Genomic DNA, 230,686 nt, shown 5'->3' with positions numbered 1-230,686 from the left:
TTCTGGATGAAAATTTCAGGATTTTAGATGTGAATAGGGAGATAATCCTGAAGGGAGGGGTGGATAAGGAGAGGCTAATAGGCACAGATTTTCTCTCGTGGTTTCCAAAGGATTCGCTTGAAGAACTCAGAAAAATACTTGAGGATGTGAAGGAAGGAGATTTGGACTGGGGGCGTGGCACATTCATACTCTTTTCAAAGAGATTCAAAAAGAACCTTGTTGTTGATCTGAGGGCACGAAGGGTCAAAGACACCATAGTGGTCACGCTTATCGATAAGAGCTGGCTTTACGAGACCCTGGACAGGTTGAAGATTGTTGAATCTGCTGTGCTGCACATGGATGAAGGACTTGTTGTTACCGACGTGAATGGCACGATAATATATGTGAATCCGGCATTCACAAGGATAACGGGATACGAATACGAGGAGGCAATTGGAAAGAACCCGAGGATCCTGAAAAGCGGAAAGCATCCAAAGAAATTCTACAAGGAGATGTGGGATACAATCCTCTCAGGCAGGGTATGGAGGGGAAACCTGATCAACAAGCGCAAGGACGGCACCCTGTACTGGGAGGAGATGACAATAGTGCCCATAAAGAACGAGAATGGAGAAGTAACGCATTTCGTGGCCGTGAAGAGGGATGTGACCCAACGCAAAAAGCTGGAGGACGAGATCAAGAAGAAGGAAGAGTACTACCGCAGAATCTTCGATATGAGCAGGGACGGCATATTCATTGAGACCCTTGACGGAAAACTCCTTGATGTGAACGAGGCAGGAGCGTCCATGCTCGGATACTCTCGAGAGGAGTTGCTTAAACTGGGAATGCAGGCGATTGTACCCGAGGAGGAGATGGGCAAGTTCCCGAAAATAGTGGAGGAGTTGAAAAAGAAGGGAGAGACGCGGCTGGAAGTTCTCAACAGGCACAAAAATGGGTATCTTGTGCCCATAGAACTGAGTCTGGGGCTTCTCAGACTGGATGGAAAGGAGAGGGTTATCGCCATAGCCAGGGATCTGTCCCGCAGGGCTGAGGAGGAGCAGAAGTACAGGATTCTCAGCGAGATGGCCTTTGATGCCGTTATACTGATAAATGAGGAGGGCAGGATTGAATACTGGAATCCCGCAGCGGAGAGAATATTCGGATACAGGGTGAGCGAGGCCATAAATAAACCCTTCTGGAAACTCATAGTCCCTCCAAAATACCTACCCGGAAAGGAATTTTCAAACATAATAAAGAGAGGTTTTGAAAGGGGCAATTTTTCCAACAGGAGAATGGAAGTTGAGGCAATGAGGAAGGACGGAAAGATCATACCTGTGGAACTCGGAATAACAGTATTCAACATAGGTGGCAAAAAATACGCCCTGTCCATCATAAGGGACATCACCGAGAGAAGGGAGATGGAGGATCGCATAAAGAGGCATATGGAGGAACTGGCCGCCGTGCACAGATTCTCCCTGAATCTGGGGTACGTTACGGATCTCAAAGATTTATCCCTCAAGGTGAGGGATGAACTAAAAAAAGTAATGAGTTTTGATGACTTCACCATTGGATTTGTGGATTGGAATAAGAGGAAAATAAGGTACGAGATAATGCTCCACAGGGGCAAGGACCTCGGTCCAATAGAAATTGATCTGGACGATGAAAACTCCCTTTCCGGCTGGATAATTTCCCACAAAACACCACTGCTCATAAGAAATATGGATGAGGAGAAGGATAAACTTCCGGCAAAGTGGTTCAAAATTGAGGAACTGCCAAAGTCCTGGCTCGGTGTGCCCCTAACATACAGGGACAGGGTTGTGGGAGTAATCATACTCCAGAGTTTCAAGCCCCACACCTATGGCCAGAGAGATCTTGAATTTCTGAGCATTCTTGGGTCACAACTCTCCCTGGCAATAATAAACTCACAACTCTACACGGAACTCAAATCCACAATGGAAAGGTACAGGGGCATTGTGGAATCCGCGATTGTCGGAATCGCCGCAGTTTCCCTGGATGGAAAACTGATATTTGCAAATGAGAGAATGGCAGAAATGCTCGGATACTCACTCAACGAGTTGATGAACAAGAATATCATGGAAATCACCACTGAGCGCGGGAAAAGGATATTCAAGGAGCAGTTGAAGAAGAGGGCAAGGGGTGTGAAATCGCATTACGAGAATGAACTTGTGAGGAGAGATGGAAAGGTGATAAATGTACTCATAAGCGCAGTGCCCCTGCATGATGAGAAAAACAGAACCGCTGGCTCAATAGCCGTTGTGATCGATATTACGGACAAAAAGAGGGAGGAGGAAGAACTTCGCAGGAGAAACGCCGTGCTGAACGCGCTTTACAACATATCCACGACCATGGGAAGGGCCCCCACCCTGAGAGAACTTCTGGAAAACGTTTATCAGGAGATAAAGAAAATATTTGAGTTTCGCTGGTTCTACATAGGACTGTACGATAAAAATCAGGGAACAGTCAAATACGAAATTTTGAGATACGGTGATAAGAGCATAAAGGATTACGTGGTCAAATACGATCCTAAAAATTCCCTTTCCTCCTGGGTGATAAAAACAGGCAAGCCCATAGTGATTAAAAATCTGGATAGGGATAAACTTCCAACGGGGTACAAACTTATAAGGGATCTTGAGAAGGAGCCTCCAAAATCCATAATCATGCTCCCCCTAAAGTACGAGAAGGAGGTATTCGGAGTAATAAGCATACAGCATATGGATGCTGAAAAGTACAGCGAGGAGGATTTGAAGTACCTCTCCACGATTTCCAACGCCCTTGCAATTCTGATCAAGAACATTCAGCTCTTCCACGATGTGAAAAATGCGAAGGACAGATTTGAGGCCATCATAAACACCTCGGTTGTTGGCATATCCACAACAAACCTGGATGGAACAATAAACTTTGTGAATGATAAATTCGCCGAAATTTTAGGCTATTCCAAGGAAGAACTCATTGGAAAGAGCATCATGGATCTCACAACCGAGGAGGGAAAAAGGATATTCAGGGAAAAATTAAATAGAAGAGAGAAGGGTCTGAGCGATTATTACGAGATGGAACTCATAAGGAAGGACGGAAAGAAAATCCACGTGCTCATAAACGCCTCACCTCTGAGGGACGAGAATGGCAACATAGAAGGGTCCATAGGCATAATTCTGGACATAACTAAACGCAAGGAGATGGAGGAGAAACTCCGCATGGAGAAGGAAAGGTACAAGGAACTCTTCAACAAGATGGCAAATATAGTGCTCGTACTTCAGAACAGGAAAATAGTGTACGTAAACAAGGAATTTGAGTCCTCCACGGGGTACAGGAAGGAGGATGTTGTTGGCAGAGAGTTCATAGAATTTGTCCATCCCGACACAAGGGACATCGTGCTCAGCAATTACAAGAGAAGAATGCAGGGTGGAAATGCACCGGAACACTATGTAATAAAACTCCTGGCAAAGGACGGAAGGGAGATATGGATGGACATCCGCGCCTCTCTCATTAACTGGGAAGGTGGAAGGGCGGATCTTGTGAGCATGATTGACATAACCTACATGAAGGAGATGGAAGACAGGCTCATAGCCCTTGACGAGATCGCCAGGGAGTTGAAGATGGCAAAGACGAGGGACGAGATATACGAGATAGCAATTGAAAACCTATACAGGATTTTGAAACTTTACAACGCCGCCATCCTGGAACTTAGGGGCGATGAACTGGTAATGGCAAAGAACCGGGGCTATGTGAACCCAGAATTCAGAATAAAGGTGAGCAGTAAGAGGGGAATAACCGCCTGGGTTGCAAGGAGAAATCTACCATATTACTCACCCAACACCGATGAGGATGCCCTCTACATTGAAGGGGTCAGGGGTGCAAAATGTGAGTATGCCACACCCATATCCATAGACGATCGCATATACGGGGTGCTCGATGTGCAGAAGGACGAACCCTACTCGATTTCCGAGGATGAGATAAAACTCATAGACCTCCTGGCCAACAACATGGCGGTGGCCCTGAAGGGCTTAGAAAACCAGATGGAACTTGAGAGGGCAAAGAACCTGCAGGAACTGATGCTCCACATAGTGAGCCATGACCTGAAGAACCCCCTGGCAGTGCTGGAGGGCTACATTGACCTTCTACGGGAGGACTTCAACGAGGCGTACCTCGACGCCATGCAGAACGCCATTGATGAGGCCTCAAGAATCATTGAAAAGGCACGCCTCTTCTCAAAATTGGGCGCCGGAAAGATAGACCAGGAAAAGGTGATCCTGGACCTGAAGAGGGAAATTGAGGATGTGGCCTCCCTGCTCTCCCAGAAATACCCGGATGGAAAGATAAATATCCTTATGGATAAGGTTGAAATCAAGGCATTTCCCCTGATTCGCGAGGTGTTTGTTAATCTTATAGACAACGCGTTCAAGTACGGAGCCACGGTGGTTGATGTGACCTCAAGGGACCTTGGAGATTCGGTGGAAATACGGGTGAAGGATGATGGCCCGGGAATACCCGACGAGAAGAAGAACATAATATTCAACGCCTTTGAGACCCTATCACAAAACAGGGGCAGCGGCCTGGGACTGAGCATTGTGAGGATGATCGTTGAACTCCATGATGGGAGCATACATGTGGAGGACAACAAACCCAAGGGAAGCGTTTTTGTAATACGTTTGCCTAAGGATTAACAATGCGATCTCCCTGCATAAAGGTGCCAAAATCCAAGGCGGAAGAGATGAAGAAAATGCTGGCAAAAAAAGGCCTGTTGCAGGAATTAAAATGGAAGAGAGAGGGAGATTTCGTAATCATCCCCGTAAAGGGCATTATCGAGGGTTTTGAGCTCTGCGAGGACGATTTTGAAGAGCGCGAAAAAAGGAGAAAAATAGGCTCATTTGACATCGTTGGTGATGTGGCCATCGTAAAGTACCGAGATTCGGGTTTGCAGGAGATTATAGGGGAGATAAAAAAGATGAAAAACATAAGAAAGATAGCCATTGATTACGGGGTGAAGGGTGAGGAGAGGATAAGAGACCTGCGCCTAGTTGAGGGCGAGAACCTGATAACGGTCCACAGGGAATATGGAATTCACCTGAAAACGGATCTATCAAGGGTTTATTTCTCCCCACGCCTCGCAATGGAAAGGTGGAGAGTTGTGCAGATGGTGAGGGATGGAGAAACCATATTTGATATGTTCGCGGGTTGTGGCCCGTTCTCGGTGATGATAGCCAAGTACAGGGACGTGAAAATATACGCCACAGACATAAATCCATACGCCATCGCCTATCTCAAGGAGAACATTAAGATAAACAGGGTTGAGGGCATTGAGCCCATCCTGGGGGATGCCAGGGAGGTTGCAGGGAAGATCAAGGCGGACAGGATAATAATGAACCTGCCCCACTCCGCATTCAATTTCCTGCCAGATGCCTTTAAGGCCTCAAAATCAGGCACCATCGTGCACTACTACGAAATTCTCCCCAGAGAAAATTCAAGGGAACACGATATTATGGAACTGGCCAAGAAAGAGGGAATTAAATTGAAAATAATTGAAAAAAGAAGGGTACACGCCTATTCTCCACGCAAGGACATGTTCGCCTTCATCCTTACAATCATTTGAGACGCACAACTTCCAGGTTCTTCAGTGCGATTGTCTCCATCCCGTACCTCTTATGGAGACCTATGGCAAGGTCTATGCACTTGCTTTCCTCCCCGTGGCAGGTTATTATTCTCTCGGGCTTTGGATTCATTGAGCCGATAAACTGAACGAGTTGCCTGCGATCAGAGTGCCCAGAGAACCCGTCGATGGTCTCTATGTTCATCTCCACCTTTATGGTTATGGGCTTGCCTCCAAGGCTCATCAGAACCTCGCTCAGGCCGTTCTGTATCCTTCTACCAAGAGTTCCAACCGCCTGATAGCCCACAAATACCAGGGTGTTGCGCGGATCGTCGGCCCAGTGCTTAAAGTACTCCAGCACAGGACCTCCGTTCATCATACCCGATGTGGATAGCACTATGGCCGGATCAGAGGAACTTATGACCTCCTCCCTCCTTTCCGAGGATTCAACCCTGTGGAATATCGGCGATAGGAATGGATTCTCCTTCTTCTGGAATATGAGTTCTCGGAGATCCTTGTTTAGGTACTCCGGATACGCGGCGTGTATTGTTGTGGCCTCCCAGATCATCCCATCCAGATATATTGGAATCTCCGGAAGTTCTCCATTTCTCATGAAACTCTCAAGAACGAGCATGACCTCCTGGGAGCGGCCCACAGCAAAGACGGGAATCAAAATCTTTCCACCGCGCTCGTAGGTGCGCGAAACGATGTCCTTCAAACGTTCAGCGGCCTCCCTTCTGGATGGCTGGTAATCCTCCCTTCCTCCGTAGGTACTCTCCATGATGACGGTCTCAACCCTCGGGAATCTGTTGTGGGCGGCGTTGAAAAGCCAGGAGCGCTCAAATTTTATATCTCCCGTTATAACCACATTGTAAAGCCCGTTGCCTATATGAAAATGCGAAACGGCAGAGCCAAGTATGTGACCTGCATTGTGGAATGTGAGCCTTATATCCGGCGCAATATCCGTTGTTTCCCCATATTTGAGGGTTATGGTGTGCTTTATCATCTCCTTTATGTGCTTGGACTCGTAGGGCACTCTTTTTCCCTCAGACTGCGCAACCTTAACATAATCTATGAGGAGCATCGCTGCAAGATCCCTTGTTGGGGCGGTCATGTAAACTGCCCCATCGTAATTGTACTTGAACAGAAGGGGCACCAGACCCACATGGTCAAGATGAGCATGGGTCACCACCACCGCATCAATATGCTTGAATGGATTCTCAGGATCGCTCTGATCCCAAACCTCGGGAACGTAGAGGTACGGAGCTCCGCTCCAAGGACCTTCCTGATTCACGGCGGCCACGTCAAGACCGCAGTCCACAAGCACCCTGCTTGTGCGGGTCATAAGTAGCGTGGCACTGCGCCCCACTTCCCTGTATCCCCCAAGGGCCTCCACCCTGACCCATTGCTCTCCACTCAATGGAGGCCTGTTTATCCTCTTACCTATATTTCTCAGAATCTCACGCCTCTCCTCGCGAACCAGTTTCAGATACTCGCGCATCTCCTTAACAATCCGGGATTCAAGGGGTGGAGCACGAACGACTCGTGGGGCCCATTTAACCCTCTTCTTTATTTCATTCAGAAGCTGACCATCCTTGCCAATAACAACTCCGGGAGCATCGGCCTCAATTATGACCTCTCCCGTTTCGGGCTCAAAGTATATGTCCTTTATTCCCGCCTCTTCGGGCACTATACTTTTTATCTCATCCCTGGCCTGGGCCTCATCCATTAAAAGCACAGGATCGGGCCTGATGAATATCCTCCTTCTAACAGTCTGGGCAATTTTTTTCACTATATCTGGATGATCCGCGAAGAACTCCATGTCCCTGGTATAAACAACAACCAGGGGCCCCTCAAGGTCAATGTCCGTTATCTCGACCTGGGGAGCAAGTTCATCAATGGCCTCCTTAACCTGTTTTAGCACATCCTCCCACTGCATAAAATCACTTCAATCCAAGCCCCTTCATCCTCGATTCTATGTCCTCAGGGTTGAGTTCCACAAAGCCCCGCTCCTTGGTTATGGTGGCAACGGATATGCCGTCTCCGCTGGCAGCATCCCTGCGCATGGCAGCGTTTATGCCGCGAATCACAAGATCAATTCCCTCATCAAGCCCTATGTCATCGTGCCACCTGTCCTCAAGAACACCATAAACAAAGAGCGAGCCAGAACCAACACTTGCATACTTATCCTCTATGGCCCCTCCTGCGGCATCTATGGCATAAACGTGATAACCCCTATCGTCAAAGCCACCCACCAGGAGGCCAACATAATACGGGAAGAACTTGCGCTCATTCAAAATGTTTGAGAGCAGGGTGGCTGCGGCCCCAACAGGCATGTACATCTTTCTCCTTATGCGATAGAGATTTATCTCAGCCCTCATGTAGCGCACCAGAACCTGCAGATCTCCCACAAGCCCTGCGGTCGTCATTCCTATGTTGTAATCCAGCCTGTACAGTTTCTGCGCTGTCTTGTGCGCAATGAACGTTTCCATACTGGCCCTGTGCTCTGTGCCAAGCACAACGCCATCCTTCGTCACAATTCCCACCGTGGTAGTTCCAGTTTTAGCGTTCTCCATCTCTAACACCTTCAAAATTTTACGGGGGTATAATCCCCTTGGCATATATAAAACTTTTTAGCATTACCTCCTGAACATCGTGAGGAAGTATATGGTTGTTGCAATCAAGCCAGAGTAGGCGCTTGGAGATACGGGAGTATAAATGGAGAGGGCGAGACCACCCAATCCGGAGGCAAGGGAGATTAGAAAGGCAAAGAGAAGCGTGTAGGATACACTTGAAGATATGCGCTTTGAAGCAGCAGCAGGTATGATGAGAAGTGCGTAAACCAGTATGGCTCCAACGCCCTTGAGAAGCACAACAACACCCATGGCCACCATCACGAAGAGAAGGCTCTCGTAGATAAAGGGCCTCAATCCCATGGCCTGCGCTCCCTCGGGATCAAATATGGAGAAGGTGATTCTCCTGTGAAATAGAAGAAAGAGAATGATTATCACGAGCACTGTTACGGTCATTATCTCAATATCCTCCTGAGAAAGTAGGAGCAGATCACCCACAATGAGTCCCCAGGCAATGGATGCATATTCCCTTATGAGGGAGAGGAAAAGAATAGCAAGGCTCATGGAAAGGGCAAACATAACACCCACGGCAACATCCACGCTCTCCTTCCTGTGGGATGCATATCCTATTGCAAGGGCAAAGAGTATTGAAAATATGAGCGCAACTATGAGATAATTCGCCTGAAACAGGTAGAGGGTGAGGAATATGCCCAGGGATGCCCCAGCAAGTGCACCATGGGCTATGCCGCTGACAAGAAATGTGCTGCCCCTGAAAACAGAGTAACTTCCTATGAGAGATGATACAACGGCGATGAGGAAAACCGCTATTACGGCACGAAGGAGCCAGATATCAACGAACATGCACATCACTCCCCATAACATAGCAAACATTCTCCCCGCGGATCACAGGTACGGCCACACCGTATAGTTTCTCCATATTCTCCTCGGTTACGACATCCATGACCCTGCCATAGGCCACCATCCTCCTGTTGAGGAGAAGGACATTATCTGTGCAATCCGCCAGGGGATTCAAATCGTGGGTTACGAGAATTATCGTTTTATCCCTTTTCAATCTGTGCAAGATCTCAGTCATTCTCATCTTGGTAGCCACATCCGCGGCGGAAAACGGCTCATCAAGGATCAGAACCTTTGCATCCCTGGCAAGGGCACGGGCGAGAAAAACCCTCTGCTGCTGTCCACCACTCAGAGAGGAAAATTTCTCGTTCCAGAGATTTTCAAGCCCAACAATCTCCAGGGCTCTTTTTGCCTTTTTCACGCTCTCCCTCAGCACCTTAAAATGGTGCCTGGAGAGGAGGGGCATCAGAACCACATCCTTCACACGAAGGGGAATATTCATATTCACATTGTCCCTCTGGGGCATGTATCCCACGATTTCCCTGGCTTCTTCTGGAGATTTTCCAAATATTTCAATGTGTCCATCATAATTCACGAGCCCAAGAAGGGCCCGGAGAAGCGTGGTCTTCCCTGCCCCATTGGGTCCGATTATTGCAAGCAGGGATGGGTGCTTCAATTTGAAACTCACATTTTCAAGGGCCAGCTTTTCCTCGTATCTCACGGTGAGAGCTTGCACCTCAATCATTTCTCCACCTCGGGAATTGGCCTGCCATGAGGGCATCTCTTGGGATCGCCCAGATAATGGCAAAGTGTATCTACTACATCCTCATCCACGCCCATTTGAATTCTGGATGCGACACTGCAAGCACGCTCAAGTTCCACACCGGCCCGATAGAGCATGGTTTCAATTATTCTGTGGCTCCTTATGATCTTCCTTGCTATGGAGAGGCCATCCTCCGTGAACTTGTATTTCTTCCCGCTCTTGGCGAGAATTCCCTTGTCCTTCAGCCTGTTGAGCATCTCATAGGCCGTCGGCCTTTTAACATTCATAATATCCGCAATGTACTTTGGCCCGAACTCGCACACCCCCCTGTTGTAGGAGTCGTAAATCGCCATTATGTACCTTGATTCAGCCTCCGTGAGCACGGTTAGGTAATGCCTAACGGGTTTATAAATTTTAAGAAAACGTTTATATGGCACACATAAATATTCTGGAGAATGAGAAAATCTTACAAAATTGCAGCCATCTACGTTGTAGTTCTGCTTCTCTCCCTGACATATGTTGCAGTTAATCCCACCACCATTCACCAGGATTATGCTATGAAGACGAGAAGCCAGGGAGGTATTTTCGTCGTGCCCATTGAGAACTACGGATACGCACCCATAATAAAGCATCTCATTGACAATGCAAAGAAAAGCGTGCACATATCAATGCTCCTGTTGAGCGATTACGAGCCAGTGAAAACTCTTCTTGATTCGCTTGTGAACGCAAAAAATAGGGGCGTGGATGTGAAGGTCGTATATGAGGGAGACATTTCCTCAGACCATTACGGGGCAGATTATCTATCCTCGAGGGGCGTGGCCGTAAAGGAGGATGGCTCTTCAAAATTCCTTCATACAAAACTTGTTGTCATAGACGATAAGGTGGTTTACCTTGGATCCCACAACTGGAGTCCAAACGCACTTGGAAAGAACAACGAGTATGGAATTGTGATATTCAACGAAAGCATTGCCAACGTTTACGAGAGATATTTCCAGTCCATCTGGAACGATGCATCTTCAACTCCCAACGCTGGGCACGTGGATGAGAGCGTTCAGGGATTGAGCATAGAGACCACCTACGATGGGTACACCTACAACGCGTTAAAGAATCTCATAGATTCGGCAAGGCAGAGGCTCTACGTGGCCATGTACACCATGGCATATTACAAAAATCCCAACAGCACGGAGGAGCGCGTGGATGCTCTGATTAATGGATTTGTGAGCAAAAAGGACATTGCATCTGTCATACTCGATGACCATGATAGCGATAATGCGTACAATTTTCTGAAAGATGAAGGTGTGGACGTAATGTACGATTCAAAGTCTGTTACAACACATCTTAAACTCGTCATTGCAGATGATTTCGTGTACGTGGGAGATGCAAACTGGGATTACGAATATCTGGATAACGAGACACATACCGTGGGAATCATAATACACAACGCATCGGTGGCAAACTTCTTTGCGGGATACTTCCTAACAATAAAGAAATACGGAGACGCCCCCTACTACATCCCAGACGGTTTTGTGGATGACTGGAAAATTGAGACTCAGGCAGGTGAGGATGTAAATCTCACAGTATACCTTGCCAATGGAGGGTACATCAACGATACATCCTTTTACATAGAGACAAGGAGCAAACTCAACACTTCAATTTACCAGTATCCCTCCTGGGATAGAAGTTCAGTATATGACTGGAAGAACGAAACTTTGCACATAAACGTGCCTGACAATGCATCCGGAAACTACGTTGTGGCCATAACCTTCTACTCAAAGTACCATCACATAAACTACACGATGTACATAACGGTTAGCGTGCAAGGAGAACCCGTGCCCGAATTAAACGCTTACATTATACCAATACTGCTGGTCTTCGCAGCCGTGTGGAAAAAGAAAAGAAGATGAGATTTCATTTTCGCTGTTTTCTTATGTACTCAATTATCCCCCCTGCACGGATTATGTCCATCACATAGCCCTCAAATGGAGGAAAGTGCACGACAAATCCCTTCGTCCTGTTCTCAACCACGCCCTTCTCAATGTCCACCTCAACCTCATCGCCCTGCTCAAATTTCTCTATTTCCTCCTTTGGCAGGGTTATGGCCGGCAATCCGAGATTGATACAATTGCGATAATAAATCCTGGCGAAGCTCTCCGCTATTATCGCCTTCACTCCCGCCGCTTTTAGACACTTCACCGCCTGCTCTCTGGAGGAGCCGTAGCCCCAGTTCTTGCCCGCAACGATAACATCTCCTGGCCTAACATTCCTTGCAAATTCAGGGTCAAGATCCTCCAGAGCGTGCTGTGCCATCTCCTCATCGCTCATTATCTTGTATGTGTACTTGCCCGGGAATATAACATCGGTGTTCACATCATCCCCATATCTCCAAACGCGTCCCATTTACAACACCTCCCTCGGGTCCGCTATGTATCCCTTCAATGCGGTGGCCGCCGCCGTTGCAGGCGAGCCGAGATAAATCTCGGCGTTGGGATTTCCCATCCGTCCCTTGAAATTCCTGTTGGCAGTGCTCAGGCACTTCTCTCCATCGGCGAGCACTCCAGCATGAGCACCCAGGCACGGGCCGCATCCAGGGTTCATTATCACTGCACCCGCCTCGGCAAGTACGCGCAATATTCCCTTTTCATCCGCCTCGCGCCAAATTTCCCAGGATGCCGGGAAAACGAGCATGCGAACATTCGGGTTGATTCTCTTCCCCTTTAAAATTCGAGCCGCAACTTCCAGATCTTCCACGCGGCCATTAGTGCAGGTGCCGAGAAATACCTGATCAATATGAATTCCCTCCGCATCATCAATATCGTGCACATTGTCCACGGTGTGGGGAAATGCTATCTTCGGAACGAGATCCGAGGCGTCGTACTCATATCTCTTTTCGTATTCCGCATCATCATCCGCGTGCATGATCTCATACGCTCCGCGTGCTCTATTTTTCAGATACGCCTCCGTCTTCTCATCCGCCTCAATTATCCCATTCTTCGCGCCCATCTCAGCACTCATATTTGTAAGAACCATGCGGGATGCTATGCTCATATTTCTTATGGTTTCACCCTTAAACTCCACCGCTTTGTAAACGGCTCCGCTCGCCGTGACATCGCCTATGATATGCAGGGCCAGATCCTTCGCGTACACACCCTTGGGCATATCGCCGTTGACGATTATCTCGTAACTTTCAGGCACGCGGAGCCATATCTTGCCCGTGGCCCATATGGCGGCGACTTCACTTCTTCCTATCCCGGCAGCAAAGGCTCCAAAAGCTCCAGGCGTGGTTGTGTGGGAATCAGCGCCCACTATAACCGCTCCTGGTAAATCATAACCCTTCTCGGCCATAACCTGATGGCATATTCCCGTGTTGATATCCCAGAAGTTCTCTATGCCCTGCTCCTTAACAAAGTTACGAATACTCCTGTGGTTGTTTGCATAATCTGCCGTGGGCGCGGGCACGGTATGGTCGAGAATGATCACGATCTTCTTCGGGTCCCATACCCTTTCCACTCCTGTCTTTTTGAATTTGAGCAATATTGCGGCGGAATTATCATGGCTCATCACCCATGTGGGCTCAACGGTCACAATTTCTCCAGGCCTCACTTCTTTCTTTCCCGCCTTCCTGGCCAGAATTTTCTCGGTAAGAGTCATTCCCATGTTATCACCGTTCTGTAATGGTGGTTCAAACTTAAATAGTTTGCCAAATTTTAAATTCTGCGCGGCATTATCCAACCGTGAAAAGGTACGTGCTCGACTCCTCAGCCCTGATCGAGGGTTTCATCCCACCCGGCGAGGCCGAGATTTACACAACTCCTGGAGTTGAGGATGAGGTTCACAGAAAGGGTGTCTATTTCTCCCTGATAAAGGTGGTTGCTCCTTCAAGGTACAATACAAAACTTGTGGTTAAGGCCGCCAAGGAAACGGGGGATTTTCATTCCTTGAGCAATGTGGATATGGAAATCCTGGCTCTGGCCCTGCAACTGGATGCAATTGTAATAACAGACGATTACGCGATTCAGAATGTGGCCGCCCATCTGGGGCTTGAATTTCAAAATCTGCACCAGGAAGGAATAAAGGAAGTTCGCAGGTGGAAATGGAGGTGCACATCCTGCGGAAGACTCTTCAACGAGTACCATGAGCAGTGCCCGGTTTGCGGCGGAAAATTGAAAAGAGTGACAAAAAAGGCAAAAAAATTATAATTCGCAAGGGCATAATCCCGGGAAGCGGGGGTTACCGAGCCAGGTCAAAGGTGCGGGATTTAGGGAGGCCCTTTTCTTAGAAAGAAAAGTGCTCTACCCCAAAAGAAATTTCAGCTATTTTTCAGTTAGAGACGACTTTTCCAGATGGTTGTATTCAAGAGTGAGCAAGCCCTATGCCAAGAAGTTAATATCATATCTGGACAGATTTGCCAAAGATAGGCCACTCACAACACCGAGAGACTTATATGAGATTAGAGAGGCTTCAACCAGTAAAAAACAGATGACCATCGCCCTGAGAAATCTCCTGAACTATGCTGAGGAGTTTGAACTCATAGACGACTACACACTAACAAAGATGAGAAAGATTCTTAAAAGTGTTAGGAGCAATCCAGACAATTACATACCTTCCACAGAGAGGGTTATTGAAGTGTATAACAAAATTGAGTATCCAGAATACAAATTATTGTACAGGATACTGGCCTATTCAGGACTTAGAATCATTGAGGGTGTTTCTTTTCTACATAACTACAATCCTCAAAAACTCGTAGTTAAAGAGAACTTCATCAGGTATCCGTTATTCCATATAAGAGGCTCTAAAAACTCTTATTATGTATATCTACCCCTAGAACTGAAGAATGAGTTAAGACAGATTGACATTTCACATGTGGGATTTAAAAACTACATCTATCGCAGAGGGTTGGCAGGAAAATATCTGCGTAAGTGGAACTATAATTTTCTGATAATGCACAATGTTCCAGAGAGCGTGGCCGATTTCATCCAGGGTCGCAGCCCCATCTCAATAGGCTCAATGCATTATCTGGCCAAGGTCAAGCAGGCGGACTACTGGTATGGAATAATGGCTGATAGGCTTGAAGAGATATTTGCCTGTATGTAAGCAAAATATCATTTGAACACAAACTTCGTGAAAAACTTATTATATTATCCCTATTTATTTTCTTATCGAATTAAGGGGGAATTATGATGTGGAAGGATTTGAGAATATATATTGTGAATAACAACCCAATGAAGGAAAGATATAGCTATGATGCAGAAAAGAAAGAAATTGGCCATGTAGAATACTGGCCACTGGTACGTCCCAAAGATGCAAGATATGGTGATATTGGCGTGTTATACTATGTACCCCAGCAAAGTTTTACAAGGTTATATATGTGTTTGGGAAAACTCACTGAAAAAAACAGAGATAACATAATAAAAAAATATGGTTTAAAAAATATAGATAACATATATGGAGGGTGCATATTCAAAGATATTTACAAATTTGAAACTCCTATAGGGGCAGTAAAATATGCGCCTCGTAATCCCATATTTGGAAAATTAAAGGATAAACATTTAGTAGAAATATTGCAAGATAAGCATGACCCAGGCAAAAAAGAATTTAGTCTTTATATACGAATTTACAGGTTTATAAAGTACTGGTTAGAAGTGACCAAAGAGACCAACTTATTACAGGAACATATGAAGTATCATAGTGATATCCATAAAGAGGTTCTCCAAAGATTCTCTCTTCTTAACAGTAATAGCAAGCCAGAAGAAGTTATTGAGAAAATACTCACATCACCAACAAACAGCTATAGAACCTTTAAAAAGATGTTTGGATGGCCAAGAGCCATTCCTAATTTTATATCTCAGGCAAATGATGATGAGAAATACGAAATGATAAAGATATTGAAAGATATGGATTCCTCAAATGTATGGAAAGATGAATGGGTAGATAAAATGTTTTCATACTTAGACAAATACGCACATACAGATGAGGTCCCTTCAAGAAAAAAGAGAAAAACCATGTTATACACATTACTTGCAGAATTGTATGGATACAGGCATATAAAAAGCCATCCAATATACAATTCTCCTGTGAGGCATACATTGGAGAAATTATTCGCTCTTAAACCAAATGAGCTCCAAAACAATTATCTTGAATATGAAGAGTATTTCTACCGTTTAAGAGATTTTTACAAAGCAATAATGTGCTATATAAAGCAAGATAATTATGAAAAAATTTGCGAGTTTGTTGGTGCGAGTGATGAAGATGAGCTAAATATGGAGATTGATTGTATCCTATGGTATACATATTCTGGGAAAGAGACCTTGGGAGAGAAGCTGAAGGAGTTTATAGATGAACAATTCTATTTAATACCAAATACAACTGAAAATTCTACAGTATATAAAGAGGAAGCTATCACTACACTTTTAAATGATAAAAACCAAATTATTTTATATGGCCCTCCTGGAACTGGTAAGACATGGATTGCAAATAAATATGCAAATAAATATGGGGGAAATAACGTTGAATTTGTAACTTTTCACCCATCTTTTTCTTACGAAGATTTTGTTGAGGGAATAAGGCCCATCCCTGGAGATAATGGTGAGCTTAGATTCGTTGTTGAGGAGGGAACTTTTAAAAGATTCTCAAGAGAAGCGTACAACCAACTCATGGACTACTTGGGAAAGGATATTGAGTGGATGGAAGATGAAGATATTCCAGCCACAAAACTTGAGGATATTGAAATATCCAAGGAGGATTTTGAGGATGCACTCAAAACCTCTCCAAAATTCTACCTACTAATAGATGAGATAAATAGAGGAGATATAAGTAAAATATTTGGAGAGCTAATAACTCTACTTGAAAACGACAAAAGGGTATTTAGAGATAACGCTATGATTTCAACACTTCCATACTCAAAGAAGAAGTTTGGTGTACCCCCAAACTTATATTTGATAGGCACCATGAACACTGCAGATAGAAGCATAGCTCTTATTGATGTTGCACTAAGAAGAAGGTTTGGATTTTTAGAAATTATGCCGAACTTAGATATGATTAAAAAAGAGCTCAATGTTAATACTCTGCCAGAAGATACAAAAATATTGGCTAAAAAGGCAATAGATGCGTTAGGTGAAATAAATAAAAGAATTTCTGAAAATTATGACAGAGACCACCAGATTGGCCATTCTTACTATCTTCAATTGAAGAATATAGCCGATAAAGAGTATTTTGAGAACAAACTGAAAAGTATTTGGCTTTATGAAATAATTCCACTCTTGCAGGAGTACTTCTATGGTGACTCAAAGAAGTTAAGCAATATATTATTCCCCTGCAACACTGAAGAAATTGATGTGTTTGAATGTTATAAAAAACTCATTGATGAAGACTTAGAGGGATTTCTGGATAAAATTAAAACTCCAAAGTGAGTAATTATGTTGGAAATTTCACTGAAAGAGTTTGAATCTATCAAATACGAAAAAGGCAAGGAAAATTATCTGGAAGAAAATGTACTGCACTTAAAAAACCAAACTATTGAGGCTCTATGGGAATTAAATCAAAAGATAAATTTTTTAAGAATAGGCAGAGATGAGATAAAAGCAAAAAATTGGGTCGGTCTTGTTCAAGTAGACAATTTAAAAATCCAGATATATCCCAAATTCGCAGAGGATAAAAGTGTTGCCCTGAGAAATCTATTGAAGATGCTGATGATTGGAGAAGAACTGGGTTTTAAAGATGCTGATATAAACTCAATATCAGAGATGAAGTTTGATTCTTTTCTGGAAATTCTAATTGCCATATATTCCATAAAATTACTGGAAACACTTAGAGGAGGGGAGTATAGAGAATATGTATACGTAGCTGAAGAACGGAGCTATGTAAAGGGGCAAATTGATTTCCCTAAATATGTCCGTCAATGGGAACGAAGATACCGCATACCTATAAGGTACAATGATAGAAATTTAAATAACCTCATAAATATGACACTCAAATATACAGCATTTATGATGGAAAAATACACATCTTCTCAAGAAAATTATCGCAGATTACACAATGCTATAAATTTGATGGATGCAGTTGACCTTAAGCCAATAGATGCTCAAACCATAGACAACATATATTTTACTCGATTAAATGAGTACTTACATCCGCTGGTAAACATGGCAAGATTATTCTTAGCCAATATAATTATACAATTTATAAGCGGAAGGAGGAAAATCTTCGCATTTTTCCTACCTATGGAGCGTGTATTTGAGAAATTCATCGCAAATACGCTAATTAAAGAGAAATTGATAAATCAAGATTTGAGCATAAAAATTCAATATGGAAAAAAGCATCTCTTAAAGAGCACAAAAGGAGAAAGACTATTTCTTTTAATACCAGACATCATAATTCTACCTCAAAACAAAAATTATAGTGCAATCATTGACACAAAGTATAAATTATTAGATGGTTCTGATAAAAAAGCAGGTGTTTCACAATCTGATGCTTATCAAATGTTTGCATACTCTCAAATGTACAAAGCCAAGAAAGTCATGTTGCTCTATCCAAAGATTAAAGAGGAAATATCTCGTAACTGGGTATTTGAAGACAATGATAACGAACTGTTAATAAGAACTGTTGACTTGAATATCGATTTGGTTGACTCCTGGAAAGAGTTTATTCAAAATATGAAAGGTATAATTAATGACCTTTTGGGAGAATGTAGCAATTAGGGGTTTTCTTAGCTCTTAAGAAATACTCAACACTCGCTAAAGTGCATAAGTTAGAATAATCCATAATATGATAATACCCACTGGATAAAGGTACACCCTGTTACTTAGTTCATGCATTATCTTATACCTACTTATATTCGCACCAAAATAATAGAATAAAGATGTAAATACTCCCGTAATTTTGCTCATTGTAATTCCCAATATAATCAAACTCAATGTGCCTGTCTTAAATATTGAGAAAATAGACCATATAGAAGCTATCAAAGATATTGCTCCAGCAACATGCTTACTCTTTCCTCTGGTTTGAAATACTATTAATCCTGACACAAACCAGATAAAACACCATATCAAGTCAGCCACTCCTAACATGCTTTCACAAATTTTTATCTTATTATGTAAAATAATCTCCGAAGCTTTTGAAGATAGTATTCTAATTACAGAGAAAATTTAAAATAACCCATCCATATTAAATTATAAACTTGTAGGTGGCACTATGCTTAATGAAACCGATACCCGTGCAAAATTGATAAATCCAAAATTATACGAAGCAGGATGGGATGAAGGAAAGATAGGGAGAGAATTGAGGATAACTGAGGGGCGAATAATTGACGACTATGGGAATAGAAAAGATGCTCTCAGACCGGATTATATCCTTTTCTTAGAACCTAACTTTCCAATAGCGGTTGTGGAAGCAAAAGATGAGAGTCATCATCACGCTGCAGGAATGCAGCAGGCCAAGAGATATGCCAAGATGTTGCATGTTCCATTTGCTTACTCAACAAACGGTCATAAAATAGAAGAATACGATTTTATCACCAAGAAGCAAACCACATTGTCTGAGTTTCCCTCACCTGAGGAGCTTTGGAGAAGGTACTCTGAGTGGAAATTTGGAAAAGTTGTGCCTCTTAAAAGAGAGGAGAACCCTCTTACCTATCCATTCAAGGTTTCCTTTGGTAAAAAACCCAGATATTATCAGATTGCTGCGGTTAAGAATGTAATAGAGGCCTTCCTTGATGGTAAAAAGAGGATTCTTCTTACAATGGCCACAGGTACTGGCAAAACGGAAGTTGCCTTCTGGGTTGTATGGAAGCTTTACCATACAAAGAAGATACGAAGGGTGCTTTACATAGCAGATAGAACAATGCTCAGAGACCAAGCCTACAACCGCTTTGAGCCATTTGAAAATAAGAGAGACCTCATAATTGAAGGAAAGACACCAATGGTAAGAGATATCTATTTTGCCACATATCAGACTTTATATTCTGAAAAGGATGGGAAGAGATTGTACAGAAACTATCCTCCTGATTTCTTTGATATGATTATAATTGACGAGTGCCACCGCTCTGGGTATGGTCGCTGGAAGGAGATACTTGACTATTTCAGCAGTGCTGTTCACTTTGGTATGACCGCCACGCCTAAGAGGGATGATAACATAGATACCTATGCATATTTTGGCGAGCCTGTATATATCTACAGTCTGGGTCAGGGTATTGAAGATGGTTTCTTGGCACCTTACAAAATTCACAAAATCTATATGAACATTGACAAAAAGGGAGGGATAATACTTGGGGAAGTGGCAAGTGAGGGAGCCATAATCAATGTTCCGGAGAACATCAAGCCAAAGGAATTTTACACGGTGGGGGAGTTTGAGAAGAAGATAATACTTCCAGACAGAACAGAGGCAATGACAAAGAAACTTGCTGAGATACTAAGAACCTATGGACCCATAGATAAAACTATCGTGTTCTGTGTAACCAAGGAACACGCTCTAGATGTGGTAAAAATACTCCAAAACGAACTTGCTCCAGATGTGGCAACCACAGGAATAAATGTGGACGAGTATGTTGTGAGAATTGTTGATGAAGAGCCAAATGTTAAAGAACTCATAGATAAAATGGCAGACCCAGAATCTCCCACACCCGTTATTGCAGTTACGGTGGATTTGCTAAGCACAGGCGTAGATATACCACCCGTTAAAAACATAGTGTTTATGAAGCCTGTGGCCTCAAAGGTACTTTTCAAGCAAATTATGGGCCGTGGAAGCAGAATAAGTGAAGATGCTGATAAATTCTATTTCAGAATCATTGATTTTGTTGATGCTACAAGATTGCTTGACCCCTGGGATATGCCTACAGAGGTTCCACCACCCGAACTGCCTGAAGGACCATATGATTATTACATACGTGGAAAGGTTGTTGATGATGAGGATGGACACCCTGTATCCAATGCGAGGATAACTGTTCAAATTGGAGTTAACTCAATTGTTCCCGGTAGGACGGATGAAAAGGGAGAGTTTGCAATCTCCAATCTCCCAAGGGTGCCAGTTAGGGTTAAAGTTGAAGCAAAGAATTACAAGCCTAGAACGGTGACTGTGGATACCATGCCTTCTGGAGATAGAATTGGGGTCGTTATAGAACTAAAAAAGAAGAGACCGACAGAGGGAAAAATAGTTGTGGAGGGCATTAATGTTCATATTGAGGAGGAGATATATATTGAGATTTCTCCTGGTCAGAAACTCTCTCAGGCCAAATACATTGAGTATGCCAAGGAAAATGTAAAGAAAAAAGTGTTGACCCTTGATGATTTGAGAAGGATATGGGTTAATAGAGAGAGTAGAGAAAGATTTCTTAAAGAGTTGCAGGATAAGAGTATAAATCCTGAGTTAATCGCTCAGCTTATGAATAGGCCCGATGCTGACGCATTTGACATTCTAGCTCATATTGCCTTTGATGCTCCAATTCTGAGCAGAGACGAGAGAGCAGAAGTGCTCCTCACAGAGAAACAGGAGATAATAAATTCATTCAATGAAGTGGCTAAGGGAGTACTTTTAAACTTGATTGAAAAATACAAACTGGGTGGCATTAATGAAATAAGCCCATCCGCCCTGGACACGCCTGATATTCAGAGAATAGGTAAGTTGCAGGAGATAATAAATGCCTTTGGAGGTATTGATAAACTCCAGGAAGCACTTCAGGAGCTTTCGGAGGGTCTGTATGAAATAGGGGGGTTTAGATAATGGATAGGTCCATGCTTCGCTCAAAATTCAAGGCCGCCGCTGATACATTGAGAAATGAGATTGCTTCGGTAAACTACATAATCCAGTTGTCCTGGATGCTCTTTCTCAAACTTTACGATGAACTAGAGGATGAGAGAGAGTTAAAAGCCAAGTTGAGCAACAGTGTATATACAAGAAATATCCCGCCACCATACAGGTGGAAGGACTGGGTTCACAAAGATATGAGAGATGAGGAAGTCCTTGATTTCATAAACAACAAGCTTTTCCCGTTTCTTGCGGAACTTGATGGAAGCGGTGAGAGGGAATTGATATCCACAATATTCAGTGGCAAGGAAATTCAGAATTTTCTGAAAGATGGTTATGTTCTCAAAGAAGTGGCTCTGGATTTGGATTCCTTGGAACTGAAAACCAGGGACGATATATATGTAATCTCAACTCTTTACGAAGAACTTTTGCCTGAGATTGGGGAGATGGGCAAGTACGCTGGAGAGTACTACACCCCACGACCTGTAATTAGGCTGATGGTGAATATAGTTAATCCAGAAATCGGTGAGAGAATTCTGGACCCGTTTATGGGCTCTGCTGGCTTTCTTATTGAGAGTTACAATCACATTCTGAGGAAGAAGAAGGTTATGACCACCAAGGACAAGGAGAATCTTGAAAACATGTTTTACGGCCAGGAGAAAAAGGACATACCATATCTGATTGGCATAATGAATCTCCTTCTTCATGGAGTTCCAACAACGCACATATACAAGATGGATACCTTTGCTGAGGATGTAAGAAAGATTCAGGAGAAGGACCGGTTTAACATAATTCTCACAAATCCGCCATTTGGAGGCAAGTTTGATAAGAGGTACAAGGCAAATTTCCCGATTAAGAGTTCAGATACAGAATTGATGGCTTTGCAGTATGTGATGAGAAAAATCAAGCACGGTGGCCGAGTTGGCATAGTGGTTCCTGAGGGCATGCTATCAAACACAACCGGCCCATTTGTCCGTGTTAGAAAAGAATTGCTGGAGAACTACAATGTTCATACCATTATTTCCCTGCCCAAGGGGGTGTTCACGGCCTCTGGTAAAACATCCGTGAAGACAAATCTTCTGTTTTTTGATAGGACTGGAGAAACTAAAGAAATATGGTACTACGAGATTCAACCTCCAGAGGGTATGAAGAATTTCACCAAGACCCGGCCAATGATGGATGAGGACTGGAAGGATTGCTTTGAGAAATGGAAAAATAGAGAAGTTGGAGAAAACTCCTGGATTGTGCCAATGGAGGATGTGGATGATGAGACTTATGAGCTCACACCCAGAAATCCCAGCAAGTTGAAAAAGAAGGAGTACAGGCCAGCAAGAGAGATTTTAGAAGATGTTGTTAAGGACGAGAGGGAAGTAATGCATCTGCTGGAGGAGTTGAAGGGGTTGCTGAGATGAGTGCCGCTCCAACCCTTGAAGATTTTTTCGATTCCAAGCCCCAAAAGCCGTGGGAAGTTGAGGGGGTTGGGTGGAAAGAGGTGAGATTGGGAAATGTGTGTGTCATAAATCCAAAAAAATCTGAAATTAAAGATTTATTGAAAAAGAACATAGAAGTTTCTTTTGTGCCTATGGAATATGTAGATGATGTAGAGGGAAAAATAATAAAGTTTGACGTTCGTCCCATTCAAGAAGTTTATAAGGGATATACTTACTTTAGAGATGGCGATGTTATATTCGCAAAGATTACACCGTGTATGGAAAATGGAAAGGCTGCAGTTGTTAAAGGACTCAAAAACACAATAGGTTTTGGCTCAACCGAATTTCATGTCATACGTCCAAAGGAAAATATCTTGCCAGAGTATATTTTTTACTTTATTCGTAGGAAAGCCTATAGAAAAGAAGCAGAGATACATTTCACGGGTACTGTTGGGCATAGAAGGGTTCCTAAGGAATTTGTTATAGGCACCAAAGTCCCCCTCCCATTCCGCAACGGCAAGCCGGATTTAGAAACTCAAAAGAAAATCGTTGAATACATTGAGGCAAACTTCTCAAGGATTGACAAAATTCTGGAGAAGAAAAAGAAAGAACTTGAAAGGCTTGACGAACTCTGGGAAAGCGTTCTGGAGCAGGCGTTTAAGCCGAAGGAGGGCGAGGAGTGGAGGGGGGTGAAGTTAAAAGATATTTCAATTATAAACCCCAAGAAATCTGAAGTAAGAAAACTCCTTGATGAAAATGAGGAAGTTTCTTTTGTTCCTATGGAATATGTGGATGATGAGCAGGGAAAAATTGTAAAAATGAAAATAAGACCCTTAAAAGAGGTTTATACGGGGTATACCTACTTCAGAGATGGTGATGTTATATTCGCAAAGATTACACCATGCATGGAAAATGGCAAATCTGCTATAGCCACTGGATTAAAAAATGGAATTGGCTTTGGCTCCACAGAATTTCATGTGATTAGACCCAAAGATAATATTTTTTCAAAATACATTTTCTATTTTGTGCGAAGAAAATCATACAGAGAGGAAGCCGCACAGCACTTTACGGGTACAGTGGGTCATAGAAGAGTTCCAAAGGAATTTATTATGAACTCTAAAATCCCCCTGCCCTTCCACAACAACCAGCCAGACCTTGAAAAGCAAAAAGAAATAGCAAACTACCTTGATGGAGTTTATGAGAAAATCAAAGCACTGAAAGAGAAGATACAGGGGCAGATTTCGCATCTGGAGGAGATGAAAGAGAGCATTCTGGAGGAGGTGTTTGGGCATGAAAAATAAGGTGTATTACTGGGAAATACCTGCCTATAGTGGGGAAGATAGTGAATATGAAGAGCCTTCATTTTATGAAATTGGGGAAGATGACAATGAGGAAATTAAATTGAATGATGTTGTAAAAGACCTGGAAAGTAAATTACTAGGAGAGAAACTGCAATTTGCAGAAGTAAAACCCAGAGTGCCATCTGTGAAGAGATGGATTCAAACACTCATAGAGAAATACCCTGAAAAGATAAATGATTATGCCAAATATCTTTTAGAGACTTTCAGAAGTTCTTTATACTCTCGTTCAAGAGAGAAAGAAAGATTGGTGGTTGGCATCATTCTATCTAAAGATATACTTTTGCTGATTCATTCAAAAAAGGACCCTTCTCTTGCACAACACAAAGATGAGATTTTCACTGGTCGGCTGGTTCTCCATCCGAAGAACATATTGAGAGCTGCAATAGTAAAAAGAGATGGTAAAAATTTAATATTTGGAGCTTACGAGTATAACAGAAGATGGAGCAAAGGACATGCAGAGTTCTGGGGTATTGACCCATCTTATGTAAATTGGGATTCCGTAGGAGAGGTGGCGCTCACTGTGAAAATTTCCGGTTTTGAATATCCTATTCAGCTGTCATTGGATTTGGAGGAAATAACTAAAATGTTTAAAAACAAAGAGATTAGTAGATTTGGAAAGATTGCTATTGCACAGATGCAGGGAGATATTATTTACATAGATATGATGAGAAAAAGATACACGTTTCAGGATTTTTATGACCTATATGTTACTAGAAAAGAGAAGCTTGACAAATACAAGAAGCTATTTAAAGAGAGGATTAGTCCATATTCTTTATTTTCTTTTGATTCTAATTTAAAAGATAGGTACAAATACATTGAGGACTTTGAGAAACTATCTGAGATAACTCCAGAAGGCGAAAAGGTAGTGGAATACAAAAATCACCCTTCCTTCTTGATATGTTCCTTCACAGAGGCTTACCCAGGGGTATATGTTAGGCCTACACTTCTTAAAGCATTTTACGATGCGATATTTAACAATAATATTCTTGATGTATGGCACGCAGGAGAGGAATCCTCTCTAGAATACCATCGCATAGGGGGATTGAAAGTATATAATATTTTAGAGATTCCGTCAGATATTGAAAGTGTAGCTAACAGAATACTTGATATAATGAAAGATTCCACGAGTATCAAAGAAAAGCTAATTCTACAACTCGTATTTTCGCATATTTGGTATGAACATCTAAGAAACACACATTTCAAGGCACTTTTTAGGTACATTATAAATGACATAATAATTCCTGAGCTTAGTTATCAGTTTAGAAACAAAGGAATTGGAACTACTGAAAAATATTTAGAATTTAAATCAGGAGACGAGGTTCTTGGTGGGACATCTAAATTTGTTAAAAAGAAATTAATACCAGATATAAAAAGCTATATTGAAGGTAACACACTTTCAAGACTGGCTATTCTTTATGGGATAGAAGACAATGGAGAGATAGAGGCGCTTAGACATCTCAAAAATGACATAATAACCTTAATTGAGGAGGAGGCAAATAAACTACTGGAGAAAGAGTGTGTGAAAATAAAGACGTACTCCATACCAGTACCAGAAAATCAAAGGTTGCTGCTTATATTGATACTTCCAAAGGAGAAAATGGTTGTGATGTAAATGTTTTGGAGAAAGAGAGGTATTGTTAAAAAATTTAAAGTTTATCCTTCTAAATTGGAAGAAAGTAAGGAGGGTTGGGTATGGATACCTCCCAAGTTGAGACTTAAAACTGATTTTATTCTAATTAAAAATCCACAGAATCGGAGGGTTATAATCGCCGAAAGGAGAGTTATTGATGAAAATTATCTAAATGCACACACAAACCTAAAGAAAAATTGTAAGAATGTAAATGAGTGTATGGCTATGAATGAGTTCTATAGGAACAGATTAGGTATTAAAAAAGGAAGATATTATGAATTAGAAATAAGAGATGTGAAATCACCAATCAAAAAATATATAAGAGCACCATTACACCACCCCAATGCTTTTGTTAGAGTTAGCATAACTGTGGGTATTTTATCTTTCATTGTGGGATGTATTGGGATTGTAATTAGTTTATGCTTTCATTTTGTTCCGTAAATTACCTCCAATACTGAATTTTCGGAACAAAATATATAAATCATTAGCGATATGTGCATTATATATCGGGTTTCTCTAGTATTTTCTTGTTTGGGCCTTCTACACTCCATATAAAGTAAAAACCGAACCGAAACTGACAATTAATTCAAAATAAAGAAACTTCAGAAAAAGGGTTAAATACCCACACCTCCTTAATTTCCATAATGACCCTTGAATCCCTGGAAAAAGAGGTAGAGATATTCTCTGGAGAAGATGTTTTTACAGGCAAACTGATTAGATTACAGTCAGATTGGCTTGTATATGAAGATGAGGAGGGAAAGCATCTGCTTCCGGTCTCCCCTTTCTCTCTAATCATCCATGATGCAAAAGATATAACCAGCAGAATTGAAAAAGAAGATTTTTTTATCAAACTCTCTTTAAACCCCAACACAGTGTGACCTCAATATTTTTATACCTGTCAGGTATTATACCTGTGGGGTATAAAATGAAATTCTACGATAGGAAGAAGGAGATGGAGATACTCCGCAGAGCGAGGCGTGTGGCCATAATTGGGAGAAGGAGAGTTGGGAAAACTAGGTTGGTGGAGGAGACACTGAATCCAATCACCCTGTTCATTCCCGGAGAGAAGAATGAGGCAATAATAGCAAGAGAGTGGGTTGATGAGATAAAGAGAAGAAGATACATTCCTCCATTGAGTACGATGAAGGATGTTGTGGAATTCTTAATGAGAGAGGGAGAGACAATATTCATAGACGAGCTGCAGAATGCGATGAAGGTCAATCCTTCGTTCCTGTATGATTTGCAGAGATTGCTTGATAAGTACAGGGATGCAAGGGTGGTGGTGACTGGCTCACTAATCAGTATGTCAAAGAGGATGATTGAGAGCTACCGTGCTCCTCTCTACGGCAGGTTTGATTACACCATCAAACTCAGAGAACTGGATTTTTCAACAGTGTATGAGATAATGAGAGATTTGGGATATGAAATTGATGATGCCGTAATAATGTGGTCTGTATTCGGTGGGTTACCGAAGTACTACGAAACTTTAGAGCATTTCAAGGTGCCCGTGCTTGATTTCATACGTATGATGTTCTACGAAGAGCCGTATCCAATGCTCAGCGAGGTCATGCTTATGCTCAAAGAAGAATTAGGGAAAGAGTACAAGACCTATTTCAGCATACTCCAAGCCATAGCAGATGGAAATTACACAAGTGGAGAGATAGCCGGATATATGGGCGTTAGAAGCACGGACATAAGCAAGTACATGGCCTCGCTCCTTAATGATTATGAGTTGATTACCCGCCGAAAGAACGCCTTTGGTAAGGGGAAGTACAGATATTACATAGCACAGAACCTCATTGACTTCTGGTTCAGAACTGTGTGGAAGAATTATCCCAAGTTTGAAACCAATGATGTGGAATTCTCCGAGGAAGATGTGAAAAAATATGTTGGCAGGAAATACGAGGCTCTGGTGGAGCAGTTCATACCAGAGCTGTTGCCCTTCAAAGTGAAGAGCATAGGGAAGTACTGGGGGAAGTATTCTGGAAAGGAGAAGGGTAAAGAGAGCTTTGAGGTGGACATACTGGCAGTGGGTGAGAAGGATATGGCAGTGGTTGAAGTGAAGTGGTCAGAGATGAGTGCAAAGGATGTGCAGAAAGAGATGGATAAACTGAGAGAAATGGCTCAAGAAATTAAAGATGATAGGAAGAAGCATCTGGTGCTCGTGGCAAAGAATGTGAGCAAAAAAATGGATAATGTGTATGACCTGAGAGACCTGGAAAGGATTATGGTTGGGTGAAGTATATCACCCTTTTCTTTGTTTTCTTGTCTACCTTTCTCTTCTTCACTGGATAATATTAAGGTAGTACCAGTGTTACTCTTGCCTTCTCATATTTTGTAAGTTCTCTGGTTTCATAGAATTTATGGCTATTGCCTCGCAGTCACTAGAGCAGTACGCATTGTTTTCTTGTGTTAAGGTCTCTCTTAATTTATAAAATTAGTTTGCTAGGAGGACTTTTTATGTTTTCAATTTTCTATACTACTCGTCATATATTTCTAAACAGGCAAGGATATCTTCAATAGTATTATAGTGTAGAGTGCCTTCTTCTTGGGATATTATAAAATTCAATCTATCTTGAATCTTTATCAATAATTCCCCCTAGCCCACTACTGTCAGAATACATGTTCATTCTCCTAATATTCGGAAAAAGGGTTAAATACCCACACATCCTTAATTTCCATAATGACCCTTGAATCCCTGGAAAAAGAGGTAGAGATATTCTCTGGAGAAGATGTTTTTACAGGCAAACTGATTAGCTTACAGCCAGATTCTCTTGTATATGAGGATGAAGAGGGAAAGCATCTACTTCCGGTCTCCCGTTTCTCTCTCATCATCCATGATACAAAAGATACAACCAGCAGAATTGAAAAGGACAAAAAGAAGATTTTCATCAAATACCTGCTCATAAACGGTGCTCTATTCCTAATTGGCCTGTTGTTCATAATATTGCTACGGGTGAGATGAATGGGATTCAGTGATATGTTTAAGGATAAATCCGTGATGATAAAAGTTGTGGATTCCATAGCATCCGAGGCAGATTACAGTTACTGGGTGGAGGGAAAGATTGCCGAGGAGACAGATAATTTTATTGTGATTAGAAACGCTATAATCGGCTATGAAAATTACACAATTGACGAGGCAAAAGAGGTGATAATAAACAAAGGATTTGTTACAAACATCAAAGAATCAAAGGGAAATGAAGTGGATATGGAAATTCTTAGAAGGTATCGCAAAAACCGGCTTGACTGGGTTGTTGGAGCGATATTCTTCCTGTTTGGGATGGGCATGGGTTTGATTGCTACCAGTGTTTATCTTTACTTTTTAGGATAATATCTCCAAATAGGAGACTAATGACATCTCTTTTATTCTTCTGATTTGGCCTCTTGTGAATCATAGGCTTTACTTGCACTCTTCAGGGCCAAATACAGCATGTACTTCTCCATCTGCCTTCTGTTTAACATGCCCATCAACGTTTGCATATCCTCTTTCAAATCACGTAAGGTCTTGAGTGCCTTTGTGTACCTGATTTTCCATAACTCCACTTCAGCGTCCTTTAACTTGTACCGTTCCCGCAGTTCAAGCAACGATTCTGCGTCCTTCTTTGCTTCAAACAGTGCAACAAGGTACTTATCAGCATAGTCAACAAATGCGTGGGGATTTGATGAGTACTCTTTCAGCTTATCATACCACTCGTAGGGTGGAATATCCATCATCTGAATTACAATGAAGAGTACCTGAGTTCCAAGCTCTAAGATTATTTTGAGCAACCAGTTTTCCTTTTCGGCCAGGATACCTATCTTGTCTGCAAAGTTCTTATCATACATATTCATGGTGGCTGTGATTTTTGTTATTGGTCTAGTGGATTTGGGTTTCTCCTGGCTCTCCTTTTCCTGCCTTATTTTGGGAGAGTAGAAGGCCACTCCGTACATCTTCTTCATCAGGTTAGTCAGTCTAGTAACCATCTCTGAAATCTCATCTTCACTCTCAAACTCCAGCTTCTCATTCCTTTTATCACTGCCATCCAGGGAGATTAGATAGAAATATGCAGTATTTCCCTTGTATTTCACACTTTCTCTGAATATATATCCCTCTCTCACCAGCCGCTCAAGCCGTTCGTATCCTGTTTCATGGGCATTGGTATCTTCCATTTTTATCACCAATAATTTATATGCACTAATGCTTTATAAATTTTTTGCAAAGAGACATAGTGTAGAACTGGATTTCTGTAATAATTTGTATTTATTTATATTACATCTTATATCATCTGATTAGGGGTTGAACTTTTTACATGAAATTCCACAGAATTTCCACTAATAGGGAAACCAATACAGTATTCATTTTTCCAAAATTTACAGTTGTTTCCAATGTAGAAGGTATGTAGGTATGAGGTATAGAGTATAGAATAATACATTAGAAAATGGGAAAATTACTTAAAAATCCCCGGTATTGAAATATACCAAATCCCATAAAGTTGCGTGAGTTTTTTACGCACAATCCTGCTATAATATGGAAATTGTAAAAAGATTTATCAAATTGTCAAGAGGAAGCTTTGTGTCTCCTATAGTAAGGTATGGCTATTCTCTGATGTATTAATGTCTTGGCCATTAAATTGCTCACTGTTATTATCTGTCCCTCTTCTAAAGGACCTATATCCCTCTCGGTATCTGCTATTTTCTTTCCCTTCATATTCTTTGGTACTTTTATTATAAGCACCATTCTCTTCTCATCCTTCATCTTTATCCACCCATTCCACCTAACCCGCGCAACCCGCGCGACCTATACACACGCCTGAGATTTTTTTGTTTATAAATAGATAGATACATCAATTTAGTACCCCCGTGCATATAGGTCACGCGGGTTAGGTGGGTCGCGCGGGTATATCTAGTAACTCCCTGACAGATGGATAATGTACTCCCTCTATTTTCAGCTGGTTAGGTACATCAATGATATTATTAACATCTCTGTATCTCTTCCAGTTCTCTATCCAGCGGCGGGTACTTTTTATTTTTACTACCGTAGGAGTTTTACGCTTGCCATTAATTTTTATATCCATCCTCTTAGCAACAAACCCTAACTCCACAAGTATCCTCTTCACAACTATGGCAGGAAGCCCGGTATGGTCCCTTATCATCCCCGTAGTAACAACCTTAAATTTACCATTAGAGCCCTCATCTCTCAACTCAGGCTCCTCCATATAGTCAACATATTCTGGCAACTCCTCCGAGGTAACGTAGCCAAGTGCCATATCCACAACAGCATTGAAAACAATACCCTCATTAGAATTCGCCCTCTCCTCTGCTATCTCTTTCTGTCTTTTTATAAGCCAGCCTATGAACTTGTTATCCATTTCATCTCCAAACAGAGGGAGTATCACCGATAGTGGTGAGGCCAACTGTTTCAATCTCGGTTCAATCGGTAGTTTTTTCACCGCCTCTATTTTTTCTCCATCCACCCTGCCCCAGTTCTTTAGAGTAAATCGGGCCAATATGTCTCTTATGACCAGCACCTCTTTTTCATACATCTTAGGAAGCACAGGTGGAATATCAGGATTAAGTGTCTCTTGAGGAGATATGGAAAGAATTCTACCCTCTGTAGCACTATCTCTGAAAGGTTCTCTCATGCTGAATATCTTGGGAGAGAACGAATCGTATATTTCTATATCATTTGGATTATTTGGGTTACTTAGAATGGTGGGAGAATCCTTTTCAAATCCACTGTTTATATATTTTATAATCCTGTCCTCCTGGTTACCCTTTAAATCAGCCTCATCCATTACTAAAGTACCCTTATATCTTTCTTGAACTCTCATAATCGCACTCCTGGTGGCATTGCCATCAATTATCAATGGATAAAAGCACAAGTTTCCAGTAACACGCAACATTCTGCTTTTACCCTTACCAGAATCTCCCAAAAACCTCAGGTACGCCACCGTATTGGATTTCCTATAGAACCATGTAAATATTATGTAAAACGCCACCAACTCCATATCACTTTCCTCCAAGTCTACATATTTGGATATATGTGCTAGTAAAATATCCAATAGTTCTTTTGCATTAACATCAGGAGCTTTTACTATTTCAAACGATGGATACCTCACCGGAAGTCTAGTACCATTCTTTCCTTTCTTAATTTCAAGGGGTTTGTAGATTTTTCCGTTTATCTCCACATAATCCGTAAGCTCTATAGTGTCACCCTCTGAATCATAATATGCAAATTTGTATGTATCCTCTCCATCCCATACCGCAAGATATATTCTATCACCCGTTTCTACATAGGCCATCCTGTACTCCTCATCCTTAGATGTATTGACATCTCCTATGAGCCTCACTAGATACCTGTCCAACTTTTTTAAATCCCTATTTTTTAATATATCTTTCAATCCCTTATATCCTCCAGAACCTTTATAACCAACAAGTTTCTCTGGCGGCAGCGTGTAGGCCCTATCCAGATTGGCGAGCCTCACCGATTTCTCAGTATCACCACTCTCTTCTATTATTCTCATAAGTATTTCTCTTGCCCTCTCTTTAGGTACTCCTTTCTTTCTCATATAACCCAAAAGTGCAAATTCTACCTCATCCCTCTGGCCCTCCTTCCAGTACTGCACAATAATATTCACTATTTTCCCAATTGCATCGCTTATTCCTTCATTTTCTTCTGCAAGCTCTTCAACCACCGCGACAACTTCCTTCCACTTTTCTGCATCCACTTTGAGAGGAGGATTGTCTCTCACAACACTGTATTCATTCCTACTCCCTGGATGTACAGATGGGGGTAGAACTGCATAGCTGCCCTCTCCCAGTATATCAATGCCCTTAAAATGTCTTGGAGTGACTGGCTCTGAGGTTCTAAGGTAAACATGATAGCCCCTTCCAGTTTTGACAATAAATGTGCTCTCTGTCAAATCTAAAAACCGTTCCTTGAACTTTTTATAGACCGCTACATCATCAAAATCCAAAACCACCAGATTACTACTTACTCTGCCGCATATTACTCCTATGTTTCCATTCTGGGGTATCTTTTCCATAGGATACCTCTTTTCCCTGTATTTACCCCATTTTACAGCAGGTTCCTTGCTTCCGTCCCTTAGTGGAATGACGTTAAATCCCCACTTACTGTACTTTCGGAGATAAGTATTTATACCACTGTCTCCATTATTAAATGCCCATATATCCTTCTCTTCTTCCATTTTTTTCACACCTCCAGCCCTTTTGCCTCCTCTTCTGGAATATATCCCCGTCTGGCCAGCTCTTTCTTCACTGCCATTCTTATGAAATCTGCCATGCCTATACCAAGTGCACTAGAGGCTTGTTTTAGTCTCTGAATATCGCTTTTGCTAATTCTTACACAGATTACTTTTTCCAACATATTACTCACCTCAATATACCTATAGCAATTATTTAATATGTACACAACTATGTCACAAAATGTATGAACCACCAGGAAAAATCTTATAAAGAGAAAAATTACGAAGAGTTTCTAGAAAAGGCAGATGAGCTTTCTAAAATAATAATCCAAACATTAGCATTTTATCCAAAAGGTGTCAGAAGCATCAATAGACTCATAAAGAATATAAAAAAGTTGTATGGAGATATTCCAATAGTACAGAAAGATAGAAAGATTTTTTATAGAAGGATAAAATTTCTTAAAAGTAAAAATATAAAAGTTGTAGAGATTGATGAAAAAACCAATAGGAAATATAAACCAATTAAATTAAATCCAGACATGCTGGAATACACGGTGTATGGTATAATGAGGAGATGGATAAAATTATATCCTTCTCTATTTAAAGAGTATATAAATAAGTACCCCCCTCCCTTAAAAAATTACCCTGAGGAAGTTAACATGTTAAAGTTGATTCTTTTATCTGAATTGGAATACATTAAAAATAACATATTGGGTGATATATATCCTCATGGAGTTAAAGAGTTCCTTATATCTAATCTTCTTATTAGTAAGGATATGTCCATAATCTTACCAGATATTTTTAAAAAAGAGTTAATAAATGACATAATCTCAACAATGTATGAACTGGAACGTATTGCAGCAGATAAATTGTTTGAATATTATAAATATTGTGAAGGGATTTGTGATAATTTTTTCAAGAATACTTCATATCCAAATTATATCAAAAAAAAGAGAAATGATATATACTCCATATTTTTGAAGCTCTTATCTGCTGAATTGAATCGTATGATTAAAAATGGCAAAGAAAAAAATGAAACTGATGATAACCATCCTGAAGAAAATAGAAAGCATACCCTAACTCAAGAAGACATAAAGATACTTGAAGAAGCATTTAAAACTAAATTCAAAAAGAAAGACACCCTTATACCACTTGGTGAATGTACTAAAACCCTTTCAGAACTTATAATAGATAGTATAGATACATATATAGAAGAAAACTATAAAAATTTTAATAAAATATATGGAAGATTAAATAATATAAAAAGTAATTATGAAGTTTTCAATAAGATATCTCCTGAATTCCCTGAGTATATCTACGTTCCTTCAATACCCATTTAAGAAATAAATTTAAATAATCACAATTAATTACCTAAATAATGTCTGCGGGAAGACCCAAGAAGAAAAACGGGAGAGTAGTTAACTACTATCTGAGCGATGAAGTTCTGGACATGATTGAAAAATACAGGGGCAATCTCTCACGCTCTCAATTCGTGGAGGAGGCTGTGAAACACTATGTTTCTGAAATAACAAAAATAGAAGATTCTCCACCCAAGAAGGAGCAAAAAAATTATAATTCGCAAGGGCATAATCCCGGGAAGCGGGGGTTACCGAGCCAGGTCAAAGGTGCGGGATTTAGGGTCCCGTCCCGCAGGGGTTCGAGGGTTCGAATCCCTCCCCCCGCATTTAGGGTTTTCTCAACCAGTAGCCACAGTTTGGGCAGTACTCAAAATCTGGTTCAAGTTCGTAATTACAGACAGGACACCTTTTTTTCTCTTTCTTGAGGGAATATGCAAATAGCGATAAAAACAGAAGTACGAGAAGTGAGACGTATAGGAAATACCATTCAAATCCAGAGTGCTCGTTTGCCTCCTTCACATACCCATACTTTGGAGAGTAACCGTCATAATGCCTGGTGTCAAGGGGAACGAATGTCAAATTTTCAATGGTGGCACCAGCCTCTGCAGGGGATATGCCAACCCAGTAATGAACGTATTTTATGACTCCTCCATCCAGAAGCATGGTGGTTGACCCCGTGGACTCCATATAGTAGTACCTCGTGCCCTTGTAAACGAAGTAATCCCTCAGGTAAACCCTAAATGGCCCCGATGGATCACGGATATTGAGACCCACCGCAACATGGCCATAAACACCTCCATATATCACCTTCATAACAAAGAGTACAACATCGTATCCAAGAATGTACATTATTGTTGCCAGAAGCAGGGACTTATCCTCGCAGTCTCCACCCCGTTCCAGAAGGGTTTCAATGGGAAACTTGTAATAATCAAGAAATCCCGTGGACTTAAAATCACTAACGTAGGGAACATTCTGCACAAAGGAGAGTATGAAATTCGCCTCTGTCAACCTGTTCCATCCGTTTTCCCTTGCTATGGAATCCAGCATGCTGGCGAGTTCTTTCATGTACGTATCGTTTGGCGTGAGAAAATAGGCAAGGTAAGTGTAATTATCGCCAATCCTGTATCCGGCAGGATATCTGTGATAAAAGGAATAATCCGAGTAGGGAATGGACATGCTCATGCTCCATACATTACCCTCATGGGTTATCTCCGGCTTTGAAGTCCCGTTTATATATATGATGAGAGAGAAATGCTGTCCATAGAAATCCCACTGATAGCCCAGAACATTTGAACTCTCGGCATGGATCATGGGGGTGAATGAGGAGAGCAAGGTAAGCAGGATGAGCAATACAACCCTAATTTTCATCCTCCCCTCCCCCAAGTTCGTACCTGCAGTACGGGCAGAATTTCCACCGGGAACTCACCTCTCTCCCACAGTTTGGACAATGCGCATCTCTTGGTGGCCTCTTGACATCCGAATGAATAACAAATAGGATGGAGATTACTGAAAAAATCACGATTACACTTCCTGCAACAGCCAGAGGCCAATTCAGTGTCTTCTTGAATGTTAGGTCAACTTCTATGGCAGTTTTTGAATTGAAATTAGCAATGACAATATAGTATATTCCTGTCTTGGGAACAGAAAAACTCAATTCCATGGCTCTCCCCGTCTGGGTGTAATAACTTCCGTTGAAGGTGCCATTGTCCAGCAATTTGTAAAACTCGGATTTGCTCATTATATAAACGGTGAATGTGTGAAATGATGTGAGATTATAACTCACAACCTCCCCTCCGTACATCCTAAATCCTATGCCCCTGAATCCTCCCTCGGGAAGGTTTACTACCTCCGTATATGGATTGAACACTCCCCCCAGCACAACAAGGGTCATACCCAGCACAAATACAAGAAGCACAGCAATTTTTGCAGCATTCACGGCAAACTCAATTAAATCATCACATTTAAAACTTTGTAATTATCTGGACAAACCTTAAATATGTGGAAATAATAAAAAATACGATGAGCAGGATAATAAAAAGCAAGGTGAAATTCATCTCCCTTTACCTGGAAGAGGAATACCTCGCCGAGATTATGAGAATTCGTATCAAAAAATTCATTCGAGAGCTAAGAGAATTTGAGGATGAGCCAAAGAAAAGGTGATCCAATTTTAAAAATATTTAAATAATGCCAACGCAATGGTGGGGAAGATGAGTATAAAAAAGTATCTGGGTGGGTGGAAGTTTTATCTTGCGCTTATCACCGCATTTGCCATAATAATTCGCTCAATTCCCGCCTGGATATATTCGGCATGGGGTACCGATTTTGGAATTTATTATTCAATAACAATTGAGTTCCTCGTAAAGAAGAATCCGTTCTACGAATACCCCGCTGTCTGGGGTTCTTCTGGCTATGGCTCATTTCCCATGCTTTACTCCATAATACTGCTCGTGCACTTCTTCACGGGTCTTCCACCTCAAGAACTTCTCCTCAAAGTGCCACCGGTGATAGGGGGACTCTGCGTGGTTCCACTATACCTTATCGCATACGAACTCACGGGAAACAGGAAGATAGGCATAATATCCGCAGCATTGCTTGCAATCAACCCAATACACGTGTACCAGACATCCATGCCCTATTTACTCACGGTAGGTCATTTCTTCATGCTCTTCTCCCTGTATTTTTTCATAAAGTGGCTAAAAGAGGATAAGTACATATGGTACCTGATACCATTTTCAATAGCCCTTCTTCTGTCCCATCACCTGACCAATTACATCTACATAATCTCCATCACAGGCATAACATTTCTGGGTGGGATATACGGATTCATTCAAAAAAGGAATGTTAAAAAATCATTTCTCTTCATACTATTTTTCACCATCATAACAATCTCATACTGGATCCTCAGGGTTCCGGGAATGAAATATTTTATGACCTCTCCTTTTCATTATCTAATCCCATGGTACGGAACCGCATCCCTGGGAATTGCAATTATAATCTCATTGTACTTCATTTCCACAAGATTTCACACGGAATACAGAGGCAATATACTAAATCGTCTGGATTCGCTGAAGATATTAAAGGTGTTCTCAATCTCCCTGGGTGTATCATTCTCAATATTCCTGATCCTTGCCCTGATCGGACTTCGGGGCTACTGGATCCCGATAGTGGCTATTCTGTACTCCATACCCTTCATGCTGACCATAGGATTTATGGGAGTGGGATTTACAAGGTTGCATAGATATCCAAAACTGTTTCATATTGTTGGTGGATGGATGCTTTCCATAGTATCCTCACTGTTCTTTGGACTGGTAACATGGTCCTCTCTGGAGCCCTGGAGACACATAGAGTACCTCATGGAACCCCTTTCAATAGTTGGAGCCATAGGGATTGTGACCATTCTGGAAAGTAACGTATTCAAGAAGGTCTCTGTAAAGAGGAGAATAAAACTATCCGTGGAAAATCAATTCTACACTCCTCATCGACTATTTGGGGAGAATACCCTTGAACTTGCAACTCCCATGCCTGCTGGAATAGTTAAATCTGTGAGTGAGCCGATAACCTATGAGGAGAGAGTACCCATGGGCAGGGTATTTCAGATAATATTTGTGTTCGTTCTCACCTTCATCCTGGTTATGAGCGGCATAACCGCCTTTTCATTCATCAACAAGGTGGAACGCTCCACATCTGAAGGTGTCTCCCCCGTGGTCATGAGCGGGATAAACTGGCTGGTTGAGAATGGAAACAGAAATTACACCGTTGCCACAAACCATATGATCGGCACAATCCTGGAAGCATACGGATTCCCTTCCAGTTTTGAGTATGACTACAAGATATGGAACGCCACCAAATGGACAGAGTGTCTCGATGAACTTGAAGGTCTCAACAACACCTATCCAAAAATAGGCTATGTGGTGATAACCAAGGAGATGTACGATAATGGGGTTTTTGGATACAATAACTCACAAAATCCCCTGCAACCCCCAGTATTTATGGGCCGTGCAGGATACGAAAAATTCAAACACGAGCCATTCAAACTTATATTCCGAAACGCCACGGCGGATAACACTGACTGGGTGGAGGTATATGTGGTTGACTGGAACTACATATATTCCCATCTTCCACAACATGCAAACAAAACATCTCCAAAAACTGAATGATTTTCAGGTGTAAAAACAAAAATTAAAAAGAGTTAGAGAGGATTACTCCTCTGTTTCTTCTTCCTCAAGCTCTTCTTTCTTGGCTATCTTGTTCACCTGTACGATGACGTAGGCCACCAGTGCAAGGGTTATGATGACCAGTATCAGAACTCCGATCTCCCAGTAGAGAGTTGTGTTCACACTGTTTGCGGTGTTTGCGGTGTTGGTCTTGATGTTGTTCACATCGGTCTGCACGGTACCCAGGTTGGTCTGTATGGTTGCAACTCCGTCCTTTATGTCGGTGACGGTACCCTTTATGGTGCCGAGTGTGGTCTGTATCTCCACAACGCTGCCCTTGAGGTCGCTTATGCCCTTTGCATTGCTTACCACGGTTGCATTTATTGCGTTGAGTTTAACCTGCACGGTTCCCAGAGTGGTCTGTATGGTTGCAACATCACCCTGGAGCTTGGTTATCTTGGCATTCAAATTGTTCAGGGAGGTCTGTATGTTGCCAATATCAGTCTGTATTGTTGCAATGCCGTTCTGGATATCTGTGATCTTTCCATTCAGATTGCTCAGATCCGTCTTTATGGTGCCCAGAGTGGTCTGTATGGTTGCAATGCCGTTCTGTACATCCACTATATTACTGTTCAGTGCGGTCAGATTTGCCTGAATCTCACCATACATGGTCTCAACCATAACCATGCCATTCTGTATCTCTCCAACAATGGTGGCATTCAGCGCGCTCAGCTGTGCCTGCATCGTTACATTCAGTCCATTGATCTCTCCTGTAACCATCGCCATTCCATTCTGTATCATTGTAACCATTGCATTGTGGAAATCAGTCAGGTTCATGTTTATCTCGCCAACCACTGTCTGGATCTCCATTACAGTACCGTTGATGTTCATTATCACTGGCTTCAGATCATTTAGTGTGGCATTTACGTATCCAAGATTCGTCTGCAGGGTCACCAATGCTCCCTGTACATCCACTATCTTCGCATTCAGTGCGCTGAGATTTGCAAGAACCTCTCCGCCCATGGTCTGGAGCACAGCAACACCATTCTGGATGCTTGTAACGGTAGCATTGAGGCTATCCAGTGATGTCTGTACTGTACCAAGAGTGGTCTGGATCGTGGCAATACCATTCTGTACATCCACTATCTTCGCATTCAGTGCGCTGAGATTTGCAAGAACCTCTCCGCCCATGGTCTGGAGCACAGCAATGCCGTTCTGTACATCCACTATCTTCGCATTGAGGTCCGTTAGATTTGCCTGGATATTACCAAGTACTGTCTGTATGGTTGCAATGCCATTCTGCACATCCACTATCTTCGCATCCAATGCACTGAGATTTGCCTGTATCTCTGCTCCCGCAACCTTCAGATCGGCAATGCCATTCTTGATCTGTACAAGAGCAGGATTTATATTATCTCTAAGATACGCATAACTCACATTAACCGTATTCCATGTTCCATCTATGAGCGTCTTTATGGTGGCAATGTCCTTCGTCATACTTACATCCGCAAGCATACCTCCTACAACCACCGTGAGTTTTCCAGGCTCACTGTTGTATGGATAACCAGAGTACACGTTGTAATATCTAGGTTGGGTATTTCCATAATAACCTGGAGGAATGTAAAGGGTATATGCATAACTTACATTGACATAGAATACCCTAGACTGGGCATACTCCTGATTGGGCATTAGGAAGGTGGCATTCAGTGTTCCAGTTTCATTCCATACAGCAGGTCCCGCATACACAAGTGTGTTATCAAAGTAAACCTGCATCCTAGCACTTATAATAGCCACATGAGAGATAGATGGTGACTGAACAGTTACCGATGTACTCGTAGTCCATGTATAACCATTTGCATCTTTTATTGTGAAAGTTACCGTATATGTTCCGCTATTAGTAATCTGCAAATTACCTGTAGCATACCCAAAGTTATTGTCCATCTCTCCAGCAAATGTGTGTCCATCAATACTCAGAGATATTACACGGTATGGCATCGCTCCCCCTGTAACCTGACCATAAGCAACTATATTTGTAGGCACCGTTTGGCCTGCATCGGCTATTAAATTTAAATGAGGCACATCCACAACGATGAGTGTTCTAGTCATACTATATCCACAAGAACTGCCACTTGAACTACTGTCATGGATGACCACACTAAGGTTGTAACTTCCAGGAGTGGTATAGTACGCATGGACGATCAAGTGAACAGGAACCGTTATGGTGAAATTCAAGTAATCACCCTGCTTCACACCAGTTACTCCGGTGGTTGGTGACCAAGATGTATATGTATGCACATATGGTCCAAGATAAAGAGTTACGTGATATGGCACAACTCCAGCGGTGATATTTATGTATATATTTGTGTAATTGTAATAACCGATATCATTGTAAATAGTTCCGTTAGGACCATTTTCTAGATAAATCAAAGGAGGCGCCACTTCAAAGGAGGCAACCATCTGTGGAGGTGGGCTTACAGTAACTGTGTAATTGACATACACAGGTTGATTATGGCCAGTAGTATTGCTATAGAATATATACTGCACCCTGTAAATACCTCCATTCAAGAATGTATAACTATCCTCCAAGTACCAGTGAGGATCACACGGAATACCCGTGTACTGTGTGATAACTCCACTGGTCTCGTCTATAGGAATCATAGCCGATCCTTTGTAAATATGCCTGAAATAAAGAAGGCCATCTGTAGTATTACCTCCACTTAGATTCATAAAGAATGTGACCGTCAACGGAGCTACCCCCTGAAGGCTCAGTGGAGACGCTTCCCAATCCACTCTATGAAGGGCAACCTGATTCACAGATTGAATTGTTATTGTGTTAGACGTGGTGTTCGCCTTACGATAATACCACACCTCACTTGCAACGGCATAGAAATTATGGGTCCCAGTACCTGTTACATTTACGGTGTGAGTCCACGTATACTGGAAAAACTCTGTGGCTCCATTTACCGTAAGATTCAAAGTATTATTTATTATAACTCCATCCTGATACACCGTAAGATTTATGCCTGCTTGATAGTAACCCGTGGTGGTATTAAGTTTTCCTTGGATGTTATTCACATGTACTGTTAGAACCACTGTTCCTGGCTGGCAAACTATATTGGTATTTGAGGAAATGTCCACGCTGAACTGCGGAGCCAATACCTTCAAAGTAACCGAAGTTGAAAAGTTAGAGTAACCCCTACTATCCCTCACTGTGTAGTTGAAGAGATAAGTTCCTAAATCATCCGCACTATAAGTCACATAATAAGGCACATCACTTAACGAGTTAACTGTATAAGTATGAACATGCGTAGTACCATTGTGTGTGACATATAGGTACACTGTATAAGGAGCATCTCCATACTCCCAAGAGAGATTCAACTCCACATGTGCAACTCCATTATACAGGTATGTTGTGTACGTTGTGTGAGTAGCGTCCGATGAATTGGATCCTATATGTAAAGTAGGATTCTCTGGAGGGATGTATCTTACGTAGAACTCAACGCTTTTATTAGACCATTCTCCGTTACAATAGGTCACATTCATCCATACAGTATAAAGACCAGCAAAAGCATAACTGTGGACCGCAGATACGTGTGAGGTGTAGATCCCAGAATCGGTTTCGTTGTGTCCATCTCCAAAGTTCCAGTATACTGTATAAGGAGTCTCTCCACCCAAAATAGTTCCATTGAACTCTATAGGAGTATTTATGAGAAATACTGGTAGATCATTTGCATGGTTATACATAATAGGCGTGGTGCCTATCTCCAACGATGTATTCAAAGGAGCAGGTATAACCTGTATCACAAAGTACATGGCATTAGTTGTGACACCTTGAGAATCCTCTACATATAACCTTGCAACATAGGTTCCAATATGATTATAACTATGAGATATTGAGATGGGTGTGTTATTAGAGAATATTACATTTGAATTTCCGTCTCCGTAAGATATATGTACTTTATAATATTCGTGAGTCCATGGTGTCCCCCCAGAAGCATAAACCTTGAAATTCACTGTATGTCCTAAGACAATCCTCAACTGTGGTTCATAACTTACATCATTTGAAGAGAGGGGATTTACTGTTTTCGTACTATTTGACGCAGTCATTGATGCCTGCAATGGATTTCCAACTTGAACTACTTTAGTTGCTACCCCTGTATTAAATGCCTGATCTGTCACCTTCACTGTAAAGCGATAAATACCAGGGCTATTTGCCGTATAAATCAGATACTCAGAGGTGCCAACTACATGGCCATTATAAATCCACTGATATGTGTATGGTGGAAGTCCCTGACTGAAATCAGCCTGCAACATAAAGGTGAAAGGCAATCTACCTCCTATGGTGCCAGGTATAAACTGTATAGTACCTGTAGGGGCTTCCTCCTTGGTATATAGTGGATTTATCGCATTTGGCAAAGACACACCGACTGAGCCAAGAGGGAATGTAACGTTATTGCCTGGCTGTGTGATGAGTTTCATTTCTTTGGATGGCTGGAAGGCTCCCTGCTGTGCACTGGCATTCGCTGTTATCGCTGATAAGCCGCTAACCAGCACTAGAGAAATCACTAAAACCGCCAACAATATTTTTTTCGTTTCCATTTTCATTTTTCCATCCTCCTTTTATGTTTACACTCCACCTATTGGTGCATAGGGGAATGCCTGACGATAACCTTATGTAGATTTGTATATAAATCCTTTTCGGTTCAAAGATCCACAAAATTTAAATATTATAACAGAAAAAATTGAAAAGAAAAACAGAAAAATACATATTTTGCATGCATTTAGGACAATGGTATGACATGGAATATGACAAAATCAGCAGAATATTAAATACCTGCCATACAGAGCGTCAGAAAATCTTTATCAAGTTGGAGGAGTAAATTTTTAAGAAGCCATTGCTATATCCTTTCAATGAATCCAACACTCATTGCGGGGATAGTGGGCATAATCATATCCGCACTTCCTCTCATTCTCCTACCGATCAAAATAAGGGCAGGGGCGAGCAGGTACGTGCCCCTCTACCTGTTCCAGTTCCTGTTCTACACGTTCATAGTGGTGTACCTATGGAATCCCACTGAATATTTTCTGATTTCAATGTACATATTCCAGATGCTGTTTTTCTTGAACCTCTACAGGGCATACATCCAAAAGGAACTCTTTATGGGATTATCGATGCTCACCGTTCTCATAAATGCCCTTGCGGTGCTGTTCACCTTTTACTTCATAACCTTCAATCTGTTTGAACTCGTGAAGGATATAAAGCACAGGAAAAAAACATCTCCGCTAGTGCTCTCATCCACTGCACTTTTTGAAGCAGGTGTGATAATTCAGATTCTTGAAATAGTTTTCAACCACACATACTTAAGCGTATGGTACATTGCATTTTTCGTCGCGGGCACTCTGCTGTTTGTAATCCCCGGACTGAGGGTGGCCTATGAAAAGGAAGAGATCTAAGAGCAGGGTTGTATTCGATATCCTATCCATCATATCGGAGGAGGAGCACTGCACGGTCTCAATAATTCTCAGAAGGGCCAACGTGTCTTATTCTGTATTCAAGGAGATAGAGGAGAACCTGATCAAGAAGGATCTGATATCCATAAAAACTAACGGCAATGGAAAAAACATATACAGCATAACGAAGAATGGTAGAGATTTTCTCAAGGAATGGCGCAAATTCAAGAGGCTTATGGAAATGTACGGACTTGAACCCTAAAAAAAGGATAAAGTATTATACCCCGTGGAATTCCCACAGGGATTTCTTGAACTTTTCAATTTCCTGTTCCAAGGAATTCAACCTGTCCTTGTTCACCTCTATGCCTGCGATCTTCATTATGAACAGCAGGGATTTCAGATGATCCTCGGCGCTCAATCTCCAATCTTCCACCTTTTTGTAGATCCTTGGTTTCGGTGCATGGATGGTGCCCGCAGGGGTCTCTATCTCCGCCTCTATATCTTCCTCGGGGAAGTACTTGGTAACATCCTGCACTTCACCCCTTGCGTATGCCATTATTTCAGATTTCACTTCCTTGCTTATCCATCCAATGTCAACGTAGTAGTCCAGCAGCAGTGTGATTCTGTCCCTCTTCACACGCTCAAACAGGAACTCTATCCAGCGCATTAGCAGCACTATGGTGTAGTAGTCCTTCTTTATGTGCTTCAGTATCGGTCCCTCTTCGGACTTCCTTGATTTCTCCCTTGTCTCTGGTTGTTTATACTCTCTCCGTTCCTCCTCTTGCATTGCAGGCTCGCTCGGGATCTCTTCCCTTGGCATGGGCTTCGGGATCTCCTCTTCAAACACCGGTGGTGGAACCCCACTGGGCTCCTCTGGAGGTATGACCGCATCGGGCGTTATTGACATCTCCCTTTTCTCGCTCATATCTATGAATGGATTAATCCTCTGGGATACCACCTCGTATATGTCAAGGAGGCGCTTGATGTTGTCCTGAACCTCTTCGTTCACCTTTCTTATCTCACTGATTTCATTCTCCAGAGAGCCAATTATTGAATCGTGGCGCTCCAATTTTGCCTGGAACTCATCCATCTTTCGTGCAATGTCATCAAGTTTGGTTGTGATCTCATCCAGATTGGATCCCTGAAGTACGTTTCCCAGCACGTTCTCCAGTTCTCCCTCGTTTATCGTCACCTCCGACAACTCTGGAACTTCCGGGATCTCTGCCTCCTCTGCCTTCTCTGTCTTCTTGGCCTTCTTTGCTTTCTTTGCCTTTTTCTCCTTTTTCTTCTTTTTTCCAAACACTGCCATCTTCATCACCTCCACAGCCATCAAGGTTTCCTAGTACCCTGGTTCACTGGTACAAAGAAAATGAAAGAGATCAGTAGAGGTCAACGTACTTTGTGGTCAGAGTTGCAGGCACCATGAATGCGGCATACGTGGGCACACCATGCTTGGGTATTATCTGCAGGGTTACCTGAGCCTGCGGGGTCAGGTTCAAACCAGCAGCCGTGGCATTAATTATGAGTTTCACCACATCGCCCTGGGTCATAACATACTGGCTAGCCCAGTTGGTTGGTGGCATATCCCTTAGAGATACTGCAGTAAAGTACTTTGTAGCATTCACAGCAGTTGTAGAATTGCCAATAACACTAAGGACATTTGGAGTAAACTGCAGAGTAACATCCTTGGTCCCATCGGTAATTTCAATGAGCACGCTCTTCATATCTATGGCCGGACTTCCTGCAAGCAGACCAACCTTGATTTCAATTATGCTTATGGCTGGTGGACTGCTTGATAGATTCACCTGACCTCCCATGTGTATTATCTTGAACCCTGTGGCAACATCCTGTATGGCAATGTTACCCGTCTCCTCAGCCTGCTGCTGCAGCTGGTACGCTGTCTGTATGAGCACCGTTGCGGCAACGGCAGCCACGATAATCATGGCTATGAAGATTATCAGGGTGCCGATGCCCATTTCTCCTTTTTCCTTTCTACTCCATACCTTCTTCATTCTCCATCACCTCGGGTCTCTTATTTTTGGAAGAGCCTTTTTCGGCTCCGAAGAATGCATACCTCTGAGGGTTTAAAAATATTTAGTTACAATTCTATAAAAATGATTAAAATTTTTAATTCTCAAAGAAGAAAATCAGGTGAGGATCACTCACGGAATTTGATCATATAGACCACGAGACCCACGATGACCACGACTGCAATTACTATGTAGGTAAGATACTCCATAATGAAATCACTCATCCTCTCCCATATGCTTTTCTCTCCAACCCTGAACTCAACGGTGACGTTCTTTGTTATATGGGAGGCAGATCTGAAAATGATCCTGACACTGTACATGCCATTTGGAAGCTTTGTATGCAGGGTTATTGTCACATTTACAGTTTCATTTAGGGGCACGTAGACCGTTGTGATATTGGTATAATTCTTTCCCTTGTACTCAAGCACCCATGTTGCGTTTATTTTCTTCATCAACTGGGGCAATATCTCCACGAGTTCCGGAGTGTTTCCAACGTTTCTAACAGTGGCTGAGAGGACAACTTTCTTACCCTCCGAGAGTTTCTGAACCTTCACTATGAACTGATGGGCCTCTTCAACTGTGAGGAGAATGGGCACAGATACGAGGGACTTATTTTGATAGTAAACCTGCACCAGGAGTTTATAGCTTCCCGCAGGCATATATGGAGGGAGATAGGAATTGATTGTAACAATGGCACTCTCCATGGGGGCCAGTAGAAGGGAAGAGGGAGATACATATGCCCTCTTGGCTGCCTGCCCACCGAGCACTATGTTGAACAGATCCTTCATATTTCCTGTGTTAACGACCTTCACCCTTATGCTGTAATAGTAGGTCCCGTTTCTCACTATACTAACAACGTACGCGGATGCCCTGTGCACGGGCTTAACAACCACAACCACGGAGGCGTTCATACTTATATTCAATTTGGATGATTTTACCGTTAGATTCACAAAATTCCTCGTGTATCCATAGGTTCCATTGGGGACAATAAGGGTCAAATTGAGGTACCCTGAAGAGTGATAACTCACATTCACCTGCATATTCCCATAAACCATTGGCCAGTTCTTGCTCTCATCCACACGTATAAGGTAGGTATCATTGCAGTTGCCAGTATTGCGAATTATAAAATGCACCGAAATTCTGCTTCCAGGGAGAACATAGTATATGGGCACGTACTCAAGTTTGAAGTTAACGTAGGGAAGCACCTTAACCGTCACGTTTCTGTACTCAACATGCCCGGTTGTGAGGGAGGTGACGCTTAAATTGAGGGTATAATTTCCAACTACTGTGGTTCTAAAGGTGTAAAGCGTGAAATTCACAATTTTGCCCTCTCCGCTTCCAAGATGCAAAACAAGCGTGGAAGGAGATACCCTGAAATATGTGCGGTTGTACCCCAATCTGACCGTGTAATTATCCTGCCAGTTACCCGTATTTTCAATGAGTACGCTTACATTTATCCACCTTCCAGCAGGTGCCTCATAAACAGGATTGACGGTCGTATTGAAGGAGAAGTGCTTTACATAAACCCTGCCAACCATGAAATTGTTGCTCTCATTGCTCTCAATTATCCTATTAAATGGGTCCACATAAACCTCAACCTGATGCCATCCAGGAGTGGCCTTTAAGGTTTCCCTGATCATTGTATTTTTGCCCACATATACTGTTGAATTAAGGACCATCTTTCCATCAAGATAAATCCCGTATTCTGTTCTGAGAGGCACTGTTGAGGATAGTTGTGATTCAACTGTTATGTTAGCGCCCTGAGCGTGAAGAGTCAAACTATTGACCTTGAGATCCGGAAACTCTGCGCTTCTGAAATACAGGAACGTTTCATTCCCTATCTTTTTCTGCCACACTATACCGATAGTTTTATCATTAACCGATATGGACGGGTAGAAGGAGTCATTGGAACTTATGTTCATAACCTGTCCGATGGGATCTCCATTTTCATCAAATATTGAAAATCTTATCACACCTCTGGGATAATCATCCCAAACAACGAACATGCGGTTGTGTATTACGGCCACGTGGGGATCTATTGAATCTATCCTGTCGGCCACGGTCAGATTTGTATCATCAACCTCAGTGTATCCCGAAGAACTCAGGCGGGTAAATATAACCTCGTAGGCAAGGCGCTCTCTTGAGCAGGAGAAAACGGTGTAGAGGGAATTGTTGTAAAAATAGGAATCGATTGTGCTGTTGGGAGAAACAACGCTTATTCTCCTGGGCTCCGTAAGGAACTTACCATTTGAACCTATCTTTCTGTAGAACACGCTGTATCCCGGAGTGGGGGTGTATTCGATCCAGAATACGTGCACATTGTCATTGTTATCAACAACTATCTGAGGTCTCAGAGATGGAGTTACGGTATTGGATACATCCACCGGAGGAAATACAGGCTGCCCGTATGAATTCAGTTCATCGTACATAACTTCCCAGTTTGAGTTGTTCCATTCCTGCCACACCACATGAATATAGCCCTTTGAGTCAACGGCAATTCTTGGATTTATGCAATTGGTATTGACCTTGGTGATCGGAATTGGATGAATTTCAATGAGTATGTTTCTGTTGCTGTAAAGAAGTCTTGCAAAATATATGGCCCAGTGGCCTCCCGTGAATCTCTGCCATACAATGTAGATGTGTGAACCATACACCCCCAAAACGGGGTTTATGTCATCCCCCGAAAAATAGGTTATGCGCGAATCGTTAACCAACTTGAAACCATCGGGACGTACGCGCAGATAGTATATCTCCCAGTTTCCATTCCTGTGGTCCTGCCACACAATGTTGTAGTTTCCATCACTGCTTCTCATTATATCGGGATGGGTTGAATTTCCGAGCCATGTGAGCCTCGCCGTGGATCTCCAAACAATATCGTTCATCAGTGTTGCTCCTGTATTGCTCCCGGAGACGATTTGGGATGAGGATCCACCACCGAGTGGGGGTAAGAACAGGAGTATGATGAGAAGGAAAACGACAAAACGGCTAGATTCAGAGGATCGTTGTCTCAACCTCATACTCCTCGCCATCTGCACTCATGTTTATCTTCAACCTGTTGGATTCAAAATCCAGAACTGCGCTGAAATCGTTTATCTTCGATCTGTACTTCAGTCTCTTGCCAACCCTCTCCTCCTTTAAAAGACCCATCTCCAGTAGCATCTTTATGCGCCTGTAACACACCGTAACTGGAATGTTGTACTCCCTGCTGAGTTCCCTTATGCCCTTTGAAGATGTGGATGTGCCCAAGAGGATCTGGGACGAATACTTGTCCATGAACACCGTAACCATGCTCTTGGCCTCCAGGTTCATGGTTTCAAGATTCCAGAGCTTCATTATTAAATTTTTGGAAAAATTTTTATAAATTAATACTTATTCTTTGTTATCAGGCGTACTTATCGGCCCTTATTCTCAAAAAATATTCTCAGAGAATATTCGCAGAAGTAATTACTCTCTCATGATTATCCAAAGAGAGAATGGCTCCGAAAATTTTTTAAATGGTTGAAGGAATGATTGCCCTGGGGATGCATATGGTGGACAAGCATGCATTAACTATGGTGTTGATGGATGAGTACAACCTGAAGATCCTGGCAGCATCGGCGCTCAAGCCCGTATCTGTCAGGGAGATCGCCTACAGGTTTGACATTCCTCTGGCCAGCGCGTACAGGAAGATCAAGGAACTTGAAAGTATGGGCCTTATAAAGGTTGAGGAGACAAGGCTCACCCCTGACGGTAAGAGATACAAATTATACAGGTCTCAGGTGGAGAATTTTGAAGTGAGTTATCACAGGGATAAATTGAAAATCAAACTGCACATAAAGTGGCAGGAGCCAGAAATAATAGAGAAGGATATACTAACACCCACCATCTGATCCATTTAACTCTTTTATCAAACTCCTTGCAGTGAGACGCACACTTTCCTCACTGTTGTATTTTGGTTTCCAGCCGTAGGATTTTATCTTCTCTATGGATAAAAGCATTCTTGGCACATCCCCCTTCCAGCCCCTTTTGCCACCCGTGAACCTGTATTTCACGCCTTCAAGGTTCATTTCATCCACTATTATGTCTGCAATTTTACGCACATTGACCCAGTCATCACTTCCGATGTTGAAGATCTCCACATCTTTTTTCCTGTTTTTATAGCCGAAAAGTATTGCATCCACGCAGTCGTCTATGTACAGATACGATTTTGTCTGCGTCCCATCACCCAGAATTTCCAGTTCCTTGGGATTTCTGCGCAGTTTCATTATGAAATCGTAAATCACCCCATGGGTGCTTCTCGGACCCACTATGTTCGCGAATCTGTAGATAACCGCACGCATATCAAAGGTGTGCGCGTAGGAGGTTATGAACGCCTCCGCTCCGAGTTTTGACGCCCCATAAAGGGAGATGGGTATCAACGGGCCGTAATCTTCCGGTGTGGGTATCACCGAAGCCTCACCGTACACTGTGGAGGTAGATGTGAATACTATATCTCTCACGCCATTGAGACGCATAGCCTCCAGAACATTGTAAGTGGCCATAACATTCTGCTCAATATGCACATGGGTATCGCTTGCCCCGAGCCGAACATCGGGATTGGCAGCCACATGATATACCAGATCCACTCCCTGCATCTCCCTCTTCAGTGTGTCAAAATCAAGAAGGTCCGCCTTCACAAATTTGAAATTATCCTTGCCCATATGCTGCTCTATAAATTCCATCTTTCCGGAACTCAGATTGTCGTAAACAACCACGTAATTGCCATCTCTCACAAGTCTATCAACGATGTGACTTCCTATGAATCCCGCTCCACCAGTCACCATTATTTTCATTCCTTTCACCTCTCAACCACAGGTACACGATGACAATAACAGCCACAAATATAATTATTCCCCCTATGGCAAATATGCCCCAGTGCCTGAAACTTAGGATTGAGAAAAATGCAAGTATCCCTATTATTGCACTTCCCGTGAAAGAGCCAACCACTATCGAGAGAAGCACCTTGTACTCGTGCATGCCCAGTAACCTCCCAATTATCGCAGCCGTGAATCCTCCTGAACCCTGAAAGGGTATGGCCACAAAGGCCGCAAGACCTGCGTATGCAAATTTTCTCATAACCGGATGGTTTCTCCATTTCTTCTCCCCTATCTTTTCAATCTTCTTCACATAGGTACCCACAAGGGGAATGTACTTGAGCAAATCCCAGTTCCAGATTGTCCACCAAGCCACAAGGGAATCCATTATTGTTATAAGTGTGGCGGCTATGGGAATGCTCCACGGACCGTAGGTGGAAGAGAAGACCACAACAAGGGCAGGCACCATGCTCTCCTTTCCGGCAGGGGGCACAAGATAAAGAAATAGAATAGTGCCCACCTTTATGAAGAGGGAGGGGATGAGAAAATAAATGGTTATAACAAAGAGGGTACCACCATATATGGGAAATAGGAAATGGTAAAGACGAACAACAAATTTTCCCATTCTATCCATATCCAAGGCACTCACTTCCTGAGCACCAGCGCGTAGTGGTCCTTCTGATATCTGGATATGTTCAGTATCTCCTCAACGCTGAAGAATTCACCCACCTTCTTAACCGTGTCTTGCAGGATCTCCCTGGGCTTTTTTCTTATGTCAATGGTCCTGGTTTTGAGCATCAAAAACCCGTATTTTGGGCCAAAATAATCCATATTCTTGGTGAATATGTTCACCTGATCCCTCTGGGATATGTCCTGATAAAGCACATCTGGCCTTTCAACGAACATGGCGTATTTCTCGGGGTAGCGAGCATCGTTGAGCAGGGGCACTATATTCTCCCTCCTCTCAGCAAGGTGCACCAGTTTGTTTATGGCCAAGGGGGATATCTCCACTGCCCAGATTATATCAGCAATATCGGAAAGGTGACTCACCGTAGTGCCTGTGGCCGCCCCAAGATAAAGAATCTTTGAATCCTTGAAGGGAAAATTTTCAAGGTGAAGGTGCATGGCAGCACTTAACTTGCTGCGCATGGGCTCCCATCTCCTGAAATATCTGCCCTTCTCCTCCAAGATCTTTTCTCCGTAAACGCTCTCCCCATACATGGAGCGCGTATAGAAATGCCTGCCATCGGTGTAAACCCCTGGGTATCTGGATCTTCGCATAGGCAAATTATCTCAAGAACATATATAATACTTCCTTTTTCGTGGGAATTTTTATAAGGAATTTCAATATGAACAGTATGGAATGGATTTGCATCCTTATCTTCTCCGTCCTATGGGCAGTGCCCCTATTTTTCTCCTCCCTCATAGCCTCATTTGTATCCTACAAGAAGAAAACCAATGAAATATGGGTCTCAGGGACGATAATGCAGGTAATATCCCTCGCACTCACCCCGGCACTGGCATATATGGTGCAAGTGAATGCATTTGGTTCAATACCCCCATTGAAATCCCTTATAATTGCACTGTCCTTTACTCCCCTGGCCATTCTCATATCTTATTTCACAAATAAAGTGAGTGAAAGGGCATCCTACAGGCCACCAGATAATTTTGTCCCTGAAAATATGTTGGTAAGGGTAATAATATTTATTGTACTTGCACCAGTGAGCGAAGAAATCCTTTACAGGGGCCTTCTTGAGGGATATTTGATATCCCGGGCATCATCACTCATTGCAATTCTCGTTCCAGCAATTCTATTCTCCATCATCCATTACGCACCATTTAAAAATGCACCCAAGAATGTCATCCTCTCCATTCTGCTCTCCGCATTCCTCCTGGGCATAATTGCAGGATGGTTAAGGGCATACTCCAATTCCATAATTCCTGCGATTATCGTGCACGCGGAGTTCAACATTATGGGCATGGGGAAAGGGTGAAACACCATTTACTCTCCCTTCACATTTACTCCCAGATATGCCTTATCTCCCGTCTCAAGATACTTCAGATACCTCTCCGGAATAATCAGTGTTATTCGCTCCTTCTTAGTCATAACAGCCCGGAGCACAGCGTATCTCTCCGGAGGGGCGTTAATACTGAAGACCTCAAAATTATCATGGAATTTCATAACGAGGGCATACACTGCAGAGAGAGCGAGCATGAGAAAGAATACCACAGAACTCCAAAAGTCCATGTACTCAAAGAACGCACGGGCAGAGAGCATAAGGAACATGAACACAGGCAGGATCAGCAATTTGAGCCACACATAGGCACGATAAACTATGGAGAGACGAATGCTCCTGACCACATACACCACCAGGAAAAGAATCGCCGGAAAGACAGCCACATCGGAAATTACATGGGGGCTATGAGTTACAATATCATTGTAGGATGCGAGAATCCAGAAGGCCAAACTTGCCGCAATGATCAAAAAGATCTCCTCAAAAAATCCACGCCTTGTATGGTCCAGCATTTTCATCACCCATTCTTTCGTATCCCAAATTCCACATCGGGGTTAATAATTCCCAAAGCCATATAAATTTTTTTATTAAAATTATTTTGATGCAGCAACCCCAAATTTTTTATTTCTTGCTCCATGCATGCCCATGGAGTTTCTCTCCACCACAGTTCTAGGGCTTGAGAACCTTGCAGCCGAGGAAATCAGAAAATTCGGGGGTAAAATAAAGGAAATAAGGAAGGGCAAGATAATATACGAGGGCGATGAGGATCTCATTTACCTCCTAAACTACGCTTCCAAGAGGATCTTTAGGGTATGCATCCTTCTTGCCCAGGGCAAAATTTCAGAACTGGAGGATGTGAGAAAATTCGTGCGTGAAGCGGAGTTCTGCACAAGGTCCACATTTGCAGTTAGAACTACCCGCAAAGGAGAGCATGATTTTACGAGTATGGATGTGAATGCGGTTGTGGGAGAGGAAATTCTGAAAAAATGTCCTGAGGCTAGGGTGAATCTGGACAATCCTGAGATAACATTTCTCACCTGGGTTGAGGACAGTGATTTCATCCTCACCATGGATACCACTGGTGAGAGTTTGCACCGGCGCGGATATCGGGTGTATCAGCATCCAGCACCCATAAATCCGGTCCTTGCCTCCCTTATGCTCCGTTTTGCAGGATGGAGGGGCGAGAAAATGGTGGATCCGTTCTGCGGCTCTGGAACGATTTTGGTAGAGGCCTATCACGCATACAACATGGTGCCAAATAGGTGGAGAGATTTTCAATTCAAAAATTTACCCATGTACAACGAGGAACTATGGAGAGAAATAATGGAAAAGATAAATGGAAAGGAGAGAAAAAGATCTCCTCCTCTTATGGGAATTGAGAAGTTCAAAAAGCATGTGAGGGGCTGTATGAAGAATTTAGAGCATGCTGCTGTGAAGGCAAATTGCATTTTGGGTGATGCTGAAAAACTGCATGAGTATGTGAGAGATGCGGAATACATAATCACGAACCCACCATTCGGATTGAGAATCGGTTCAAAAAAGAAGATATTCCAACTTTACGAAAATTTCGCCAGAGAGTTGGAAGAGCATTTTTCAGGCACGATTTTCACGCTCATCATCCCATATTCAAAATTTGAGGCGTATTTTGATGTGCTTGAGAAGAGGGAGATCATGTACGGCGATTTGCACACTAAAATCTACAGGTTTAAAATATAAAAATTAAGAGAGATTGTGTTTTTTGAGGAAATCGTTTATGATATCCTCCAGATCCGGCTTGCCGATCTCGTCGAGTTCGTAGCGTACACGCACTATTGGCTTGTTCACCTTAACCACACGGTTCAGATCAATGGGCGTTCCACTGACCACAACATCCGCATCGGCGTTGTTTATCGTCTCCTCAAGTTCCTTCATCTGCTTTTCGCCGTAGCCCATGGCAGGCAGTATCACATCAAGATGGGTGTACTTCTTATAGGTATCAATTATTGAGCCCACAGCATATGGCCTAGGATCAATTATCTCCTTTGCACCGAACCTCTTCGCTGCCACATAACCTGCTCCGTAACGCATTCCTCCGTGTGTTAGGGTTGGTCCATCTTCCACGACGAGAACCTTCTTACCCTTTATGAGCTCGGGATTGTCCACAAATAGCGGAGATGCTGCCTCAATCAGTATTGCATTCGGGTTTGCTTCACGTATATGGTCTATAACCTCCTGGATGTCATCTCTATTCGCTGTCTCCATCTTATTGATTATTACCACATCCGCAGCTCTGAAATTTGTCTCACCGGGGTGATATTTCATCTCATGCCCGGGTCTATGGGGATCCGCGACGACTATCCACAGGTCAGGCTTGTAGAACGGAAAATCATTGTTTCCGCCATCCCATATTATCACATCCGCCTCCTTTTCAGCCTCTCGAAGAATGGCCTCGTAATCAACGCCTGCATACACGACACCGCCCATATCGATGTACGGCTCATACTCCTCTCGCTCCTCTATTGTGCATTCGTATTTATCAAGATCTTCGTATGATGCGAATCTCTGCACCCTCTGTTTCACAAGATCTCCATATGGCATGGGATGTCTTATGGATACCACCTTCAGTCCACGATCACGGAGAAGTTTGAAAACCTTACGCGAGGTCTGGCTCTTTCCACTGCCGGTGCGCACAGCCGTGACTGCAATTACTGGCTTGCTTGATTTTATCATCGTACTTTCAGGCCCGAGAAGCCAGAAATCGGCCCCCGCAGCGTGTGCCCTTGAGGCGAGATGCATAACATGCTCGTGGGGCACATCAGAATACGCGAATACAACAACATCCACACCCTTTTCCTTTATTATTTTCTCCATATCCTCCTCCGCAAGAATGGGTATGCCATCTGGATAGAGTTCTCCTGCCAGTTCAGGTGGATAAACCCTTCCCTCAATGTCCGGTATCTGCGTGGCGGTGAATGCGACCACCTCATAATCCGGGTTGTTCCTGAAAAACACGTTGAAATTGTGGAAATCCCTGCCTGCCGCTCCCAGAATCAAAACCTTTCTCTTCACCATTTTTAATCACCTCATTCCCACATGGTGAGGATTTATATTAATATTGCCGATTTTTTAAGATCTGTGAACCTCAGAATATCAATAAAAATTTGAAAATTTTATGGTAGAATTGTCAGGGTTATGTTCATACCCTCTATCTTCCAATCCTTTCTGAAGCCTTCCGCTTTTCCCTCCTCAAGCACTGTACTCTGGGTCTCCCTTATTATGTAATCCCTGTGCATTTCAATCGCCTCCTTCAATTCATCATCCGCAACATAGAATGTCCTTATCTTCTGGGCATACTCAAGATCCATCTCCTTGCGCATTGCCTGTATCCTGCGCACAACCTCCCTTGCCAGACCCTCTAGGCGAAGTTCCCTGGTGACATGGGTGTCAAGATAAACAACCATAGGCAGACCTTCAACCTCCACTGCCAGAATGCCCTCTGCGGGTTTCTCCACAATCTCCACATCCTCGGAGGTGAGCAAATGGCCCATTATCTCAATGCCACCGCTCCTTATCCCCTTCACCACATCTTCCACAGGCATGGATTTCAGGGCTGCAATAACCTTCTTCATATCTCCCTTCAACTTCGGGCCGAGCACGCGATAATTTGGCCTGATTTCAACATCCACCATACCCTCCGCCGAGGAAAGGATTTTCACATCCTTCACATTGACCTCTTCCATAAGAACATCCCTGAACTTCCTCACCACATCACCATATTTCTCATCTGCAACAACGGTCATTGAGGCCAGAGGTTGCCTGAGTTTTATGTTGCTCAGTTGCCTCGCCCTCCTTCCAGCCTCTGCAACTCTTATGGCTATGTTCATCTCCTCCTCAAGTTTCAAATCAAGTGCCTGGGGATCCACCTCCGGATAGGGCTCAAGATGCACGCTCTCCTTTTCACCCCATAGATTCCTGTACATGAAATCGGCAAAGAACGGGGTGAACGGGGCCATAACCCTTGATATGCTCTTCAACGTTGTGTAAAGGGCCGTATAGGCTGAAATCTTATCCTCACCCATCTCCTCCTTCCAGAAACGGCGACGGGAGCGCCTCAGGTACCAGTTGCTGAGTTCGTCTATGAACCTTTCAAGAGCCTTGGTGGCCCTGTGAATCTCCAGGGAATCAAGGTTCTTCCTGACCTCTCCGATTGTTGAGTTCAAGCGTGATATGAGCCACCTGTCAAGTTCAAAGGATACCTCCCCAATTTTATCCGGGGTGAAACCATCCAGTTCCGCATTGTTCTTGAAGAATACGTACACATTCCAGAGCGTCATCAAGGTCTTCTGGGCATACTCCCTTACCAGATTCTCAGAGAAGCGACGGCTCTTCCACACAGGAGTGGAATAGAAATAGAAACGCACCGCATCCGCACCCACACTTTCCATAATCTGCATAGGATCAACAGCGTTCCCCTTGCTCTTGCTCATCTTCTCTCCGTCCTCATCAAGAATGAGTCCAAGGGTGAGCACATTGCGATAGGGGGCATCTCCAAACACTGCAGTGGATATGGCCATCAATGTGTAGAACCAACCACGGGTCTGATCAAGGGCCTCGGTTATGAAATCCACGGGATACGATTTTCTGAATTCTTCCCGATTCTCGTAGGGATAATGAAACTGTGCAAAGAATGCACTTCCAGAATCAAACCACACATCAATAAGATAGGGCTCCCTTTTCATTGGCTTCCCACAAACCGGGCATTTGACCTCTATCTCATCAACCCAAGGGCGGTGCGGTTCAAAGTCATCGGGCACAGAATTTGGGTCTGCATGGTTTAGCAGGTCCTCAATGCTATCGGGCATGTAGATATGGCCATCCTCACATCTCCAAACTGGAAGAGGTGTGCCCCAGTACCTGTTCCTCGATAGGGCCCAGTCCTTAACCTCATTCAGAAAATTTCCAAAGCGACCGTGCTTGAGATGCCCGGGTTTCCAGTTCACCTTCTCGTTATTCTTCAAAAGTTCCTCACGAAGATCGCTCATCTTTATGTACCACGTGTCCAGAGCATAGTAGAGAAGGGGTGTGCCGCATCTCCAGCAGAAGGGATATGTATGCTTTACGGTGCCCTTTTTGAACAGTTTGCCCTGCTCCTTCAGCCACGCCATTATCTCCGGATCTGCATCCTTAACAAATTTTCCTTTCCAAGGAGTGTCTGTGAACCTTCCCTCCTCATTCACAGGCTTGATTAAGGGCACGCCCTCTCTTTTGCATACCAGATAATCATCCTCGCCGAATGCAGGAGCTATGTGAACTATGCCGGTACCATCTTCCGTGCTCACAAAATCGCCCCACGTGACGTAGAAGGCATCATGCTCCACTGGCACAAAGGGTATGAGACGCTCATATCTCTTCCCAATCAATTCAGAGCCCTTCATCTCCCTTATAATCCTTGCCTCTCCAAGCACCTCGGGAATGCGAGCCTTTGCAATGTAGTATTTCTCACCCTCATACTCCACCAAGGCATAATCAATATCCTTTCCCACCGCCAGGAGGAGATTTGATGGCAGGGTCCACGGTGTTGTGGTCCATACCAGGAAATAGGCATCCTCCCCAACAACCTTGAATTTCACATAAACGGATGGATCCTTAGTTTCCTTATATCCCTGGGCCACCTCATGACTGCTCAGAGGTGTGCCGCACCTGGGACAGTAGGGGACAACCTTGTAATCCTTCACAAGCAAACCCTTCTGGTAAATTTGCTTCAGGGCCCACCAAACGCTCTCAATGTAATAATTTTCCATGGTCACATATGCATTGTCCATATCGATCCAGAACCCTATGCGCTTTGTCATCTTGATCCATTCGTCCCTGTACTTGAATACGCTTTCCTTGCAAAGTTTATTGAAATTCTTAATTCCGTACCTTTCAATCTCCTTCTTCGAATTTATGCCCAGTTTTTTCTCAACCTCTATCTCCACAGGCAGGCCATGGCAGTCCCACCCACCTATCCAGGGCTCAACATCGTATCCATTCATGGCCTTGTAACGCAAGATGAGATCCTTCACAGCACGGGTTAAAGCATGCCCTATGTGGGGCATCCCGTTGGCCGTTGGTGGCCCTTCAAGAAATATGAACCGTTCATTTCCCCTATTCTTCATTCTCAACTTCTCAAAAATATGGTTTCGCTCCCAATCACCCAATATGCGCTCCTCAAGTTTCGGAAAATCCCTGATGCTCTTTATCTCCATAGGGGTGGGATTGAGGAAAAGATTATAAATATTTCTAAAACCGGGGAATTCTGCGTTTCACCCTTTCAATGTGGGACTTTCCAAGCCTCTCACTTCTCTCCACCATCCTGCCCCACCTGGTCACCATCCCCGAATTCGCGTGACGCCCCAGGAAAAACAGGTAGGTGCCAAGGAGCATAAGCAGCGAGTAGAAAATACCCAGGTAATCTGCACGGGCCGAGGCTATGACATATTTTATCGCGTAGGAAAGCATGATCGTTGAGATTATGTAGAGAATTAAAAAGACGAGCCATACAAAGAGCCACAGGTAAACCAGTACCATGGGGCTTGTTCTTCTACCCTCCCTCTTGACTATTTGAAAATCATGAACATACCCTGCAATCTTCCTGCCGGAGAGAAATGGTGAAATGATGTTTAAAACGGCAAACAACTGAAGAATGAGCACACCCATTCTGGAAAAATCAAGGACGAAAAGGAATAGGGAGAGGAGAATGAGAGCAAGCCCTCCGATGATCTTTGCTTTCATATCATTTCCCCAGCGTTTCAATTATATGCACACTCCCGCTCGCTCCTATCCTCGTGGCTCCGGCCTCAATCATCGCAATGGCCTCCCTGGCACTGTGTATTCCTCCAGCCGCCTTCACACCCATGTCCGGACCAACCACGCTGCGCATGAGACGAACATCCTCAACCTTTGCGCCTGCACTTCCAAACCCTGTGGAGGTTTTGACAAAATCTGCCCCAGCACTCTTGGCAAGTTCACATGCCTTCCTTTTCTCCTCGTCGGTGAGATAGCAGGTCTCAATTATGACCTTCACCTTCACGCCCATGGGATGCACCGCCTCCACAACCTCCCTTATATCCCGCTCAACGGTGTCGTAATCGCCATCCTTCATTGCACCTATGTTCATAACCATATCTATCTCATCGGCCCCGTTGTGCACAGCCATTAGAGCCTCCTGAACCTTGGTCTCGGTGAACGTGGAACCAAGGGGGAAGCCAACCACACTGGCAACCTTTATATCCGTGTTCTTCAAAAATTCCCGGGCATCCTTAACGCGGTAAGGATTCACGCACACGGCATAGAACCCGTATTCTTTGGCCTCATCACACAGTTTCTTTATATCCTCCCTGGTGGCAAATGCCTTTAGGTTTGTGTGATCAATATATTTCGCCAGTTCTTGACGATCCATGCAGAGAATATCTTCATTTCAAATTAAAGTTTTTCGCATCCCAATAATTTTTATCCCATTAACCCATGCATTTTTCGTGCCAAGGATCAAAGTTCTTCCCCCACCTCTGGTGGAGAAAATCGCAGCAGGCGAGGTTGTTGAACGCCCCTCCAGTGTGGTGAAGGAACTCGTGGAAAATAGCATAGATGCCGGAGCAACAAGAATATCTGTGCAAATCAGGGGAGGTGGGATCAAGGAGATTCGTGTAACGGACAACGGGGAGGGAATGAGCAGGGAGGATGCGCTCCTGGCCATAAGAAGGCATGCCACGAGCAAAATCTCAAGCGAGGAGGATCTGGACAGGATAAGCTCCCTGGGATTTAGAGGTGAGGCCCTGCCGAGCATAGCTGCCGTTTCAAAAATGACAATAATCACGAGAAAAAAGGACGAAATTGTGGGAACAAAACTTTACGTGGAGGGGGGAGAACTGAAATACGTGGAGGATGTGGGGGCACCACCGGGGACATCCGTGCTCGTCCAGGATCTGTTCTTCAACACACCCGCAAGAAGAAAGTTTCTCAAAAGCGAGGGGGCAGAGTTCAGAAGCATATACAGCGTTGTGGAGAGATATGCCCTGGCGTACGAAAATGTGCACTTCAAACTCACAAAGGATGGAAGGGAAGTTTTGAACCTGCCCCCGGGTGATTTGAGGACTCGCATATCTCGCCTGTGGAATGGGGATATTGCAAAGGAGATGATTGAAATCCGCAGAGATGGAAACATGAAAATCTTCGGACTAATATCACAGCCCTACCACACAAGAAAGGACAGGAGCAGAATAATAACGTTCATCAATGGAAGGTACGTGAAAAGCAAAATGCTGGAAGATGCAATAATTTCAGGTTACGGCACAATGCTCTTTCGGGATTCCTATCCACATGCCGTTTTGAAGATACACGTACCTCCCGGGGATGTGGATGTGAACGTGCATCCTGCAAAACTGTTTGTAAAATTCAAAGATGAGGGCAAAGTTAAGAAAGAAATCTCCTCCCTGATCTGGAATGCCCTGACTGGCGTGGAGCACATACCCTCCCAGCAATATGAGATGAAGGATGTACAAGTGAATCTAAAGGTCCAGTCCAGGAGGCAGTTGATCTTTGATGTGGAAGAGCCAAGGAAGGCAAAGCGCATAGAGGATTACCTCCTTGAGATGAGAACCCTGCCTGTGGAAGTCCTGGGTCAGGTGGATGGAACTTACATAATTCTCAAATCCCAAGAAGGACTTCTCATCGTGGACCAGCATGCGGCCCATGAAAGGATCCGATACGAGAGGTTTTTGAAGGACATTCAAAGGGGAAAAATGCAGGAGTTACTTGAGCCCATTGTTCTGCATCTGGAGCGCAAGGACCACGATGCTCTACTTGAGATGAAGGATTCCCTGAGAGAGTACGGATTCTCGATAGAGAACTTCGGAGACAACTCGATAATCGTTCGGGCAGTGCCGCCCATACTCACAAGAAAGGATGCCAGGGAGGCCATAATTGAAATTGCCGCCATGGGACCAAGAGCCATTGATAAAAGGAGAGATGAGATAATAAAACTCATATCCTGCAAGGGTGCAATAAAAGCGCATCAGGAACTTTCAATTTTTGAGATGGAAAAACTAATAAGCGAGCTTTTCAGATGCGAAAACCCGTACACCTGTCCCCACGGAAGACCCACAATAATAAAATTCAAGAATGAAGACCTTGAAAAAATGTTCAAAAGAAAGGAATGATTAGGGCTTAATGAGACGCACGAGAATTGCTTTCTGTGCGTGCAATCTGTTCTCTGCCTCGTCAAATACCACGCTGTTGCGGGAATCAATGACCTCATTGGTAACCTCATATCCACGATGTGCAGGTAGGCAGTGCATGAATATGTAGTTGCTCTTTGCATGCTTCACCAGATCCTCATTCACCTGATAGGGCTTGAACACCTTAAGACGGATCTCCTTCTCAGCTTCATCCCCCATACTCACCCACACATCTGTGTAAACAACATCGGCATCCTTAACGGCCTCAACCGGATCATGGGTGATCACAATCCTCGCCCCAGTCTCGTTGCCAATTTTTCTTGCCTCTCCAACAATTTCCTTATGGGGCTCGTATCCCTCAGGGCAGGCCATGTAGAAATCCATACCCACAATGGCAGCACCCAGCATTAATGAGTGGGCCACATTGTTACCGTCACCCACATAGGCAAGCTTCAAGCCCCTGAAACCCCCCTTCTTCTCCTTGATAGTCATCAAATCGGCAACAATCTGACAGGGGTGCTCAAGATCATCCAAGGCATTTATCACGGGCACGCTTGCATTCTCAGCGAGTTCCAGCATCATTTCGTGCTTGTAAGCGCGATAAACTATTGCATCAACATACCTTGAAAGTACCTTGGCTGTATCAGCTATCGTCTCCCCGCGCCCAAGTTGCATATCACGGGGAGAGAGGTAAAGCGCATGGCCTCCAAGCTGGGTCATGGCAACCTCGAAGGATACCCTTGTCCTTGTCGATGGTTTTTCAAAAATCATGGCCATGCTCTTGTCCTTCAAAGGTTCGTAAACCTCGACCATCCTGTGGCGACGCTTCATTTCTATAGCCAGGTCTATGATCTCTTCCAGTTCATCCTTTATGTCAACTATTGAAATCAGATCCTTCTTCATAGGGCTCACCTCAAGAGAACAATTGCTATAACTCATATGAATATTTAAAATTAAGCATAGGGGTGCCAGGCACACCGGGGTGGGTGCCCAGAATCCGACCCAGGGGCCCATACGGTCCCTCCGTCCCGCTACCCTCCGAGCGCCAACGGTCCACGGTACCGCTGCTCCCTTCCGGGCCTGGCGGGGTTTCCGTGGCAAAGTGCCGCGCAGCTTTCCTCCGAAAGCTCGCGGCACACCCGCGACCCCGGAGGACAGGACTTCAACAGGACCGCATGGTCTGAGACGGACCTGGTTACACCGCCCCCGGCTGTCGCCCCCGCGTATAGACGATTTCGGGTAACAGGGGACGCCTAACCCCCCGGCCTAGCCTGGCACCAATTCCGATTAATCTCCTCGGGTATATTAATGTTTTCCATTTACAATTGAGGAGGGATCACGAAGAATGTAAACATCGTAATCTCCCAGGGGTTTGAATCCGTATTCCTCGTAGAGTGCCCTCGCCACTTTATTTTTCCTGTGAACCTCCAGTTTAACCTGCAAACCCAACTGCCTTGCGTAATCCAAGGAGGCTTCCATAAGAAGATGGGAAAGCCCGAGACCCTGATAATTCGGGCGAATGGCAAAGTACTGAATGAATAGTCTCCTTCCATCGGTGGTAAGCCAAGAGGTGCCCAGAACTTCACCCGATTTCTCCAAAACGAGCAATTTACCACCATGGGCTATAGTTCTCTGTATGGTATTCAGGTCATCACCTCGCTCCTCACTGTAGAGGCCTGTATCACGCCATATATTCATAATCGCATCGTAATCATCAGGTCTGAAATCCCGTACCACAAAACCTTCCATACCTGTAAAACTGGAGCATTCTATATAACGATTTCCCACACATTAGATGCATGAATTTTCGCTGTTTACAAGGAAATTAGGACATAAATTGATTTTATCATGTGTTTTACCAAAAGTAAAATATATGAGCAATTGCATTACATCTTGTTAAACAATTGTCAAACGTGAGGAAGATGATTATAGCAGCCAGAGTGCCCGACGAACTTAAGGTCAAGATCGAGGACCTCGCGGAGAGGGAGGGAAAGACCGTATCCGAGATTATGCGTCAGTTGCTGGAAGATTACGTGAAGGAAAAGGAGGAGGAGTGGCACAGGGTGCGTGTGTGCGTTCGCATACCTAGAAACCTGTTAAATCAGGTGGATCTGTTTGTGGAGAAGGGCTATGCCCTGGATAGGGAGCACGTGATAAGCGAGTCCGTATCCCTGTGGCTCAGAGTAAAGAAAATGGAGTATCGCAGAAACTGGAAGGAGGAATTAATAAACGCGCTTGACGAATCATCACTAATTTAGGGGATGGGATGCGCTGGCCAGGGTTCATCCCTGGCCTCAAGTTCAAGAGGTGGTAAAATGATATGCGTCATATGTGGAAAAAAGGCGAAGTACAACGAGAAGTTGAACATATACTACTGCGAGGAGCACGGATTCACAACTTGGATAGAGGAACCTGCAAGTCAAGAGATGCACATTCAAGAGGTGAAGGTGAGTGAAGAGGCTGTACTGGGATGAATACACATATCCGGAAATTGAGGAACTGCTCAAATCTGAACCGGTGATAATACTTCCCATCGGAAGCGTGGAGGCCCATGGATACCATCTTCCTCTCAATACGGATATGCTCCAGCCCCTCTGGCTTGCAGAGGAAATTGCTAAGAGAATGAATGCCATAATTCTTCCACCTATCCACTACGGCTGGACCAGGGGACTCTCATCGTTTCCGGGAACAATTTCAATAGGGTTTGAGACACTCAAGAACCTGGTGCTTGATATACTGAAGGAAGTTGTAAAACACGGTGGTAGGAAAATCATCGTACTCTCGGGTCATGCAAGCACAAATCATATGGCTGCCCTGAGACTGGCATGTGAGGAAATGACTGGAGAGGGAGTGAAGATCATGCTCCTATCTGATTATTACATAGCCTACCAGTACCGCGGAAAACTCGTGCCCGAGGATGATGGCCACGCAGGTGTGTTGGAGACCTCACGCGTTATGGCAATTCGCCCGGAACTGGTAAATGAAAATTACAAATTTGAAAAATCACCGGTGGGCAAGTACATGGTCACCCCCGATTACAGGAAGTTTGTGCCATACGCAACATTCAGCAATCCCAAAGGTGCGAGCAGAGAACTTGGAGAGAAACTCAACAATATCATTCTGGAAGAACTGATAAAAATAATAAAAGAGAATTTTGGAGTTTAGTGTTTTCTCCTGTAGACAATGAGTGCTACAATTCCCACAAAAAGCACGGGTAGAACTGCACTGAATTCTGGCACGAGGACACTCCCCTCATAGTTTGCTGTATAAACCTCACCGGTGGTATAATCATACCATACAAACTGATACACAACGTTACTTGCCCTTGTGGGCATATATCCGGCACTCACTGCGGGTGCCTCCATGGAATCAGTTGAGTTGGTTATCTTGTACTCAGCAATCTTTGTGGCATTTGAGGAATACATGGTGGCCATTATGTTGCCATCAATCCCCGGCCAGGATATCATAAATCCACCACTGCCGTTGTAGGTTACACCCATACCGTAATACTTCACGCCCTTGTAGGACTCACCTATTTCAAAGGTATTCATAATCTTACCATCTGTGGCATTTATAAGCACACCGTAGACTCCATAGGGTGAATTTCTATTGGCATATATCACCATAAATTTACCATCTCCACCAGCTATGTTTGGAATATCGTATCCCTTGCCATCTCCAAATCCATTGGCTATGGTGAAATCATTTCTGACAACCTTGCTCATTGTGTTATCAAATATCTTTCCTGTTATGTTGTAATCACCTGATCCTCCCGTAGAGTTTCTCCAGATCACCATTATATTACCAGTCATAGAATCATAGGCCACAGCATCGTTTAGGTGCGAGTGCCTCATATCCTGAGAGATTTTTGAAATTGCACCCATAACAGGTGTGCCATTGTCATAACCCACTATCCTGTAATAGTTGTCGTGCTTTCCATCATTCCAGATGACGATGAACCTGTCCTTTCCTATGAAGCTGAGTCCAAAGGCATGATAGTCAACTCCAACAGTTCCATTGATGACAAAAATGCTTCCTACCATACGGAGAGTGGGTGCTATGAATGCTCCATCCAGTGACTTGTTTGATGAATACCATATTGCAAAGAATATATTGCTATCGGGATCGTAGGCAACTTTGGGTCCCATTCCGCTGGGTTTACCATTGTAAAGCGCAACATCTGTGGATATTGTGGTGGTGTTCACAACATTTCCATAGGCGTCCATAAGGGTGGCATTTAGCATCCATGTTCCAGAGGAATTCTTTCCAAACCACACAACCATGAAATTCTCATCTCCATAGCATATGCTTGGTGTGGAACCACCCTTTCCAAGAGTTCCCATAGACCCACTTGAAAGTGAATGGGACACAATTTTTGTTTCTCCTGCAGCACCCAGGTATACTGAAGAGGTCATAAGCAGGAGAACAACCAATAGAATGGCAAAGACAATTGCCGCACCTATGATGCCACCGGGTCCCTTCTTCTTACCCCTAGCTCTTCGCTCAACAAAACCATCCCTTGCTCTTAATCCAGTCATCTCATATACCTCCCATAGCATTATGATTTTAGGCATATTTATACTTTTTGAACACTGTTCACCTTCTCCGACGGCATACGAGGAAAAACACAATCAAGAGGATGGGTATGATAAAACTCAGTTCTGGTACTTCCAGCGTGTTTCTGGTGCGAGGAGTGGGCTTGCTTTCATCGTAGAAATCCTTGCTAGGATTCCCCGTATCCTCTGCGTTGTAATACCTCGCCAGAGAATGCCCCGATGCAACCCTTGGAGCAGCATTGAGAGATCCGTGATCTCCTCCATTGCCGTACCACATAATATCAACCTGAGTATTGGAAGAATCGTAAAGATGGATGTCATCACCAGTGTTGGCCATGATCAAAGCACCACTCACAGAAAGTGTGGGAATATCGTTGCTGGAATTGGTATCGAAATCAGGTGTAACTCCCGGAAAGAGTTTGGAAAAATCATTCTTATAAGTAGCATCGTTCACCACCAAAATGTATCCTCCTGCGGGAATCTTTGCTCCAGAGGGAAATGTCCATATGCCCTCGTAACTCTTGTTTTCAATGTATCCATCTGTGAGTTTCCATCCTGAGAGATCTACCTCAGCATTTGTGGGGTTGTAAAGTTCTATCCACTCACACTGTGGCTCTGCATAACCAGAAGGGACGTCGTAATAGACCTCATTTATCACCACGTGTGTTGCAGTGGAGCGGTACTTCTCCACAACCACATGGGGCTGGGAATGCAGGGCAATGGTACCAAGGGCTAGAGAGGTCAAAACAACTATGGAAACTGCCACTATCATAATCTTTCTTTTGACCCTTTTTCCCTCAGAGGATACGTTACTTCTCACACTCCTGTCCTCAACAAAACCTTCCCTGGAGATGAAACCCATATCCCCACCAAGAGGGTATAAATATGAGGGTACTTAAACTATTCCACGAGTTTCACCACGCTGATACCCTTAGGCACTCCTAAATCGCGGGCCACTGGATCGCATTTGGTTCGCAAGAGATACGCGATTGGCCTAAGATAGCTCTCACTCAGGGCTTCATAATTTCCCATGCCCTTTGCTATTATGAGATCCGCAGAGTATAGCAATTCCTTGAGTTCCTGGGAGGCAAGGTCCATATCTATACCAACGGCAAACATTCCCGTATCGAGAATTTCATCCACCTCCTTATCCAATCCAACGGCGATGGCATCCTCCTTTGTTGCGTCTGAGAGTATGGGCTTTCCTCTGACAAGAAGAGTTATCCTGTCCACATATTTCCTTATCTCCCTTATCAGTATCTTGTCAAACACTATCTCACCGCAGTTATCGGTTATGTAAACCACATGGCCCTTCAGATGCTTCCTCAATTTATCGGTATCATCGTATCCTATGCCCTGCTCAATTAGGGCGTGGAATACATTTTCAAATTCCTCAGGGCTATTTATGCCCACTCCAAAATCAAGCACGTTGCCAATAATAGCAAGGAGTTCCGCAGTTCTCAACTTATCCTCTGCTTTTTCATAATATTCAAGGGCCCTGGGGAAAAGCTGCATGGCAATTTCATTTGCCCTTCTCTTCAGATCCTTATAGGGGTCCTCCGTGCCAAGAACTTCATTGACGAGCCTGTGCACCTTTGTCCACACCTTTATGGAGGGTTTGTTCTCATCAAATTCCTCGCAGAGAAGGGCTAGGAGGGATTTCACCAGGAGCATCGCCCTATCTGGATTGACGAGATTTGCCTCAAAAACTGCACGGCGAAATATGCACGCTACGCATTCAGGTTGGGGACGCATAGGCGTGCATGCACTTCCACATATTAAATTTGGCGGAAGAGTTAAAAAGGATTGTGGAAATATGGCAATATGAACGATCTATCCTTTTTGAATGTGCCCCTTCCCCTGGATGTGAAAAGGGAGATCATCCTTGGTAACCATGAGGGAGCAAGAAAAATTATAAAAAAGATGGAAAAAATGGATATACATCCTTTACTAAAACTTCGCCTAGGATATGAACTACTCAGGATGGAAAGAATGCCCAAGGATTATCCATGGAGCAGAAGAGAAGCACTAAAACTCTTGAAGGAGAGGCTCAGGGATTTTGAAGAGGGAGAATTGGACCAATGGATAGGCGCAGGACTTGTGGATAGAGCATTTATAGGGGGAGAAGAAAGATTCTATGAAAGATTCGTTGATAACCTCTTTTTCCTATCTCCAAAAATTGCTAAAAGGGAGAGCAAAAGAGATGAGACGAATAAATACGCCAGGAGAATCCTTGGGAGGGCCATGGCAAGAATTTCAAAGGGAGATGTGAGGAAATACAGGATCGTGACGGGAATAAAGATAAATGTAAAGAATAGGGGAAATTACAGGGTATGGCTTCCATTTCCCAAGGATAATTTCCAGATCGAAAAGGTGAAATTGATAAAGGCAAAGCCAGATAGGTACTTCATAGCAGAGAATAATGCACCACAGAGAACCATTTATTTTGAATCTGAAGGTAAGGAATTTTATGTGGAGTTTGAGTACGAAATCTCAGAAATCAGAGGCTCCATGGATGGATATGCTGAACCGAAGAATTACTTGAGGGAGAAGCCACCCCATATAGTTTTCACAAAGTACATAAGGGACCTAGCATGGAAAATCGTGGATGGCGCCCAAGATGATCTAGAAAAGGCGAAAAGAATATATGGATGGATAACAAGAAACACGAATTACACCTATGTGAGGGAGTACTGCATGTACGATAACATAGGCGAGTACGTTGCCTCCTCACTTAGAGGAGATTGTGGCATGTTTGCCATATTATTTATCACCCTTTGCAGGGCCACCGGAATTCCGGCAAAATGGCAGAGTGGCTGGTTCGTGACACCAAAATTCGCCTCACCCCACGATTGGGCACAGGTTTATGTAAACGATGCGTGGATACCCGTGGATGCATCCTTTGGAAACCTGAAAAAGAATGGCCCCAAGAGGCAGAGTTTCTACTTTGGCAATTTAGACGCATATAGAATGGTGGCCAATGATGATCTGCTTGAAGATTTCATTCCAGAGAAAAGATTCTGGCGCTCGGATCCTGTGGATAATCAGAGAGGAGAGGTGGAAAATGAGAAAAGGAACCTGTATTTTGATGAATTTAGCTCGCATTTATATGTGAAGGAATTCAAAAGATTATAACGCACCATTTAAATATCTCATTACGATTACCAACTTGGAGGATGAAAATATGACATACAAAATAGCTGTGCTACCAGGAGATGGAGTTGGCAAGGAAGTGATAGAGGCTGCAATGATTGTGCTCGATGAAATCGCATTGGATGCAGAGTACATTTATGGAGATATTGGCTGGGAGTTCTGGCGCAGGGAGGGAAATCCCCTGCCAGATAGGACTATTGAACTTCTGAAGCAGACAGACTGCGCATTATTTGGAGCAATAACATCCAAGCCCAAGGAGGAGGCTCAAAAAGAACTTGCTCCCGAATTGCAGGGTAAGGGTTTGCAGTACTACAGCCCCATTGTGAGATTGAGGCAATTATTTGATCTCTATGCCAATGTCAGGCCCGCAAAAGCGTATCCCGGAAATCCTCTGAATTACAAGGACAACATAAACATCACGGTTTTCAGGGAGAATACAGAAGGGCTTTACAGCGGCGTGGAATACTACCCAGTTCCTGAAAAAATTGATGAGGCGTTTAAGGACCATCCACGATACCAGAAATTTCTGGGTGAGGACAAGGCAATATCTCTCAGGATAATATCACGCAAGGGTGCCGAGCGAATAATAAGGGCTGCGTTTGAGTTTGCAAGGCAGAACAATTTGAAGAATGTCACTGTGGTTGAAAAGCCCAATGTTCTCCGGGAGACCAGCGGCCTGTTTGTGCGTGTGGCGAGGAAGATACATGAAGAATACCCGGAAATTGAGATGTGGGAGACAAACATAGATGCTCAGGCCATGTGGCTCGTTAAAAATCCTGAAAAATACGATGTTCTCGTTACCTCAAATCTCTTCGGAGATATAATCTCTGACCTTGCCTCCCAGCTTGTCGGGGGCCTTGGATTCGCTGCGGCAGGAAATATAGGTGATGATTACGCGGTGTTCGAGCCCGTGCATGGCTCCGCTCCGAAATACGCAGGCCTGTATAAGGTGAATCCCATAGCCACCATAAGGGCTGTGCGCATGATGCTGGATTATTTGGGTGAAAAGGAGAAGGCTGAAAGGCTGGAGAGGGCGATAGAGATCGTCGTAAAAGAGGGAAAAGTGCGCACCTATGACATGGGCGGAAACGCAGGCACTCTAGATATGGCAAGGGAGATCGCTAAAAAATATAGAGAGCAGTGATCATCTGCTCCAATCCTTAAACACCTTTTTTAGAATTTTATAGGCCTTCTCCACATCCTTCATATCCACATGCTCATCCTTGGTATGCGCGTATTTTAATTCTCCAGGGCCAAAAACGACGGTGGGTGTGCCCTTATCCACAAGATGCTGCGCATCACTCCAGCTGCGGAATCCTCCCAGCTCCGCATACTTGAGGAATTCCCTAACCCTCTTCTTCCTGGGAGATATCTCAAAGGGAGGGGAGAGATCGTAGATCATGTGATTTGCGTTGAACTTTCTACTTATGCGATTCACCTCATCTATTATCTCCACCGCGGTCTGCCCTGGAAGATATACGAAATCCACCAGAGCCTTGGCACTCTCAGGCACGGCAAGAATGTAATCACCTCCATCGAACATCTCAATATTTATCGCCGGCTTTCCCAGAAGTGGGTGCTCCGCCTTGAGGAATTTCATTCCACGCAGGGACTTCATAAACTCTATGCCCTGCCATATTGCATTCTTCTCCTCGGAGGCGCATGAGCCATGCATGGCCTCTCCCCAAAACTCAAATTCCAGTTCAAGGCTTCCAGCTTCCGCAGTGCATACTCGCAGCGATGTGGGCTCCATGGTTATGGCAAAATCGTGGGCATATTTCTCCGCGTACTTCTTCGAGCCTTTTCCCTCCTCTTCCTCATCCACAAAAAACACATAACTAACAGGAAGGGTGTCTCGGAACTCTTCAATCAATTTGAGCATTATGAGCACTCCGGCCTTATCGTCCATCACGCCGCGACCCCAGAGGATGGTGCCCTCAACCTCAGGTGGAAAATAATCACCAACGGTATCCACATGGGCATTTATCATATACTTCTCCTCGGGATTCACTATGATGTTATATCTCTCCTCGTCCACAGGCATCTTTTCAAAATTCACATTCATATCCTCAAGTTTCTCCTCAATGTAACCTAGAATCCTGGACTCGTATCCCGTCTCGCTTCTTATTTTGGCGAGTTCAATCAATTCTTCAATTTTGATGTCCATGGGAGTATATCTCCCGCTCATTCTTTAATCTTTTTCTCCCAGAAATCTGCGTATCCATGGACCAAGGCCGTAAATCAGGAACATGATGTAAAAGACCTGAATAACAGGCTTGAATGACAAAGCGAATACTGTTAGAGCCGGGAATACTGTTGCGGCAAGCGACAGAGATATCGCCTGCGAACTTGCTGTTGCACCCAGAATGAGAATCATGCCCTGCTCGTATCTAAATTTAAGTAATTTAGCAGCAAGAAGGGATAGGGAGGTTTGAATGAAATAATAGATGAGGAGGGTTCCCAGAACCAGAAGAAATATCTGAGGTTCGGTGAGAACCTTGCGGGATACCTTTGCAACGGAGAAGAAAACGATAAGAAGAATGCCCAGTGCGGATACTCCTGGAAGATATTTTTTCATGAGCATAAAATACTCTCTTCCCTTCCTTTTTATTATCTCCCTCCTTGTGAGTGCTCCAAGTGCAAGGGGAACGAGAATGTAAAGGAGAAGAATGAAAACCAATTGCATAACATTGATTGTGGCGAATATACCGCCGTTGAAATATATCAGCATGGGAGATATGAGAGGGATGAGAAGGAGCCCGATAACTGCGATTACTAGAGCATCAGCCACGCTGGCATCGGCTATTCCGCTCCAGCCTATGAGCATGTTGGAGCAGGGAATCGCGCCCACAAGCACCAGAGCGAGGGCCAGATCAGAATATTCCAAGAGCATGGTTCTCGTGAGAAAGAAAGCAGTAAAAGAGGCGATGAAATAAGCGAATATCAGAGTTGAAACTATTAATCTATAATTCCTTCCTGCTTTCTTCACCTTCTCGATTTCCATGCCGGTCAGCATGGGATAGAGCATCATGAACACCGCAAGAATACTTATGGGCATTATGTTCATGTGCTCAAAATCCACATAGTGGCCGAGAATGAGGGCCAGGATGAATACGAGTGTGACATAGAGATAAAGGCGCTTCTTGATATGCAGCAGGATTTGGAGCATATTCTTTCATCTCTCCTCATTATTTAATCCTTGCTGAGCATTTATGGATAATCTCATTCCCTTATCACCTCCTTAACCCTTGAGTTCTTGGCCACCTTGTAATTCCGGGCCTTCACCTTTCTCACAGTGCATCCGAGACCTATGACAACTTTCTCTCCCTCCACATAATCCACTGTGGTGCATTCGATGTACACTTGCTCTCCAATTATTTTTGTCGCGTTGAGCTTTCCCCTGCAGCCAGAGAAAAATCCCCTCTCACTTTTTATCTCGATCCTCTCCGCATTTATAGTACCAACACTCGATTCCTTGCTTATTTTCATCTCCAAGGTGTTTGCGCGTATTTCCTCGCATTTCACCTGTCCTCCTATGGTGATCCTATCACCCGTTACTCGCTCTGCCGTTAAACCACCTGCAATCTTCACTGTGTCCCCCTCAATTTCCCTGCAGGTAAAACTTCCAGCTATGTTTATCCTATCCGCCTTTATACTTCCCTCCAAGGATGCGGAGCCTGCAACCTTGAAACTGTCGGCCTTTACATCACCTTCCCCCTTGAATGATCCGGCCACTGATAGGGTATCAACCTCAATATCTCCACTCACCTTCAAACTTCCTGCCACGGATATATGCTCGTATTTTCCAGGTCCAAGCGTGCAGGAGCCGGCACATTTGTAATTTTCCTTCTCCTCAATCGTTCTTTCTTTCTCCTTGATTCCATCTTCATTGGTTATGTCCTGCAATTTTTCTTTCTCGTACCTGGCCAGAATGTCCTCATATGTTTCCCTAGAGATTTCGCCCTTCTCGTATTTCTCCTTCAATTTCTCTATGAATTCATCTTCCATAAATCCCCCATGGTGTTGAGATATTTAAGAATTTTTATAAAAGTTTATTGTTAAAACTTCCACCTTGTATTTAATTTTTCAACTTAAAAGTTGATATATGATTTCGCCCTATAGAAAACTATGAATTTGGAATACTTTGCCAACATACTCACCCCTGTACGCATAAAAATCCTGAAAATGCTTAAGGAGGATAAGCATCCCGGAGAAATTGCCGAGGAGTTGCGCATAACCCGCCAGGGAGTGGATAAGCATCTTGCAATTCTGTATCGTTATGGGCTTGTGGATAAAAGAATAAAGATGGGAAGAAGGCCAATGGTATTTTACCGCATAACCCTCGAAGGTGAGGATTTCCTACAGGGCTTTGAAGAACTCATAGAAAATCACATTATGGCCGTAAGAAACAGATATAAGGATGAGTTGCTTACCCTGGACAGGGATCTGGTGGATGGGAAAATAAATGAGAATGAGTACTGGAGAGCCAGAAAAGATATGGAAAAAAGGTTCTCCTGGGTGATGGAGAATGGAGATAAGGAAGGGTAAGAGGGAAGATCTGCAGTATTTGCCGCAAATACTCATGGAAGCCTATAAAGGCCTGGAAGAATACGGAGAGAGGGACATAGATAGAGCCAGAAAATACATAGAGGATTTGTACGAGGAGGATCCAGAATGCTTCTTCGTTGCAGAGGATGATGGTGAAATTGTGGGCTTCATATTCTGTAATAGATTCTGGTACAGCAAGTTTGAGCATTCCCAGGTTGGAGCAATACACGAAATAGTTGTGCTTCCTACGCATAGACATGAGGGCATAGGAAAAAAATTGATTGAGAGGGCAATGGAGGAATTGAAACCCTCGAAGATTGAACTTTGGGTGGGGGAGGGAAATGAGAAGGCAATAAAATTTTACGAAAAATTGGGATTCAAAAGAAAAGAAAAAGCTGAAAAATGGGTGAGAATGGTTAAATAGCGTACACAACCTTTTTCATATTGGGACGCTCTTTGTAGAACATTCTGCTTCCACATTCGCACTCCAGTTGTTGCACACCCAGCTCACTCGTGAGAGGCTTTCCACATCTTATGCACCTATACATTTACCCTCACCCTTCTCCATTCCTTATAAACATCAGGTGTATAGGCGCCTCCGGCAAATTTCAAGCCACAATGGGTGCATACCCATATACCGGTGGAGAGCCTCTTGACTGAATAGCGATGACATCTGGGGCAGAGATGCTTTTTCTCCTTCTCCTTCATTATATCTGCCCATCTGTAGCGCAAGGATATGCCATACCTGGGGCCGAAACGCCCCGCAATGCCAACCTTCTTAGTCCTCTTGGCCATTTGAATCACCCAGAATTATATCCCTGACCTTTCGGCCGATATCCATGCTCATATTTATAGCTTTCTGCACCTCATCGTAGGTGAACGTTCCACTAAGGCCCTTCTGCATGGCGTTTATCTTGCCCTCTTCATTTGTGGTCACCGTGAGACGTGCGGATGCTATGCTCTCCTCATCGAGATTTGGATCCGCCACGAGCCAGTTTCCTATCTTTGCAAAGGTAACGGGCACTGGGTAATGTTGCACAGGCAACTTGAAATCATCACCCAACTCATGCTTTGATGCAGGCACAACCGCATTGGTTAAAGCGGCAAGAGCGCCGTAGCCGGAGGCATCAAAGAGGTTTCCATCATAATCCAGAACATGGATGTCTATAAAAACCACCCACACCTGCTCGCCCTCTTCTATCACAAGTTTTTCCAGGTCCACCGCATGACCCTCACGAATACCACGATCCACCACACGGGCGAGTTCTATTGCCTCCTCTCCAGGAGGTCCAGGCTCAAATGTTGGAGAGGCCATCGGTGCAAGTTCTGCATTGGTTGTGAGAATTCCCTGGGCAGGGGTATCTGGAAATGGTGTGCCTGGCTCTATTTTCACACCCACAAGAACCTTGGTGCGCCCAAGTTCAACAAGAGCTGAACCCTCGGCCCTTGGGATTTTGCCCTTAACTATTTTTAACTCTCTTATCTCATCAAAATTCCTTCCATCAACACGGGTACCCTGGGATGCCAGTTTGTGTATGTACTTTCTCTGCATCTCTGGCACAACACCGGCGGTGAATTTTGAATTACTCATCATCGCTCACCTCCTCGTTTAAATACTTCCTCTTGAGCGCTTCAACCTGCATCTCGTGTATCTTCTTGGCTGCGTCCATTGCCATCTCCATGGCAGTTGTGAGTTCCTCATATGTGAGATCTCCATCCATCTGAAGAAGTGCTATCTCTCCTGTGCGTGGTAGAATGGCCATTGGAACATCCGCCTGACCATAATTGTCCTCTTCCTTGTTGAGATCGAGAACAACCACATCATCAACCTTGCCAGCGGCACATCCAACAATCAGATCTCGCATTGGAATACCTGCATCTGCAAGTGCAAGAGATGCAACAGTTATGCCGGCGACCCTCGTGCCAGCATCTGCCTGAAGAACTTCAATGTACACGTCTATGCTCGTCCTGGGATATTTCTCCACAAAGATCACGCTTGTAAGTGCCTCACTTATGACCTTGCTCAGTTCTATGCTCCTCCTGTCAGGACCAGGTCTCTTGCGCTCATCCACACTGAATGGGGCCATGCTGTACCTTGCCCGCACAATGGCCCTGTCCGCCTCCTGGACATGCTTTGGATAAGCCTCGTGGGGCCCGTAAACGGCGGCCATTATCTTGTTTCCGCCCCACTCTATATAAGCAGAACCATCGGCCCTTTCAAGCACACCAACCTCCATCTTTATGGGCCTTAATTGATTTGGCAACCTGCCATCAATGCGAAGTCCATTATCATCTATGAGCCTTATATCACTCTTCATTCCCATCATTATCACCTCTGTTTTCCTCCAAAAATTCCTTAACACGATCCGTTAGCCCGTATGTGTGGGCCTCGCTCTCTATCATCCTTATTGCCTTTATCACGGTTACAATTCCCTCGGGAGAGCCAGATATCCATATAACTCCGTTCTGTCCAACATATATGCGGCACCCTGTGTACTCCTTCAGCATCTGAATCATCGAGCCCCCCTTACCTATCACTCGAGGCACCTTGAATGGAGAGATCTTTATTATGTGCCCTCCCTCCAGTTTGCGCAATCCGGGCTCTTTCAGGGTTATCCACACCTGTCCAAGTTCGTTCACATTGCTGACCTTTGCAAGCACAACGTCGCCTATGCTAAGATACCTTCCCGTATCTCCAAAATCAACACGCCACGGCACATCATTCACATGCAGAGGCGCGTAGTAGGGCGCGTTTATGTCCACAACCCAGTTCATAGGCGCAAGATCAATTATCTTTCCTATCACTTTGTCTCCCTTTTTCGGTATGTAGCATCCCGAGAGAGGTATAACATTAACATACCCGGCGCGGAGATCCACAATGCCCAGATAGGCAGAGTACATCTTGCCATTCTCGACAAAAACCCCGTTGCCGGGCTTACCATTCTCATCAATTTCCTCTCCCGGAACAACAATTTTTCGTATTCCAACCTTTCCTTCCATATTCATTACCTCCTTAAAATCTTGGTCTGAACGTTACCATGGGTTTTCTTATTAAGCATATCAAGAAACTCCCCCTGCATGCCGGCGGGTATCTCAACCACTCCTATCCAGGAACCATCCTTCTGCCACTCCTCCTGAATTATGCTCCCCATCTTGCTCAATTCACCGTAAATCTTTCCGTACATATCTCCACTGACCTTGATGGCTATTTTCAATTTTTCAAATCTGATTGGGATTATGGGCCTTAGGGCCTTTAAGACAATTGGAACTTGGGCTTCCACAGACTTGAGGGGATCTATGTGTACCTTGGCCTCCTCCATGGCCAATTCAATACGCTGTGGAGGATGCGGCGCTCCGGTCTGCGGATTTATGGCATTTCTCGCAATTTCCATTATTATTCTCCTTTTCTTATCCTCAAGCATCTTGCGTCTCTGCTCTGTGGTTAACTGCACCTGCCCCTTCAGGATTATCTGCCTCGCCACCTCATTCACATCTGTGGTGCCAAACACCTCCTTTACAAGTTCCTCACTTGCCCTATCACCCTTATGGGCATCCTTGAATATCTCGTCGATGACCATGTAATCCACGATGTTTGTTATCTTCCCCGATTTTATGTCCTCTATGGCATCTGGGTCCACAAGAATCTCAAACCTGTGGCCGGCATGCTCGTAACGTGCAATGATGGCATCCTCAAGCCTTACCATTTTCACTCCTCTTTGCTTTCCTTACTTTTCTTATACTCTTCCACATATTTGGCGACCTCATCATCGCTCATTAAGGTGAAACTCTCACCCTTCTTTATGTACCCAATTTCAAGCGTTATTGGATTTATTTCCTCCTCGTTTACCATATCTATGGCCTTGAGACCGAGCATAAGGGCTTCATGGAAATCCATATCCTCCCGATACTCATTTTCAAACAACTCCATCACTGTTTCACGACCTCCCCCTATGCAGTCGGCCTTGTAACCCATTATGGTACCGCTTGGATCCGTTTCCATGAGATAAATCCCCCTATCATCAACACCCGCTATTAGAAGAGATGCCCCAAAGGGTCTCACGCCCCCATACTGGGTGTACTGCTGCTTGTAATCACTTATGCGCTTTACCAGGTGCTCAACAGATATGCCCACCCCATAGGTCACACGCTCGATCTGCGCAACAAGACGGGCATAATCCACGAGCACTCTGGCATCTCCCACAAGTCCGGATGTGGCACACCCAATATGGTCATCAATCACAAATATCTTCTCCATGCTCTTGGGCTCAAGCAGCCTGCTTCTTATCCTCTTATCAGCCATCAGGATAACTCCATCCTTGAACTTCAACCCCACGGTGGTTGTACCCCTCTTAACAGCCGCTCGAGCATACTCAACCTGAAACAATCTTCCATCAGGACTAAACACTGTTATTGCCCTATCATACGCCATCTGCGCTGGTTGCATCTTCTATCACCTCTCTTTCGGAGTGATATACACCATCATTATAAAAATTTATGCCCAAATAGAAGTCCCGGCTCCCGGATTCGAACCGGGGACCTGCGGATCTCTGCTGAGCGGCGTTTGCATCCGCCCTCGGATGCCTCCCAACTACAGTCCGCCGCTCTAGCCAGACTGAGCTAAGCCGGGTCAAATGGGAGAAATAAAAAGGGGTATTTAAGATTTTTTAGAGTAAGGGCTGATTGCGGAGCCAATCAATGTCACTTATGTAAAGATCCCTTATGTCCCTGAGTCCAAGGGTTATCATTGCAAGCCTCTCAAGCCCGAGACCCCATGCAAGCACGGGATACTCTATGCCCAGGGGCTCTGTGACCTCAGGGCGAAATATGCCCGCACCTCCAAGTTCGAGCCATTGATCGTTGTAATAAACCTCCACCTCCAGACTGGGCTCCGTGTAGGGGAAGTAGGATGGGCGGAACCTTATTTTGGGAAAGCCCATGAGTGAGTAAAATTCCTTGAGAATGCCCAGAAGCACCTGAAAATTGGCATCCTCGTCCATGTATATGCCCTCAATCTGCGTGAACTCGGGAAGGTGGGTGGAATCCATGTTCTCCCTTCGGAACACGCGTCCAATGGAGAACATGCGCACTGGGGGCCTGCGATGCTCGTAAAGATAGCGTATGGAATTCACGGTTGTATGGGTGCGAAGCATTGCCCTCTCTGCAATTTCCTCACTCCATTCGTACTGCCAGCCACGGCTTATACCCCCACCATTCTCGTGCATCTCCTTTACCTTTAACATGTAATCCCTGTCTTCGATGGAAATCCTATCCGGCTTTTTGAGGTAGAAGGTATCCTGCATCTCCCTAGCAGGATGATCCTGCGGAATGAAAAGGGCATCCATATCCCAGAAGGCACTAACCACATACTCGCCCTCAACCTCATCAAAGCCCATCATGAGGAATATCCTGCGAATCTTCTCTATTATCTGCGTAAGAGGATGGGGCTTGGCGGCGTAAATCCTCGGGGCGAAGAGTCCAACATCGTAACGCTTCAATTCGTAATCTCTCCACTTCCCACTCTGAATCAATTCGGGGGTGAGCTGCGTTATCTCCTCCTTTATCTCAATACCCTCATCAAGAACCTTTCTGCCAAGATTCGTCAGAGAGGCGTACCTTATTATACGCTCCTTCTTCATTATCAACCCTTTTCTGCGAAGAAAATCTTTAATTATCTCGGGATCAACCTCTCCCTCCTTCAAGCATCGCTCCCTCAGCAGAGCAAGAAGATTTTTCCTTTTCTCTATCTCATCATCAACATTCACAAACTTGAGTTTTCCATTTTCAAGGGGAACTCCCATTCTCCTTAGATGCCCCATCCCCACGGTCACAACATTCTTGGGAAGAATCTTGAAAAGTTCACTTATCTCGATATATCCTCTTTCCTTCAGAATTTCATATATCTGAACCTCGGGCAATTCCTCATCCCTGTTCAGGCAGTACTCCACATCAAGTTTCTCCCTTATCTTAACGAGTCCCTTGACCTTGAGCCAGGAGAGTGCGTTCATAACCTCAACCATCTGCGAGAATTTTCCAAGTTTTAGGATTTCATCGGCACTTACCTCATCTTTACCCGTTTCGTCTATGGCAAGGAGAACACGCTTTTCGAGGTTGCTGAGCTCCATACTTGTGCATGGGTAACTTCTTTAAATAATTTGCAATACTCTATCTATGAAATTGTTCGGCACCGCCGGGATAAGGGGTGTCACAAATAGGGACATAACTCCACAACTGGCAGTTGAGATAGGACTGGCCTATGGCTCTTCATTTCCGGGAAAGATCGCCGTGGCCCGGGATAACAGGTATGGGGCCAAGATGATTGAAGACGCTGTGGTGGCTGGACTGCTTGCCACAGGATCGGAGGTGCACCTCCTTGGGATTACACCTCTCCCAATATTTGCAAGGTACGTGGCAGATTTTATGGATGGAGGCATCATCGTCACGGGCTCACACACCCCTCCACATATAATAGGGCTTGTGGCCGTGGACCAGCTTGGAAGGGATATGTACTGGGACAGCTCTAAAAAAATTGAGGATAGGTACGGGAGAAAGGATTACACCCTGATTCCATGGGACAGGATAAAGGATCCAGTTTATGATGATGCAGTTGAAAATTATATGAAGTTCGTGGAGAGGGAGGCGAGGGGGCTCGATGGATACAAACTCCTCATTGATCCGGCCAACGGTTCTGGGGCAGGGATAATCAACAGAATCTTTGAGGATTTGGGCTTTGCTGTAAAATGCATAAACTGCGATAGAAAACCTATACCCAATCGACCATCAGAGCCAAGAAGGGAAAATCTTGTGGAGATGGCAAAATTATCCGAGAACTTCGATCTTGCCATCGGAACCGATGTGGATGCAGATCGTGTTCTCTTCGCCTCCTCAGGTAATGTTCATTCGGAGGATTCAATAGGTGCGCTCCTGGCCTCGCACTATGCAAGGAAAAGGATTGTAACTCCAATAAATTCATCCAAACTCATTGAGAGGGTGGCCAAGAAGAGAGGTTTTGAGGTGATATACTGCCCGGTGGGACCTCCTGAGATAGCAGAGCACATACTGCAATACAATGCAGATTTCGGCTACGAGGAGACAGGGAAGTATATTTTCCCTCCCTCAACACTCTGGGGTGATTCCATGCTAACCACCCTGAAGATTCTCAGGATTATGGACTCAACGGGTTCAACTCTGGATTCTCTTCTGCAGGAGTTTCCAAAATATTACCAGATAAAGGAGAAACTGCCTGTTGAGAGAAGTGTGAAGAGAGAGGTGGTTGAGAGAATAGGCGATTTTCTTGAGAGGAACACACCGGAGGGTGTGGAAAAAATACAGAGGATAGATGGTGTTAAACTTATCTACGAGGATTCCTGGCTTCTCATAAGGGCCTCAGGCACTGAGGATGTAATTCGAGTTTTCTCCGATGCTCCCTCTGAGGAAAGAGCAGGAGAACTTGTGAACTTTGGACTCCGCTTGGTCAGAGATTTTCTCTCCTCCCTGCGAGGGTGAAATAGGCCAGGAGAGCATCAAGCTGAATACGCTCGTTGGCACCCTCAACCATTCTGAACTCTATCTCACCCGTTCTATCAAGCAGTTCAACCTTGAGCCTGTCATCAATGGGCAAATCGTAAATCACACGGTGAATCTGCTTTATTAGATCCTCCCCGGAGAGACCCAATTCCACAAGCAATTTGTTCAACTTGTTTCTGGCAGATATGAAATCCCCACCCAACGCCTTTTTTACCACTTCCTCAACATCCTCTCTCTTTGCGATGCCCGTGGCTTTGTAAACTATGCCCTCATCTATGGTATCCGATATGGCCGCGGACATCTGAAGAATGTTTATGGCCTTGCGCATGTCTCCAGAGGATATGTAAACTATGGCATCAAGGGCATCTTCAGTTATTTCCTTGCCCTCATTCTCCGCTATGTACCTCAGCCTCTTCTTCATATCCTCTGCCTTCAGAGGCGTGAACCTGAATACGGCACAGCGGGATTGTATGGGCTCAATTATCTTTGAGGAGTAATTACAAGAGAGAATGAAACGGCAGGTTCGAGAGTACATTTCCATGGTGCGCCTCAGGGCTGCCTGGGCATCTGGAGTCAGGGCATCCGCCTCATCAAGAAAAATTATTTTGAAGCCAACATCGTTTGGCGCGGCAGTTCTCGCGTACTCCTTTATCTTTGTTCTTACAATTCCTATGCCTCGCTCATCACTTGCGTTCAACTCGTGAAAACTGGATCTCCAATTTTCTCCGAACAATTCCCTCGCAAGGGCTATTGCACATGTGGTTTTTCCCGTTCCCGCAGGACCCGCAAAAAGAAGATGGGGCATGCTCCTTGCCTTCACATACGATTTTAGGCGCTCCACAATCTCCCTCTGCCCCACAACCTCATCAAGGTTCTTGGGCCTGTACTTCTCAACCCAGACATCTTCCATATTTGCCGTTATGGGTTGAGCAATTAAATAATTTTGCCCGTGATTCAAAAACGCCGGGGGAGGGATTTGAACCCTCGCACCCCTTAACGGAGTACAGGCTCTCCAGGCCTGCGCCTTACCACTCGGCAACCCCGGCCTCGTGGTAAATTCACTTCCCTTATTTTATTTTTTCTGGAACGCACAAAAGAAAAATTTAATATGAGAAAAATATCTCCTCTTCCAGTGCCACCGTAGCTTAGCCCGGAAGAGCGGCTGACTTGTATAAGCCCTTTAGAAAAGGGCTTTACCCCAAAGCCGCGGGCTTCAAGAAATCAGCAGGTCGGGGGTTCGAATCCCCCCGGTGGCTCTTTTCAAAATGGCTAAATTAATATACCAAATTCTCATTATAGCCTTGAGCGGGGATGGCCGAGCGGTACGGCGATGGCCTGCTAAGCCATTGGGCTATTGCCCGCGGGGGTTCGAATCCCCCTCCCCGCGTTGCTTTGGAGGGTGAATCTCGCCTAACGGCTCGAAATCCCCCTCCCCGCGCATCACTTTTGTTTTTGATACTTTGCGAAGAACACATGGGCATTGGTTAAATAGAAGTTCCACAAACTTGCAAGGACTATGCCCACAAAATCGGCGAGCATGTAATGCATACCAATCCTCTTAAGAATCCAGTAGGTCCCCACATTTATTATTATGCCCATAACAAGCGTGAAATGATAGGCGGCCATCCTCCACCAAACAGAGCGAGAGTAAATCCTCCTGGAAAAAACCCAGTAATTATTCATAAGAAAGGTGATTATAATGCTCAATTCAATGGCTGCAATCAGTGAGGGTATATCAGGGAAATCCAAAATTTTGAAAAACAAAAAGAAAAATACCATGTTTATCAGAACACCTGAAACTCCAGTTAAACCGTACTTTATGAACACAAAAAATGCCCCATAATCCCTCATCACACTGAGAAAATCCCGCACACGCCTTTTGCTTCCCCTTACATTTTCATCGATCACACATACATTTTTGAATTTCCCATCCAGCAAAATTTTTGTCAGATTTTCATCCTTCCCAGTGCCGTAAACCTCGCCATTATATCCAAATATGGGAGAGAATGGATTGTACTGGATTCCCGGAAAAATTGTTTTGACGAGCATCATAATGATTCTGCTCTTGATACCCTCCCTGTAAACAAGCACAAGATCGCAGTTTTCAAGTTTTTTTCTGACCTTCTCTTCAATATCCATCTCATCCCACATTGATCCTTGGTTTATAATTTTTTATCATTTTCCATAAATTTGACCATGTGGTAAAGAATTTTATTGCACCTACCCTGAATAAATGGCCTGGTGATAAAATCTATCTCCGTCTTTCTGCCCATCTCAATATCCTGTAGCATACTGGACCTGTTTTTAGCGGTTTTCTCAATCACATCCATGGCAAGGGAGAGCACGTCCGCATGAATGCCCATATCAGAAAGAACTGTGGAGCACTCATCAGCCACGCATTTCACTATCTCAGCAAGATCTTTTTCAGCAAGTTTTCCGTTGGGAACATGCATTATCGCAGTTAAAGGATTTATACAGGCGTTTATGGCCGCTTTAATCCACCTTCGTTCCATTATATCGTTCACAACTTCAACCCTCAATCCGCATTCTGTAAAATTTTCAGCAAAATGAATAACTCTATCACTAAACTTTCCATTTTCCTCTCCGATAAAGGTATCACCGTATCCGGCATACATGACCACACCTGGCGAAGTTCTGGTAGCACCCATGGTTGTGACTCCCGGTATTACATCAAAACCATATTTTTTTAGAATATCTACAATCCCAACACCGTTCTGAAAAGTTATCACCGGCTCTCCATCATACTGCCTTTTTATATCCTCCGATGCACTCTCTGTTTGGTATGCCTTTACAGTTAAAATGATGAGATCGAAGCCACCCGGGTAATGGCCCAGAGCATCAAGGTAAAATAAACCATTCATCATACCCTCAATGCGCAATCCCCCCTCCCTTATGGCCCTTAAATGCTCACCCCTGGTTATGAGAAGAACATCATTTTTTCTGGAGAGTATCGCTCCCAATACGCTTCCCAGAGAGCCTGCTCCGAATACCGCTATTCTCATCCTTTCCACCCTCCTCGGCAAATACGGCCTTCCGACTCACCAGGTAGTTCCACAGTGCTGCACCACCAACTCCGCCAAAATAGGCAATTTTAATAGGTACGGATAGAATTAACAACGCTCCAAACACCAGGGTCTGAACAACGAAGCCGCTGAAAAGTGCAATGTGATATGCCACCAACCTCTGCCACATGGTCAGTTTATATTTCTCCTTCCTAAAAACCCAGACATCATTGGGGTAGAAGGTTACCAAAATTCCGGCCTCCACGGACAGGAGATACGGCAGTATAAATGCGTATGGACTGGCCTCTGGAGGTAATCTATCCGTTGCCTCCATAATGATTAGAGACCCCACACCTGCACCCAAAATCCCCACAAGGGTGAACTTTATGAAGGTGATCACTTCATTTTTACTGTCCATTCTCCAGACCCTCTAGGGCTTCCCGAATCTCCTCATCGTCCGGACTTCTTCTAAGCGCCTCCCTCAGGGCACGCTTTGCCTCTTCAATCATATCCATATTGGCGTAGGAAATTCCCATGGCATACCAGGCATCAGGATCGTCCGAAATATCTATGCATTTTTTAAAGGCCTTTACTGCCTCCTTATACCTTTCAAGATAGTGCAACGCGAGACCCTTGTTGTACCAGGCGTTATCGTAATCATCTTCAATTTGAAGAGCATGCTCTGCAGATTCAAGGGCCTTTTCGTACTTCTCTTGGAAGAGCTGGGAAACCGCCAGGTTGTTCCATGCCTCGGCGTCCTCAGGATTGATCTCCACCAATTTTGAGTAGTACTTCTCAGAGATGTCATATTTTTCCTGGGCATCGTAGCAGGATGCTAAATTGTACCACGCGTCTATATTTTCAGGATCCATTTCCGTCACTCTGCGGAAGTACTTGGCCGCATCCTTGTAGTTCTCATTATCAAAGAGAATCATACCCTTTAAAAGCAGGAGATCCTCATCCTCTTCCTCCTTAAGCAGTTCATCCACAATCTCAAGGGCTCCTTCATCATCGTCCATGGACCTTAATATATAGGCCTTGTAGGTTAGGGCCTTTTTATCACGCCCATTCTTCAGAACTTCCTCTATGAGTTCAAGCGCTGGCTGATACAGACCCATCTGAAGGTATTTTTGAACGTCCTCTTCCCATTGCTCCATGAAGATACATCACCTAATCCCATAAAAAAGTATTGCTGGGGAAGTTTTATAAGTGCCGTCTTTTTATTCTTTCCGTGGAATTCCCATATAAGTTCAGAAAGGTGCAGCGTACAATCGTAAGGGACATTGAAAACGCACTGGAGAACTCCTTTCACATGGTTTTTGAGGCTCCAACAGGCTCGGGAAAGACCATAGCCACCCTGTATCCCTCTGTAAAATATGCCATTGAGCACAGTATGAAGATACTCTATCTTGTGCATACAAACTCCCAGGAGCAGCAGGTGATAAAGGAGGCAAAGAAACTGGGAGTGAGGGTTGTGGCAATGCAGGGAAGATCCCACCTATGTCCCCTGGCCAGAGAGAGGGAAGATATGAAGAACGGTGCCCCAGAGGAACTTGCCCTGCTATGTGGCAAACTCAAGAAGGACGTGCTCAACGGAAAAGAGGAGGCATGCCCCTATTTCAAAAACTATATTGAACGGGGAGAGGAACTCAGAAAAATAATAATGGAGGGACACCCTGCAGAGGAAATTTTCCTAATTGGAAGGGAGATGGGTATCTGTCCCTATGAGGCCCTTAAGGATTCCATCAGGGAGGCCACGGTTGTGATTTTTCCCTACATCTACTTTTTTTACCCATTCATAAGAAGAAGCATACTTGACAAAATGGGACTCAGTCTTCAGGAAATAATACTTATTGTGGACGAGGCCCACAACATCCCCGAATTCGCTAGGGAACTTCAAAGCATGGAACTGACGGTTAAATCGCTGGAGAGCATGGAAAAAGAAGCCCTTGAGTTCGGAAATCCCCAAGTACTCGGGCACACTCTAGCCGACTTGGCTGAATTTTTGAAAGAGGCGATATACAGCATGGAGAAATTCGTGCAGGAAGATGAGGGGATAATACCGGATTATGCATTTGAAGATTCGCTATCCCTGCTCCTTGGAACGGGCATAAACAGTATTGAAGAACTCGCAAAAAACCTCATTTACTATGGAGAGATGGTGAGGGAGGAAAGAATCAAAAAAAGGAAACTTCCAAGGTCCTACATTCATCACACGGGCTCATTCCTGTACCTATGGAAGAGGAGCTATTCCTACGAGTACATAAGGCTTGTGAGGTGGAGCAACAACCCTTCCCTTGAAATTTATTCCATGGACCCCAGCATGGTCACCGAGGTTCTGTTAGGGGTGCATTCCTCCATTCACCTCTCTGGCACCCTGCAACTTGAAGAGTACAGAAATCTCGTGGGGCTTCCTGATAAAACCATGGTTAAGAGGTATCCCTGGCCCTTTTCAAGGGATAATTTAAAGGTGCTTTATGTGGACGATGTTACCACAAAGTATGGGGAGGTTGAAAAAAATGTTAAGAGATACGCAGAATACATTGAGGAGATAATATCCTTGGAAAGGAACGCGGCCATATTCTTCCCCTCCTATTCAATCCTCTCAAAGATAAGGGAACTGATAGACATGGAAATCATGGCCGAGGAGAGGAGAATGAAAGCATACAGATTGCACAATATGATTGAGAAATTCAGGAATGAGGGGGGCACGCTTCTATCCGTTATAGGTGGACGGGTATTTGAGGGACTCGATTTTCCTGGAGAGCAACTTGAAATCGTTGCAATAGTTGGAATTCCCTATCCAAAACCCACTCCAAAGATCAGGGCCCTTGAAAGGTACTACGATTCAAAATTTGGGAACGGATGGGAGTACGCATTTAGAACGCCAGCAATAATAAAGATGAGACAGGCAATTGGCCGTTTGATACGGGGACCCGAAGACAGGGGAATTGCAATAATCCTGGATAGGAGAGCACCATCATTCAGAAGAGAAATACCCATGCAGAGAGCAGAGAGCATAAAAACGGAAATTGAGAAGTTTTTTGAGAAATGAAAAAGGGGAGGAGGGGCGTCATCGTGATGTGTGATTGATGATTGTATACAATTCGTATACCTACAAATGGATATGCATATGTTGTATTTAAAACATTCGCCGTGCTATTTGGTAGCAAATGCCGTTGTTTTCACAATTTCCAGGTTAGGAGAAAAATCTCAAAAATGCATCCCGCGCATCATCACTGCTGAATTTCTGTATCCTTGGACCTTTTTTCCTCATTGTGGCCTTAACCACCCCTGCAAATTTGCCCTCATTTATGATAACAAATCCTGAAAATTCCACCGGGAGAAACAGCTGCAGTATATGCACCAGAGGATCCCTTGGCTCAAGAATTATGGTGCTATCGTATATCTCCACAAAATCCATTTCCTGCAGATCATTATCCGGTAATCTGTAAATCTTTCCATCATTGAGATACACCCCCCTCCTCAGGGGGCGATTATCGAGAACTTCAACTGCCTCCCATGGTGAGATTTGGCCCCCACTCAATATTTCAACGATTTCTGGACTTATCAGGCCAAAGGCATTGATTAAGTTATCCACGAACTTCTCAATGGCGTACTCCCTTGAGTATTTTGATTCAACAAAAACATAACCCCCGGGATATTTTGCCACATAATTGGCATGGTAGAGCAAGTCAATGGCCCTGGATGTCCTCTCCCTTCCCAGGGGAGATTCCTCCATTAAACTCTGCAAATCAATTTTCTTGAAATTCTGCAATATGCTCAGAACAACCCGCATATCCCCATCAATTTCCTCCTGCCTTATGGCCTGAAATATTGATATGTGCTCGGGCACTGCATAAATAGTATGTCCCTTTAAATCCACGGACTCATAGAGCAATTCCGAGCGGAAATATTTATCAATGGCAATGGGTCTATAGGCGCGAATTGTTTCAAAATCATTGTGGAGTCCCATGAGTAGTTTTGCCACGTCCAGCGTGGTTTTCAATTTTCTCCCAGAAATGAGACGATTCTTCCAGAGAAGGTACCTGAGCATCTTCTCAGGTTCAATCACTCGCCCATCAACATCACCTGAAACGTAATAATCTCCTATCCTTCTATACCCACTGCTCTCAGGATTCTCAGAGGTGAGCACTATTCCCTCCTCCTTCAATTTTTCGTAAAGTTCCTTGTCCCCATAGGTTTCCTTGACAAGGATAAAATCGGCGTACCTCTTCATATCCAAGATGGATAGTATGTTTCCATCCTTTACGTAAACACTGCTCAGAACCTCTCCGAATCTATCGTATATCTCATTCAATCTTGTGTAAACATAGGGATCCGTTGAAGGTAAAATACAGGAACCTTTCCCCCTGAGCGAGAAATCATCATCCAGATGGTAGTAAAGCTTTCCATCTGAACTCACCTTCTTGAACTTACCCAGATGGTCCTTGGGATCCAGGAAGGTGAGATTCTCAATATCCTTTCTCGTTAAGGGCCCATATCCCCTAACAATTCTCTGGAAGAACTCGGATTCATCTCCCTGCGGATCCATTTTAATTATTCCGAAGGGATAGGCCTGGGGAGCCTTGTTGAAAACAACCTTCCTGTAAATGTAAAGATTGTTTTCCAATTTTTCAATTATCCTCTTAACCTCGTGGGGATAAAGATTGCTCATCTCCTTTATCTTGGCGTAGGTGGCCCTGTTTCCAAGCAATGCAATTTGGGAAAGTACCCTCTCCTCATTTTCACTCAATTTTTCCCTTCTGTAAACGGATATTAAAAGGGGGGCATTCTTTAAATTCGTATAGCAGAGTTTGCCTCCCATGAATCTACCGTAAATCACCTTCCCCTCGCGAAGAGCATTCTGAAACTCATCGTAGCAGCCCCGAGCCCTGAGTGAATCTTCGCTGAACGCAACAAGGAATCTGTCAAAAAATTCATCAAGGCTCATATCTCTGACGATTTTACCAAATCTGTAGGATTGCAGGGCCTCTCCGCTCATTCCAGATTCTTTCCTAAGGGTCTCATAATCGTCACGAAGCATGTACTGCTCTCCGTAGCCTATCAAGAAATTACCCTTAACAACATCACCCTCCTCAACGAGGTACTTCAAGGCCCTTTGAACATCATCCTCAGACAGGTGCAAAGAGTATACAATCTCCTCAAATGTTAGCGGTGAGCGGAAGTACAGAAGTTTTTTTATGAGCATTTCCAGGGCATACTCCCTATTCATTTGCAGGGGCTCTCTCCTGTACCACCATGTCTCCTTACCACGCACCCTCCTTCCCACCAAGTAGGCCTTCTCCATATCGTGCAGAACCTCAATTACCTCCTGCACCCGGAGGCCCTTTTCCTTGGCTATATCCTCGGCCCTTTTTATCCCTTCAAAATCAATAGTACTCCTTGGCTCCCTGGCATAAAGGGTTGAGAATATGGGATAGTTTTCCTCTGTGGTCCAGAGAAGGCGGGTTGTGTAAACAGAGACTATGGTCCCGTCCCAAATGTACTCCTCAATTCTGCTCCTCAACTCATCAACATCCATTTCGGAGAACTCAAACACATTGATGCCCCTGCGGCGCAGCACATCTGCACCGGGAGCAAGGTTGAGAAACTCAATAATGTCCTCTGGAGTTCTGATCTTGAACTTGTTCTGAAAATGAGCCATGACCTGTGCCTCATCAAACATGGATGCGAGTTCCTCCTTTGGAATGACCCTTTCAAGCAGTTTCATATGCAACTCCTTGAGCAGAGCGCTTCTATCTTCCATGAGCACAATATCCGATATGCCTGAAAGGATAATGGAGTGGGCAAACACACTGGGTGCATCGCTGTAGGGTATAATCTCAACCTCAATTTTTCCATCCTCAATATCCCTTAGGACCCTGAGTGCATTTGGCAGATCCATTACTATGTTGAATATCTCGTTGAACGTCTCCTCCATCACCGGGAAATTTTCAATCTCGCTTAGAAGTTTTAGAATTTTATCGCTCCTCAACTGCTGCCTTGCCACCGATATATCGCGGCCCTTGTAACGGCGAAGAACCATAAATGAACGGGATGCCACATGCCTGAACCTCTGCTTGAAAAGTTCCGTGTTGAATATGGCGCGGCGAAGGGCCTCCTCAAGATCATCAGAGGTTAAAATTCCCTTCATTTCCTCAAGTTTCACCCTTCTCTTCAGGGTCAGCATAAATGCATCGTCGGTTATGCTTATCCCCACATTTACCCCGTATTTTTCCGTGAGTTTGTAGGCATATGCCCTTGACAGAGCATCGTTGACCCTCCTTCCAAAGGGATAATGGAATATTATATTGTGCTTTCCCGAGGGACCAACGTAACCCTCTATGACAACCCTCCTGTGAGTGGGAACGATGTGATGCATACCCTGCTTTATATAGGATACTACGCTTCTTGCACCCTTGTAATCAAGGTAGTAGTCCTTCATAAGGATCTCAATGGTTTTCCTCTCGCCATTATTCCTTATGCTCCTCTCCACAAACTCTCTGAATTTCCCCACCTCAATGCTCAAATCGAAGGATCTGGGCAGCATCTCCCCAACCCAAGAGGGCACCGTTGGGCGCTTTCCAGTTGCGTCCTTGACTATGACCTTCCCTGTGCGGATACTCAAAACCTCGTAACTTCTCGCTCCAAGAACGAAGACATCTCCCTTTCTTAGACGCTCCACAAACTTCTCACTTAGGGTGCCCAGCCTCTTTGAGGTATTATCCACAACAAGGTAATCCGCCTCATCTGGGATCGTGCCCATGTTCATAAAGTAAATCATACGACTGCTCCTCTTGCGTCCAAACACCATGTCCTCCTCATCGAACCAGATCTTGGAATAAACGGTATCACCAAGCACATGTCCCCCAAGGTACCTGAGCACATCCAGAAACTTCTCAAAGGGTAAATTGTGGTAGCAGTATGAGCGCCTGATGAGCCGATACGCTTCATCCACACTCCATCTTTTCTCTATGCTCATTCCCACGATGGTCTGGGCAAGAACATCCAGCGAGTTTTTTGGAATGCTGACCCTGTCAATCTTTCCATCGTAGGCGCATTTAACGAGGGTCGTGCATTCAATCAAATCGTCGTTGTCAAATACGAGAAATCTGCCCTTTGCGGTGGCTCCATAGGCATGGCCACTGCGTCCGATCCTCTGCAGTCCCTTGGCTATGCTCTTGGGTGAACCTATTTGCACAACCACATCAATGTAGCCAATATCTATTCCAAGTTCAAGGGATGTGGAGGATATCACCGCCTTCAACTCTCCATTTTTAAGGGCCTCCTCAACACGCAACCTTGTCTCCTTGCTCAGGGAGCCATGGTGCGCCTCAAGTTTATCCACCCCCCGCTCCTTGAGTTTGTAGGCAACATGCTCCGTACCGCTCCTGGTATTTGTGAATATGAGGGTTGTGCGATGCCTGTTGATTATGTCCACAAGCATATCGTACATTTTCTCGTTGGCAACCTCGTAGGGAACCATGGTCAGGTCCTCCACGGGGGTGAGCACCTTCAAATCCAGTTTTTTTCGGGCCTCCACTTCAACAATATACACATCTCTCGGCTCATCTTCAACATAGCCCCCCAGAAACTTCGCAATCTCCTCAATTGGGGCCTGGGTTGCGCTCAACCCTATGCGCTGAAACTCTCCTGCAAGATAACCCAGACGCTCAAGATTTAGGGAGAGCATAACCCCCCTCTTGTTGTTGGCCATCTCGTGAATCTCGTCCACAATCACATAGCGCACATTCCTGAACCTCTCCCGGAATTTTGGAGCCGTTAGAACCAGGGCCAGGGATTCCGGCGTGGTGATGAATATGTGGGGCGGTTTGCGGAGCATCTTCTGCCTCTCCGCTGTGCTGGTGTCGCCTGAGCGCACAGCAACACGAATCTTCGGGATCTTCATTCCCTTACTCTTTGCAAGGGAGTTTATTTCAGCAAGGGGAATTTCCAGGTTCCTGTGTATGTCGTTTGCCAGGGCCTTCAGGGGAGATATGTAAACGCAGTAAACCTTATCCTCAAGTTGACCCTCCTTGGCAAGTAAAAAAAGTTCGTTGATTATGGAGATGAACGCCGTTAAAGTTTTACCGCTTCCCGTGGGACTTGATACGAGAACGTTCTTACCGCTGTGTATGAGAGGTATGGCATAACTCTGGGGCTCAGTGAGTGTTGAGTACTTTGAACTGAACCACTCTCGAATAATGGGATCAAAAAGCGATAGTACCTCCTCCATACTGTACTGTTTAACTGCCCTGTGCATATGACACCCTCAGAATTTTAGGATTAGCGTATAAAAGCATATAAGTTTTGCCGTTGGAAGAAATGGGGGTACCACAATGAGGAAAATTTATTTACAAGGTGGGAATTTGCTTATCCATGAAACCAAGGAAAATAAAAGGGAGAGTATGGCTCATCACCGACAGGGATGGAAAAAGAATCGACAATATAGACACGGATATGATTTTCCACAACAGGTATCTCTACATCACCGATATGAAGGAGATGGGTAAATACGCCTTTTCCAACCTTCCGGGCTGGGAGGATTTTCCAAAGAAGGCAAAGCCGGGGGATATTCTCGTGGTTGGACGCAACTTCGGAGCCGGCTCTTCAAGGCAGCAGGCGGTGGACTGCTTCATAGCCCTCGGAATATCGGCAATAGTGGGGGAATCCTTTGGAGCCATATACAAGAGAAACGTGATAAACTCCGGTCTTCCACTCATAGAGGCTCCTGGAATATTCGAATCTGCTCTGAAATCTGGAGATATCGTGGAGATAAACCTGGAGACAGGAGAGATATTCAGGGACGGAAGGCTCATTTTCAAGGCAAAACCCATGTCAAAGGTGGCCCTGGACATATACGACGCCGGAGGAATATTCGAGTACGGAAAGCGGTTGGAAAATGCGTAGGCCCGCGGCCATAATCTCCCTTTTCCTCGTCTCCGTGGTATGGGGTGCCACATTTCCACTGGTAAAGGCCTCACTTGAATACATAACACCAATGGGTTTCATCACCCTCAGATTTCTGCTGGGATTTGCGCTTCTTGCCCCTTTCCTCTTAAGGAATTCGAAGGTGAAAAGGGAGGAACTGCTCCCAGGATTCATACTCTCAATATTCCTTTTTCTCGGTTATATGTTTCAAACCATAGGGCTCAAGTACACCTCTTCATCCCACTCCGGGTTCATCACAGGCCTCTACGTGGTGTTCACCCCCATTTTTGCCGTATTCCTGCTGAAGGAGAAAATATCATTGAAGGTTTCAACAGCCGTGCTCCTTTCTTTGCTGGGGCTGTATCTGCTGTCAAATATGAAGGGTGGAATGAACCTTGGTGATTTTCTGACACTTCTATGTGCCATCGCCTATGCAGTGCAGGTGGTTCTCGTAGCAAAATACAGCAGAATACACGATCCCACAGAACTGACCATAATAGAACTTGGATTCGTGGCCCTATTTTCCGCGGGAGGGTGGGGCCTTGAGGGGTTGCAGATTGAGTGGAGCCCCCTAATGATCTTCGGTGTGATATTCACGGGCATATTTGCCACAGGAATCGCCATCCTGGCTCAAACCCACGCCCAGAGGGCCTTACCATCATCACAGGCTGCAATAATATACACAACAGAGCCCGTTTTTGCAGGTATTTTCTCATACATCCTACTGGGAGAGGGGCTCACCACAAGGGGAATAATGGGAGCCATTCTCATTCTTCTTGGAATGCTCTTAGTAGCGCTTGATAGACCTCACTCATAGCCACTGTTGCTGGATTGCGAATCACAAAATCTGCGTATCTGCTCACGGGTGTTTTCTCCAGGTTTATCTCAACAATTTTGGCTCCATGACTCCAGGCCACCCGTGGAAGGTAAGCCGCAGGATAAACCTGTGCAGATGTGCCTATGACAAACATCACATCGCATTCCTCCGAGAGTTTGTACGCCTTATCCGCATCGTAAACCGGCTCACCGAACCAAACAACATCAGGCCTTAGGAGCCCGCCACATTTCCCGCATCTCGGGGGTATTTCCCTTAAAGGCACATCATAATTGTAATCAACCCTTCCACATTCCGTGCATTTTGTGCGCCATATGTTTCCATGCAACTCAATCACATTTCTGCTTCCCGCCCTCCTGTGCAGGCCATCAATGTTCTGGGTTATCACCCACAGGTCGTAGAGATTCTCCAGCCTTGCAAGAACCTTATGGGCCTCGTTGGGTTCAGCCCTCGCTATGTTCACCCTCCTCTCATCGTAGAATCTCCAAACTAGTTCTGGATCCCTCTCGAATCCCTCGGGCGTTGCAACCTTCTCCACAGGATAGCCCTCCCATAAACCTCCAGAACCGCGGAAGGTGGGTATGCCACTCTCGGCACTTATGCCCGCTCCCGTCAGGGCAACTATTTTTTTGGCATTTAGAAGAATCTCTATCAACCCTTGGAGATTCATAATTCCTTATCTCCACAAACGTTAAAAATATTAACCTTGAGAGCATTGTATTTAGGAAGGTGAGTGGATGCACGATGTCAACTACAAATCAATGGATGTTGATAAGGTAATGGATGTATTGAAAACATCAAGAAATGGACTGACGGAGGAGGAGGCAAAAAAAGGTTAAAAGAATATGGAACCAACGAGATACCGGAAAAAAGGGTTAATCCGATTATCAAATTTCTCTCATACTTCTGGGGTCCGATTCCCTGGATGATTGAAATTGCAGCTGCCCTGTCCATTTTGGTGCATCACTGGGAGGACTTCTGGATCATATTCTCCCTGCTCATTCTCAACGCCATCGTGGGGTTCTGGGAGGAGAAGAAGGCAGAGGATGTGATCAAGTACCTCCAGAACAAGATGGCCGTTCGAGCCCGTGTACTGCGTGATGGAAGGTGGAAGGTCATACCCGGAAAGTACCTTGTTCCCGGAGACGTGGTGCGCATAAGGATGGGTGATATAGTACCCGCAGACATAAAGCTCATTGAGGGTTCATTTCTTTCAGTGGACCAATCTGCCCTAACAGGTGAATCCCTGCCCGCAACCAAGAAAAGGGGAGACATAATATTTTCAAGTTCCCTCGTGAAAAAGGGAGAAATGACAGGCGTTGTGGTTGCCACTGGACTTCACACATATTTTGGTAAAACCGTGAAACTCGTTGAGGAGGCAAAGACCGTCAGCACGTTCCAGAAAATGGTGCTGCGCGTTGGAAACTACCTAATTCTTCTCGCCATAATTCTGGTTTCCATTGTATTCTTCGTGGCCCTCTACAGACAGGAGAGCATACTGGACACCCTCAGATTCAGTCTCGTGCTCACTGTAGCCGCAATTCCCGCAGCGTTACCCGCAGTACTATCAATAACCATGGCCGTTGGAGCGTTTAACCTGGCCAAAAAGCATGCCATAGTGAGAAAACTCACAGCCATTGACGAACTTGCTGGAGTGGATATCCTTTGCTCAGACAAAACGGGCACGTTAACAAAGAACAACCTCACCACAGGTAAGCCCGTGGCCTTTGGAAACTACTCAAGGGAGAATGTCATATTTTACGGAGCGCTGGCTTCCCGGGAGGAGGATCAGGACCCCATAGATCTTGCAATTCTAAAGGCGCTTAAGGATTACAAATTGGAGAAAAAGTTCAAGGATTACAGGCAGAGCAGCTTTGTTCCCTTTGACCCTGTAAGTAAGAGAACTGAGGCTGAAATTTCGGGAGTGAAAAACTTCAGGGTATCCAAGGGAGCGCCTCAGGTTATAATTTCCCTGTGCAAGATGAATGAGGAGGACAAGAAAAAGGTGGAGAAAATAGTTGATGGGTATGCAAAGCACGGGTTCAGGACCCTGGGTGTAGCTGTTAATTTCAATGACCATTGGGATTTTGTGGGAGTAATTCCTCTCTTTGATCCACCGAGACCCGATGCTCCGAGGGCAATAAAAACCATAAAGGCACTGGGCGTGAAGGTGAAGATGGTAACCGGGGACCATGCCTCCATAGCCAAACACATAGGAGAGATGCTTGGAATAGGAAAAAATGCCATATCAATGGAAGAACTCAGGAAGAAAAAGAGAGAGGGGCAGGAGATTGCACACATCATAGAGCAGGCAGACATATTTGCTGAGGTTTTTCCAGAGGATAAGTACGATATCGTGGATGCCCTGCAAAAGGAGGGGCATCTTGTGGCGATGACGGGAGATGGTGTCAATGATGCTCCTGCACTAAAAAAGGCCGATTGTGGTATAGCAGTTTCCGGGGCAACGGATGCTGCAAGAGCCGCGGCTGCAGTTGCACTCCTCCAACCTGGATTGATGGTAATAGCAGATGCCATAAAGGAAGCAAGAAGGATATTTGCAAGGATGGAGAGTTATGTGGTGTACAGGATAACGGAGACCGTTCGAGTTCTATTCTTCATAGCCCTGTCCATCCTTGTGTTCAATTTTTATCCAATAACTGCAGTTATGATAGTGCTGATAGCGCTTCTAAACGATGTGCCAATTTTGGCAATTGCCTACGACAACGTGAATGTGCACAACAGACCGGTTAAATGGGACATGCACAAGGTTATATTCCTCTCCTCCGTGCTGGGATTCACAGGCGTAATCAGTTCATTCCTGCTATTCTACATAGCCAGGGATGTTCTCATGCTGGGGCTGGGTGCAATTCAAACCTTCATATTTCTTAAACTCGCAGTTGCTGGGCATCTCACAATATTCATCACGAGAAGTGAAAAATTCCTGTGGAGCAAACCCTATCCCGGGGGATTGCTTTTCTGGTCGGCGGTTGCCACCAAGGCAATAGCCACACTCATTGCAGCCTTCGGCATCTTCATAACACCCATAAACTGGTGGCTCATAGGACTTGTGTGGGGCTATGCCCTCCTGTGGATGTTCATTCTTGATCAGGTGAAGGCCTGGACCCTGAAGTACATACATACTCTCTACTGATTTTTATTGAGTTCCCTTACTATTCTCCTGGCCGTTGGAGTTGCGGCTATACCACCCATACCCGTTTCCCTCAAACTCTCAGGAAGGCTCTTTCCCACACGATGCATTGCTTCCACAATCTCATCAAAGGGAATCACGCTTTCTATGCCCGCAATTGCCATCTCAGCGGTGGATATCGCCACGTTAACAGCAACCCCATTGCGCTTTACACAGGGTACCTCAACAAAACCACCTACAGGATCGCATACCAGCCCCATCATAGATTTTATGCTCAGCGCCGCTGCGTGGGAGCATTTCACAGCGTCCTGAGAGACGAAATAGGTGAGGGCAGAGGAGGCCATGGCTGCCGCGGTCCCTATCTCCGCCTGACAGCCCCCTTCTGCACCCGATATGGTGGCATTCTTTTCAATAACCCAACCAACGCCCCCGCCCACTATAAAGGCATCCAGCAGGGCCTCTTCTCCGGCTCCAAGATGCCTTTTGAGCGCATACAGAACACCGGGAACAACGCCGCAGGCACCACCTGTGGGACAGGCCACAACCCTGCCCATGGAGGCATTGCTCTCCGCCAGGGACAGGGCAACAACCATAGCCGTGTGGGAGAATTCACTCACGAACCTTGGAGAACTGCGAGATAACTTAAATCCATTATCCCCAGTTAACCCCGCAAGGGTTTTCTGCTTCTTACCGTACTGCTTCTCGGCCTCATCAAGCATCACGTTGAGAAGCTTTTTCATCTCCCCTCTCAGAAGTTCCACGGGCACCCCGGTTTCTATCATCTCCCGCTCAAGTATTATATCCGGCAGAGATCTGCCATCCTTCCATTTTTTCACAAAATCTTCAAAACGCATCTTCATCACGACCTATGTAGTAGAATTCAAGCACGTAGGGATTGCTCATAATCTCACTCCTGCACCCTTCAGATGGTTCCTCATCGGTTTCAATTATCGCCACGGCAATTCTGTGAAGGGCATCCGTTCTTTTAACGTAAAGATTTGAAATGTTAACCTTCAAATCCTCCAGAATACCCCCCACTGTTCCCGGGAGATCCCTTATTACCATCACCATTGTGTGGTACTCCCAAGACAGGGAGCACTCGCAATCATTTATCCTCGTTATTCTTATTTCCCCACCGCCTATGGAGGAGCCCATTATCTCCCAAGTATGTCCATCCTTGAAGGTTGTTATGAGAATGGTGTTTGGATGCACATCACCCAGGTCGCTGCTCTCAAATTCATACCTGAGGCCTGTGGATCTTGCAATGTCCAGGGCATTTCTTATCCTCTCATCGTCTGGACGCATACCCATAATACCGGCAATTAACGCCTTATCTGTTCCGTGTCCAAATCCGGTATCTGCAAAGGAGCCGTGGAGATGAAAGATGACCCTATCGGGAACACCCCCTATGAACTTGTGCACAAATCTCGCGATGCGAAGTGCTCCAAGGGTGTGGGAACTTGAGGGCCCCACCATCACGGGACCCACAACATCCAGCAGGGACATATGGGTGCATAGGGTTTCCGGGTATTAAAGTTATTTCCAAAAATTATAAACAATCAAAAACATGGGGGAAGGTATGAATTCATACCGTAGGTTACTGGATTCTCTGCCCATTGAAAACAAGGATTTGTGGTACTTCATCTGGAGATTCCGGGTTATACTTTTCGCCATTGTGCTCGCCCTCCTATTTCCTTACGTAATGTTCTTTATCACAATGGATCAGTACATCACATCCTTCTCTTTGGAGTACTACTCCTTCTGGGCGATACTTCTCATCTACAACCTACTACTACTCTACCCCTATTTTAAAGAGAAGAACATGGATGGATGGAAGCCGGACAATCACACCAACGCCATCGTGTATCTGTCCTACTTCATCTCGGCAGAATTTATGGCTTTCGGAGTAATGATCATCTACAGGGCTTCTCGTATGAATTATCTGGGCTTAGAGATACTTCTGTACCTAACAGGAGCAGGTTCAATTATCTTCGGAGTTTATGTTCTTCTCCTAAAAATCAGGGGTTACACCATTGAAAAGTGTGTGAAAAGGATACACAATATACCTGATCTGAGAGGGGAGGTGATACGCAGATTGGAGAGCAAATTTCCAGATGTGCAGGTGAAAAGGGGCATGGTTAAAATGGGTCAATTAAAAATCAAAATAACAAACTCAAATTATTCCAGCACAGTGGGCACAGTAAAAATTATGGGCATAACAAAATCCAAGGGGGATAAGGTAAGGAAAATAATGGAGATTGTGGACATACTCGGATAGGTATGATTGCATTTAAGAGAGTTTTCTAATGGCTCTTGCTATCACTCCTGCAACGGTTATCTTGCTGTGCACCCCTTCTATGGTATCCGTGGCTGCAAAGTCATTCACCCTCTTCATATTCTCCATGGCACGTCCTATGAACAGCCCATGGGTGCACACTGCATATATCCTCTTCGCCCCCTGCTCACGAAGTTGCTCGGCCGCCCTTGCAATTGTGCCCCCTGTGGATATTATGTCATCCACTATCCCCACCGTTTTTCCATCCGCATCAAGGTTTTTGGGCTTTATGATCACCTCCGTACCGCTGAGGCGGGTTTTCTCAAGGTAATCAAACTCCACACCCATTTCATTGGCCACGTAGCGGGCTCTCTTGTATCCACCCTTGTCGGGTGATATGACCATATCCACACCCTTGGCCTTGAGCCATTCTGCAAGGGGCTTCGTTGCATGCAGGTGCATGGTGGGAATATCAAACCACTGCAAAACGTTCTCCGAGTGAAGATCAATTCCTATGAAATAATCCGAATTCATACCTATGTGCTTTGCCATAACCCTGGCACTTATGGCCTCTCCAGGCTTGAAAATCTTATCCTGACGGGAGTACCCAAAATATGGAACCACGGTTATGATCCTCTTCACCCCCTTTTCCCTCAGGGCATCCTGCAGCAAGAGTAATTCGATTATTTTCTTATTTGGGTGTGTTGTTTGTATGAGCAAAACCTCATCTTCAAGGTCATCATCTACACGCACATACAGCTCTCCATCAGGAAATCTCTCAACATGGGGCCTCACAAAATCAAAACCCAGTTCACGGGCAACCTTCTCCCCAAGACCTAATGATGCACTGCCTGCAACAACCTTCATATGGGGGTTATGGGCCTTCAATTTAAAATATTTTTCCAAGAAAAAAGCACAACCAAGGCATTTCACTATACAATGCTCTTTACGCCTATTTCAGGCATAAAATGGAGAGAAATTAAAATTTGAACATCTTATCAAAGAAGTCGCCCGCTCCAAAACGCAGCACGTCTTCAGCAGGTAGACCCAGTTCGCTCTCGACCTTCTCCTTGTATTTCTCAATCTCCTCATCGCTCATATGTTCCCCATCAATGGCTATCCCTATAACCTTGCCCCCAGATATTGGTTCTGCCAGTTTCTCGTAGAGTTCTATGCTCCTCTCAAGGGGCTGGATCGGATATCCATCATAGTGATGATGATCCCTTCTGGTAGGGTCATGGGCGAGTATGATCTTTTTGGCGTAGGAGCCATGGAGTATTGCCAGTGTCACGCCGCTGTAAGCGGGATGGGTCAAATCCGCCTGGCCCTCAACGAATATCAAATCCCTATCACGTAGCCTGTTCACCATATCCTCCACCGCACCGGCCATAAAATCTCCAGGAACCCTGTCAATGACTATGCCCTCGTCACAACCAACCATTATGCCTGTCTGACCCGTGGCAACGAAGGCAGAGTTCAAACCCCTCAACTTTGATTCCTTGTACAGTTCAACGGTGGTTATCATCTTTCCCACGCTGCAATCTGTGCCTGCCACGAGCACCGTTGGTGCACCTCTTCCACTTCCATCTGCAACACGCAAATTCTCTGGGGGCTTGCGCACATCCCATATCCTAGCCCCGTACTCCTCCGCAAGTTTACTGAACTCCCGATCCTCGCTCAGAAAATCGTGAAGCCCGGAAATAACGGTCTTGCCCCTCATAAGAGCTATCCGTATCTCCTCCCTGAAGAACTCTGGAAGTTTGCCCCCTATGGGAGAGTAGCCAACTATGAGAACATCAAAATCGTCCTTTACATCCTTCAAACTCGCATATATGGGCACGTGCCTCCTCCCCGGGAACAGCTGGGCAGCGTCCATCCCAGCATGGCTCCTGTCAACTATGGCAACAATATCGTTGGGCGAGTAAAAATACACACCCCTCGCTGTTTTCCCCCCATATCCCACAAAGGTATCGTGGGCCAGTATTGCCAGCCTCATGGTGGATAATCGGGTATCGGGTATATAATGAATTTGCCCATTCGCAAAATATAAAAATGAGGTTGAACATGGTCAATGGATGCGTTTGAGTTTTGAAGCGAAACTGGGCATTCTGCTGATCATAAGTGCACTTGGATTCTACGTGCTAAACTATTTTCTTTTTCGAGATCTGAATTTCATAGAGAGGTACCTTCTGGCCCAGCTCGGATTCCTGCCCATATCCGTTTTGCTGGTCACCCTTGTGCTGAACAAATTGATGGTTCGCAGAGAGAGAATGGAAAGGATCGAAAAACTCAACATTGTGGTTGGAAGTTTCTTTGCGGAGATAGGAAAGGATCTGCTGAGATACCTGTCAAAGTACGATGAGCGCATAGAAAGCATCGCAAGGGAGATGATGAACCTTGAAAATTTCGAAAATGAGGACTTTGAAAGGATCAGGCAAAAACTTGAAAATAAAAAATTTGAAATTGCGCTGGAGAAAATGAACCTGTACGAACTAAGAAAATTCCTTCTGGAAAACAAGGATTTTGCCATAAACCTCCTGGATAATCCGGCCATAATCGAGCACGAGACCTTCACAGAACTACTCTGGAATCTTCTCCACGTAACGGAAGAACTTCGGAGAATTTCAAATTTTGAAAATATACCCAAGGATGATTTCGAGGATATAAAGGGAGATATTGAAAAACTGTATCGACTGCTCATTTACGAATGGGTAGCCTATGTGGAATACCTGAAGGGAAGACATCCCCACATATTCATCTACGAGGCAAAAACAAATCCGCTCATTCCCCACTCCTACCATGTGAAGAGAAGAAAAATCACCTGATCTCTATGCCAAGACCCGGCACGTTCCTGACCCTGTTGTACCCATCCTCGTACTCCATACCGATGTAGGGCTGATTCTCAAGATCCCAGTACCCATCGAGATCTGCGTAATCTGCGCCGATGCCAAGGGCAAAATGGGTACCTGCGGATATGCCCACCTGGGTCTCGATCATGCATCCAACCATTATCTTCATTCCCGCAGCACGGGCTATGGACGCCATTCTCAGTGCTTCAAGGATCCCTCCACTCTTCATCAACTTTATATTTATGCCGTCAACCTTTCCAACAAGGCGAAGAACATCTCTGGAATTATGGACACTTTCATCGGCCACAATGGGAATTTCAACGCTCTCCCTGAGAATCCTCAGATTCTCAATCTCACTTGCAGGAATTGGCTGCTCTGCAAACTCGATCTCGTACCTCTCGATCTCCTTCAGAACCCTTATGGCTGTTTTAAGATCATAACCCTGATTTCCATCAACTCGAATCTTAACATCGGTCATCTTACGCAGGGCGCGAATGCGTTCAACATCCTCCTTGGGGTTGAGACCAATTTTCACCTTTAAAATCCTTGCTCCCTCGTCTATGAGTTTTCGGGCATGCTCAAGGGTATAATCAATATTTCCAATATCCACGGTCAGGGATGTCTCTATTCTCTCCTTCCTCCCACCCAAAATGTTCTTCAACAGTACACCCGCCTTCTGGGCAAGAATGTCAAATAGAGCAAAATCTATAGCCGCCTTGGCACTGGGTGAGCCAAGAATTGAGGAATTCAGAGAATCCATTATTCTTCCAATGGCAGATGCATCCTCTCCAATTACAAGGGGCTTGAATCTTTTAAGGGCAGAAACCACAGAATCAACAGTATCCCCCGTTATTCTTGGTGCAGGGGCTGCCTCCCCATACCCGCAAAATTCCTCGGTGCATATTTTCACAATCACGCCCCTGTAGGTGTCCATGGTTTCAAAGGCGATCTTAAAAGGTTTTTTTAGTGGGATTTCCAAAACCTTCCAGTCCAAACTTATTATCTCCATAAATATGCATGGCCTTGCAAAAGATAAACTTTCCTATGGCAGGGTAATAACCGTGACCTTCACCTCATCCCCGTACTCCTGGGTGTGATAAACATCCACAAATAGGGGATCATAATTTCTCGAGGCAACCTTCGCATCCTCCAGTTCTATATCCCCACTGAACAGCATAACTCTCCTTTCCCCATCAATCCACGGAGAGTCAAGGGCATCCTCTATGGCAACCTCCATTCTATTCTTCCCCGCCCCAAATCCTATTCCAATGCCCAGTTTTCCCTTTAGGGGCACACTCATGATGTTCTTTATGAGCATATTCCTGAAATCTAAAACAATGTGCTTCATGACCTCCGTGGGTATGCTCATTGCCGCAGTAATGGGTATGTTGGAGTAGTAATTCACAAGGCCATCGTTGTCAAGCACAAAGTACATATCGTAGTACCTTTCAATATCTGCAAGAACGTTTCGCGCGGTTTCCCTCCTGATCCTGTTCTCGGAGGAGAATGGCAGGGTGAATAACCCCACCAATTTCGCTCGTCTCTTCGTTTTCCCAATGATCCTGACAAGATTTGTGCCCAAATTTCCCCCAAGACCTGCAAGAACAAAAATATACGGGCTGTTTATTCTGGCCAGCCAGGGAAAGGCCATACTTATCAGTTTTTTATCCACTGTCGCATAGGCCTCCACCTTTTTCTTGTCCACGACGATGTCCGCAGCATGCTCATTTATGGTTGTTGCCCTTATTCCCGTGTACCTGGCAACGTAGGTGGCAAACTTTGAACCTGCACCGCCGCATCCAATCAACGCAAGCATATCCACATACCTTTATGGAATTTGAAGTATTAAATCTTTCACAGTTTTCGGGCAAATACCATAAATCCCGTGTGGGCCACCTCCACATTGTCCGGCCTTGTTCCAAGTTCTCCCACAACGATGTTTCTCTTTATTATCTCACAGGCCTCCAGATCAACAAAATTCAGTGAGAGCATCTCTCTATAGACCCTTTCAAGCTGGTTGTATGTAGGCACGTATGCTGCCACGCATCCCGAGGGGCGAAGCACCTTGGAAGCCATGGCAATTGCATTCCAAGGATCGGGTATGTCCAAAATGAACGCATCCAAATTCCGCTCCTCAACATCATGGCGCACATCTCCAATCTTCAATTCCCAGTTGCCCTCCAGACCTGCACGCTCCACATTTCTCCTTGCAATTCTCGCAAAATCCTCGCGAAGTTCGTAGGTGTACACCTTACCATCCGGATGAACAAAGTAAAGAAGGGCAATGCTCATGGCCCCAGATCCCGCACCCGCTTCCACCACCCGCATACCCGAGCGTATCCCACATCGGGCTATTATGTAGGATGAATCCTTGAGTGAGATTATCTGCGCCTTCCTGTTTACCGTTTCCACATAATCATAAAGATTGCTTCTGAGCACGTAGAACTTTTTCGTGCCTATTTTAATCTCCCCTTCACGCAAATCCTTCAGCACGGCAAAATCCCCAACACGGTACATTCCATTCTTTTTTGCAATGTACCTTCTCTTCCCGTCTATGAGCGTGTACATAGGAGGATATAGGCACGGGGAGTTAAATTTGTTTCTCCATAAAATTTTTTAACGGGTACAATGGCACAAATGTGAGTGTGCCGTGTTATATGAAGGGAAATATCGCCACCAAAGGGATATCTTAATCAGTGAACATATGCAATAATTCATCATTTTTCCGCTCTCTCATATATGTTTTTCCTTGGCCCTATCGCAAGTAGGAAAATCCTGCCATTCTGATGGTCAATCTCATATATCAGCCTAAAATCCCCAATTCTGAGTTTGTATTTTCCCTTCAACCCCGCTGTTAAAGGAATACCCAGATGGGGATTTTCACTTAGATCCGAAATCCTGCTCTTAATCCTCTCCCGCAGAGAGTTCTCGTACTTTGAAAATTCTTTAATAAACCGTTTGGTGGCATAGATTTCGTATCTCATAGAAATCTCTCGTATTCCCCATTTTTTATCTGCTCCTCAGACTCCCTTATCTGCTCAATAAGCACCCTGTCCTCAAGGATTTCCAGAGTGGCGAGTATGCTTCTCAGCAATTCCTTTATCTCCCTGGTGTTTTCTCGCACTTCGCGAATGTACTCTGCCTCCGCAGTCCTAGAATCCATGATAATTCCATCGCATTTCTCATATTTAAGACTTTCCAGCATTTGGAGAATCACCGCTTCAGCCCCTCAGCGCTTTCTCCTCCCTTTGACTCTTCCGAATCTCATCACGATGTAAATCACCGGCACGGCGATGACGAGCCAGTTCAACTCTGGAACCTCTGGCGCCACATTCGGTTCTCCACTTACTCTTTCATCAGTTGGAATCGCCCTATATATCGGTGGGAATTCCGAACCGGTTAATTTGTATTTTTCGTACGGTTGGTTTCCGTCTGGGTTATAGGATGATCCGTAAGGATTGTTATAATCGTTGTCAATCATTGCACCAAATGTTTCCCTCTGCAATTTTGAAAGCGTGGTTATATTTGTGATCATTTTTATGCCAGGCCTATTATACAAAGGAGGGTATGAGATTCCAGGAATATTGTAATATATTGTGTTTGCGTTTGCAAACTTTGCCCTTACCATGTACCTTGGGAAGGTGGGGAATTTGGTGTAGTACATGTATTCGTTGTTTTTTAATTGATCCATTACATTCCATGAGTTTCCGAAACCTATTTCACTTGCAGTGGTGTTCCAGCCAATTGCTGTACTACCAACGTGATCATATACTGCAACATTTTCGACTTTAAATGGAGCGAATATATTTGGGTCTTTTGAATCATTTGTCAATGTGTTGTTATATCTCACGAACAGGTAGGTTTGGGATACCGTGAGGTACCAAACCAATGGTGAAAAACCTGAGCAATCCAATAACATTTTTTGCCCTTTTGTGAGGTTCAGGTAGTATTTCATATATAGGTCGTTGAAGGTATCCGGTCCAGGATCATCACCTGTCGCATTTGGATCGTGAAGCATTGAATACACCCACGTTGCCAGGGAATCGATCGGATTGCTATATTGCGAGTTTGATCCAACTTTATCTATTTTTCCAGTGTATACATTTTTTATAGCAGTTTCGTTCAAATTCTGTTCGTTCCAGAAGGCGCGGGCGTCGGCGTAGGCGTTTGGATAACCTCTGGGGGTTTCATTTAGCCATATAAAGGCTTTTTCGTATTGCACTCCATTGAGTGCTTCACTTGATTTTGCATCTTTCCAGATTCCGGTGATATACGAAGAGGGTGCAGGATTAATCGCAAAAGACAGGCCGATTACTCCGCTTTTGAGCTGGGCGAGTTTTTTGAGGTAATCGATGCCGATGGCGGGGGCTTGTTTGAGGATGTAATTATCTAGGAATTGCGTCTCGCTCTCTCCGTTGCCGACGTGTTTGATTGCGTAGAAGCCGTCGTAGACTCCAGCATAAGTGAGAAGTATCTTCGCCTGCGTAGCGTTTGATGGATCAATACCCCATTGATTCGCGTAATAACTGAATAACGAATAAAGCAGATCTCCCGGAGTTTTGGTGTAAGAAGTTGCGTTTACAGGGAACATGAGTAAGAATCTCTTCTCAAATGGTTGGAGGTTCTCCCATGCATTCACTTCGTTTGCGAGTATCTGTTTATCCGTATCATTAAATCCGTCTTGGAAGTTCTTCGTTTGTGATAAGTAGAATATGAAATCCATGTCGTGGAGTAATTCTGGATGCAGAGCATAAATTCTCATTGCAGTTTTTAGCATGGTGCCATTGACTGCTCCGGCAGCAACTTCCTTGGCTAACCAATGCCCACCTCCAGAAGCGTTGTCAAAGAAGTAAGTGTAATTGTTAACCAATGCGGAGAGATTTTCAGCCACAGATTGATTGTGCAAATACTCTGCAAAGGTGCCGTCAAATATCACGGAATCGTGCTGCAACCCGAATACCACCTTGGTGAAGTTCATCTGCGTTTGATTCTCCGGATCCATGTGGAAAACATAGTAGGTCCAGTTCTCCAGCGCCTGCGTGTCCGTTGCCCTGACGCTCCACGAGCCTTGGGGCCCGGGAACGGCAACTCTTATCACCACGGGCGAGAGAATCAGAATGAGAACCAGAACGAGAATTGCAGGCACTTTAATCGGAGAGTTGCCCCTTTTATCTCCTCTCCGCGATATTCTGGAATCGCCATAGAATCCCTCGCGTGCAGAGAGTGGTTCCATTTCGAATATATCTACTCCTACATATTTATAATTTTTCTTACCACCTCTGATTGCCTAACCCATCTCTCTTGGTGAGATTTTGGTGATTAAAAAGAATAATTACTCGCCACTCACCTTATATGCTCCACCCTCCCCCTCACGCAAATCCCTCAGCACGGCAAAATCCCCAACACGGTACATTCCATTCTTTTTTGCAATGTACCTTCTCTTCCCGTCTATGAGCGTGTACATAGGAGGATATAGGCACGGGGAGTTAAATTTGTTTCCCAACCCGTTGACGAAACTTATAAATAAGGGATTTCATTTTGAGGATTTGTAATGAAAAAGGTTATAACTGGACTTCCGGATGAGCTGTTTGCCTTGGAGGAAATTTCCAAGGAGCAGCAAGTGATAAAAATATACACGGACAAGCGCAGGTACGGGAAAACTGTGACCATAATAGAGGGGTTTGATCCTAGGGATGTGGACCTGAAGGAGATGGCAAGGACCTTGCGAAAGAAGACCGCATCTGGTGGTACTGTGAAGGACGGACGCATTGAGTTGCAGGGAGACCAGCGAGAGAGGGCAAGGAAATTTTTAGAATCCCAGGGATACGTTGTTGAGATCATAGAATGAATCCAGCAAACACAGAGGAAATCGTAAATCTGGCCCTATCCCTTTTAAGGGATGCAAGGGAATGCAATCAGAGAAGGCTGCTTGTGCTGGCCGATGACAGGGAAAGGGGCATTGAAATTTTGAGAAAAGTCCTGGAAAGTATTTCCGTGGACACCAAGATAGTTTTCACAAAGAACATCGACTTTCATGTACCGGCAGAGGTTGAAGAACTGAAAAATTCGGACAGGTACATGGGCACCAATTACGATTTTCTGGCACTGGATTTGCACCATTCCTTCATACCCAACGACCTTGGAAAACTTGTGGGAATCGTGAACGGAGGTGGGCTTATTGTGCTTCTCACCCCTCCCTTTGAACTCTGGCCCGAAACACGGAATTTCTTCCACGAGGTGATACTCACTCCACCCTACACGATGGAGGATGTGAAGGGGAACTTCGCCAGATGGGTCATCAGAAAATTGAGAGAGCACGAGGGCATAGCCATAGTGGAGAAGGGGAGAATAACAAAACATGGGCATTTGAAGTGCGAGAAAGAAAAGAGTGAGATCAAAATCCCGAGAAGCATGAGATTGCCCGCAGAGGCATACGAGATGTGCATGACACAGGATCAGATAAGGGTGTTGCAGGGTGCAGAGAGGCTTGGAAAACACGGAGTTATGGTTATAACGGCAGACAGGGGCAGGGGAAAGAGCAGTGTTCTTGGCATAACCGCAGGATTCCTTGCAGGAAAATTCAAGAGGATAGGAGTGACTGCACCTGACATATCAAACGTGGGTGAGATCTTCAGATTCTTTGAAATGGTAACCCGCGTTAGAAATTTGAAGGTAAAGAAGAAGAGAAAGAGCATTGTTGGTAAAGATTTCAAAATTGAGTACGTTGAACCCGCAAACGTGGAGCCAAAAAATTACGACTTGCTTATTGTGGACGAGGCCGCGGGCATTCCTGTGCCCCTCCTTTTGAGATACCTAAAAGCCAAGAGAATCATATATTCCACAACAATACACGGCTACGAGGGCACGGGGCGTTCCTTCTCCATTAGGTTCATGAATGCTGTGAAAAAAAGAGTGAGAAACCTTATGCTCATTGAGATGCAAGAACCCATAAGGTACGCACATAACGATCCGATTGAGAGATGGCTATTTGATACATTGCTTCTTGATTCTGAGCCACCTGAGCTTGAAAAAGTGGAACTGGAGAGATTGGAGTACAGAAAATACACCATTGAAGAACTCATGCAGGATGAGAGAAAACTCAGAGAGTACTATGGAATATTCGTTCTTGCGCACTACCGCAATAATCCCAATGATTTCGGCATACTTTGTGATGCCCCCAATCATGAAATAAGAACTCTGGAATACGATGGGCACGTTATATGCTCAGTTCAACTTGCCAGAGAGGGGAAAATTGAGAACTTCTCAGATGAGATGTACTTCGGAGTGACACCTCCCGGGAACATTGTTCCGGACGTGATGATAAAGCACCACAGAATGAGAGATTTTGGCAAGTACTTTGGCTACAGGATCGTGAGAATTGCCACACATCCCCGGTTTATGAACATGGGCATAGGAAGTGCAATGCTAAGGTACATCAAGGAGGAGCAGGCCGACTGGATTGGCTCATCCTTCGGAGCCACCGAAAAACTTCTGAATTTCTGGATAAAGAATGAATTCTATCCGGTGCACATATCTCCCAAGATAAACGAGAGTACGGGAGAGTACTCCATAGTGATCATCCATACAAAAAATGATGCCCTTGAGGAATCCGTTCTTAGGGCGAGGGAGAAGTTTGGAGAGAAGTTCATAGCCAGCCTGGGCGAGATACACAGGGATATGGAACCGGCCATAGCAAGAATGGTTCTTTCATCCCTACCAAAAACAAGGGACCTCGAACTTGACGATGTGGACTGGCGCAGATTAATTGTGTATTCCTGGGGCCCGGGGAACTACGAGGTCACCATTGACGTGATTTACAGAATCGCTGCCACCTATTTCTTCTTGAGGAACAGGCCAAAATTGAACAAGGAGCAGGAGATCATCCTCACAGGTAAGGTTCTGCAGCACAGGCATTGGGAAGAAATTGGGCATCTTATTGGAAGGGGCGGCACATACGTGGTTATTGAGTTGAGGGAGATAATGCGTAAATTCATTGGAGGGAGGTACAGAGATGAGGTACTTGAATTTCAGCGAAGATTTCACGGAGAAAATTAGAAAAGGGGAGAAGAGGGCAACATTGAGATTGGGCATTAAGGATTACAGGCCAGGAGAGAAGGTGATTATCCGCTGCGGAGATAGGGATATTGGTGTGGCCACCATAAGGGAGGTGAACTTCAAAAGGTTCAGGGAGATAAGCAAGGAGGATGCTGAAATTGATGGATTCAAAAGCGGGGATGAGCTGAGAGCGGCTCTTGAAAGATTCTACGGAAAATTTGATGATGAGCAGATTTTCACCCAGATAATCTTTGAGTTAGGTGAAGTACATTAGGGCCTTCTCCTCTTCCCGCTCGCCCATCACGTGGTTTTTCAGATTCTTAAGAGATGCGTTGAATTCCTTGAATATTCTCCTTCCCCTGGCAATCTCCAGTTCCATCCTTTTCAAGGTTTTTTCAGCGGAACTCAATCTTCGTAGATTCATGCTGTGATTGAAGGAATTTACCAGAGAGAAAAAATTTCCGAGCCAGATCTGGACCTTGGTGTAATTGAGAATTACGCTCTCAATCAGCTTGTATTCCCCACTGGATGGAGGTGTGGCCGAGTACATCTCCCTTATCCATTGCATTGCACGGGTATCCATATCGTAGCCCTTCAGGTATGAGGTTATTCCCTCAACGCTCTTGCTCACGGATGCAAACCTTTTTAGCAGGGCCATAACCCTCAAATTCACTTTCTTCCTTGCAATTTCCATCTCAAATATGGCCCTCTGCTCATCGGTGAGGTAGGCAAAATCCATTGCAGTTAGACCGTATTTTATCAGGATTTTCTCATCAACCTTTCCATCCATGGAATAACCTGCACCTTATGAAATATAAATTTTCCTGCTCAAAACTCGGTGATGGAATTTTGCTCAAAAATTATTTAAACCACAAAGTCCTATATTTTCATGGCGAGGGCTATGAAGAGCATAACCGTTGAGGAGGTCATGTCCAAAAATCCAAAGATCGTATCTGGAGAGTTGAGCGTTGAAGAGGGGGCAAGAATACTGCGTGAACTCTCCATAAGCACATTGTTAATTGAGGAGAATGAAAGAATTGTGGGAATAGTAACGGATAGGGACTTCGTGACCAAGGTTGTGGCCGAAGGGCTACCCCTTAATACAAAACTCAGGGAGATAATGAGCAGCCCCGTCATAATGATACCCCATAACGAGCGTCTTGAGGATGCTGCAAAGATTATGACAAAGAGAAGAATAAGAAAATTGCCGGTCATAAAGGGAGAGGAAATTGTGGGCATACTATCAGAAAATGATATAACACGCATATCTCCGGATCTCATAGCCCTCGCCCAAGAATACGCCAAGATACACTCAGAAAATTCTGAGGAGGAAAGGGCTCAGGAGTACCTCGCGGGAAAATGCGAGGTGTGCGGGCAGTACTCCCTGAGGCTCACCATGTACAACGGCATGCTGGTTTGCCCTGAGTGCCTTGATTCTATGAAATGAGGGGAGAGGTATGAAGAATGTGGTTGTTACCGGTGCTTCAAGAGGCATAGGTCGTGCCATAGCACTTGAACTGGGAAAAAGAGGATATCGGGTGCTTGTGAACTACAACAATTCAGAGAGGGACGCTCTTCAGGTTGTTGAGCAAATAAACTCCAGCAAGAGGGGTGAGGCCTTCGCATACAGAGCCAATGTTGCCTCCTTTGAAGATGTCAGAAATATGATTGAGAATTTTACCTCAAGTTTTGGTCCCATCTACGGACTGGTTGCCAACGCCGGCATATACATTCGAAGAAGGATTTACGAGATGAGCATTGAGGACTGGCAGAAAACAATGAACATAAATTTGGACGGTGCATTCTACCTGGTCAAGGCGGCACTTCCATATATGGCCTCAGGCTCCATAGTTTTTGTCTCATCGCAACTGGCGTTCAAGGGCTCCAGCAGCAGCGTTGCCTACAGCGCAAGCAAGGCGGGAATCCTTGGACTCATGCACTCTCTTGCACTGCAACTTGCCCCCAGGATAAGGGTAAACGCCGTGGCACCCGGCACCATAGACACAGATATGATTTCAAATTACACACCTGAGCAGTTAGAGGAGAGAAGAAGGGAAATCCCGCTGGGGCGCATTGGCAAGCCTGAGGATGTTGCCAAGGTTGTTGCATTCCTGATCAGCGAGGATTCCTCCTACATAACAGGGACCACCGTGGATGTCAATGGCGGGCTCTATATGAGATGAAAGAGTTTAATTACTAAATCCACATAAGCCAGCGATGCTGGTGATATTTGACCTTGACGGCACTCTCATAGACACCAAGGACGAGATATTTTCCGTTTTCTCAAAGGCATTTGAAAACATGGGATTGGAGCTTGATAAGGGGCGCATGGAAAGGTACATTGGACTTCCACTACGGGAACTGCTTGAAAAATTGCTTGGTGAGTACGATGAGCGTGTTGAGAGGGAGATAGCCAAGGTTTACTATTCTGAGAGGGAGAGGAGGATAAGGCTATTTCCCGGAATGGAAAGCATCCTGGATGGAAATTTCAAAAGGGCAATACTCACCTCAAAGAAGAGAAAAACAGCCATTTACGACCTATCCTATTTGGGATTGCTCGATCATTTTCCAATAATCGTAGGTGCAGATGACATTGAGAAAAAGAAACCCTGCGCCGAGGGCATATTCAAAATAATCCGTATGGCCGACTGCCAACGCAGGGACAGGGTGTTCATGGTGGGTGATACTGAAATGGATATTATGGCCGCAAAAAATGCAAAGGTCAAGAGCATTGCAGTCACCTGGGGGTTCAGAAGCGAAGAATTTCTGAAAAAATACGAACCGGATTACATGGTTCATAACCCAGATGAACTCAAAAGAATTTTAGAGGAAAATTAGGCCCACCTATGACCGTATCTTCCCACAAAAGGCACAAAGGCCACATCACCCCAAACCCTTTTTCTCCACCCATGTCTCTCCTTTCTAAGCACGTATAATTCCTGAAAGAACGTGCCACCCACAGGTATAACCATGATTCCTCCGTATTTCAACTGCTCCTTTAGGGGTTCCGGAACACTGGGAGCACCACAGGTGACTATTATCCTGTCATAGGGAGCATTCGCTTCATAACCCGCCGAGCCATCACCCAAGAGGAGATGCACTCTATCCCTGCAGGGGCAATTTTCCATGTTTTTCTTTGCCAGATCCCTTAATTCAGGTATTCTCTCAATGCTGTAAACCTCAGCACCCAGACATCCCATAAGACATGCGTTGTACCCCGAACCCGTACCAACCTCAAGCACCTTTGCCCTTTCAAATACATCAAGAAGTTCAAGCATAACAGCCACCATGCTGGGAGCACTTATGGTCTGGGCATGCCCTATGGGAATGGGGTCATCAAAATAGGCGTGATTCCTGTGCTCCTCAGGCACAAAATAAGCCCTATCGACCTTCAAAAATGCATCTTTCACCCTCCTGCTCTTTATGTACCCGTGCATCTCAAGCATGTGAACCATTGCCTCGTTGTCCACAGGAATAGATGGGAAAAAACCTAAAAAACTTATCGTCGCAAAATCTATTATAGTGAGAGCCAATTAGGCACCATGGCCCTTGATGCTTTTGATGGAAAGCTGGTGTTTTTCAAAACGAGGGACGACTTGAAAACTGCAGGATTCCTGATGGAATCTGAAAAGGAGGATATCGTGCTTTTCATCCACGGAATGGGAGGGAACTTCTACAAGATGGGCTTCCTCAAAGGTGCGAGAGAACTCATCCAAAGAGGCATATCATTTTTCTCCTTCAACACCCGTGGGGCGGACATAGTTAAGGATTTCAGAGATATGCAGGGAGAGCACCACACGATTGGCACGGCACTTGAGAGGTTTGAGGACTCCGTGAAGGATATCGGGGCGGCCATTGATCTCCTGAGTTCCCTCGGTTTCAAAAGATTTCACCTGCTTGGGCATAGCACGGGCTGCCAGAAGATACTCTACTACGCGTGGAAAAGCGAGGATTCGAGGGTCAAGAGCCTCATCCACGTATCTCCCGCCGAGGATTATGAAATCTGGAGAAACTCCCTCGGTGAGGATTTTGAAAGATATGTTGAAATGGCAAGGGAGATGCGCTCCCAAGGTGATGGAGATAAACTGCTCATCCCCCTGTACGAGAAGACGGGAGAGATATGGAGTGCATCCCGATTCCTGAGTTTTGCATCCCGTGAAAATTATGAGGCAAGGATGTTCAATTACGAGGATCTTGAAATATTCTCGCAGGTCAAATTTCCCACGCAAATATTTCTTGGCACTGAGGATCCATACTTCCCGAGGGGTGTTGAATGGTACGTCTCAAGGCTTAGAAAGGCCTACAGGGGCAACAGATTGAAAATTGAAATTATGCCGGGGGACCACAGTTTTCACGGATACGAAGAGATCCTCTTTCAAAAAATTGGAGAATTTGTTAGGTCACTTTAGAGTTTCCCCTTCTCAATGTGGAAATCTATGAAATCGCAATGATGTATTATCACGGCCTCTGGAATGCGCGTTACGAACTCACCTTCCTTTGAATGGGCCGCGATTATATGCGCAATCTGATATGGCAAATCAAATTTCTCCGCCAGCATTGCACCGCCCACTGGGTGCCTTATTCTCTTTCCGTACTCGCTCTTCACGACCTTACCATCCCTATGCTCAAATTCAAGAAGTTTGGCCACATCGTGCAGAAGCCCACCGGCGATTATGAAATCCATATTAACATCCCCACGCTCCTTGGCAACGGCCATGGCCATCCTTGTCACGGTGCGAGTATGCTCCACCAGATTTCTCTCGGTGGGTATTAGAAGCGTGAATGGAATCCTATCCAACGGGAAATCCTTCCAACCCCCGCGCTCAATGGCATACTCCCACACCTTTATGACCTTTTCCCTGAGTTCTGCATCCCTTATCTCGTTTACTTCCGGAAAAATCTCCTCGATTTTCATAATGGTAAATAAAAAAGAGGGATAAAAGGATTTACTTCTTGAACTCTTCAATGGCCTTCATCAGCGGTATGAGATGCATCAACGCAGGTCCTCCGGCCATAAGGACCGCAACATATCCCGCCTCTATGAGTTCTTCAGGCTTCGCCCCTGCCTCAAGAGCATTCTTTGTATGGAGCACTACGCACCACTCGCACCCAGCCGCTATACCCAGGGCAAGGGCTATGAGCTCCTTGGTCTTCGAATCCAGTGCCTTTTCCTGAATTGTGCGGCGCAAAAATGACATGAATGCTCCCGTTTCCTGCGGGTAATCCTTGGCCAACTTCTCAAGATACGCGTTTATTTCCTCCAGAGTTTTTTCCGGTTCCATTCTACCACCATTTAACGATATGCAAAAACAATATTTATGTTTTTCGTAAAAATTTGTAAGAATTACAATTAAAAAATTTTGTTATTCGATGTAAACCTGGAGGGAATGAAAAATCGCAGGGGTTCTTCAAGGTCAGCCCTAACACCAATTCTGTGCGAGTATTCAATCTCAAATCCCCTCCATGGTGATTCAATAACCGATATCTCCTCGCCCAGGGGTTTTTCATTCATTTCCCTCACTATTCCAAACGCCCGAGTCCATTTTCCTGGACCGTTACACAGTTCCCTTAATTTTCTTCCACGCCTTTTGTACATGTAATCCAGTCCCATCAGCGGTTCAACGGCCCTTATGAGCACGGCCTGTGCCTCCTCTCCATCTGTGGTTATGTTGAACATCCAGTTGGCATGGACCATGTAAACAAAGATATGCCCGCCGGGAAGCCACATTCCCCTGTTGTACTCCTTCTTACCCCTGTAGGCCCGGGAGGCTGGATCCGCTGCTCCATAATACGCCTCAGTCTCCAAAATTTTTCCCATAAGAACCCTGCCATCCACGCGACGAAGAATGATCTTGCCGAGAAGATCAAGGGCAACATCCCTTGCATCTCTTCGAAAGAAATTCTCAGGTAATAGTGCAGGCCTGTAGGATGGATGGAGGTGCTCATCCTCCCCAAGATAAATTATGGGATAGTTGATCTCAAGCAGAGCATTTATCAATTTCTCCGGTGGATGCAGCACACCAATGCGAGAGTTTATATCCATACGCAATAGTTCCTCAAAACTCAGCCCCTCTCTTGAAAGATCCACAATGGTATCTATTCCGTAGGGTTTTTCCCACCTATCCAAAGAATTCAGAATGTATATCATGCTGGCCAGTACACCTTGGCAAGTTCAACGATCAGGGCAAAAATTATGGCCATATAAACAACAAGTTTGGGATCTATCTTTGGACCCTTGGTCTTCTCCTCCTCAAAATAACGAATCAAACCAGCTGCAGATTGAAACCCTGTGCCCTTATTCTTCTTCGCCATACTTCGCGTATTTCTGGCACAAACTTAAAGTTTTCGGTGTGGAAAATAATAAATCCAGGGGTGATTATAGTATCATGTGTTCGGAGACCTGTGCGTTCGCTGCAAGGGCCGTCTCTGGTGCGGATTACCAAAATGCCCCATTCTGGAGAGTGCAAAGAATATAATGCCAAAACTAAGAATATCCTCAAACTCCATTTTTGGGCCCTCTCCACCCAGCGTGTTTGTGGGCAGGTTTGGATATCCCAAGGTCTATGCCGGACCCCTTGTGTCTGAGAGTGGCAAGATATTTTCATCCACCCGTGAACTATACGGCAGGAGCCTCGATGATATAATATCCCAGACATCCACGCTTTTGAGAACCTCAAGAAGGGTGCACGTGAGAAAGGTGGATAAGATTGTGGAAACTTCACAGGAGATAGCCATGTCCGAGAAGCCCGTGGATACAGAGATCTGGGTTGAAAAATTCCACGGTGGTGCGAATCTTGACGACTTTTTCCACCCCACCGGACCGAGAGTTGAGCCGAGGAGAATTGACATAGTGGATAACCCATCCATACCCAAAAGGGTGGATATGGTTGTGGAAGAGCATCTAAAGGTGGAGCAGGCAATCAAAGAACTCTACACCCATGGATACGGAGTGGATTATCTGCAACGACTTCTGGCATCTGGAATATTGGGGAAGGATAGAAAACTCGTGCCCGCAAGATGGAGCATAACGGCGGTGGATGACATATCCTCCAAAATTCTCATAGAGAGAATAAAAATGCACAGCCCAATTGGTGATGTTGAATACTACACCGAGAGTTTTATGGGCAACCATTTCCATGTATTTCTCATTCCAGGCATCTGGGAATTTGAGATGCTTGAAACCTGGCTTAAGGGGGCAATTTACGCATCCAGCAATGTTGTTGAGGAGGATTACGAACCCTACGAGGGAAGAAAGAGCTATGCTTCAAACATAACTGGAGCGTATTATGCGGCAAGACTGGCAGTTGCCGAGCATCTTAACTCAATAAGGAGACAGGCAAAGGCACTGATTTACAGGGAAATAACCCCGGATTACAGGCTTCCCCTTGGGGTATGGGTAATAAGGGAGGGTGTGAGACACGCACTGTACAAAAAGCCGATAAGATTTGAGACTCTTGAAGACGCCTTAAACTACGCGGAGAGAAGAACGCATATGAAGGAATGGTTTAAAAAGAGCAGAATAGCCTACAACTTGAGGCACCAGAGAAGAATAGATGATTTCCTTTAAATGCACAAATTTGAAATAATTTGAGTTTATGCGTGGGCTATGGATTTGATACTGACCTCGCAGGACGATGCTGCATCTCTCAACATTCGAGAGAAACTTCTTGCCATGGACGGCTGGAAAAAAATAGGAATGTTCCAGAACTTTCCTGTTTACAGAAACGAAAAATATTACCTTGTGCACCTGAAAATTCAGAAAATATACGCGGAGAACATAGACGAGCACATACGCGAGAGATTGGGCATAAAATTTGACAACATAATCGTTGCATCAAAGCACAGAAGTGCAGCTGAAATAAAGAGCCTCACCGTTCATCCAATAGGAAACTGGGGACCTGCGAGGTTTGGAGGTAGGGAGCATACTGTGGTGCATACAAACCCCCATCTCATGACCCAGGCCCTGAGAATTCTCAAGAGAAATAACACCCTCCAGGAATTCTCCGTATCCTTCGAGGCAACACATCATGGGCCATATCTTGAAACGCCCACATTCTTTATAGAGATAGGAAGCAATGAGGATGAATGGCGCAACGACAAGGCCGGCGAGATTCTCGCAAAAACCATACTGGAGCTTGAAGAGAGAAAATACATGCCGGCCCTTGGAATTGGAGGAGGACACTACGTTCCACGTATCACAGATGTTGCCCTGGAATACAGGGTATCATTCGGGCATATGATACCCTCCTACGCCGTTAAATACATAGATGAAGCGGTTGTAAAAATGGCCTGCGAGAAGAGCGATAATTGCAGGCATGCTTACATTCACAGAAAGGGGCTGAAAAGCGAACAGAAGAAAAAGGTACTCGGCATACTTGAAAAGCTGGGAATAGAGGTTATAAACTCAAAAAATTTGGAAAAATTATGATATCAATTTTTTGAACCATTCCTCTCCAGAGTATTTTTGCAGCAATTTGTCGTTCTTTATTATTTCCTTCATGGATGGATCAAACTTCACGCTCATGGTTAAGAAGTTCCTGGCACCCATATCATTGCCCTTTGCGGCCATTAGTTTACCCTTGTAGAACAGGGCCTTCGCATTTTTGAAATTTCTTTTCAGAATTTCGTTCAGCATCCTCTCCGCATATTCAAACTTCTCCTTGGCTATCATCGCCTCCAGAGCCATGTTCCCCCTATCAAGACTCACACTCTCCAGTATGAAGTTCGCAAGATCGAAATTCATTTCCTTAGCCATGAGCTCCATGAACTCCTCATCGGTTAACTGCCCAAGTAACTCCCTTGCCCTCTCTCTATCCTCCCCAAAGTACCTCAAAAATTCATCCACACGGTTAACCTTTGGCTTTTCTTCCTTCTCTTCCACAACATGCTCGCCGGGCGACTCCTTTCCCACATTCTCAATTTCCTCAACTTCAGATATCTCGGAAAGGGTTTCATCTATCCCAAGGTCACCAAACAGTTCATCAACAGCAATTGGTTTGTACTCCTCCTTCTCTCCACCTCTCAATTCCTCGTAGAGCATCTCCACCGTTGGATCATTGGGATAATCATTTCTGAGCTGCTCCACTATTCTATTTGCCTCAACAAGATTGTTATCCTCCATCAAGAAACGCACCTTGGTTATCAACAGGTCCCTATTACCGGGATCTATGTCAAGACCAGCATCAAGGTATTTCTCATCCCTCGTCAGGGAGTACAGTTTGTTGTAAACCTTCAAAAGTTCCTCCTCATCGCCCTTCTCCTTCAAGATCTCGGCGTAACTCCTGAGAACATCAACATCGTCAGGCTGTATTTTCAGAAGTTTGGAAATGACCACTTCATTTTTGGGATCCAGTTCCAGAGCCCTTCTGTACATCTCTATTGCATCCTTTATCTGCCCCTGAATTCTGAACGCATCTCCCAGGAGAATGTGTGCTTCAACATCGTTTGGAGCTATCTTGACTGCCTCTTTCAAACATGCCACCGCGTATGGAATCTGCACATTTCTCTCCAGAAGGTTCCTGCCTATATCAACCCAGGCTCGGACATTTTTATCATCAAGAATCTTTGCCTTCTCGAGAGTTTTTATGGCGTAATCATGATCCTTCACAAGCAGCATCAGTTCTCCAGCCTCTGTGAGAATCCTAGATATTTTCCGCCTCTCTTCCCCACTCATCTTCTCAATCCTGTCAAAATCCTCGGTTACCCACCTGTTTATGCGCCTGAGAAGAACCTCGGCCCTCGCATCATCTCCCCTATTCATAGCATCCTTCGCTTCCTGTAAGGTTCTCTCGTAATCGCGAATCACATTCGATTCCCTTTTTTTCCTACCACCAAATAAAGGCAAATTCATCACCCACAGAGATTCTAATATGGATAGAATATACATTAATCTTATAAAACCTTCGCTTCGCCCACCACCAAATTCAGGAAAAAATAAATAAGGCGGATCGCATTCCACCTACGGGCGGAGGTTGCCGAGCTAGGTCAAAGGCGCCAGATTCAGGGTCTGGTCCCGTAGGGGTTCGCCGGTTCGAATCCGGCCCTCCGCATTAAGCCCCTTTCTTAAGAAGAAAGCGGCTTTGCATTCAGAACATTTCCCAGTGCAATCTCTCCTTCTCTATCTCGCTATCCCCGTGTGGAGGTTTTGTCTTTTTCGGAACACCCACGGACATCATGTTCAGAACCCTGTAATTTTCAGGAATGTTCAAAATGCGCTTTACATTATCCTCGGCTCCTTCCACGCCCCTCACCTGAACCCAGCAGGCTCCCAAGCCCATATCCGCTGCCTCAAGCCATATATGCTCGCTGGCAATGCTGCAATCTTCAATCCACCAGGGAGATTTTCTCTCATCACCCACTATAACAAAGGCCGCTCCTGCTTTGTAGAGCATCTTGGCCCAGGGCGTGGCCTCCGAGAGTTTTAAAAGAGTATCTCTATCTCTCACAACAATCAGGTGACAGGGTTTCCAGTTCATGGCACTGGGAGCGTACATGAAGGCCTTTATAAGATTCTCAACTTGCCAGTCCTCCAGCGGCTCTCCCGTGTAACTGCGCAAACTCCTGCGTATGCGGATTGCCTCTATTATGGGTTGCATATATGGATATAGAGACAAAGAATTAAATGGTTTTGAGCCTTAATTGGCACACTTTATGATTTCAATTTTTCATACAATCGAGAAGTCTCCACTCCATAATGCCCCAGTTGTATTTCTCTTCTGCGCATTTTCTTGCGTTTGGGGAGAGTTTTCATTAAAAGAAGATTCATAAGTGAAAGTATATACTAATCTATAGTTCTAGCTATTTTCTCCCTATCTTCAGAACTGATATGGGGGTGCACGGGAATGGATATTACCTCTTTACACAGCCTCTCAGTTACAGGTAACTTTGCCGTGTATCCTAGCTTCTGCATTATCGGTTGCTGGTGATTACCCCTGGGGTAGTATATGCCGAACCCTATGCCCTCCTTCTTGAATTTTTCTATCAGGGCATCTCTGTTCTTCACCCTTATGGTGTACTGATGGTACACGTGCCTTGCCCTGCTGTCCACGAATGGAATTATAACCTTCTCGCTTAACTCTTCATCATAGAATCTTGCGTTCTCTCTCCTCTTTTCATTCGCTCTATCCAATTTTTTTAGTTGTGCCAATCCGATGGCCGCCGCAATGTTTGTCATTCTGAAGTTCCAGCCAAGCTCTTCATGCATGTATCTGGCGGTCTGCCCATGGTTTCTGAGCATGGAAACCTTCTCTGCAAGCTCGTCGTCGTTCGTTGTTACCATCCCTCCCTCGCCGGTGGTCATGTTCTTTGTGGGGTAAAATGAAAATCCTGCAATGTGCCCTATGCCTCCTGCCTTCTTCCCTTTCCATTCTGCGCCGTGTGCCTGTGCGGCATCTTCAACAACATATAGAGCATGCTCCTCCGCGATCTCCATTATCTCGTCCATATTTGCAGCCTGACCGTAGAGATGCACGGGCATTATCGCTTTGGTTTTGGGAGTTATCTTTCTCCTCACATCCTCCGGGTCAATATTGTATGTTTTTTCATCCACATCCACAAATACTGGCCTTCCTCCAGCCCGAATTATGCTGGTGGCGCTTGCGATGAATGTGAATGATGGAACGAGGACCTCATAACCACGAACACCCACGGCCTCAAGAGCGAGAATAAGCGCCTGAGTGCCGTTTGTCGTGCTTAAGGCATGCTTCACCCCAATATATGAGGCAAACTCTTTCTCGAATCTCTTCACCCACTCACCATAGGCAAGCATCCCGGAATCCAGAACCTTTTCCACCTCTCTTTTCTCCTCTTCACCAATCCATGGCTTTGCTATCGGAATCATTTCATCATCTCCTTATACTTCTTCAATTCGGGGTATTCCTTCCCGCAGGCGGGGCATCTAAAATTCTCATCTAATTTCTCCCCGCACTCGCATACAAACCCGATGAGCTTTGCAGGCACACCCACAACAAGGCCGTGTGGCGGCACATCCTTTGTCACCACGGCACCAGCGGCAACCATTGCGTATTCTCCAATCTCCGTGCCGCACACAATCGTGGCATTGGCTCCAATGCTTGCACCCCTGCGCACTTTCGTGTGACACAATCTTGAATCATCCCAGAGCCAGGCGCGGGGATGCTTGTCATTGGTGAACGTGGCCGCAGGGCCTATGAACACATCATCCTCTATCTCCACACCATGATAAACGGAGACATAATTCTGAATCTTAACTCGGGAACCTATCTTCACATCAAAATCTACATATACCCCCTTTCCAAGATTGCAGTTCTCGCCTATCACTGCTCCTTCTCGTATCTGTGCCTGGTGCCAGATCCTTGTTCCTTTACCAATCTTCGCCTTATCACTAACCTCTGCGGTGGGATGTACATAATAATCCATTCAATCAACCTCCACAACCTTTCTCTCTCTCAAAGATTTAAGAGCAGCCTGGGCAATCTTAACTGCTATAAGACCATCCTCTCCGGTGACGAGGGGTTTTCTTTTATTCTCAATCGCCTCCACAAAATTCACCAATTCTCGCCTCAGCGGCTCTTCACGCCTGAGATTTATCCTTCTTATGTTCAGATCTATCTCCACATTGTAGGTGTTGAATTCATCCACCTTTAACTGCGAGGATGATATCTCAACCCACTGCCCGATGTAATCTCCCTCCGCATAGTAATCCTCGTAGGTTAGCCATAAACGCCGAATCTTCTTCGGTGTGAGCCAGTTGGTCTCAATGTATCCCGTCTTTCCGTTTCTGAATGTGAGAAGTATGGATGCGTGGTCCTCGTACTTTTCGTGCTTTATCTTGCCTCCTCTTGCATAAACCTCGGCAACCTCACCCACCAGATAGCGTAGAACATCAATATCGTGCACTCCTATATCCATTATCACACCCACATCTCTTATTCGCGATGGAAAGTTGCTCACCCTCTTTGCTCCGATGGTTATGAGTTTTCCAGAATCGTTCATCTTCTTGAAAAATTCCACAATGGGGTTGAACCTCTCAATGTGTCCTACCTCAAGAACCACACCCATCTCCTTAGCGAGATCTATAAGTTCTTCTCCCTCTTCAATTCGGAGAGTAAAGGGCTTCTCCACCAGAACATGCTTTCCCTGAGAGAGAAGATCCTTGACAATCCGATAATGATGCTCTGTTGGTACCGCGATAACGGCAGCATCAAAATCCAAATCTCCGGGATTCTTGGCCCATGGTACCCCGAATTTTTTTGCCACTCCCCTGGCACGAGATTCATCCACATCCACCACGCCGCCCAGAACTCCCAGAGTTGAGAGAACCCGTGCGTGGTTGCGGCCCATCACACCCGTTCCGATGACTGCAATTTTCATATCTATTCCTCCCTATGGTTGTGCACTGGAGGTATTTTTATGTTCTCCCCACCCCCAGGTATCTGAATCCAAGTTTCTTTGCCTCTTCCCTGTCCACTATTCCTCGTCCATCCACGATTATTCTGTGGCGCATTTTCTTTGCAAGGTCTTCCAAATTCAACGCCTTGAATTCCCTCGCATCGTTCATAATAACCACGATATCCATATTCTCGTAACCTTTGAACCATCTTGCTCCGTATCTCTTTGCGTCTTTTTCAGTGCATACCGGATCGTACACATAAATATTGTCACTCCATTCCTTCATCATCTCAATGTAGGGGATACTCGGAGACTTGCGGAACTCGTAAACATCGCCCCTGAATGTTAATCCAAGAACCAGAATATTTGCCCCTTTAGCAGCCACACCCGCAATGTTGAGGGCCTTTACCGTCAGTTCAACCATGTGCTCGGGCATACCGTCGTTTATCTCCCTTGCCGTCCTTATCAACCTGGTTGGCCTTTTCGATAGATTCATAACGAACCAGGGATAAACGGGAATGCAGTGCCCCCCAACACCTGCGCCAGGCATGTGGATGTGACAGTAGGGCTGCGTGTTCGCCGCCCTGAACACTTCCAAAGCGTCCAGACCCTGCTCCTCGCAGAACAATGCAAGTTCATTCGCGAGCCCTATATTCACATCCCTGTACACTCCTTCAAATACCTTCACCGCCTCGGCCGCTTTTATTGATGACATTCTTATAACGCCTTTTAAATTTATCACCTCATAAATTGCGGATACCGCATTAAGGGTTCTCTCATCACTCGCACCTACGATTTTTGGATACTGCCCCATTATGTCGCGAATCGCCGTGCCTGTCATGGTTCTCTCAGGGCAGTGCGCCAGTCCGAACTCACCCAATTTTAATCCACTCTTTTCCAGAATCGGAACAAGAGATTCCGTTGTGCCCGGGGGCATCGTGGCCTCGGTTATAACGATATTTCCTCGCTCTAGCCCCTGAGCAATTTTCTCCGTCACGTCGTAAACGGGCCCCAGATTAACATTGCCGTGGTCGTCAATCATCGTGGGAACGAGAATGATCATCACGTCCGCTTCCTTCGCCGCAGCAACGCCATCCGTGGTGGCTCTTAGCCTTCCCGCGGATACGTTTCTCTCAATCATCTCAGCCAGCCCGGGCTCCTCGGGCACGGGATTCTCGCCTTTATTGATTTTTTTCACTCTTTCCTCGTCAATGTCCACGCCGATGACTTTTGCTCCCTTCTCTGCGAATACAGCTGCAAGGGGCAGACCCATCTTGCCCATTCCGAAAACGGTAACCCGCAATTCTCCGTTTTTTACTGCCTGCTTTATTTCCTCGTGATTCATGGTGAGAAGGTCCATATCATACACCAGTAGGATAATGGGGATATGCGTATATAAACTATTTTTTGGGGCAAATTCAGATTTTCTTTCAAATTTACAAAACTCTCCGAAAATATTTTATTGCCTTTTTAACTTCCCTACACAATGGATGGTTTCCAACTATCTCTCGTAGTATCTGCATTTGTGCTGTTTCTCACATTCATATTCACATGGTACCTCACGAAGCGCTGGATTCCCGCAGCCAAGTATTTTGGATTGGTTGGGCGTGATCTTAACAAGTACGGTCATCCAGAGGTTGCGGAGGGTGGAGGGTTTGCAGTTATTCTGGGTTTGTCTGGTGGTCTATTTCTTTACCTCTTCTTCAAGGCGGTACTTGGTTCAGCAACACATCTCGCGGAAATCTATGCGCTCATATCCACCGTTGCTCTTGCAGGTTTTATAGGATTTGCCGATGACATACTTGGGTGGAAGAAGGGAATAAAGCAAAGTAGAAAAGTAATCTTATCTTCCATCTTGGCGTTACCCCTTATGACTCTGGTGCTGCTACATCCACAGTATAACTCTTTTTCCTCCTGGGGTATTCCACTCTGGTTTTATGCAATATTCATAGTGCCTGCGGGCCTGATAGGCGCAGCCAATGCGATTAATATGCTTGGAGGTTTTAATGGTCTTGAGGCAGGAATAAGTTCCATAATACTTATAACACTAAGCATAAAAGCCCTGATTGATGGAAATGTGTGGATTGGGTATATGGCCCTGCTGGGTGCAGCCACTTTGCTGGGCTTCTTGGTGTTTAACTGGTACCCTGCAAAGATTTTCCCCGGTGATTCTCTGACCTATTCCACAGGGGCATTTATTGGTGGCATCGTAATACTTGGAAACATGGAAATTTTCGGAGCATTGCTATTTCCCCTGTTCTTCCTAGATTTCATCCTATTTCTAAAGGCAAAAAAAATAGACCATTTGAAAGAGAATACTAACTCAGAGGCCGTGAAATACATAACAGATGAAAACTTGCAGAATAGATTGTCTCATCCCCAAGCCTCTGGAATACCAGATGAGAACAATCATCTTCATCTCAGATACGATAAGATATATGATTCAGGACATCTCGCAATATGGTTACAGGAGAAGCTGCGGGGATATGCCACCGAACGTGGTGTGGTGGTCACGCTTTATTTGATTCAGATTGCCATATCTGTCGTAGTGCTACTCCTGTTCCAGTTATTAGGATTAAGGTGATTCTATGAAAATACTGCAGACCGTAAAAAGAAAGGGTATTTCTAAAACGGCAAAGCGAGTTTGGCTTGTTTACAGAAGATATGCATTTGGAAATTTTGAAAAATCCCTTTCAACAATGTTGGATATCCTGGAGAAATATGATGCAAAGGTCACATTTCCCATCACGGGAGTTACCCTTGAAAGAAATGAGGATTTTATAAAGAGATATATAGATAGAAAGATTGAGTGGGCACTTCACGGGTATGTGCATGTGGATCACAGGAATTTGGATCCTCAGGTGTTGGAGGAGCATATTAAAAAGGGGGTGTGTATCTTCAAAAAAATGGGTATAAAATTGCAAGGGTTCAGGGCACCGTATCTTTCTTTTAACGAATCTCTATTACCAATACTTCACAGATACGACTTTCTGTACGATTCTTCCCGCAGCTTTTTTGTAAGAGTGATAAATGTGAATGAACCCTCTATACAAAAAGGGCTCAACCACTATAAGCCAATTAAAAAGTGGAAAATAGAGAAGATTAGTGGAGTCGTAGAAATCCCCGTTCTGCTACCAGATGATGAATTCCTCGTGGATAGGTTGGGGTATAAAAGCGAAAAAATAGGAAAAATATGGATAAAGGAATTTGAGGAAATATTGAAAATAGGTGGGGTTCCGGTACTCCAGATTCATCCAGAGCGAGGGAAAATATGCGCAAAGGCTCTTGAGATGCTTCTTGAATGGATATACAAAAAAGATTTAAATACGGAATATCTCTCAGACATTGCAATGGGAAAAAGAGAAAGAGCAGTAGCATTGAGCGGAGATATAGACATCATCAAACTTGGCGATTTGAGATATATGAAGGAGGGAAGATAGATGTACAGCGTGATAAGTACCAGTGAAATCTCAAAAAAGGAATGGGGGAAATTCGTCTATGAAAACAGCAGGGGCAACGTGTTTCAAACCCCCGAGATGTACGAAGTTTACAAAAATACAAAAAATTACGAGCCGGTATTTGTTGGAATAAGCGACTCACGGGGTGAGATCGTGGGTATTTTACTTTCCGTAATTCAGTGGGAGTTTGGAGGACCCCTTAAAATTCTGAGTTCAAGGTGTGTCACCTGGGGTGGACCGTTGATATCCGATTCTCTATCTGAGGAAGAGAGAAAAAAAGTACTTTCTCTGATTCTTAGAGAGCAAAACAAAAAAGTTAGAAGAAAGGCATTGTATATGGAGTTTAGGAATTTGTGGGATTTAAAAAAATATAATGATTTTTTTAGAAGGTTTAAGTTTAGATATGAAAATCATCTAAATATAATCCTCGATCTAACTGGGGGTAAAGAAGAAATTTTTAAACATATGAGGAGCTCTAAAAGGAGAGCAATTAGAAAAGCATTAAAAGATGGTGTGAAAATAAAAATAGCTGAGAACATTAATGATGTTAAAAAAATTTATTTGCTTCTTCTAGAATTATATGCAGAAAGGATTCAAAAGCCACTCCCAGATTTTAGTTTCTTTAAATCTATATTTGAAATTTTACAATCCAATAATATGGGGAGGGTATTTTTAATCATTTATGAAAGCAAAGTTATAGGTGGTATAGTGACACCACATTATAAAGAGACTATTTATGAATTGTATATTGTAGGTAGCCAAAAATACAAAAAGATGTATCCCTCAGAAATGGCAACCTGGGCACCTATTGAATGGGGTATAAAAAACGGTTATCGGTTTTTTGACTTTATGGGGGCAGGACGCCCCGGAGAAAAGTATGGTGTAAGAGATTTTAAGCTGGGGTTTGGAGGGGAGCTTGTTGAGTACGGGCGGTACAAAAATATATACCATAATACAATGTATAATATTTCGTTGAAATATTTATGTTTTATTAAGAAGGTGAAAAAATGAGGGTTGTGTTTGATGCTGTAACACCTGCGCAAGTTCACATGTATAAAAACATAATTTATAAACTGAAGAATAAAGGGCATGATGTTCACCTTTATGTTAGACCTGCAAAAAGCACTCTGAATCTACTCAACTACCTGGATCTGGAATACACAGTAATAGGGAGACACAGGGCTTCAAAAGTAACTAAAGTTATTCAGGGATTGTTAAATGTCAAAGAATTATATACACATTTAAAAAAATTAAACCCTGATATCTGTGTGGGACAGATATATGGAATATATGCGGCAAGTTTTCTTAAAAAACCCTCAATCATATTTGAGGACGATGAGGTAACTTTTTTCCAGCAATTTTTATATGTTCCATTCGTGAATGTTATAATTACACCTGAAATGTTTAATAAGAATTTTGGAAAAAAGCACATAAAGATAGCATCTTACAAGGAACTGGCATATCTACACCCCAAGTATTTTAAACCAGATGATTCTATATTTGATTTTTTAAATTTGAGCAAAGAGGATAAATATGTTATTTTTAGATGGAACACATGGGATGCCATTCATGATGTTGGAAAAAAAGGATTTGACGAAAAACTCATTAAAAAATATATTAAAAAAATAGAAGAATTTGCTAGCGTTTTTATATCCACAGAAAGAGAGCTTCCTAAGTCTCTTGATGTCTATAAGATAAATATTCCTTTCCACAAAATTCATGATGCTTTATACTTTGCAAATATGTTAATTTCGGATACACAAACCATGTCTACTGAGGCGGCTATCCTCGGTACTCCCACCATAAGAAGCAATTCATTCGTCGGTGAAAATGATATGAGTAACTTTATTGAGCTTGAGAGAAAATACAAACTCATGTTTAACTATAGGGATCCAAAAAAGGCCATAGAAAAGGCATTAGAACTCATTGAGCAACCCAAAATTAAGGATTTATGGAAAAAGCGGAGAGAATACTTATTGAAAGATAAAATAGATATGACTGAATTTATGGTATGGTTTATAGAAAACTACCCAGAAAGCTTTAATATTATGAAAGAAAACCCTAACTATCAGGAGAGATTCAAATGAAGGTTGCATCTGTAGTGGGAGCCAGACCGCAGTTCATAAAGATGGCCCCCGTATCGGAGAAGTTGAGAGAATGCTGTGAGGAAGTTGTGATACACACGGGGCAGCATTACGATTACGAGATGAACGGCGTGTTTTTTGATGAGTTGCAAATACCTAAACCTGACTATAATCTTGGTGTTGGCTCAGGCCCACATGGCTGGCAGACTGGAGAGATGCTGAAGAGAATTGAAGAGGTTCTTCTCAAAGAAAAGCCGGATATAGTTTTTGTTTACGGAGACACAAACTCCACGCTCGCTGGCGCTTTAGCTGCTGTTAAGTTGCACATACCTGTGGCTCACGTGGAAGCGGGGTTGCGGAGCTTTGATCGGAGGATGCCTGAGGAGATTAACAGAGTTCTGACAGACCACGCGTCCGATATTTTGTTTGCACCCACGGAAACTGCAGTGGATAATTTGAAGAAAGAGGGGATAGTAAATGGGGTTCACCTTGTGGGAGATGTGATGGTGGACGCACTTTATAAATTCATAAAGATAGCAAAGAAAAAATCTAACATACTGGAAGAATTGGATATAGTTCCAAAAGGGTACATTCTTGCCACGGTGCATCGTGCCAGCAACACGGATAATGAAAAAAATCTGAGAAACATAATTGAGGCGTTTATGGAGAGTGGAGAGATTATAGTGTTTCCCGCACATCTTCGCACAGTGAATGCCATGAAAAGATACGGGATTTTGAAGGATGTGGAGGGGGCGGAGAACATAAAATTGATAAAACCTGTAGGGTATTTTGATATGCTTATCCTTGAGAAAAACGCTAAGAAAATTGTGACTGATTCAGGAGGCTTACAGAAGGAGGCATACACATTGAAGATACCTTGCATCACATTGCGGGAGAATACAGAGTGGATCGAGACTGTGGAAGATGAATGGAACGTGCTGGTGGGTACAGACAAAGAGAAAATCCTTGAGATGATAAGAGAATTTTCGCCTTCTGTGAGGCATTATTCCAACAGGTTTGGTGATGGGCGTGCTGCGGAGAGGATTGTGGAAATAATAGATAAAAAAATAGAGTTGGGATTTATATGAGAAACTTGTTGATTATATCTAACAGGTATCCTCCAGAAGAGAGGTATCCTTTATCTCCTTTTGTGAAAGATCAGGTTGATGCCATAAAAAATTATTTAGAAAGAGTTGTTGTTATTGCGGCAAATCCATATGTTCCTAAGGTATTAGGAAAAATCGTTGGACACAGGAGAAAATATGAGTCATTAGCAAAAAATTACTCATACGACAATGTGGATGTTTTTTATACAAAAGATATTGTTTTACCTTTTAATATATTCAAAAACAGATGGGGTGACAGAGCATATAAAAAATCTTATGAGGTAATTAACACTATTGGTTTCAAACCAGATATAATACACGCACATTTCACATGGCCAAGCGGTTATGCCGGTGTAAAGATAGGAAAGAAATATAATGTACCAGTAGTAGTAACAGCCCATGGCTATGATGTTTATGACCTACCCTTCAGAAATAAAAAATATTATGATATAGTGAAGTGGACTCTTGACAACTCTGATTATGTTATCACCGTGAGCAAGAAAAACTTTGAAATTATCACTCAAAAATTAAATATTCCAGAAGATAGAGTGAAAGTGATTCCCAATGGATACGATGAAAAAATATTCCACCCTATGGACAAGAGTTATGCTAGGAAAAAACTGAATTTACCCCAAGATAAGAGAATTTTGCTGACTGTGGGAAATTTGGTCAAAATAAAAGGTCACATTTACCTTATCGAGGCAATTAAAAAAATAGTGGAAAAAAGAAAGGATATTTTGATGATAATCGTGGGAGTTGGCCCGGAGAAAAATCACCTGATTAGAAAAATAAATGAGTATGGAATTAGTAAGTATGTGCATTTGGTTGGCGGAAAATCCCACGATGAAATTCCACTCTGGATGAATGCCGCTGATTTGTTCGTGCTGCCAAGTTTAAGCGAGGGAAATCCCACGGTGATGTTTGAAGCACTAGGGGTAGGGCTTCCATTCATTGGCACCACTGTAGGGGGAATTCCAGAGGTAATAACATCCGAGGATTATGGGTTTCTATGCCCACCAAAGGATCCAGAGTGCCTGGCAGAGAAAATTTTAATGGCGCTGGAGAAGGATTGGGATCGGGAGAAGATAAGGAAATATGCGGAGCAGTTCAAATGGGAGAATATTGCAAGGGAAATCTTAAAGATATACAAATTATCTTTGAATTCAAAAAGTAATTAAATACACTCGTTGTCCGCCGTTTGATTGGTAGATCTTAAGTAGATATGGATTTTTGTCATATTCTTTAACGGGCATAGGTGGACCCCAATAAAAATTCTCTTCATAACCCACGACAAAATATTTTGTTGGATAATATGTGTCATAAAATCTTTCAATATTGTGTTTTGTTGGTTGCCGTATTGCTAATACAGTAATCCCCCAATTTGTGTGATTTTTATAGTAAGTTATAAAACCTATTTCTGGAGGTTTCACACCTGTTGTAGCAGTGAGAGCCTCTACTGACCAGTAATTGCCCATTATGTATTCAGAAGTAGATGAGATATAGTTGACGTAAGTGATAAAATCTGTGGTTACCCATGGCGGTGCAGTGGTCCCAAATCTCAATGAATTCGATAGCTCGGGCATATCACGAATTGTAGGGTCCTTGTTGAAAACTGAGACAAGGGAAGATGATGATAATAAAAACACTAATAATAAGATGAGAGACATTTTTACAAAATGTAAGTGCCCGTCTCTTGTCATTTCTCTGTTTCTAAGTTTCCTGGTTAAGAAGTAATAGGTGGAAATACCCAGTAAAAATGGAAGTGAATATTGAAAGTATATAATTCTGCTAGCATAGTATTCAAAAACGAATCCAAATGCAAACCAAACTACAAATAAAACGAAAAATAAAGTGAAAAACATTACAGAGATCGAGTGTTTTTTCATACCCAGTAAATATAGCCCAATGACTGAGAGAGCGAACAGTGAAAAACCAGCTAACAAGGATAATATAGATACAGTAGTTAGTTGTGTGTGTGGAATGTATGTAGGAAATGGTGAAAAAATAAGGACAAATGTATACACATATTTTTCTGGATTTTCACTAACGGTATACAATATCCATAGATACAAGAGCAAATAAATTACTAGAAAGAAATAAACAACATTTCTGAATGTCAAGCGCAAGATGGATTTTGATTTCACTCTAAAAATCATCCAACAAATAATAAGAAATGATAATAGTGACAATAAGAAGAATCTCGGTAAGGTGTGAATGACGGTATCCGGTAGGAATTGTGGAAAAAGATGATTTATTTTATACTGAGGTCCAATAATTGTATAGTACATAGGAAAATAATAAATCAAAAACACAAAAAATCCAGATAAAACCGTCAAGAAAAGATATATGGATCCTGCGTTTTTAATGTGATTTTTATTGGTAAGGTATCCATAAGCGATTAAAAACAAGAAAAATGCTGATAGATTAAAAAGTTGACCCAAGAAAGTGCTTATGTGTGATACACCATGAGCTGTTGAAAAAAGAACGTACAGGATTGCCACATTAATATAGTATTTTTTTCCTTTGTTATTTCTCAAAAACAAAATAAAGGATAAAAGAGAGGCAAATACCATTATTCTTGTTATACTGCCCGTTGCCACATAGTTGGAGTACGTGAACAAATAAACATAGTGTGTTTTAGAGTTTGTAAACACCATAAAAGAGGTTATATAGAAAAACGCTGAAAATAATCCAACCCACTTGTGGATTTTTAGACCTACAAGAAACACTAATAGAGTTGGAATGAGAGCAAACATTATCTTGAATATGTATGAGATGTCAAACACATTGAAATCTCCAGAGATTAGTATAAATGAAGAAATGAGTAGGTGCAAACCTGCAGGGTACAACTCATATATTCCAGAGTGAAACCATATCTTATTGATTTCCACTCTGTGAAGCGCAATCTGCATAGCCCTATCGTAGTTCCTTATTTCATCAGGGCTAACAATAGTGTGGTATCCCCAAAGATAGGTACAGCCAGTATTTAGAAGAATAGAAAACAAAATGAGGGCTAGGAGAAATAAGTAAAGCGATTTTTTATTCATATGGTGCCCCCAATAAAATTGCCAATCTTCTAGATATATTTTTCCAAGAAAACCCCTCAACACACTTCCAATCTGGATATATTTTAGTTCTCTCTTTTACCAGCGATCTCGCAACTTCATAGCCTTGTTCAAACTCCGATTTTTCAATAACGTATCCAGCATTACATTGGGAGATTATTTGGGCCACATAACTATCCCTGCTTGTAAATGCTAAGATTGGCTTTCCAGCCCGCAGGTACTCCGGCAATCTGCTGGGTAGCACATCTATGTAATCATATTTCATATTAAAAATTAATGCATCAGCTGAAATTAAGTATTTGATTACATCCACATGTTCTTGAAGTCTTCCCACAATTTCCACAGACTTCAAATTCCACCTTTGTATTTCCTCTCTTTTTTTGGGTGCAATGCTTCCTATAAAAAATAACTTGAGATCAAAACCCGCCTTTTCCAGCTTTTTGAAAATTTTAAGGAATGACAGGTCAAACTCACGGTAAATTGACCCCATATGTAAAAATGTGAATTTGTCAAACTTCATAGGTTCTATGTTCTTAAAATCCTCCTCATCGTACCCGTTGGGTAGCCAGTGCGTTTTCTCTTCCATCTTCAAATCAGGATATTTCAGGAAGTATCTTCTCATCTGAAATTCGCTGGCAAAGGTGATGGCATCAGCAGCGGAGATTATTTTCCTCTCCAATCTCTCATCAAACTTTCTGTGGAGTGGTGTGGGGGAGAAGTAAAAGTGATTCAGAGTCCAAGGATCTGCAAAGTCAGCGATCCATGTTATCTTATCCCCCATTCTCTCTTTTAACATCAATCCTAAAACGAGCCCGGAAGGAGGTGTGGATGTAAAAATATATCTAATGTTCTCCCTGCGTATGATCTCAATGATCTTTTTAATATAGAGAATAAAATAGGTATTGAGATCTGGTAAGAGAGAGAACTTAAGCAATCTTGCTAACTTCGCTCTTTTAAGATGCGGATGCATTTGCCTTCCGACATAATAGATCTTTCCTCCATGCTTTGAGATGTCCTTAAATAGATACCCATCCATTAATGATGCTGAATGGGGTGGGGGACTTACGATTATGGGCTCAACGCCATACAATGGTAAATATTTCGCTATTTTACTTAATCGCAGTATCTGTGCCCCGAACTCTGGTGGCCATCCGAGCTGGGAGATTATCAGGATTTTCTTAGTCATCTAATACCACCCAATGCAAATATATTATTTATTCACTTCGAATTACTACTTTTTACAAATTTACGATATAAAGCATAGTTACTCAAACTGGTACTACTAATTGCTATAACATAACCCCACGGGACTCCCATCGGACCCAAAACATTAACTAGATATGAAGTGACCGCTAAATTTACCCCTGCGGCAATACCTACTGTTATAGCCGCATACTCTGGCTTGTTCACCCCTCCCCAGAAAGCCCCAAATGCCGTCTCTAACCCCATAAACACATACCCAATTGATATTACCAACAATATATAGTATGAATTTAAATATTTATTTCCAAAAAGTAATTCCAATCCCCACTTACCAAATAATATAACTAAGATATACAACAAAAGTATATAGAGCTCATTCAGGAACACTGCTTGCTTGAGCAGTTTTATTCGCACATTCATACTCTTATCCGCAACCTTCGGCATTAATAATGTGTTCACCGCCCCAGGAATGAACATGTATATTGTGCCCAGAGTAATTGCCATCGAATACTCCGCAACTGCCCCGTATCCATAGTTATGTTCTAATAAAAAGTATCCCACTGTTAGAAGTGAGGAGAAAAACACATTAGATAGCACAGAAAACAACGAGAATTTTGTTAGCTCAATGATAATCCTTCTTTTTATGTTTTTAAAATTAATACTTATTTCAGTTCTTTTAAAAATTTCAATGATGAAAATCGCAACCCACCCCCCAAAAGCATAAGAAAATATGATATAAAGTGGAGTTTTGAGAAATGCTAATACGAATATCAAACTTATTAAAAATAACTTAATCAGCGATCTGAGTATGTTAAACGCTGCAATTTTTTTGTAATCAATGAATCCCCGAATAACCCCATAGTAAATCAGGGGTATAGAGTATCCTACAGCGATCAAATATATGAACATGTCAATTTTAAATATGAAGAAGATTGCCCCCAGTATAAAAAAAGAGGTAATAACAATAATGAGAACAGCAAAGAGGTAATTACCTGCCTCTTTTCTATTGGCCGCTATAAATCTCGTAAGTGCACCACCATATCCTGCGGCGACGAACATCACTATGAAACTTCCCATTTGAATTACATACCTTATATATCCGTATGCCTCTTTACTGAGGAGCCAAGCAAGGATGAGTGTTGTAACAAAACCTATCCCTTGAAAAATAATATTGCTAATTCCTATTAATCCAACAGATTTAATAGTTTTAGAACTCACAGACAATCCATCAAGGAGTCTCGTTTTCATTAGTGTTCAGCTCCCTAGGCTTATTTAATTTTACATCTATTAAATACCAGTATGGGAGTATGAAGGATAAGAATATTATATTTCCCAGCCAAGCATGTGCTTCTTCCAAACCCAGCTGTCCATAATAGTATGCACTAATGAAGATTAGAACTATCCGGAGAATATTGAGAAAAAGCATTATAATAGTTGCAATGAGTATTGTCAAAGTTCTCCACTTATAATTTATGTAGGATCCCATATAAAGCAGCACCAAAACTACTGCAGAGAAGGTAATTCCCTCTACCCCCGAGCATAATCCAGAAACTGTGGCAGATACTATTTCTCCATTTGCAGTCACTATGGATATGGTTGTTCCATTCAATGATACCGCATATCCCATAAACTTTAGTATTTCGTAGGCTGCATTAGATGAGAAAATTGCCAAATTATAGCCTAGAAAAGAGTTGCCTAGAACATTCCAGAGTAGATTTAACACTATAAAAATCCCGTAGAGTATCCCAAAAGGAAATATCACCTTGTATTTTTTTATTCCATAAAATACCACAAAGAAACCAAATATCACTATGCCCCCATTCAACACCCCAAAATTTCGAGTTTCTGGAAAATATATGTGTTTTATAGGCGTTACTATTGTAAAAGCAAAGATTATTACAATGACTCCAATGATTACCTCCCATACTGCAACATTTTTTATGCTATGAAAACGCTTAGAATTTAGCATAATACCCATCAGCCACAACAGGGTAGATATAACAAGAGAGTAGCTATTTATATTTTCTGAAATATTTTCAAATCCACCCTGTATAAATATTTCTAGAATGATTGAGAGGAGGATTGTTAATATTAAAAATCCTCTCAGTTTGTTTCTCTGATCCATGTTGAATCTCTGCATTATCGGGGCCCACGCATCCTCAAACAGGAAATCAAGCATCAACGCATGAATGATTTGAGGTAAATTAAGATTTTGCAGCACTGGGACCCTCGCTCTATTTTTCCCCTTTCCACAAATCAGCTCACAAAGGTAATTTTAAAACCAAAATCTCATCAAACATCCCTACTTGCAGCCCACTCTCCAGCAGATAAATGCTCCACCCTTCCAGATCCCAGCTCGTAAAAGCGAGAAGAACTCACGCAACTTTCCGGTACATCAGGATTGCCAGCACCTTACATCTATCAACCCACTCATCATAGTCCAAAGCCCCGGAGGGTAAAAACATGCACGCTCAAAATCCACGATTCCGGGCCATGGATGCCTGTGTGACAGCACCATATAGGAACAGTACCTCTTCCTTGTTTTACGATATATTTTTCAGAAAATAGTAAAAAATAGGACTAATTATGAGAAATACAAAAAATATAGATAATTGTGTAATAATGCATTTATCATAAAAATCACAGAAATATTTCATAAAATTCTGCTGATTTAATTGATTCTGATTGAATTAAAATTCTTCTTTCGTAAAAAACAAAGTTTAAATATTGCGATTTGTTAATAATTTGTGGTGAATCCCATGACTGGGGCCAGGGTTGCGAGGAGCTTTGAAGATCTGGAGCATCTGATCAACGAGGGATTTATGTACAACAGGACAGCGCCCAGATGGGTGAACGGTAGGGCGTACTTTTACCTGATAAATCCAGAGAGCCACAAAAAGGGAAAGGGTATAATTGAGTGCTCATTTGAGGAATACGAAGATATAAGGGCAAAAATAGATGAAATGCTGGAGAAGCTGCATGGAGTAAAGTACTACACCAAGAAGAAAAAGAAGGAAAAGATTGTGGAAACCTTACCCATGCCAAGAACCAGGGCCGTGATAGACAGGTCCTATGCCCGCAGCATTGAGCATACGATGAACATATCCCTATCACTCACAGAGAGCACCATTGATCTTGGATTTAAATGCCTGTTGCTTGTTTTACCCCATTTAAAGATTTCACCACGAAAGCTCTTCACAATGGTTGATGATCCAAAGCAGATAACAGATCTCATTCTGAGATACGTGGCCAAGTTGCTGGACCTACGCTTCTCTCCAGAGCGCCTTTTCAGTCTCGAAGATGAGGTCAGGTCCCTTGAGATGGAGAAGGAAGAACTTGAAAAGAGCGTCAGGGAGAAGGATGAGATCATTGAAGAGCTGAAAAAGGAGGTTGAGATGCTTCTGGCGATCAGCAACGAGGATCAGATTTCCAGATTTGTGGGGTGGATGAACATAAGAAAGAATATGAACGTTGTACCAGAGTCCGTGAACTGGGAAAATATGATCTATATGCCTCAGGCTCCAAAGAAGGGAGCTGATGATACAAAATGGATTTTTGATCTTGCAACAGCCGCATGGATTTTGAATTCCAGAGAGCCCGTGCCCCTAGAGGTTATATTAAAATACATAGATGTACAGGTCAAAGAGAGTAAATGGGAGGTGAAAAAGTATGTAGACAAAAAGATAAATGAGGTGAGAAAAGAGCTTATAAGTATGCAACCCCCGCCCAAGAAGGATCGCCCCAATACAATAATCATAAAGGATAATAGAACTGAGCCTTCAATTTTTGAGAGGATAAAGATGCTTGAAGAGAGAGGATACGAGGTCATACCCCCTCCCTCCGAGAGCAGGGTGATGGAGATAGTTAACGAACAGATGAAAGGATATTTGGAGGAAGTTCACAGAAAGATTGAGGAGCTTAAAAATTACATAGAGGAGGAAAAAGAGATCGACCCCACCGCCTTGGAGGAGATCATAAGGGATCTGAACTTCATAATGGCCCACGTGCATATTTTGATAGCCCATTTGAAAGGCGAGATTTCAATCCACGATATAAACATACCAGAGCTTCAGAGTATGATCAGGCATGAGCCAAGAATACCTCCTTGAACCCTCATAATTTCTCCTGCTTCACCTGCAAGAGCCATTTCCACAGAGGAATGTAGTTTATCTCTCCTTCTTCCTCATAGTCCCAAGTGATTATTGTTCTATTTTTACATCTCAGTTCTTCTCCCGCCTTCTCCAGTGCTCTTATCTCTCTTCTCTCGATTTCATCCTTTCCTGATGCGTATGTGACCTGTATCAATTCTTTCACACTTTCTCTTTCTTTCACTACAAAATCCACCTCACGCTGCTGGTGATCTTTCCAGTAATATATTTCCACATCTCTATTCCAGTAACTCTTCCTCCTCATAAGCTCCACCGCCACTATATTTTCCATCATTCTCCCTCTCTCAGGAGTGGTAGTGAACCCCACAGTAGCAGCCATGGCACTATCAATCGCATAAACCTTCTTGGGCGCTAACATTTGCTCTTTTAACTTGTAGGAAAAACGCTCTATGAGAAACAAAAGGTACGAACTTTGGATGTAATCAAAATACTTTTTCACAGTGTGAGGGCTCTTCACCCCAACAACATTTTTCAATCTATTAAAAGATAGCTCTCTGCTTATATTACTCATTGCGTATCTACCCACCTCTCTAAGCACTGATGGATATTTTACACTGTATCTCTGCATTATATCCCGCTCAATTATGTCCCGATAGTTTTCAGATAGAAATATCCTGCCAAGTTTGTACGCGAGTGGAAAGCCACCCTTATCAATATACTCTCCTATATAATCTCTTAACTTTGTTCTGCTCTTCGTGGAGTGAACATCTCCTCCAAATCCCACGTAATTCAAAAACTCTCGAAAGCTGAAAGGATAAAGTCTGAAATCTATATGTCTGCCTGTGAGAAATGTTGCCATTTCTCTACTCATCAGTCGCGCATTGCTTCCTGTGATTATCACTCTTCTGCCTGTGAGTATCCTGGATATGAAACGCTCCCATCCTATCACGTTCTGAATCTCATCAAATATGAGAAAATCCACGTATCCCTTAAGAGAGTACAGGGCTTCGAGAACCTTGTTTAGATCTTCTGCTTTAATATTCAATCTCTCATCTTCAAAGTTCACATATCCAACATTCTTTCCCTCTGAAAGCATCCATGCTAAAAACGATTTGCCACATCTGCGCACACCCGTTATGAGCAAAGCTACATCCTCTACAACAAGATTGCTCACTGCATCAATGCACTCTCTCTCAATAACACCTTCCTTAAATCTTCTTCTCATATCCTCCTCTCTGTCAACAATCGCACTCTTGATAACTTCTATAGAAACCATATCGTATTATAAGTGCAAATAATTAATAAATCTTTGCATTCTTTATGCAAAGATTTGATATCATTCTGCCAAGAGCCATCTCCAGAGAGGAATGAAAGTTATCTCTCCATCTTCTTCATAATCCCAGGTGATTATCGTTTTGTTTTTACATCTCAGTTCTTCTCCCGCTTTTTCCAATGCTTTTATTTCTCTTTTCTCTATCTCGTCCTTTCCTGATGCGTAAGTAACCTGAATCAATTCTTTTATTTTCTCTTTTTCTTTAACTACGAAATCCACCTCTCTTCCCTGGTGGTCTTTCCAGTAATATATCTCTGTTAACGGTCTTCTTCTCCTCAGCAGTTCTAAAAATACTGCATTTTCCATCTTTTTCCCTAGATTCTCACTGGTTTCTATAATCTTGGCAAAGCCCGTATCATTCAAATATACCTTGCTTATTGTTAGATCTCTCTTTCTTACAGAATAATCGAATTTTTGAATAGGGTACATAAACTGCACATCTTCAAGCATAGAGAAATATGTGTAAAGCGTGTTCTTACTCACCTTTATACCCTGTGATTTTAGAGTATTATAATATTTATGAACACTGAACTCCTTGGAGAAAGAAGTGATAAGAGCTCTCATTAACCATTTGATCAATCTCGTATTTTTTACATTGTACCTATCTATAATATCTCTGTAAATCACCAGATTGAAATATTCATTTAATATTCTCAATTTATTTTCTCTATTAGCTTCCTGAATGATCTCAGGAAAGCCACCAAACTCCAGATACCCACTGAGATTTGCAATCAATCTCGATTTACCCCTTGAGCTGAGCATATTTGGGTTGAACTCTAAATTTTTCATTTTTAAATATTCTCTGAACGAAAACGGAAGGAGAAGATATGATAAAGTTCTGCCTCGCAGTGCAGTGGCAATTTCCCTGCTCAGAAGCTTGGATGATGAGCCTGTAATGAATATTTTGAATCCCTCATCATGCAATGCCCTTATAGCCACCTCCCAGTTTCTTATGCCCTGGGGCTCGTCTATAAATAGCATAAGCGAGTCATCTGAGGATTCTGGATAGAGTTGCCAGTGCAGCTTTATGATGTCTCTTATCTCTTTAAAATTCACATCTATCAGTCGTGGGTCCTCAAAGTTAAGATATAGGATACACTCCTTTTTTGTTCCTATTCTTATGTACTCTTTCATCAGCTGGTACATAAAATATGTCTTCCCTGCTCTTCTGGGCCCGATAATGCTAATAATTCTCTTTGTATCACCTATTTTCAGCTCCCTCTCTACAAGCTCAGGCAAAGCCCGCTCCTGAAAATCTATAAGATATTCCCTTATCTCAGCCACATTCATAGTATTTCCTAGAGGGAAATATTTATAATAAAGTTTCCCCCTATATGGAACTTTTTGAACGAAATCACTTATGAGGGTTTAGTAGCCATTTCCAGAGAGGGATGTAGTTTATCTCTCCATCTTCTTCATAATCCCAGGTGATTATCGTTTTATTTTTACATCTAAGTTCTTCTCCTGCCTTCTCCAGTGCTCTTATTTCTCTTCTCTCAATCTCATCCTTTCCTGATGCGTATGTGACTTGGATTAACTCCTTCACTTTCCCTTCTTCCTTAACTACGAAATCTACCTCTCTTTGCTGAGCATCTTTCCAGTAGTATATTTCCATATCCAATTTTTCCCTGCTTTTTCTGTAAAGTTCCAGAAACACAATGTTTTCAGTGTTCCAGCCCTGGTTCTCTGAGAATTTGTAACTCACCGCATTTGCCAGACCCTGGTCTATTGCGTAGTACTTGTTTATTTCTCTCATCTGCTCTTTCAACTTGTAAGAAAACATTCTGAGAGGAATTGTTAGATATGCATCTTCCATATACCGAAGATATTTTGACACAGTATCAACTGCCACGCCGGTGGCTCGAGCAACACTTCTGTATGTCATCGTTCTCGATGAGTGACTGATAACATAGTAGGCTATTCTCCTGGCAAGATGATAATCTGCCCTACGCAGAGCACTTATATCCCTTGCAAGGATATCATCAAATAACTCGTTCAAATAGCGGTTTCTCGCCATCTCCCCCATCTTCAGGGCCTCTGGATAACCGCCAGTCTTCATGTAATTGTACAGGTGGTGCAGAATATCACCTTTTTTGTACTCTATTACATCTTTACTAAAACCACTCCAGCCCCGGTATTTCAGAGACTCCCTGAAGGAGAACGGAAAGAGATGAAACGTGATATGCCTCCCGGTCAATACCCTTCCAACATCTTCTTTAAGCAGAGATGAAGAAGAGCCGGTCACAAATATTTGAGAGAATTGATGTGTGTCGTGTAGGGTTCTAACCCATCTCTCCCATCCTATTTTTTCCTGTACTTCATCAAGAAAAATATACTTGATATTGGGAGATATCTTTCTGGACTCGGAGAGTATGGTATCAAAATCTGCGTTGTATATGCTATTATCATCAAAATTGAGAAGCATAATGTTCTTGGGGTCCTCTCCCCTATCTATCAACCTTCCTATTATCTGATACAGAAGCGTGGTTTTCCCCGCTCTTCTCGGACCGACTATTCCCTTTATCAAACCCTGTCCCAGAAACATCTCAATGTCTCTCAGTTTTTCTCTCTCCACACCCAATAGACTATCGCTCACCCGCTTCTCAGCCCACCAGGGATTCCACCTCCTTATCGCATCTGACAACATATATGTGAAAATGGGAAAAGAATATTTAAATATTTCCACGGTGGTAGACAAAAAATGTATTTTTTGTAAATTATTGTCGATATTTGAGTAGCCATTTCCACAGAGGAATGTAATTTATCTCTCCTTCTTCTTCATAGTCCCAAGTGATTATCGTTTTATTCTTGCATCTTAACTCCTCTCCCGCTTTTTCTAACGCTTTTATTTCTCTTTTTTCTATATCGGTCTTATCTGAAGCGTAAGTCACCTGAATTAATTCTTTTATATTCTCTCTTTCTTTCACTACAAAATCTACCTCTCTTCCCTGATGATCTTTCCAGTAGTATATCTCTCTATCTCTATTCCAGTAACTCTTCCTCCTCATAAGCTCTATCGCCACTGTATTTTCCATAACATGGCCCAGGTTTTCTGAAAATTTTGAGCCCATTACATTGGCCAATCCTACATCTATGGCGTATACCTTTCTGGGATTGAGAAGCTGCTGCTTTACAGAATAGCTGAACTTGGGTACAAAAATAAATAATCGGGCGACTTCAAAGTACCGTGAAAAACGCTCTACCGAGTCAAGAGATAGATTAACTATGTTTTTGAGACGGTTGTATGATTGTAGCGTGCCTGTGTTTGAGAGATAGATGTGCGCAAGCTTTGATATTTTCTCAATCTCACGAACATGGTACCTTCTTATGATGTCCTTCATTATTATATCGTCAAAGTACTGCATAAGAAGCGCAATTTTCGTTCTCTCTGCCCCGATTAATGTGACCTCTGGAAAACTGCCATATTTCAGATACTCATCAAAACTCTTTAAAATTTCAAGCTTGTTTTTGTGCATCTCTAATCCTTTAAATTCGATATTTCTCCAGCTTAGAAACTCCCTGAAACTCAGCGGAAAAACTTCAAAATCCACATGTCTGCCCGTGAGCACAGATGCATATTCTTCACTCATAAGCTTGGATGACGAACCTGTTACAATAACCTTTATTTTCTTTGATTCTGCATATAACCTCGCAACTCTTTCCCACCCTTTAATATTCTGTACCTCATCCAGAACTAAAAGAGATAATTTTGCATCAGTCTCACGCTCGTACAGCTCCACAACCTTGATTATGTCCTCTGCTGTGAGCTCACTCAATCGAGGATCTTCAAAGTTTATCATCAGGCTATTTTTTCCTCTATTTTGCATTAGTAGATATGCTAGATGACTTTTGCCCGCTCTTCGCACTCCTGTGAGCGAGAGAATTATGTTATCTGGAGCTAAATTCGGAACTCCTTCTCGCCCTCTCAATTCTACTCTGTAATTGCCCCACAGGTTCCAGTCAACCAGCGCATCCATTACTCGCTCTCTATTCATATTTTTTCATATGCTTTAAAATCTTATAAGTTTATCGGTAAGTTTTTTGGAAAATCTACCGATATTTTATATGAATTTGAGATTCAACATATAATCTCATGGTCTTTAAAAAATTTGTGATTTGAATGATACTCAAGAAGGTGATCCCTGATATCCTCCCTTTCGATCATTAGGATGTAATAAAGGATAATCATTTAAAAAATTTTCCTTCTAATAAGGATAATTATGCACAATCCCCACATTTATTCGTTTTTTGTCGAAGAAAAGTATTATATATCAACGAATATTACGATGATCTGGTGAGGAGGAATGAACAATCCAAGAAGTATAGAAAAGGTGCAGGAAAGAATAGAGGGGGGACGATTACGCGTTGGAGATATACAGGTACCACGGAAACGGCGATTGAACCATGCATCCCTCATCTCTATTTTTCGGAATTTATGATATATTTTATCTCCCTGCCAGTTATCTGCCTGTACACGTACTCTATCACGAAGGATATAAGAACCATGACTCCAAACACAGCCACACCCACAGGATTTCTAGGTGCAACCTGAATGAAGAGTATGCCCACGGCGAAGAATGCAAGCACTGTACCTAGAAGAGATATGGCGCGGTTTCCTCCAGTTTTTCTGTAGAGCCTGAAATTGGCAAGATTCACCAGGCCGAATAGTATCAGAAATCCAGAACTGCCAATCGTGGAGATGCTGGACAGGTCAAACAGGTTTGCCACAACGATTGTTAGACCGGCAGTTATGAGCAATCCCTCGATGGGCCTGCGCCATACCCTTCTCTCAAAGAGTTCGGGCAGCTCACCGTCCCTAGCTATTATGTAACTGACCCTGGCAGAGCTGTAGAGGGTGGCATTTATGGCCGATCCTGTGGAGAGAAGTGCGGCTATGGCTATGAGAAGGAATCCCGCAGATCCTAGAAACGGCCTTGCAGCCTCTGCAAGAGCGTAGTCCCTGGCATTCACGAGATCCTGCAATGGCAAATTTCCCACAGCAACCACCGCTATGGCAACGTACAGGGCTATCACGAATATGACCGAGGCGTAATAGGCCCGTGGAAGGATTCTCTTCACATCATCCACATCCTCGGCAGTGTTGGCTATTAATTCAAATCCCTCATAGGCCAGAAAGATGATCATTCCCCCTGCAACAAGGCTCACGGGAGATACCCAGGTACTGGGCGCGAGCCTGGAGAGATGTACAGACCACATCCCTATGACAACGAAAAACAAGAGGATGGCGATCTTTATGCCCACTATGTACTCCTCAGACTCTCCCACAAACTTGGAACCGAGAATATTTATCACTGTGAAAAGGATAATCGCGAGGGTGATGAGCATGTGCTTCCAGAAAAGGTAGTTGCCCGGGAAAAATGTGGCCCCGTAACTTCCGAACGCGTAGGAGTACAGGGAAAGCATAATTATATAGCTCAGATAGAGAAGGATGTTCAGGCCTCCCGTGAATACCCCGGTACCGTAGGCGTGGTTCAGAAATTCCACCGTGCCTCCCCTGCTTGGATATGCCACACTTAACTTGGCATAGGAATAGGAGGTTATGAGTGCCACGATCCCGGCTATGGCAAATGCCACAGGCGTGCTTCCATGGGCCAGCTGGGCTGCAAGCCCTAAAACTGCGAATATGCCACCTCCCACCATACCTCCAACACCCAGGGCAAATACGGACCAGAAACTCAGGGTCTTGCTCTTGCTCACAATCCTTATATGCTTTTCAATATCTTAAACATTTTTATCATTTCTTACATAAATTGATTTTCATTAAAATGTTACATATACTCCTGCAAAAAATTAAATGCTTAGATGTGCATATCTTCTCTATGAAAGTTGGAGATGTTATGAAACTCGTGACCTCAACTCCAGCCGTTGTTGATGAAAATGCAACCCTCCCCAAGGTACTGAAGGAGATGGTTAAGGACCCAAGAACCCAGGTTGTATACGTCGTGAGCTCTCAAAAAAAGATTGTGGGAATCATAACCCTTAGTATGGCACTTGAGTACCTGTATCACGAGCACATACCTCCCCAGTATCTGGATTTTCGGCTTGAGGTGCTTGAAAGCGAGAAGGTGGAGGCCAGAGATATAATGCTTCCTCCCGTATATGTGAAGGAGAAAGATCCAATAAGCGATGCATTTGCAAAGATGTTCGAGTACCATCTAAACGAGTTGCCTGTGGTGAATGATGAGATGCACGTTGTTGGGGATCTGCACGCTCTAGAACTAATCAAGGGTGAATTTAGCAAAAATTAAATATTTAAAAACGATTGAGGGAAAAGGGTGATATATATGGGTAAAATAGAAATAGACAAAGCGAATGGAAAGCTTGGAGTTCTTATTGTTGGATTGAACGGTGCTGTGAGTACAACATTTATGGCAGGTGTTGAACTGATAAGAAGGGGGCTGGGAAAGCCCTATGGTTCTGTAACACAGATGCAAACGATACGTCTTGGAAAGAGAACTGAAAAGAGATTTCCCTTAATAAAGGATTTTGTACCTCTGGCAAAGCTGGATGATCTTGTTTTTGGTGGGTGGGACATCACCAATATATCCGCCTACGAAGGAGCTTTAAAGGCCGGAGTTCTAAAAAAAGAAGATCTTGATAAAGTTAAGGATTTTATGGAAAATATCAGACCAATGAAGGGCGTGTTCAACCAGTACTACGTGAAGAGGCTTAAGGGAGATTACGTAAAGCCTTGGGAAAACAAGATGGAACTGGCAAAACAGGTAATGGAAGATATTAAAGAATTCAAAAAGAGGGCTGGGGTGGATCGCCTCGTTATGATCTGGGCTGCAAGCACAGAGATATATATACCTCCAAGCGAGGTCCATTTATCCTTAGAAAATTTTGAAAGGGGACTTGAGGAAAATCACAAGGACATATCTCCAAGCATGATTTATGCTTATGCTGCCCTGAAATCTGGTATTTCATTTATAAATGGCGCTCCTGGTCTCACTGTGGATTTCCCGGCCATGTACGAACTTGCGGATAAGATGCATGTTCCAATTGCGGGAAAAGATTTCAAAACAGGGCAGACACTTATGAAAACCATAATAGCGCCAGGTTTGAAAGCCAGAATGATAGGGATTAGCGGCTGGTTTTCCACAAATATCCTGGGAAACAGAGATGGAGAGGTCCTTGACGACCCAGAATCCTTCAAAAGCAAGGAAGTGAGCAAGCTCTCTGTGCTGGGTACCATCTTGCAACCCGACATGTATCCCGAACTATACGGCAATATATATCACAAGGTTCGCATAAATTACTACCCACCCAGAGGAGATAACAAAGAAGGCTGGGATAATATTGATATCTTCGGATGGCTGGGGTACCCAATGCAGATAAAAATTGATTTTCTATGCAGAGATAGTATTTTAGCTGCGCCTGTGGTCCTGGATCTTGTACTATTCATGGATCTTGCACAGAGGGCACATCTTAAAGGCATACAGGAATGGCTCAGTTTCTACTTCAAGAGCCCCATGGTCGCTCCGGGATTGTATCCTGAGCATGACCTGTTTATTCAGCACACCAAACTTAAGAACTTCCTCAGATACCTTATGGGGGAGGAGTTGATAACACATCTGGGTGTGGAGTACTACGATTTGTTCTAATACCATTTTTTTTCTTTGATAACCCTCTCTGCCCTTTTCAAATCTTCCTGAGTGTCCACTTCCACCCACCCGAACCCGCTTATATCGATATATTTGATTGCCTCTCCCATATTTGAGAGTTCCTGAAGAACATACTCAGCATGCACTCGACCGCTATACCTTTTATCTAAATCTTCTACTGTAGAAATATATATTTCTAATTTTTCCTTGGGAACATAAGTCATTCCAACATATCCACCAGTATATTCCTTTAATTTTTTATCAATTTTTATAATATTTTCGTTTGATATATAAACTTTCATATCATCATCATTAAGATTCCTATCAAAATCACAGAATGCTGTAATATATCCCTTAACTTCATCAAACTTCTTTGCAATATCAGGATTATAAATATGATCCGTGTTAAAAAGTATAAACGAATCATCTATGCTTTTTAATCCACATTTTAGAGAGATAATATTTCCTTTATCAAAATCTTCGTTTTTCACTAAAATAATTTCAAATGGCCACTGACTTGTATCCGCTTGTATAAGCTCATTCAGCTTTTCATAGAAGTATCCTCCAACAATAACTACATGAGATATGTTTTTTATACCGGTTATAAATTTTAAAACATACCAAATTAAAGGCCTTCCGTTAACTTTAACCAATGCCTTGGGGATATCCTTGGTGTTTTCCTTTAATCTACTACCGAGTCCAGCAGCCATTATCAATGCTTGCATTCTGCCACCTCCTCTAAAAATATAGGCAATTCTTCAAACCATTTGATCACTCTGATATGTGGGTATCTTTTTTGCCATTCCTCCTTGGAGAATGTCCTGTCTATGGCAACAAAAGGAATTCCAAACTCAATTGCTATTTTCGCGTCCCACCAAGAATCACCAATAAAAACCATTTCTTCTTTACCAACACGATACTTGTTCATCAAATATTCAAAATGATCCTTTCCCTTTGAAAAATTTTCTCTGTAACCAAGAATTTCATCAAATAAATCCTTAATATTGTTATCCTCAAAATACTTCAGAACTAGATGTTCAAAATTGTTGGAAGATACCACAAAAATTAACTCTTTATGCCTCAATCTTTCTCTTTTTAGCACCTCATAAAGTTTATTAGGAAAAGGTTCTGAAAAAAAGAACCTGAGTTTTTTCTCTTCGTATTCTTTTGCTGCAGATGGATTTCTCGCATCCCCAGGGAATAAAACTTCAAGCTGTTGAAAAAAGGGAATTCCAGAAGTTCTAAAATACATACTTTTTGCCTCTTTTTTAGGAATACCATAATACTTATATATCACCTCTGAGGCTACTTTTCCAAAATATTTCATAGTGTCAATAAGCGTTCCATCAAGATCAAATACTACAGCCTTCACACAATATTTAAAGGACATCACTCCCTTTAACCCATACACACTTATTAACCTTGTGGTTCCAACAACTCCTCTATGAGTGAAATCACCCGATCTGAGGATTTTCCATCAACACCCCGATGAATAAAGTGTAAGGCCTTTTCATAATTTTCCATATCGATCTCGTAATCCCCGTTGATTGTTTTTTCCAATGCCTCAAAAAATTCTTTTTCTGTTTTCACATGAATGCCGGGCCTGAGCTCCGGTGGTACCTCGGATTTTCCACACCCATTTAGGAGTGAATTTCCCTAAATAGATTTATCTCAACCCTCTTAGATGGGCGGAAAACGGATAATCAACTCCATATGTGGCAAAAATCTTAAGAACTTCAAACCGTGTTCAAGCCCTTCCGTAATCATCCTCCAAGCGTTCTATATCATCTTCACCCACATAACTTCCCATCTGAATCTCTATAATTTTTAAAGGTTCCCTTCCCGGGTTTTCCAGCCTGTGTATCTCTCCAACTGGCACATATGTGCTCATACCTGGAGTTAAATCAAATACCTTATTTCCAATGGTTATCCTTGCTGTACCGCTTATAATAACCCAGTGCTCACTCCTGTATCTATGCCTCTGAAGACTTATTCTCTTTCCTGGATTCACCACGATCTCTTTTATCTTGTAGTTTTCAGACTCGCGAAGAACCGTGTACCTGCCCCATGGCCTGTAAACCGTAGTTGAGTGCTTAACCCTAGGGTCATTCATGTCCTTGAGTTTGCGAAAAACATCCCTAACATTCTGCTCCATATCCCTTTGAGCCACGAGAAGCGCATCAGGAGTATCCACTATCATCATATTCTCAATACCAAGAGCAACCACAAGTTTTTCGCTATGTACCACATTCTCTCTAGATTTGAAACTCAAAAACTCACCTTGGAAGATATTCCCTCCATCATCCTTCTCAAGATACTTGGCAAGGGAGTTGAATGAACCCACATCGTCCCAAATCCCATAAAAGACCACTACCGCGGCTCTCTGAGTTTTCTCCATTATCCCATAATCCATTGATATGCCCTCAATGGATGAATACGCCCTTGATATATCATCATCCTCAAATGCCCTTTTCATATTTGGTTGATATTTCTCAACTTCTCCCAAGAATATATTTTTGGAGAAGAGAAATATGCCACTGTTCCAAAGATATCCGCTCTTCACATACCCTATTGCGGTTTCCATATCAGGCTTCTCCTTAAATTCCTCTACCCTGTATCCTAGAATCTCCCCATTTTCTATTATCTCCTTACCCGGCCTTATGTATCCGTAACCTGTATGAGGTCTTGTGGGTTTGATTCCAAATACCACGATATGTTCCCTAGCAAGTTTTTCTCCCATTTTAAAAGCCTTTAGGTACTCATCATTCACCTCAACCATATGATCCGCAGGCATAGCGGCAATAACATCATCTTCTTTAACTCGCATAACTCCATAAAGAATGGCAGGCAGCGTGTTCTTTCCAACGGGTTCAAGGAGGATGTTCTCATCAGGAATATCCTCACCAATTTCTTCAATCTGATTCCTCACTATGAACCTGTAGATATCCCTAGTAACCACATATATCTCTTCCGACCTGGAGAATATCCTAGCCCTCCTTACAGCCTTCTGAAAAAGAGACTCTCCCTGAAATATCTGTAGGAATTGCTTGGGGTAATCCTCCCTACTCAGAGGCCATAATCTCGTGCCGGAGCCACCCGCCAGTATTATGCTCTTCAAGTTATCACCTCTGTGGAATTGCGAAGGAGTTATAAATAAATTTTTGAAATTAATCTTTAAATATTTACAGTTGATTAGGGGATGAGGTCTATGAAGATTTTAATGCTTCTCTCCAACCCATATCTTGTGGATCCTCGGGTTCAGCAGGAGGCAAATGCCTTAGTTGATGCGGGACATGAGGTAAAGATAATAGTTTGGGATAGAAAAAGAGATTGTGATAAAAGTGGTTATGAGGGAAGAGTGGAAATTTTCAGAATACACAACGAAGGTCTGATGAAAAAATTGCCAGGCGATACTTCTAAAGAGCCACTGTGGTGGTACAGAGCATATAAGATGGCAAAGAAAATAAGAGATGAATACAGGTATGATGCTGTTCATGCCCATGACCTTGACACTCTTCTCATCGGCGTATTACTAAAAAAGAAATACGGAATAAGATTGATATTCGACGCTCATGAGATATTTAGCTACATGATTGAAGGTTTTGTACCAAAACCCGTGGTGTGGGCAGCTAAGGTAATGGAAAACACACTTATTCCTTTCTCTGACCACATAATAACTGTAAACGAGGTTTTTAAAAGACATTATTCACGATACGGCAGGCCAATAACCATTGTGAGAAACGCAAAACCACTGATTTACAAAGAATATGCCCCTCCAAACAACAATATTTTCACCCTCGTATACATAGGGATAATGTCAAGAGATCGTTTCTTTCCACAGGTTGTTGAGCTCGTGGGAAAAATGAAAGATGTGCGGTTAATTCTGGCTGGAAAAAAAGAGGGTTTATATTATGAAATGGAAAAACTCTCAAAAAAATACGATAATGTCGAGTTTCTGGGAACAATACCTACAGAGCAGATTTACCCCCTTACAAGGCAGGCAGATGCAACTTTCGTTCTTGTTGACCCCAAAAATCGAAATAATAGGCACACTGTTTTCAACAAACAGTTTGAAGCAATGCTTTGTGGCAGACCAATAATTGTTACCAAGGGCACATTTGCAGCAGAGATGACTGAGAAATACCGGTGCGGAATAACCGTGGAGTATGATGAAAAATCTATAAAGGATGCCATAATTACCCTTAGAGACAACCAAGAGCTGAGGGAAAAACTTGGAAGAAACGCCTTTGAGGCCGCAAGGAAAATATTCAACTGGGAAAATGAGAAAGAAAAATTACTGAAAATATACAGGAGTGTGAAATGATGAAAATAGGTATCTTTGGTTTGGGAAGAATCGGACTTCCCATTGCTCTTGTAAGCGCGGATAGCGGGTATGAGGTAATAGGAATAGATATCAACCAGCGCCTGGTTAATGAGTTGAAAAACAACATTGCACCTTTTAACGAACCGGGCCTATCAGAGTTGCTGAATAAAAATATTGGAAAGTCGTTTTTTCCCATGCTTCCTGAGGAAGGCATGGCACATCTGAAAGATACAGAATATATACTTATCTGTGTGGGCACTGAATTTACCAGATATCCCCAAAAACCAACACTTGACAGGTTGTTCAAAATCATTGAGAGAATAGTTGAGCAGGGAATAAAAGAAAAAACAATAATAATGAGGGTTACTCTCCCAATTGGAACGCTGGACCGGGTTAAAGAAAAAATTGAGTCTCTAAGCGGCTTAAAAGAGGGTGTGGATTTCTGGCTGGGGTTCGTTCCTGAAAGGCTTATGGAAGGTCGGGCCATTGAAGAGGAGCGCAATCTGCCAAAAATTGTGGGCACCTACTCAGACGAAAGCTTTGAAAAGATTAAGCAATTCTTTAGCAAAATAGGGGGTGAGGTGATAAGGGTTTCAAATCCGAGAACCGCAGAGCTCATAAAACTCATAGACAATGCCTGGAGGAATCTCAAATTCTCCTTCGCAAATGAACTGGCATACCTTGCAGAGGTGAACGGCATAGATGTTCTTGAAGCCATAAACTCCGCAAACAGAGGTTACAAGAGAAACCAGATACCGATTCCCGGCCCTGTGAGTGGTTACTGCCTAGGAAAGGATCCTTATCTACTTGAACTCGCATTTGAAAAAATTGAAAAAAGAAGAGGTTTTAATTCTGTGTGGTACTACGGTCGCAGGACCAACGACTGGATGATGGACAAGGTGCTCTCCGAAATAAATGGCAAATCCATTCTCGTGGCAGGATTAACATTCAAGAAAGACATTGATGATTTCAGGTACAGTTTTGGCGGGTATCTTGTGGAAAATTTGATATCTCGGGGGTATGACGTTTATATACATGACCCATTCATTAACCAGAACTACTATACCACACTTCCACCTGAATTAGAAAAGAAAGTTAAAATATGCAAGATGATAGGGGATTGTGCCTCATTTGTAGATACTATTGTCTTTGCCACCAACCACAGCGAGTACTATGAGCTGAATCTTGCTGAGTTAGATGAAAAACTAACCAGAAAAATTTTAATTGTTGACCTCTGGAACATATTCTACAAAAAGGGCATTGACTTCAGAAATATAGAATACCGGGGGCTTGGGGTGAAGATATAGATGGACGAAAAGGAAAAATACATGGTAAAAACCCTTCAGGCCGTCAAAGAAGCCCTGGATGAGGAAAATGTTACCTTCTGGCTCGATTCTGGAGGATTGTTGGGAGCAGTTAGGGATAAGAGACTCATTCCATGGGACCACGATGTTGAGGTTGGCGTATGGGAGGAAGAGTTGCCAAAGGTGTTGAAAGCATCCAATAAATTAATAAAAAGAGGTTTTGTAGTAGATTATCTTCTCTGTGAGGGGGGAGAAAAATCAATAATAGTGAGTTTGGATGAATCTCGTAAGCTACCGGTGGTTATAGAAATTCATGTTGATCTTGGGAATGAGGCAGGATTTGGAATGCTAATGGGAAGCAATAACGGAAGTGGCCGCCTGAGGGAAATATTTAGAAGGGGCATGAAATATCTGTACTCCGCAATCTCCACACCAGAGTATATGGGTGCAAAACCACCCTATGTACCACGCGCTTTCCATATTTCACTTTTCAAATTATTAACACATATTTCCTTAGCTAGGAGAAAAAAAATACTTGGTATGTTCAACAAATATCTGAATTTTATGGGATTCCGCTGGGTCTACAGCAAAGTACCATCTCATTATTTTAAGAATTTTGATGAAATTGAATTTTATGGGATGACTTTCAAAACCCCGGCACCATTGCTTGAATATATTGAATTCAGATATGGCAAGGATTGGAGAACCCCCAAGAAAGACTGGAGCACCATGCGAGATGATGGTGTGATGGCATATATGAGGGATAAAAAATGAAGGATGTCCCGCAATACCTCATAAGTTTTAGAGATAAAATACACCTCCCATCAGATTCACCGATATATAAGTTAGATAAAGAAGGAGTCATACTTTACAAGATCCCATATACACCCAGATTTGATTATTACCCGGTTAATATTGCCCAGTATGCCCTGGGAAATTATGAAATGTTCCTGGAAACTAAAGAAGAGAAATATAAAGAGAATTTTTTGAGAAATGCCCGATGGCTTCTGGAAAACATGAGCGTTAAAGATGGGGCGGGAGTATGGCTCCATAACTATACTCTTCCGTATGGGTACAACTTCAAGGTTCCGTGGATACACGGTATGGGACAGAGTTTGGCCATATCAACTTTTATAAGAGCCTATAATATAACGGGGAACGAAAAATACAAAGAGGCCGCCAAAAAGGCCCTGAGGGTTTTTGAGTTACCAATTGAGGAGGGAGGTGTTAGATACGTGGATTCACACAACAATATTTGGTACGAGGAGTATGGGGTGATTCCTCCAGTTCATATACTAAACGGATTTATGTACATACTTATAGGACTTCACGAAGTAAAAACATATCTTGAATCTTCTGATGCTGAAAAGATGTTTGAAGAGGGATTAAAAACATTAATAGTAAATCTTTCAGAATACGACAGCGGATACTGGTCTCTCTATGATCTATTGCACAAATATCCTGCCACTCCAACATACCATTCGCTTCATATTGCACAATTAGAGGTTATGTACTCCATAACACATAACAAAATTTTTAAGGAAGTTGCAGAAAGATGGGATAGTTATCAAAAAAGTAAGACTAATGTTCTTAAAGCAAAGATCACAAGGAACAGTATACACTTTAAAAAATTGGGGATTGTTGGAGGCATTATAAGGTGGATGAAGATGAGAGAATATTTTAAAAAATAGGGGTATATATATGAATATAATGATAATTGGATCGAAATTATCCAATCCATATCTTGGGCCTTCTGTGGTATTAAAAAATACGTTAAATGGTTTTTTAGGGATAAATGAGAAGTTGGACAAATACGACATACACCTAACATTTTTATCTTTTGATGACAAAATGGAAAAAACATATACACCCAATATAGATGTGATCAGTGTAAACAAACTTCCATTTTTTGATGTTGCTGGGGAAATCCAAACACTATTCAGAAGAGTAAATATAGAGGTTGATGTGGTTCACACTCATATACTTCAGTTCATTCCTGCATATTTAAGAAAGAAGATATTGTTCACCATCCATGGTGTAGGATGGAACGAAAAGAAATTTAAAAAAAATTTGGGAAACAAATTTACAGAAATTTTATGGGAAATGAGACTTAAATCATATTACAAATTCATTTCGAAGCTCGTAGCAATATCACCCTATGTTGTTGATGAGCTCAAAAAGAGAGGTTTTGACACATCAAAAACAGAAATTATTGGAAATCCTGTATCCGATGATTTTTTCAATGTGAAAAAGAATTGGGATAACATTATATTATATCCTGCAACAATAAAAAGTTTAAAGAATCAATTTGGTTTTTTGAGAGCCATCTCTAAAATAAAAAAAGAGATAAAGGATTATAAAATAGTATTTGCTGGCTCAGGTGATCCAAATTATATTGCTCAAATAAGAGAATACTCACGTAAAGAAGGAATTAATGTTGATTTTTTAGGAAAAGTACCTTATACCTCTATGCCCCATTTGTACTCAAAAGCATCCTTGGTTACTCTTGTTTCATTTCAAGAAACTTTTTCTATGGCTCTTTTAGAAGCTATGGCTACTGGAACTCCCGTATTGGCTTCGGGTGTGGGCGGGGTACCTTGGCTTCTTAAAAACTGCGGATACGTTGTTGATCCAAATGATACAAACGAGATTTCAAAGAAGATTTTAGAGATAATAGAGGATGATTCCCTGAAAAAGGCAATGGGTAAAAAATGCAGAAATAGAGCAGAAGATTTTAGAAGCGAGAAAATTGCAAGAAGATTATTAGATCTCTATATGAACATATAGGCAATTTGGAGATTTTTCTAATTCATATATTTATTAAACTGTTTAAACATTACTTCTATCACGTTTATTATTTCTTTCTCTCTTCTACTTTCCGGAAATAACTTCATAATCCTTTCCCTTGCTTTCTTCCCTAAATCATCCGTTTCCTCGAGAGCCATTTTTATAGCCTCCGCCGTCGCTTTAGGATCTCCATAAGGCACATAAAATCCCACGTCACCCATCACCTCAGGTATTCCTCCTCTCCCGGTGCCCACGGGAATATCCTCCGCTAGCATAGCCTCACAGAGAGTGTTAGGTAAACCCTCACTTAGTGATAGTTGAGCATAAATCTTAGCCTTTTGGTAATATGATAACAATTTTTTATGTGGAACATACCCCACTATTTCCACATTTGATGGGGCAATTTTCTTTAAGAATTTCTCACATTCCCCCCTGACCCCTATCAATATGAACTTTGTATTGGGTAAATATCTTGCAGTTTTTACAAAGGTGTCCAATCCTTTTACCTTTATCCTTCTAAGATCATCTTTGGCGGAAGCAACAGTTAATACAACATTCTCCTTTTTACCTCCAGGTTTCCAGAAATTGGTATTGTATCCCGTAGGAACAACATATATCTTCCTCCCAGAAACCCTCGCGTTTTTTATAATTTCTCTTTTTAAATAATTACTCACTGGAAGTAACTTCGAAGCATTTCTGAGAACATACCTTGCAGGCACCCTCTCTTTAAAATTTGAAAATGCTCCGTATTTTATTTCTGGCAAAGATACAGCGTCGTAGCCACCAACCACAATTACTGATGGTTTCTTATATCTCCTGGCATAATGCACCGCGGGAAGGGTGTGCCATCCGGCGAACCAGCCAAAAACAAGATCCGCACCTTTCACTTTCTTTTTAACAAGCGAGGGATATTTGATCCACTCTGTTTTGATCTTTGGCTGTTCTGTAACATCAACCTCGTAGTGCTTGCTGAGAATCTCATGATCTCTCTTAACAAAGGTATATCTTAGCTCACCAAAAAAGGCGATTCTCGGATCTTGAAGATTTTTTTTATCTCCCACCCTACTTTTTTCTTTTTGCATCCACTTCCTCCATATACGGAATCTCTAATAATATTTTTTGCCACCCTAATTCTCATCCTATAAAATCATCCCTGTGAGCCAAGAGCGTGATTTGGAGCAACATATTTTTAAAATCAGGCGAATTTTAAATGTTGGTGATGAAAATATGGGGAGCAATGCAATTTATTCCATACCTCTAATTGGCTCGCTCAATTTCTCAATGAGATACTTCCAAAATCCTGCTACAATAATACCCTTGCTTCTTGGAAATGGCAGAAAGATCAGAATGAAAGGATCCAAGAGTATTGAGATAGAACTTGAAGGCAAGGAGGACCTGTGGAAACTGAAAAATCTCATGGCTGAGGGATGGAAACTCATCGGTGCGGAAAAAGATATTTTGTACGTGAAAAGGGACAATATCACCGTAGCAGTCCCACCATACAAATTTGGGGTTCTCAGAGAACCGCTCTTAGAGTATCATGTGTTTGATTACTCAAATGCTACCGTCCTAGATGTAGGAGGATACATAGGTTATTCATCCGTCCTCTTCACCAAGTGGGGTGCAAAAAAGGTTATTGTGTACGAGGTACAGAGAGAAAACATACCCTTAATAAGGAAGAATATGGAGCTCAATGGTGTTAGGGGAGAGGTTTACAATATAGGCGTTGCTGAGAATGATGGTGAGATTGAACCCAGATACCGCGTGCCCGGAAGCACAACCGTAGGATTGGATGGGGATAAAACATACAGGGTCAGGGCAATCTCAGCAAGAAAAGTTCTCACTCAGCACAGGATAGATATTGCAAAATTTGACTGCGAGGGTTGCGAGTACTCGCTACTCTCTGTGCCCTGCAACATTCTTAGAAACGTGCCAAACTACGTGATGGAGTACCACAAAGGATCGGATAGATTAAAAAGAAAATTTGAAAGTTGCGGGTATGAAGTCTCTCCTCTCTGGAAAATCAACAACAGAGTTGGTGGGCTAAAGACGGAAAGTAAACATTAAATAACATTATAAGATTTTCCATTTATGCCAGATTCCATAAAATACTCAATCTGCACCACTGTGTACAACAACGCGCCGAGAATAAGGGCCAGTATGGAGTCAATATTAAAGTACATAAACCCAGAGGAGTTCGAGATTGTAATTGTGGACAGCAAATCTACGGACGGCACATGGGAAATTTTGCAGGAATACACAAGGAAGTACGAGAATATTAAACTCATCAGGAAGAAATGCAAGCGTGGTCGTGGAAGGCAGCTTGCATTTGAAAATTCAAGGGGAGAGTACATAATTCAGGTGGATCTGGACACCGTGTATTATCCACAGTGGTGGGAATTCATAAAAGCGTACGAAAAGTGGGAGGGTCGTGGCAGGTACGCCGTGCAGGCGGTGTATTCAGGCATATATCCAAGGCACCTCCTTGAGAAGGTTGGAGGCTGGCGCAACTTGCAGCATCAAGAGGATTTTGATCTCTGGTGGCGTCTGATTGAGATAGGTGCATTTAAATGGTATCCTCTCATAACAGGAGATAACTGGAGGATGGAAGAGCCTGAAAAAAGGCAGGCAAATAATCCTATTGCAGTTGCGTGGAGAAAATTTATAAGTGAGAAGGATAAGTATATAGTGAGAACAGAATTTGAATTAAAAGAGATACTTGAAATAGTTAGAAAATACACGTCCTCTAGAGCTAAATATTATCTATTTTGGGTTCCATTGGAACTTTTGGCCTACATATCCGGTTTATTTCATAAAAATAAAAAAGTAACTAAAGATTTAAGAAGGGAAAAATTTGAAGAAACTATTATAAACTTTAAGATTCCCAATGGAAAAATAAGGTGTTTCCCTCCAACTATCTCGAACTGCAAAACATTATTTAACCCAAAATCCCATAACCTCCCATGATCCTCATCACCGGCTCTTCGGGGCAAGTTGGCTCATATCTCGTTGAGAGCATAGAAGATGGTATAGGTCTGGATACACGTCCCTCCAAGTACACAGAGATTCTCTGGGACCTGAAAAAGGATCCTTCCAGCGTGCTGGAGAATTATGAAATCAATGCTATTATTCACTGCGCCGCGCAGGTTAGCGTGGTGAAGAGCGTGGAAGATCCGAAGTTCGATGCAGAGAATAACATAATAGGCACCCTGAATCTTCTCGAATACGCAAGAAAGCACGAAGTGGAGCAGTTCATCTATATCTCCTCCGCCGCCGTGTACGGGGAACCAAAGTACCTGCCAATTGACGAGGAACATCCCACAGAGCCGAAGAGCCCCTACGGACTGAGCAAGTTAACAGGCGAGAGATATGCCCTTCTCTACGGAGAATTGTACGGATTGCGAGTTGTATCCATAAGGCCATTCAACATATTCTCCCCAAGACAGGACCCAGGCAATCCGTACAGCGGGGTAATTTCAATATTTGTGGATAGGGCCAAGAGAGGTCTACCACTGATAGTACATGGTGATGGGGAGCAGACAAGGGATTTTGTAAATGTGCACGACGTTGTGCAACTCGTGAATCTCGTGCTGGAAAAAAGGGAAACGGGCATATACAACTGCGGCACGGGCAGAGAGACGAGCATAAACGAACTGGCAAATATGATAAGGGAAATAAGCGGGAGAGATGTGGAGATAATACACGATAGGCCCAGGGAAGGAGATATAAAAAGGTCCTATGCGGACATATCCAGGGCAAGAAAAATTGGACATGATCCAAAAACGGATCTGAAGGAGGATCTGAGGAGATTCTTCTTCTAAAACACCCTGCTACCCGTGCCTATCACACCCTTCACCCTGGCCCCTGGGGCAATGGATGTATGCGCCCCGATCATCGTGCCAACATCGATGCTCACATTTATGCCCGTGTGAACATAATCGCCCATCACAACTCCCAATTTTCTGCGACCCGTATCAACAATTTTTCCCTTCACGGGAACCTTTATACTTCTCTCGTCGAGTCTCAAATTCGCTACCTTGGTGCCTGCTCCGAGATTGCAGTGTTCACCTATTATACTATCACCCACATAGTTGAAATGGGGAACATTTGAATCGTTCATTATTATTGATGCCTTAACCTCGCTCATCCCGATGTGGCAGTTATCTCCAATGACAGTGTAGGGACGGATGTACGCATTTGGCCCGATTTTGCAGTTCTTGCCTATGAGCACTGGCCCCTCTATGTACGTACCGCTCATTATCCTCGTGCCCTCACCAACGCATACCTTGCCCCTGATAACCACATTCTCCTCCACAAGCCCTTCCACCTTACATTCCATATTCTCCAGATAGGCCCTCGTGGCATCCAGAAGATGCCAGGGCATACCTATATCAAGCCACAGTCCATCGTATTTCACAATTTTCACCCTGCACTCCTTGGCCAACATATTAACGGCATCTGTGAACTCAATCTCCCCTCTGGGCGATAATCTCACCCTGTGCAGGTACTCGAATATTTCACGCCCAAAAACATAAACCCCTGCATTCACAAGCCCGGACGAGCCAGGCACCTTTTCCCTTATCTCCTCCAGATACTCGTCTCCCAGCAGCAGTCCATACTGGGAGGCATCCTTCTTGTGCACCCCCAGAAGCGCGTTATCGTAATTCAAAATCTCTCTCAATGCTCTACCCTCAAAATAGAGGTCCCCATTCACAATTAGAAATCTATCATCATCGTATTTTTCAGCGTATAGCACGGCGTCTCCTGTGCCGCGGCGCTCCTTCTGGTACACATAATCTATCCTCGCGCCCCTGTACTGATAACCGTATCTATCGGCAATCTGCCTTCCCTCGTATCCGATCAAAATGGATATGTCCTCAATTCCTGAGTTCACGATGGCATCCAAAATATGCTCAATTATTGGTTTATTTCCCAGGGGAATTAGGGGTTTGGGCCTCGTATCCGTCAGAGGCCACATCCTTGTGCCCTCTCCCGCTGCAAGGATGAATGCACGCATGGGTAGAGAATCCCGTGAAAATATAAAATCTTAACCTAAAATTTTTATAGGATTTCCATACTTTCACCCCATGGAGGGAATTGAGGAGATCATAGCGGCCTTACCAAAGGCGGAACTGCACATCCATGTTGAGGGAACCCTTGAGCCAGAGTTAATGTTCAGATTGTCAAAGGAGAACAATGTGCACATTTCATACGATTCTGTGGATGAGATAAAAAAAGCTTATGAATTTGAAAATCTTCAGGATTTTCTGAACATCTACTACAGGGGGATGGATGTTTTAAAGAATGAGGATGATTTTTATCAACTCACCTGCAATTATCTTAGGAGGGCGAATGAGAACAACGTGAAGCATGTGGAACTTTCCTTCGACCCTCAGGCCCACACACGCAGGGGATTAAGATTCGAAGATGTTGTTGAGGGAATTCTCAGGGCCCTAAAGGATGGAGAGAGGAAATATGGAATATCGTGGAAAATAATTCTATCCATTCTGAGGGATATGCCCGTTAACGATGCTATTAGCACCCTTGAGCAGGCCGAGGCCTACCTGGATGTGATACACATCCTGGGTCTGGATTCTGCAGAACTCGGCAATCCACCCTCAAAGTTCAAGAGGGTTTTTGAGAAAGCAGAGAAACTGGGTCTTTTAAAGGTTGCCCATGCCGGAGAGGAGGGCCCAGCCGAGTACGTAAGGGAGGCGGTTGAGGTTTTGGGCGTGCACAGGATAGACCATGGTGTGAGAACCGTTGAAGATCCATTGCTCCTGCGAGAACTTGGAATGAGAAGGATGGCCTTTACCCTTTGCCCACTATCAAATTTAAAATTGAAGGTTGTTCATTCGCTGAAAAATTATCCGCTCCGGGAGATTATGCACGCCGGTATAATTGCCACCATCAATTCCGACGACCCCGCATATTTTGGAGGTTATGTTAACGAAAATTATCTTGCTCTGAGCAGGGTACTGAAACTGAGCGAGGAGGAGATAATAACTCTGGTCAAGAACTCTATAATCGGAAGTTTTGCCCCAAAGGAGAGAAAGAGAGAGTTGATCGAAAGCATAGAAAAAATCAGGAGTTCAATGCCTGAATAATTGTATCCATTATTCTTCTTGCCCTTTGCTCACTTTCCATCTCAACAGTTATGCGAACCTTTGGCTCTGTACCAGAGAATCTTATGAGAAACCATCCCCCGTCCAGACGCACACGGTAACCATCCAGGCGCTCAACCTCGTAATCCTTTGCCAGGTTCTCTATCCTTCTCTCCATTTCCCCGCGGTTTTCATAGTATATGCTCCTTCTAAGAGTGCTGTATCTGGGAAAATCAGACACGATGGCATCTATGTCTTCCCGCATCGCAATCTCAGCAAATTTCAAAGCGGCGTATATGGCATCAGGTGTGTACCTCCACCTCGCAAATATCTGCGTTCCAGAGTTCTCGCCTCCAAACTCCACTTCAAGGCTCTTCATCGTCGCCGATACATTGGCATCCCCAACCCTGCATCTTATCACTTCTGCGAAGTTTTCAAGGAGCATGGAGGAATCCACCGGGGCAACTATTCTGCGGAATCCAAGCACCTTGGCAAAAATGGCAAGAATATGATCCCCATCCAGATACCTTCCTGAGGAGGTTATGGCCACAAATCTGTCGGCATCCCCATCGTGGGCTATGCCCAGATCCGCGTTTGAGGAAAGAACCATATTTTTCAGATCTCTCAGATTCTCCTCGCTGGGCTCGCTGGGATGCCCGGGAAAATGACCTGAGGGGTGGCAGTTTATGGTTACCACCTTAGCCCCGAGTTCCCTGAGGATGAAGGGCGTTATCACACTCGCGGCACCATTGGAGCAATCCACAACAATCTTCAAATCCAAATGCTCAAACTCACGCAAAAGGGCTTCATAATGCTCATTCAACGCATTTTCCTCGTGCCATTTTCCAACCCGGTTCCATTCCACAACCTCGCCTGTAAGGTTCGAAATCTGCTCATCGGTAAAGGCGGAGCCATCAGGGTTCCACAGCTTGATACCATTGTACTCCGGAGGATTATGAGATGCGGTGATCATCACCCCAGCATCGTGGTGCCTCGCAGCATAGGCAAGTGTGGGGGTTGGAACCTTTCCAGCATGATAGAGATCCGCACCTCCTGCCATAATGGCTCCTGCCACTATGGATAGAAGGGAATCCGATGTTTCACGAAAATCTGACGCAATAACCACGGATTGATGGGAGTTCCCAAGTGACAGGCCAAGTTTATAGGCAATGTCGAGAATCTCTGCACCCCATTTTGCCCTTATACCAGACGAGCCGGAGAAATTCATAAATGAAGAATGGAAGTTGAGTATAAAAGAATTTGCAGCACCAAACATTTTAAATCGCCCTCCCATTATCCATTATGGAACTCACGCCTCTTCAGATTTACATAATTCTGCACATAAAGAGGGCAGGTGTTGAGTATGCAAAGATGATTATGAAAATGACCCAGGTTGATCTTGAAAGAATTGAAGAGGCTATAGATTACCTGATGTCCCTGGGGATTCTTGAAAGGGATTCCGGTTCTGCAATAAAGAGATCCAGGGCAAGGTTCAAGAGGGCAAGCGAGGTACATAAACACCATACCTACTACAAACTATCCCGCCAGGGAGTAATTTTCTCCCGCAAAATCAATGAAAATTTCCTGAAGGAGTACTTCAACAACAATCTTGGAAATTCAGGCTACGCATTTTTGAAAATTCTGAAGGATTCAAGGGATTTTGAAGATGCTTGCAAAAGGTTTGAAAGGTGTAACGAATTCAAAAACACCCTTATCCAGTGGGGATTCATAACCCCCTCTGGAAAGAAGACGAGGTATTTCAAGAGATTTATGGATTTTGCAGGGATCTGATCATTCCACAGTTACGCTTTTAGCCAGATTTCTGGGCTTGTCAATTTCCCTTCCAAGGATGCGGGCTGTGTGGTAGGCCAAAAGCTGGAGAACGACAACATTCACAAAGGGGGAAAACAATGGATCCATTTCTGGAACTTTCAACAGAGTATCAACATATTTCTCCACATCCCTGCTTGATGATACGCCTATCACGTAGGCACCCCTTGCACTCACTTCCTTCACATTTGAGAGCATCTTGCTGTATGTCCTATCCACCGGTACAAGGGCTATTACGGGCACACCCTGAGATATAAGCGCAAGAGGGCCATGCTTGAGTTCCCCTGCTGGATAACCCTCCGCATGGATGTAGGATATTTCCTTCATCTTCAAGGCGCCCTCAAGGGCAATGGGATAATTAATTCCCCTGGCTATGAAAAACATATCCCTAGCACTGGATATATTCTCCGCCTCCTTCATTATTCTCTCATTCATCTTCAATGCTCTCTCCACAGTGAAGGGCACACGCCTCAAATTCTCCATGAACGATTCGTATTTCCTCGCAGAGATCCTGCCTCTAATTTTGGCCGTTTTTATGGCAAAATAATAGAGCGTGAGAACCTGGGTTATGAATGTTTTTGTGGCTGCCACCCCAATTTCAGGACCTGCACTGGTGTAAAGAACCCTATCCACGTAGTTTGTTATGGAACTTCCAACCACATTGGTTATTCCCAATGTAAAGTACCCGAGTTCTCTGGCCTTTTTTGCAGCTGCTATGGTATCCGCAGTCTCTCCACTCTGGGTTATAAATATACCCATGGAGTCCTCCACAATCTCAGGCCTGTAGCGGTACTCGGAGCCATAGTAAACATCCACAGGTATCTGCAAAATTTCCTCAATAACGTATTTTCCCACAAGAGCCGCATGGTACGATGTGCCGCATGCCACCATGGTTATCCTATCAAAATCCACCTGCCACTGGTTTCTTGATTCCAGGGAAGCAAGGGTATCGTAAAGGGCCCTTGGCTGCTCAAATATCTCCTTTAGCATGAAATGCTCGTATCCTGATTTTTCCGCATCTTCCACGCTCCAGTTAACATAATTCACTCTTTTTCTTATCCTCTTACCATCCATTGTGTAGAACCTTGCAAAATCGTCTGTGAGTTCACATACCTCCCCGTCTTTTAGCACAACCACCCTGTTTGTGTATTCCAGAAATGCAGGTATGTCGGAGGCGAGAAAATTCTCGTGATCTCCAATTCCCACAACAAGGGGACTTTCCTTCTTCACAGCCATTATCCTGCGCTCTTTTTTGTGAATTGCCGCAATGGCAAAGGACCCCTCAAGATTCTTTATTGCGTGAAAAAATGCCTCCCTGAAATCACCCCTGTAATACTCCTCTATGAGATGGGCAATGACCTCACTATCCGTATCTGATCTGAATTTATGACCCTTGGCCATCAACTCTTCTCTGAGTTTCGCATAATTTTCAATTATTCCATTGTGAACTATTGCAATCTCGCCTCTGCAATCAACAAAGGGATGCGCGTTTCTATCCTCCGGATTCCCATGGGTGGCCCACCTTGTGTGCCCTATTCCTATTGTGCCATCAAAATCAACCTTTAAATTTGAAATGTAGCCCTTCCTCTTCTCCACATTAAGTTGCCCGTTGACTATTGCAATTCCTGCAGAGTCGTAGCCCCTGTACTCAAGCCTTTTTAGGGACTTTATGAGCACCTCCCTTGCACTTCGAAACCCCACGTAACCCACGATGCCACACATCTACACCACTCTCTCACCGTTTTCCAGATCTCCGCGGATGAATTTCATACTTCCAATTTTACTATCCGCCCCCACAATACTTCCCTCAGCAATGACAACCATAGCCCCTATGGTGGCTCCATCTCCAACAATAGCCCCTCCATGCACACCCATAATCTCATCCATAAAGATCCTTCTTCTATCGCCAGAGAGCACAACAAATTTATCACCCGCTATAACCTCCCTTCCTATCACGCTGTTCTTCACAACGGAGCCCACACCTATTTTTGTGCCCTCCATTATTATTGAATTTTCAATGTATCCGAGTGCTCCTATCTCAACGCCATCTCCTATGCTCGTATCACCCATGATCACCGTATTGGGACCTATATCACAGTTTTCTCCAATCTTAACATTCCCATGGATATAGGAACCCGCACCAACTCTGGTACCATTCCCTATCTCCACATTTCCAATTATGGTGGATTCCTCAACCTTGCCCGCCACTCTTCTCACATTGGAACTCAGCGCCACAGAATTGAGATCAAGCAAGTCCCAGGGATATAGTGCGTCTCTCCAGCCGCAATTTGATACCTTCACCCCTATATCCATGGCATTCAAAACACTTGGCAAATCGTAAATATCTTTCTGCATCATCTCCTCAATTCTCCTGAATATGCGAGAGTCAAAATGTCCCAATCCTGTGAAAACAATGGCCTCCCCATAATCCCTTTTCTCAACAATCTCAACCACATTCTTTCCTCCCCTCTCAATGACCCCGTACCTGAACGGTTTTTCACTTCTCACTCCTAAAATTGTATTAACCTCGCTTTGCAAAATTTCCCTGACACACTGGGCATCTATCATATTGTCCCCGTAAAGAAGCAGGAACTCCCCGTCCATCCTGGCCTGGTAGAGAGCATGGGCAGTTCCGATCTGCTTTCTCTGCATAACGTATCTTATTTTCACTCCAAAATTTGCTCCATTGCCAAAGTACTGCTTTACCTTATCAGCGTGATAGCCCACAACAATGGTTATGTCCTTCACATCATTTTCTCTGAGAGCATCTATAACGTATTCCATTATGGGCTTGTTTCCCACAGGAATCATAACCTTTGGCATGTACGTTGTGAGGGGTCTGAGCCTCATGCCCTCTCCCGCAGCAAGTATGATGGCATGCATGAAAATTGAAAAAGAATGGGAGTATAAAAAATTACCCTCAAAATCGCAAAATTTCAAATGTCGCAAAATACAGAGATAGGAGAAGGAGAAATAATCCGTAAACCCGTTTCACAGTCCTCTCCCTCATACCCACAGTAATACGTGCTCCCAGATAGGCACCTGGAATTGCACCAAGGGTGAGATAAAGGGTGAGAAGCCAGTCAATGTGCCCGAGGTACCAGTGAACAAGGATGGATGGAATTGCGGAAAAGAGCACTATGGCAACGGACGTGCCTATTGCCCTCTTCACGCCGAGCCCGAGGAGAACGAGAACTGGCACAATTAGAATTCCACCACCGTTTGCAAGCATGCCGGATAGAAAGCCTATGAAAAAACCGGAAGCCAAGAGCTTCCAGGATGTGATGTTCTTGATCCTGAATCCACTCTGGGAGCCCAGGAATCTCAGGGCCACGTATATGAGGAACAGGGCAGTCAGGATCATGAGTATCCTACCATCGATGTACTTTGTGGCATAGGCACCCAAAAAGGAACCCGGAATGATAAGGGGGAGCATTTTCCCCACAATCCCCCAGTCAATTAGCCCCTCGCCATGGTACCTCTTGGAGGATATGAATGCAGATACAAGGGTCATGGGCAAAGGACTGGCAAGCGCGTAATACGGGGGAATGAGAAAGAGCATACGCAAAAGAGGTGTGCTTATTGAGCTACCCCCGAATCCAAACATGCCGCCAAGAATACCCACCAGCACGCCCGTGAGCACAATAAATATATACATCAGTGGGGCCACAAATCTTCATATCCCCATTCTACTAATAATTTTGCAAACTCTTTTATACCACGAAAATTATGCATGACGATGATCCAACTGGGTCCAATAATTCTGAGAGCGTGGGAGCGAAAAGATCTGGAATACGTGCACAGGTGGGAGAATGATTTTGAAACCATGCTATACTCAAGGGGGATGCCCCACCAGGCAAGGAGTTTAGAGCAAATCGAAAGGTACTTTGAGGAGGAAATCAAGAGGGATGATCGGTTACATTACATTATTGTGCTAAGCGAGAATTCAGAACCCATCGGAACTGCAGTTATAAGGTTGCAGAACTGGGGGGATGTTCCAAGGGGAAACATAGGTACATATCTTGACAGGCAGTACTGGAACAGGGGACTGGGAAAAATCATAACCCTATCCCTTCTTGAAATATGCTTTTACCACAAAAACCTGGAAAAATGCGAGGCATGCAGCATCGAGTACAATAAAAGGGCACACAGGGTGCTTGAATCCTGCGGGTTCAAACTGTACGGAAAATCAAGAAAGGCGGCATTTGTTCTGGGAAGGAAATGGGACTGGTACTGCTTTGACATACTCAGGGAGGAGTACATGGAGCAGAGGGAAAAACTGCTGCTACGCGCGTTGGGAGATGAAGGCAGGGAGTATCTGAAAAATTTGAACCTGCTCATTTAGTTTTCTTTCTGTACCTTATTTCCACCTCCTCAATCTCACCAACCCCCTTGAAGGAGGATAGGAGACCGGAGAGCGTGCCAACAACCACATCCTGGGCAAATCTGCCCATGTATATTTCCTTGCCATTAACCTTCACGCTTATGACTGCATCGGGATTCCAGTACCTGCATCCGGAGAAATCATCCTCACCACGGTATATTGCCTCTGCCATCTCCCTGCAATTTTTATGGGAGCACTCTCCGCAGTTGAAATTTGGAAGTTGGCGCATTATTCTCTCGACTTCCACTTCCCTTTTGATGTATTCCAGGATCTCATCCAGATCCGGATCTCTCATCACACAGCCCTCGCAGGGAGCATCTCCAAGGCACACCTTGGGCAGGAACCTGTATTTCTTGAACCCCTCAACAAGGATCACATCGTACCCTTCCAATTCCTTCAAAACTTCAAAAAGAGAGACACCTTGCTTAAAATGAACCCTTTCTTCGTTGAGAAGCACAACTTCCTTGGCACCGGATTCCCTGAACCTCTCGCTATCCTTGCCCTCAATATCAATTCCATGGGGGGTGTGCTTCACAACCGCTATTTTATAATCTTTAAGATGCTCAATTATCTCGCATATGAGCGTGGTCTTTCCGGAATTTGAGTACCCACATGTGCCCAGGTACATTCAATCACCCCAGAGATGTACCTCAACCTCCTCATCCTTCTCCACAAGATCAGAATTTGCGGGAATTATTATGTATCCATCTGAATCCGCCATGCTCGTTATCGCCCCCGATGTCTTGTAGGCGGGATACGCGTACCCATTCTCAACTCGCATCGTGAAGAACTGCATTCTGCCAAGCGTTGAGGTTATGCGCCTGGCCATCTTCGCCCTCACAATTCTCTCTTTCCTCTCCGGTAACCTTGCCATCCTGCGCACCGCTGGAGCGAGGAACTGGTAGGAATCGTTCAGGCAGGATGTGGGAAATCCGGGCATACCGAATATCATCTTCTCGCCTATTGCGCACCATGTCGGCTTTCCCGGCTTTATTTGCACGCCGTGAAAGAGCACCCTTGCGTATTCCTTCACCACATCTATGAGCAAATCTCTATCTCCCACAGATGAGCCCCCGGAAAACACCACCATATCATACTTCATAGCCTCCTTCAATTTCTTCCTTATATCTTCCTCCTCGTCCATTACAAACGAGAAAATAACGGGCTCTCCCCCATTTTCTTTTATCACGGAGGATATGGTGTATGTGTTCACATCGTAAATCTTCCCCGGTTCCAGTTCCTCTCCAGGTACCTTGAGTTCGTTGCCCGATGGAAGCACAGCGATCCTGGGCTTTCTGTAAACCCTCACCCTGGAAATGCCAAGGGCTGCAAGAACCCCGATCTTTGGAGGGTTGAGATACTCACCTTTCTTCAGCACGACTTCCCCCTTTTTTATGTCCTCCCCCTCCGGGGCAACATCGAAGCCAGGATGAACAGGCCTGTAAATGCGCACGAGCCCGTTTTCCTCCTCGGTATCCTCCACACGAACAACTGCATCTGCACCCACGGGAAGCATCGCACCTGTGCCTATCTTGACGCACTCTCCCCTGCCAATTTTTATATTTTTATGCTCTCCAGTGTTTATCTCACCAACCAGTTTCAGCTCCCTTGGAGAGTATTGCCCCGCTCCAAAGATATCCTCGGCGCGAACGGCATAGCCATCCTCCGCTGCCCTCGCAAATGGGGGAACATTTATTCCTGCAACGATATCCTCGGCTAGAACGCGATGCAGAGCATCAAGAAGAGGTATTTCTTCAACATCCTCCACTGGCTTAACATTTTCAAGCACGATTCTTCTGGCCTCCTCAAAGGGAATTAGATTGGTGAAAGGCTTCATAGAGGGATATGCACCAAGGAGCATATCAAATTTTTGTCTCCTGTTTATTTCTCAATTTATTGATCCTTTTCTCTATGAGAAGGCTCGTTTTTTCAAATTTAAATAACTCGGGCGGGTAAAACATAGAATTTATCTTTTTCAATGCCGAAATTAAATGCTTCCTATCCACAAACTTTATTGCATAGCAATCGGCCTGATTCTCAAAATGTTGCCATGTGATTTTACGAGTAAAAAGGTACACGCATATTGTTGCCAATACTATAACTGCAGTAAGAATGGATCTATCATCCGAGTCGAGTCTAAAAAAGGAAGTATAAATGCCATATTAATCCCAATTCCTATTATTGCATCAAACAGAAGCATCTTTTTTAGAACGTGCTTTAATTTAATGTGGGCAAGCTCATGGGCAGTTACTGCAAGAATCTCATCTTTATCAAGAACCTCTCCCAGGCGATTGGATATAAAAATATATTTCCCCCTTCCTCCTACCTGAAATGCATTTGCACTTTTAGATTCTATGCAATATATTTCTATATTTTTCAAACCCATCTTATTTATCAGCGTTTCAATCTCTCTGTCTTTAATCTTCTCTCCTTTCATGGCTAACTTCCTCGCCAATTTCATGGCTCCCGGAACTTCATACCAGATTATAGAGGAAATAAGTAAAAGAGCATTGAATCCTATTATGTAAATCCATTCCCACATTTGCTCATCACTCATCTCCTTTTAAGTATTTTTTATCTCCTGTCTCCAAATACCTTATGTATCTGTCTGGAAAGATCAATGTAAACCTTTCCTTCTTTGTCATCACAGCTCTCAGAACCGCATATCTCTCTGGCGGTATTGTAAAACTGTACACCTTAAATTTCTTATGAAAACGCATAATAAGGATAAGCAAAGCAAACAATCCCACAAACAGAATAAACGTGAATATATTAGTTGGGGTGGGATCTTGGGATACTGTTTGTCCAGTAGCAAGAACCATTCCAATAGTCGGGAGATTTAGTAGAGTCAGCCATACATGGCTTCTGTAAACAATTGACAACCTTATTGTACGAATGATATAAAAAAATAAGAAGAAAATCACCGTTGTTACTATTACAACGTCTGAGGAAGTTCTTAATGTACTTCCGTTCCATTTAAAATTGATTAATAAAAATAAAATGGTGAGAAACAACACAAGGCACATTTCACTTATAAATCCCTTGTAGGTATTATCCAACATATTATGCACCACCACATAACCAAAATATTAGAAAAATATAAAAATTTTTAGAGTACTGCTATGGCAGATATATATGGGAGTACTGCTGGGCCCAGCCACCACAGGAGATATGCTTCGAAAATAGTTGCTAAAAACCCTACTACAGCCCCTGTTCCCGTGGCAAAGTATGTATCACTCATCTCCTTTCAGGTATTTTTCTCTCCTTGTACAGTAGATTAGGCAAATATTTATATCTTTGTCTCAACAGGCATCCCATCTCTGAAGAACCTGTCATTTCTCAGGAAAAGCACGATCACAAGGGAGGCTATCTCCGGCAGTATGGCAACAAGAACGGTCTGTGCCAGGCCCATCTCGGGGATAAGATACGTGCCCAATAGCGGTCCAATGACCCATCCTGCAGCCATGGCAGAGTTCATGAGCCCCAGGGCAGTGGCCCTTTCCTCCTTTGTGCTCATCCTTGCCACGTATGTGTTGGCAGAGTTGAAGTACGAGCCCCACTTGCTTCCTGAAACAATGGCCGCGAGAATGAGAAGAGGTATGCTCGTTGCCTCGTAATAGAGGAAGAAGGTGAGGGCATAGCCAAGGAGTCCGTAAATCAAAACGGGTTTGCTTCCGTACCTATCGGCTATGTACCCGAAAAGCAAGATCATGGGTATGGACACGAGACCATCAACACCAAAATAGGTACCCACCCAGGCATCCCCAAACCTATCACCTATGAGAAGCGAGAGAAACGTGTAAACCATTCCGGATCCGAGCATGCTCACAAATATCGAAACGGAGAAGATTGAAATGTTCCTGTTCCTCCTTATGAATTCCCTGGCATTCTCCCACCTGAACACCGTTCTCCCTGGGCGATCGTAACGCATCAGAAGACGGAGATCCTCAGGGTTCTTCCTTTCCTCCCGGAAGAATATGAGAATTGCCATTCCCGAGAATATGGGTATTGCTGAAAAATAATAAACGTATTGAATTGGAAATGTGGAAGTTATTGCACCCCCTGCGAAGTTTCCGAGCATGAAACCCACATTGGAGAAGGAGTTGAACACGGCAAATCCCTTTCCCACATCCCGGGATATCTCAGACACAAGGGCGCTCACGGCAGGAGTTTGAGCAGACACGAAAAATCCCTGAAGGGTTCTGAGGGTTAAAACCACAATCACGGATGTGGCAAATCCCATCAGAAGGAAGAAAAATCCGCTTGAAAATACGCCAAATACGGCGAATATCTTTCTCTTACCCATCCTATCGGATTTTCTTCCCCAGAAAAACTGCCCGAAGGACGAGGCGAGATTGAAAAGTATGGATAGCATGCCAACTGCAAGGACCCCTCCACCCAGAAGTTTTACCAGATTGGGCAGGTACGGCCAGGCCATGCCCCAACCCATGTTTATGAGTAGAAATGCAAATGAGAGATGCAAAAGCCTCATGTTCGTGATCTCCCTGAAAATGCCCTTTCTGTGCACACGGAGGTAAAATTCTGGATGTATTAAATTCTTTGCGTTTTGATGCAAAAAAGGGCATTTTTAATATGATACATCCATGCCCATTCATGGTAGAATTCTCGGTACCCTGCGGGGACAACCAAAAACTCAAAATCCTGCTTCGGAAAATAAGGGAGGATGTGGAACTCAACACGCTCTGGAAGGCTTCAAATATAATCGCCATTGATCGCCTGGGGTACAACGATCACGGGCCCGTGCATGTTAAGATCGTGGCCAATCTCGCATTGAAGATGCTGAGAATCCTTGTGGATAGGGGAGTGAAGCCAAACATTGTTAAGGACTACAATATGAGCAAGGATGATGCCGAAATAATTGTCGTTCTCGCCTCCGCTCTCCACGACATAGGGCACGCAATACATCGCACCGAGCACGAGCAGAACAGTTTACCCCTCTCCATTCCAATCATTGACAGGCTTCTTGAGGGCATATACGATGGTGAGGAGAAGGCAATAGTAAAGGCAGAAATCCTGCATGCCATATTTTCCCACAGGGCTGAGATCATTCCCCTAACCCTGGAGGCAGGGGTTGTGAAAATTGCGGATGCCCTTGATATGGAGGAGGGTCGTGCCAGGATTCCATTTCAGATGGGTGAGGTCAACATACACTCCGTCTCGGCCATGGCCATAAAGGAGGTCAGTGTTATGGAGGGAAAGGAAAAACCGTTGAAAATAAGGATAAAGATGCGAAACTCCGCGGGCATATTTCAGGTTGATGAACTACTCAAGAACAAGATTGAAACCTCGGGCATAAGGCATCTGGTTGAGGTGCAGGCGGAGGTTGTGGGCGAGCATGAGGAGAGGATCGTTGAAAAGGTGGAATTTTGAGGTGGGAGAATGAGAGTTGTGTTTCCCTGCAAAGATGAAAAGGGGCTTGAGAGCCAAGTGAATGAGGATATTTTCAAGGCAAAGTACTACCTTTTCGCGGATGTGGATCTTGAGAGAGGAGAGATAACAAAATGGGAAATTGAAGAGATGCCCCTGGATTTTCTGGATCCCGGGGATCTGCCAATGTTCATAAAGGAGCACGATGGGGAATTACTGATGGTGCAGAGCATCCCTCCACAACTGGGAGAATTCTTCAATCACATGCGCATAAAGGTTTTGAGAGGGATCTCCGGAAAAATTGGAGATGTGCTGGAAAAATTTGTTGATGGAAAAATCCACGAGATAATAGGGAGAAATTTGGAAAATGGCTATTGATTAATTTCCTTGTACTTATCCCATATTTTCTTCAGGAATTCCCTAGCCTTCTTGGAATCCTCGTAGCCGAAATCCTCTGCAAACTTTGATACCTTGAGCCTGCCGCTGTTCGTGTACACATAATCCTCAATGTTTATCTCCTTGCCATTTATGATAACCTTGCCCTTCTTTATCTCAGCCTTATTCACTTCATCTTCAATAGTGGCACTCTCCTCTTCACCCTGCTCCTCTTTACCCTCTTCCTTCGCCTCTTCCTTGGGTTCCTCCTTCTTTGGATAGACCTCAATGAACTTCACATTCCTGTTGCCCACATACTCCCTTATGTCTCCCACAATCGCATACTTGGCTATGCTCCAGTTGTTATCGTACTTGCACACGTCTGGCAGGGTTATGAGGATATCCTCATCCTTTATCTCCACACCGAACTTATCCACTTCCTTGCCATAGTCCATCTCAATTATGGCACGGACCTTATCAACATCCCCTTCAACCTTCTCAACTATCTTGAATTTGTACTTGAGGGTCTTACCTGCAAGGGGATGATTGAAATCTATAACAACCCTCCCGGGGGTTACGGTGACTATCCTTCCACGCTTGTTGTTTATTATAACCTCCTTACCCACCTCGGGCTCAATCTTCTGCCTTGCAAGTTCCCTGTATGAATGGATCTTCACAAGTTTGGGATCCCTCTCTCCGTAGGCATCCTTTGGCTCTATTGTCACCTCATACTCCTTGCCCACCTCGGCCTTGAGCAACTCCTCATCTATTCCCTTTATCAATCTTCCTGCACCCACAACGGATACCATGGGTCCGTACCTCATATTTGGATCATGAATGCCATGCTCCTTTGCAAGGTCCTCCTTGGTGGTATCAAACAGAACCTCCTCTCCATTCTCAACAACCCAGGCCTCGAATTCCCAGCGTATTATGTCTCCTTTCTCCATTTTAATCCCCAGCACGATATTTGGATTGTATATTTAATTATTTGCATTCATGCACGAAACAATAATATTCGTGTTTGCCATACCCCTACCACAATGAAAATTGACAGGGCAAAGAAGTATTTCAACTGCTCTTCTTCGGAGAGGGCCGCATTTGAGGCTGGTATAAAAATGGGTACCGTGTATCATCAATTTGTGGGCACTCCAATAAGTTTGGAAAATGTGGATGCCCTTGAAAGGGCAATTGAGGCGAGTTTGAAGGTTCAGCCCTTCGTTGTGGATGCCAGGGTAAGGATCGATAGAAGAAGGATAAAAAAGAAGAGCGGATTTTACAAGTACCTCACTCTCACGGGAGATATGCTAAATGTTGATCTTGTGGTGCAGTATGAGGATAAAATTGCAATCTGCAAACTTGAGTATGTGGAGGATATGGATTATCCCCTAATGTACATAAAGGAAATTAGAGGTGTTGAAGATGTACAGTAAGATAGGCCTGAGCGGATTACCCGGCGTGGGTAAGACCACCACACTGATAAAAACGATTGAGATTCTGGAGGAGGAGGGCTTTGTTGTTGGTGGTATGATCACGGAGGAACTAAGAGAGGGTGGAAAGAGAACGGGATTCTACGTTCTTGACTGGATGAGTAAGGAGAAGAAGGTCTTCGCCCATAAGGATTTTGAATCCCGCCACAGGGTTGGAAAGTACGGCGTGGATGTGAAGGTTTTAGAGGAGGTTGGAATAAGGGCACTGGAAGATGCCATGGAGAAGGCGGATGTTATCGTCATAGATGAAATAGGAAAAATGGAAGTGGAGAGCAAGAAATTCGTTCAAACGGTCAGGGAGATCCTTGATATGGATAAGCATCTCATAATGACCCTTCACAAGAAATCCAGAAATCCTCTCCTGCAGGAAATTCGCCGCCGCGATGACATACGCATGCTGGAAGTAACGCCAATAAATCGCAACCTTCTTCCCTTCAAGATAGTACAGCTCATAAAAGGGGAGAGGCAGTGATAGTTGAAGAAGGCCTTGTCAAGGTGCTCGCTCCAAACGTGAACGAGAAGGGCCCCGGAACTGCAGAGGGTGTGTTTTACAACAGGGAGATGGTTTTCAACAGGGACACGAGCATATTCGTTCTTTACAATTTGAACCTCAGAGATGCCCTGGATGCCCTGGCAGCCACAGGTGTACGGGGGATAAGAATAGCAAAGGAAATAGGTATGAAAGTTACCCTGAACGATGTGAATCCACAGGCCGTTAAGGTGATGAAAAAAAATGCGGATATGAACGGGGTTGATGTGGAAATTGAAAATATCAACGCAAATGCCCTCATGGCCCAGAGAAGATTCGGGTATGTGGACATAGATCCCTTTGGCACTCCCGTGCCCTTCATAGATATGGCCCTACTATCGGGCAAGGTTCTCGGCATAACGGCCACGGATACAGCGACACTTGGAGGAAGAAATCGCAGGATCGAGAGAAGATACCTTTCAAACGTGAAGGCCCCCGTGGAACTGGTCCACGAGATAGGTGTAAGGGTACTCCTGGGCTACATTGCGAGAATGGCCGGCAGATCTGATCTGGGAATTGAGCCCTTGCTCAGTGTGTGGCGCGGACATTTTTACAGGGTCTATGTACGCATCATCCGCGGGGTTAAGTGGGCAAAAAAATCATTAGAGAATGTGGGTATCTGCAAGTTCGGGGGCCCCCTGTGGAGTGGGGAGTTGCATGATTTTGAGTTCCTTAAAAATGCAAGGATTCCAGATTGGCTTCCAACAAGAAACATTCTGGAGAAATACCTCAAGATATGGTCAGATGAGAGAGGTTTTCTTTTTTACCACATCCCATCAATATCCAGAGAACTCCGGGTATCAACACCCTCCCCCAAGAAGGTAATGGAAGAACTTGAGAATATGGGTTATTACGCTGCACCCACCCAGTTCTCACACCAGGGCATAAGAAGCGATGCCCCGCCAAACATTGTCAAGGAAATAATAAATGGAGAAGGCCATAAATAGGATAATGCGATTACCCCATGGTGATTGAATGATAGAAATACGTTTTCACGGAAGAGGTGGACAGGGATCTGTCATAGCATCAAAGATCCTGGCAAAGGCCTTCTTCATGGAGGGAAAGTATGTTTCCTCATTTCCCTACTTCGGAGTTGAGCGTCGCGGTGCACCTGTAACTGCTTTCACCAGGGTGGATGATAGACCAATAAGGGCAAAGTACCAGATATACGACCCCGATTATGTCATCGTTCTGGACCCATCGCTCATAAAGGCTGTGGATGTTCTGAGGGGAATAAAAAAGGATGGCTGGGTTCTCGTTAACACCGTGAAGAGCCCCAAGGAACTTAAGGAGATCCTTGATTTCCCAAAGGTGGCAACCGTGGATGCGACCACCATAGCCATAAGACATCGCCTTGGCTCTCAGGCCGCACCTATCGTGAACACCGCCATACTGGGAGCCTTTGCCAGAATGAGCGGACTCGTAAAGATTGAGACCGTTATGGAAGCAATTCGTGAGGCTGCTCCCATAAAGCAGGAGGAGAATGCCCAGGCCGCCAAAGAGGCCTACGAGCACACAAATTTAGGAGGTGATTGAATGCCCATAATTTTACCCGAAGAGCCAACTCCAATAGCAAAGGTCGCGAGCACCGAGAACAAGACGGGTGGGTGGAGAACATTCAGGCCCGTGATAAACTACGAGAAGTGCATTCGCTGCTACATATGCTGGAAGTTCTGCCCGGAGCCCGCCATATACTTCGCCCCGCCCGACAAGTATCCGGCACCCAAGGAGGCTCTGGCGAAGTTTGACACGGTGGAGATAAATTACGATTACTGCAAGGGCTGCGGAATATGTGCCAACGAATGCCCCGTAAAGGCCATTGATATGGTGCTTGAGGAGATGGAGGAGGATTGAAATGGTGAAGATGATTCTGACAGGTAATGAGAGCGCCGCATGGGGGGCAAGATTATCAAGGCCCAAGGTTGTTGCGGCATATCCAATAACTCCCCAGACGAGTATAATTGAAACCATAGCATCTTTCATAGCCAACGGCGAGATGGACGCCCGATACATAAGGGTGGAGTCCGAGCACTCAGCCATGGCGGCGTGCATAGCAGCCCAGAATACAGGAGTAAGGACCTTCACGGCCACAAGCGCCCATGGTCTCACGCTCATGCACGAACTCCTGATCTGGGCCTCTGGGGCGAGATTGCCCATAGTTATGAGCGTGGTTAACAGGGCAATGGCCCCGCCTTGGAGCGTCTGGACCGATCAGATGGACAGCATGGCGCAGCGAGATACGGGCTGGATTCAGATTTATACGGAGAACAACCAGGAGGTTCTGGACTCCATAATAATGTCCTACAGGATAGGGGAGAAGCACCACATTCTCCTGCCCACCATGGTCATGGAGGATGCCTTCATCCTGAGCCACACATCCGAGGGTGTGGATGTGCCCGACCAAAAACTAGTGGATGATTTCCTCGGTGAGTATGATCCTGCGTTCAAACTTGAGCCAGGAAACCCTGAGGGCTACGGCTCCTTGATAATGCCCGAGGGCCCCTATATGGAGTTCCGCTACAAGATGGCCCTGGCGATGGACGATGCGAGGAAGGAGATTAGGAAAACGGTGGAGGAGTTCGCCGAGGTATTTGGCAGGGAATACGCACCCCTTGTGGAGGAGTACAGAACAGAGGATGCAGAAGCGATAATGGTGGTTCTTGGCACCATAGGCTCCACGGCCAAGGACATAGTGGATAGAATGCGGGAGAAGGGAAAGAAGGTTGGCCTTGCCCGCGTGAGGTACTTCAGGCCATTCCCCTACGAGGAGATAAGGAATCTGGCAAAGAAAGCTGATATGCTTGGAATCGTGGATAGAAGTTACACCTTCGGCTACGGGGCGGATCTATACACCGAAAGCAAGGCGGCCCTCTACGGGCATTCCAGCGTGCCCGTGAAGAACTATGTTATGGGGCTGGGCGGAAGGGATATCACGCCCGAGATACTGGTGAAGGTGTTTGACGACATGCTCAAAATTGCCAGGGAAGGACAGGTAGATAGGGAAATTGAATGGGTTGGATTGCACGGCGATGAGAGGTGGTCATGATGCGTAAATTAACCATACCCGAAGAGGAGTACATGCTTCCGGGGCACACCGCGTGCCTTGGCTGCGGTGCAACCATAGCAATGAGGTATGTTCTCAAGGCCCTGGGAAAGAATACGATACTTTCAATTCCCGCGTGCTGCTGGGCCGTGATACCTGGAGTTTATCCGCACCGCACACTTGAGGTGCCCCTGCTCTACACGGCCTTTGAAGTCACGGGTGCCGCCATATCCGGCATAAGGGAGGCACTCAACGCCATGGGCAAGGAGGATGTGAATGTTGTTGGCTTTGCGGGAGATGGAGGTACCGCCGATATAGGCCTCCAGGCCCTCAGCGGAGCAATGGAGCGTGGCCACGATGTATTTTACATAATGTACGATAACGAGGCGTATATGAACACGGGAATTCAGCGTTCCGGTTCCACGCCTCCGGGTGCCTGGACAACGACCACGCCGGGAGGAAAGAAGAGGATGTACAAGTGGGAGCCGAAAAAGAGCGTGGCCGAGATCATGGTGGCCCATCATATTCCCTACGTGGCCACGGCAACCATAGCCTATCCCGAGGATATGATCGCAAAACTGAGAAGGGCAAAGGAGATAAAGGGTCCAAAGTTCATACAGATTTTCTCTCCCTGCCCAACGGGTTGGAAGCACAGCCCGGATAAAACTGTGGAAATCTCGCGCCTGGCTGTGCAGACCAATGCATTCCCGCTTTACGAAGTGGTCAACGGAAAGTACCGCATAACTGTCAGACCAAAGAATCCAAAGCCGATAAAGGAGTACCTCCGACTGCAGGGAAGATTTAGGCACCTTACAGAGGATGAGATTGCCAGGATTCAGGAGTATGTGGACGAGAACTGGAAGGCCTTGCTCAAGAAGGAAAGATGCTCGCAGGAGGAGGAATGATGAAATTCCAGCACATATTGCTCAACGAACCTGGAAGGAAGGAATTTCTCCTGGGAAATGAAGCGGTGGTACGAGGTGCCCTTGAAGCGGGCTTGGACTTCGCGAGCACATATCCCGGAACGCCATCAAGTGAGATAGGAAACACGCTTTTCTACATAGCCAAGAAGGCGGGCATATACTTTGAGTTCTCCACCAATGAGAAGGTTGCCATGGAGGTGAGCGCCGCTGCAGCCGCCTCGGGACTCCGTGCCCTCGTGTTCTTCAAGCATGTTGGCTTGAATGTGGCTGCGGATGCATTCATGAGTACCGCCTACATAGGCACAAATGGCGGGCTCGTGATCTTAACGGCGGATGACCCAAGCATGCACAGCAGCCAGAACGAGCAGGATAACAGATATTACGCTCAAATTTCCGGAATGCCCATGGTGGAGCCCTCTAGCGCTCAGGAGATGAAGGACTTTATAAAGGAGGCCTTTGAAATTTCAGAGTCTCTACAACTCCCCGTTCTCTTTCGCACCACGACCCGCGTGAACCATGTGCGGGGCATAGTGGAGTACGGCGAGATGAGGGAAAAGCGAGGGAAGGGATACTTCAAAAAGGATCCAAACAGGTATGTGCCCGTACCTGCAAATTCCCGCAGAATGCATCTCGCACTCCTGGAGAAGATTGAAAGAGCGAGGAAGATGGCAAATTCCTCACCGCTTAACAGGGTGGAATGGAATGATGGAGATATAGGGATAATAACGAGCGGTGTGGCCTACAACTATGTTTACGATGTTCTTTCCCAACTTGGCATAAAGGCGAATATCCTGAAACTTGGATTCACCCATCCATTTCCGGACGAACTCGTGAAGGACTTCATACAGAAGCATAAGAAGATAATAATCGCGGAGGAACTTGAGCCCTACCTTGAAAAAGAGACGAGGCTCGTGGCACAGATGAACGGGCTTGATGTGGAAATATACGGGAAGTTGAATGGCTATTTCCCTCGGGCCTACGAGTACAACCCGGATGTTATAAAGGATGCCCTTGAGAAAATTTTGGGTATGAAGATTGAAAGAAACGCGTACGAGCCAAAGCCCATTGAACTTCCCTCTCGCCCACCAGTTTTATGCCCCGGATGTCCGCACCGCGCCACATACTATGCTGCCATGATGGCCCTGAAGCAACTCAAGATAAAGGATGCCATAATAACCACGGACATTGGATGCTACACCCTGGGTATTCAGAAGCCCTATGAGATGGCCGATTATCTTCTCTGCATGGGCTCCAGCATAGGCACCGCCGTTGGCTTCTCAAAGGCCACGGAACAAAAGGTTATCGGCTTTGTGGGCGATTCCACATTCTTCCACGCAGCGATTCCCGGGCTCATAGATGCGTATCACAATAAGGCGAATCTCGTTTATGTCGTGCTTGACAATCGCACCACCGCAATGACGGGGCATCAGCCGCATCCCGGATTGCCGATGGACGGCATGGGCAACAAGGCACCCTATGTGGACATTGAAAAACTCGTTCGTGGCATAGGCATTGACTTCGTTCGCACGGTGGATCCATACGACGTGAAGGAAACGATAAAGGTGTTCAAGGAGGCAATCCAGCACGAGGGAATATCGGTGATAATCGCCAAGAGGGAATGTGCCCTGTTATGGGATGCAGCCCGCAGGAAGCAGGGAGAGTGGTGGGTATACGAGATAAATCAGGACAAGTGCACCCAGTGTGGAATATGCTCCGACTGGCTCGCATGTGTTGCCATATACAAGGACAGAGATGATCTCGCACCCAACGGAAAGCCCAAGGTGAAGATAAACGATGCGCTCTGCGATGGCTGTGGAGTTTGTGCCACAGTATGTCCATTCAATGCCATAGAGAAGAAGGTGATAAGATGAAGAGCACAAACATCATATTCGCAGGAGTTGGCGGCCAAGGGGTACTCACCGCATCAAGCATAGTGGGCAAGGCGGCTTTGCTCTCCAACATAAATGTTGTTATGAGCGAGGTCCATGGCATGGCGCAGAGGGGTGGAGTTGTGGTCACTGAGATGAAGATAGGCGAGGCCAAGAGCCCTCTCATAGGCAGGGGTGAGGCCGATATAATAGTGGCCTTTGAACCGGTGGAGGCCTACAGGGTTCTCGGCAAAGCACATCCTGGCTCTTATGTCATAGTGAACACAGAGCCCATTGTGCCGATAACCGCATCCCTTGGCGAGTCAAGGTATCCGGAGGTGGATGATCTTCTAAACGCAATGGATGGCCTAAAAGTCCTGCCCCTTGAGGCCACGGAACTGGCGAGAAAGGCGGGAAATTCCATAGCCACGAACATAGTTATGCTGGGGGCCCTGTCAAAGGTTCCCATTTTCCCCATAGAGAAGGATGTGCTGATTGAGGCTATAAAGAGCACAATAAGCCCGAGGTTCCATGAGATGAATTTGAGAGCCTTCGAGATGGGCTACGGGGCCCTTGAACTCTAATACCTCGTGTAGATTTTTTCCTCCTTTTTTCTCTCCCAGAGAAGAAGACCCAGTGAGGTAACGGTCAAACCCGCTCCAACGAAAAATATGACAATGGATAAGTAACTAAGCATAACAAATTTTTGGAGTTCAGCATCTCCAACTATGGATATTGAGACCTTCATTTTGAAATCATTTGGATTTTCTATTTTTAGAGTGTAATTTCCTGGCTCAAGGATTATATCGGCATTGCTCACATTGCTCGCGGTTTTAACCACTCCCCCTGAATTCAGGATTTCGTAGGAAAAATTGGAATATGAGGAAATGAGCACATGCTTTCTCTCCGTAAGATTCAGGGATATTTTCTTCATTGAAATTCCAGATATAACAACTTCGTGAGAATTACCCGATGCCCATATGTGAAGAGCCCCCAAGGTTATTGAGGCTGAGAGAAGCAAAGCTACACCCAGGATCAGCAAGAGCGTGTATCTCCTCATACCCATTAAAATTCCCATAAACTATATTAACGTTTTCAGTTTGCGAAGGAATTAAATAATGCCCGTGCATATTTGCATCGTGGATTACATCTCTGCGGGAGACATTGAAAAATATTCGTACTGTCCCCTTAGCTGGTGGTTGAGCAGGAAGGAGAAGCACACGGAAAATGAGGGGGTCAGAAAGCACAGAGAAATAAGCGAAGAGGCAAAGAAGATGAAGAAGAGTTACTCCAAAATGAAGGACTCTGAAAGCATGGCAATATACTACTCAATTGGAGCAACGCTCATTGCACTTGTTGGCATATCCTTTCTCTACTCCTCACCACTGCTAAGCAGGGTGTTCATGATCCTTGCAATTGGATGGCTTCTCTTCTCTCTATACCTACTCTGGAAATTTGAGAAATACGTTTTACTCTGGGAGAGAAAGGATGTGGAGCGAGTCATGGTCATAGCTTCTGGGGCAGCAACCATATTCTCAATATTCGCCGTGACCTTCGTTCTACCTCCAAACTTCGCGCTGGGATACGTGATGGAGGTACTCTCCCTCCTGTGGCTCATATTCGCCACGTACTTTCTGTACATATCCCTGAAAAGCGAGTTTCAGTACAATGAGCTGAAGAAAAAACTCAAACTTCCGGACGGGGAGATCATATATGTGGACGATTTGCAGCAGAGCCCCATTCTTAAAAGCGAGAAATACAAGATATGGGGAAGACCGGATCTGCTCATAAAAAAGGGCGATGATTACATACCTGTGGAGATTAAAACCGGGCGCATACCCCGTGGTCCTCTGTTCTCCCACATAATGCAGTTAACAGCCTACATGGTGCTCGTTGAAGAAAACTACAAAACTCCCCCCTATGGGCTCCTAAAATACGGACCCGTGGTATACAAAATTGAGTACGAGGAGGACCTGAAGAATATTATGCTGGGAAAGGTTGATGAGATGAGGAGGGCCCTTGAAACGGGGGAGGTCCACAGGAATCACCACAAGGTTGGAAAATGCATTCACTGCTCACGAAGGGATATCTGCCCAGAGAGACTTGCTTGAGAGAAAGTTTAAAATTCAATGATGAGTTATTTGGGACGAGGTGATGGGTATGAAGATTACGTGGTTGGGACATTCAGCATTCCTCATCGAGGAAGATGGAAAGAGAGTACTTGTGGACCCGTTCATCACGGGGAATGATATGGCTCCCGTTAAGCCAGATGAAATAGAGTGTGATATCATAGCAGTGACACATGGGCATGGGGACCACCTTGGAGATGCCGTGTTCATATCCAAGCGCAAGAACGTGCCCGTTGTGGCAATCTACGAGGTTGCGCAATACATTGCATCGAAGGGTGCCAATGCGGTGGGAATGAATTTCAGCGGCACCTACGAGCAGGATGGAATAAAACTGAGCATGGTTCCTGCACTTCATTCCTCTGGCATAACGGAGAGCAATTTCACCCACGATGGTGGCATACCTGCAGGATTCATAATTGAGATAAATGGAAAGAGGGTTTACCACGCTGGAGACACCGGTCTCTTTGGAGATATGAAGATAATAGGGGAGATCTACAAGCCCGATGTTGCACTGCTCCCCGTTGGAGGGTTGTTCACCATGGATCCAAAACTCGCAGCCATAGCGGCAAAATGGATCAGGCCAAAATATGTGATTCCAATGCACTACAATACCTGGCCTCCGATAACTGCAAATCCAGAGGAGATGCGTGAGGATCTGGAAAGAGAGGGAATAAAACTGATCATCCTGAAACCGGGGGAGAGTTTCTCCTTCTAAATTTTTATTTTTCAAGCGAAAATACTTTATGAATAAAGAATATCCTCTCCCAATGTCATGGAGCAAGTTGAGGGAGTACATACTGCATATAAGCCTCGCACTATTTGTTATCGGGATATACCTGCTGATAACAAGCGGATACTGGGTTCTGGCCTCCACAAAATTCATTCAGAAGGATCCGGGAATGGACTATCTAACCGCATGGGCTGGAAACTGGAACTACTGGCTCTTGGTCATAGGAATAATATTTGTGATAGCAGGTGGCTGGTTCACATTTGATACCCTCAGAAAGAGACTGAAATTTGAGGAATACATAGATTCTGAGAGCAAGAGGGAGTTTGTGAGCAATCTTCGTGAACTTGAGGAAATATCCTACAAACTGGGCAAGAAATACCAGGAGCGACTGGAAGAAACTAAGAGAAAATGGAGAGTAAAGTAATTGTTCTTCTGATTCTCCTTTTCCTGATACCCCTGGCAAATTCTGCCCCAGCTGAGCAACAGCACCTCCTGATCTACGAGGTCAGTCCATCCCCATATCCGGGTACGAATATGGAATACGTCTGCATTTTAAATCCCCTCTCTGAGAGGGTAAATCTTTCCGGATATTACATCACCGATTTTGAGGGAAGAATTCCCCTAAATGGAAGTATCGCCCCACATTCCAAGATTTACATCGCCCAGAATTCAACATCCTTTTTCAAATTTTTCGGATTTTATCCCAATTTTACATACATGGGCCATTTTGCCCTGGCAAATAGGGGAGATGAGGTTGCCCTATTCCACAAATCGAGAATGATAGACCTGCTCGTTTACGGCGATTCAAAATACTCGGGTCTAGGATGGGAAGGGCCATCTGCTCATGTGAGCACAGGTCACATTCTCCGCAGAATAGGTACGGAGGATACAAACACATCCAGGGACTGGAGCAATTACCACGTGATCGGTCAGAGTGACTTCAAAAACAGAGAGTTCAAAGCATCAATTGAGATCTTTCCATATCCGGATAGATGGAGGGAGGCCCTGAGATTTTTAAATTCCTCCAGGAGGAGTATTATGATCGAATCCTACACGATGGATAGTATGGCATTTGAAAGGGCCCTTCTCAATAAATTAAAAGATGGGGTCAGGGTGAGAATTCTCCTTGATGGAAATCCCATAGGAGGAATGAGCGACGAAGAAAAATACATAGTAAATGAACTGTGGAAGAGCGGTGCAAACATAAGTTTCATGGTAAACGATCCAAAGGAGGGAATATACGATAGATATAGATTTCTTCACGCCAAATTCATCGTGAGGGACGAGGATGCAGTGTTAATATCAACGGAGAATTTCGGGCACTCGGCCCTTTCACCCTGCGGAAATCGTGGCTATGGGATCATAGTTAAAGATGAGGATTTCGCACATTATGTCTCCAGAATTTTTGAAGATGATACCAAAAAAGTTCAGGATATAAAAACATACCAGGGAGAGTTCAACTCAACAAATGCAAGTTTCAATTATGAATATGAACTCCGTAGAAGCGTGTTTGATAGTATAAACCTCACTGCTTCCATAGAGCCGGTGATAGCTCCGGATTTTGCTCCATACTCCTTCAAAAATTTTGTTGATACCCAGAGAGATCTAAAGATTGAGGCACTTTACATAGGGAAAGAAATATGGAATGACATCAGAAACAAAACCACCTATGCAATTGTTCAGCACCCCTATGCTGGCGAGAATGTGAAAAGATTTGACGGTACGGAGCATTACATCGAGTACCTCCACGCCAAACTTATGATAGGAGAGGATGCAGTGCTCGTTGGAAGCATGAATTTTGGCGTGTCTTCAATGGAGGACAACAGGGAATTTTCCCTTGTTATAAGAAGCAAGAGAGCAGTATCCTACCTAACAAAAATATTCAACTACGACTGGAAGGGAGAGTTCAAGCCCTTTCCCGTTGTAAAAATGAATATCCAGGGCGATAGGATTGACTTTGATCTATCCAAGAGCATAGGGAAGGATCTCACCTATTATGTTTACGTTGATGGAAATCTCGTGCATAGGGGAAGAACACCGGTATTCAGCATCAACATCGCTCCCGGAAGGCATAAAATAGAGATAAGGGTTAAAGACCATTGGGGCAATGAGAAATCAATATGTAGGGCGGTTAATCTGCCAAACTCCAATTTTGACCCGCGTATCCCCATAGTATTACTCCTGGTGGCACTTTTCCTTTACAAAATTTGGAAGGACCATGGATGAACTGTAAATTTCCCCGTTAAAATACCTTGTTGGAAAATTCGGCTCTCTCCTCATTCTTATTGGCTCATCCCCCGCAATTGCAAAGGCCCACATACCAGAGGGATAAGTGGGAATATAGGCAAGATACAGACGCACATACCTGAATTCCTTGGATAACAGGGCATGCACATTGCAAACCTCCTCCGGATGGTAAATCGGTGTGCCGCACTGCTGGGAAATAACCCCCCCTGGAGCAAGGGCGTTTCTCAGGTATCTGTAGAATTCTCCAGAAAACAGTTTTTCTGCTGGGCCAACAGGATCCGTGGAATCTATTATTATGACATCAAAATTCTTTTCCCTCTTCACAAATTCAATTCCGTCCTCTATGTGAATGTGAACCCTTGGATCATCGTAACTGCTTGCAACAAATGGAAGGTGCTTTCTCGATAACCTAACAACCTCTTCGTCTATCTCAACAACATGAACCTCATCGGGATCGTGTTTCAGAGCCTCCCTGGCTGAGCCACCGTCACCTCCCCCAATTATGAGTATTCTCCTTGGATCCGGGTGGGTGAGCATGGGAGGGTGCACGATCATCTCGTGGTACACAAACTCATCCCTTTCCGTGAGTTGAACGGTTCCATCTATAACGAGAAGTTTTCCGTAATCGTACGTATCAAAAATATGGATATCCTGGTAGGGAGAGCGAACATGCTCAACCTCCCTCCTTATCCTGAACCCAAGTTTAACATTATTTGTGTGCATTTCCGAGAACCAGAGTTCCATAAACTGTGGCAAATATACAAAATATTTTAATCTTTTGCGAAAAATTACCTCCTGCAAGGTTATACATATACTTTTCTCAAAAAATAACGGGAAAATAGCAATAACTTTTTTATAGGAAATGTGATATCGCTCCCAGCACGGTGATGTAGCATGCTACGGGATAAACTTGGATTTAATATGGACAGGAAAACAGTGCTTGTCGTTGTGGCCCTTGCCCTTATCATGGCCCTCGCATTTTTCATAAGGGTTTACTGGGCAATTGGGCCATCGATACAGTACGGATATTCGGTGTCTGGAGGTTCGGATTCCTATTACCATGAGAGAATTTTAAAATACATTCTCACGTCCAAGCATCAACTTCTTAACGATCCTATGCTGAATTATCCCATGGGGCTAGATAATCCCAGGCCCCCCCTGTTTCACTGGTCCATAATACTTGCCAGCATGATATTCTATCCATTCCTGGATGCGTATCATTCAGCGGTACTTATGCTCATACTATTCCCGGCAATATGGGGAACACTGACCCTGATTCCGGTGTACCTTATGGGGAGGGAGGCATTTGGCAGAAGAGTCGGACTTGTTTCGGCTTTTCTCCTTTCCATTATGCCCGCTTACATAATGAGAAGTGTCGCCACTCAAGCGGACTGGGACGCATTTGATATATTCTTCATAACATGGATGTTCTACTTCTTCCTCAAGGCTCTGAAAGAGAGCCCTTCAAGAAAATGGATTAAGAACTGGTTCAATGGGAAAGAATTAAAAGATGGGTTCAGAGCATTTTTCGCAGAGAATAAAAAAGCGGTCATATACAGTGCGCTTGCAGGGGCTTCCTTAGGGGCTCTTGGACTTGCATGGAAGGGATACACCTACGCGCTTTCAATTCTCGCAATATATCTTTTCATTCAAGTCATAGTGAACAGATTCAGGAACAGATCAAATTTTCACATCCTTGTATTCACAACAATTTACACCCTTATTGGGTTCTTGATGATGTTTCCATGGTACTACGCCACCCACAGACTTGAAAGCTGGTACGAGGTGCCATTGATCGTCATACTCATTCCACTCCTAACGGCCCTGTATTTCGAGTTAACAAACAAATATCCCTGGCCCCTGGTGTTCACCGCAGGTGCAGGCGGGCTTGGTGCGTTCGCCGTGATAATGAACGTCTTCCTGCCCGATATATGGGGCAAACTGGTGAGCGGCCAGGGTTACTTTGTTCATAACAAATTATACTCCACCATAGCAGAGGCACAGCCAGTAACGATGGGCGTCCTGACAATGTCCTTTGGTATCGGAATTTTCTTCCTGTCCATTGCAGGAATAATTTACCTACTTTTATCTCTCAGGAAGAAATCAGCCGATTACTACGTATTCATCGTTCTTTACACCGCAATAGCCATATTTATGGCCATATCCGCAGCGAGATTCATGTTCAACGCCTCTCCGGCAGTGGCCCTCACCGCGGCCGTTGCCCTGATCTGGCTAATAGATCTCGTGGACATACGCAAATCAATGGAAGAATTCAAAAAATACGGTGGCTCCTGGAGAAAATCTCTGAAAAAGAGCCTGAAAATCTCCCAGATAACGGTTGTACTGGTGGTTGCTCTGCTTGTCATCTTCCCCACCATGTGGAGTGCCGTTGACGCCGGAATTCCATACGAAACAAAGGATAAGTTTGACAGGCAGATTTACAACAGCATGCCATCATTTATGAGACCAAACGAGACCACGTACAACAAATCTGCCCCATGGTACCTTGGGGCATTTGGATACTCCATTCCAAAGCCTGAATATCCATGGCAACGGGCCTGGAAGTGGTTAAGTGAGCAGGACAATTCAACACCTCCTGCAGATAGACCTGCCTTCGTGTCCTGGTGGGATTACGGCTTCCAGGCCGTGGCTCAGGGCAAGCATCCGGCCATTGCAGATAATTTTCAGGATGGTTATCAGATTGCGGCTCAGATAATAACGGCCCAGAACGAGAGTGAGGTGATCTCACTTTTCATAGCCAGGTTGCTTGAGGGAGATTTCCACAAAAATAATGGATCTCTCAGCCAACCGATAATGAATGCCCTTATTAAATACGCAGGAAAGGATAAAGCCGCAAAGATAGTTGATATCCTCAACGATCCCGATAAGTACAGGAAGATCATCGTTGATAATCCCCAGATTTACGGACTTTATTCAAGTGACATATCCTCTAAGAATGCACTCTATGTGGCAATAAAGGGAACCCTCGCCTATCTACCCCAGCACGATTTGCTGTCCATTTACGATGCGATTCGAAACAACACCGGGTGGGATATAAGATACTTTGCCGTTGATTATAGACTGTTCCCATTCTCGGGCACAAGAACCGGCATATTCTACGCTCCAGCAAAACTTGGGGACAGGAGGGTTTACAATTACGGTGGAACAGTGGTACCATACGACTTCTACCAACTCAAGGCTGTGGATTCAAATGGAAACACCTACGATCTCGACAAGATTCCCGGAAACGTTAGGATAGTGGGCTACAAGATAATTTACAAACCAATGTTTTACCACTCAATGCTGTATCGCACTTTCATAGGATACTCCGGTCAGGATATTGGGAAGGGAGATGGAATTCCAGGGTTCTCTCCGGATCTGGGGAGTTACCAGCCAATGCAGGCATGGAATATGACACATTTCAAACTGGTTTATAAGACAGCATACTGGAACCCCTACAAGGACTACAAAAACCACACCAAGGCATGGAAGCCCATACCCATAGAGCTGGCCCTGAAATATCTGAAGGAAAAGAAGGGCACTGTGGAGCTCAATCCCCCGGCTTATCAGGTTCTCCCCAACGATGTGGTCATAGTCAAATTCTACGAGGGTGCAGTTATAGAAGGGCACATTCGCCTGTCCACAGGGGAACCCATGAAGCACGTGAGGGTGACTCTCTTTGACGAATACGGAATACCCCACGATACAACATTCACAAACGACACCGGATATTTCAGAATACTTTCAGTGGCGGGTAATATGACCCTGGTGGTCTCCACTGACGGGGGATACAACAAGCTAAAAATGGTGGATAAAACAATTCTGGCTCAGATAAAGATAAATGTGAGTGAGGAGCAGGCGATGCGCCTCAAACCAAATTTCACCATAGTAAAGAACATAGTTATCAAACCTGCAAATCTTGATGGTGTGGTGTATTACGATATGAACCACAACAATAAACTGGATCAGAGTGATATCAAACTGAATAACGCCACATTCATACTCTCAAATTCAACCTATGGATACCACGTGGAGGTTCCAATAAAGAACGGGCAGTACTCCATAAAGGATATACCTCCTCACTCCTACAACATAGGGCTCATAATAAATGGAAAAACGTTCCAAAAGATAGATACAGTAACGCTTCACGCAGGAATAAATCTAACCAAGGATATAAAACTCCTGCCCTCCTTCGTCAAGGGCATGGTTACCTACTCCAATGGAACACCTGCGGCGAATGCAACTGTTGAACTCAACGGCATTTACGCCAGATACACCGCAAAGACAAATTCAACAGGTGCATTCAAGGTAATGGTTGTGCCAGACAACTACACACTTACGGCAAGCAAGGGTGATTACTATTCAAAGCCTCAGGATGCCCCTGTTGGAGACTGGAACAAGACGATAAGCGACAATGTAACCCTAACCCAGGGATTCACCCTGACGGGATACCTGACTTACAATGGGGAACCCGTGAAGGATGCTGTTGTGAAGGTCAAGAGCACTGTGGGATACGACGTTTACATTCTCCAGACGGATAAAAACGGCAGATTCTCTCTTAAATTGCCAAGTGGAATATACACGGTTTACGCCCTTTCAAATTATGGGGCACAGAAGATAGCCTATGCGGGAGATGTCACCCTTTACGGAGATATGCAGATCAAAATGAGCATGGAAAAGGCCTACATGGTGTATGGCAAGGTAACCTCCAAGGACAAGATAGTGGGAGACATAGAAATATCCGCATTCAGAGGATCCACGTTTACCACCTGGTTCGTAAATCAAACGGGTTACTTCAACATATATCTTCCTGAGGGAACCTATTCAATAGGGTTCATAGGGTTCAACAACAGTTACTCTCCGTATTTCAGCAGGGAAATCGTTAAACTTTACAGGGATGTTGAGATAAACCCGTTCCTTCAGCAGGCAGAGACAATAAAGGGATACGTGTACTACGATAAGAACGGTAACGGAATTATGGATAAAAATGAAACGATAAAGAGCGGCTTGGTAATGCTCAGGGATAGCAAGGGTTACTATGAGGTCAGAAGCATACCCCCTGCTGGAGAATTTACCCTCGGAACCACCCTCACGTATACACTCAGTGCAGAGATCTATGGATACCATATGGTAAAGACCTACACGGAAAATTCAAAGGCATATATACAGATGTCTCCAAACCTGGTAACAATTACGGGCAGGGTTATAGTGGATAACTCAACAAACACAAGGCCACTCACCATAAGACTGGTTTCGGAGGATAGGACCTACACGATAGAGAACGTTCTTGGCTCATACTCAATAAAGGTTCTTCCGGGGACGTATAGATTTGAAATCTCTGGAAATAACATAGCGTATAAATACGGGAAAATATCGGTTACTGCAAATGTAGGAGATGCTAAGATTGTGAAAGATATCAGCATAAAGGCCATAGCCCACGTGAATATTATCTCTCCCGCAGACAACGTTTACTGGTACAAGAATGGCACGCTGGTGACCATGGGGAAGAATGTGAATATCGCACCAGGAAAGTACACCGTATACCTTAGAGGATATGAAAGGGCAGCCCTTGTTAAGATAGAGGTGAACGAAAATATGTCCACGGAGATCAACCTTGAAAACGGATACTTTGTAAAAATCAACCAGGAAAACTTCTCCTACCAGTTGCCTGTGAAGATAAACTCAACAGCCGGAAATATAACCTGGAAGTATTCCAGCATCGTGCTTCCTCAGGGCCAGTATCTCTTCGAGATACACGTGAAGAAGATGGTGTATGGAAACTACTACCTCTATTTCACCCAGGTGCTCAAATTCGTAAATAAAGACACGGTGGTTGTCCTGCATGTTTCCACAGAGAGGATCCTTGCAGAGGTGCAGGGCGTTGTCACACTGGATGGAAGAGGGGTGGCAAATGCGGTTGTGCAGTTCATACCTGTGGATACAGAACTTAAAAATGTAACGGCCATAACGGATTCTGCTGGATATTACAATGTAAAGCTCACCCCTGGAGAGTACACCGTGTACACATACTACATCATGGGCGGTCACAGGTACGCATACCTGGGGAGTGTGAACGTGGAGGAGAAATTGACCCTCAACATAGAGTACAGAGATGCGTACCTTCTCACCGGTCAGGTTTATATGAAGGACAAAACGATATCCACCTACGTATATCTTGACACACCCTACGGAACACTCAGTGAGATGGCAAATGGGTCCTACTATTTCATACTGCCTTCGGGAAATTACACAATCAGAGCCAGTTCCTCTGATATTGAATACGGTCAGACGGTTAAATACACCATCAACGAGAAAATCAGCATATCCCATGACACATATATGGACCTGGCCCTAAAGAGAAACAGCGTTCATATGGTCACAGTACACGTGATGGGATTTGACAAATATGCCGTACCATACAAGAGCATATGGGTCCTTGTAAAACTAAAGAACACGGGAAATACTCCTGAAAAAGTTAAATTTGAAACGTTCTCGGGATGGAGTGTTCTCAATCCTCAAACCTACACGTTAAATCCGGAGGATACAAAAATCGTGAGTGTTAGCCTGAAGGTACCCCTTGCAAAGGCGGGGGACAATGAGGTCCATCTAAGAGCAAAGTACACCCAATTCACAGATGTCTATTTCCACGTGAACGTTGCAAAATACTACAATACAACCGCAAAATACACCCTGGTTTCCTGGAACGATAATGCCCTGATATACAAGATAGACATAGCCAACAATGGAAACACCTGGGTAAATTACACCTTCAACGTGCTTAACATAGAGGAACTTCATCTCAGGGGCTGGAATGTGGAAATATACGGTAAACTGGGACCGGTAAATTATCTCAACGTCTCTTCAAAGGGCAAGGGATCAATAGAGATACGCCTTGTTGCAACCAAGAGCAGACCAGGACTCTCGGTACCCGTGCAGATGGCCATAGTTGGACCTCAGAAAACGATAACGGTGAGCATGCCTCTGAGAGAGGTCTCTGTGAGTACCACCCAGGTGTACATCCAGGCACCAGGTGTGACCAATTACACGGCGTTCACAATATCAACAACGTGGTACGTTCTATGGGGATTCACAATAGCCATATTTGCAGCCTTCATAGTACTTTGGAGGTGGAAGAAGTGAAAAAACTGCAAATTGCAATACTGATCTCTCTTCTCCTTTTGGGGACCATTCCCCTGGGTGCCCATGCCAGCCAGTTAAATATCCACATAGATGGCCCAACAATAATAGGCACCAACCAAACGGTACAGTACAAGGTATACGTGGAAGGGTATTTTCCGCTTTACAGATGCGGTATTCTGATGAGTGGATACAACCTCACAGGTGCAAAGCCCCTGAACCAGTACGTCACATCAAGCAAGGATGGTTACTTTGTGTTCAACATAACCGCTCCAAACGTACCCCAGACGATATACCTGAACTTCGCTGCCTACGGAATGATCAACAACACCAAGATAGGAGCAACCACATCCAGGGTCCTGGCGGTTCAGGTAAAGAGGGCCATGGACGTTAATGTAAAAATAAAGAACCCCGAAAATTACGATCTATACAACACCGTACTATCCTTCTATCTGGATGGAAGATACATAGGCAACACCACGGTTAAGGTCATCAAGGCAAATTCCACAAAAGATGTGACTTACAAATGGATTCCAAACGGGCTGTACAGCGGAGAGCATGTTCTCACAGTGAAAATATCCAACAACGGGGTGGTTTTTGCAAACGGCCAGAAAACCTACGAGTATCGCTTCTATTACGGCACACCTCCATCGTACGAGTACATAACATACCTGAGCTGGGGCCTTCTCATCCTGGTAATCGTCCTGTTTACCCTGTTTTTCCTGGGCAGACATGGAAAGAAAAGCGGACCTGCTCCAAAATGGAAAAAATAATCATTTCATTCTTTTTACAAAATTTATCCATCTCTTTTTGTCCTCTATATCACCACTATGCTCATACTCCTTTAAGAAAAGAACGATCCTTCTGAGAATTATGGCCTTCTGAACAATTTCTTCCGGCACATCCTCCATTGAGCGTATATCCTCCCGTATCTGCTCGTAGAGAGCCTTATATTTTACAATCGTATTCTCTCCTGGAGAGGATATATCATCCTTCAGAGGATAAATCCTGCCATATATCTCAATTTTATCCGGAATTTCAACTGCCAGAACATTAACAAGGTTATCTATCCTCCTTATGGCCTCTTCCCTCTTCATTGTCCATTCCTCGCAAGTTCTATGGCCTCTTTCAGGGTGATTTCGCCAAGAGCAACTCTCTTTGCCAGGATTTTGGATATGGTGAGAAGGCCTCCGCTTTCAATTCTGCTCATTCTCTGTATCTCACGGAGGTACCCCTCCGTTATCACGATATTCATTTTCTCCCTGATCCTCTTCCCACGGGTAAATGCAATCACCTTGGCTGCCTCCACATTCCTGTTGGATATGGACTCTGAGGTGTTCTCCTCATTTACCATCTCGACCATGTAATCATCAAGGAGAGAGTTTATTATCCTGTTTCTGTTGGTTATATCCCCATCTCCAACCCTCACGATCATTACGGAGGGTTCGTACCCAAATTCTATTGAATCTACAACGGCGCGCACCTCCTCCACGGAGGATAACTGAATTTCCTCCACAACATTTCCATCTCCAACAACTGCAACGCCCGGCTTGGGGCCAGGATCTATACCAACAATAAGTTTCTCAAATCTCTTCTTTCCATAGAATCTTGACTGCAGTTTCCTTATGCACTCCCTTGCCTCATGACAAAGCACAAAGATCGCACCCTCAAGATGATCTGTGAGAACAACATCGCAACCGTCAAAATTATCTGTAACTATCCTGAACCTGTAGCCCTCTTCCTTTAGAGCGCGCTCCACCCCATATTCAAGTTTGTAATCCTCCATCGCGATGCAGATTCTCACAGTTTCACAAAAAAATTCTGATATTTTAAGGTAGCGGGTGGAAATTTAAATACGAGGAGTTCATGCTATGCCGATGAACGGCTGGTTCCTTGCACTTACCCTCATAGTAGCCTGGATTCTTGGGCTCTACGCACTTTACAGGTATGGGAAGATCAAGGGTCCACTATCACTCTACGGACCAGCCCTCATGCTCAAGACAAAAAGGGGACTTGGAACAATTAAAAAACTCGCAAAATCAAAATTCTGGATTTATTACGGGAATTTTGGGGTTGGACTCTCCCTCATCATCATGGTGGCCGTATTTCTTCTGGTTCTGTGGCAGGCCTTCCTCGTTACAACGATTCCCCCATCTGAGGCCCCATCACCCCTAAAGGCCCTGGGCATACCCGGTATAAACCCTGTGATTCCCCTTTGGTACGGAATACTGGGGCTAATTGTTGCCATAGTTATCCACGAGTTCTCCCACGGATTTCTTGTGGCAGCCCAGAAACTAAAATTAAAATCCATTGGTGTTCTTCTGTTCGTAATACCCATAGGGGCCTTCGTGGAACCGGACGAGGAACAACTTATGAAAACTTCCAAGAGGAAGAGAATGAGAGTTTTCGCAGCTGGACCCACATCCAACATAATTCTGGCCGCTGTGCTAATAGTGGTAATTGCACTCCTGGTGGGGGGAATAACACCAAAATACAACGCATTTTACGTGGCTTCAAATTTTGAGGATAATCCCAATTTCAATGCTCTTCCCGTGGGAACAGTAATTCTGAAAATAAATGGCACACCCATAAACAGCATCCAGGATTTCATCAACGTAAATGCCCCCACCCCCGGAAAAAAGGTCAGCGTTGAAATTTACAACGGAAAAATTGAGAATGTTAGCGTTTACAGTGGGGTGGTTGTGATCTCTGCCCTCAAGGGATATCCCGCCTACGATTCTGGCATAAGACCCGGATGGATATTCTATTCAATAAATGGTAGTGTTGTGAAAAACGAGCAGGAGTTTTTCAAGATTCTCAATAAAACGCGCAGTGGAGTGCCTGTGCATATAAGTATGTTCAAACCCCCAGATAGGTGGATGAATGTGACTGTTGTGCTCGCTGACAAGTACACCTACTTTGAGAAATACGCACCTCAACTCAACAAACCATGGTATCGGGGCAAGGGATTCCTGGGAATCAACGCCGGATATCTTGGCATAGGGCTTGGTGATTCCCAGTACCTCAAAAACCTGATAGGAAACCCATACGCAGATGTGAGAAACCCAAACGATTTCTTCAGGGCCACCATGGCCTACATAGCACTGCCATTTATGGGACTCATGCCGTTTCCCCAGAACCTTCAGCATTTATTCAGCACACCTTTTCCAGGATTCTGGATACTGGTAAACTCCCTATACTGGATATTCTGGCTCAATCTCATGCTGGGAATGACCAATCTCCTCCCTGCGGTGCCTTTGGACGGAGGGTATGTGTTCAGGGACTTTATAACATACATCTGCGAGAAATTGAAATTAAAAAATCCGAAGAAAATGGGGGATGCCATAACAACGTTTTTCAGTTTTATGGTTTTAATCCTCATCATCTGGCAGTTTGTTGGACCCAGGATATAGGGAGCCAAGACTCATCTGAACGGATGTCCCGGAACTGGGGAAAAGGGCCCTGTAACGGGAATCACTCATAACAAGATCGTAAAAGGTTATCACCGGCTTATCAATTTTCAGTTCCCTCTTCAATTTTGGATCGGCAGAGGCAAAGTTGAAGCAAAGGGTGCAGGGATGAGGGTCCGAGGCGAGAAAATAACACATACCATCGCGATAGTAAATGCACCTTGAGGCTATGGAGTATTTCATAGGCCCCCTATGTTTTTTCACTAAATAAGTTTTTCACCGTGCATTTTTCCAAGGGCAACAAGGCCTTCACTCTCATCTATGGCAAATATTTCAAAATCAGGATGTGCGTGTTTGAGTATGGGCGATATGTAATCATTCCTCGTTATATCCGTCCCATAGGCGTAAAGGCTCGCTGCGGGCAAAACAATCAATCCACTTGCTAAGAGAAAACAGGGATACTTGGCAGATGCATAAACCTCGTCCCTCAGGGTTATGGATGGATGCTCATGTCCCATTATGAGGGTTTTCCCCTCCGGTACATCCAGATGCCTGTGGCCGTGGGCAAAAACATAGTTCCCAAGAATAAGAGAATCCACCAGCGGTACTTCCCGACGCTTGAGTATGTTTCTCAGAAAATTATCGTGGTTCCCTCTAACCACTGTCAGTTTACTTCTATCCCTGATGAAATCAACGACACTCTCAATCTCTCTCCATTCCTGGGGCATGTTCCTGGAGAATTCGTGCTTTAAATCACCATCTATGATAAAACTCCTGGGGTCGTACCTTTCAAAAATTTTTTCGAGCAGGTCAATGATGTAGGGATACTGCAATTTCGGAAGAAAAACTCCCTTCTGGGCCATCACATCCTCATAGCCAAGATGAAAATCCGCCATAACCGCGGTCTCGTAATCTTCAAGGTAGAGCATGAAGTACCTCGTAAGGGTGATATCCCCCAGATTTATCTCTTCCACACACTTCAATATCCCGAATTATTTATTTCTTTGCATCTCTATGAATTTTAAAATTCTCTCAAATACATCGCCCCTGTCTGCAAGCATTATTGAATGCCCGTATCCCTGGGCAACATACAGTTCCTTTGGACCGGAAAGTGCATCGTACACCCTCCTCTCGTTTTCAGGCTTTACGACCCTATCCTCTGAGGGAATAACCACCATGCAGGGCCTGTGAACCCTTCTCACCTGAGCGATGGTGTCCATGGACATAAGAGGTTTGTAGGAGCCAATCCAGAGCTTGTTTTCCAGGTAATTTAATTTCTTGGCCCTATCGGCCAATTTCTCATCGGTAAATAAAGAGGAATAGTCAACACGATAATTTATGTAATAATCCCTGCCTGTTATCTTCTCCACAAGTTTTCCAATCGCATAAATCAAGGGCAATCCTATTCTCTCCCCAACACTCAATTCCTCCCTTATTGAGGAGGGAGGGGCTATGGCCACACCCACATCGCCAATTCCCCGGGTAAGTGCATATATTGTTGTGGCTGCTCCCAAACTGTGACCCATTATGATCAAAGGACTTTTCAGCAGATTCTCATTCCCCAGATACTCAATCCATTTTTCCAGGTTTTTTATATTCTTCTCAATGCTCTCATATCCCCTCTTTCCTGAACTTTTTCCATGGCCTTCAAAATCAATTATGAGAACCGCATAGCCGGCGGCGTTGAATTTCTCGGGATAATCATAAAATTCGCCCATGGAGGATAGGAGGCCGTGGAGCATAACTATGGTTCCTTTCTCCCCGGGATAGTACCTGCCGTAAAGGCCATCCACTCTAATCTCTCGCATGATAGAGCATCTCACACATGCTCTTAAATTTATCGTATTATCTTGGCATCCAGCACAACACAATCGCTCTCCCTTGCAAGCACGGGATTCAGGTCAATGCCCTCAATATCTGGGTTCTCTTCCACGAGTTTTGAAATTCTGAGAAGTAAATCAATGATGGCCTCCCTGTTTACCCTCATTCCCCTGTATCCTTCAAGTATTTTTCTTCCCCTGAGCTCCGAGAGCATCATCTCTGCATCCCTGCGGGATATGGGAATGACCCTAAATGTAACATCCCTGAGAATCTCTGTGAATATCCCTCCAAGACCGAACATTATGGCATGCCCAAAGGAAGGATCCCTAGTAACACCAACTATGACCTCGATACCACCCGATAGCATTTCCTCCACGAGCACCGGGGCATGGAATTTTTCCATAAGATTTTTCACAGCATTTTTCAATTCCTCTCCGCTGCCAATGTTTAAAATCACACCACCCACATCGGTCTTGTGGAGGATTCTTTCGCTTGCAACCTTGGCGACAAGGGGATATTCCAAATTCAATTCTTCCAAGTCCTCCAATCTTTCCACAAGGGTACCATTGGGCACCTTTATTCCATACTTCTTCAGCATAATCTTGGCATCATACTCATTCATTCTTCTCCCTCCAGATAATCCAGAATTCTGGCCCTTTCATGAAGGACCTTCAAAGCCTTCACACTGCGCTCTATGCCCATAAACACGGGAACGCGATTCTTCTCAAACTTCCGAAACATATTCAGGGCAAATTCGCTCCCGATTGTGCCCACAACAATGGGCTTCTTTCCCTCCCTGTGCCATTTTGTGATTATATCCACGAGTTTCTCGCTTATCAGCGGGGTTTGGAAAAGGGCGTAAACAAGGATGGCATCCACATTCGGATCCTCGTTCAAGGCGGCAAGCACACCATCGTAGTCATCATCGCTTGCCTGTGCCGTCATATCCACAGGATTCTCCACGGAAGCGAAGGGCACAACCTCCTCCTTTATTCTACGCTTAGTCTCCTCGCTCAATTCGGCCATTTTCATACCTATGCCACGAACCTCGCTCTCAATGTAATCAGTGGTAACGACTCCAACACCACCGGCAGAGGTGACAACGGCTATTCTCTCTCCTCTTATGGGTTTTCCATAGGCGAGGGCACGGGCATAATCAACCAGTTCAACTTCATCGTATGCGCGGATAACTCCGCATTGCTTGAAGGCACCATCGGCAACGGCATCGCTGCCTCCCAGAGCTCCGGTGTGCAAACTCGCAGCTCTGCCTCCACGCTTTGTTCTTCCAGCCTTGAGCACAACTATGGGCTTGTGTTTGCTAACCTTCCTTGCGATGCGCATGAATTCTCTCCCATCGCGGAAACTCTCAATGTAAAGAATAACAACCCTGCTTTGCTCATCCCCACCAAAATACTCCAGGAGTTCATTCTCGTTAACATCCACCCTGTTGCCCAGATTTATGAATGCGCGGAATCCAACATCGTACATTGAAAAGGAATCCATGGTCAAAAGTCCCAGTGCTCCGCTTTGTGTTATGAAGGCTATATCCCCATCCTTGGGAAATCTTGAGCGCTCGGGCACAACAAGGGCTGTGTTCACCCCCGTGCTTGGAACATATATGCCCACGGTATTGGGCCCTATGATTCTGGCATTGTGTCTCCTTGCATCCTCCAGAATCTTTCTCTCCATTTCCTTACCCCTGGGCCCGGTTTCGCCAAATCCACCGGCAATTGGTATTATGAACCTTGATTTCTTTGCAACGGATTCAAAAATATTCACAGTGAGTTCGGCGGGAAGTGTTATAACACTCAGATCAACATCCTCGGGCAGGGAATCCACATCCTTGTAAACCCTGAAGCCCAGGATTTCGCCACCCTTTGGATTCACGGGGTAAACCCTACCAGCATACCCATTGTTTTTCAAATTCTCAAGAACCACGTAGCCAATTTTCTTTGGATTGTGGGATGCACCTATGACTGCTATGCTCTCCGGGGCTATGAGTTTCTCAAACATAAAAAGGGAATGGCGAAGGAAATTAAATAGATTGCCTGAGAAGAGATAACAATAAAATAAAAAAATGCGCTTAAGCGCACTTATCAAGGGGCTTGGGTGTCACCTTCGTGCTTTTCTCCGTCTTGAGGATTATCCTTGCATCTACCACGCTGAGGCCCTTCTCATAAACGATCACAGGATTGGCATCCACCTCCTTTATGTAGTCCCTGAAATCCCAGACCAGTTGGGAAAGACGACTAACCGCGTCTGCTATCGCCTCAATATCCCTGGGCTTCTCTCCCCTGGCACCGCGGAGTATGCCATAACCCTTGATCTCCTTCACCATATCCAGGGCCTCGTCCTTGCTGAAGGGCGCGATACGGAATGTCACATCCTTGAGGATCTCCACGAATATGCCTCCAAGTCCAAACATAACAGTTGGTCCGAACTGGGCATCGTTTACACTTCCTATTATTGTCTCCGTACCCCAGGGCTCCATATGCTGCACGTACACGCCAAGAATCTCTGCGCGGGGATCGTAGCGCTGCGCGTTCTCTATTATCTCCTCAAAGGCCCTGCGAACCTCCTCATCGCTCTTTATGTTAACCTTCACTCCGCCAGCATCGCTCTTGTGCACGATGTCGGGCGAGACAATCTTCATAACCACAGGATATTCGACCGCTCTGGCAATCTTCACCGCGTCTTCCACGTTCTTGGCCATCTTGCCCTTTGGCACAGGTAGGCCATAGGCGGCGAATACCTCCTTGGCCTCGGGCTCCGTGAGCAGGGATCTTCCACAGGCCTTTGCCTTCCCTATGATGGCCTCAACCTTCTGCCTGTCAACCTCGTAGGGCACGAATTCCTTTGAGGCTTTCTCAAGATACCTACCGTACGTTCTCAGGGCAGCAAGGGCACGCACGGCTGCATGGGGGCTATCGTAATAGGGTATTCCATGCTCTATCAGCCACTCTCCAGCCTTGACACTGCGCTCTCCACCCACAAAGCTCACGGCTATGGGCTTGTTGGCTCCACTATCCTTGTAGGCCTTGTAAATACCCTCCGCTATGTTCATGGGGTCAGTGAAGGATGTCTCGCAGTAGAGAACAACAACACCATCAACCCAGTCGTGCTTGAGGGCATCCCTTATTGAACCCTCGTACTGGGGTCTGTCTGCCATACCTGTGAGGTCAACAGGGTTCTTTGGATTGCCAAACTCAGGCATGTGCTTGAACATCAGCAATTTGAGATCATCAGGAGCGTCCTTTATGGGCACTCCGTATCTCTCGGCGGCATCTGTGGCGAGGACCCCCACTCCTCCACCGTTTGTTATTATGAGAAGGTTGTCCCCACGCATGGGAGACTGAAGGGCCAGGGCCATGGTCTCGTCAAACAGTGCGTTGAGGTTCTCGGCCCATACGATATGTCCCTGCTTGAATGCTGCCTCGTAAATCTTGGTGCTTCCCGCAAGGCTCCCGGTGTGGGACGCGGCGGCAGCCGCACCCCTCTTTGAGGTTCCGGCCTTGAGCGCGATTATCGGCTTCTTGGAGTTCTTGGCAGCATTTAGGAACTTGCGTCCATCCTTAACGCCCTCTACGTAGAGCGATATCACATTTGTATCCTCATCCTTGTTGAAATACTCAATGAGATCTCCAAAATCCAGATCTGCCATGTTTCCAATGCTTATCATATGGGATATGCCCACCTTGTCCACCCAGGTACGGGCATCCATGGCTATGAGCAACGCACCGCTCTGTGAGATCATGGCGGCCTTTCCGGGATACGGGAGATACGGGCCAAAGGATGCATTCATCTTCAGAGGATTGTTCATTATACCCACAACGTTGGGGCCCAGAATGCGCATTCCGTACTTGTGTGCTATTTCCACAACCTCCCTTTCAAGGTCCTCACGTCCAACCTCACTGAATCCGGAAGCGATGATGACAAGGCCCTTTACTCCCTTCTTTCCGCACTCCTCCGTAACTGCAGGAACGTACTTTGCAGGTACAACTATGAGGGCAATATCAACCTCATCGGGTATCTCAGTTACACTGTGATAGCACTTGAGGCCTTCAACCTCATCGGCCTTGGGATTCACAGGATATATCTTACCCTCATATCCAGAATCTATGAGATTCTTGACGCATTGATGCCCTATGGCCTTCGGATCCCTGCTTGCTCCGACGATTGCTATACTTTTTGGCTTGAATATCTGGTCTAAATTTTCCATTTTGATTACCTCCTTTTTTCCGGGATTGCATTTAAACATAATAAATTTGCACTTCGTCATCCGTCTATTTGCAATTTAACTTTCGTTGCGAGGTTTGAGTTAAGTATAAATAGGGCAAAATATTTTCATAATTGAATGGAGGAAAAAATAGTTCATCTTAGACTCTCGGAGCATCCCGAGATCACCGTTGGCGAGTTGTACGAGATCATGATGGAACTCGCCAAAAAATATCCAGATAGAGAGGTGTTTTTCGACGGGGACGAGCAGGCCATATGCTCCAGGCCTAAAAAGCCCCAGTAAGTTGAGGGAAAACCTGCATTATGCTCAAAGAGCTCAATATATTGAACACAAGGGCCACACCCCCGCCTATGACGATGAGCACAACCAGTATGATTATTATCCAAAGGGCTATCTTCAGTATCACTTTACCCAAGAGAACTATGCCTATCAAAACAAGGAGTGCAAGGATGCACCAGGAATGCGGGTCCGCGAACATAATTAGGAATGGGATTAATACTACTTAATACTATCCTTCATTTTGGCGTGCTTAACATTTGAAAGGTTTAAAATAAAATGAAGACATACCATGATAATGCCTGCCAAGCCGGATGATCTGTGGAAACTGAAGTGGGATTATCTTTTCAACCATTCACCCGAATCAATCATAATTCTCGACGAGGATCATACAATTCTTGAGGCAAATGAAACAACGCTCAAACTTTTGGGAAAGAGTAGGGAGGAGGTTGTGGGCAAAAAATGCTACCATGTTTTCCACAACACGGATTCTCCGCCGGAGGGGTGTCCATTTGAAGAGATGAAAATGAAGAAATGGAAGCCCTGTGCAAATGAGATGGAGACCATAATAGGGGATTTCATCGTGGAAGTTTTCCCCATGGAAATTCCAGGGGAGGGCAGGAGAATCCTGCACTTTGCAAGGGACATCACCGTGATCAAGGAAATAGGCATGAAGATGCTCGAGGCTCTGGAGAGGCACGCCGCCTTTCTCGATACATTGGTGAATTTAGATTTGCTCATTCTGAGAGAGAAGGATCTGGACAACGTTCTCAGGGGAGCCGTAAAAATAATCGCTGAAAATGAGAATTTCAATGCTGCATGGATCCTCCTGAAGGAGGATAGCATGCTTACAACGAAGAGTATGTACGGCGCGAACTGGAAATTCGAAGAAAGATACCCCGTGGAAGATTTTCTGAGGGAGGAGGATCTCTGGACCCGCAGAATGGGGGATGAGTCCTACATATTTTTACCCCTGAGGCTTGAGGAAAGATTCCTGGGTCTAATTATCCTTTCAAAACTTGGTGATGAGGTCATAGAGAGGGAGAACGAGAAGGTTCTCAAGATCATAGCGGATAACCTCGCAATCGCCGTATATGACAGACGCCTTGAAAGAATTCGCTCAATGGCATACAGGGAACTTGAAAAGAATATAGAGAGTTTTGCAATGCTCGTGGATGGCATAAGAAACCCGCTTGCTGTGATAATGGGCATAGCCGAGGGCATGGTTGAGGATGAAAGCACCAAAAGGAAGATAATGGAGCAGATTGAAAAAATAGAGAATATAACCTCCAAAATAGATGAGCGGTGGGAGAAGAGCGAGCATCTGCGTAAATTCCTCAGGGATCTCTAAGGGAAAATTTTAATGGGTATGATGCAATTTGTTGGCCCAATGATGAGGGTTAAGGACATAAGAAATATGATCACCCAGAATGCATCCGCTGTAAAGGATGACGATTCCCTTTTGAAAGTGGCCGAGGCCATTGTTGAAGATTCAAAGACACGGGCTGTTTATGTGATAAATAAGGAAAACAAACTCGTTGGAATCATACCCGTGAATGAGGTGATCCAGTACCTTTACTACAGGTACATCCCGGAAGAGTACATACTTTATAGATTTCCAGTCTTACTGAGCGGAGATGCCAAGGCCAGGGACATAATGCTCTCACCAATCTACGTGCATGACAATGAGGACATCACAAGCGCTCTCGTTAAGATGTTCAAAAACAATCTTGAGGAGTTACCGGTGGTGGATGAGGAGATGCACATTCTCGGAGATTTAAGTGTTTTGGAACTTATCTCCGCGTGGCTCCAGAGTGTTAAAAATGCTGATTGAACTCGCATTGGCACTCATACTTGCCAAGACGATGGATGAGATATTTATGAGGAAGGGGCAACCCCCGGTTATAGGCGAGATATCCATAGGCATTCTGTTTTCTGCAATTGCATTTGCCCTGCCCCAGAGCATTATAGTTGGAGATTATTCATTTCCCCTGAACTTTGATATAAAGCACCCTGCCTTTGATTTCTTTGCCGAAACAGGAATACTCCTGCTTCTTTTCCTATCAGGAATGGAAACCAATTTTTCGGATCTGAAAAAATCAGGAAAATCCGGACTTCTTGCAGGTTCTCTTGGGGTTGCTCTAACATTCTTCTTTGTTTATGTATTCTCATTCTTCATCCTCAAAATGTCTGTGCAGCAATCCACGGTTTTTGCAACCATATTCACGGCCACAAGCGTGGGAGTTACGGTGCGCACCATGATGGACCTGGGCATTCTGAACACGAGGGTTGGAAACACGATATTAACGGCGGCCGTGGCCGACGACATATTCGGGATAATACTGGTAACCATCGTGCTTGGAAGTGGAGAGATCATTGAAATTCTGATCGGCATGGTTATCTTCTTCGCGGGCCTCTACCTGGTGTACAGGTACAATTTGATGGATCGCGCCCTCAAATACGTTGACAGGAGTTTGCACGGCAGATACGCCCTGGTATCCATATCACTGGGATTCATGTTCCTCTTTGCCTACTTTGCAGACCTGGCACACATAGCAACCATAACGGGCGCTTTCTTTGTGGGCCTGTTCATAGGCCAGTCCCGTGAGGAAAGGAAAATAGTTGAACCTGTGAAGATGATCGCCTACTCCCTCTTCATACCCGTATTTTTCGTTAAGGTGGGAACTCTTGTGGATTTTCAAAATTTATCCGGGTTCAATCTTTTGCTTCTTGCCATCATACCAATCGTTTTCCTTGGAAAGGTGGTTGGCTGTGCACTGGGATCAAGAATATCTTCACTGACAGGCAGGGAAAGTTTAAGGGTTGGATTTGGCATGGTTCCCGAGATGGAGGTTGCCCTCGTCATAGCCACCCTTGCCTACGGCTCTGGCATATTTGGAAACGTGCTTGGAACACAGGTGATAACCCTAACCATTTTGTACGTGATTGTATCATCCCTCACGGTGCCGGTAGTTCTGAAGAAAATGTATGAAGGGATCGGAAATGGAGGTAGTTCCTGACTACAAAAATGGGGTTTACAACATACCCCACACGATACTCAATATTATGGGTTTGCACACCCCATTAGCGCTGGATGGATTTCGCGATGTTCGGACAGATTCTCTCATATTCATACTCGTGGATGCACTGGGATACAACCTTTTCAAACTTTTCAAAAAGTATGTAGATTTCTGCAATGTGAAAAAGATAACCTCCATTTTTCCAAGCACAACCGCGGCAGCACTGACCACCATTTACACGGGGCTATCTCCCAAGGAACACGCAGTGCTGGAATGGTACATGTACTACGAGGAGTATGGGGGAATCATTAAAACACTGCCATTCTCGCCAATGCATTCGGAGGAAAATGATGCTCTTCTTCATTTGGGCGTAAATCCCGAACCTCTTTTTCGCATGCCCACAATATTCCAGAGAATGGATGCAAATGGGATAAGGTGCTCCGCATATATGCGAAGGGAATACGCGCATGCAACCTACTCCTCGCACATGCTGAGGGGTGCAGAGATAAAGGATTACAGAAATCTTGAAGATGCATTCAAGAAGATAAGGAAGGATAAGAGCGATTTCATATATCTCTACATAGATTATCTTGACACCGTGCAGCATGCCTATGGACCCCATTCAGGGGAGACGGAGGAGGAATTGAAAAGAATATTCACAGAAATTGAAAAATTAAAAAGGGCAAGAAAAACAACAATTATCGTTTCAGCGGATCACGGGCAGATAGAGATAAGAAAAAAGAGGATTATCCCATTAAAATCAGCACCTCCCGGTGGTGGACCAAGGGACATGTTCATCTACGGTGAAGAGCAAATACCTGAGGACCTGAGGATTTTGAGCGGAAAGGATTTCCTGAATCTCCTAGGTCCCGGGAAAGAGAATGATAGGTTGAGAATGCGCGTTCCCGATAGGGTTATTCTCCCCGAAGAATACGAGGGAGTATGGTACGAGAATTTCTACGCCAGGGGGCTCCACGGAGGACTAAGCGTTGAGGAGATGTACGTGCCTTTCATTCTCTATGAGCCATGAGCCGTGTATTTAAATAAGCATAAAAAATAAATAACCATAATGCATATCCCCAGCACTGCTAGGCCTTCGCATGACGCATGCATGTGATTGCCTAGCACAGGTGGTAGATGTAATGGAATATGGGAAGAAAAATAAGGAAATTATATGTATAGTGGCTGCATTGATGGTCTTCAGCGTGTTTTCTGTGGCAATTTTTGCAGCCTCAGCCAACGGAGAGAGCATGGTACCCATATCCAGCGGATTCAATCCAAGGCTCCTGCATCAGGGAACCTTTATGGGATATGTGAATCCGAACCAGAAGATATGGGTAACCATAGGATTAAACTGGAAAAACGAGGAAAATCTGAATGAGTTTTTGAAAGAGGTGAACAATCCCAGTTCGCCCAACTTTGGAAAATACCTGAGTTATCAGGATTTCAAAGCGAGATATGCACCTTCTATCCACGAATATGTGCAGGTGCTCAATTGGATAAGGAATAACAATGTGCACATAGCATACACCTATCCCATGAGAAATGCCATAGTGATCCATGATACCTTCAAAAAGATCGGCAACCTTCTGCATGTGCAGTTTGGATACTTTAAGTCAAACAACCCCTCCCTGAACAGGTATTATTTTGCGGCGATGAACTCTCCCAGCGTGCCACTTAACCTGAGAAACATAATATCAGGCATCAATGGTTTGAACAATGCAACAAGATTCAAACTGCACTACTACACAGCATCAAGTGGAATAGATTACCTTAGTGGTGCTGATGTATCCAAAATGTACCATGTTTACGAACTCTACAACAATACCCCTGACGGATCCGCAAGCAATACCCATATTTTCGCCACGGGTTTGAGGGTTGCCACCGTCCTTTGGGAAGGTGCCGATTCCTACGGAAATCAATATGCCCCCTTTGACCCAGATGCGGTTACATATTACTATCAGCATGTGATACCCACCTGGATTCAAAACCTCGGAGTAATGTCCACCGTGCATTACTATGGAACGAGCGGCACGGTTGCTCCGGGTAGCAATACAGATGGACAGGTATCCACTGAGAATGAACTGGATCTTGAGATGGTTGGAACTCTGGCGCCAGGAGTGGATGCATTCTGCGTTTACGGGCCGGGAGGAAGCAGTGGAGGACCATCGGAGAGCAATTTCCCAGATAATGAGTACAATTACATCCTGAATACGCTGGCAGCAGAGAGTAGCCCAGTTCTTGTGGCTGTTAGCAATTCTTGGGGCGGCGGAGATTATCAGGTGAGCAGTACCACGATGAATGATGTCAAGGCCCTTGAGGCAATGGGTGTCACCGTTATGGCCTCAAGTGGAGATGATGGAGACACCACATCCCCAAGTGAGCCATCCACGGCTGCCTATGATGATTATGGATTCCTTGCAGTTGGAGGAACCACTCCTATACCAAATGGAGTGGATCACACCACCCTTGACGATTATGCCACTATGGGATACAACACAAATCTCGCAAATCCAAGAAGTAGTGAGGTTGTGTGGTACGATACCACAAGTACCAATAGTGCTGGAGATCACTGGGGAACTCAGAGCGGCGTTAGTTCTGTATACTCCGAACCATCCTGGCAGAGTAATTACATCGGAAGTTATAATGGAAGGGTAACAGCAGATGTTTCCGCCATGGGAAATCACACTCTGATTTATGTGAGTAGCAGTAGTGGTACCCAGTGGAGCGCTGTAGCTGGAACCTCTGTTGCGTGTCCCGTTACTGCGGGCATGGTGGCAATGATGGATGCGTATGTAGGAGTGAACTATAGAATTTCAAACCATGGACTCGGTTTCTTGAATCCAATAATCTACAAACTGGGATACGATTACTACCACAATGGAATGTATTCCAATTCGCCCCCATACTTTGATGTTACCCAAGGTGCAACTGGCGGTGGTGGTTCTGCAGGCACAGGCTGGGATCAGGTTTCTGGTTGGGGAGTTATAAACGCCTGGAATTTCATCCACGATATAGGTTTCAAACTATCTTCTTCATCAACCAGCGTCACGGTTACGGCAGGAAATACAGCTTCATACACAATAAATGTAGCGTTCCCATACGATTGGACTGTGGATGTTGGCCATTTCCAGATAAGTGGATTACCGTCGGGAGCAACTGTGAGTTACTCCGCAAATTATGTGCATCCCGCGGGCAATGGTGCGGCATCCTCGTTAACCGTGAATATTCAAACATCATCCTCCACCCCTGCTGGAACTTACAATTTGGTGTTAACTGCATATTCCTACAATCACACAACAGGCCATTGGGGTAACCTAACCAATACCATACAACTCACATTAACGGTAAACAGCGGAAGCACCTCACCCACAGCGCCGAGTGCACCACAAAACCTGCAGGCAAGCGCTGGTAATGGGTATGTACAGCTTTCCTGGCAGGCTCCTTCAAGCAATGGTGGTGCCACAATTACTGAGTACAAGATTTATCGTGGCACCAGCAGCGGTGGTGAATCGTACCTGACCGAAACCTCATCGCTCTCATACAACGATACTTCCGTTACAAATGGACAGACCTACTATTACTACGTTACCGCCGTTAACTCTGCTGGAGAGTCCCCTGCCAGCAATGAGGTCTCTGCTACTCCTCAGGCATCTGCATCTGCTCCATCTGCACCTCAGAACCTGCAGGCAAGCGCTGGTAATGGGTATGTACAGCTTTCCTGGCAGGCTCCTTCAAGCAACGGTGGTGCAACAATTACTGAGTACAAGATTTATCGTGGCACCAGCAGCGGTGGTGAATCGTACCTGACCGAAACCTCATCGCTCTCATACAACGATACTTCCGTTACAAATGGACAGACCTACTATTACTACGTTACCGCCGTTAACTCTGCTGGAGAGTCCCCTGCCAGCAATGAGGTCTCTGCTACTCCTCAGGCACCTCCAAGCCCATCTCCTTCAACTCTCAAAATACTGCTCGTACTTGATAACGGTGCGTCCTCCTACAAATCCTACTTCACAGATGCCCTTGACGCCGATGGCTATTCATACGATGTGTGGGATATCAGCTCATCTGGCTCTCCATCGGCCAGCACACTTGAACAGTACCCCGTGGTCATCTGGACCACTGGATCTGCCTGGTCAAACATACTCTCCTCCACAGATCAGTCAAACCTTGAAACTTACCTCAACAATGGTGGAGCACTATACCTGAGCTCCCAGGACTTCCTGTACGAAGTTACTGGCGGGTACGATGAAAGTATATCTAACACGTTCATAACCAATTACCTGGGCGTGGATTACGTGGCCAACGATGTGGGCTATTCTACAGTCGCTGGCGTGTCCGGTACATTCGCAGCCAGCTTCTCTTCAATTTCCCTCTCCAATTACCCATTCACCAACTACGACGATGAACTCGGTCTCAGCTCCTATGGCCACGCCCTCTTCTATTCAACCTCCGATGGCTACGTTACCGGTGACTTCGTCAATACTTCTACCTACAGAACCGTGTTCACAGCATTCTCCTTCGAAGCCGTGGAAAATACCGATTCCTCCACAGGTAACGCTCTCCTTAAGGCTATTGTCGATTGGCTGTATCCGGAGGAGTCGCCAGCACCCTCACCCACAGCGCCGAGTGCACCACAAAACCTGCAGGCAAGCGCTGGTAATGGGTATGTACAGCTTTCCTGGCAGGCTCCTTCAAGCAATGGTGGTGCCACAATTACTGAGTACAAGATTTATCGTGGCACCAGCAGCGGTGGTGAATCGTACCTGACCGAAACCTCATCGCTCTCATACAACGATACTTCCGTTACAAATGGACAGACCTACTATTACTACGTTACCGCCGTTAACTCTGCTGGAGAGTCCCCTGCCAGCAATGAGGTCTCTGCTACTCCTCAGGCACCTCCAAGCCCATCTCCTTCAACTCTCAAAATACTGCTCGTACTTGATAACGGTGCGTCCTCCTACAAATCCTACTTCACAGATGCCCTTGACGCCGATGGCTATTCATACGATGTGTGGGATATCAGCTCATCTGGCTCTCCATCGGCCAGCACACTTGAACAGTACCCCGTGGTCATCTGGACCACTGGATCTGCCTGGTCAAACATACTCTCCTCCACAGATCAGTCAAACCTTGAAACTTACCTCAACAATGGTGGAGCACTATACCTGAGCTCCCAGGACTTCCTGTACGAAGTTACTGGCGGGTACGATGAAAGTATATCTAACACGTTCATAACCAATTACCTGGGCGTGGATTACGTGGCCAACGATGTGGGCTATTCTACAGTCGCTGGCGTGTCCGGTACATTCGCAGCCAGCTTCTCTTCAATTTCCCTCTCCAATTACCCATTCACCAACTACGACGATGAACTCGGTCTCAGCTCCTATGGCCACGCCCTCTTCTATTCAACCTCCGATGGCTACGTTACCGGTGACTTCGTCAATACTTCTACCTACAGAACCGTGTTCACAGCATTCTCCTTCGAAGCCGTGGAAAATACCGATTCCTCCACAGGCAACGCTCTCCTTAAGGCTATCGTCGATTGGCTGAGTGGAGAGAGCACTTCCATAGATATACACGTGAACCCATCAATAGTGGCACACCACACAGATCCATCGAGCAACACAAATGTGCTTCAGGAACTCTACACAATGCACATACACAGCATGGAGACCTGCGCCATACCTATCAGATCCATTTCCCTATAATTTTTTCTTCTTTTTTGGGGAAAAATTTAAAACGATGATTCATTATAAGGGCTATGTTTGAAGAAAAGCTGAAAAATGCAAAGATAGGTCTCACCTTTGATGACGTTCTTCTCCAGCCCTCCAGGAGCCCGGTGGAGCCAAAGGATGTGGATGTTTCCTCCCATATAACCAGGCATATAAAGGCAAAAATTCCAATTTTGAGTTCTCCCATGGATACCGTCACAGAGGATAGAATGGCAATCGCCCTCGCAGAGATTGGAGCACTTGGCATAATTCACAGAAACATCACCATTGAGGAGCAGGTAGAACTTGTGAGAAGGGTGAAGAAGGAGGAGAGCCTGATAATAAGAGATTTGCACACGATAACTCCAGATACCACTATAGAAGAGGCAGAGAGGTTGATGAGAGAGAACAAAATAGCAGGTCTTCCCGTGGTGGAAAACGATAAACTTGTTGGAATCTTGACCAACAGGGACATAAGATTTTACAGGGGTGAAAGAATAAAGGTCTCTTCCGTTATGACCAAGGACGTGATCACAGCTCCAGAGGGCATAACCATGGAGGAGGCCATAAAAATAATGCACGAGCATCGCATCGAAAAATTACCAATAGTGAAGGATGGAAAGCTCGTCGGACTCATAACGGCCAAGGACATACTGAAGAGGGAGAGGTACCCGGATGCTCTCAGGGACTCGGATGGACGGCTCATGGTCGGTGCAGCAATAGGTCCGTTTGACGAGACCCGTGCTAAAAAACTTCTGGATGCAGAGGTGGATGTTCTCGTTATAGACACTGCCCACGCACACAACGAGCATGTGATGGAGAGCATAAAGAAGATCCGCAAAATAGTGGATGTTGATCTCATAGCGGGGAACATAGCAACCAGGGAAGCGGCAGAGGATTTGATTGCTCTGGATGTGGACGCTCTAAGGGTTGGAATAGGTCCTGGCTCCATATGCACAACCAGAGTGGTGGCGGGAATAGGCGTGCCCCAACTTGAGGCAATAGGCCAGACGGCAGATGTTGCCCATGAACACGGAGTGCCTGTTATAGCGGATGGAGGAATAAGATATTCTGGAGACATAGTCAAGGCCCTTGCAGCGGGAGCTAGCGCGGTTATGCTTGGAAGTCTCCTCGCTGGAACAGAGGAATCCCCGGGAAGGGAGATGATCATAGGTGGAAGAAAATTCAAGGTGTATAGAGGTATGGGCTCCCTGGGTGCCATGCAAAAGGGCATATCGGATCGTTACGGAAAACTTGGCAAGGGAAAACTTGTGCCCGAGGGAGTGGAGGCGGCCGTACCCTACAAGGGCAGGGTTGAAGAGGTGATATTCCAACTTGTTGGTGGGATGAAATCGGGTATGGGTTACATAGGGGCGAGAAACGTGGAGGAACTGTGGAAGAGGGCAAAATTTGTGAGAATCACAAATGCGGGACTCAAAGAGAGCCATCCCCACGATGTCAACATAATAAGTGAGGCGCCAAATTACCCCATGAGTTAATTATTTAACCTATCTTCCCATTTTTAAACCATGGAATACCCGGAAGATGTGCTTACAAAATCAAAGAAGGGAAAAATAGAGGTACGGAACCTTGTGGATTGCGGAAAATTTGTGAGATACGAGTACCTCGACCCGAAAACTGGAGAGAGAAGCGAGAACAAGGTAAAAATCGTGCTCTACAACGGAAGGGACTACGAGGAGTATTTTATCATCCCTCTGAAACAGAAGAACAGGTTTCTCATGCTCTCCGCCGAGAAGAAGGGGCCACGCAAGATATGGGATGGAAAGGAAGCAAAGGACCTCTACCACCTTCTTGGCTTGGATGAATGAACTTCCAAAGTTTTATTAAATATGAAGCCTAGGGTTAGACATGAGTAATGAGGAGATAATAAAAAAGGCAAAGGAACTGGGCAAGGCCCTGAAGGAGTCGGAAGAGTATAAGGAACTTATTGAAGCACAGAAGGCCCTTGATGGAGATAAGGATACGCAGAAACTTTTGAATGATTACAACGCCAAGGCCCAGGAAATTCAACTCAAACAGATGACTGGGGAGAACATAAACGATAATATGGTGGAATTGCAGAAACTCGAGCAGGATATTATGAACAGCGAAACAATGAAGAGGTACACGGAGGCCGAGGATAAGTTCAAGAAACTCATTGAATCCACAAACCAGGCCATAGTGGAATCCATGGAAGAGGAGCAAAAGGGATAAATAGAATAAGGGGCATATCCCTTATTCCATGTACGCGAGAGTTGAAGATATAGGAAAAAAGATAAAGAGCATGGAGATTCGTGGGGCCGGTCGTATCGGAAGGGCCGCTGCCCTGGCCCTGAAATATTTTGCCGAGGATTTTGAAGGAAACATTGAGAGATTTTACGAAGATCTGGAGAGTGTAAAAGAGTACCTTATCTCCACGAGGCCCACAGCAGTTTCGCTCAAGAATGCTGTTTACTATGTGGTCAACAGGGCAAAGGGGGAAAATGTGGAAGACCTGCGTAAATCCATAATAAAAAATGCGGAAGAATTCATAAAAAGATCCGAAGAGGCACTTGAGATCATAGGAAAATACGGGGCTGGGAGAATTCCCGATGGGGCGACCATACTCACACACTGCAACTCTTCAGCCGCTTTGCAGTGCATAATCCAGGCACACAGGGATGGAAAGAAAATTCGCGTTTTCAACACGGAAACGAGGCCATGGTTACAGGGACACATAACCGCAAGGGCTCTGGCAAGGGAAGGAATAGACGTTACAATGATCGTGGACTCTGCGGTTCGTTATTTCATGAGGGATGTGGACATTGTTGTTGTGGGAGCGGATACCATAGCCAGCAACGGCGCAGTTATAAACAAAATAGGCACATCCCAAATTGCTCTGGCTGCCCATGAGGCAAGGGTACCCTTCATAGTTTGCGCTGAAACCTACAAATTCTCTCCAGAAACGGTAATAGGAAAACTGGTGAAGATTGAGGAGCGCGATCCCAGAGAGATTGCAAATCCCGATGATTTCCCGGGCGTGAAATTCAGAAATCCCGTGTTTGATGCCACTCCTCCAGAGTACATAGACGCGATAGTTACCGAGAAGGGTGTGATTTCCCCCTATCTTGCGTATGAGATAATAAAGGAGGTGATGAATGTTGGAATTGAAGGTAAAGAGGATTGATGTGGAAGTTGGAGGATTGGAGATCATATTGAACGAGGAAGATGCAAAGGAACTTGGATTGCACCCCCAGGACAGGGTTAAGGTCACAAGGAGGGGCACGGTAACAACAGCCATAGTGAACATCTCTGAAAGTATGATTAGAAAGGGAGAGATAGGGATGTTCGTTGAGATCAGTGAGAAATTAAGCGTGAAAAATGGAGATAAGGTGAACATCGCTCCAACTGTCAGGCCTATGAGCGTGGACTATATAAAGAAAAAGATCTCCGGTGGAAAACTCACAAAGGACGAGATATATCAGATCGTGAGGGACATAGTGGACGATAGTCTATCAAACATTGAACTGGCATCCTACGTGACGGCGATTCAGATCCGTGGCATGGACATGGATGAGACCGAGTGGATGACAAAGGCAATGGTGGAAACAGGCGAAACTATTGATTTTGAATACACCGTGTTTGACGTGCACAGCATAGGAGGCGTGCCCGGAAATAAGTATGCACCCATAGCCGTGCCAATAGCGGCCAGCATGGGACTGAAAATACCGAAAACATCATCAAGGGCCATAAGCAGTGCCGCAGGCACAGCTGATCTTATGGAGGTGCTCACCAACGTGAAACTGAGCGTTAAGGACATAAGGAGGATTGTTGATGATGTGGGAGCCACACTCACGTGGGGTGGTGCGGTTAATCTTGCACCTGCCGACGACAAGATCGTGAAGGTTGAGTATCCCCTTGGAATAGACCCCCATTCCCAGGTCCTGGCCAGCGTGATGGCAAAGAAGAAGGCAGTGGGCGCGAATTACATGGTTCTTGACATTCCAATGGGTCCAGAAACAAAGGTGCCTGACGAGAAGACCGCGAGAAAATACGCCATGGACTTCATAGAACTCGGAGAGAGGTTGGGCATAACCATCGAGGCGGCCGTTACCTACGGTGGACAGCCCATCGGTCGTGCAATAGGCCCGGCCCTTGAGGCTCGGGAGGCAATGCAGGCCCTTGAGGGAAAAACCGTGAGCAACTCCCTAATTGAAAAGGCCACTGACATCGCAGGAATGCTCCTTGAACTGGGAAACGTGGCAGAGAGGGGCGAGGGAAAGGCCATGGCAAAGGATGTTCTGAAAAGTGGAAAAGCAAGGGAAAAGTTCCTCGAAATAATCAACGCCCAGGGTTCAAGGGGAATTGAAAAGAGCGAGGATGTGCCAATAGGCAAATACAAGGCGGAAATACACTCGCCTGAGGACGGGTACATCTCAATTGTCTCCAATAAGGCGCTGGTGAAGATTGCAAGAACCGCAGGAGCACCAAAGGACAAGGGTGCAGGAATACTGCTCAACAGGAAAAAGAGTGAGAAAACGGAAAAGGGAGAAGTGCTATACGTGATCTACGCGGATTCCAAGGCCAAACTGGAAGAGGCGGTTAAACTCGCCAAAATGCTAAAACCATTGAAAATTGAGGGAATGCTGCTTGAGCGAATCCCGTCTTACAAAAAATGAAAAGGGCAAAATTTCTCCCACTCTCTCAAATTTCCGCAGAGGATATTGGCAAGTGGATAATCACGGAGGGTTTTGTAGAAACAATATATCCCATAAAGGAAGACCGGCTCAAGAACTACATCATCGTGGACTCCTCATCACCGCTTCAGAGGGCAATTTATTTGAGCATGGATAGCACACACAGAACCTGCATCATAAGTGATGGAAAAGGGGAAATTACACTAATCCACGCACCTCTCTCCCTGTACCAGGGCCAGCGCATCAGGGTACTTTGCAAGGTTGTGAGACAGGGTAAGGGCATGGCTTTGAAATTCAGGAAATTCGTTTGATCATTTTAATAACTCTCTTCTGTAATCATAGGCCATGAGGAAAAGCACAATGGAGATTATGGAGAGGAGTATTGAAGTCACTAGATAAAAATCACAATTACAATTCTCGTTTCCATAACTGTCCACGTAACGGGCAGAGGATAGTATGGAGGCATCCTTCATAAGCAACTGGGTGTAATTTGACGTTGAGAATATGTCAATATAAACAATTTTCACCCCGGTTTCCCTGGACAACTGAATTGCAATTTGGCCGGATCTTGAGCTCTGGAGAGATTGCACATCCACTATGAAATTTATCTTTCCATTCTGAATATCCCTCTTCACCCTGCTCAGTTCCTTCTCGCTTATGAACTGATGCGGGCCCTCCAAGATCGTGCCCTCCACAGATATGCCCAGATATTTAACCACATAAAAGGCCCCGGGAACCGTTAGAAGAGCGGTTTTATTTCCCAAATTCGCATTCTTGGCCATCTCTCTAACATTCTCAAGGGCGAGTTCAAGATGTTTCTCGAATTTCAGAAAATTCTCTTCATAATAGGCAGATCCCGCTGGATCCATTTCTTCCAATTTTTTTTCGATTGCCCTCGTTATGTTAAGGGCATTTGGAGGGTAGAGCCAGTATCCGTGCACGTTTCTTTTGAAGTTACCGAGGGGATAAAGTGTGGCGTGGTAATCTTCAAAATCCAGGATTTCCTTACCCTCAACCTTTTCCCTTATGTTTCTATCTATTGAAAAGAACTGGCTGGATGCGAGAATTATGAGATCTGCAGATTGCAATTTTTTCACATCCCCGTAGGTCAGAGAGTAGGAATGTATGTCCTCACCCTGAGGCACTATGTAACTCACATTTACACGGGAGCCTCCAACCTCCCGGGCAAAGTATGAGAAAACCTCCAGTGTGGCCACAACATTTATCTTCTTCCCACTATCTGCGCTCACACCTGGGAGGAAGGAAATGAATGATCCGAACAAAGCAAATATAACCAACAGTGCTATTGCCCTTCTCATCGGTTAGGTTATACCTAACGCAAATATAAAAATTGCCCAGAAATCAGCAAATGAATAAAAGAAGGTAAACAATCAAACCTGCCAGGGCACCCGCGTTAAGATATGGCAATCCGGGCTGTGGCTTTCCGGTGTTTACCATAACAAAAAGAAGGAGCATGGCAGCCAGGGCACCTGCAAGCGTGAATATCCCTCCAAGCATGCCAAAATTCCTCTCTGCGGCAACAACCAGTATTCCAGGAATTAGAACATCCCCATATCCCATATAATATGCCTCCCTCTGGGTACCCTTTCCAGGTCTACCCCTGGCCCTTTTGAAGGAATATCCCTTTTTCGCGGGCACCACAAACATTGCAGGTAACTTGTGCTCAATGGCAGAATCCGCGAGGGCAACCATGTGCTTGCTCATGTAAACAGCGATGGCATCGTAAATCGCAAATAAACTGAGAAGCACGATTATCGGTATCAGGGTCAAACTCAAGCCAAATATAAGCGCAACACCCACGGTGGTAAGGATACCCACAAGATTTATCACGTACCACTCGGAATTTTTTATGAGGAGAATTGTTAGAAGCACAGATATGGCCAGGGAGATGAGGTCCGAGTAGGGTATGTAAAAATAGTACAGCAGGGGAAAGATTGCATACCACATGGCCCAGGCAATCGCAAAGTAAAATATGCCCCGAAGGAGATTTTTCTTTCCCTTTTTGGCTATGAACACTATTAAAAGGGTCACAACTATGACGTAGATGAGATAGTAAACGGCAACCCATGGATTACTACCCTCCTCTCCCAATCCTCCCTCGTATATGGTGTAGGCTGGAAAGAGAAGAAGGGCCATTACGTTGGCCACCAGAAAGATAAGCATCATATTTATCTGGGCCAGAGTTTCACTCTTCATCCTTCTTCCTCCGGTTGTACTCGCAGTTCATATTCGGACATATCTTCCAGTCCCTGCGCCCTTTCTTTCTTATGATTATCAACGGCGCACCGCAGTAGGGGCATACCTCTCCCGTGGGAATCACCTGACCCTTCTGGGGCAGGGGATATGTCACATCGCATTTTGGATAATTTGAGCATCCTATGAAACGTTTACCATTGCGGGATTGCCTTATAACAAGATCTCCACCACATTTGGGACACTTGCCAACAACATCCTTTTTCCTGTTATACTCGCATTTTGGATCGAGGCATCTCACCTCCGGACTCTGCCCCCTGCGAACTACCCTGATGAGGGGCAATCCACACACAGGGCATTTTTGCTTCAGAAATTCAACATGTCCTGTCTTTGGCAAATTGTAAAACTTCGTGGACTCTCCGTTCTCGCACACAACAAGCTTCTTCCTCTCAAGGTAGATGAGTTTTCCGCCCTCCGGACACTCCCCTATTTCGATGCGCATTGAACTTCCGATGCTCTTTCCAACATCACCCCTATTTTCCTCCAGGGATTTCAGTATGTCCTTCAGCATCTCCCTTGATTCCCTAACCACGTAATCCCCACTAACGGATCCCTCTTCGATTCTGTCCATATCCCTCTCCAATTTTGCCGTCATATCTGGCTTCACAACATCCACCCTGTTCTTCTCAAGGGAGTCTATCAGTGCCTTTCCAAGCTCCGTAGGTCTTATTGGATTCCCCCTCACATAACCCCTCTCAAATAGTTTCTGAATTATCTCGGCCCGGGTGCTCTTTGTACCCAGATTCAGTTTTTCCATCTCCTTGAGCAACGAGGATTGGGTGTATCTGCTGGGGGGCTTTGTTTCCTTCTTCACAATGTCCACACCCTTAACCCTGACTTCATCACCCTCCTTCAATCTGGGCATGGGGATCTCTTCAAACCTGGAATAGGGATAGTAATAGTGCCAGCCCTCGTTCAGAATTCTCCTTCCCTTACTCACAAAGATCTCGTCCAATATGTCTATCTTTGCGATGCTCTCCTCATATTCCAGATCAGGGGCAAGAGTGGCCAAGAATCTTCTAACTATGAGTTCATAAATTTTACCGCGCTCACCATCCAGTTTTGCACCGCGCATGGGTACGATTGGAGGATGGTCCTTGCTCTCCTTCTTACCCCTTGTTGGATACTTCCTGCGCTCCTTCTGAAGTTTTTTCACATCCTCGGAGAACTTTGATTTTTCAAGGGATTTCAGTATGCCATTTATGTTCAAACTTCTGGGATAAACTGTGTTATCTGTCCTGGGATAGGATATGTAGCCACCCATATAGAGGTCCTCAGCAATACGCATGGCTCTGGCAGCAGAGAATCCCAATTTTGTGGCCTCACTCAGAAATTCGGTTGTGTTGAATGGTGGCGGAGGCCTTATCTTTTTCGTTCCCTCAACGTATTCAAGAACCTTCCCAACATTACAATCCTTTATTTTTTCATATATCTTCTTTGCCTCCTCCTCTTTCCAGAATGGATTTGCAATGTGCTCTCCCCTGAATATTCTACGCTTTTGGAACTTAGCACCTATGTTCCAGTAGGGAGTGGGCTCAAAACTCTCAATTTCCCTCTCTCTCTTTACTATGAGGGCAAGAGTGGGGCTCTGAACCCTTCCAACAGAGAGGTAATCCTTGCCCCTTCTTCCAGATGCAAGGGATATAAAACGCGTGAGCGATGCACCCCACGCAAGGTCTATCTTCTGCCTCGTCTCCGCTGCACTGGCAAGATTGTAATTCACATCCACCAGGTTCTCAAAAGCATTTTTTATCTCCTGCTCTGTCAGAGCGCTGAACTTTGCCCTTTTTACCTTGCCCCTGTAGCCGGAGATGCTCAGGGCCTCCACTCCTATTAATTCTCCCTCCCTATCGTAATCTGTGGCTATTATGAGTAAATTCGCATCCTTGGCCAAATTTTTTAAAATTGACACCACGCCCTTCTCCTTAACGATCTTCACAGGCTCCTCATCAACCAGTTTCTGGAGGTCCTTCAAGTTCCAACTTTTGAACTTTTCAGGATAATCAAGTTGTAAAATATGCCCACGAAGGGGCACCACGAAGTATCTATCATCTGCCATGGAGAAAGAGTAATACACGTTTCTCCCCTTCTTTACCGTTTCAAATTTCCCACCTGAGAGAATCTTTGCAATACGCTGCGCTGCATTGCGCTTTTCCGCAATTACAAGAATGTTCACGGGCCATAAAAAGGGAAGTAGTAAAAAAATCTTTGCCAAGAAGGGGGCAAAGCCCCCTTTCTAAACCCCCAAATAATAAAGTAAAGATACACCAAACCCGGTTCCCGGGGGCGAAGCCCCCTTTCTAAACCACGAAGGGGGTTTCACCCCCTCTCTACACCCCCATTGAATCAAATATGGGCATACATTCCTGTTAAAGGCCAACCCGTTTTTAAGGAGGTTTGAGGGTGTTCACATCCCTCCGCTCACGGCCATCTCTATTATCTTCCTTATTTCCACAACGAATTCTAAGGGGATGTCCTTGAGCAGAGGATCAACGAAGCCCTTCACTATTAGTTGGGTGGCCTCCTCTTCCTTCAAACCTCTGGACATCAGGTAGAATAGCTCTTCCTCTCTTATCTTACCTATGGCCGCCTCGTGGCTCAGCTCGGCATCGTCCACCTCGGATACTAGCCCGGGGTAGGTCTCCATCCTTGCCTTGGAATTCAGAATCAGGGCATCGCAGCTTATGTGCCCCTTGGTTTTTGGTGCCCTTGCCCTTATTATCCCCCGGGTTATAACCGTGCTCCTGTCCATTATCACGCTCTTGCTTGCATTTATACCCCTGGCACCCGGACCCTCAAGATGCATCTCACCACCCAAATCAACGTAAAAATTCCTCTGACCTAGAATTATCCCGTTGAGTTCGGCATAACCACCCTCCTCTATCCAGTAAACTGGGTTTGCCACATTGCTCTTTCCCGTGCCAAGACCAACTGTGGTGTTTATGAACTCCGCATTCTTTCCTATTCTCGCACGGGTCATGGGGCGGGTGTGCACGTACTCAGGCCAGTTTTGCAACACGCTCAGTTTAATCTTTGCACCCTCTCCAATATATGCTTCGGTCATATCAAGGTGAAGAGAATGCCTGAGAAGGATTGGAGATGTACACCCTTCAATCAGATGCAACTCACTTCTGGGCTCAGCATTGATTATTATATGAGGCGCCTGAGCCATTGCACTGTTTTGGATGAGAAAGAATAGATGAAGGGGCATGGGTACCTTCAGCCCTGATTTTATGTGCAAAAACACTCCACCGTTCCATATGGCGGTGTGGTATGCAGCAAGTTTGCTCTCATAGGGATCGAAGAGTTTCATAAAGAGATCCTTCACAACGGGGTGCCTACGCACGGCATCCTCCATACTTTCCACAATGAGTCCTCTCTTCCTCCACGCCTGCAAAAATTCGTTGAGCACTATGCTCGTATCACTCTGAACCGCAAGTCCGGCAACGTATTTCTTCTCAACCTCTGCAATGCCAAGCCTGTCCAATAGAGCGAGCATCTCAGGTGGCAGATCCTCAAGACTTTTCACCTCGGGATAAACCTCCTCTGATGCATTAACAACGAATTCCAGAGGATCCTTGAGCACAGGATCGTTGTGGGGCGCTTTCATAAATGCCCTGAGACCCTTGTACCTCAATTTTGTCATCCATTCGGGCTCTCTGTTCCTTCTGCGGAGAGTTTCAATTTGATCCTCAATAACGCTCTTAACATCCTGAACCTCACTCATTGCAACCACACTCCTCAAATACCTTCTTGAACCCTTCATTCTCAATTCTTTCAACAAGTTCCTCTCCCCCATCCATAACTATCCTGCCTTCCTTGATAATGTGCACCTTCACAGTGCTCGGATCTATGTGCTCTAAAATTCTGCCATAGTGGGTTATGAGCATAACAGATGTCCCCCCTTCGTAGAGTTCCCTGATTTTCAGGGAGATGAGGCTCAGAGAATCAACATCCACACCGCTATCGGGCTCATCCAGGATAAGAAGTTTGGGCTCCAGAAGAAGTGCCTGAAGAATCTCAAATCTCTTGCGCTCACCTCCGGAAAATCCCACGTTGATGTAACGTGAGAGCATGTCCTCTGAGAACCAAACCTCTCTTGCCCTTTTGAATATAAGTTCCTTGGCTTTCAATGTATCCATACCCTTTACCTTCTCAAGAAGGAGAGTCAGATAGTCTATTATTCGCACCCCCTCAATATCCTCCGGGGATTGAAACGCCATTAATATGCCCCTACGGGCACGCTCATCCACGGGTACAGAATCTATCACCCTGCCCTCAAAATATATGTGCCCCTTGGTAACCCTGTAGGCAGGATGCCCCATTATGGCAAGGGCGAGGGTGCTCTTACCCGAGCCATTCGGACCCATAATCACATGAATTTCCCTCTTTCCCATTTCAAAATTCATATCTCTGATTATCTCCTTACCATCAACGGCAACTCCAAGAGATTCAACCTTGAGCAATTTCATAATTTCGGGAATGGTTAATCATTTTTAAGTGTTGTTGGACAAATCTGTGGATTGAAAAGAATTGAGCCCTTAAGGTGAGAATTGTGAAACCTCTCCTCACTGGGCAAAAATTCGTCAATAAACGAATATAAACACGATAAAAGTTAAATAGGCCATTTTCTATGCCATGGGCAGGTGAGAATATGGTAGGTATTGTAACTTATGGCTCGTACATACCAATATACAGGATAAAAACAGCAGAGATTGCAAGAATATGGGGTGACAACCCGGAGCACCCCGAAAAGGGCCTCGGGATAATGAGCAAGAGCGTCCCAGCCTACGATGAGGATGCTGCCACCATAGCCGTGGAGGCACTTCGTAATGCACTGCGCAGGAAGAACATTCCTGGTGAAAAGATAGGTGCAATCTTTGTGGGAAGTGAATCGCATCCCTACGCGGTTAAACCCACGGCATCCCTGATTGCGGAGGTTGTGGGAGCCTATAATGCTCACGCTGCAGATCTGGAATTTGCCTGTAAGGCAGGAACCGCAGCTATGCAGAATGTTTATGCAATGGTCAAGGCAGGTATGATTGAATACGGCATTGCAATTGGCACCGATACATCACAGGGCCAGCCGGGAGATGCACTTGATTATTCTGCCTCGGCGGGAGGAACAGCGTACATAATAGGAAATAAAGAGGTGATTGCAGAGATAAACGACACGGTATCATTCGTCACAGATACCCCAGATTTCTGGCGTCGTGAGGGACAGAGGTACCCATCCCACGGAGGGAGATTTACCGGGGAACCCGCGTATTTCAAGCATGTGATGACCGCAGCAAGAATGCTCATGGAGAGGATGGGCACGGAAGCAAAGGATTACAACTATGTGGTTTTCCACCAGCCAAATGGAAAGTTTCCGATGCGTGTGGGCAAGAGATTGGGCTTCACAAAGGAGCAGATACAGCAGGGACTGCTCACACCGTATATAGGAAATACGTACTCGGGAGCCACGCCCACAGGGTTAAGCGCGGTGCTTGATGTGGCAAAGCCCGGAGACAGGATACTTGCTGTGTCCTTCGGAAGTGGGGCGGGCAGCGATGCATTTGACATAACCGTTACCGATGAGATTGAAAATTTCAATCGCGATGCCGCACCAAAAACGTGGGACCTGGTAAAGAGGGCAAAGTACATTGACTACGCCCAGTATTTGAAATTCAGGCGCATGATTGTGGAGGTGGATTGAATGAGAGACGTGGCAATAATTGGAGCGGGAGAGACAAAATACGGAGAGCACTGGGACAAGAGCCTGAGGGACCTGGTTGTGGAAGCGGGGTTGAAGGCCATTGAGGATGCAAACATAACTGCGGAGGATATCCAGGCCATATTTGGAGGAAATATGAGCGCTGGAAGTTTCGTAGGTCAGGATCACGTTGGAGCACTCATGGCTGATTTTGCAGGACTGGCCGAGCATCGGGTGCCTGCACTGCGCATTGAATCCGCATGTGCCAGTGGAGCCGCCGCATTGCATGCGGGTTATATGGCAGTAGCCTCCGGACTATACGATATAGTGCTTGTTGGAGGCGTTGAGAAGATGACCGATTTGCAGGGAGATATGGTTACTGATATACTGGCGGGTGCTGCCGATAGGGAATGGGAAGTTTTCCTCGGCGCAACATTTCCCGCACTTGCAGCCATGATGACTCGTCGGTACATGTACGAGTTCGGTATGACAGAGGAGCAGATGGCTCTTTTCCCCGTTATAGCACACAAGCATGGTGCCATGAACCCCGATGCCCATTTCCAGAGGGAGATATCCGTGGAATCAGTGCTTAAATCACCCATTGTTGCCGAGCCACTGCGTGTTATGAACTGTTCCCCTGTAAGCGATGGGGCCGCAGCCCTGGTGCTCACCTCGGCAGATATGGCCAGAAAATACACAGATTCTCCGATAAAAATATCTGCCTCCGCATTTGCCAATGAGTACATATCCCTGCATTCAAGAGATTCCCTCATCAGATCAATTTCCACCATTGAGGCAGGTCAGAAGGCGTACAAAATGGCAAAGAAGGAGCCAAAGGATATTGATCTCGTGGAGATTCATGATGCCTTCTCAATAATCGCCATAGAGGGACTTGAGGATCTCGGATTTGCAAAGAAGGGCGAGGCCTGGAAACTCGCAGAGGAGGGGCAGTTGTACTACGATGGAGAACTACCCTACAATGTCTCCGGAGGACTCAAAGCGAAGGGGCATCCCGTGGGTGCCACAGGCGTGGGCCAGGTGGTTGAGATCGTGAAACAGTTACGCAACGAGGCAGGCAAGAGACAGGTTCCCGATGCCCGTGTGGGCCTTGCCCACAATGTTGGTGGAACAATGACTTCAAGCATTGTGCATATTCTGGAGGTGTTCTAAATGGTCGTACCGAGATTCTGGAGGGAGAGAAGATACAGGTACAATCTCATTGGCACAAAATGCCCAGTATGCGGTACGGTTTACTTCCCCCCGCGCAGTGTGTGCCCAAAATGCGGCCGTGAGAGCGTTGGAAAGATGGAGGAGTTCCAGCTCAGCGGCAAGGGAAAGGTTTACTCCTACACGGTGGTGCATCAGAACGTGCTTGGCTACAAGTACCAGAAACCCTATGTTATGGCCATAATTGAAACTCCCGAAGGACCAAAAATAACGGGACAAATAGTGGATGTGGATCCGGAGGATGTGCACATCGGAATGCCAGTTCGCGCTGTATTCCGCAGAATCGCGGAGGATGGTAAGGCAGGAATAATCCAGTACGGGTACAAATTTGTGCCCGATCAATAATTTTTTTAAATTTTTGACTGGGGCATCCTTTCCAAGGGCTTCTAACTTCTGGACCTCGCATCTGTGCCAAGAGGTGAAAAAACATAAATTCTCAAAGCGATTATGGCTTGTGAAATTTCTGGCAGATCACATGCTCGGAAAACTCGCCAAGTACCTGAGATTTCTCGGGTACGATACCTATTACCCCAATGGAAAAATGAGTGACGATGAGATAATTGAAATTGCAAGGAAGGAGAACAGAATAATCCTCACAAGGGATAAGGAGCTCGCGCGGAGAAGTGGCGGATTCTACGTTGAGAGTGAAAACTACGAAGAGCAGCTCAAGATGGTGGCAAGGAAATTCAATCTAAATGCAGATAATATGCTCTCAAGGTGCTCCATATGCAACGAGCCCCTGATACCTGTAAGCAAGGAGAAGGTGAGAGGGAGGGTTCCAGAGTACGTGTATGATCACACAGATGAGTTCTACATGTGTCCAAAGTGTGGCCGCGTTTACTGGTGGGGCACACACACGGAAAATATTGACAGGAAGATAAGAGAAATTATGGAGGAAAGAGGATGAAGATTGAAGAGAAGGAACGTGGAGAGATCTCGGTGCGTGTGGACAATTTAGATGATCTGTGGTACCTGAGCACGATACTGGGAGAGGGAGATCTCGTGTTTGGCTACGTGTTCCGTAAGGACACGGCAAGCGGAGATATGAAGAGGGCAAAGAAGGTTGAAAGAAAGAAAATTAGAGTTGGAATAAGGGTAAAAAAACTCGATTTCCAGGAATTTTCGGACAGGCTCCGCATCTCAGGCATTATCGTGGCAGGCCCAGAGGATTACCTGGGCTCACATCAAACCATAAACGTGGGACCCGGTGATGAAATCTCAATAATAAAAGAGTGGAGCATGAAGGATAGGGAACTTCTTGAAGAGGCGGTGAAAAATTCAGAGAGACCCATGGTTTATTTCCTGGGACTTGAACACGGTCTTGCAACAATTGCAGTGATGAAAACCTACGGCATTCAGGAATTTGTCACACTGAGAAAGAGGGGGGATGAAGATGAGGAGTTCTTCGGGGAAGTTCTGGCAGCGCTTAAGGAGGTCTGGGATGAAAGATCGCCCTTGATAATCCTAGGTCCTGGGTTTTACAAAGAAGATTTTGTGAGTTTTGCAGGAAATGATATTAAAAATTACATTATGGTTCAGGCATCCCATGGCGATCTGAGGGGCATATACGAGGTTCTCAAGTCAGGAGCCTTGGACAAGATACTCAAGCAGCACAGAATCGCCAGGGAGGAGCAACTTGTGGAGAGATTGCTCACAGAGATAAAGAGGGAGGGATTGTACGCCTACGGAAGTGAAGAGGTAAAGAATTACCTCAATATGGGTGCGGTGAAGGATCTTCTGATCTCGGACAAAAATTACAAAAAATACAAAGATCTTATGAACCTGGCAGTTCAAACGGGGGCCGAGGTGCACATAATCAGCACCTCCCACGAAGCAGGAAAAATTTTAGAGCATTTAGGGGGCGTGGCTGCTCTTCTCAGATTTCGGTGAGCGCATAAGCACATAAATCAAAATTACGATCAGCATCACAAGGATGAAGACTCCCCAGAACCCGTATCCAATGGGATATATGAGAAAGAGATAAACTGAAAAATAGGCCAGCGGGAACGTCAGAAGGGTGTAAGCCACGGTATCAAGACGAACTTTTCCAAACATGGGCTCAAATCTAGCGTAGGTTATGTGGAGCATCCACAGGGCCATAAGTGTATAGGCCACACCAAGGGTCAGGGGGGAGTATGGATTGTAATTTCCCAGAGCGAAAACTATGCCAACCAGGGCTATGAAATTGTAAACATAAAAGAGGATCTCATCCTTAACCACCCTGTAAACATATAGGAAAGCAAGGGATACGAGAAGATCAAGGATAACAAGCCATGTGTAGCGCAGATTTCCCATGGGGACAATCAGGAGGAGTATGTAGTATGCACCCAAGAAGTACCATTCTCTCTTCATCTCATCACCTTCAGTATGGAAGTCAGCGGATACTCTATGTTCCAATCAACCACCCTCCCAAACATTCTTATCCTTCTCAAGCGAACCTCCCTCTCCGCGCGCAGTATCTCCGAGGCCATGTCCTTTCCATGGCCTATGAGGGTAGGAGATATTGTGAGAACATCGTAACCCTTGGCAAGAAGTTCAACAATGGCATCATCAATATCCCAGGAAAGCAGGGGAGATATGAGAATCACAAATGAATTGGGTGGGAAAAATCTGGATACTATGAACTTTCCATAATCAAAAGTCAAACGGCTTATCTTCTCACTTCTTAAGTAGAGCAACCTTTCCAGAATCAGGTACATTGCCCTCTTCCCATAGGTTGGATATATCCAATCCACTGTATTGCCCAGAACAACAAAGCCCACCCTGCTCCTTGTGCGTGATAGGTATGTGGCCAGCGTTGCCGCTGCCCGCACGGATGCATTGAGCAATTTTTCGTACTCCTCCGCGCCCTTCATAAAACGCCTAACATCCAGAAGTATCACCGTATCCCCTGTACGCTCGCTTTCGTACTCGTTAACCATAAGTTCATTCCTACGTGCCGTTGCCTTCCAGTTTATCCAGCGCATGTCATCTCCCGGGTAATATTCCCTGATATCTGCAAATTCCATCCCCGGTCCCTTAAGACGCGAGGGATAATCACCCAAAATACTGCGTGTTTTTCGGGGTTTTATCTTCAGTTTCCTTATGTACTCTATTTTTGGATAGATTCTTAACTCGCCCCTGTCCTTTACCTTCCTGCCGTAACTTCTTATACCGAGAACATCCTCAGAGTAAACCAGTGCCTCTTTAAATTCTATCTTACCGAATTTATCAAGATGTACCTTTTTCTTCACCACGCACCTATCCTTACAATAGCCCTGAAGTATGTTGGCGGCATCCTGAAGGAAATAATATCCTCTTCCTTTAAGCGTGTAAACAAATTCCGTGGTATTACCCTCCACAA

Annotated in this window: 217 protein-coding genes, 6 tRNA genes, 1 other RNA gene and 1 pseudogene (2 of these 225 only partly in view); 107 read left to right on the top strand and 118 right to left on the bottom strand. The window is 44.5% G+C overall.

Annotated features, from left to right (window positions below):
• A protein-coding gene (locus tag AC0S1O_RS04020; RefSeq protein WP_475393056.1) for a PAS domain S-box protein crosses the window boundary here: on the top strand, positions 1-4,658 show its 3' portion. 46 nt of this gene lie to the left of the window's left edge; 4,658 of the gene's 4,704 nt are visible here — the last part of the coding sequence; the start codon falls outside the window, past its left edge; it ends in the stop codon at positions 4,656-4,658.
• 47 nt (positions 4,659-4,705) lie between these two features.
• Positions 4,706-5,584, top strand: a complete 879-nt coding sequence (locus AC0S1O_RS04015) for a class I SAM-dependent methyltransferase (RefSeq protein WP_475393055.1) — start codon at positions 4,706-4,708, stop codon at positions 5,582-5,584.
• On the opposite strand, the gene AC0S1O_RS04010 is transcribed toward AC0S1O_RS04015, so the two are convergent.
• The 5 genes from AC0S1O_RS04010 to AC0S1O_RS03990 form a co-directional block, all read right to left on the bottom strand.
• A complete protein-coding gene (locus AC0S1O_RS04010) occupies positions 5,577-7,520 on the bottom strand; it encodes a beta-CASP ribonuclease aCPSF1 (protein WP_475393054.1) in 1,944 nt (647 codons plus the stop codon). The two genes, AC0S1O_RS04015 and AC0S1O_RS04010, sit on opposite strands and share 8 nt — an antisense overlap.
• Positions 7,521-7,524: 4 nt before the next feature.
• A complete protein-coding gene (gene psmB / locus AC0S1O_RS04005) occupies positions 7,525-8,157 on the bottom strand; it encodes an archaeal proteasome endopeptidase complex subunit beta (protein WP_475393053.1) in 633 nt (210 codons plus the stop codon).
• 63 nt (positions 8,158-8,220) lie between these two features.
• A complete protein-coding gene (locus tag AC0S1O_RS04000; RefSeq protein ID WP_475393052.1) occupies positions 8,221-9,015 on the bottom strand; it encodes a metal ABC transporter permease in 795 nt (264 codons plus the stop codon).
• Positions 9,005-9,754: a metal ABC transporter ATP-binding protein gene (locus AC0S1O_RS03995; protein ID WP_475393051.1), complete on the bottom strand. Its 750-nt coding sequence runs from the start codon at positions 9,752-9,754 to the stop codon at positions 9,005-9,007. Before AC0S1O_RS03995 ends, AC0S1O_RS04000 begins: the two co-directional genes overlap by 11 nt.
• Positions 9,751-10,155: a metal-dependent transcriptional regulator gene (locus AC0S1O_RS03990; protein WP_475393050.1), complete on the bottom strand. Its 405-nt coding sequence runs from the start codon at positions 10,153-10,155 to the stop codon at positions 9,751-9,753. The genes AC0S1O_RS03995 and AC0S1O_RS03990 overlap by 4 nt, the downstream gene beginning before the upstream one ends.
• Before the next feature lie 72 nt (positions 10,156-10,227).
• On the opposite strand from AC0S1O_RS03990, the gene AC0S1O_RS03985 reads away from it, so the two are divergent.
• Entirely contained in the window at positions 10,228-11,676 is a 1,449-nt protein-coding gene (locus tag AC0S1O_RS03985; RefSeq protein WP_475393049.1) for a phospholipase D-like domain-containing protein, read from the top strand.
• Positions 11,677-11,680: 4 nt separating this feature from the next.
• Here the strand turns inward: AC0S1O_RS03985 and AC0S1O_RS03980 are convergent, their stop codons facing one another.
• The gene (locus AC0S1O_RS03980) at positions 11,681-12,169 is read right to left on the bottom strand and encodes a 3-isopropylmalate dehydratase small subunit (protein WP_475393048.1); all 489 of its coding nucleotides are present in this window, start codon (positions 12,167-12,169) and stop codon (positions 11,681-11,683) included.
• Positions 12,170-13,426, bottom strand: coding sequence for a 3-isopropylmalate dehydratase large subunit (locus tag AC0S1O_RS03975; protein WP_475393047.1), 1,257 nt, complete (start codon positions 13,424-13,426; stop codon positions 12,170-12,172).
• Positions 13,427-13,503: 77 nt separating this feature from the next.
• Here AC0S1O_RS03975 and AC0S1O_RS03970 point away from each other — a divergent pair, with 77 nt between their 5' ends.
• The 13 genes from AC0S1O_RS03970 (at position 13,504) to AC0S1O_RS03910 (ending at position 29,257) form a co-directional block, all read left to right on the top strand.
• Entirely contained in the window at positions 13,504-13,968 is a 465-nt protein-coding gene (locus AC0S1O_RS03970; protein WP_475393046.1) for an NOB1 family endonuclease, read from the top strand.
• A gap of 88 nt (positions 13,969-14,056) precedes the next feature.
• On the top strand, positions 14,057-14,863 hold the full coding sequence (locus AC0S1O_RS03965) for an integrase (protein ID WP_475393045.1): 807 nt from the start codon (positions 14,057-14,059) through the stop codon (positions 14,861-14,863).
• Positions 14,864-14,946: 83 nt separating this feature from the next.
• Positions 14,947-17,178: an McrB family protein gene (locus AC0S1O_RS03960; RefSeq protein ID WP_475393044.1), complete on the top strand. Its 2,232-nt coding sequence runs from the start codon at positions 14,947-14,949 to the stop codon at positions 17,176-17,178.
• Positions 17,179-17,184: 6 nt separating this feature from the next.
• On the top strand, positions 17,185-18,465 hold the full coding sequence (locus AC0S1O_RS03955; RefSeq protein WP_475393043.1) for an McrC family protein: 1,281 nt from the start codon (positions 17,185-17,187) through the stop codon (positions 18,463-18,465).
• A gap of 493 nt (positions 18,466-18,958) precedes the next feature.
• A complete protein-coding gene (gene hsdR / locus AC0S1O_RS03950) occupies positions 18,959-21,481 on the top strand; it encodes an EcoAI/FtnUII family type I restriction enzme subunit R (protein WP_475394456.1) in 2,523 nt (840 codons plus the stop codon).
• Positions 21,481-22,917 (top strand): type I restriction-modification system subunit M, encoded by a 1,437-nt coding sequence (locus tag AC0S1O_RS03945; protein ID WP_475394455.1) that lies wholly within the window; start codon positions 21,481-21,483, stop codon positions 22,915-22,917. The genes hsdR and AC0S1O_RS03945 overlap by 1 nt, the downstream gene beginning before the upstream one ends.
• Complete coding sequence (locus AC0S1O_RS03940; RefSeq protein WP_475394454.1) at positions 22,914-24,236, top strand: restriction endonuclease subunit S; 1,323 nt, start codon at positions 22,914-22,916, stop codon at positions 24,234-24,236. The genes AC0S1O_RS03945 and AC0S1O_RS03940 overlap by 4 nt, the downstream gene beginning before the upstream one ends.
• Positions 24,226-25,908 (top strand): hypothetical protein, encoded by a 1,683-nt coding sequence (locus AC0S1O_RS03935; RefSeq protein ID WP_475394453.1) that lies wholly within the window; start codon positions 24,226-24,228, stop codon positions 25,906-25,908. Before AC0S1O_RS03940 ends, AC0S1O_RS03935 begins: the two co-directional genes overlap by 11 nt.
• Positions 25,909-26,367: a hypothetical protein gene (locus tag AC0S1O_RS03930; RefSeq protein ID WP_475394452.1), complete on the top strand. Its 459-nt coding sequence runs from the start codon at positions 25,909-25,911 to the stop codon at positions 26,365-26,367.
• 203 nt (positions 26,368-26,570) lie between these two features.
• A complete protein-coding gene (locus AC0S1O_RS03925; protein ID WP_475394451.1) occupies positions 26,571-26,804 on the top strand; it encodes a hypothetical protein in 234 nt (77 codons plus the stop codon).
• Between the two features lie 47 nt (positions 26,805-26,851).
• The gene (locus AC0S1O_RS03920) at positions 26,852-28,165 is read left to right on the top strand and encodes an ATP-binding protein (RefSeq protein WP_475394450.1); all 1,314 of its coding nucleotides are present in this window, start codon (positions 26,852-26,854) and stop codon (positions 28,163-28,165) included.
• A gap of 444 nt (positions 28,166-28,609) precedes the next feature.
• The gene (locus AC0S1O_RS03915) at positions 28,610-28,891 is read left to right on the top strand and encodes a hypothetical protein (RefSeq protein WP_475394449.1); all 282 of its coding nucleotides are present in this window, start codon (positions 28,610-28,612) and stop codon (positions 28,889-28,891) included.
• Positions 28,892-29,257, top strand: a complete 366-nt coding sequence (locus AC0S1O_RS03910; RefSeq protein ID WP_475394448.1) for a hypothetical protein — start codon at positions 28,892-28,894, stop codon at positions 29,255-29,257.
• 32 nt (positions 29,258-29,289) lie between these two features.
• Here AC0S1O_RS03910 and AC0S1O_RS03905 read toward each other — a convergent pair whose 3' ends face one another.
• From AC0S1O_RS03905 to AC0S1O_RS03890, 4 genes are all read right to left on the bottom strand, one after another.
• Positions 29,290-30,084, bottom strand: a complete 795-nt coding sequence (locus tag AC0S1O_RS03905) for a hypothetical protein (RefSeq protein ID WP_475394447.1) — start codon at positions 30,082-30,084, stop codon at positions 29,290-29,292.
• Positions 30,085-30,463: 379 nt separating this feature from the next.
• Positions 30,464-30,661 (bottom strand): hypothetical protein, encoded by a 198-nt coding sequence (locus AC0S1O_RS03900; RefSeq protein WP_475394446.1) that lies wholly within the window; start codon positions 30,659-30,661, stop codon positions 30,464-30,466.
• Positions 30,662-30,785: 124 nt separating this feature from the next.
• Positions 30,786-33,113 carry a bifunctional DNA primase/polymerase gene (locus AC0S1O_RS03895; RefSeq protein WP_475394445.1) on the bottom strand — a complete coding sequence of 776 codons (2,328 nt, stop codon included), beginning with the start codon at positions 33,111-33,113 and terminating at the stop codon, positions 30,786-30,788.
• 5 nt (positions 33,114-33,118) lie between these two features.
• Positions 33,119-33,292 carry a hypothetical protein gene (locus AC0S1O_RS03890; protein WP_475394444.1) on the bottom strand — a complete coding sequence of 58 codons (174 nt, stop codon included), beginning with the start codon at positions 33,290-33,292 and terminating at the stop codon, positions 33,119-33,121.
• A gap of 63 nt (positions 33,293-33,355) precedes the next feature.
• On the opposite strand from AC0S1O_RS03890, the gene AC0S1O_RS03885 reads away from it, so the two are divergent.
• Complete coding sequence (locus AC0S1O_RS03885) at positions 33,356-34,450, top strand: hypothetical protein (protein ID WP_475394443.1); 1,095 nt, start codon at positions 33,356-33,358, stop codon at positions 34,448-34,450.
• 259 nt (positions 34,451-34,709) lie between these two features.
• Positions 34,710-34,794 (top strand) — tRNA-Leu (locus AC0S1O_RS03880).
• A gap of 1 nt (position 34,795) precedes the next feature.
• Here AC0S1O_RS03880 and AC0S1O_RS03875 read toward each other — a convergent pair.
• Both AC0S1O_RS03875 and AC0S1O_RS03870 read right to left on the bottom strand, forming a co-directional pair.
• Positions 34,796-35,836, bottom strand: a complete 1,041-nt coding sequence (locus tag AC0S1O_RS03875; protein ID WP_475394442.1) for a zinc ribbon domain-containing protein — start codon at positions 35,834-35,836, stop codon at positions 34,796-34,798.
• The gene (locus AC0S1O_RS03870) at positions 35,826-36,404 is read right to left on the bottom strand and encodes a zinc ribbon domain-containing protein (RefSeq protein ID WP_475394441.1); all 579 of its coding nucleotides are present in this window, start codon (positions 36,402-36,404) and stop codon (positions 35,826-35,828) included. Before AC0S1O_RS03870 ends, AC0S1O_RS03875 begins: the two co-directional genes overlap by 11 nt.
• 83 nt (positions 36,405-36,487) lie before the next feature.
• On the opposite strand from AC0S1O_RS03870, the gene AC0S1O_RS03865 reads away from it, so the two are divergent.
• Positions 36,488-36,628, top strand: a complete 141-nt coding sequence (locus AC0S1O_RS03865; protein ID WP_475394440.1) for a hypothetical protein — start codon at positions 36,488-36,490, stop codon at positions 36,626-36,628.
• Positions 36,629-36,675: 47 nt separating this feature from the next.
• Positions 36,676-38,625 carry a dolichyl-phosphate-mannose--protein mannosyltransferase gene (locus tag AC0S1O_RS03860; protein WP_475394439.1) on the top strand — a complete coding sequence of 650 codons (1,950 nt, stop codon included), beginning with the start codon at positions 36,676-36,678 and terminating at the stop codon, positions 38,623-38,625.
• Between the two features lie 42 nt (positions 38,626-38,667).
• Here the strand turns inward: AC0S1O_RS03860 and AC0S1O_RS03855 are convergent, their stop codons facing one another.
• The gene (locus AC0S1O_RS03855; protein WP_475394438.1) at positions 38,668-43,176 is read right to left on the bottom strand and encodes a hypothetical protein; all 4,509 of its coding nucleotides are present in this window, start codon (positions 43,174-43,176) and stop codon (positions 38,668-38,670) included.
• Positions 43,177-43,533: 357 nt separating this feature from the next.
• Here AC0S1O_RS03855 and AC0S1O_RS03850 point away from each other — a divergent pair, with 357 nt between their 5' ends.
• Together AC0S1O_RS03850 and AC0S1O_RS03845 are read left to right on the top strand one after the other, a co-directional pair.
• Positions 43,534-44,076: a hypothetical protein gene (locus AC0S1O_RS03850; protein ID WP_475394437.1), complete on the top strand. Its 543-nt coding sequence runs from the start codon at positions 43,534-43,536 to the stop codon at positions 44,074-44,076.
• On the top strand, positions 44,057-44,335 hold the full coding sequence (locus AC0S1O_RS03845; RefSeq protein WP_475394436.1) for a winged helix-turn-helix domain-containing protein: 279 nt from the start codon (positions 44,057-44,059) through the stop codon (positions 44,333-44,335). Before AC0S1O_RS03850 ends, AC0S1O_RS03845 begins: the two co-directional genes overlap by 20 nt.
• A gap of 15 nt (positions 44,336-44,350) precedes the next feature.
• Here the strand turns inward: AC0S1O_RS03845 and AC0S1O_RS03840 are convergent, their stop codons facing one another.
• The 4 genes from AC0S1O_RS03840 to AC0S1O_RS03825 all read right to left on the bottom strand — a co-directional run bounded on the left by AC0S1O_RS03840 (position 44,351) and on the right by AC0S1O_RS03825 (position 49,436).
• Positions 44,351-45,403 (bottom strand): FlaD/FlaE family flagellar protein, encoded by a 1,053-nt coding sequence (locus AC0S1O_RS03840; protein ID WP_475394435.1) that lies wholly within the window; start codon positions 45,401-45,403, stop codon positions 44,351-44,353.
• Positions 45,404-45,452: 49 nt separating this feature from the next.
• Complete coding sequence (locus AC0S1O_RS03835) at positions 45,453-46,085, bottom strand: archaellin/type IV pilin N-terminal domain-containing protein (protein WP_475394434.1); 633 nt, start codon at positions 46,083-46,085, stop codon at positions 45,453-45,455.
• A gap of 146 nt (positions 46,086-46,231) precedes the next feature.
• Positions 46,232-48,985 (bottom strand): hypothetical protein, encoded by a 2,754-nt coding sequence (locus tag AC0S1O_RS03830; RefSeq protein ID WP_475394433.1) that lies wholly within the window; start codon positions 48,983-48,985, stop codon positions 46,232-46,234.
• Positions 48,986-49,094: 109 nt separating this feature from the next.
• A complete protein-coding gene (locus AC0S1O_RS03825; RefSeq protein ID WP_475394432.1) occupies positions 49,095-49,436 on the bottom strand; it encodes a winged helix-turn-helix domain-containing protein in 342 nt (113 codons plus the stop codon).
• Between the two features lie 161 nt (positions 49,437-49,597).
• Here AC0S1O_RS03825 and AC0S1O_RS03820 point away from each other — a divergent pair, with 161 nt between their 5' ends.
• Entirely contained in the window at positions 49,598-49,972 is a 375-nt protein-coding gene (locus AC0S1O_RS03820) for an ArsR/SmtB family transcription factor (RefSeq protein ID WP_475394431.1), read from the top strand.
• Here the strand turns inward: AC0S1O_RS03820 and AC0S1O_RS03815 are convergent.
• From AC0S1O_RS03815 to AC0S1O_RS03805, 3 genes are read right to left on the bottom strand one after another with little or no spacing between them, the layout of a single operon-like run.
• Positions 49,955-50,914: an NAD-dependent epimerase/dehydratase family protein gene (locus tag AC0S1O_RS03815; RefSeq protein WP_475394430.1), complete on the bottom strand. Its 960-nt coding sequence runs from the start codon at positions 50,912-50,914 to the stop codon at positions 49,955-49,957. The genes AC0S1O_RS03820 and AC0S1O_RS03815 overlap by 18 nt on opposite strands.
• Positions 50,862-51,569: a small multi-drug export protein gene (locus AC0S1O_RS03810; protein WP_475394465.1), complete on the bottom strand. Its 708-nt coding sequence runs from the start codon at positions 51,567-51,569 to the stop codon at positions 50,862-50,864. The genes AC0S1O_RS03815 and AC0S1O_RS03810 overlap by 53 nt, the downstream gene beginning before the upstream one ends.
• A gap of 11 nt (positions 51,570-51,580) precedes the next feature.
• On the bottom strand, positions 51,581-52,216 hold the full coding sequence (locus AC0S1O_RS03805) for a fibrillarin-like rRNA/tRNA 2'-O-methyltransferase (RefSeq protein WP_475394429.1): 636 nt from the start codon (positions 52,214-52,216) through the stop codon (positions 51,581-51,583).
• Positions 52,217-52,293: 77 nt separating this feature from the next.
• Here AC0S1O_RS03805 and AC0S1O_RS03800 point away from each other — a divergent pair, with 77 nt between their 5' ends.
• The gene (locus AC0S1O_RS03800) at positions 52,294-52,929 is read left to right on the top strand and encodes a lysostaphin resistance A-like protein (RefSeq protein ID WP_475394428.1); all 636 of its coding nucleotides are present in this window, start codon (positions 52,294-52,296) and stop codon (positions 52,927-52,929) included.
• Positions 52,930-52,937: 8 nt separating this feature from the next.
• Here AC0S1O_RS03800 and AC0S1O_RS03795 read toward each other — a convergent pair whose 3' ends face one another.
• Positions 52,938-53,462 (bottom strand): hypothetical protein, encoded by a 525-nt coding sequence (locus AC0S1O_RS03795; protein ID WP_475394426.1) that lies wholly within the window; start codon positions 53,460-53,462, stop codon positions 52,938-52,940.
• 133 nt (positions 53,463-53,595) lie between these two features.
• On the opposite strand from AC0S1O_RS03795, the gene trm14 reads away from it, so the two are divergent.
• Positions 53,596-54,666 (top strand): tRNA (guanine(6)-N2)-methyltransferase, encoded by a 1,071-nt coding sequence (gene trm14 / locus AC0S1O_RS03790; RefSeq protein WP_475394425.1) that lies wholly within the window; start codon positions 53,596-53,598, stop codon positions 54,664-54,666.
• A gap of 3 nt (positions 54,667-54,669) precedes the next feature.
• Here the strand turns inward: trm14 and AC0S1O_RS03785 are convergent, their stop codons facing one another.
• The 4 genes from AC0S1O_RS03785 to deoC form a co-directional block, all read right to left on the bottom strand.
• Positions 54,670-56,001, bottom strand: a complete 1,332-nt coding sequence (locus tag AC0S1O_RS03785) for a cyclic 2,3-diphosphoglycerate synthase (RefSeq protein WP_475394424.1) — start codon at positions 55,999-56,001, stop codon at positions 54,670-54,672.
• A gap of 98 nt (positions 56,002-56,099) precedes the next feature.
• Positions 56,100-59,177: an isoleucine--tRNA ligase gene (gene ileS, locus AC0S1O_RS03780; RefSeq protein WP_475394423.1), complete on the bottom strand. Its 3,078-nt coding sequence runs from the start codon at positions 59,175-59,177 to the stop codon at positions 56,100-56,102.
• Between the two features lie 34 nt (positions 59,178-59,211).
• Positions 59,212-59,703 carry a hypothetical protein gene (locus tag AC0S1O_RS03775; protein WP_475394422.1) on the bottom strand — a complete coding sequence of 164 codons (492 nt, stop codon included), beginning with the start codon at positions 59,701-59,703 and terminating at the stop codon, positions 59,212-59,214.
• Position 59,704: 1 nt separating this feature from the next.
• Positions 59,705-60,370 carry a deoxyribose-phosphate aldolase gene (gene deoC, locus AC0S1O_RS03770; RefSeq protein ID WP_475394421.1) on the bottom strand — a complete coding sequence of 222 codons (666 nt, stop codon included), beginning with the start codon at positions 60,368-60,370 and terminating at the stop codon, positions 59,705-59,707.
• Positions 60,371-60,446: 76 nt separating this feature from the next.
• On the opposite strand from deoC, the gene mutL reads away from it, so the two are divergent.
• Positions 60,447-62,126, top strand: coding sequence for a DNA mismatch repair endonuclease MutL (gene mutL, locus AC0S1O_RS03765; protein WP_475394420.1), 1,680 nt, complete (start codon positions 60,447-60,449; stop codon positions 62,124-62,126).
• Here the strand turns inward: mutL and argF are convergent, their stop codons facing one another.
• The 3 genes from argF to AC0S1O_RS03750 all read right to left on the bottom strand — a co-directional run bounded on the left by argF (position 62,127) and on the right by AC0S1O_RS03750 (position 63,893).
• Positions 62,127-63,047 (bottom strand): ornithine carbamoyltransferase, encoded by a 921-nt coding sequence (argF, locus tag AC0S1O_RS03760; RefSeq protein WP_475394419.1) that lies wholly within the window; start codon positions 63,045-63,047, stop codon positions 62,127-62,129.
• A gap of 63 nt (positions 63,048-63,110) precedes the next feature.
• An RNA gene (ffs, locus tag AC0S1O_RS03755) (signal recognition particle sRNA) lies at positions 63,111-63,421 on the bottom strand.
• Positions 63,422-63,449: 28 nt separating this feature from the next.
• Positions 63,450-63,893, bottom strand: a complete 444-nt coding sequence (locus AC0S1O_RS03750; protein ID WP_475394418.1) for an N-acetyltransferase family protein — start codon at positions 63,891-63,893, stop codon at positions 63,450-63,452.
• A gap of 173 nt (positions 63,894-64,066) precedes the next feature.
• Here AC0S1O_RS03750 and AC0S1O_RS03745 point away from each other — a divergent pair, with 173 nt between their 5' ends.
• The 3 genes from AC0S1O_RS03745 to AC0S1O_RS03735 are packed head-to-tail and all read left to right on the top strand — an operon-like array spanning position 64,067 to position 65,309.
• Positions 64,067-64,402 carry a CopG family ribbon-helix-helix protein gene (locus AC0S1O_RS03745; protein WP_475394417.1) on the top strand — a complete coding sequence of 112 codons (336 nt, stop codon included), beginning with the start codon at positions 64,067-64,069 and terminating at the stop codon, positions 64,400-64,402.
• A 57-nt stretch (positions 64,403-64,459) separates the two neighbouring features.
• The gene (locus AC0S1O_RS03740; protein ID WP_475394416.1) at positions 64,460-64,618 is read left to right on the top strand and encodes a hypothetical protein; all 159 of its coding nucleotides are present in this window, start codon (positions 64,460-64,462) and stop codon (positions 64,616-64,618) included.
• Entirely contained in the window at positions 64,596-65,309 is a 714-nt protein-coding gene (locus AC0S1O_RS03735) for a creatininase family protein (RefSeq protein ID WP_475394415.1), read from the top strand. The genes AC0S1O_RS03740 and AC0S1O_RS03735 overlap by 23 nt, the downstream gene beginning before the upstream one ends.
• Here the strand turns inward: AC0S1O_RS03735 and AC0S1O_RS03730 are convergent.
• The 3 genes from AC0S1O_RS03730 to AC0S1O_RS03720 are packed head-to-tail and all read right to left on the bottom strand — an operon-like array spanning position 65,306 to position 68,455.
• Positions 65,306-66,682 (bottom strand): hypothetical protein, encoded by a 1,377-nt coding sequence (locus AC0S1O_RS03730; RefSeq protein WP_475394414.1) that lies wholly within the window; start codon positions 66,680-66,682, stop codon positions 65,306-65,308. The genes AC0S1O_RS03735 and AC0S1O_RS03730 overlap by 4 nt on opposite strands.
• Positions 66,683-66,740: 58 nt before the next feature.
• Complete coding sequence (locus AC0S1O_RS03725) at positions 66,741-67,562, bottom strand: lamin tail domain-containing protein (protein WP_475394413.1); 822 nt, start codon at positions 67,560-67,562, stop codon at positions 66,741-66,743.
• 38 nt (positions 67,563-67,600) lie between these two features.
• Positions 67,601-68,455, bottom strand: a complete 855-nt coding sequence (locus AC0S1O_RS03720) for a damage-control phosphatase ARMT1 family protein (RefSeq protein ID WP_475394412.1) — start codon at positions 68,453-68,455, stop codon at positions 67,601-67,603.
• Positions 68,456-68,524: 69 nt separating this feature from the next.
• Between AC0S1O_RS03720 and AC0S1O_RS03715 the strand changes: the two genes are divergently transcribed.
• Complete coding sequence (locus AC0S1O_RS03715) at positions 68,525-69,835, top strand: transglutaminase domain-containing protein (RefSeq protein WP_475394411.1); 1,311 nt, start codon at positions 68,525-68,527, stop codon at positions 69,833-69,835.
• 49 nt (positions 69,836-69,884) lie between these two features.
• Positions 69,885-70,997, top strand: a complete 1,113-nt coding sequence (locus tag AC0S1O_RS03710; RefSeq protein WP_475394410.1) for an isocitrate/isopropylmalate dehydrogenase family protein — start codon at positions 69,885-69,887, stop codon at positions 70,995-70,997.
• On the opposite strand, the gene AC0S1O_RS03705 is transcribed toward AC0S1O_RS03710, so the two are convergent.
• The 3 genes from AC0S1O_RS03705 to AC0S1O_RS03695 are packed head-to-tail and all read right to left on the bottom strand — an operon-like array spanning position 70,998 to position 73,861.
• On the bottom strand, positions 70,998-72,020 hold the full coding sequence (locus AC0S1O_RS03705; RefSeq protein ID WP_475394409.1) for a M20 family metallopeptidase: 1,023 nt from the start codon (positions 72,018-72,020) through the stop codon (positions 70,998-71,000).
• A gap of 24 nt (positions 72,021-72,044) precedes the next feature.
• Entirely contained in the window at positions 72,045-73,022 is a 978-nt protein-coding gene (locus AC0S1O_RS03700) for an arsenic resistance protein (RefSeq protein WP_475394408.1), read from the bottom strand.
• 53 nt (positions 73,023-73,075) lie between these two features.
• Entirely contained in the window at positions 73,076-73,861 is a 786-nt protein-coding gene (locus AC0S1O_RS03695; protein ID WP_475394407.1) for a bactofilin family protein, read from the bottom strand.
• A 120-nt stretch (positions 73,862-73,981) separates the two neighbouring features.
• On the opposite strand from AC0S1O_RS03695, the gene AC0S1O_RS03690 reads away from it, so the two are divergent.
• Positions 73,982-74,401: a winged helix-turn-helix domain-containing protein gene (locus AC0S1O_RS03690; RefSeq protein WP_475394406.1), complete on the top strand. Its 420-nt coding sequence runs from the start codon at positions 73,982-73,984 to the stop codon at positions 74,399-74,401.
• Positions 74,382-74,825 (top strand): GNAT family N-acetyltransferase, encoded by a 444-nt coding sequence (locus AC0S1O_RS03685; RefSeq protein ID WP_475394405.1) that lies wholly within the window; start codon positions 74,382-74,384, stop codon positions 74,823-74,825. Before AC0S1O_RS03690 ends, AC0S1O_RS03685 begins: the two co-directional genes overlap by 20 nt.
• On the opposite strand, the gene AC0S1O_RS03680 is transcribed toward AC0S1O_RS03685, so the two are convergent.
• The 9 genes from AC0S1O_RS03680 to pheS all read right to left on the bottom strand — a co-directional run bounded on the left by AC0S1O_RS03680 (position 74,818) and on the right by pheS (position 80,523).
• Positions 74,818-74,949, bottom strand: coding sequence for a DNA-directed RNA polymerase subunit P (locus tag AC0S1O_RS03680; protein ID WP_048103781.1), 132 nt, complete (start codon positions 74,947-74,949; stop codon positions 74,818-74,820). The genes AC0S1O_RS03685 and AC0S1O_RS03680 overlap by 8 nt on opposite strands.
• The gene (locus AC0S1O_RS03675) at positions 74,942-75,196 is read right to left on the bottom strand and encodes a 50S ribosomal protein L37ae (RefSeq protein ID WP_015283369.1); all 255 of its coding nucleotides are present in this window, start codon (positions 75,194-75,196) and stop codon (positions 74,942-74,944) included. The genes AC0S1O_RS03680 and AC0S1O_RS03675 overlap by 8 nt, the downstream gene beginning before the upstream one ends.
• A complete protein-coding gene (rrp42, locus tag AC0S1O_RS03670) occupies positions 75,180-75,992 on the bottom strand; it encodes an exosome complex protein Rrp42 (RefSeq protein ID WP_475394404.1) in 813 nt (270 codons plus the stop codon). The genes AC0S1O_RS03675 and rrp42 overlap by 17 nt, the downstream gene beginning before the upstream one ends.
• Entirely contained in the window at positions 75,985-76,728 is a 744-nt protein-coding gene (gene rrp41, locus AC0S1O_RS03665) for an exosome complex exonuclease Rrp41 (RefSeq protein WP_475394403.1), read from the bottom strand. Before rrp41 ends, rrp42 begins: the two co-directional genes overlap by 8 nt.
• Positions 76,709-77,401: an exosome complex RNA-binding protein Rrp4 gene (gene rrp4, locus AC0S1O_RS03660; protein WP_015283366.1), complete on the bottom strand. Its 693-nt coding sequence runs from the start codon at positions 77,399-77,401 to the stop codon at positions 76,709-76,711. The genes rrp41 and rrp4 overlap by 20 nt, the downstream gene beginning before the upstream one ends.
• Positions 77,402-77,406: 5 nt before the next feature.
• Positions 77,407-78,105 carry a ribosome assembly factor SBDS gene (locus AC0S1O_RS03655; RefSeq protein WP_475394402.1) on the bottom strand — a complete coding sequence of 233 codons (699 nt, stop codon included), beginning with the start codon at positions 78,103-78,105 and terminating at the stop codon, positions 77,407-77,409.
• A 2-nt stretch (positions 78,106-78,107) separates the two neighbouring features.
• A complete protein-coding gene (gene psmA, locus AC0S1O_RS03650) occupies positions 78,108-78,845 on the bottom strand; it encodes an archaeal proteasome endopeptidase complex subunit alpha (protein WP_475394401.1) in 738 nt (245 codons plus the stop codon).
• A 65-nt stretch (positions 78,846-78,910) separates the two neighbouring features.
• Positions 78,911-79,028, bottom strand: a tRNA-Tyr gene (locus AC0S1O_RS03645).
• Positions 79,029-79,065: 37 nt separating this feature from the next.
• Positions 79,066-80,523 carry a phenylalanine--tRNA ligase subunit alpha gene (pheS, locus tag AC0S1O_RS03640; RefSeq protein WP_475394400.1) on the bottom strand — a complete coding sequence of 486 codons (1,458 nt, stop codon included), beginning with the start codon at positions 80,521-80,523 and terminating at the stop codon, positions 79,066-79,068.
• A 46-nt stretch (positions 80,524-80,569) separates the two neighbouring features.
• On the opposite strand from pheS, the gene AC0S1O_RS03635 reads away from it, so the two are divergent.
• Positions 80,570-81,904: a phosphohexomutase domain-containing protein gene (locus tag AC0S1O_RS03635; RefSeq protein WP_475394399.1), complete on the top strand. Its 1,335-nt coding sequence runs from the start codon at positions 80,570-80,572 to the stop codon at positions 81,902-81,904.
• On the opposite strand, the gene AC0S1O_RS03630 is transcribed toward AC0S1O_RS03635, so the two are convergent.
• A complete protein-coding gene (locus AC0S1O_RS03630; RefSeq protein ID WP_475394398.1) occupies positions 81,873-82,835 on the bottom strand; it encodes a replication factor C small subunit in 963 nt (320 codons plus the stop codon). The two genes, AC0S1O_RS03635 and AC0S1O_RS03630, sit on opposite strands and share 32 nt — an antisense overlap.
• Positions 82,836-82,886: 51 nt before the next feature.
• A tRNA-Ser gene (locus tag AC0S1O_RS03625) sits at positions 82,887-82,971 on the bottom strand.
• A gap of 88 nt (positions 82,972-83,059) precedes the next feature.
• On the opposite strand from AC0S1O_RS03625, the gene AC0S1O_RS03620 reads away from it, so the two are divergent.
• Both AC0S1O_RS03620 and AC0S1O_RS03615 read left to right on the top strand, forming a co-directional pair.
• Positions 83,060-83,181: transfer RNA gene (locus AC0S1O_RS03620), tRNA-Thr, on the top strand.
• A 49-nt stretch (positions 83,182-83,230) separates the two neighbouring features.
• Positions 83,231-83,312: transfer RNA gene (locus tag AC0S1O_RS03615), tRNA-Ser, on the top strand.
• A gap of 53 nt (positions 83,313-83,365) precedes the next feature.
• Here AC0S1O_RS03615 and AC0S1O_RS03610 read toward each other — a convergent pair.
• The 4 genes from AC0S1O_RS03610 to AC0S1O_RS03595 are packed head-to-tail and all read right to left on the bottom strand — an operon-like array spanning position 83,366 to position 86,105.
• Complete coding sequence (locus tag AC0S1O_RS03610; RefSeq protein ID WP_475394397.1) at positions 83,366-84,064, bottom strand: GtrA family protein; 699 nt, start codon at positions 84,062-84,064, stop codon at positions 83,366-83,368.
• A 23-nt stretch (positions 84,065-84,087) separates the two neighbouring features.
• On the bottom strand, positions 84,088-84,948 hold the full coding sequence (locus AC0S1O_RS03605) for a ketopantoate reductase family protein (protein WP_475394396.1): 861 nt from the start codon (positions 84,946-84,948) through the stop codon (positions 84,088-84,090).
• On the bottom strand, positions 84,878-85,366 hold the full coding sequence (locus AC0S1O_RS03600) for a GtrA family protein (protein ID WP_475394395.1): 489 nt from the start codon (positions 85,364-85,366) through the stop codon (positions 84,878-84,880). Before AC0S1O_RS03600 ends, AC0S1O_RS03605 begins: the two co-directional genes overlap by 71 nt.
• Positions 85,356-86,105, bottom strand: coding sequence for a tetratricopeptide repeat protein (locus AC0S1O_RS03595; protein ID WP_475394394.1), 750 nt, complete (start codon positions 86,103-86,105; stop codon positions 85,356-85,358). Before AC0S1O_RS03595 ends, AC0S1O_RS03600 begins: the two co-directional genes overlap by 11 nt.
• Positions 86,106-86,179: 74 nt before the next feature.
• On the opposite strand from AC0S1O_RS03595, the gene AC0S1O_RS03590 reads away from it, so the two are divergent.
• Complete coding sequence (locus tag AC0S1O_RS03590) at positions 86,180-88,003, top strand: ATP-dependent DNA helicase (RefSeq protein ID WP_475394393.1); 1,824 nt, start codon at positions 86,180-86,182, stop codon at positions 88,001-88,003.
• A gap of 144 nt (positions 88,004-88,147) precedes the next feature.
• Here AC0S1O_RS03590 and AC0S1O_RS03585 read toward each other — a convergent pair whose 3' ends face one another.
• A complete protein-coding gene (locus AC0S1O_RS03585; protein WP_475394392.1) occupies positions 88,148-93,214 on the bottom strand; it encodes an ATP-dependent helicase in 5,067 nt (1,688 codons plus the stop codon).
• 116 nt (positions 93,215-93,330) lie between these two features.
• Between AC0S1O_RS03585 and AC0S1O_RS03580 the strand changes: the two genes are divergently transcribed.
• The gene (locus tag AC0S1O_RS03580; protein ID WP_475394391.1) at positions 93,331-93,861 is read left to right on the top strand and encodes a LeuD/DmdB family oxidoreductase small subunit; all 531 of its coding nucleotides are present in this window, start codon (positions 93,331-93,333) and stop codon (positions 93,859-93,861) included.
• Positions 93,854-94,699: a DMT family transporter gene (locus tag AC0S1O_RS03575; RefSeq protein ID WP_475394390.1), complete on the top strand. Its 846-nt coding sequence runs from the start codon at positions 93,854-93,856 to the stop codon at positions 94,697-94,699. Before AC0S1O_RS03580 ends, AC0S1O_RS03575 begins: the two co-directional genes overlap by 8 nt.
• On the opposite strand, the gene AC0S1O_RS03570 is transcribed toward AC0S1O_RS03575, so the two are convergent.
• On the bottom strand, positions 94,650-95,387 hold the full coding sequence (locus tag AC0S1O_RS03570) for an NAD-dependent deacylase (RefSeq protein WP_475394389.1): 738 nt from the start codon (positions 95,385-95,387) through the stop codon (positions 94,650-94,652). The two genes, AC0S1O_RS03575 and AC0S1O_RS03570, sit on opposite strands and share 50 nt — an antisense overlap.
• A gap of 67 nt (positions 95,388-95,454) precedes the next feature.
• Between AC0S1O_RS03570 and AC0S1O_RS03565 the strand changes: the two are divergent.
• Positions 95,455-97,868 (top strand): annotated as a pseudogene (locus tag AC0S1O_RS03565) (plasma-membrane proton-efflux P-type ATPase).
• Here the strand turns inward: AC0S1O_RS03565 and sdaAA are convergent.
• Both sdaAA and sdaAB read right to left on the bottom strand, forming a co-directional pair.
• Positions 97,862-98,719 carry an L-serine ammonia-lyase, iron-sulfur-dependent, subunit alpha gene (gene sdaAA / locus AC0S1O_RS03560; protein ID WP_475394388.1) on the bottom strand — a complete coding sequence of 286 codons (858 nt, stop codon included), beginning with the start codon at positions 98,717-98,719 and terminating at the stop codon, positions 97,862-97,864. The pseudogene AC0S1O_RS03565 and the gene sdaAA sit on opposite strands and share 7 nt — an antisense overlap.
• A complete protein-coding gene (gene sdaAB, locus AC0S1O_RS03555; protein ID WP_475394387.1) occupies positions 98,709-99,371 on the bottom strand; it encodes an L-serine ammonia-lyase, iron-sulfur-dependent subunit beta in 663 nt (220 codons plus the stop codon). The genes sdaAA and sdaAB overlap by 11 nt, the downstream gene beginning before the upstream one ends.
• 73 nt (positions 99,372-99,444) lie before the next feature.
• Here sdaAB and AC0S1O_RS03550 point away from each other — a divergent pair, with 73 nt between their 5' ends.
• Positions 99,445-100,143 carry a hypothetical protein gene (locus tag AC0S1O_RS03550; RefSeq protein ID WP_475394386.1) on the top strand — a complete coding sequence of 233 codons (699 nt, stop codon included), beginning with the start codon at positions 99,445-99,447 and terminating at the stop codon, positions 100,141-100,143.
• Positions 100,144-100,155: 12 nt separating this feature from the next.
• On the opposite strand, the gene AC0S1O_RS03545 is transcribed toward AC0S1O_RS03550, so the two are convergent.
• Both AC0S1O_RS03545 and AC0S1O_RS03540 read right to left on the bottom strand, forming a co-directional pair.
• Positions 100,156-101,007: a ribose-phosphate diphosphokinase gene (locus AC0S1O_RS03545; RefSeq protein WP_475394385.1), complete on the bottom strand. Its 852-nt coding sequence runs from the start codon at positions 101,005-101,007 to the stop codon at positions 100,156-100,158.
• A gap of 112 nt (positions 101,008-101,119) precedes the next feature.
• A complete protein-coding gene (locus AC0S1O_RS03540) occupies positions 101,120-102,136 on the bottom strand; it encodes an N-acetyltransferase DgcN family protein (protein WP_475394384.1) in 1,017 nt (338 codons plus the stop codon).
• Between the two features lie 79 nt (positions 102,137-102,215).
• Here AC0S1O_RS03540 and AC0S1O_RS03535 point away from each other — a divergent pair, with 79 nt between their 5' ends.
• Positions 102,216-102,965: a hypothetical protein gene (locus AC0S1O_RS03535; protein ID WP_475394383.1), complete on the top strand. Its 750-nt coding sequence runs from the start codon at positions 102,216-102,218 to the stop codon at positions 102,963-102,965.
• On the opposite strand, the gene AC0S1O_RS03530 is transcribed toward AC0S1O_RS03535, so the two are convergent.
• From AC0S1O_RS03530 to AC0S1O_RS03500, 7 genes are all read right to left on the bottom strand, one after another.
• On the bottom strand, positions 102,958-103,998 hold the full coding sequence (locus AC0S1O_RS03530; protein ID WP_475394382.1) for a dipeptide epimerase: 1,041 nt from the start codon (positions 103,996-103,998) through the stop codon (positions 102,958-102,960). The two genes, AC0S1O_RS03535 and AC0S1O_RS03530, sit on opposite strands and share 8 nt — an antisense overlap.
• Positions 103,999-104,031: 33 nt before the next feature.
• Positions 104,032-104,805 carry an FtsZ/tubulin family protein gene (locus AC0S1O_RS03525; protein ID WP_475394464.1) on the bottom strand — a complete coding sequence of 258 codons (774 nt, stop codon included), beginning with the start codon at positions 104,803-104,805 and terminating at the stop codon, positions 104,032-104,034.
• Positions 104,806-104,843: 38 nt separating this feature from the next.
• Entirely contained in the window at positions 104,844-105,557 is a 714-nt protein-coding gene (locus tag AC0S1O_RS03520) for a tRNA (adenine-N1)-methyltransferase (protein ID WP_475394381.1), read from the bottom strand.
• Between the two features lie 149 nt (positions 105,558-105,706).
• Positions 105,707-105,973 (bottom strand): type II toxin-antitoxin system RelE family toxin, encoded by a 267-nt coding sequence (locus AC0S1O_RS03515; protein ID WP_475394380.1) that lies wholly within the window; start codon positions 105,971-105,973, stop codon positions 105,707-105,709.
• Entirely contained in the window at positions 105,970-106,152 is a 183-nt protein-coding gene (locus AC0S1O_RS03510; protein WP_475394379.1) for a hypothetical protein, read from the bottom strand. Before AC0S1O_RS03510 ends, AC0S1O_RS03515 begins: the two co-directional genes overlap by 4 nt.
• A 66-nt stretch (positions 106,153-106,218) precedes the next feature.
• Positions 106,219-108,222 carry a hypothetical protein gene (locus AC0S1O_RS03505; protein ID WP_475394378.1) on the bottom strand — a complete coding sequence of 668 codons (2,004 nt, stop codon included), beginning with the start codon at positions 108,220-108,222 and terminating at the stop codon, positions 106,219-106,221.
• Positions 108,223-108,321: 99 nt separating this feature from the next.
• Positions 108,322-108,453, bottom strand: a complete 132-nt coding sequence (locus AC0S1O_RS03500) for a hypothetical protein (RefSeq protein WP_475394377.1) — start codon at positions 108,451-108,453, stop codon at positions 108,322-108,324.
• A gap of 87 nt (positions 108,454-108,540) precedes the next feature.
• On the opposite strand from AC0S1O_RS03500, the gene yciH reads away from it, so the two are divergent.
• From yciH to AC0S1O_RS03485, 3 genes are read left to right on the top strand one after another with little or no spacing between them, the layout of a single operon-like run.
• Complete coding sequence (yciH, locus tag AC0S1O_RS03495) at positions 108,541-108,837, top strand: translation initiation factor (protein WP_015283339.1); 297 nt, start codon at positions 108,541-108,543, stop codon at positions 108,835-108,837.
• Positions 108,834-111,044 (top strand): tRNA(Met) cytidine acetyltransferase TmcA, encoded by a 2,211-nt coding sequence (locus AC0S1O_RS03490; RefSeq protein ID WP_475394376.1) that lies wholly within the window; start codon positions 108,834-108,836, stop codon positions 111,042-111,044. Before yciH ends, AC0S1O_RS03490 begins: the two co-directional genes overlap by 4 nt.
• Entirely contained in the window at positions 111,001-111,318 is a 318-nt protein-coding gene (locus AC0S1O_RS03485) for an ASCH domain-containing protein (RefSeq protein WP_475394375.1), read from the top strand. The genes AC0S1O_RS03490 and AC0S1O_RS03485 overlap by 44 nt, the downstream gene beginning before the upstream one ends.
• Here the strand turns inward: AC0S1O_RS03485 and AC0S1O_RS03480 are convergent.
• The gene (locus AC0S1O_RS03480; protein WP_475394374.1) at positions 111,301-111,834 is read right to left on the bottom strand and encodes a hypothetical protein; all 534 of its coding nucleotides are present in this window, start codon (positions 111,832-111,834) and stop codon (positions 111,301-111,303) included. The two genes, AC0S1O_RS03485 and AC0S1O_RS03480, sit on opposite strands and share 18 nt — an antisense overlap.
• Positions 111,835-111,933: 99 nt before the next feature.
• On the opposite strand from AC0S1O_RS03480, the gene AC0S1O_RS03475 reads away from it, so the two are divergent.
• Genes AC0S1O_RS03475 through AC0S1O_RS03465 form a run of 3 tightly spaced genes read left to right on the top strand, consistent with a single transcriptional unit; the run spans position 111,934 to position 113,882 of the window.
• Positions 111,934-112,491, top strand: a complete 558-nt coding sequence (locus tag AC0S1O_RS03475; protein WP_475394373.1) for a CBS domain-containing protein — start codon at positions 111,934-111,936, stop codon at positions 112,489-112,491.
• A 10-nt stretch (positions 112,492-112,501) separates the two neighbouring features.
• Positions 112,502-113,227: an SDR family NAD(P)-dependent oxidoreductase gene (locus AC0S1O_RS03470; RefSeq protein ID WP_475394372.1), complete on the top strand. Its 726-nt coding sequence runs from the start codon at positions 112,502-112,504 to the stop codon at positions 113,225-113,227.
• A 34-nt stretch (positions 113,228-113,261) separates the two neighbouring features.
• Entirely contained in the window at positions 113,262-113,882 is a 621-nt protein-coding gene (locus tag AC0S1O_RS03465) for an HAD family hydrolase (RefSeq protein ID WP_475394371.1), read from the top strand.
• Here AC0S1O_RS03465 and AC0S1O_RS03460 read toward each other — a convergent pair.
• Entirely contained in the window at positions 113,879-114,514 is a 636-nt protein-coding gene (locus tag AC0S1O_RS03460) for a protein-L-isoaspartate(D-aspartate) O-methyltransferase (protein WP_475394370.1), read from the bottom strand. The genes AC0S1O_RS03465 and AC0S1O_RS03460 overlap by 4 nt on opposite strands.
• 72 nt (positions 114,515-114,586) lie before the next feature.
• Here AC0S1O_RS03460 and AC0S1O_RS03455 point away from each other — a divergent pair, with 72 nt between their 5' ends.
• Positions 114,587-115,453, top strand: a complete 867-nt coding sequence (locus AC0S1O_RS03455) for an alpha/beta hydrolase (RefSeq protein WP_475394369.1) — start codon at positions 114,587-114,589, stop codon at positions 115,451-115,453.
• On the opposite strand, the gene AC0S1O_RS03450 is transcribed toward AC0S1O_RS03455, so the two are convergent.
• The 4 genes from AC0S1O_RS03450 to AC0S1O_RS03435 all read right to left on the bottom strand — a co-directional run bounded on the left by AC0S1O_RS03450 (position 115,450) and on the right by AC0S1O_RS03435 (position 117,356).
• Complete coding sequence (locus tag AC0S1O_RS03450) at positions 115,450-115,959, bottom strand: HDIG domain-containing metalloprotein (protein ID WP_475394368.1); 510 nt, start codon at positions 115,957-115,959, stop codon at positions 115,450-115,452. The two genes, AC0S1O_RS03455 and AC0S1O_RS03450, sit on opposite strands and share 4 nt — an antisense overlap.
• A gap of 31 nt (positions 115,960-115,990) precedes the next feature.
• The gene (locus AC0S1O_RS03445; RefSeq protein WP_475394367.1) at positions 115,991-116,326 is read right to left on the bottom strand and encodes a carboxymuconolactone decarboxylase family protein; all 336 of its coding nucleotides are present in this window, start codon (positions 116,324-116,326) and stop codon (positions 115,991-115,993) included.
• Between the two features lie 68 nt (positions 116,327-116,394).
• Positions 116,395-117,192, bottom strand: coding sequence for a DNA-3-methyladenine glycosylase (locus tag AC0S1O_RS03440; RefSeq protein WP_475394366.1), 798 nt, complete (start codon positions 117,190-117,192; stop codon positions 116,395-116,397).
• A complete protein-coding gene (locus AC0S1O_RS03435; protein WP_475394365.1) occupies positions 117,189-117,356 on the bottom strand; it encodes a preprotein translocase subunit Sec61beta in 168 nt (55 codons plus the stop codon). The genes AC0S1O_RS03440 and AC0S1O_RS03435 overlap by 4 nt, the downstream gene beginning before the upstream one ends.
• A gap of 76 nt (positions 117,357-117,432) precedes the next feature.
• On the opposite strand from AC0S1O_RS03435, the gene AC0S1O_RS03430 reads away from it, so the two are divergent.
• Both AC0S1O_RS03430 and AC0S1O_RS03425 read left to right on the top strand, forming a co-directional pair.
• Complete coding sequence (locus AC0S1O_RS03430) at positions 117,433-118,611, top strand: Nre family DNA repair protein (RefSeq protein WP_475394364.1); 1,179 nt, start codon at positions 117,433-117,435, stop codon at positions 118,609-118,611.
• A gap of 39 nt (positions 118,612-118,650) precedes the next feature.
• On the top strand, positions 118,651-119,472 hold the full coding sequence (locus AC0S1O_RS03425) for a D-aminoacyl-tRNA deacylase (RefSeq protein ID WP_475394363.1): 822 nt from the start codon (positions 118,651-118,653) through the stop codon (positions 119,470-119,472).
• Here the strand turns inward: AC0S1O_RS03425 and AC0S1O_RS03420 are convergent.
• Positions 119,467-120,894, bottom strand: a complete 1,428-nt coding sequence (locus AC0S1O_RS03420) for a tetratricopeptide repeat protein (RefSeq protein WP_475394362.1) — start codon at positions 120,892-120,894, stop codon at positions 119,467-119,469. The two genes, AC0S1O_RS03425 and AC0S1O_RS03420, sit on opposite strands and share 6 nt — an antisense overlap.
• 114 nt (positions 120,895-121,008) lie before the next feature.
• Between AC0S1O_RS03420 and AC0S1O_RS03415 the strand changes: the two genes are divergently transcribed.
• A tRNA-Leu gene (locus AC0S1O_RS03415) sits at positions 121,009-121,093 on the top strand.
• Between the two features lie 36 nt (positions 121,094-121,129).
• Here AC0S1O_RS03415 and AC0S1O_RS03410 read toward each other — a convergent pair.
• From AC0S1O_RS03410 to AC0S1O_RS03390, 5 genes are all read right to left on the bottom strand, one after another.
• A complete protein-coding gene (locus AC0S1O_RS03410; protein ID WP_475394361.1) occupies positions 121,130-121,639 on the bottom strand; it encodes a nitroreductase family protein in 510 nt (169 codons plus the stop codon).
• 185 nt (positions 121,640-121,824) lie between these two features.
• A complete protein-coding gene (locus tag AC0S1O_RS03405) occupies positions 121,825-122,883 on the bottom strand; it encodes a DegT/DnrJ/EryC1/StrS family aminotransferase (protein ID WP_475394360.1) in 1,059 nt (352 codons plus the stop codon).
• The gene (locus AC0S1O_RS03400) at positions 122,880-123,440 is read right to left on the bottom strand and encodes an acyltransferase (protein WP_475394359.1); all 561 of its coding nucleotides are present in this window, start codon (positions 123,438-123,440) and stop codon (positions 122,880-122,882) included. The genes AC0S1O_RS03405 and AC0S1O_RS03400 overlap by 4 nt, the downstream gene beginning before the upstream one ends.
• A complete protein-coding gene (locus AC0S1O_RS03395; protein ID WP_475394358.1) occupies positions 123,441-124,394 on the bottom strand; it encodes a Gfo/Idh/MocA family oxidoreductase in 954 nt (317 codons plus the stop codon). It lies immediately after the preceding gene.
• A 37-nt stretch (positions 124,395-124,431) separates the two neighbouring features.
• On the bottom strand, positions 124,432-125,772 hold the full coding sequence (locus AC0S1O_RS03390; protein WP_475394463.1) for a nucleotide sugar dehydrogenase: 1,341 nt from the start codon (positions 125,770-125,772) through the stop codon (positions 124,432-124,434).
• 126 nt (positions 125,773-125,898) lie between these two features.
• On the opposite strand from AC0S1O_RS03390, the gene AC0S1O_RS03385 reads away from it, so the two are divergent.
• The 6 genes from AC0S1O_RS03385 to AC0S1O_RS03360 are packed head-to-tail and all read left to right on the top strand — an operon-like array spanning position 125,899 to position 132,238.
• On the top strand, positions 125,899-126,996 hold the full coding sequence (locus tag AC0S1O_RS03385; RefSeq protein ID WP_475394357.1) for an MraY family glycosyltransferase: 1,098 nt from the start codon (positions 125,899-125,901) through the stop codon (positions 126,994-126,996).
• Between the two features lie 4 nt (positions 126,997-127,000).
• Positions 127,001-127,852: a polysaccharide deacetylase family protein gene (locus tag AC0S1O_RS03380; RefSeq protein ID WP_475394356.1), complete on the top strand. Its 852-nt coding sequence runs from the start codon at positions 127,001-127,003 to the stop codon at positions 127,850-127,852.
• Complete coding sequence (locus tag AC0S1O_RS03375) at positions 127,853-128,881, top strand: lipid II:glycine glycyltransferase FemX (RefSeq protein WP_475394355.1); 1,029 nt, start codon at positions 127,853-127,855, stop codon at positions 128,879-128,881.
• Positions 128,878-129,957: a DUF354 domain-containing protein gene (locus tag AC0S1O_RS03370; RefSeq protein ID WP_475394354.1), complete on the top strand. Its 1,080-nt coding sequence runs from the start codon at positions 128,878-128,880 to the stop codon at positions 129,955-129,957. The genes AC0S1O_RS03375 and AC0S1O_RS03370 overlap by 4 nt, the downstream gene beginning before the upstream one ends.
• Positions 129,954-131,042, top strand: a complete 1,089-nt coding sequence (gene wecB / locus AC0S1O_RS03365; protein ID WP_475394353.1) for a non-hydrolyzing UDP-N-acetylglucosamine 2-epimerase — start codon at positions 129,954-129,956, stop codon at positions 131,040-131,042. The genes AC0S1O_RS03370 and wecB overlap by 4 nt, the downstream gene beginning before the upstream one ends.
• Positions 131,039-132,238 (top strand): glycosyltransferase family 4 protein, encoded by a 1,200-nt coding sequence (locus AC0S1O_RS03360; protein ID WP_475394352.1) that lies wholly within the window; start codon positions 131,039-131,041, stop codon positions 132,236-132,238. The genes wecB and AC0S1O_RS03360 overlap by 4 nt, the downstream gene beginning before the upstream one ends.
• On the opposite strand, the gene AC0S1O_RS03355 is transcribed toward AC0S1O_RS03360, so the two are convergent.
• The 4 genes from AC0S1O_RS03355 to AC0S1O_RS03340 are packed head-to-tail and all read right to left on the bottom strand — an operon-like array spanning position 132,224 to position 137,507.
• The gene (locus AC0S1O_RS03355; protein WP_475394351.1) at positions 132,224-134,107 is read right to left on the bottom strand and encodes a hypothetical protein; all 1,884 of its coding nucleotides are present in this window, start codon (positions 134,105-134,107) and stop codon (positions 132,224-132,226) included. The genes AC0S1O_RS03360 and AC0S1O_RS03355 overlap by 15 nt on opposite strands.
• Positions 134,100-135,311, bottom strand: a complete 1,212-nt coding sequence (locus AC0S1O_RS03350) for a glycosyltransferase (RefSeq protein ID WP_475394350.1) — start codon at positions 135,309-135,311, stop codon at positions 134,100-134,102. Before AC0S1O_RS03350 ends, AC0S1O_RS03355 begins: the two co-directional genes overlap by 8 nt.
• Positions 135,312-135,343: 32 nt before the next feature.
• Complete coding sequence (locus tag AC0S1O_RS03345; RefSeq protein WP_475394349.1) at positions 135,344-136,576, bottom strand: oligosaccharide flippase family protein; 1,233 nt, start codon at positions 136,574-136,576, stop codon at positions 135,344-135,346.
• Positions 136,557-137,507, bottom strand: coding sequence for an archaeosortase/exosortase family protein (locus AC0S1O_RS03340; protein ID WP_475394347.1), 951 nt, complete (start codon positions 137,505-137,507; stop codon positions 136,557-136,559). Before AC0S1O_RS03340 ends, AC0S1O_RS03345 begins: the two co-directional genes overlap by 20 nt.
• Before the next feature lie 571 nt (positions 137,508-138,078).
• Here AC0S1O_RS03340 and AC0S1O_RS03335 point away from each other — a divergent pair.
• Positions 138,079-139,437, top strand: coding sequence for a hypothetical protein (locus AC0S1O_RS03335; RefSeq protein ID WP_475394346.1), 1,359 nt, complete (start codon positions 138,079-138,081; stop codon positions 139,435-139,437).
• 4 nt (positions 139,438-139,441) lie between these two features.
• On the opposite strand, the gene AC0S1O_RS03330 is transcribed toward AC0S1O_RS03335, so the two are convergent.
• The 5 genes from AC0S1O_RS03330 to AC0S1O_RS03310 form a co-directional block, all read right to left on the bottom strand.
• Complete coding sequence (locus tag AC0S1O_RS03330) at positions 139,442-140,713, bottom strand: ATP-binding protein (protein WP_475394345.1); 1,272 nt, start codon at positions 140,711-140,713, stop codon at positions 139,442-139,444.
• A 60-nt stretch (positions 140,714-140,773) separates the two neighbouring features.
• Positions 140,774-142,060, bottom strand: coding sequence for an ATP-binding protein (locus tag AC0S1O_RS03325; protein ID WP_475394344.1), 1,287 nt, complete (start codon positions 142,058-142,060; stop codon positions 140,774-140,776).
• A 64-nt stretch (positions 142,061-142,124) separates the two neighbouring features.
• Positions 142,125-143,417: an ATP-binding protein gene (locus tag AC0S1O_RS03320; protein ID WP_475394343.1), complete on the bottom strand. Its 1,293-nt coding sequence runs from the start codon at positions 143,415-143,417 to the stop codon at positions 142,125-142,127.
• 70 nt (positions 143,418-143,487) lie between these two features.
• On the bottom strand, positions 143,488-144,747 hold the full coding sequence (locus AC0S1O_RS03315) for an ATP-binding protein (protein WP_475394342.1): 1,260 nt from the start codon (positions 144,745-144,747) through the stop codon (positions 143,488-143,490).
• A 442-nt stretch (positions 144,748-145,189) separates the two neighbouring features.
• Positions 145,190-146,431, bottom strand: coding sequence for an APC family permease (locus AC0S1O_RS03310; RefSeq protein WP_475394461.1), 1,242 nt, complete (start codon positions 146,429-146,431; stop codon positions 145,190-145,192).
• A 179-nt stretch (positions 146,432-146,610) separates the two neighbouring features.
• On the opposite strand from AC0S1O_RS03310, the gene AC0S1O_RS03305 reads away from it, so the two are divergent.
• Both AC0S1O_RS03305 and AC0S1O_RS03300 read left to right on the top strand, forming a co-directional pair.
• Positions 146,611-147,039, top strand: a complete 429-nt coding sequence (locus tag AC0S1O_RS03305) for a CBS domain-containing protein (RefSeq protein WP_475394341.1) — start codon at positions 146,611-146,613, stop codon at positions 147,037-147,039.
• 36 nt (positions 147,040-147,075) lie between these two features.
• Positions 147,076-148,395 carry an inositol-3-phosphate synthase gene (locus AC0S1O_RS03300; RefSeq protein ID WP_475394340.1) on the top strand — a complete coding sequence of 440 codons (1,320 nt, stop codon included), beginning with the start codon at positions 147,076-147,078 and terminating at the stop codon, positions 148,393-148,395.
• On the opposite strand, the gene AC0S1O_RS03295 is transcribed toward AC0S1O_RS03300, so the two are convergent.
• The 4 genes from AC0S1O_RS03295 to AC0S1O_RS03280 form a co-directional block, all read right to left on the bottom strand.
• Complete coding sequence (locus AC0S1O_RS03295) at positions 148,392-149,120, bottom strand: phosphocholine cytidylyltransferase family protein (protein ID WP_475394339.1); 729 nt, start codon at positions 149,118-149,120, stop codon at positions 148,392-148,394. The genes AC0S1O_RS03300 and AC0S1O_RS03295 overlap by 4 nt on opposite strands.
• Positions 149,108-149,806 carry an HAD family hydrolase gene (locus AC0S1O_RS03290; protein WP_475394338.1) on the bottom strand — a complete coding sequence of 233 codons (699 nt, stop codon included), beginning with the start codon at positions 149,804-149,806 and terminating at the stop codon, positions 149,108-149,110. Before AC0S1O_RS03290 ends, AC0S1O_RS03295 begins: the two co-directional genes overlap by 13 nt.
• 5 nt (positions 149,807-149,811) lie before the next feature.
• Positions 149,812-149,985, bottom strand: coding sequence for a hypothetical protein (locus AC0S1O_RS03285; RefSeq protein WP_475394337.1), 174 nt, complete (start codon positions 149,983-149,985; stop codon positions 149,812-149,814).
• Positions 149,986-150,142: 157 nt separating this feature from the next.
• Positions 150,143-151,513, bottom strand: a complete 1,371-nt coding sequence (locus AC0S1O_RS03280) for a mannose-1-phosphate guanylyltransferase/mannose-6-phosphate isomerase (RefSeq protein ID WP_475394336.1) — start codon at positions 151,511-151,513, stop codon at positions 150,143-150,145.
• Positions 151,514-151,594: 81 nt separating this feature from the next.
• On the opposite strand from AC0S1O_RS03280, the gene AC0S1O_RS03275 reads away from it, so the two are divergent.
• The 5 genes from AC0S1O_RS03275 to AC0S1O_RS03255 are packed head-to-tail and all read left to right on the top strand — an operon-like array spanning position 151,595 to position 156,810.
• Positions 151,595-152,719, top strand: a complete 1,125-nt coding sequence (locus AC0S1O_RS03275) for a glycosyltransferase family 4 protein (protein ID WP_475394335.1) — start codon at positions 151,595-151,597, stop codon at positions 152,717-152,719.
• Positions 152,719-154,026 (top strand): nucleotide sugar dehydrogenase, encoded by a 1,308-nt coding sequence (locus AC0S1O_RS03270; protein WP_475394334.1) that lies wholly within the window; start codon positions 152,719-152,721, stop codon positions 154,024-154,026. The genes AC0S1O_RS03275 and AC0S1O_RS03270 overlap by 1 nt, the downstream gene beginning before the upstream one ends.
• The gene (locus tag AC0S1O_RS03265; RefSeq protein WP_475394333.1) at positions 154,027-154,797 is read left to right on the top strand and encodes a LicD family protein; all 771 of its coding nucleotides are present in this window, start codon (positions 154,027-154,029) and stop codon (positions 154,795-154,797) included.
• Positions 154,794-155,714, top strand: a complete 921-nt coding sequence (locus tag AC0S1O_RS03260; RefSeq protein WP_475394332.1) for a D-glucuronyl C5-epimerase family protein — start codon at positions 154,794-154,796, stop codon at positions 155,712-155,714. Before AC0S1O_RS03265 ends, AC0S1O_RS03260 begins: the two co-directional genes overlap by 4 nt.
• A gap of 10 nt (positions 155,715-155,724) precedes the next feature.
• Positions 155,725-156,810, top strand: coding sequence for a glycosyltransferase family 4 protein (locus tag AC0S1O_RS03255; protein WP_475394331.1), 1,086 nt, complete (start codon positions 155,725-155,727; stop codon positions 156,808-156,810).
• A gap of 17 nt (positions 156,811-156,827) precedes the next feature.
• On the opposite strand, the gene AC0S1O_RS03250 is transcribed toward AC0S1O_RS03255, so the two are convergent.
• Entirely contained in the window at positions 156,828-157,892 is a 1,065-nt protein-coding gene (locus AC0S1O_RS03250; protein WP_475394330.1) for a glycosyltransferase family 4 protein, read from the bottom strand.
• A 145-nt stretch (positions 157,893-158,037) separates the two neighbouring features.
• On the opposite strand from AC0S1O_RS03250, the gene AC0S1O_RS03245 reads away from it, so the two are divergent.
• Genes AC0S1O_RS03245 through AC0S1O_RS03235 form a run of 3 tightly spaced genes read left to right on the top strand, consistent with a single transcriptional unit; the run spans position 158,038 to position 160,631 of the window.
• Positions 158,038-158,877, top strand: coding sequence for an FkbM family methyltransferase (locus AC0S1O_RS03245; protein ID WP_475394329.1), 840 nt, complete (start codon positions 158,038-158,040; stop codon positions 158,875-158,877).
• Between the two features lie 24 nt (positions 158,878-158,901).
• Positions 158,902-159,777: a glycosyltransferase family 2 protein gene (locus tag AC0S1O_RS03240; protein WP_475394328.1), complete on the top strand. Its 876-nt coding sequence runs from the start codon at positions 158,902-158,904 to the stop codon at positions 159,775-159,777.
• Positions 159,774-160,631: an NAD-dependent epimerase/dehydratase family protein gene (locus AC0S1O_RS03235; protein ID WP_475394327.1), complete on the top strand. Its 858-nt coding sequence runs from the start codon at positions 159,774-159,776 to the stop codon at positions 160,629-160,631. The genes AC0S1O_RS03240 and AC0S1O_RS03235 overlap by 4 nt, the downstream gene beginning before the upstream one ends.
• On the opposite strand, the gene glmU (AC0S1O_RS03230) is transcribed toward AC0S1O_RS03235, so the two are convergent.
• Positions 160,628-161,827, bottom strand: a complete 1,200-nt coding sequence (gene glmU, locus AC0S1O_RS03230; protein ID WP_475394326.1) for a bifunctional sugar-1-phosphate nucleotidylyltransferase/acetyltransferase — start codon at positions 161,825-161,827, stop codon at positions 160,628-160,630. The two genes, AC0S1O_RS03235 and glmU (AC0S1O_RS03230), sit on opposite strands and share 4 nt — an antisense overlap.
• A 70-nt stretch (positions 161,828-161,897) precedes the next feature.
• Between glmU (AC0S1O_RS03230) and AC0S1O_RS03225 the strand changes: the two genes are divergently transcribed.
• Entirely contained in the window at positions 161,898-162,917 is a 1,020-nt protein-coding gene (locus tag AC0S1O_RS03225) for an adenosine deaminase (protein WP_475394325.1), read from the top strand.
• Here the strand turns inward: AC0S1O_RS03225 and AC0S1O_RS03220 are convergent.
• Positions 162,895-164,142, bottom strand: a complete 1,248-nt coding sequence (locus tag AC0S1O_RS03220) for a phosphohexomutase domain-containing protein (protein WP_475394324.1) — start codon at positions 164,140-164,142, stop codon at positions 162,895-162,897. The genes AC0S1O_RS03225 and AC0S1O_RS03220 overlap by 23 nt on opposite strands.
• Before the next feature lie 74 nt (positions 164,143-164,216).
• Between AC0S1O_RS03220 and AC0S1O_RS03215 the strand changes: the two genes are divergently transcribed.
• Positions 164,217-164,705, top strand: a complete 489-nt coding sequence (locus tag AC0S1O_RS03215; RefSeq protein ID WP_475394323.1) for a DUF2250 domain-containing protein — start codon at positions 164,217-164,219, stop codon at positions 164,703-164,705.
• On the opposite strand, the gene glmS is transcribed toward AC0S1O_RS03215, so the two are convergent.
• From glmS to AC0S1O_RS03200, 3 genes are read right to left on the bottom strand one after another with little or no spacing between them, the layout of a single operon-like run.
• Positions 164,706-166,466 (bottom strand): glutamine--fructose-6-phosphate transaminase (isomerizing), encoded by a 1,761-nt coding sequence (gene glmS, locus AC0S1O_RS03210; protein WP_475394322.1) that lies wholly within the window; start codon positions 166,464-166,466, stop codon positions 164,706-164,708.
• A complete protein-coding gene (gene glmU, locus AC0S1O_RS03205; protein WP_475394321.1) occupies positions 166,467-167,627 on the bottom strand; it encodes a bifunctional sugar-1-phosphate nucleotidylyltransferase/acetyltransferase in 1,161 nt (386 codons plus the stop codon).
• 37 nt (positions 167,628-167,664) lie between these two features.
• Positions 167,665-168,414: a sulfite exporter TauE/SafE family protein gene (locus AC0S1O_RS03200; RefSeq protein ID WP_475394320.1), complete on the bottom strand. Its 750-nt coding sequence runs from the start codon at positions 168,412-168,414 to the stop codon at positions 167,665-167,667.
• A gap of 63 nt (positions 168,415-168,477) precedes the next feature.
• On the opposite strand from AC0S1O_RS03200, the gene AC0S1O_RS03195 reads away from it, so the two are divergent.
• On the top strand, positions 168,478-169,089 hold the full coding sequence (locus AC0S1O_RS03195; protein WP_475394319.1) for a GNAT family N-acetyltransferase: 612 nt from the start codon (positions 168,478-168,480) through the stop codon (positions 169,087-169,089).
• Here the strand turns inward: AC0S1O_RS03195 and mobB are convergent.
• The 5 genes from mobB to AC0S1O_RS03170 form a co-directional block, all read right to left on the bottom strand.
• A complete protein-coding gene (gene mobB / locus AC0S1O_RS03190) occupies positions 169,082-169,756 on the bottom strand; it encodes a molybdopterin-guanine dinucleotide biosynthesis protein B (protein ID WP_475394318.1) in 675 nt (224 codons plus the stop codon). The two genes, AC0S1O_RS03195 and mobB, sit on opposite strands and share 8 nt — an antisense overlap.
• Complete coding sequence (locus AC0S1O_RS03185) at positions 169,757-170,965, bottom strand: molybdopterin molybdotransferase MoeA (protein ID WP_475394317.1); 1,209 nt, start codon at positions 170,963-170,965, stop codon at positions 169,757-169,759.
• Positions 170,966-171,223: 258 nt separating this feature from the next.
• Complete coding sequence (locus tag AC0S1O_RS03180) at positions 171,224-171,685, bottom strand: M56 family metallopeptidase (protein WP_475394316.1); 462 nt, start codon at positions 171,683-171,685, stop codon at positions 171,224-171,226.
• Complete coding sequence (locus AC0S1O_RS03175) at positions 171,678-172,190, bottom strand: hypothetical protein (protein WP_475394315.1); 513 nt, start codon at positions 172,188-172,190, stop codon at positions 171,678-171,680. The genes AC0S1O_RS03180 and AC0S1O_RS03175 overlap by 8 nt, the downstream gene beginning before the upstream one ends.
• 227 nt (positions 172,191-172,417) lie before the next feature.
• A complete protein-coding gene (locus AC0S1O_RS03170; RefSeq protein WP_475394314.1) occupies positions 172,418-173,656 on the bottom strand; it encodes an MFS transporter in 1,239 nt (412 codons plus the stop codon).
• Between the two features lie 86 nt (positions 173,657-173,742).
• Between AC0S1O_RS03170 and AC0S1O_RS03165 the strand changes: the two genes are divergently transcribed.
• The gene (locus AC0S1O_RS03165; RefSeq protein WP_475394313.1) at positions 173,743-174,519 is read left to right on the top strand and encodes an HD domain-containing protein; all 777 of its coding nucleotides are present in this window, start codon (positions 173,743-173,745) and stop codon (positions 174,517-174,519) included.
• Between the two features lie 9 nt (positions 174,520-174,528).
• Positions 174,529-174,894 (top strand): NifB/NifX family molybdenum-iron cluster-binding protein, encoded by a 366-nt coding sequence (locus tag AC0S1O_RS03160; protein WP_475394312.1) that lies wholly within the window; start codon positions 174,529-174,531, stop codon positions 174,892-174,894.
• Here AC0S1O_RS03160 and AC0S1O_RS03155 read toward each other — a convergent pair.
• A complete protein-coding gene (locus tag AC0S1O_RS03155; RefSeq protein WP_475394311.1) occupies positions 174,888-175,838 on the bottom strand; it encodes an FKBP-type peptidyl-prolyl cis-trans isomerase in 951 nt (316 codons plus the stop codon). The genes AC0S1O_RS03160 and AC0S1O_RS03155 overlap by 7 nt on opposite strands.
• A gap of 93 nt (positions 175,839-175,931) precedes the next feature.
• Here AC0S1O_RS03155 and AC0S1O_RS03150 point away from each other — a divergent pair, with 93 nt between their 5' ends.
• From AC0S1O_RS03150 to iorB, 9 genes are read left to right on the top strand one after another with little or no spacing between them, the layout of a single operon-like run.
• Positions 175,932-176,321, top strand: coding sequence for a dihydroneopterin aldolase family protein (locus AC0S1O_RS03150; protein ID WP_475394310.1), 390 nt, complete (start codon positions 175,932-175,934; stop codon positions 176,319-176,321).
• Entirely contained in the window at positions 176,311-176,850 is a 540-nt protein-coding gene (locus AC0S1O_RS03145) for an NTPase (protein ID WP_475394309.1), read from the top strand. Before AC0S1O_RS03150 ends, AC0S1O_RS03145 begins: the two co-directional genes overlap by 11 nt.
• Entirely contained in the window at positions 176,847-177,854 is a 1,008-nt protein-coding gene (locus AC0S1O_RS03140) for a N2,N2-dimethylguanosine tRNA methyltransferase (RefSeq protein WP_475394308.1), read from the top strand. Before AC0S1O_RS03145 ends, AC0S1O_RS03140 begins: the two co-directional genes overlap by 4 nt.
• 28 nt (positions 177,855-177,882) lie before the next feature.
• Positions 177,883-178,443: a pyruvate ferredoxin oxidoreductase subunit gamma gene (locus tag AC0S1O_RS03135; RefSeq protein WP_475394307.1), complete on the top strand. Its 561-nt coding sequence runs from the start codon at positions 177,883-177,885 to the stop codon at positions 178,441-178,443.
• A complete protein-coding gene (locus AC0S1O_RS03130; protein WP_475394306.1) occupies positions 178,444-178,761 on the top strand; it encodes a 4Fe-4S binding protein in 318 nt (105 codons plus the stop codon).
• Position 178,762: 1 nt separating this feature from the next.
• A complete protein-coding gene (porA, locus tag AC0S1O_RS03125) occupies positions 178,763-179,953 on the top strand; it encodes a pyruvate ferredoxin oxidoreductase (protein WP_475394305.1) in 1,191 nt (396 codons plus the stop codon).
• Positions 179,953-180,855: a pyruvate synthase subunit PorB gene (gene porB, locus AC0S1O_RS03120; protein WP_475394304.1), complete on the top strand. Its 903-nt coding sequence runs from the start codon at positions 179,953-179,955 to the stop codon at positions 180,853-180,855. The genes porA and porB overlap by 1 nt, the downstream gene beginning before the upstream one ends.
• Positions 180,855-182,744 (top strand): indolepyruvate ferredoxin oxidoreductase subunit alpha, encoded by a 1,890-nt coding sequence (gene iorA, locus AC0S1O_RS03115; RefSeq protein ID WP_475394303.1) that lies wholly within the window; start codon positions 180,855-180,857, stop codon positions 182,742-182,744. Before porB ends, iorA begins: the two co-directional genes overlap by 1 nt.
• Positions 182,741-183,325: an indolepyruvate ferredoxin oxidoreductase subunit beta gene (gene iorB / locus AC0S1O_RS03110; RefSeq protein WP_475394302.1), complete on the top strand. Its 585-nt coding sequence runs from the start codon at positions 182,741-182,743 to the stop codon at positions 183,323-183,325. The genes iorA and iorB overlap by 4 nt, the downstream gene beginning before the upstream one ends.
• On the opposite strand, the gene AC0S1O_RS03105 is transcribed toward iorB, so the two are convergent.
• Positions 183,322-183,801: a hypothetical protein gene (locus AC0S1O_RS03105; protein WP_475394301.1), complete on the bottom strand. Its 480-nt coding sequence runs from the start codon at positions 183,799-183,801 to the stop codon at positions 183,322-183,324. The genes iorB and AC0S1O_RS03105 overlap by 4 nt on opposite strands.
• A 58-nt stretch (positions 183,802-183,859) precedes the next feature.
• Between AC0S1O_RS03105 and cas4 the strand changes: the two genes are divergently transcribed.
• The 4 genes from cas4 to AC0S1O_RS03085 are packed head-to-tail and all read left to right on the top strand — an operon-like array spanning position 183,860 to position 187,826.
• On the top strand, positions 183,860-184,852 hold the full coding sequence (gene cas4 / locus AC0S1O_RS03100; RefSeq protein ID WP_475394300.1) for a CRISPR-associated protein Cas4: 993 nt from the start codon (positions 183,860-183,862) through the stop codon (positions 184,850-184,852).
• A gap of 49 nt (positions 184,853-184,901) precedes the next feature.
• Entirely contained in the window at positions 184,902-185,585 is a 684-nt protein-coding gene (locus AC0S1O_RS03095) for a metal-dependent hydrolase (RefSeq protein WP_475394299.1), read from the top strand.
• A 28-nt stretch (positions 185,586-185,613) separates the two neighbouring features.
• Positions 185,614-186,024 (top strand): DUF3198 domain-containing protein, encoded by a 411-nt coding sequence (locus AC0S1O_RS03090; RefSeq protein ID WP_475394298.1) that lies wholly within the window; start codon positions 185,614-185,616, stop codon positions 186,022-186,024.
• The gene (locus AC0S1O_RS03085; RefSeq protein WP_475394297.1) at positions 186,009-187,826 is read left to right on the top strand and encodes a phospholipase D-like domain-containing protein; all 1,818 of its coding nucleotides are present in this window, start codon (positions 186,009-186,011) and stop codon (positions 187,824-187,826) included. The genes AC0S1O_RS03090 and AC0S1O_RS03085 overlap by 16 nt, the downstream gene beginning before the upstream one ends.
• Here AC0S1O_RS03085 and speE read toward each other — a convergent pair.
• On the bottom strand, positions 187,776-188,591 hold the full coding sequence (speE, locus tag AC0S1O_RS03080) for a polyamine aminopropyltransferase (RefSeq protein WP_475394296.1): 816 nt from the start codon (positions 188,589-188,591) through the stop codon (positions 187,776-187,778). The genes AC0S1O_RS03085 and speE overlap by 51 nt on opposite strands.
• Before the next feature lie 150 nt (positions 188,592-188,741).
• On the opposite strand from speE, the gene AC0S1O_RS03075 reads away from it, so the two are divergent.
• On the top strand, positions 188,742-194,987 hold the full coding sequence (locus AC0S1O_RS03075; RefSeq protein ID WP_475394295.1) for a carboxypeptidase regulatory-like domain-containing protein: 6,246 nt from the start codon (positions 188,742-188,744) through the stop codon (positions 194,985-194,987).
• Positions 194,984-195,757 (top strand): CARDB domain-containing protein, encoded by a 774-nt coding sequence (locus AC0S1O_RS03070; protein WP_475394294.1) that lies wholly within the window; start codon positions 194,984-194,986, stop codon positions 195,755-195,757. Before AC0S1O_RS03075 ends, AC0S1O_RS03070 begins: the two co-directional genes overlap by 4 nt.
• Here the strand turns inward: AC0S1O_RS03070 and AC0S1O_RS03065 are convergent, their stop codons facing one another.
• Complete coding sequence (locus AC0S1O_RS03065) at positions 195,758-196,081, bottom strand: hypothetical protein (RefSeq protein WP_475394293.1); 324 nt, start codon at positions 196,079-196,081, stop codon at positions 195,758-195,760. It abuts the gene before it with no gap.
• Complete coding sequence (locus AC0S1O_RS03060) at positions 196,078-196,788, bottom strand: hypothetical protein (RefSeq protein WP_475394292.1); 711 nt, start codon at positions 196,786-196,788, stop codon at positions 196,078-196,080. The genes AC0S1O_RS03065 and AC0S1O_RS03060 overlap by 4 nt, the downstream gene beginning before the upstream one ends.
• Positions 196,789-196,861: 73 nt before the next feature.
• On the opposite strand from AC0S1O_RS03060, the gene AC0S1O_RS03055 reads away from it, so the two are divergent.
• Positions 196,862-198,397: a site-2 protease family protein gene (locus AC0S1O_RS03055; protein WP_475394291.1), complete on the top strand. Its 1,536-nt coding sequence runs from the start codon at positions 196,862-196,864 to the stop codon at positions 198,395-198,397.
• On the opposite strand, the gene AC0S1O_RS03050 is transcribed toward AC0S1O_RS03055, so the two are convergent.
• The 6 genes from AC0S1O_RS03050 to AC0S1O_RS03025 all read right to left on the bottom strand — a co-directional run bounded on the left by AC0S1O_RS03050 (position 198,356) and on the right by AC0S1O_RS03025 (position 204,434).
• Positions 198,356-198,637, bottom strand: coding sequence for a hypothetical protein (locus AC0S1O_RS03050; RefSeq protein WP_475394290.1), 282 nt, complete (start codon positions 198,635-198,637; stop codon positions 198,356-198,358). The genes AC0S1O_RS03055 and AC0S1O_RS03050 overlap by 42 nt on opposite strands.
• 20 nt (positions 198,638-198,657) lie before the next feature.
• Positions 198,658-199,368 carry a metallophosphoesterase gene (locus AC0S1O_RS03045; protein ID WP_475394289.1) on the bottom strand — a complete coding sequence of 237 codons (711 nt, stop codon included), beginning with the start codon at positions 199,366-199,368 and terminating at the stop codon, positions 198,658-198,660.
• 18 nt (positions 199,369-199,386) lie between these two features.
• Positions 199,387-200,202: an alpha/beta hydrolase gene (locus tag AC0S1O_RS03040; RefSeq protein WP_475394288.1), complete on the bottom strand. Its 816-nt coding sequence runs from the start codon at positions 200,200-200,202 to the stop codon at positions 199,387-199,389.
• Positions 200,203-200,231: 29 nt separating this feature from the next.
• Positions 200,232-200,837 carry an acetate--CoA ligase family protein gene (locus AC0S1O_RS03035; protein WP_475394287.1) on the bottom strand — a complete coding sequence of 202 codons (606 nt, stop codon included), beginning with the start codon at positions 200,835-200,837 and terminating at the stop codon, positions 200,232-200,234.
• Positions 200,834-202,228, bottom strand: a complete 1,395-nt coding sequence (locus tag AC0S1O_RS03030; protein WP_475394286.1) for an acetate--CoA ligase family protein — start codon at positions 202,226-202,228, stop codon at positions 200,834-200,836. Before AC0S1O_RS03030 ends, AC0S1O_RS03035 begins: the two co-directional genes overlap by 4 nt.
• Before the next feature lie 70 nt (positions 202,229-202,298).
• Positions 202,299-204,434, bottom strand: coding sequence for an acetate--CoA ligase family protein (locus AC0S1O_RS03025; protein WP_475394285.1), 2,136 nt, complete (start codon positions 204,432-204,434; stop codon positions 202,299-202,301).
• Between the two features lie 135 nt (positions 204,435-204,569).
• Between AC0S1O_RS03025 and AC0S1O_RS03020 the strand changes: the two genes are divergently transcribed.
• Positions 204,570-204,734, top strand: coding sequence for a hypothetical protein (locus AC0S1O_RS03020; RefSeq protein WP_475394284.1), 165 nt, complete (start codon positions 204,570-204,572; stop codon positions 204,732-204,734).
• On the opposite strand, the gene AC0S1O_RS03015 is transcribed toward AC0S1O_RS03020, so the two are convergent.
• The gene (locus AC0S1O_RS03015; RefSeq protein WP_475394283.1) at positions 204,718-204,930 is read right to left on the bottom strand and encodes a hypothetical protein; all 213 of its coding nucleotides are present in this window, start codon (positions 204,928-204,930) and stop codon (positions 204,718-204,720) included. The genes AC0S1O_RS03020 and AC0S1O_RS03015 overlap by 17 nt on opposite strands.
• Before the next feature lie 96 nt (positions 204,931-205,026).
• On the opposite strand from AC0S1O_RS03015, the gene AC0S1O_RS03010 reads away from it, so the two are divergent.
• The 11 genes from AC0S1O_RS03010 (at position 205,027) to AC0S1O_RS02960 (ending at position 218,458) form a co-directional block, all read left to right on the top strand.
• Complete coding sequence (locus AC0S1O_RS03010) at positions 205,027-206,079, top strand: PAS domain S-box protein (protein ID WP_475394282.1); 1,053 nt, start codon at positions 205,027-205,029, stop codon at positions 206,077-206,079.
• 39 nt (positions 206,080-206,118) lie between these two features.
• Positions 206,119-206,562, top strand: a complete 444-nt coding sequence (locus tag AC0S1O_RS03005; RefSeq protein ID WP_475394281.1) for a CBS domain-containing protein — start codon at positions 206,119-206,121, stop codon at positions 206,560-206,562.
• Positions 206,552-207,748, top strand: coding sequence for a cation:proton antiporter (locus AC0S1O_RS03000; RefSeq protein WP_475394280.1), 1,197 nt, complete (start codon positions 206,552-206,554; stop codon positions 207,746-207,748). Before AC0S1O_RS03005 ends, AC0S1O_RS03000 begins: the two co-directional genes overlap by 11 nt.
• The gene (locus tag AC0S1O_RS02995; protein WP_475394279.1) at positions 207,732-208,778 is read left to right on the top strand and encodes an alkaline phosphatase family protein; all 1,047 of its coding nucleotides are present in this window, start codon (positions 207,732-207,734) and stop codon (positions 208,776-208,778) included. The genes AC0S1O_RS03000 and AC0S1O_RS02995 overlap by 17 nt, the downstream gene beginning before the upstream one ends.
• Positions 208,779-208,890: 112 nt before the next feature.
• Positions 208,891-213,468 (top strand): protease pro-enzyme activation domain-containing protein, encoded by a 4,578-nt coding sequence (locus AC0S1O_RS02990; RefSeq protein ID WP_475394278.1) that lies wholly within the window; start codon positions 208,891-208,893, stop codon positions 213,466-213,468.
• 53 nt (positions 213,469-213,521) lie between these two features.
• Positions 213,522-214,970 carry an IMP dehydrogenase gene (gene guaB / locus AC0S1O_RS02985; protein WP_475394277.1) on the top strand — a complete coding sequence of 483 codons (1,449 nt, stop codon included), beginning with the start codon at positions 213,522-213,524 and terminating at the stop codon, positions 214,968-214,970.
• Positions 214,971-215,000: 30 nt separating this feature from the next.
• Positions 215,001-215,300, top strand: coding sequence for a hypothetical protein (locus AC0S1O_RS02980; protein ID WP_475394276.1), 300 nt, complete (start codon positions 215,001-215,003; stop codon positions 215,298-215,300).
• A 40-nt stretch (positions 215,301-215,340) separates the two neighbouring features.
• Entirely contained in the window at positions 215,341-215,685 is a 345-nt protein-coding gene (locus AC0S1O_RS02975) for a YlbF/YmcA family competence regulator (RefSeq protein ID WP_475394275.1), read from the top strand.
• Positions 215,686-215,713: 28 nt separating this feature from the next.
• Positions 215,714-216,637, top strand: coding sequence for a ribose 1,5-bisphosphate isomerase (locus AC0S1O_RS02970; RefSeq protein WP_475394274.1), 924 nt, complete (start codon positions 215,714-215,716; stop codon positions 216,635-216,637).
• On the top strand, positions 216,609-218,129 hold the full coding sequence (locus AC0S1O_RS02965) for an AMP phosphorylase (protein ID WP_475394273.1): 1,521 nt from the start codon (positions 216,609-216,611) through the stop codon (positions 218,127-218,129). The genes AC0S1O_RS02970 and AC0S1O_RS02965 overlap by 29 nt, the downstream gene beginning before the upstream one ends.
• The gene (locus AC0S1O_RS02960; RefSeq protein ID WP_475394272.1) at positions 218,126-218,458 is read left to right on the top strand and encodes a hypothetical protein; all 333 of its coding nucleotides are present in this window, start codon (positions 218,126-218,128) and stop codon (positions 218,456-218,458) included. The genes AC0S1O_RS02965 and AC0S1O_RS02960 overlap by 4 nt, the downstream gene beginning before the upstream one ends.
• Here the strand turns inward: AC0S1O_RS02960 and AC0S1O_RS02955 are convergent, their stop codons facing one another.
• The 5 genes from AC0S1O_RS02955 to sufC form a co-directional block, all read right to left on the bottom strand.
• Positions 218,459-219,466: a metal ABC transporter substrate-binding protein gene (locus tag AC0S1O_RS02955; RefSeq protein WP_475394271.1), complete on the bottom strand. Its 1,008-nt coding sequence runs from the start codon at positions 219,464-219,466 to the stop codon at positions 218,459-218,461.
• Positions 219,467-219,509: 43 nt separating this feature from the next.
• A complete protein-coding gene (locus AC0S1O_RS02950; protein WP_475394270.1) occupies positions 219,510-220,364 on the bottom strand; it encodes a presenilin family intramembrane aspartyl protease PSH in 855 nt (284 codons plus the stop codon).
• Entirely contained in the window at positions 220,354-222,597 is a 2,244-nt protein-coding gene (locus AC0S1O_RS02945) for a DNA topoisomerase I (RefSeq protein WP_475394269.1), read from the bottom strand. Before AC0S1O_RS02945 ends, AC0S1O_RS02950 begins: the two co-directional genes overlap by 11 nt.
• Before the next feature lie 231 nt (positions 222,598-222,828).
• Positions 222,829-224,148 carry an SUF-like minimal system protein SmsB gene (gene smsB, locus AC0S1O_RS02940; RefSeq protein WP_475394460.1) on the bottom strand — a complete coding sequence of 440 codons (1,320 nt, stop codon included), beginning with the start codon at positions 224,146-224,148 and terminating at the stop codon, positions 222,829-222,831.
• Positions 224,141-224,887, bottom strand: coding sequence for a Fe-S cluster assembly ATPase SufC (sufC, locus tag AC0S1O_RS02935; protein WP_475394459.1), 747 nt, complete (start codon positions 224,885-224,887; stop codon positions 224,141-224,143). Before sufC ends, smsB begins: the two co-directional genes overlap by 8 nt.
• A 188-nt stretch (positions 224,888-225,075) precedes the next feature.
• On the opposite strand from sufC, the gene AC0S1O_RS02930 reads away from it, so the two are divergent.
• The 5 genes from AC0S1O_RS02930 (at position 225,076) to AC0S1O_RS02910 (ending at position 229,233) form a co-directional block, all read left to right on the top strand.
• Positions 225,076-226,119: a hydroxymethylglutaryl-CoA synthase gene (locus AC0S1O_RS02930; RefSeq protein WP_475394268.1), complete on the top strand. Its 1,044-nt coding sequence runs from the start codon at positions 225,076-225,078 to the stop codon at positions 226,117-226,119.
• Positions 226,120-227,286: a thiolase domain-containing protein gene (locus tag AC0S1O_RS02925; protein WP_475394267.1), complete on the top strand. Its 1,167-nt coding sequence runs from the start codon at positions 226,120-226,122 to the stop codon at positions 227,284-227,286.
• Positions 227,287-227,688 carry a Zn-ribbon domain-containing OB-fold protein gene (locus tag AC0S1O_RS02920; RefSeq protein ID WP_475394266.1) on the top strand — a complete coding sequence of 134 codons (402 nt, stop codon included), beginning with the start codon at positions 227,287-227,289 and terminating at the stop codon, positions 227,686-227,688.
• Between the two features lie 109 nt (positions 227,689-227,797).
• Positions 227,798-228,250, top strand: a complete 453-nt coding sequence (locus tag AC0S1O_RS02915) for a DUF5615 family PIN-like protein (protein WP_475394265.1) — start codon at positions 227,798-227,800, stop codon at positions 228,248-228,250.
• Entirely contained in the window at positions 228,247-229,233 is a 987-nt protein-coding gene (locus AC0S1O_RS02910; protein WP_475394264.1) for an mRNA surveillance protein pelota, read from the top strand. The genes AC0S1O_RS02915 and AC0S1O_RS02910 overlap by 4 nt, the downstream gene beginning before the upstream one ends.
• Here AC0S1O_RS02910 and AC0S1O_RS02905 read toward each other — a convergent pair.
• Both AC0S1O_RS02905 and AC0S1O_RS02900 read right to left on the bottom strand, forming a co-directional pair.
• Entirely contained in the window at positions 229,198-229,695 is a 498-nt protein-coding gene (locus AC0S1O_RS02905) for a hypothetical protein (protein ID WP_475394263.1), read from the bottom strand. The two genes, AC0S1O_RS02910 and AC0S1O_RS02905, sit on opposite strands and share 36 nt — an antisense overlap.
• Positions 229,692-230,686 carry the 3' portion of a DUF58 domain-containing protein gene (locus AC0S1O_RS02900; RefSeq protein ID WP_475394262.1) on the bottom strand. The gene runs 181 nt beyond the window's last position, so 995 of the gene's 1,176 nt are visible here — the last part of the coding sequence; the start codon falls outside the window, past its right edge; the stop codon is at positions 229,692-229,694. Before AC0S1O_RS02900 ends, AC0S1O_RS02905 begins: the two co-directional genes overlap by 4 nt.

It is taken from the genome of Candidatus Aciduliprofundum sp. HYA1 (assembly GCF_056175085.1).
This window is presented reverse-complemented; position numbering and strand designations above follow the sequence as displayed.

Coding starts and splice junctions, on each gene's coding strand:
- AC0S1O_RS04015 (WP_475393055.1), top strand. CDS start 4,706: ATGAAGAAAATGCTGGCAAAAAAAGGCCTGTTGCAGGAATTAAAATGG.
- AC0S1O_RS04010 (WP_475393054.1), bottom strand. CDS start 7,520: ATGCAGTGGGAGGATGTGCTAAAACAGGTTAAGGAGGCCATTGATGAA.
- psmB (WP_475393053.1), bottom strand. CDS start 8,157: ATGGAGAACGCTAAAACTGGAACTACCACGGTGGGAATTGTGACGAAG.
- AC0S1O_RS04000 (WP_475393052.1), bottom strand. CDS start 9,015: ATGTTCGTTGATATCTGGCTCCTTCGTGCCGTAATAGCGGTTTTCCTC.
- AC0S1O_RS03995 (WP_475393051.1), bottom strand. CDS start 9,754: ATGATTGAGGTGCAAGCTCTCACCGTGAGATACGAGGAAAAGCTGGCC.
- AC0S1O_RS03985 (WP_475393049.1), top strand. CDS start 10,228: ATGAGAAAATCTTACAAAATTGCAGCCATCTACGTTGTAGTTCTGCTT.
- AC0S1O_RS03980 (WP_475393048.1), bottom strand. CDS start 12,169: ATGGGACGCGTTTGGAGATATGGGGATGATGTGAACACCGATGTTATA.
- AC0S1O_RS03975 (WP_475393047.1), bottom strand. CDS start 13,426: ATGGGAATGACTCTTACCGAGAAAATTCTGGCCAGGAAGGCGGGAAAG.
- AC0S1O_RS03960 (WP_475393044.1), top strand. CDS start 14,947: ATGATGTGGAAGGATTTGAGAATATATATTGTGAATAACAACCCAATG.
- AC0S1O_RS03955 (WP_475393043.1), top strand. CDS start 17,185: ATGTTGGAAATTTCACTGAAAGAGTTTGAATCTATCAAATACGAAAAA.
- hsdR (WP_475394456.1), top strand. CDS start 18,959: ATGCTTAATGAAACCGATACCCGTGCAAAATTGATAAATCCAAAATTA.
- AC0S1O_RS03945 (WP_475394455.1), top strand. CDS start 21,481: ATGGATAGGTCCATGCTTCGCTCAAAATTCAAGGCCGCCGCTGATACA.
- AC0S1O_RS03940 (WP_475394454.1), top strand. CDS start 22,914: ATGAGTGCCGCTCCAACCCTTGAAGATTTTTTCGATTCCAAGCCCCAA.
- AC0S1O_RS03935 (WP_475394453.1), top strand. CDS start 24,226: ATGAAAAATAAGGTGTATTACTGGGAAATACCTGCCTATAGTGGGGAA.
- AC0S1O_RS03930 (WP_475394452.1), top strand. CDS start 25,909: ATGTTTTGGAGAAAGAGAGGTATTGTTAAAAAATTTAAAGTTTATCCT.
- AC0S1O_RS03925 (WP_475394451.1), top strand. CDS start 26,571: ATGACCCTTGAATCCCTGGAAAAAGAGGTAGAGATATTCTCTGGAGAA.
- AC0S1O_RS03920 (WP_475394450.1), top strand. CDS start 26,852: ATGAAATTCTACGATAGGAAGAAGGAGATGGAGATACTCCGCAGAGCG.
- AC0S1O_RS03915 (WP_475394449.1), top strand. CDS start 28,610: ATGACCCTTGAATCCCTGGAAAAAGAGGTAGAGATATTCTCTGGAGAA.
- AC0S1O_RS03910 (WP_475394448.1), top strand. CDS start 28,892: ATGGGATTCAGTGATATGTTTAAGGATAAATCCGTGATGATAAAAGTT.
- AC0S1O_RS03900 (WP_475394446.1), bottom strand. CDS start 30,661: ATGAAGGATGAGAAGAGAATGGTGCTTATAATAAAAGTACCAAAGAAT.
- AC0S1O_RS03895 (WP_475394445.1), bottom strand. CDS start 33,113: ATGGAAGAAGAGAAGGATATATGGGCATTTAATAATGGAGACAGTGGT.
- AC0S1O_RS03890 (WP_475394444.1), bottom strand. CDS start 33,292: ATGTTGGAAAAAGTAATCTGTGTAAGAATTAGCAAAAGCGATATTCAG.
- AC0S1O_RS03885 (WP_475394443.1), top strand. CDS start 33,356: ATGAACCACCAGGAAAAATCTTATAAAGAGAAAAATTACGAAGAGTTT.
- AC0S1O_RS03875 (WP_475394442.1), bottom strand. CDS start 35,836: ATGAAAATTAGGGTTGTATTGCTCATCCTGCTTACCTTGCTCTCCTCA.
- AC0S1O_RS03865 (WP_475394440.1), top strand. CDS start 36,488: ATGAGCAGGATAATAAAAAGCAAGGTGAAATTCATCTCCCTTTACCTG.
- AC0S1O_RS03860 (WP_475394439.1), top strand. CDS start 36,676: ATGAGTATAAAAAAGTATCTGGGTGGGTGGAAGTTTTATCTTGCGCTT.
- AC0S1O_RS03850 (WP_475394437.1), top strand. CDS start 43,534: ATGAATCCAACACTCATTGCGGGGATAGTGGGCATAATCATATCCGCA.
- AC0S1O_RS03845 (WP_475394436.1), top strand. CDS start 44,057: ATGAAAAGGAAGAGATCTAAGAGCAGGGTTGTATTCGATATCCTATCC.
- AC0S1O_RS03840 (WP_475394435.1), bottom strand. CDS start 45,403: ATGGCTGTGGAGGTGATGAAGATGGCAGTGTTTGGAAAAAAGAAGAAA.
- AC0S1O_RS03835 (WP_475394434.1), bottom strand. CDS start 46,085: ATGAAGAAGGTATGGAGTAGAAAGGAAAAAGGAGAAATGGGCATCGGC.
- AC0S1O_RS03830 (WP_475394433.1), bottom strand. CDS start 48,985: ATGAACGATATTGTTTGGAGATCCACGGCGAGGCTCACATGGCTCGGA.
- AC0S1O_RS03825 (WP_475394432.1), bottom strand. CDS start 49,436: ATGAAGCTCTGGAATCTTGAAACCATGAACCTGGAGGCCAAGAGCATG.
- AC0S1O_RS03820 (WP_475394431.1), top strand. CDS start 49,598: ATGGTTGAAGGAATGATTGCCCTGGGGATGCATATGGTGGACAAGCAT.
- AC0S1O_RS03815 (WP_475394430.1), bottom strand. CDS start 50,914: ATGAAAATAATGGTGACTGGTGGAGCGGGATTCATAGGAAGTCACATC.
- AC0S1O_RS03810 (WP_475394465.1), bottom strand. CDS start 51,569: ATGGATAGAATGGGAAAATTTGTTGTTCGTCTTTACCATTTCCTATTT.
- AC0S1O_RS03805 (WP_475394429.1), bottom strand. CDS start 52,216: ATGCGAAGATCCAGATACCCAGGGGTTTACACCGATGGCAGGCATTTC.
- AC0S1O_RS03800 (WP_475394428.1), top strand. CDS start 52,294: ATGGAATGGATTTGCATCCTTATCTTCTCCGTCCTATGGGCAGTGCCC.
- AC0S1O_RS03795 (WP_475394426.1), bottom strand. CDS start 53,462: ATGCTGGACCATACAAGGCGTGGATTTTTTGAGGAGATCTTTTTGATC.
- trm14 (WP_475394425.1), top strand. CDS start 53,596: ATGGAGTTTCTCTCCACCACAGTTCTAGGGCTTGAGAACCTTGCAGCC.
- AC0S1O_RS03785 (WP_475394424.1), bottom strand. CDS start 56,001: ATGGTGAAGAGAAAGGTTTTGATTCTGGGAGCGGCAGGCAGGGATTTC.
- ileS (WP_475394423.1), bottom strand. CDS start 59,177: ATGGAGATAAAGAGCATCAGGGATTTTCCGAAACTTGAGGAGCGCATA.
- AC0S1O_RS03775 (WP_475394422.1), bottom strand. CDS start 59,703: ATGAAAGCAAAGATCATCGGAGGGCTTGCTCTCATTCTCCTCTCCCTA.
- deoC (WP_475394421.1), bottom strand. CDS start 60,370: ATGGATCGTCAAGAACTGGCGAAATATATTGATCACACAAACCTAAAG.
- argF (WP_475394419.1), bottom strand. CDS start 63,047: ATGAAGAAGGATCTGATTTCAATAGTTGACATAAAGGATGAACTGGAA.
- AC0S1O_RS03750 (WP_475394418.1), bottom strand. CDS start 63,893: ATGGAAGGTTTTGTGGTACGGGATTTCAGACCTGATGATTACGATGCG.
- AC0S1O_RS03745 (WP_475394417.1), top strand. CDS start 64,067: ATGATTATAGCAGCCAGAGTGCCCGACGAACTTAAGGTCAAGATCGAG.
- AC0S1O_RS03740 (WP_475394416.1), top strand. CDS start 64,460: ATGATATGCGTCATATGTGGAAAAAAGGCGAAGTACAACGAGAAGTTG.
- AC0S1O_RS03730 (WP_475394414.1), bottom strand. CDS start 66,682: ATGACTGGATTAAGAGCAAGGGATGGTTTTGTTGAGCGAAGAGCTAGG.
- AC0S1O_RS03725 (WP_475394413.1), bottom strand. CDS start 67,562: ATGGGTTTCATCTCCAGGGAAGGTTTTGTTGAGGACAGGAGTGTGAGA.
- AC0S1O_RS03720 (WP_475394412.1), bottom strand. CDS start 68,455: ATGCGTCCCCAACCTGAATGCGTAGCGTGCATATTTCGCCGTGCAGTT.
- AC0S1O_RS03715 (WP_475394411.1), top strand. CDS start 68,525: ATGAACGATCTATCCTTTTTGAATGTGCCCCTTCCCCTGGATGTGAAA.
- AC0S1O_RS03710 (WP_475394410.1), top strand. CDS start 69,885: ATGACATACAAAATAGCTGTGCTACCAGGAGATGGAGTTGGCAAGGAA.
- AC0S1O_RS03705 (WP_475394409.1), bottom strand. CDS start 72,020: ATGGACATCAAAATTGAAGAATTGATTGAACTCGCCAAAATAAGAAGC.
- AC0S1O_RS03700 (WP_475394408.1), bottom strand. CDS start 73,022: ATGCTCCAAATCCTGCTGCATATCAAGAAGCGCCTTTATCTCTATGTC.
- AC0S1O_RS03695 (WP_475394407.1), bottom strand. CDS start 73,861: ATGGAAGATGAATTCATAGAGAAATTGAAGGAGAAATACGAGAAGGGC.
- AC0S1O_RS03690 (WP_475394406.1), top strand. CDS start 73,982: ATGAATTTGGAATACTTTGCCAACATACTCACCCCTGTACGCATAAAA.
- AC0S1O_RS03685 (WP_475394405.1), top strand. CDS start 74,382: ATGGAGATAAGGAAGGGTAAGAGGGAAGATCTGCAGTATTTGCCGCAA.
- AC0S1O_RS03680 (WP_048103781.1), bottom strand. CDS start 74,949: ATGTATAGGTGCATAAGATGTGGAAAGCCTCTCACGAGTGAGCTGGGT.
- AC0S1O_RS03675 (WP_015283369.1), bottom strand. CDS start 75,196: ATGGCCAAGAGGACTAAGAAGGTTGGCATTGCGGGGCGTTTCGGCCCC.
- rrp42 (WP_475394404.1), bottom strand. CDS start 75,992: ATGAGTAATTCAAAATTCACCGCCGGTGTTGTGCCAGAGATGCAGAGA.
- rrp41 (WP_475394403.1), bottom strand. CDS start 76,728: ATGATGGGAATGAAGAGTGATATAAGGCTCATAGATGATAATGGACTT.
- rrp4 (WP_015283366.1), bottom strand. CDS start 77,401: ATGGAAGGAAAGGTTGGAATACGAAAAATTGTTGTTCCGGGAGAGGAA.
- AC0S1O_RS03655 (WP_475394402.1), bottom strand. CDS start 78,105: ATGGTAAGGCTTGAGGATGCCATCATTGCACGTTACGAGCATGCCGGC.
- psmA (WP_475394401.1), bottom strand. CDS start 78,845: ATGCAACCAGCGCAGATGGCGTATGATAGGGCAATAACAGTGTTTAGT.
- pheS (WP_475394400.1), bottom strand. CDS start 80,523: ATGGAGCTCAGCAACCTCGAAAAGCGTGTTCTCCTTGCCATAGACGAA.
- AC0S1O_RS03635 (WP_475394399.1), top strand. CDS start 80,570: ATGAAATTGTTCGGCACCGCCGGGATAAGGGGTGTCACAAATAGGGAC.
- AC0S1O_RS03630 (WP_475394398.1), bottom strand. CDS start 82,835: ATGGAAGATGTCTGGGTTGAGAAGTACAGGCCCAAGAACCTTGATGAG.
- AC0S1O_RS03610 (WP_475394397.1), bottom strand. CDS start 84,064: ATGGATATTGAAGAGAAGGTCAGAAAAAAACTTGAAAACTGCGATCTT.
- AC0S1O_RS03605 (WP_475394396.1), bottom strand. CDS start 84,948: ATGAGAATAGCGGTATTCGGAGCAGGCTCTCTGGGAAGCGTATTGGGA.
- AC0S1O_RS03600 (WP_475394395.1), bottom strand. CDS start 85,366: ATGGACAGTAAAAATGAAGTGATCACCTTCATAAAGTTCACCCTTGTG.
- AC0S1O_RS03595 (WP_475394394.1), bottom strand. CDS start 86,105: ATGGAGCAATGGGAAGAGGACGTTCAAAAATACCTTCAGATGGGTCTG.
- AC0S1O_RS03585 (WP_475394392.1), bottom strand. CDS start 93,214: ATGCACAGGGCAGTTAAACAGTACAGTATGGAGGAGGTACTATCGCTT.
- AC0S1O_RS03580 (WP_475394391.1), top strand. CDS start 93,331: ATGAAACCAAGGAAAATAAAAGGGAGAGTATGGCTCATCACCGACAGG.
- AC0S1O_RS03575 (WP_475394390.1), top strand. CDS start 93,854: ATGCGTAGGCCCGCGGCCATAATCTCCCTTTTCCTCGTCTCCGTGGTA.
- AC0S1O_RS03570 (WP_475394389.1), bottom strand. CDS start 95,387: ATGAATCTCCAAGGGTTGATAGAGATTCTTCTAAATGCCAAAAAAATA.
- sdaAA (WP_475394388.1), bottom strand. CDS start 98,719: ATGCGTTTTGAAGATTTTGTGAAAAAATGGAAGGATGGCAGATCTCTG.
- sdaAB (WP_475394387.1), bottom strand. CDS start 99,371: ATGTCCCTGCTGGATGTTGTGGGTCCCGTGATGGTGGGGCCCTCAAGT.
- AC0S1O_RS03550 (WP_475394386.1), top strand. CDS start 99,445: ATGAATTCATACCGTAGGTTACTGGATTCTCTGCCCATTGAAAACAAG.
- AC0S1O_RS03545 (WP_475394385.1), bottom strand. CDS start 101,007: ATGAAGGTTGTTGCAGGCAGTGCATCATTAGGTCTTGGGGAGAAGGTT.
- AC0S1O_RS03540 (WP_475394384.1), bottom strand. CDS start 102,136: ATGAGGCTGGCAATACTGGCCCACGATACCTTTGTGGGATATGGGGGG.
- AC0S1O_RS03535 (WP_475394383.1), top strand. CDS start 102,216: ATGCGTTTGAGTTTTGAAGCGAAACTGGGCATTCTGCTGATCATAAGT.
- AC0S1O_RS03530 (WP_475394382.1), bottom strand. CDS start 103,998: ATGGAGATAATAAGTTTGGACTGGAAGGTTTTGGAAATCCCACTAAAA.
- AC0S1O_RS03525 (WP_475394464.1), bottom strand. CDS start 104,805: ATGCTTGCGTTGATTGGATGCGGCGGTGCAGGTTCAAAGTTTGCCACC.
- AC0S1O_RS03520 (WP_475394381.1), bottom strand. CDS start 105,557: ATGTACACGCTCATAGACGGGAAGAGAAGGTACATTGCAAAAAAGAAT.
- AC0S1O_RS03515 (WP_475394380.1), bottom strand. CDS start 105,973: ATGAGATACGAAATCTATGCCACCAAACGGTTTATTAAAGAATTTTCA.
- AC0S1O_RS03510 (WP_475394379.1), bottom strand. CDS start 106,152: ATGGATTCTAGGACTGCGGAGGCAGAGTACATTCGCGAAGTGCGAGAA.
- AC0S1O_RS03505 (WP_475394378.1), bottom strand. CDS start 108,222: ATGGAACCACTCTCTGCACGCGAGGGATTCTATGGCGATTCCAGAATA.
- AC0S1O_RS03500 (WP_475394377.1), bottom strand. CDS start 108,453: ATGTACACGCTCATAGACGGGAAGAGAAGGTACATTGCAAAAAAGAAT.
- yciH (WP_015283339.1), top strand. CDS start 108,541: ATGAAAAAGGTTATAACTGGACTTCCGGATGAGCTGTTTGCCTTGGAG.
- AC0S1O_RS03490 (WP_475394376.1), top strand. CDS start 108,834: ATGAATCCAGCAAACACAGAGGAAATCGTAAATCTGGCCCTATCCCTT.
- AC0S1O_RS03485 (WP_475394375.1), top strand. CDS start 111,001: ATGAGGTACTTGAATTTCAGCGAAGATTTCACGGAGAAAATTAGAAAA.
- AC0S1O_RS03480 (WP_475394374.1), bottom strand. CDS start 111,834: ATGGATGGAAAGGTTGATGAGAAAATCCTGATAAAATACGGTCTAACT.
- AC0S1O_RS03475 (WP_475394373.1), top strand. CDS start 111,934: ATGGCGAGGGCTATGAAGAGCATAACCGTTGAGGAGGTCATGTCCAAA.
- AC0S1O_RS03470 (WP_475394372.1), top strand. CDS start 112,502: ATGAAGAATGTGGTTGTTACCGGTGCTTCAAGAGGCATAGGTCGTGCC.
- AC0S1O_RS03465 (WP_475394371.1), top strand. CDS start 113,262: ATGCTGGTGATATTTGACCTTGACGGCACTCTCATAGACACCAAGGAC.
- AC0S1O_RS03455 (WP_475394369.1), top strand. CDS start 114,587: ATGGCCCTTGATGCTTTTGATGGAAAGCTGGTGTTTTTCAAAACGAGG.
- AC0S1O_RS03450 (WP_475394368.1), bottom strand. CDS start 115,959: ATGAAAATCGAGGAGATTTTTCCGGAAGTAAACGAGATAAGGGATGCA.
- AC0S1O_RS03445 (WP_475394367.1), bottom strand. CDS start 116,326: ATGGAACCGGAAAAAACTCTGGAGGAAATAAACGCGTATCTTGAGAAG.
- AC0S1O_RS03440 (WP_475394366.1), bottom strand. CDS start 117,192: ATGATATACATTCTGAATTCTTTGGATAGGTGGGAAAAACCCTACGGA.
- AC0S1O_RS03435 (WP_475394365.1), bottom strand. CDS start 117,356: ATGGCGAAGAAGAATAAGGGCACAGGGTTTCAATCTGCAGCTGGTTTG.
- AC0S1O_RS03425 (WP_475394363.1), top strand. CDS start 118,651: ATGGATTTGATACTGACCTCGCAGGACGATGCTGCATCTCTCAACATT.
- AC0S1O_RS03420 (WP_475394362.1), bottom strand. CDS start 120,894: ATGAATTTGCCTTTATTTGGTGGTAGGAAAAAAAGGGAATCGAATGTG.
- AC0S1O_RS03410 (WP_475394361.1), bottom strand. CDS start 121,639: ATGCAACCCATAATAGAGGCAATCCGCATACGCAGGAGTTTGCGCAGT.
- AC0S1O_RS03405 (WP_475394360.1), bottom strand. CDS start 122,883: ATGATTCCGATAGCAAAGCCATGGATTGGTGAAGAGGAGAAAAGAGAG.
- AC0S1O_RS03400 (WP_475394359.1), bottom strand. CDS start 123,440: ATGGATTATTATGTACATCCCACCGCAGAGGTTAGTGATAAGGCGAAG.
- AC0S1O_RS03395 (WP_475394358.1), bottom strand. CDS start 124,394: ATGAAAATTGCAGTCATCGGAACGGGTGTGATGGGCCGCAACCACGCA.
- AC0S1O_RS03390 (WP_475394463.1), bottom strand. CDS start 125,772: ATGGACCTTCTCACCATGAATCACGAGGAAATAAAGCAGGCAGTAAAA.
- AC0S1O_RS03385 (WP_475394357.1), top strand. CDS start 125,899: ATGGATGGTTTCCAACTATCTCTCGTAGTATCTGCATTTGTGCTGTTT.
- AC0S1O_RS03380 (WP_475394356.1), top strand. CDS start 127,001: ATGAAAATACTGCAGACCGTAAAAAGAAAGGGTATTTCTAAAACGGCA.
- AC0S1O_RS03375 (WP_475394355.1), top strand. CDS start 127,853: ATGTACAGCGTGATAAGTACCAGTGAAATCTCAAAAAAGGAATGGGGG.
- AC0S1O_RS03370 (WP_475394354.1), top strand. CDS start 128,878: ATGAGGGTTGTGTTTGATGCTGTAACACCTGCGCAAGTTCACATGTAT.
- wecB (WP_475394353.1), top strand. CDS start 129,954: ATGAAGGTTGCATCTGTAGTGGGAGCCAGACCGCAGTTCATAAAGATG.
- AC0S1O_RS03360 (WP_475394352.1), top strand. CDS start 131,039: ATGAGAAACTTGTTGATTATATCTAACAGGTATCCTCCAGAAGAGAGG.
- AC0S1O_RS03355 (WP_475394351.1), bottom strand. CDS start 134,107: ATGAATAAAAAATCGCTTTACTTATTTCTCCTAGCCCTCATTTTGTTT.
- AC0S1O_RS03350 (WP_475394350.1), bottom strand. CDS start 135,311: ATGACTAAGAAAATCCTGATAATCTCCCAGCTCGGATGGCCACCAGAG.
- AC0S1O_RS03345 (WP_475394349.1), bottom strand. CDS start 136,576: ATGAAAACGAGACTCCTTGATGGATTGTCTGTGAGTTCTAAAACTATT.
- AC0S1O_RS03340 (WP_475394347.1), bottom strand. CDS start 137,507: ATGCTTGATTTCCTGTTTGAGGATGCGTGGGCCCCGATAATGCAGAGA.
- AC0S1O_RS03330 (WP_475394345.1), bottom strand. CDS start 140,713: ATGGTTTCTATAGAAGTTATCAAGAGTGCGATTGTTGACAGAGAGGAG.
- AC0S1O_RS03325 (WP_475394344.1), bottom strand. CDS start 142,060: ATGAATGTGGCTGAGATAAGGGAATATCTTATAGATTTTCAGGAGCGG.
- AC0S1O_RS03320 (WP_475394343.1), bottom strand. CDS start 143,417: ATGTTGTCAGATGCGATAAGGAGGTGGAATCCCTGGTGGGCTGAGAAG.
- AC0S1O_RS03315 (WP_475394342.1), bottom strand. CDS start 144,747: ATGGATGCGCTGGTTGACTGGAACCTGTGGGGCAATTACAGAGTAGAA.
- AC0S1O_RS03310 (WP_475394461.1), bottom strand. CDS start 146,431: ATGGTGGGAGGTGGCATATTCGCAGTTTTAGGGCTTGCAGCCCAGCTG.
- AC0S1O_RS03305 (WP_475394341.1), top strand. CDS start 146,611: ATGAAAGTTGGAGATGTTATGAAACTCGTGACCTCAACTCCAGCCGTT.
- AC0S1O_RS03300 (WP_475394340.1), top strand. CDS start 147,076: ATGGGTAAAATAGAAATAGACAAAGCGAATGGAAAGCTTGGAGTTCTT.
- AC0S1O_RS03295 (WP_475394339.1), bottom strand. CDS start 149,120: ATGCAAGCATTGATAATGGCTGCTGGACTCGGTAGTAGATTAAAGGAA.
- AC0S1O_RS03275 (WP_475394335.1), top strand. CDS start 151,595: ATGAGGTCTATGAAGATTTTAATGCTTCTCTCCAACCCATATCTTGTG.
- AC0S1O_RS03270 (WP_475394334.1), top strand. CDS start 152,719: ATGAAAATAGGTATCTTTGGTTTGGGAAGAATCGGACTTCCCATTGCT.
- AC0S1O_RS03265 (WP_475394333.1), top strand. CDS start 154,027: ATGGACGAAAAGGAAAAATACATGGTAAAAACCCTTCAGGCCGTCAAA.
- AC0S1O_RS03260 (WP_475394332.1), top strand. CDS start 154,794: ATGAAGGATGTCCCGCAATACCTCATAAGTTTTAGAGATAAAATACAC.
- AC0S1O_RS03255 (WP_475394331.1), top strand. CDS start 155,725: ATGAATATAATGATAATTGGATCGAAATTATCCAATCCATATCTTGGG.
- AC0S1O_RS03250 (WP_475394330.1), bottom strand. CDS start 157,892: ATGCAAAAAGAAAAAAGTAGGGTGGGAGATAAAAAAAATCTTCAAGAT.
- AC0S1O_RS03245 (WP_475394329.1), top strand. CDS start 158,038: ATGGGGAGCAATGCAATTTATTCCATACCTCTAATTGGCTCGCTCAAT.
- AC0S1O_RS03240 (WP_475394328.1), top strand. CDS start 158,902: ATGCCAGATTCCATAAAATACTCAATCTGCACCACTGTGTACAACAAC.
- AC0S1O_RS03235 (WP_475394327.1), top strand. CDS start 159,774: ATGATCCTCATCACCGGCTCTTCGGGGCAAGTTGGCTCATATCTCGTT.
- glmU (WP_475394326.1), bottom strand. CDS start 161,827: ATGCGTGCATTCATCCTTGCAGCGGGAGAGGGCACAAGGATGTGGCCT.
- AC0S1O_RS03225 (WP_475394325.1), top strand. CDS start 161,898: ATGGAGGGAATTGAGGAGATCATAGCGGCCTTACCAAAGGCGGAACTG.
- AC0S1O_RS03220 (WP_475394324.1), bottom strand. CDS start 164,142: ATGAATTTCTCCGGCTCGTCTGGTATAAGGGCAAAATGGGGTGCAGAG.
- AC0S1O_RS03215 (WP_475394323.1), top strand. CDS start 164,217: ATGGAACTCACGCCTCTTCAGATTTACATAATTCTGCACATAAAGAGG.
- glmS (WP_475394322.1), bottom strand. CDS start 166,466: ATGTGTGGCATCGTGGGTTACGTGGGGTTTCGAAGTGCAAGGGAGGTG.
- glmU (WP_475394321.1), bottom strand. CDS start 167,627: ATGCATGCCATCATACTTGCTGCGGGAGAGGGCATGAGGCTCAGACCC.
- AC0S1O_RS03195 (WP_475394319.1), top strand. CDS start 168,478: ATGACGATGATCCAACTGGGTCCAATAATTCTGAGAGCGTGGGAGCGA.
- mobB (WP_475394318.1), bottom strand. CDS start 169,756: ATGTACCTGGGCACATGTGGGTACTCAAATTCCGGAAAGACCACGCTC.
- AC0S1O_RS03185 (WP_475394317.1), bottom strand. CDS start 170,965: ATGAAGCCTTTCACCAATCTAATTCCCTTTGAGGAGGCCAGAAGAATC.
- AC0S1O_RS03180 (WP_475394316.1), bottom strand. CDS start 171,685: ATGAGTGATGAGCAAATGTGGGAATGGATTTACATAATAGGATTCAAT.
- AC0S1O_RS03175 (WP_475394315.1), bottom strand. CDS start 172,190: ATGTTGGATAATACCTACAAGGGATTTATAAGTGAAATGTGCCTTGTG.
- AC0S1O_RS03165 (WP_475394313.1), top strand. CDS start 173,743: ATGGTAGAATTCTCGGTACCCTGCGGGGACAACCAAAAACTCAAAATC.
- AC0S1O_RS03160 (WP_475394312.1), top strand. CDS start 174,529: ATGAGAGTTGTGTTTCCCTGCAAAGATGAAAAGGGGCTTGAGAGCCAA.
- AC0S1O_RS03155 (WP_475394311.1), bottom strand. CDS start 175,838: ATGGAGAAAGGAGACATAATACGCTGGGAATTCGAGGCCTGGGTTGTT.
- AC0S1O_RS03150 (WP_475394310.1), top strand. CDS start 175,932: ATGAAAATTGACAGGGCAAAGAAGTATTTCAACTGCTCTTCTTCGGAG.
- AC0S1O_RS03145 (WP_475394309.1), top strand. CDS start 176,311: ATGTACAGTAAGATAGGCCTGAGCGGATTACCCGGCGTGGGTAAGACC.
- AC0S1O_RS03135 (WP_475394307.1), top strand. CDS start 177,883: ATGATAGAAATACGTTTTCACGGAAGAGGTGGACAGGGATCTGTCATA.
- AC0S1O_RS03130 (WP_475394306.1), top strand. CDS start 178,444: ATGCCCATAATTTTACCCGAAGAGCCAACTCCAATAGCAAAGGTCGCG.
- porA (WP_475394305.1), top strand. CDS start 178,763: ATGGTGAAGATGATTCTGACAGGTAATGAGAGCGCCGCATGGGGGGCA.
- porB (WP_475394304.1), top strand. CDS start 179,953: ATGCGTAAATTAACCATACCCGAAGAGGAGTACATGCTTCCGGGGCAC.
- iorA (WP_475394303.1), top strand. CDS start 180,855: ATGAAATTCCAGCACATATTGCTCAACGAACCTGGAAGGAAGGAATTT.
- iorB (WP_475394302.1), top strand. CDS start 182,741: ATGAAGAGCACAAACATCATATTCGCAGGAGTTGGCGGCCAAGGGGTA.
- AC0S1O_RS03105 (WP_475394301.1), bottom strand. CDS start 183,801: ATGAGGAGATACACGCTCTTGCTGATCCTGGGTGTAGCTTTGCTTCTC.
- cas4 (WP_475394300.1), top strand. CDS start 183,860: ATGCCCGTGCATATTTGCATCGTGGATTACATCTCTGCGGGAGACATT.
- AC0S1O_RS03095 (WP_475394299.1), top strand. CDS start 184,902: ATGAAGATTACGTGGTTGGGACATTCAGCATTCCTCATCGAGGAAGAT.
- AC0S1O_RS03090 (WP_475394298.1), top strand. CDS start 185,614: ATGAATAAAGAATATCCTCTCCCAATGTCATGGAGCAAGTTGAGGGAG.
- AC0S1O_RS03085 (WP_475394297.1), top strand. CDS start 186,009: ATGGAGAGTAAAGTAATTGTTCTTCTGATTCTCCTTTTCCTGATACCC.
- speE (WP_475394296.1), bottom strand. CDS start 188,591: ATGGAACTCTGGTTCTCGGAAATGCACACAAATAATGTTAAACTTGGG.
- AC0S1O_RS03075 (WP_475394295.1), top strand. CDS start 188,742: ATGCTACGGGATAAACTTGGATTTAATATGGACAGGAAAACAGTGCTT.
- AC0S1O_RS03065 (WP_475394293.1), bottom strand. CDS start 196,081: ATGAAGAGGGAAGAGGCCATAAGGAGGATAGATAACCTTGTTAATGTT.
- AC0S1O_RS03055 (WP_475394291.1), top strand. CDS start 196,862: ATGAACGGCTGGTTCCTTGCACTTACCCTCATAGTAGCCTGGATTCTT.
- AC0S1O_RS03050 (WP_475394290.1), bottom strand. CDS start 198,637: ATGAAATACTCCATAGCCTCAAGGTGCATTTACTATCGCGATGGTATG.
- AC0S1O_RS03040 (WP_475394288.1), bottom strand. CDS start 200,202: ATGCGAGAGATTAGAGTGGATGGCCTTTACGGCAGGTACTATCCCGGG.
- AC0S1O_RS03035 (WP_475394287.1), bottom strand. CDS start 200,837: ATGAATGAGTATGATGCCAAGATTATGCTGAAGAAGTATGGAATAAAG.
- AC0S1O_RS03030 (WP_475394286.1), bottom strand. CDS start 202,228: ATGTTTGAGAAACTCATAGCCCCGGAGAGCATAGCAGTCATAGGTGCA.
- AC0S1O_RS03025 (WP_475394285.1), bottom strand. CDS start 204,434: ATGGAAAATTTAGACCAGATATTCAAGCCAAAAAGTATAGCAATCGTC.
- AC0S1O_RS03020 (WP_475394284.1), top strand. CDS start 204,570: ATGGAGGAAAAAATAGTTCATCTTAGACTCTCGGAGCATCCCGAGATC.
- AC0S1O_RS03015 (WP_475394283.1), bottom strand. CDS start 204,930: ATGTTCGCGGACCCGCATTCCTGGTGCATCCTTGCACTCCTTGTTTTG.
- AC0S1O_RS03010 (WP_475394282.1), top strand. CDS start 205,027: ATGCCTGCCAAGCCGGATGATCTGTGGAAACTGAAGTGGGATTATCTT.
- AC0S1O_RS03005 (WP_475394281.1), top strand. CDS start 206,119: ATGATGAGGGTTAAGGACATAAGAAATATGATCACCCAGAATGCATCC.
- AC0S1O_RS03000 (WP_475394280.1), top strand. CDS start 206,552: ATGCTGATTGAACTCGCATTGGCACTCATACTTGCCAAGACGATGGAT.
- AC0S1O_RS02995 (WP_475394279.1), top strand. CDS start 207,732: ATGGAGGTAGTTCCTGACTACAAAAATGGGGTTTACAACATACCCCAC.
- AC0S1O_RS02990 (WP_475394278.1), top strand. CDS start 208,891: ATGGAATATGGGAAGAAAAATAAGGAAATTATATGTATAGTGGCTGCA.
- guaB (WP_475394277.1), top strand. CDS start 213,522: ATGTTTGAAGAAAAGCTGAAAAATGCAAAGATAGGTCTCACCTTTGAT.
- AC0S1O_RS02980 (WP_475394276.1), top strand. CDS start 215,001: ATGGAATACCCGGAAGATGTGCTTACAAAATCAAAGAAGGGAAAAATA.
- AC0S1O_RS02975 (WP_475394275.1), top strand. CDS start 215,341: ATGAGTAATGAGGAGATAATAAAAAAGGCAAAGGAACTGGGCAAGGCC.
- AC0S1O_RS02970 (WP_475394274.1), top strand. CDS start 215,714: ATGTACGCGAGAGTTGAAGATATAGGAAAAAAGATAAAGAGCATGGAG.
- AC0S1O_RS02965 (WP_475394273.1), top strand. CDS start 216,609: ATGTTGGAATTGAAGGTAAAGAGGATTGATGTGGAAGTTGGAGGATTG.
- AC0S1O_RS02960 (WP_475394272.1), top strand. CDS start 218,126: ATGAAAAGGGCAAAATTTCTCCCACTCTCTCAAATTTCCGCAGAGGAT.
- AC0S1O_RS02955 (WP_475394271.1), bottom strand. CDS start 219,466: ATGAGAAGGGCAATAGCACTGTTGGTTATATTTGCTTTGTTCGGATCA.
- AC0S1O_RS02950 (WP_475394270.1), bottom strand. CDS start 220,364: ATGAAGAGTGAAACTCTGGCCCAGATAAATATGATGCTTATCTTTCTG.
- smsB (WP_475394460.1), bottom strand. CDS start 224,148: ATGAGTGAGGTTCAGGATGTTAAGAGCGTTATTGAGGATCAAATTGAA.
- AC0S1O_RS02930 (WP_475394268.1), top strand. CDS start 225,076: ATGGTAGGTATTGTAACTTATGGCTCGTACATACCAATATACAGGATA.
- AC0S1O_RS02925 (WP_475394267.1), top strand. CDS start 226,120: ATGAGAGACGTGGCAATAATTGGAGCGGGAGAGACAAAATACGGAGAG.
- AC0S1O_RS02920 (WP_475394266.1), top strand. CDS start 227,287: ATGGTCGTACCGAGATTCTGGAGGGAGAGAAGATACAGGTACAATCTC.
- AC0S1O_RS02910 (WP_475394264.1), top strand. CDS start 228,247: ATGAAGATTGAAGAGAAGGAACGTGGAGAGATCTCGGTGCGTGTGGAC.
- AC0S1O_RS02905 (WP_475394263.1), bottom strand. CDS start 229,695: ATGAAGAGAGAATGGTACTTCTTGGGTGCATACTACATACTCCTCCTG.